The organism is Microbacterium sp. IEGM 1404, assembly GCF_030056775.1.
Taxonomy (GTDB): Bacteria; Actinomycetota; Actinomycetes; order Actinomycetales; family Microbacteriaceae; genus Microbacterium.
Genome location: NZ_JASHKP010000001.1, coordinates 858,778 through 1,085,924, shown reverse-complemented (window position 1 = coordinate 1,085,924; position 227,147 = coordinate 858,778). Strand labels below are relative to the sequence as shown.

Here is a 227,147-nt window from a genome sequence, read left to right as displayed (position 1 = left end):
TTTCAACATGTACCTCGACCGCGACATCGACGCGCACATGCAGCGCACCGAGAACCGGCCGCTGGTCACCGGCGAGGTGTCGCCCCGCGGCGCCCTCACGTTCGCGTGGACGCTCGCCGCCGTGTCGACGGTGTGGCTGTGGGTCTTCACCAACCCGCTCGCCGCCGCCCTCTCGGCCATCGCGATCTTCTTCTACGTCGTCATCTACACGATGATCCTCAAGCGCCGCACCGAGCAGAACATCGTGTGGGGCGGCATCGCCGGCTGCTTCCCGGTGCTCATCGGCTGGTCCGCCGTGACCGGTTCGCTCTCCTGGGCGCCGCTCATCCTGTTCGCGCTGGTCTTCCTGTGGACGCCGCCGCACTACTGGCCGCTGTCGATGAAGTACGCCGCCCAGTACGACGAGGTCGATGTCCCGATGCTCGGTGCCACGCGCAGCGGCTCGCAGGTCGGACTCCAGGTCATCCTCTACGCGTGGGCCACCGTCGCGTGCTCCCTGCTGCTGATCCCCGTGGCATCCATGGGTCTCGTCTACAGCGTGTCGGCACTCGTGTTCGGCGGCTGGTTCGTCTACGAGTCGCACCGCCTGTACTCCCGGGCCGTCCAGGGGGGCGAGCCTCGACCGATGCGCGTCTTCCACGCGTCGATCACCTACCTGACGCTGCTCTTCGTGGCCATCGCGGTCGACCCGCTCCTGCCGTTCTGAGTCACCGACTCCACGAAGAACGCCCGCCCCCCTTTCGGGAGCGGGCGTTCTTCGTCTTACGGGCCGTGCTCAGGAACGCGGGTGCTCGTCACCCGTGTCGAGCTTCGGCGCGTCGTGCGCCGCCTGCGGCGGGGCGGGGGTGTCGGACGTGGTCTCGACGTCCGCGTCCTCGAGCACGAGGGGTGCGGCGGGGGCGGTCGTCGCGGCGGCGGCGACGGTGGGGGCGGCCGCGAACGGGGCGCTCTCGTCGTCGCTGTTCCAGTCGATCGTCTCGACGGCGACATCGGGGCGCGGACGCGTGGACACCGCGGTGGCGACGGCGAGCGTCGCGACGAGTCCGATGGCACCGGCACCGAGCACCGCGGCACCGACGATCGCCCACGACTGGGCGACGTAGACCGTGACGACGGTCGCGTTCGGGTCGTTCAGCACCGCTTGCATCGCGTCGATCTGCTGGAAGACGATGACCAGTCCGCCGATCACGGAGGCCAGGGAAAGCACCAGGAGCACCCAGAACGGGATGCTGGTCACCAGGCGGGGGCGGGTCTGCATGGAAGAACTCCTTCGATCTCCGGGCACGGTCGGCACCGGAGGAACCACAGTCTCGCACCCATCAGTGCGGGGACTCTGGGCGCTCGATGAAATCCCTATGAACGCGCTAAGGTCAGCGCCGCGCCGCTCCGACGGCGTCGAGCCGATCGACGGAACCGACGGCGACCGGTGCTTTCAGTCGCAGGACGACCACCGTCATGGCCGCGGCGGCGAGGGCGGCCAGGACCATGTGCACGCCGACGGCGAGTTCGGGCAGGCCGTTGCGCGCCTGGTACAGCCCGACGGCGATCTGCACCACCTCGACCGCCAGGAGCGCCGTCGCCCAGCGTCGCACGGGCAGCCGCAGGCGCCACGCGAGGACGACGATGGCGAGGGTCAGCACGAACAGGGCGTAGCCGGGCCAGGAATGCACGTGCTCGAGCACTTCGGCGTCGAAGCCGTTGCGCTGCACCGCCGCCGCGTCGCCCGAGTGGGGGCCGGCGCCGGTGGTGAGGACGCCGAAGACGACGGTGAGGGCGAGCACGCCGGTGGTGGCGTGCACCAGTCCCGCGAACCAGGCGGGCACGACGCGTTCGCGCGGCCCGGCCGGCAGGTACATGAGGGTCAGGAAGGCCGCGCACACGGTGACGAGGGCGACCGAGGCGATGTAGTGGAAGCCCACGATGAAGGGGTTCAGGCCCGTGAGGACCGTGATGCCGCCCACGACGGCCTGCGCGACGATCCCGCCGAGCACGACGACGGCGAGAACGAACATCACGCGCCGCTCGTGACGCAGACGCCACATCAGGACGACGACGGCCAGGGCCAGGATGCCGACGACGCCGGTGAGCGTCCGGTTCCCGAACTCGATGATCCCGTGGATCCCCATCTCGGGGGTGTTCACGAGCGAGTCGGGCGTGCAGCGCGGCCACGTGGGGCAGCCGAGGCCCGAACCGGTCAGTCGGACGGCGCCGCCGGTGCCGATGATGAGCACCTCGGCGACGAACGACAGCCACGCGAAGACACGGATGCGGCGGTCGATGCGGGCCGGCAGCCAGTCGAGGACGCGACGGAGCGCGCGGGGGGACGAAGCGGTGGACATGCGCGCAGCCTCCTGGCGGCGGGGCGCTCGGGCCGGTGCGAGGGGTGCGCGTGCCGTGCCGGGAGCGGGCGTTGCCTGTAGAATCGAAGGGTCTTCCGGTGCAGCGCTCGCGCGTCTCGCACCTCTGACAGTCTAGGCGCGCAGCCAGCGCCTTCGAGCGGGCCCACCAGCGACGTTCCTGTGACTCCGACCGGAGTCCGTCGCGGAATGTTGGGGCGGATGACACCGTTGAGGCCCGAGAAGGAGAGTGACCACCATGTCCGATGTACTCATCGACCGACCAGAGCTCGAAAGCCTGGGGCAATACGAGTTCGGCTGGCACGACACGGATGCCGCGGGCGCGATCGCGCAGCGGGGCATCAACGAAGACGTCGTGCGGGGCATCTCCGCCCTCAAGTCCGAGCCCGAGTGGATGCTGAAGACGCGCCTTAAGGGCTATCAGCTCTTCGGTCGCAAGCCCATGCCCACCTGGGGTGCCGACCTGTCGGAGATCGACTTCGACAACATCAAGTACTTCGTGCGCTCGACCGAGAAGCAGGCGCAGTCGTGGGAGGACCTCCCCGAGGAGATCCGCAACACCTACGAGAAGCTCGGCATCCCCGAGGCCGAGCGTCAGCGCCTCGTCGCCGGCGTCGCCGCGCAGTACGAGTCCGAGGTCGTCTACCACCAGATCCGCGAGGACCTCGAGCAGCAGGGTGTCATCTTCATGGACACCGACACGGCGCTGCGCGAGCACCCCGAGTTCTTCGAGGAGTACTTCGGTACGGTCATCCCGGCCGGCGACAACAAGTTCGCGGCGCTGAACACGGCCGTGTGGTCGGGCGGCTCGTTCGTATACGTGCCCAAGGGTGTGCACGTCGAGATCCCGCTGCAGGCGTACTTCCGCATCAACACCGAGAACATGGGTCAGTTCGAGCGGACCCTGATCATCGCGGACGAAGACAGCTACGTGCACTACATCGAGGGCTGCACGGCCCCGATCTACAAGAGCGACTCGCTCCACTCGGCCGTGGTCGAGATCATCGTGAAGAAGAACGCGCGCGTGCGCTACACGACGATCCAGAACTGGTCGAACAACGTCTACAACCTCGTCACCAAGCGCGCAGTGGCCCACGAGGGCGCGACGATGGAGTGGGTCGACGGCAACATCGGCTCCAAGGTGACGATGAAGTACCCGTCGATCTACCTCATGGGCGAGCACGCCAAGGGCGAGACGCTCTCGGTCGCCTTCGCGGGTCCCGGTCAGCACCAGGACGCCGGCGCGAAGATGATCCACATGGCTCCGTACACGCAGTCCTCGATCGTGTCGAAGTCCATCGCCCGCGGCGGCGGTCGCGCGGGCTACCGCGGCGAGGTCCGCGTGGATGCCAACGCCCACCACTCCGCGAACACCGTGCGGTGCGACGCGCTGCTGGTGGACACCATCTCGCGCTCGGACACGTACCCGGCGATCGACATCCGCGTCGATGACGTGCAGCTCGGCCACGAAGCCACCGTCTCGAAGGTCAGCGAGGAGCAGCTGTTCTACCTGCAGTCCCGCGGCCTGCCCGAGGACGAGGCCATGGCCATGATCGTGCGCGGCTTCATCGAGCCGATCGCCCGCGAGCTGCCCATGGAGTACGCCCTCGAACTGAACAAGCTCATCGAGATGGGCATGGAAGGATCCGTCGGTTAAATGACGACTGCGACCCAGACCCCCGCCGGCACGGCGGAGGGTCACATCGATCCTGCCGCCCTCGTGGCATCCGTCGTTCCCGTCCAGACGCGGTCGGAGCGTCCGACGTCGTTCGACCCGAAGGACTTCGGCACCCCCACCGGCCGCGAGGTCAACTGGAAGCTGAGCCCGGTCGACCGGCTCGCACCGCTCTTCGTGGACGAGGCGGGCGCGGAGGGCATCATGCGCGTCGAGGTGAGCGCGCCCGACGCGGTCGAGCAGCTGCGCCTGACGGCCGACCAGGCTCCGCGCGGCGAGCACTTCCGACCGGAAGACCTTCCGGCAGCGCTGGCATGGGTGCACGAGCCCGAGGCGCCGCTGCTGCGCATCCCCGCGAACGTCGAGCTCGACGAGCCGATCGTCGTGCGGTTGACCGGCACGGGCGGCCTCGCGCACGCCCACGTCGTCATCGAGGCGCAGCCGAACTCCCGCGGCACCGTGGTGCTGCGGCACGAGGGCAGCGCGCACCACGCGCAGAACGTCGAGATCCTCGTCCGCGACGGCGCCGAGCTGACGGTCGTGTCGGTGCAGCGCTGGGACGACGACGCGATCCACGCGGCGTCGCACCAGGCGCGGGTCGACCGCGACGCGAAGCTGACCCACGTGGTGGTGAGCTTCGGCGGCGGCGTCGTCCGCGTGAACCCGTCGGTGGAGCTCGCCGGATCCGGCGCCGAGGGTCGGCTGTACGGCCTGTCGTTCGCCGACGCCGGCCAGCACCTGGAGTCGCAGGTCTACCTGCACCACAAGGGTCCCCACACCGTCGGCGACGTCCTCTACAAGGGCGCGCTGCAGGGTGCGAGCGCCCGCAGCGTCTGGATCGGCGACGTGCTCATCGGATCGGATGCCACCGGCACCGACTCGTACGAGGCGAACCGCAACCTCGTGCTGACCGACGGCGCCCGCGCCGACTCGATCCCGAACCTCGAGATCGAGACCGGCGACATCCAGGGCGCCGGGCACGCGAGCGCGACCGGTCGCTTCGACGACGAGCAGCTCTTCTACCTGCAGGCCCGCGGCATCGCCGAGGACGAGGCGCGGCGTCTCGTCGTGCTCGGGTTCCTCAGCGAGATCGTCCAGCGCATCGGCATCCCCGAGCTCGAGACCGAGCTCATCGAGGCGATCGAGCGCGAGCTGGCCGAGGGAGCCGCGGCGTGAGCGCGTCCCGCGTGTGCGGCCTCAGCGAGCTCGTGCAGGACGAAGCCCGCCGGGTCGAGGTCGATGGCGTCGCCATGGCTGTCGTGCTCGACGGCAACGGCGAGGTCCACGCCATCGGCGACGTCTGCACGCACGGCGACATCTCGCTCTCCGACGGTTTCGTCGAGGGCGACACGCTCGAGTGCTGGGCGCACGGATCGGCGTTCTCGCTGAAGACCGGTCGCCCCCTGAACCTGCCGGCCTTCGAGCCGGTCCCCGTGTACGAGGTCGTGATCGACGGCGACGACGTGCTCATCGACCCCGCCGTCACCAAGGCGACGGCCTGACGGCCGCCCCCCATCGACTCCCCGAACTACCGAGTAAGGAACACCATGTCTGTCCTCGAGATCCGCGACCTCCACGTGACGGTCGAGACGGATGCCGGCACGACCCCGATCCTCAACGGCGTGACGCTGACGCTGCGCACCGGCGAGACCCACGCCATCATGGGCCCCAACGGGTCCGGCAAGTCGACCCTGGCGTACACGATCGCCGGCCACCCGAAGTACACCGTGACCAGCGGCTCCATCACCCTCGACGGTGAGGACGTCCTCGAGATGAGCGTCGACGAGCGCGCCCGCGCCGGACTCTTCCTCGCGATGCAGTACCCGGTCGAGATCCCCGGCGTCACCGTGACGAACTTCCTCCGCACCGCCAAGACGGCGATCGACGGCGAGGCGCCGGCGATCCGTTCGTGGACCAAGGACGTCAAGGGCGCCATGGAGAACCTGCGGATGGATGCCAAGTTCGCGTCGCGCAACGTCAACGAGGGATTCTCGGGCGGCGAGAAGAAGCGTCACGAGATCCTCCAGCTCGAGCTGCTCAAGCCGAAGATCGCCGTGCTCGACGAGACCGACTCGGGGCTGGACGTCGACGCGCTGAAGATCGTGTCGGAGGGCGTCAACCGCGCCAAGGAGACCACCGATCTCGGCGTGCTGCTCATCACGCACTACACGCGCATCCTCCGCTACATCCGCCCCGACTTCGTCCACGTCGTGGTCAAGGGCCGGATCGTCGAAGAGGGCGGCCCCGAACTCGCCGACCGGCTCGAAGAAGAGGGTTACGACCGCTTCCTCGAGGCCGGTACGCCGGTCGACGCGTAAGATCGTTACATGACCGCAACGCTCGCGCCCGAGAAGTACGACGAGGTCACCGAGGCCCTGAAAGACGTCATGGACCCCGAGCTGGGGATCAACGTCGTCGACCTGGGGCTGATCTACGACCTCGCGTGGGACGACGAGAACGACGCGCTCGTCATCCACATGACCCTGACGTCGGCGGGATGCCCCCTCACCGATGTGCTCGAGGAGCAGACCGCTCAGGCACTCGACAACGTCGTGGACCGGTTCCGCATCAACTGGGTCTGGATGCCGCCGTGGGGTCCGGAGCGGATCACCGACGACGGACGCGACATGATGCGCGCCCTCGGCTTCGCGATCTGACACTTCTTCGAACGCCCATCCCGACACGGGGTGGGCGTTCGTGTTTCCCTCTCTGACGCCCGGATTCCCCGGCATCCGGGGCTCTCATTAGGCTTTCGGGATGAGCGTCCCCCCTCTCCAGGCCCTGCCGCTCGAACTGCTGCGTCAGCGTTCGAGCACGAAGTGGCGATCGTACGGGGACGACGTGATCCCGATGTTCGTGGCCGAGACGGACTTCCCGCTCGCGCCGGCGATCACCGCCGCCCTGGCCCGTGCCGTCGAGATCGGCGACACCGGCTACACCCCGCCGCGGCCCGGCATCGACCTCGACTTCGCCGATTTCGCCGAGCGCCGGTGGGGGTGGCGCCCGGACCCGGCGCGCATCCGCTGGACCGGTGACGTCATGATGGGCGTCGTCGAGGTGCTGCGGGCCGTCACCTCGCCGGGCGACCGCGTCGTGGTCACGCCGCCGGTGTACCCGCCGTTCTACGACACCGTGGAAGAGGCGGGTGCCGTCGTGGAACGCGTGCCGTTGCGCGACACGGGGGAGCGGTGGGAGCTCGACCTCGACGGGATCGGCGAGGCGCTGGCATCCGGAGCCACGGCTGTTCTGCTGTGCAACCCGCACAATCCGACCGGCACGGTGCACTCGCGGGAGTCCCTCGCCGAGCTGGCGCGCCTCGCCGCGCGTCACGGAGCCGCGGTCGTGAGCGACGAGATCCACGCGCCGCTGACCTTCGCGCCCTCGGTGTTCACCCCGTTCCTCGATTCGGCGCCCGAGGCGGCGGCCGTCGGGTACACCGTGACGAGCGCGAGCAAGACGTACAACCTGGCCGGGCTCAAGTGCGCCGTCATCGTCACGGGGTCGGAGGAGAACGCGGCGGTCGTGCGGGCGCTGCCGTGGGAGGTCGAGTGGCGGGCGGGCCTGTTCGGGGTCATCGCCAACCGCGCGGCGTTCGCGCCGGAGAGCGACGCGTGGCTCGCGCAGCTGCTCGTCGCGCTCGACGACAACCGCCGGCTCCTCGCCGACCTGCTCGCCGAGCATCTGCCGCTCGCGCGCTATCGCGTGCCGGAGGCCGGCTTCCTCGCCTGGGTGGACGTCTCGGCGTACGGGTGGGGCGACAACCCCGCCCCGTTCGTCCGCCGCGAGGCGAAGGTCGCCCTGCACCACGGGCCGCTGTTCGGGGCCGAGGGCGTGGGGCACGTGCGGATCAACGTCGGGTGCGCGCCGGAGGTCCTGGAGGACGCGATCCGTCGCATCGGCGCGCTCGTCGAGTAGTACGGCGGCGACCTATTGCGACGGCCCGGCGTGGCATCCGAGGATAGGTAAGGATATCCTTATCCGGTGAAGACAGCCACGCGTCCCGCCTACCGCCCGTACGTCGCCGTGGTGAAGGAGGCCCGTCGGCTGTCGCCGCACTTCGCGCGCATCACCTTCGCGTCGCCCGACTTCGAGGTCTTCGGCACCGACCGCCGCGACCAGCGGATCAAGCTTGTGCTGCCCGGGCCCGACGGTCGGCTGTGCGACATCGGGCAGGACGACCCCGTGGCCATCGACAACGGCGAGTGGTACACCCGCTGGCGCGACCTCCCCGACGAGGAGCGGATGCCGTTCCGCACCTACACCGTGCGCCGGATCGACCCCGAGGCGCTCGAGCTCGACATCGACTTCGTCCTGCATCACGACGCCGGCCCCGCGGGGGCGTGGGCCGAGGTCGCCGCGACGGGCGACCGGATCCTCGTGGTGGGCCCCGACGCGCGCAGCGCCGACTCCGCGCAGGGCATCGACTTCCACCCCGGCACCGCGCAGCGCCTGCTGCTCGCCGGCGACGAGACCGCCGCTCCCGCTATCTGCGCGATCCTCGAGGGCCTCGCGCCCGGGATCGTCGCGGAGGCGTTCATCGAGGTGCCCACGGCCGATGACGCGCTCCCCGTGGTCGGGGGAGCAGGGGTGCGGTGGCTCGCCCGCGACGACCGTCCCCACGGCGAGGCCCTCATCGAGGCCGTCGAGGCCTGGACCGCGGCATCCGGCGACGTGCTCGCCCGCGCCGCCGCGCCCCGCCCGCAGGAGCTCGACGACATCGACGTCGACGTCGAGCTGCTGTGGGACAGCCCCGCCGACGCGGAGGGCGAGTTCTACGCGTGGATCGCGGGGGAGTCGCAGACCGTCAAGATGCTGCGGCGACTCCTCGTCCAGGGCTGCGGCGTCGACCGCAAGCGCGTCGCGTTCATGGGCTACTGGCGCGCCGGCCAGGTCGAGCGCACGGTCTGAGACCGCACCCGCCCGGCGGGTGGGCCTGCTTGCAGCGCAGATGGCCGGCGCTCCGACGGTGAGCCCTCGACCGCACCCGCGTCAGCGGGCGACCTGCTCCGGTTCGACCACGGTGTGATGACGCCCGATCGGGATGACCATCGGGCGCCCCGTCAACGGGTCGGGGACGACGCGACTGTCGAGGCCGAACACGTCGCGCACCGTCTGCTCGGTGATGACCTCGCCGGGATCTCCCGCGGCGATCACCCGTCCGCCCGCCATGGCGACGAGGTGGTCGGCGTACCGCGCGGCGAGGTTGAGGTCGTGCAGCACCATCGCCACCGTCGTGCCGCGTTCGCGGTTGAGGTCGGTCAGAAGGTCGAGCACGTCGATCTGATGGCTGATGTCGAGGAACGTCGTGGGCTCGTCGAGCAGCAGGACGTCGGTCTCCTGGGCGAGCGCCATCGCGATCCACACGCGCTGGCGCTGGCCGCCGCTGAGTTCGTCGACGTGCCGATCGGCGAGGTGCGCGGTGTCGGTGGCCTCCAGGGCCCGGGCGACCGCGGTGTCGTCGGCGCGAGTCCAGCGCGACAGGGCGCCCTGGTGGGGATGCCGCCCCCGGCTGACGAGGTCGGACACGGCGATGCCGTCGGGCGCCACGGGCGACTGGGGGAGGAGGCCCAGAACGCGCGCGACCTGCTTCGTCGGCATCCGGTGGATGGCTTTGCCGTCGAGGAGCACGTGACCGCTCGTCGGGGTGAGCAGCCGGGCCATCGCCTTCAGCAGCGTCGACTTGCCGCAGGCGTTGGCGCCCACGATCGCGGTCACCCGCCCGGGGGGAAGGCGGAGGTCGAGCGTGTCGACGATCGTGCGGTCGCCGTAGCCGAGGGTGACGGCTTCGGCGTGGAGAGTGCGTTCCGCGGTCATAGCGTGGTTCCTCCGGATCGACTGCTGCGCACGAGCAGGTAGATGAGATAGGGCGCCCCGAGCACGCCGGTGATGACGCCGACGGGGAGTCGTGTGCCGAACGCGTACTGCGCGCAGAAGTCCGCCACGAGGACGAGGAGGGCCCCGACGAGCCCGGCGGGGAGGACGGGGGATCCCACGGGGCCGAGGATGCGGACGGCGATCGGGCCGGCCAGGAACGAGACGAACGCGATGGGCCCCGCCGCGGCAGTGCCGAAGGCGAGGAGTCCCACGGCGGCGACGATGAGCAGCAGCCTGCTGCGCTCGATGGGGAGGCCGAGCGCCGCGGCGGTGTCGTCGCCCATGCGGAGGATCTCCAGACGGCGAGCGAGCACGAGCAGCAGTGGACCCAGGACGATCACGGCGCCGACGACCGGGAGGGCGCGAGCCCACGTGGCGTCGTTGAGGTTGCCGGTGATCCACCGCATCGCGGCCGGGAGGTCGTACTCCGCGGCGCGCGCGATCACGTACGACACCACGGCCTGGCACATCGCCGCGACGCCGATGCCGACGAGGATGAGCCGTGCCCCCGACCCGCCGTCGCGGTAGGCGAGCAGGTAGATGGCGAGAGCCGCGGCGAGGGCCGCCGCCATCGCCAGGAACGACACCGCCGTCTCGTTCAGCCCGAGCACGACGATCCCGATGACGGCCGCGGCGCTCGCGCCGGTGTTGATCCCGATGACGTCGGGGCTGGCGAGGGCGTTGCGCAGCATCGTCTGGAAGACGACACCGCCCATGCCGAAGCACAGTCCCGTGGACAGGGCCGTCGTCGCGCGGGGGAGCCGCAACTCGCCGACGGTGAACGACGCGCCCGGGACGCGGTGGCCGGTGAGGACGCCCCACACCGCGGCAGGCGAGTAGTTCGTCTGCCCGAGCATCAGCGACAGGGCGAACGCGACGATCACGAGGAGCGCCAGGACGCCGGTGACCAGCGCCCAGCGTCGTTGTCGACGCCGCCGCCCGGTGGTGACGGATGCCAGGGCGGAGGGAGCGGGGGGAGTCAGGGTTCCGGTCACAGCGCACGCATCTTCTGTCGGCGTACGAGCGCGATGAAGAACGGGGCCCCCACGAGGGCTGTGACGATGCCGACCTCGATCTCCTCGGGGCGGGCGACGACGCGACCGATCACGTCGGCGAGGGTCAGGAGGGCTGCCCCGCCGAGGGCGGAGACCGGAAGGAGCCAGCGGTGGTCGACGCCGACGACGAGCCGGATCATGTGCGGGACGACGAGCCCGACGAAGCCGATCGGGCCGGCGACCGCGGTGGCCGCACCGCACAGGATCACGGCACCAGCGGAGGAGACGAGGCGTGCGGTGCGCACGCGGGCGCCGAGTCCGGCGGCGAGCTCGTCGCCGAGGGCGAGGGTGTTCAGCGCGGAGGCGCTGGCCAGGCACACCACGAGGCCCGCGAGGAGGAACGGGAGGACCTGGAGGATCGTGTCGAAGGTCGCCCCGCCGACACCGCCGATCTGCCAGAACCGGAACTCGTTCATCACGTTGATGCGCGGGAGCAGGATGGCGCTCGTGAGCGAACTGAAGGCCACCGCGGTGACGGCGCCGGCGAGGGCCAGCCGCAGGGGAGTGGCTCCGCCGCGACCGAGCGAGCCGACGGCGTAGACGAGGACGGCGGCCGCCGCCGCGCCGATCATGCCGACCCAGATGTAGGCCGTGGCCGAGCCGAGCCCGAAGAACGCGATGCCGATGACGATGGCGAGTCCCGCGCCGCCGTTGATGCCGAGGATCTGCGGATCGGCGAGCGGGTTGCGCGTGGCGCCCTGCAGGACGGCGCCGGAGACGGCGAGGGCGGCGCCGACGAGGATGGCGAGGAGTGTGCGGGGCACGCGCTTGGCGACGGCGGCCGCCGACGCGGTGTCGGTCGAGCCGGTCAGGCCCGCCCACACGTCCGCGGGAGCGACGTCGCGGGCGCCGAAGGTCACCGACAGCACGGCCGCGGCGACGAGCACGAGCACCAAGACGGTCACTCCCACGACCCGCCGCCGCCCCCAACGACGCGGACGCGCGTCGCCGGGGGCGGCGGGGGTCGGAGCGAGAACGGTCATCGCGTCGACGGGTGGATGATCCGCATCAGGACGCGGCCTTCTCGGCCGCGGCCCCGACGAGGCCGATGTACTCGTCGTTGTAGCTCGTGCCGATGTTCAGCGGAGTCGGCGTGATGGCGGACGACAGGGTCGAGCCGCCCTCGACCACCGCGATCGCGCCCTTCGCCACCGCGGGGATCTTCGACAGGAGCGGGTCCGCCTGCATGGCGGCGATCGTGCTGTCGTCTCCGTAGGCGACGATCATCTCCACGTCGGCGAAGTTCTCGATCTGCTCGGTGCTGGGCGTGAACCAGAAGGTCTCGGAGCCCGACGACTGCGACGCGACGTAGGACGACGGGGTCAGTCCGAGCTCCTCGAGGTAGCCGACACGGGGGTCGAGCGTGCTGTAGAAGCCGAGGGTCGACAGGTTCGTCGGGTCGAAGTAGGTCAGGAGCGACTTCGTGCCGGCGAGAGCGGGGTACTTCGCCGCTTCGCCCGCGATGTGCTGCTCCTTCTCGGCGATGAGCTTCTCGGCGTCGTCCTTGAGTCCCAGGGCCGTCCCGTCGAGGAGGGTCATGTCCTGCCAGGTGGTGCCCCAGGCGACGCTCTGGTACGTCACGACGGGCGCGATCTTGCTCAGGGTGTCGTACTGCTCCTGCGTCATGCCCGAGTAGGCGGCGAGGATGACGTCGGGCTGCGCGTCGGCGATCGCCTCGTAGTCGTACCCGTTCGTCTCGTCCATGAGCGTGGGCGTCTCCGCGCCGAGCTCGGCCAGCTTGTCCTTGGTCCAGGGCAGCAGGCCGTCGCCGTCCTCGTCGCCGTACGTCACCTTGGGCATGGCCACGGGGACGATGCCGAGCGCCAGCGCGACATCCTGGTTGCCCCAGTCCACCGTGACGACGCGCTCGGGCTTCGCCTCGATCGTCGTGTCGCCGAAGACGTTGGCGATGGTGACGGGGAAGGAGCCGTCGGCGGCCGTGGAGGCGTCCTGCGCCCCGGGGGTGGCGGAGGTGCCGGCGCAGCCGGTCAGGACGAGGGCCGTGGCGGCGGCGAGAGCAGCCAGCGCGCGGAAACGGGACACAGAGGACCTCCTGCAGGTTAGGTAAGGATAGGCTTAGTTTAGATCACGGCCCGACGGTGACCGCAAACCCGGAGGCCCTCCACCCCCGGCGAACCTCTCGACGGCGAGGTAACAGCGGCTCGTCGTATACTGGGTGGCTGGCCATCCTCGGCCTTTCTCCCTCCCCTTCGACGAACGGACGTCTGCTGTGCTCGCCGTGCACGATCTCGAGATCCGCGTCGGCGCGCGCGTGCTCATGTCGGAGGTGTCGTTCCGCGTCTCGGACGGCGACAAGATCGGTCTGGTCGGCCGCAACGGTGCCGGGAAGACGACGCTCACCAAGGTCCTCGCCGGCGACCTGCTGCCCGCGAACGGCGGAGTCGACCGCAGCGGCGAACTCGGCTACCTTCCGCAGGATCCCCGTTCCGGCGACCCCGAGATGCTCGCTCGCACGCGCATCCTCGACGCCCGCGGCCTCGGGTCCCTCGCCCTCGGCATGCACGAGGCGTCGATGGCGATGGGCGACGACGACCCCGTCGTCGCGGCGAAAGCGATGAAGAAGTACGGCCGGCTCACCGAGGAGTTCGAATCCGCGGGCGGCTACGCGGCGGAGGCCGAGGCGGCATCCATCGCACACAACCTCTCGTTGCCGGACCGCATCCTCGACCAGCCCCTGAAGACCCTGTCGGGCGGTCAGCGTCGCCGCATTGAACTCGCGCGCATCCTGTTCTCGGACGCGCAGACGATGATCCTGGACGAGCCCACCAACCACCTCGACGCCGACAGCGTCGTCTGGCTGCGCGAATTCCTCAGGGGGTACAAGGGCGGGCTCATCGTGATCTCGCACGACGTCGAGCTCGTCGGCGAGACGGTGAACCGGGTGTTCTACCTGGATGCCAACCGCCAGGTCATCGACGTCTACAACATGAACTGGAAGAACTACCTGCGCCAGCGGGTGGCCGACGAGGAGCGCCGCAAGAAGGAGCGCGCCAACGTCGAGAAGAAGGCCACGGCCCTGCAGCTCCAGGCCGCCCGGTTCGGCGCGAAGGCCTCCAAGGCCGCCGCCGCGCACCAGATGGTCGCGCGCGCCGAGAAGATGCTCCAGGGTCTCGACGACGTCCGCCAGGACGAGCGCGTCGCCAAGCTCCGGTTCCCCAAGCCCGCCCCGTGCGGCAAGACCCCGCTCATGGCATCCGGTCTGTCGAAGTCGTACGGATCGCTCGAGATCTTCACCGATGTCGACCTCGCGATCGACCGCGGGTCGCGCGTGGTCATCCTGGGGCTCAACGGTGCGGGAAAGACGACGCTGCTGCGGATCCTCGCCGGCGTGGATCAGCCCGACACCGGTCAGCTGGAGCCCGGGCACGGTCTGAAGATCGGCTACTACGCGCAGGAGCACGAGAACCTCGATGTCACGAGGTCGGTGCTGGACAACATGATGTCCGCAGCCCCGGACATCACGGCGACCGAGGCGCGCAAGGTGCTCGGCTCGTTCCTCTTCGTGGGGGACGACGTGCTGAAGCCGGCCGGCGTGCTCTCGGGCGGCGAGAAGACGCGACTCTCGCTCGCGACGCTGGTCGTGTCGTCGGCGAACATGCTGCTGCTCGACGAGCCCACGAACAACCTCGACCCCGCCTCGCGCGAGGAGATCCTGGGCGCCCTCGCGCACTACGAGGGTGCGGTCGTGCTCGTGTCGCACGACGAGGGCGCCGTCGAGGCGCTGAATCCCGAGCGCGTGCTGATCCTCCCCGACGGGGTGGAAGACATCTGGGGCCGCGACTACGCCGACCTGATCACGCTCGCGTAGATCCTCTCCGGATCGAGCGGATGCCGCGGCGGCAGCGCTCTTTTCGTGCTCAGCGGGCGTCCGGCGTGATGCTCAACGAGCGTCGAGCAGGGCGTCTTCGTCGTCGGCGTCGCGGTCCTTCGGACGCTTGCGGGAGCGGTGGAGTGCGACGGGGTCGACGCGGCGGCGCTCCGTCGGGACCTCCTCGGGTTCGGGCGTCGGCTCCGGCTCGCCGCGGAGCTCGGCCTCCTCGGCTTCCTCGCGGCGCAGTCGGCGCTCGCTCACGATGACGTACGTGATGAAACCGAACCCCATCACGGCGAACAGGATCCACTGCACCGCGTAGGACAGATACGGGCCCGGGTCGTTGCTCGGCGGGTCGACGGGAGTGGGGGCGGTGGCCGGCGCGGGCGACTCCGACATGAGCAGGCCGTACGCACCCTGTTCGATGGGTCCGGTCTGCTCGGCGACGAGACCGAGATTGATCGTCGGCACCTGCCCGGGCTCGGCGGTGCGACCCGAGGTCGGTGCGGCCTCCTCGGGGCGTAGCCGGACCTCGATGACGACGTCGCCGGACGGGGGCGCCGGGATCTCGTCGGGATCGGCTTGACGGTTGCCCGGCGGAAGCCAGCCGCGATCGACGAGGAACGTCCGGCCGTCGACGAGACGGAAGGGGACGAGCTGCTCGAACGCCGCCGTCCCGCCGTGCGCCCGGTTGCGCACCAGCAGCTGTTCGTCGGCGAGGTATCGCCCTTCCAGCCGCACCGGCCGCCACTCGTCGGCGGGGTTCATCTGCGCTCCCGGCGCGAGCAGGTCGGCGAGGGGCACGGGGGCGGCGTCGTAGTTGTCGGCGACGAGCTGCAACTGCTCGCTGCGATCGGCGTTGCGGGAGAACTGCCAGTTCGACAGGAAGCCGCACGCGATCGCGAACAGGATCGCGATCCCGACGTACATGCTCCAGCGCGCGGCGGCGGGCATCTCGCGCGCGCTCACGACGACGCTCCGCGCGGGGCGGCCCCGGGACGGGCGCCGCGGACGCGCAGAGGGCTCCGCGCGGCTCGTGCGTTCACCTCGATCGTCCTGACCACGTCGTCCAGCGTACGTCGGTCGGTGCTCCCGCGCTCACGCCGCGTCGTCCGCCAGTGCGGAGACCTCGACGGGGAAGTCGCGCGCCCTCAGGAACTCGCGCAGGTATCCGACGTGCTCCCCGCACGCGACCCAGGTCTTGCGGCGGTCGGCGGAGTGGATCCGCGGGTTCCGCCACCGGATCGCCCACTCGGCGGACGCGCGGCAGCCGGCGCGGGAGCATTCGACGGGGGCGTCGGTCACGACCGGTCGTCGCGCGGCTGCTCGAGACGCGCCGTCTCGGCGATGCGGATCACGGTCGGCGCTTCCGCGGACGGCGACACGGGAGCGGCCGGCGCGGCCTCGATCATGCGCTCGGGGTTCACGGCGTCGACCGTCGCGGCATCCTGCCCCACGTTCGCCACGACCACGGCGAGGTAGGGGAGGAAGATCGCGCCGGCGGCGAAGAGGAAGGTGTACCAGCCGTACGGGGTCACGAGGAACATCGCTCCGAAGCACGCGAAACGGATCCCCATCATCACAATGTACTTGACGAGACGGGATCCGGCGTCGTCCCGGGGAGCCTGCGGGAGCGACGTCGCTGACTGGGCGCGGGGCGATGTCTTCACGGTGAACCCCAGGGTACGCCCGTCTCGCGGGGCGAGGGCGCGATTAGGCGCCGTATCGAGAGGACTGGCTCGCCGCAATCCCCACGAACACGATGAAGAAGATCGTGAGCAGCAGGATGACACCGATCCCGACCCAGCCGATGATGGTGCCCGCGAGCGCCATACCGCGTCCCTGCTCGCCCGTGCGCTTGATCTGCGCGAGCGAGATGTGTCCGGTGATCACACCGGTGATCGGTCCGATGACCGGGACCAGCCCGATGAACCCCGCGATGGATGCCACGAGCGAGATGATCGCGAGCACGTTGGTCCGCACGGCGGATCCGTAGCCGCCGGCGACGGGAGCCGATCCGTACGGGGACTGGCCGTATGCCGGCGTCTGGCCGTACGCCGGTGCCTGGCCGTAGGCCGGGGTGCCGTAGGGCGGCGCCGCGGGTGCACCGTAGGCGGGGGCTGCGGGGGCGTCGTATGCCGGAGTCGCGGGGGCGTCGTACGCGGGGGCGTCGGAGGTCGGCGGAGCGTACGACGGCGCGTCCGCGGCGGGCGCGGGCGGGACGGGCGGCGCCGGGGGAGCGGGGTGCGCGGCGGCGTCGTGTGCGCCGGTGGTGGCCGGCGTCTCGCCTTCGCTGCGCGGGGCGGGGTTCTGGTCGTCGCTCACGGGTGTCCCTTTCGTCGTGCTCGCGTCCAGGCTTCCAGCGCGGCGCGGGCCGTGTCAAACGCCCGGAGACCGGGTGGGACCGAGGTCGTCGGTAGGCTGGGCCGGTTCCGTCCCTCGCACCGCAGGAGTCTCACATGTCCCAGGACCGCGTCGTCGTCGTCACCGGAGGAAACCGCGGTATCGGACGAGCCATCGCCGAACGCTTCGTGGCCGAGGGCTGGCGCGTCGCGGTCACCGCGCGTTCGGGCGAGGGACCGGCCGGGACGCTCACGGTCCGCGCCGACGTCACGGACGCCGCCGCCGTCGACGCTGCGTTCAGTGAGATCGAGGCGAAGCTCGGACCCATCGCCGTCGTCGTCGCCAACGCCGGCATCACGAAGGACACGCTGCTGCTGCGCATGAGCGAGGACGACTTCGACAGCGTGGTCTCGACGAACCTCGGCGGTGCCTTCCGTGTCGTCAAGCGCGCGTCGAAGGGGATGCTCAAGGCGCGCTGGGGTCGCGTCATCCTGATCTCGAGTGTCGTCGGACTGTACGGCTCGGCGGGCCAGATCAACTACGCCGCGTCGAAGAGCGCCCTCGTCGGGTTCGCCCGATCGCTCACCCGCGAGCTCGGCGGCCGCGGCATCACCGCGAACGTGGTCGCGCCCGGGTTCATCGAGACCGACATGACCGCCGAACTGCCCGCGGACACGCAGGCCGAGTACAAGAAGAACATTCCGGCCGGCCGCTTCGCGTCGGCGGATGAGGTCGCCGGCGTCGTCACGTGGCTCGCGGGCGACGACGCCGCCTACATCTCGGGCGCCGTCATCCCCGTCGACGGCGGACTGGGCATGGGGCACTGAGCGCGGGTCTCCTTCGCGGACACCGGTGCTTCTTCGGTGGTGTGCGGGGGCGGGGCGGAAGACCCGGCACCTCCCCGCACCTCCACTCAGCGCACCGCCGCGCGCAGCTTCTCGGCGAAGGCCTCGGGTTGCGAGAACTGTGGCCAGTGACCGCTGCCGAGCGTCACGACCTCGACGTCGCGGATCCGCGCGAACTCGTCGGCGAACGCGCCCCACTGGGTCAGGACCTCGCGGACGCCGTCCTCGTCGAGCTGCCCCGACAGCACCGTCACGGGGATGTCGTGGCGACGGTCGTCTGAGAGCGGGATCGGGTCGGTCGGGACGCTGCCCGGGACGTCGACGACCGCGGCTCCCACGCGTCGGCGCGTCTCGTCGTCGAGGTCGGCGATGTCGGGCTCGTCGAAGAAGTCCCACCCGGGGAACGGGACGACACCGTCCTGGACGGGGAACTCCGAGATCATGGCGCCCGGCGGCGGGGGCATGGTGTCGACGAAGACGACGCGCGCGACCCGCTCGGGACGGGCGTCGGCGGCGCCCCACACGACGTTGCCTCCGCCGGAGTGCCCGACGAGCACCACGGGGTCGGTGGCGGCGTCGACCTGAGCGACGACCGCGTCGACCCAGTGCTGGATGCCGGCGTCGGGATCGGTCGGAAGGGTCAGCGGGTGCACGCGGTGCCCCGCCTCGGTGAGCGCGGGGGTCACGGCATCCCACGACGATGCATCGAGCCAGAGGCCCGGAACCAGAATCACGTCCATGACGTCACTGTAGGCCGGGCCACCGACATCGCGGAGGGGACGTCAGCGTGGGAGGAGCGGCACCACCGCGGCCAGATCCACGGGGCCGATCACGAGGTCGGCCGCGGCGCGGACGGCGGGCTTGGCGTTGAACGCGAGGCCGAGGCCGGCGGCCTCCATCATGCGGAGGTCGTTGGCGCCGTCGCCGATCGCGAACGTGAGGTGCGACGGCACGCCGTGCGCCGCGGCCCACTCGCGCAGGGTGTCGGCCTTGGCGGCGGCATCCACGATCGGACCGTCCACCTCTCCGGTCAGCGCGCCGTCGGCGACGCCGAGGCGGTTGGCGCGCCACACGTCGACGCCGAGGTCGGGCGCGACGGTGTCGAGCACCTCGTGGAACCCGCCGGAGACCACGCCGACCAGCCCGCCGCGGGCGTGGACCGCGTCGATGAGCGTGCGCACCCCGGGTGTCGGTTCGATCCGCGCGATCGCGCGGGCGAACGCCTCGATCGGGACCCCGGCGAGCGCGGCGACACGGGACCGGAGGCTGTCGGCGAAGTCGACCTCGCCGCGCATCGCGGCCTCTGTGGCCGCGGCCACCTCGGCTCCGCGGCCGGCTTCGTCGGCGAGGAGCTCGATGACTTCGTTGCGGATGAGGGTGGAATCGGCATCCAGGACGACGAGGAAACGGGCGGGCGCAGGCACGGCCTCGACCCTAGCGCGTCACGCGGTGACCCACGCGGCGCCGGTCGGAGCGGCCGCGCGTAGTCTCGGAGGACACGTGCCCGCCGTTGAAAGGATCACCCGATGGCCGACGTCGAGAGCTTCACGCTCGACCACACCGCCGTTCTCGCCCCCTACATCCGCCTGATCGGCACGGAGTCGGGCCCACGCGGAGACGTCATCTCGAACTTCGACGTGCGCCTCGTGCAGCCCAACGAGGGGGAGATCCCGACCGCCGGGATCCACACGATCGAACACCTCCTCGCGAGCCTCCTGCGCGACCGGATCGACGGCGTGATCGACATCTCGCCGTTCGGATGCCGCACCGGCTTCCACCTGATCATGTGGGGAGAGCCCGACCTCGGCGACGTCGTGGCCGCCGTCTCCGACTCTCTCCGCGCGATCGCCGAGGACGTGGAGTGGGAGGACGTTCCGGGCACCGACGCGTTCAGCTGCGGCAACTACCGCGACCACAGCCTGCACACCGCGCGCGAGTGGTCCAAGCTCGTGCTCTCGCAAGGCATCAGCCGCGACGCGTTCGCGCGCGTCGGCGTCTGATCCTCCAGGGACGCGGAAGGGGCGGTGACCATCGCGGTCACCGCCCCTTTTGGCATCCGGGATCAGACGTCGACGCGGACGTCCTTGCCGACCACGGTGATACCGGTCTCGGTCACGGTGAAGCCGCGCGCGAGGTCGCGTTCGCGGTCGACGCCGATCGTCGCGCCGGGCGCCAGGGTCACGTTCTTGTCGAGGATCGCGCGGTGGATGCGTGCTCCCGCGCCGACCTGCACGCCGTCGAAGAGGACCGAGTCGGTGATCGTCGATCCGCCGCCCGCGAGCGCCCACGGTCCGACGACGCTCCGCTCGAGGTGCGTCCCCGACAGCACCGACCCGAGGGACACGATCGAGTCGATCGCGTTGCCGATGCGGCCCACCGAGTCGCGCACGAACTTCGCCGGGGGAGCGTTGAAGGTCTGCGAGAAAATCGGCCAGTCGTCGTTGTAGAGGTTGAAGATGGGCAGCGTCGAGATCAGATCCATGTGGGCGTCGTAGAACGACTCGATCGTGCCCACGTCGCGCCAGTACGAGCGGTCGCGGGACGTCGACCCGGGGACGTCGTTGCGCTGGAAGTCGTACACCGCCGCCTCGCCGCGGTTGACGAAGTAGGGCACGATGTCGCCGCCCATGTCGTGCGCGGAGGTCGGCAGCTCGCCGTCGTGCGTGACGGCCTCGACGAGCGCGTCGGCGTCGAAGATGTAGTTGCCCATCGAGGCGAGCACCTCGTGCGGCGCGTCGGCGAGACCCGTGGGGTTCTGCGGCTTCTCGAGGAACTCGCGGATCATCGTCGGGTCGGAGGGGTCGGTGTCGATGACGCCGAACTGGTTCGCCAGTGCGATGGGCTGGCGGATGCCGGCGATCGTCGCCCGCGCGTCGGAGGCGATGTGCGCGTCGAGCATCTGCTTGAAGTCCATGCGGTACACGTGGTCGGCGCCGATGACGACGACGATGTCGGGCTTCTCGTCGCGGATGAGGTTCATCGACTGCAGGATGGCGTCGGCCGACCCCGAGAACCATCGCTTGCCGAGGCGCTGCTGGGCGGGGACGGATGCCACGTACGAACCGAGCATCGGCGACATGCGCCACGTCTGGGAGATGTGCCGGTCGAGGCTGTGCGACTTGTACTGCGTCAAGACGACGAGCTGTCTCAGGCCCGAATTGATGAGATTCGAGATCGCGAAGTCGATGAGACGGTACTGGCCTCCGAAGGGGACGGCGGGTTTGGCTCGATCCGCCGTGAGGGGCATGAGTCGCTTTCCCTCGCCGCCGGCGAGGATGATTCCGAAGACCTTCGGCGCTGCAGGCATGGCACCACACTAGGGGGCGCGCGCGATCCCGGGAACAGACGCGCGGCAGGGGTTTCGCTGCGCTACGGTTCGTCTCATGCGCGTCGACGTCGTGACCAAGGAGTACCCGCCGGAGATCTACGGGGGAGCGGGTGTCCATGCGACCGAGCTGGTCCGTGCGCTGCGGGCGGAAGGCACCGAGGTGCAGGTGCGGGCCTTCGGTGCGCCGCGCGACGAACCCGACACGACGTCGTACGCGGTGCCGACCGAACTGGCTGCCGCGAACGGGGCGATCCAGACCCTCGGGACCGACCTCGAGATCGTGTCCGACGTCGCCGGCGCGGACGTCGTGCACTCCCACACGTGGTACGCGAACTTCGCCGGGCACCTGGCATCCCTTCTCCACGGCATCCCGCACGTCGTCACCGCCCACAGCCTCGAACCGCTGCGGCCGTGGAAGGCCGAACAGCTCGGCGGCGGCTACGCCGTGTCGAGCTACATCGAGAAGACCGCCTACGAGGGGGCTGCCGCGGTGGTCGCGGTGAGCGAGGGGATGCGCCAGGACATCCTGCGCAGCTACCCCGCGCTCGACCCCGACAAGGTGCGCGTCATCTACAACGGCATCGACACCGAGGCCTGGCATCCCGTCTCGGATGACGAATTCCTCGCCTCCGTCGGCATCGACGCCGCGCGGCCCTCGGTGGTGTTCGTGGGGCGCATCACCCGTCAGAAGGGGCTGCCGTACCTGCTGCGCGCGGCCGAGCAGCTGCCGCCCGACGTCCAGCTGGTGCTCTGCGCGGGCGCCCCGGACACCCCGCAGATCCTCGCCGAGGTCGAGGAACTCGTCCGCGGTCTCCAGGCCACCCGCGAGGGCGTCGTGTGGATCGATCGGCTGCTGCCCCGCCACGAGCTGTGCGCGATCCTCACCGCGGCCACGACGTTCGTCTGCCCGTCGGTGTACGAGCCCCTCGGCATCGTCAACCTCGAGGCCATGGCCTGCGGCGCGGCGGTCGTCGGCACGGCGACCGGGGGCATCCCCGAGGTCGTCGTGGACGGCGTCACCGGCCGCCTCGTGCCGATCGAGCAGCTGCAGGACGGTACCGGCACTCCCGTCGACCCGGAGCGTTTCGTCGACGATCTCGCCCGCGTGCTCACCGAAGTGGTGACGGATGCCGCGCGCGCGGCCGAGTACGGCGAGGCAGGACGCCGACGCGCGATCGAGGACTTCAGCTGGGCCGCGATCGCCCAGACCACCGCGGCGCTGTACGCGGAGGTCGCGGGGAAGTAAGGGTCCCTTCCCCAGGCCGGGGTGGCGCGCCGTTACCGGTGCGGTGAGGCCGTTAGGCTGGAGGCATGCCGCAGGTTCTGGAGTTCTCCGACGTCGTCGTCCGCCGGAACGCCCGGGACATCGTGTCCCACCTCGACTGGACCGTCACCGACGATCAACGCTGGGTGGTGCTGGGCCCGAACGGCGCCGGCAAGACCACGGTCCTGCAGCTGGCCGACACGCTCATCCACCCCACCTCGGGCTCGGTGACGATCCTCGGCGAGCGTCTGGGGCGTACCGACGTGTTCGAGCTGCGCCCGCGCATCGGTTTCGCCTCCTCGGCGATGGCGCGCCGCGTGCCGCCGGAGGAGACGGTGCTCGACGTCGTCCTGACCGCCGCGTACTCGGTGACCGGTCGCTGGCGCGAGCAGTACGACGACATCGACGAGCGCCGCGCGCTGCGCGTCCTCGCGGAGTGGCGCCTCGACCACCTCGCCGACCGCACGTTCGGAACGCTGTCGGACGGCGAGCAGAAGCGTGTGCAGATCGCCCGGGCCGTCATGACCGACCCCGAGCTGCTGCTGCTCGACGAGCCCACCGCGAGCCTCGACCTCGGTGCCCGCGAAGAGCTCCTCGCCCTCCTCTCCGGCTACGCGCAGGCTCCGACCACGCCGGCGATGATCATGGTCACGCACCACGTCGAGGAGATCCCCGTCGGGTTCACGCACGTCCTCCTGCTGCGGGACGGGGAGGTCGTGGCATCCGGGCCGCTCTCCGAGGCGCTCACGGCCGAGAATCTGACCGCCACGTTCGGGGTCGAGATCACCCTGAGCCAGGATGCCGGTCGCTACGCGGCCCGCGCCTCCTGACGGCCGCACGACGAGCGTCGTGCGCGGGCCGCAGGCCTGGTAGACTCGTCCTTTGGTGCCTCCGGCGCCGCAGACTTTGACCGTCCTGGCAGAATCCAGGGCACCACTTCTCAAAGGACTTCCCATGAAGACTGACATCCACCCCACGTACAAGGCTGTCGTGTTCCGCGACCTCGGCTCGGGCGAGACCTTCCTCACCCGTTCGACGGTGTCGAGCGACAAGACGATCGAGCTCGACGGTGTCGAGTACCCCGTCATCGACGTGGAGATCTCGTCGGCTTCGCACCCCTTCTACACGGGCAAGCAGCGCATCATGGACTCGGCCGGTCGCGTCGAGAAGTTCAACCAGCGCTTCAAGAACTTTGGCGGACGCTAAAGGCGTCACGCAAGTTCAAGAGCCCTCCGATCTGAATAGGTCGGGGGGCTCCTTGCGTGTTCAGACGAGTAGCGTAGGGCCCTTTGCGCAAGGAGTTCTACCCTCTGATCTGGAGTTTGCTCGCATAAGCGATATGTGATTTGCTCCTCGTCGAGGGCGTCTGCAGATGCCGAAGGGGGAATCATGATGGACGCGGCAAGGGCCTTGGCGGAGCGCGTGAACGCGCATGACGCGGCGGTCGAGTCGGTGGGATGGGCGTGGGCCTCGAGGCTGCGGAAGGCTGCCGAGGAGTGCGAGTCGGTCGAGGCCGTCACGCTCGCCGACGCGGTCGAGGCGGTACTCATGGCGGAAGGTGCAGACGGGCTCGTAGACCTCACCTTGGTCGGCCCGGCTCTTGGCGGGCTCGGGCGCAACGACGTCGCACCGCTCTTGCGGATGGTCGACGAGCAGCTCGCCGGGCACGCTGTGGCGGCCTGACACAGGCTCGGACGGGTCGCAGCTCCGGAGCCTACCGCGGCCATTATGAGGCCCTCAGATTCGATCTGGGGGCCTCTGTCGTGCGTGTCAGAGGTAAGGCGACGGGACGCTGGCCGCTGCGCCACCCAAGAGTCCGACGCCGACGAGCGGCAATTGCCCACACGAGCGCGTTGCGCGTGGCAGAGCGCCGACTTGGTCGCCCTGTGGCGGCATTGAACTCGTCAAACGTGCAGCCGGGGAGCCACGCTCCGCGCTCAGCCGCCGCGCCTCGCTTTGGTCGCGCTAAGAATGCCAGAGGAGCCGTCCGAAGCCATTGATCGGCAGGATTGCGGAGCGGACCGTGGAGGCGGCGAGGGCGGGGCCACGGGCTCCAAATGCTGTCGGCGAAGCGGCGCAAGATGTTCCTGAGTTGGATGAGTTGACGGGGGTGGCGGTCGTGGAGGTTGAGATGCGGAGTATGGGTGCTTGCCCGCTCTTGCCTCACAAGGGCGGGCGCTTGCCGGAACGCTGCTCGAGGCGTTGATCTGATCGCTACTATCCGGAGATGGACAACGCGCAGCGCCACCACCCCTACGCGGTGTGGGTGAGTGAGATCACGGTGGCCATCCGGGACGCTACGAAAGGCCGCATACGGCCTCGCAGCGATCTTTGGGGTGACGGAGCGCTTCTCGGGGAGGACAGTCTCGGAAGTGACGTCGCTCACACTCCGACCATCCAGTTGCTAATGCAGACGGCGGCCTACCAGTTGAGCGCCGCCGTGGAAATGCACGCGGTCTGGGCTCCGCAGTCCGCGACGCCTCCGCTCTCGCGGGCTGCGCTGGAAACCGCCGGTACTGCGGCGTGGCTACTCACCCCGGATGATCGACAGGAGCGGCTCACCCGGTTTCTGAGACTCAAGACACAGGAAAAGTATGATGAATGGAAGTACCGACGCGGTAACGCGTCGGAGCGTCAGGCAAATAAGCGCCTAATACAATCGCTCGCGCAGCGCGTCGGGATCAGCGGTGGCGCGATCGATCGCCGCTTCAGCGCCGAGGAGGCGCTCGGATCATTGGAGCTTGGCGTTGACCTTCCCCTGATGTGGTCGCTTTCCTCGGGATTAACTCACGCTCGGCGATGGGCACTGCATGAGGCCAGCAGTCTCAGCGGAGCGCCCCAGGAAACGGACGAGGATGGCTTCCTAGTCCTATCCGTCCCGCGAGAGCTATTTGGCACCTGGCAGTTGATAGCGGGCCGTGTCCTTGACGAGGCCGTGCGACTCTGGAACCTCCGCAGCGGGCTCGTTTCGTCGGACTTCTTGCCGAGACTCGACCTCGGTGACGTCGAGCATTTTGACCCGCGATGGGACGAGCGCTACCAGCCGATACCGATGCCGAACCTCCGATAAAAAACGAAAGGCCCCCGCTCCGGTGAGAGAGGCGGGGGCCTTGGTCTGGGGTTGGTCTGGCGCGAGACATGCGAGGGGGAGGCCTTTGCGGCAGATGGGCGTCTGCGAGTTGGATGAACTGTTCTGGACTCCGTCGAAGACTTCCTCGTAGACCCAAACGGCAAGCAACGCCCCTCCAGGGCCTAGAAGGGAGCGGGGTCTCCCGACGCGGCGGCTTGCTCGGGGACGTCGGCGTCGCGGTAGCGGTCGCGTGCGGACTTGCGGACTCCGGTGATCGGGGTGACGTTGCCGCCGAGGGCGGCTCGGTCCTGCCAACGTTTGTTAGCGAGGGCGGAAGCGGCGGCCTGAGAGGCTGACTGCGCCGTGAGCCCCAGCGCCCGTAGGAGGGCGACGGCCTCGCGGCGGTAGTGACGGACCTCGGCGATGAGGGGATGCGCGACAGGCTGGCCCTGCGAGCCCGTGGCGATGACGCCCTCGGCGTCGACGGTGCGTTGCATGGTGTCGGCCGCGTCGATGAGGTCGCATGCGGCGTAAAGGCCCGCGAGGGTCGCGGAGTTGAGCGTCGGCTGTGCCTCGACGGTCTCCGTGAAGGTCCGCTTGGCGGAGGTTCGCCACGAGGAGCGCGGTTTGGGGGCGGTTGCGTCGGTCATGGCACCTCCTAGGGCGGTTCGGACGTCGCGGCAAAAACGGGGGCCATGCGCATAGGCAGGGAGACGCTATGCCTCACCGGGCTTCTAGCGAGGGGGCAGGGGGGAGACCCTCCCCACCCCGGCCCTCGAGGTCACGCGGGGAGGAGACCGGGATGCGCCTCGGGCTCGCGGGCCTGGCGCGGGCGTGGGCGACGTGCTGCGACTCCTTCGCCCGCGCTCTTGCGGGCATGGTGCCATCGGCACAGCGCCTCGAGGTTGTCCTCTTGTGTTGGGGCCGGGATTCACCTTCAGGGTGAACCTGTTGAAAAGTTCGCTTGTAGCGAACACAACGTTGGTCCCAACTGTTGTGCAATACGTTGGTAACTAGCGAAGGAGGAGACATGGATACTGAAGCAGCACGGCGGCTTCTGCTCGAGACGCGTAATGAGCTCGAGCAGGCGCGCACGCGGGTCACGCATCTCGAGCAGGTTGTCTCCGGGCTGTCGGGCCTGCTTGAAGATCGCGGCGTTGCTGTCCCCTCGTCGCCGTCGGCCTACAACGCGTGGAACGGTGCCGCCGATGGCAGCGAGGTACGGCCGCGCGAGGCCGTGCTGGAGGCGCTTCGGAAGCACCCCGGCCGCCTCATGACCGTTCGTTCGATCTACGAATGGATCGAGCAGGAGGGGCTGATCAATCCCGAGGTGCGGTCGGGAGTCGCGGCTTACGACATGGCACTGCGACGTCTCGCCGAGGAGCCCGGGGCAAACGTCGTTCGCGATGATCAGAACAGGTTCGCGTATCGTCCGAGTCCGAGTAGGGCGGCAAAGGCCAGCAGTGCGCCGAATGAAGGCACGCGAATCATCGCGAATGACGGCCGAGTTCTCGGCGCCCCCATGCGGGACTCGAAGGGGAACGTGGTGCGTTCTAACGGAACTGGCCGCTTCGTTCGGAGCCATCCGCTTCGCGATGAGGACGCCGACTCCTAAATGGTTTGCCCCCGTCGTGCTGCAACACGGCGGGGGCATGGGTGATAACCCAAAGCCCCCGTAGCTCAGTGGAAGAGCATATCCATTACTAAGAGAAGGCCGTGAGTTCGAATCTCACCGGGGGCACTCCCAAATATAACGCAGTTCAGCTATCGCGGGGCTGTGAGTTTGAGCCGTCCGCCCGCCAGGATCTTCGGCGGGCGGACGAGCACACCACGCCGAGGACCAAGTCAGCCGTGTGCTCACCCCGCGCGGTTCCCGTCGCCGGATGCTCACGCCACGGGGTGAAAGAGTCCCTGCGTGCTCTCGCCGCGCCTGCACACACAGGCCGCGAGCACTCCGACGCCCGCTTCGATGACGGGGGATGTCGGAGAATAGGGCGGGAGCGTCGCGCGGGTCATAGTCCGTCGCGCTCAGGCCCGTACGCCGATGGCGTGCGGACGGAGCCGACGAACGCCCGGCGTCCTCTGGCCGCGCGAACGATCTGCGCTACCTCACGGTTGGTGAGGTAGACGCCTGTCGACTCCGAGAGGCCGACGGTGTGCTCGCAGAGGGTCTCGGAGTGAATGCCTCGGGGGTTCTCGTAGCCTCGGCGCGCTGCCGTGAGGGCGACGAGTTCGGCGACGGCGGGTGCAGCGCCGGCCTCCCAGAGGACGGCGGTGCGCTCAGAGACTTCCGCCAGGACGAGGGTGACCGCGTCGTCGATGGCGCTGCGGGCGCGCTCACGGCCGACGTCGGAGTCGATGGTGACACCGAGGCGAGACTCGAGGGAGGCGAGAGCCGGCGGGAAGCTCACACGCGTCGGTAGCCGCTACGACGGAGCCATCCACGGATGGCCTTGGCGCTGCCCTCGTTCGGTTGCGCGAGGATCGCGGCGGCCATGACAGGCGCGACCTCGGCGAGGTACGCGGCGGCGAGGAGGTCGAGGGCTTCGCGGGGGATGCCGTAGCCGTTCACGGCCTGCGCGACGGCGGCTCCATATTGGCCCTCGAAGGCCTGTACAGCGAGGCCCGCGCCGAGGTCGAGGAGGAGGTCGGGGTCAGTGCTGGCGAAGGTGCCGGAGGCATCCTCACGGGCGACAGCGGCAAGGTAAGCGGCGCGGCGGGCGTCGGAGGTCATGAGGTGCCTATCGGTGGTGGGGGCGAAGTGAGGGGGCGAGGCCGCCCGCGTCGTGTGAGCGGGCCGGCGGCCTCGAGCGGTGGCGGGTTACGTCGTGGCGAGCTTGACGACCGCGCCACCTTCGACCTCGGCGACGGTGGCCGCCCCTGTCGTCTGGTTGCGCGTGACGTCGTAGAGCGGCGAGATACCCGCGCCGACGAAGGTGGAGACGATGCTTCGGTCAGTCAGGCGCGCCGCGTCGTAGTCGCGGAGGTAACGGAGCGCGATGCCCGAGTCGCTCACGGACGCGCCGAACGAGGCGCCCTCGGGTACCTTCGGCGTCTTGGTCGCGAGGTAGATACCCGACTTGGTCGCGAAGACCACCTCGTCGGCTCCGATGCGGCCCGACTCGACGCACGAGAAGCCCGCGATACGGCCGAGGGAGCCCTTGCGGAGCGCGTCGGCGTCGCCGGTTCGTGCGAAGTCGAGCGCGCCCGAGTCGAGGAGAGCGTCGACGATGTTGCCGCCGACGTAGGCCACGAGGGCCTCGTTTGCGACGTCGACGCCCCGAGTGCGAAGCGCGCGGCGGCCCTTGGTGAAGAGTGCGGCGGGCTTTGCCTCGTCGTAGCCGGCCGTGGCGTCGGTCGCGTCGATGTCGGCGATGACGGTCTCGATGCCGTCCACGACGGCAGTGACCTGCGGCTTGAGCACCTGTGCCGTGAAGTCGCGGATATCGAGCGTGAGCTCGGCGTCTCCGATGGCGACGGCGGAGATAAGGTGCGTGGTCAGGTCGACGGAGACGCGATTCTCGCTGATCTTGTCAAAGATCACGGCCGTCGTCTCGTCGCGGAGGGTGCGCGAGCGCGCGGTGACGGCTCCGGGAATGCGGAGGTACGCCTTGCCGCCGTGGCCGGGCAGGAAGTCCGCGTCGGTGTAGCGGGCGACGTTCTGACCGAGGACGAGGCCCTTGTCCGCGCCCTTGACTGCGACGATGCCGATTTCTTCGGCGGTGTACTGGTTGTAAGCCATGAGGGGCTCCTAGGTAGGTGCGGCGCGTGCGCGCCGGAGTGAATTGAGGGGAGCCGCGTCTCGCGGTGGGCGACGCCTAGGGCCTGCCGTAGGGGTCGGGGGAAGGTCTCGAGGCCCTACGCGCGCGCCTGGCGCACGAAGGACGACGAGAGTGGCCACGAGGAGGCCGGGATACGCCGGAGCGGCGCTGAGAGAGGCTCTCCACGTCGCGAACAGGGAGAGGAGGTGCTCGGGATACCGGGTGCGCTAGCTAGGCGCGGTGCGGTCGGACGAGCTACGCGCCGAAGCGCGACATGGGAGCCGCCTCGGAGGACTCAGCAAAGACCGGAGGCGGTTGTCGGTGGGAGCTATGCGGCGGCCACGGTGGGCTGCGTGCGGAGCCATGCAAGGACCGAGTGGGAGTCGACACGGGTGACCTCGGCAAGAAGTGCATTGCGCGTCTCGTAGTCGAGAGCGAGGAGGCCGCGAGCGTAGACGCGCCGGGTGCCGAGAGCGGCGGCGATGCGTCCGGGGCGTGGGTCTGGGGTGGGGTGGGTCACGGGTGCTCCTTGGGCCGAGGAACGGCCCCCGCGCTCACTCCGCGCTGGGAGTGGGCTGGGGGCCGTCGTGGTGTCTTTCCTGCCACGGAAAGACTCCGGCGTGTCGCCGGAGAAAACGGGTTGAGGAGGCTGCGTGGCGCGCGCGTGCAGTCCCTCTACCTATCGAAGTTGCTGCCTGTTTCGGCTACGCGGCGAACATGGCAAGGATGCGCTCGGCGCGGCGGGTTGCAGCCTCACGGGCGAGTTCGAAGCTCTCCGCCGCTGGCGCGTTGGAGCCGATGGAGCGGGCGTCCGCGAAGGCGTCTCGGAGGGCCTCGCGGAGGCACTCCTCGCGGATGAGCGCGACGTCCTGGTCGGCGTAGCTCTTACGGCGGTGAAGGGCGGCGTCAGACTCCCAGAGGGTGCGCCCGTCGCGGTCGACGCTGACGCGGGTGAGGCCAAGCTCGCCGAGGCTCGGCGTGCCCTCCTCGGGGTTGGAGGAGTTGAAGTCGGAGGGCATGGCGAAGCCCGCGAGGCGGTCGCCGGCGTAGGTCAGGGGGTTCGATTCGGCGTTGAGGAGATCAGCGAGCGCGGAGCGCTCCTCGAGCGAGAGCCTGGCTACCTCCGAGCTGCTCGTGAGGCCTCCCCCTGCGAGCCGCGCGCGGATGCGCCGGAAGGTATCCGTGGAGTCGAGCGCTAGGACCGGGGCCGCCGCGGGCGGGGTCGCGGGACCGGAGCGCCGCGCCCGAGCGTCCTTGGCGCGTGCTTCGCGGCGGTGCGCCGGAGAGCACGTCGCGGGGATGCGCCCGCGCCCGGAGTAGCGGATGGCGTCTCCGCACACACGGCACGACGGGGGGACGATAGCGACGGGTGTACCGGTCACTTGTCGAGGTCGACGATGACGGCGTCGATGGCGTCGAGGAGGCGTGCGAGGCGGTGGCCGGCGAAGCTCAAGGCTGCGCGGTCGGGCTGGCGCTCGCGGGCGCGCTCGGCAAGCTCTCCGGCTTCGCCAAAGGCGAGCGAGAGGAGGTCGGTGACGGCGGGCGAGTGCTTGAGGCGCAGCATCGCCCCGATGGCGTCGTCGACGAGATCGGTGGCTGCGAGCGTCTCGTCGGGATCGACGAGGATGCGGGCGAGGGATGCTGCGGCGGGGCCGCTGGCGTCGCGGAGCCGGGCGGCGGCCTCGCGGAGGGTAGGGGTGTGCGTGGTCATGGTGGTCTCCGTGGCAGGGGCGTGCCCGGCGCGTGTGCGAGGGACGTGGAGAAGACCGCCTCGGTGGGTGCGGATGCCCAGGGATCGACGAAGATGACGAAATGACGGTTTGAAACGTCATTCCTTATTCCTTGCTTGAGAGAGAGACACACTCAAGAGAGGAATAGGAAATGACGTTCGTTTCGTCATTCCGTCACCCTCGAGTCGGACGCGGGCACCTCGAGGGGCCGCCCGGCCCTCTCCGGCGTTGTTCAGGTGGACGTGTCGTAGTCGTTCCAGTAGATCGAGACGCGCTCCGGCGACCCGACGGGGTTAACGACGACGTGGTCGATGACCACGAGAAGCATGCGCCGCCGTTCGTCGTCGTCCCGTGCGGCCTCCCACGCCTCGCGGTAGGTGCGTCCCGTGAAGACGACGTCCTCGACGACGGTCGGGGCGACTTCGCGGAGGGCGCGACGGCGGGCTTTCAGCGCGAGCATCGAGGCGGTCAGGGCGTCGGCCTCTTCCTCCTCGTCGGCCGCCGCCAGACGCCCCGCTAGCTCCTTGAGGCGGGCCTCCACGTCCGCGAGCTCCGCCCCGGCCCCCTGGTCGTCCACACGGCGGACGTAGCGCGTCTCAGGGGCATCCCCGCGAGCGGCGAGGTAGCGAGCGGTCACCTCGGCGTCGAGCTTCCGCGCGGACATGTACGTCTTGCGGGGACAGGTAATGCCCATGCCCTGAGAGGAGCATCCGTAGTTGACGTGGCCCTCCGGGTTCCGCTCGCTGACGGACGTCCGCCGGGGGTAGAGGCGGTGCCCGCACCCCGAGCAATAGGCGATCTTCGAGAGGAGGCCCGCGGCGCGACGCTTGACCTCTCCGCGGGCGGTCGCGTCGAAGCGCGCGCGGATCGCGAGGACCGTCTCGAGCGAGAGGATCGGCTCGAAGGGGGCGAGAGGCTGCCCGTCCTCGCCGAAGACGGGCGCGCCGTTGTGGGATACCCGCCCGAGAAGGTGGTCGGAGGTCATGAGGGTCCGCATGTGCGAGCTAATCCACTTGCCCCGATCGAGGCCCTCCTCGGGTAGGCCGGCGAGGCGGGCGGCCCGCGCCGCGGAGCGAGCCTTCGCGACCCCGCGGACCGTAAGCTCCTCGGCCAGCTTCACGGTCGACTCACCCGCGATGAGGCGCTCCGCGAGTTCCCGGATGACGTCGGCCTCCTCGGGGATGACGTGGAGGCCGCGCCCCACGGCGAGCGTCGGATGCGGGCCGGTCCGGTAGCCGAAGGGCGGGATGCCGTGCCCGGCGTTGCGTCCCTGGCGGCGCATGCGGCTCCGCGCGGCGATCTGACGGGCGGAGACGAGGTCTCGCTCGCGCTTCGCCATGTCGGCCGCGAAGGCCGCGCGGAGTTGCCAGTCCGGTTGAGTCGACTCGATGCCCTCGCGGACCGCCATGAAGACCGCGGGGTGAGCGGTGCGGGCTCGAGCGTCGACTACCTCGATGAGGGCGGCGAGGGTCTTGATGCCCATGCGGCTCCATCGGTCGTAGGCGTAGACCGCGAGGATATCGGCGTCTCCGCGCGCCCACAGGTCGTAGGCGGCTTGCGCGTTCTCGCGGTCCTTGCCGCCTGACTTGCCGTTGTCCGTGAAGGTCTCGACGACGTCCCAGCCCGCGCGCTCCGCGATGACGGCGAGGTCGTCGGTCTGCCCGGCGATCGAGGTCGAGGTGGCGGCTTCCTTCGAGAGACGGACGTAGAGAACGGCTCGAGGCCGGGCGGGAGAGGTGGTCACAGGGGAGGAGACCGCCTCGGGGGCGGGTAGTGCCTGAGAAGTAACGCTCTTAGGTGTCATTCAAGAACTTCGGCGGCTCGCGCTGATTCGCAGCGGTTCTCGCCGGAAGCCCTCGTCCCTCGGGACGGGGGCTTCCGTCATTTCACGGGTCGGCTACCAGGCGCGGCCGCGGAGGTCCACGGTGCCCGGCGGCCAGGCATCCGCGGGGGTGCGCAGCGGCAGGATCAGGAGCGGCGGGCCGGGCTCGACGACCACCGTCGAGCCGTCTCGCGCCACGGAGCGTTCGGGGGCGGAGATCCGATGCCATCCGCACGCCCGGTAGAACGGGACGACGCTTTCGCGGCATCCGAGGAATCCGAAGTCGATGTCGCCGGCGCCTTTCATCGACACGGCGCAGTCGCCCAGGAGTCGGCGCCCGAGGCCCCGCCCGCGCGCGCGGTCGGCGACGAGGACGCCGCCGACCCCCGCGATGGCGACCTCGGTTCCGCCGACGTCGACCCGGCGGCGCGCCCAGCCGACGTGACCGACGAGGCGAGACCCTTCCCACGCGAGGACGTGGACGTCGTGACCCGCATAGCCGTAGGGCTGTGCCGGATGCCACGGCCCGAACGCGTCGAGGTATTCGGCGTCGAAGAGGGAGCCGAGGGCGACCAGCTCGTCGGGCCCGAGGTCGTCGTGAGGCACCGCCTCGATCCGAAAGGCGGGCGTCACGGGGCGGGGGAAGCGGCGGGTGTCAGCGGCTTGGACGGGTATTCGCGGAGCACCAGCGCCGTGGTGACGGGGCCGAAGCGCGCGAGGGAATCCACCACGCGTTCCAGCCGCGCGGCGTCGACGCAGTGGACGTCGAAGATCAGGCAGTCCTCGCCCGTGACCCGGAGGGTCGAGGTGACGTCGGCCGTCTGAGCCGCCAGGTGCATCGCGGCGCTCAGTTGCGCGTGCGTCGTGCGCAGCCGGATGACGGCACGGATGTTGAGCCCGACCGCGGCGGGATCGACGACGGCGCGGTACCCGGCGATGATCCCGGCTCTCTCCATGCGCAGGATGCGGGCGCTGGCGGCGGGCTGGGACAGGCCGACCCGCCGGCCGATCTCGGCGCCCGTCAACCGCCCGTCCTCTTGCAACAGCGCGAGGATGCGCTGGTCGACGCGGTCGAGTGATTCCATCGTGTTCTCCTTTCCGCGCTTTGCGAACGCTTGCCGGACGTGCCGGCGGCCGATGGTCTCCTCATCATGGTTCACGGGGACGTTCGCGGAACGTCCGATCGGCGATGGAGTGAGAAGGAGCAGGATGATCGGATATGTCGTGGTGCCCGGGATCGACGGGTCGGATGACGCGCACTGGCAGTCGCGCTGGGAGCAGGCCTGGGGAGAGCGGGCGGTGCGGATCGAGCCGGACTCGTGGTCGGTGCCCGAGCTCGACGACTGGGTCCAAGCGATCGAGCGCGGCGTGGGTCTCCTCGACCCGCGGGTCGACGACATCGTTCTGGTGGCGCACAGCCTGGGATGCTGGGCCGTCGCGGAATGGCTCGCCACCACCACCCGGCGACCACTCCGTGCTTTCCTCGTCGCACCGCCGGACCCGTCGGGCAGTGCCTTCCGATCGGTCGTGACGGCCAGTTTCCTCGGAGTGTCCGCACGCCCGCTGCCGAGCGCGACCGTCCTGGTCGCCAGCGTCGACGACCCGTTCTGCGACGTCGACGTGGCCCGGGAGCTCGGACGCCGGTGGGGGAGCGCGTTCGAGGCGGTCTCCGCGGGCGGCCACCTCAATTCCGCGAGCGGCCTGGGGGACTGGCCGCGCGGCAAGGAGGCTCTGGCGCGGCTGATCGCGCGGTGAGGGGCGGATGACGCTCCCGCGCGGGAGGTGCCGCAGCGGGGGTGGCGCTTCCGGTGGTGGGCGTTGCGCGTCGGGGGGTGGGCGGCGTGCCTCGGCTGGCGGGCGTCGCGTGTCGCCTGGGGGGCGTTGCGCATCGGGTGGCGGGCGTCGTGCCTCGCGTGGCGGGCGTCGTGCCTCGTGTGGCAGGCCTCGCGCCTCAGGCGTCCACCGATGCCCCGGAGGCGACGGTGCCGAGCGTGCGGGGGACTCCGAGATCGTCGCGGCGGTCGGCCCACATGCGCTGGTGCTCGCGGGCGGCCGCGACGACCGCGGCATCCAGGTCGGCGATCGCCAAGCCCTCCGAAGGGGTGGAAGTCGAGGGGGTGTCGCCGGGGGCCGCGGCGGTCACGCCGGTGACGCGGCGGCCGAGCGGGTCGAAGACCGCGGAACCGCCGATGAAGTCGTGGGACCCGCCCGTGAGGCCGCTGAATACGACGTACATGCCGTTGTCGAGCGCGCGGGCGGCGTAGTGGAGGTCGCGGCGGTGTGCGCCGCCCGGGAAGTACGCGCCACTGTTGACGTAGACGTCGGCACCCGCGGCGGCGGCCGCGGCAGCGTGCTCCGGGAAGTTCGCGTCGTAGCAGACCGACAGCGCGAGACGCAGGTCATTCACCACGAACGAGAATCCGCCCTCGCCGGCGGTGAAGACGGCGCGCTCGCTGTCGTAGAGGTGCTGCTTGTCGTACGCCATGACCGGGGGCTCGCCCGGGACGACGATCACGTCGGTCAGCGTGCGGCGGTCGCCGCGGTCGAGGGCGGTGTTGAGGATCGCGACCACTCCGGTGCCGTCGACGGCGCGCTGCACGGGGGCGAGCCACGCGGGAGCGTCGGCGGAGGGGAGGGAGCCGGCGAACGCGGACTCGTCGTATCCGGTGGTGAACGCCTCGGGGAACACGACGACGTCCGCGCCCCGCTCGGCGGCGCGTTCGATCCACGTCGCCGCGCTCGACAGGTTGGCCGCGATGTCGCCGGGCGTCGCCTCGGCTTGGACGGTGGCGATGCGGACGGTCACCGACGAATTCTCGCAGGTACGTCGGCGCTGGTGGGTGCCTCGATGCGGGATCGGATCGCTGGAGCGGGGCGGGTGCCGCAGAGCGGGATCGGATCGCCGGAGCGGGGTGGGGGCCACCTCGGCGGAACGGGTCAGCGGGTGGGAGGCGGCCCGGTGCTCAGCGGATCAGCCGCACGGTTCGGGGGATCGGCCCGAACGATGACTCCGCGCCGTCGGGCCGGAACCCGTTGCGGCGGTAGAACGCGTGCGCCCGGGGATTGTCGGCGGCGACCCACAGGGACGCGGGCCGGTCACCCAGAGTCGCGTGGAGGAGCGCTTGACCGACGCCCGATCCGTGGGCGCTTTCAAGGACGTAGAGCATCGCGAGTTCCTCGGGGCGGACGGCATCCGATTCCGTCGACGGCGTCGTCGACGCGAACCCGACGATTCCCTCGGGACCTTCGGCGACGATCGTCGACGTTCCGGCCTCGCGCAGAGTGGCCTCCCACACGGCGATGCGACGGTCGACACTGAACCACGGGTTGGTGTCGGGGTCGTCGACGAACCTCCCGTACGTCTCCCGCCAGGATGCCGCGTGAACGCGGGCGATCGCGGGGGCGTCGGCGGGCCGTGCGGGGCGCAGCGCCCAGGCGCCCGGGGCGTCCGGGGCACGCGAGGCCGGTGAACCGGGCGGCGAGGACTCGGGCGGCACGTCCATGGGGGGAGCGTACCGGGCGCCGCGGAGGCAGTCCGGGATGCGGGCCGTTCTCGGTGCGGGGCGTCCCGCGTGCGGCGGCACGGGACGACGGTCGTCCTGGGTGCGGGGCGCCCCGGCTGCTGGTCGTTCGGGATGCGGTTTCACGGGACGACGAGGTTCCCGCGTGCGGCCGCACGAGACGACTGTCGTCCTGGGCGCGGGGCGCCCCGACTTCGGGTGGTCCTGGATGCCGGTCGTTCCGGGCTGCGGGTCGTCCGGGATGCCGATCGTCCTGGATGCCGTTCGTCCTCGCCGCCGGTTGTTCCGAGGTGCGGGTCGTTCCGGGCTGCGGGTCGTCCGGGATGCCGATCGTCCGGGATGCCTGTCGGACGGTGTGCTCGCCCGCTCGGCGCGGTTCCGGGCTAGAACGGCGGCGGGTCGGGGTCGATGTGCGCGCCGAGCGGGGTCGTCCATGCCAGGCCGCCGGTGTCGGGGTCGCGGCCGGCGGCCCAACGGGTTTCGTGTCGGAGGCGATGATGGTGGCGACACTCGGGATCGAGGTTGTCGTCGTCGGTCGTGCCGCCCTCGCTCCAGGCGTGCAGATGATCGAGGTCGCACTCCCGGGTCGGGCGGGCGCAGCCGGGGAAGGCGCACGTCGGCGACGTGATCCCGAGCCAGCGGCGCAGTGCCGTGGGCACCCGGTAGGTGGTGCGGTCGAGGGCGACGGGCGCACCCGTCACGGGGTGGGTGAGCACGCGGATCCACGACGTCGCTTCGCGCGCCAGCCGCCGGGCGGTCTCGAGGTCGATCGGGCCGTATCCGTCGAGGGTCGCGGGCGCGTCGTCTGCGCCGAGCAGGGTCAGAGCCGGGACGGTGACGACGATGCCCGGACGGGCGGGAGCCGAGCCCGCGCTCGACGCGCGGACCTGCGATCCCGCTGTCGCGGTCTCGAGGTCGGCTGCGGCTTCCGCCGGTCGCGCCTCGGTGAGGAGGTCGGCGAACGCATCGGCGCGGAGTTGGGCGAGCGTGCGCGTCTCGTCGTCGGCAATCGCGAGGTGTCGCGCGGCGCGGTCGACCCGCGTCATCGCCGCTGCGGCACGGTCGGCGGGAAGGAAGGCCGTGAGCGTGGCCATGCCGTCGAGCTCGGCCGTCATCCAGACTCCCCGGTCGCCGTGGGCGCGACCGTGGCGCGTCTCGAGGGACTCGGCGTGTACGCGTTCCCGCAGTGTTCGCGCCGAGGTGGCGAACCGGGCGGGCGCGAGCCTCAGTGCCCGGTCGAGGGCGCCGGTGTCGAACGCGACCCATGAGTCGCGATCCGCCGGGAGAGTGGCGGCCAGCCGCGCGGTCTCGACGGCGTGACGCTCGGACACACGGCCCTCGGCGAACTCGGCCCATATTCGCGGGCATCGCTCGCGGAGCACGGTCGCGTGCGCAGCCCGCGTGCGCACGGTCTGCTCCGCCAGACGGAGCCGGACCGCGATCTCGGCCACCGCGGCGCGCTCGGCCATGTCGAGGCGATCGCGGCGGACGGCGGCGACCGTGCGACCCCGGGGGTCGTGCCAGAGGCCGTCGAGAGTCGGGTCGGGACCGACCCACACCGCGGGGTCGTCGAGCGCGTCCTGCAGCACGCGGAGGATCAGGTCGTACTCTGCGGCGGCGGCCCGGTGCCGTGCGGCCGCACGGTCTTCGAGACGCTCCAGCATCAGGGCGGGATCCGTGGGCACCGTGTCGTCGGCCCCGGCGACGCTCTCGTCGACGAGACCGAGCGCGATCGCCCAGGCCGAGTCCGCGTCAGATTGCAGCGCGTCGTCATCGGGCCACGGCATCTCCGACCACGCGTCGGTCGGGTGCGACCGATCGTGCGCGGGTGCCGGGACGTCCATACTCGGACACTACCGAGGGGTTCCGACATCGCCTCTTGGGCATTTCACCGCGCGCGAGTCGGCGAAGAGGGGGCGCTCGCGGGCACCGTCGCCCCGTACACGGAGGTCACTCCGGACGACCGGCCCGATCGAGAGCGCTCCTCACGCCGCCTCGGCCACGACCTCGGCTTTGAAACCCGCGGAGTTCTCCAGCCACCCCGCATAGTGGTCGGGTCCGCCCGCGTGCGGATAGCGGTCCTGGTAGAGCGGGCGCCACCCGTGGGCGTCGGCAGTGGCCATGATGGCATCCACTCGGTCGCGCCCGTCCACGGCGAAGGCGAGATGATTCACCCCTGGTGCGCGCCGATCGTGCGTCGATCCCGAGAGGGTGGGCGAGGTCGTCAGCGCGAGATAGGTTCGGCCCGCCGCCCAGGTCTCGCCCCCGGACCACACGCTCTGGCGTTCGAAACCGACCCGGTCGAGCAGCCATCCCCATTCTGCGAGGGCTTGCTCGAGGTCGGCGACCCAGACCTCGACGTGGTGCAATCCGGCCATCGGCGTACCTCGTCCGCGCGTCAGCGGATCGGCCATGCCCCGTCGAGCGGGGGAGCCGTGGCATCCAGTCGCCCGATCTTCACGAAGTACTCGGTGAGGCTGGCCGCCTGCGCGCGCGCCCAGGCGATCTGGCGCGTGTGCAGCTCGTCGAGGGTCGGTGGCAGCCAGGCCGCGTAGCGTTCGGCGAGGGCCAGGGCCAGGCGCCCCGCGGCGACGGCGTCGGCGCAGGCCTCGTGAGCCGCCTCGAGCGGCACGGCGTAGTGCGCCGCGACGTGGGTGAGCGTGCGCTTGCCGCGGCGGTAGCGGTCGTAGGTCTTGTCGACGACGAGCGGATCGATCACCGGCGACGGGGCGTCGATCGGCGCGACACCGTGGCGCAGCGCCTCGTACTTGAGCAGCGAGAAGTCGAACGGCGCGTTGTACGCGACCACCGGGATGCCGGCGTCGAAGAGAGCCCGCAGCGCCTCGACGACCTGCGACACGACCTCCGCGGCGGGCGCTCCTTCGGCGCGGGCGTGGGCCGTGGTGAGACCGTGGATCGCCGCGGCGCCCGCGGGGATCTCGACGCCGGGGTCGGCGAGCCAGTCGCGCGCGTCGATGATGTGGCCGTCGGCGTCGAGCACGCCCACGTGCGCCGTCACGATCCGGTCGGTGCGGACGTCGACGCCCGTGGTCTCGAGGTCGAACACGCCGACGACGCGCGCCCACTCGGGCGTCTGGAACAGAGGGAGCGGCTCGGCCTGCCACGTGGTCATGCGCTCACAGTAGATCGGGGCTCCGACACGACCGCCGAGGCGCTCCGCGGCTGGGCCGGAGCGAACGTGTGCCGCCTAGACTCGACGGATGCCGAACCCCTACGCCCCGCTCCTGGCCGAGATCCCGGTCGAGCGCGGAACGGCCGACGTGCTCGGTGGGACGACGGCCTACTGGACCTATGGCGACGCCGCCGATCCGACCACGATCGTCGCCGTGCACGGGTTCCGCGGCGAGCACCACGGACTCGAGCCCGTGGTGGCGCATCTGCCCGGCATCCGGGTCATCTCTCCCGACCTGCCCGGCTTCGGCGAGACGCCCCCGCTCCCCGGGCGCACGCACGACCTCGACGCGTACGCCGCGTGGCTGCGGGCGTTCGTCGAGTCGGTCGCGCCGGGGGCGATCGTGCTCGGGCATTCGTTCGGCTCGATCGTGGCGTCCGCGGCCGTGGCGGGCGGCCTCGCCACTCCCCGGCTTATCCTCGTCAACCCGATCGGCGCCCCCGCGCTCGAGGGGCCTCGCGGCGTGCTCACGCGCCTCGCCGTCTTCTACTACCTCGCCGGCGCGCGGCTCCCGCGCGCCCTCGGCGACGCGCTGCTGCGCAACGGCGTGATCGTGCGGGTGATGAGCAACGCCATGGCCAAGACCCGCGATCCGCACCTGCGCCGGTTCGTGCACGAACAGCACGACGCGTACTTCTCGCGATTCGCCGACCGCGATGTGCTCCACGACGCGTTCGTCACCAGCGTCTCGCACGACGTGCGCGAGTTCGCGCCCCGCATCGCGCAACCGACCCTCCTGATCGCGGCCGAGAAGGACGACATCACCCCCATCGAGGCGGAACGTCACCTCGCCACGCTCTTCCCGGATGCCGAACTGGTCGAGATCCCCGACGTCGGCCACCTGATCCACTACGAGACGCCCGCCGCCGCGGCATCCGCGATCCGAGGGTTCCTGGAGCGCTGAGCCGGGGATCCGGTCGCGGTGTCAGGCGGGCTGATCCGCCTTGCGTCGTCGGTAGGCGTTGACGTTCATGCGGTTGCCGCAGTTGCCGGCGTCGCAGTAGCGCTTCGAGCCGTTCTTCGAGAAGTCGACGTAGACGCCGCTGCAGTCGTCGGCGTCGCACACCCGGACGCGGGCGTACTCGTCGGCGCGGATCACGTCGACGAACGCCATCGCCGCCTCGACGAGCATGCGCTGAGCGAGGGCGTCCGCGGGGTCGGAGGCGTGGATGTGCCAGTCGAAGTCGTCGTGCCGCACCAGCTGGGGCAGCGCCTTCCCATCGCGGAGCATGGCGTTCACCAGGGGCACGGCCTCGTCGCGGTCGACCGTCCACAGTTCGTAGATCCGGGGGCGGATGCCACGGACCGCCGCCAGCTCCCGGTCGTCGCGCGTGCGCGAACCGGTGTAAGCGTGCCGGGTCGCGAAGTCGTCGAGCTGGTCGGGTGACACGAGCGTGTCGACCCCCGTCGTGTCGGTGTGGGGGAGCGTGTTCACCAGCTCGACCGTGGCGCGGAGGACGAGTTCGGTGTCACGAATGAAGACCATGTTGACTCCTGACAGGCGAAGGCTCTACTGTCACGAGTGTAAACGTATTTGACTCATGACAGCGGGCTTTGCATGACTACTTCCTCCGCCACCCTCCCACGTCCGACCCACCGCGCGTCGGGGGCCGTCACCGGACTCGCGATCGCGGTCGCCTCGGCGCTGTCGTTCTCCTCCAGCGGACCCTTCGTCAAGCCGCTCCTCGAGGGCGGCTGGTCGCTCGGCGCGGTCCTGCTGGTGCGCATGGGTCTGGCATCCCTGCTGCTTTCCCCCGCGCTCATCCGCGCCGTGCGGCGCCAGCCCGGGTTCCTGCGCCGCCACGGCCTCCTCATCCTCGCCTTCGGACTGACCGCCGTGGCCGGCTGCCAGCTCTTCTACTTCGCCGCGATGCAACGCATGCCCGTCGCTGTGGCCCTGCTCATCCAGTACATCGCGCCGGTGCTGCTCGTCGCGGCCGTCTGGGTGCGCACGCGACGCGCGCCCTCGAAGCTCGTCATCATCGGATCGGTCGTGGCGATGGTCGGGCTCGTGCTCGTCGTCGACATCAGCGGTGCCCGGTTCGATCTCCTCGGGACCCTCTTCGCCCTGTGCGCCGCGGCGTGCACGGCCGTGTACTTCGTGATCGCCGCCCGGGCGGGCGACGAGCTCCCACCGCTCGCGCTCGCGGCCGGCGGTCTCGTCGTCGGGACGATCGTCATGGCCGTCCTCGTGGCCACCGGTGTGCTGCCGTTCGCGGCGCCCGCGATCACCGTGTCGATGCTCGGCATGGAGGTGCCCGGCATCATCCCCCTGCTGTGGGTCGGCTGCGTCGCCACGACGCTCGGCTACGCGCTCGGCGTCATCGCCGTTCCGCTCATCGGGTCGCGGGTCGCGTCGTTCGTCGGCCTCAGCGAAGTGCTGTTCGCCCTCGGGTTCGCGTGGCTGCTGCTCGGCGAGACCCCCGCGCCCGTGCAGTTCATCGGGGGAGCGGTGCTCCTCGCCGGCGTCGTGCTCGTGCGGATGGATGCCGGTGACCCGGTGGAACAGCGGACCGAGACCGCGACCATCCCGGTGGTGCCGTCGCCGTAGACGGGATCGGGGGATCGGCCGTAGCCGCGTCGCCCGCGCCCGCCGCGAGCCGCGGGCGGTCGACGGGCCCTACAGCTGTTCGCGCGCCAGGTTCATGAGCGGACCGACGCGGTAGCCGATCACCTCGCCCATGACGAGGGACGTCTCGGTGCGCTCGACACCCTCGATCGCGAGGATGCGCGCGTCGGTGTCGAACAGGTGCTGGGTGTCGCGGCACGCCACGCGCACGAGCAGGTCGACCTGACCGCTGAGGCCGTGCGCCTGCAGCACCTCGGGTACCTGCGCGAGAGCCTCGCGGATCGCCGGCAGCTCCGCCTGGCGGACCGTGACCTGCAGGAACGCCTCGATCGGGAAGCCCAGGGCCTCGGCCGACAGCGTGCGCTCGAACGCCAGGAACACTCCGCCCTTCTCGAGGCGGCTCATGCGCGCCTGGACGGTGTTGCGGGAGAGCCCCAGCTTCTCGGCGAGCGCGACCACGGTGGCCCGCGGATCGTGGGACAGGGCGCGGAGGAGGTCGAGGTCGACCGCGTCGAGCTTGGTCATGCTGCGAAACATTAGCAGGATGCTCGGTCTCCGCAATGCGCACATTGCTGAACCTGCGGCTGAGGTCTTGAGCGGCCTGCCTGCCACGCGTACGGTCGGGCCTGTCGGCGACGCTGCCGGCACCCGGACCGCCCCGCTCCCACGAGGATCGCGGGCCGCACCTGGAGGGATGACGATGACGTACACCCAGACCGAGCCGGACCACGGATCGGCCGCTTCCGCCACACCCCCGGACGCCGCGCCCGAGCCCGTCGCCGACATCGACGACGTCGCCCGCGTGCTCGCACCGGACGGCACCCGCGTGGCCGACTCCGCGCTGGACCCCTGGATCGCCGACCTCTCACCGCACGAGCTCCGCGCCCTCCACCGTGACATGGTCCTCACCCGTCGCCTCGACGCCGAGGGCGTCGCACTCCAGCGCCAGGGGCAACTCGCCCTGTGGGCGCCGTGCCGCGGTCAGGAGGCCGTGCAGGTCGGCACCGCGCATGCGCTCGCCCCGGGCGACTTCGTCTTCCCCAGCTACCGCGAGCACGGCGTGCTGCTGGCCCGCGGCGCGCGGCCCGAGGGCTACGTCCTCGCGTGGCGCGGCGAGGAGCACTCCGCGTACGACCACACCACGATCAACGCGGCCCCGCCGCAGATCATCATCGGCGCCCAGACGCTCCACGCGACCGGGTGGGCGATGGGCGCTCAGCGCGACGGCTCGACGGATGTCGCGGTGGCGTACTTCGGCGACGGAGCGACGAGTCAGGGCGATGTGAACGAGGCCATGGTCTTCGCCTCCTCGTTCCGCGCCCCCGTCGTCTTCGTGTGCTCGAACAACCAGTGGGCGATCTCCGAGCCGGTCACCGTCCAGGCGAAGTACCCCATCGCGGGTCGTGCGCCGGGGTTCGGCATCCCCAGCCTCCGGATCGACGGCAACGACGTGCTCGCCTGCGCGGCCGCGATGCGGTGGGCGCTTGACCGCGCGCGCCGCGGAGAGGGCCCCGCCTTCCTCGAGGCCGTCACCTACCGGATGGGTCCGCACACCACCTCGGACGATCCCACCCGCTACCGCACCCCCGACGAGGTGGAGATGTGGGCGCAGCGCGACCCGATCGCGCGTTTCGAGGCGTACCTGTGCGCCGCCGGGGTGCTCGACGACTCCGCTCTGGCGGAGGTCGCCGCGGCGGCGGACAGCCTCGCCGCCGAAGTCCGTGCCGCTTGCATCGGTGCGACCACCCGCGCACCGGAGACGGTGTTCGATCACGTCTACGCCGAGCCCCACGCGGCCCTGGCCCAGCAGAAGGCGGACTACGTGCAATACCTCGCCGGATTCTCCGCAGGGGAGGGCATCGCATGACCGCTCTCACGATGGGTTCGGCGATCAACGCCGGACTCGCCCGCGCCCTCGCGGACGACGACCGGGTCCTCCTCATGGGGGAGGACATCGGCAAGCTCGGCGGGGTCTTCCGCGTGACCGACGGCCTCCAGCAGCGCTTCGGCGCGCAGCGCGTCGTGGACACCCCGCTCGCCGAGGCGGGCATCGTCGGCACCGCCGTCGGCCTCGCCCTGCGCGGCTACCGCCCGGTGGTGGAGATCCAGTTCGACGGCTTCGTGTACCCGGCGTTCGACCAGATCGTCTGCCAGGTCGCCAAGCTCCACTACCGCAGCAGCGGCCGGATCCGGATGCCGATGGTCATCCGCATCCCGTGGGCCGGAGGCGTGGGCGCCGCCGAGCACCACTCCGAATCGCCCGAGGCCTACTTCGCGCACACCGCGGGACTGCGCGTCGTCGCGGCGAGCACCCCGCAGGACGCTTACGTGATGCTCCGCCAGGCCGTGGCATCCGATGATCCCGTCGTGTTCTTCGAGCCCAAGCGCTTGTACCACTCCAAGGGGGAGGTCGACCTGGATGCCGACCTCGCCGACGCCCCACCCCTGCACCTCGCCCGCGTCGCCCGCGAGGGCACCGACGCGACGATCGTCACCTACGGCGCGCTCGTCCGCACGGCGCTGGACGCCGCGCTCGCCGCGGAGGACGAGGGGATCTCGCTCGAGGTCATCGACCTGCGGTCGCTGTCGCCCATGGACTTCACCACCGTCGCCGCGTCGGTGCGCAAGACCGGCCGGGTCGTCGTCGCGCACGAGGCCGCGCGCCAGGCGGGACTCGGCGCCGAGATCGTCGCGAGCATCACCGAACGCTGCTTCCACCACCTCGAGACGCCGCCGCAGCGCGTCACGGGGCACGACATCCCGTATCCGCCATCGAAGCTCGAGAAGCACCACGTGCCCGACCTCGACCGCATCCTGCACGCGGTCGACGCGGTGCTCGAGCGGACCGGAGACCGGGAGGTGGCGCTGTGATCGCGGAACACCCCAGCCCGTGCACGTCGACCCCGACCCGGATGGAGGGCGCGCTGTGATCGCGGAACACGTCACCTTCCTCGCCCCCACCTCGACCCGGACGGAGGGCGCGCGATGATCGCCGAATTCCTGCTTCCCGACCTCGGCGAAGGACTGCCCGAGGCCGAGATCGTGCAGTGGCTCGTCGACGAGGGGGACGAGGTGAGTCTGAACCAGACGATCGCCGAGGTCGAGACGGCCAAGGCGGTCGTGGAGATCCCCTCGCCGTACGCCGGGACCGTGCGGGGGATCCACGCCGCCGCCGGAGACGTCGTGGCGGTGGGTTCGCCCCTGGTGTCCTTCGCGGTGGGAGAGGCGGATGCCACCCCGACCCCGCCCGGGGTTGCGCCCCGGTCCGCGGAGTCCGCCGCCGACACCCCGGCCGCGGACGACGCCGAACCGCGTGTCGCCGACGAACCCCGCACGACGGAACGGGAGTCCGCGCCCGCGGCGACCCCGAACCTCGTCGGCTACGGCGCCGCGCCCGCCTCCGGTGCCCGTCCGCGTCGCCGCCCCCGCGCCGCCGGAACGACCGCCACGGCGGAGATCGAGCACGCGGTGCACCGGTCGGCGCCGCACGACGTCGTGCCCGCGGCGGCGGCGGACTCGGCCCCCGAGCGGCCCCGGTCCACCCCGCCCGTGCGCAAGCTCGCGAAAGACCTCGGCGTCGATCTCGTCCTCGTCGCCGCCGCCTACCCCGGCGACCTGGTGACGCGGGCGCACGTCGAGGAGTTCGCCGCGCGGGCGGCATCCACCGGCGCGGCCTCCGTGGCGCCGACCCCCGCGCGTGCCTCCGCCGATCCGTTCTCCCTCGCGTCGACGGTCCCCCCGGCTGTCTCCTCCGACCCGCGGACCACGCGCACGCCGATCCGCGGGGTGCGCAAGCACACCGCCGCCGCCATGGTGCGCAGCGCCTTCACCGCGCCGCACGCCACGACGTTCCTCACGCTCGACGTCACCGCCACGACGGAGCTCCTCGCTTCGCTCAAGACCGATCGGGCCCTCGACGGCCACCGCATCGGAGTCCTCGCGATCGTGGCGAAGGCGGTGTGCCTCGCTCTCGGGCGCACCCCGGCGCTCAACGCCCGCTGGGACGAGGGGGCGGGCGAGATCGTCGAGCACCACTTCGTGAACCTCGGCATCGCGGCGGCGACCGATCGCGGTCTGGTCGTCCCCGTGGTGCGGGATGCCGACGCCCTGCCGCTCGTCGACCTCGCCGACGCGATCGCCGAGCTCGCCGGCACCGCCCGCGCGGGCCGGACCGCGCCCGCCGACATGACCGGCGGGACGTTCTCGATCACGAACGTCGGCGTCTTCGGCGTGGATGCCGGAACCCCGATCCTCAATCCGGGTGAGGCCGGGATCCTCGCCGTCGGGGCGGTGCGGCGCACCCCGTGGGAGCACCACGGCGAGATCGCGCTGCGAGACGTGCTGACCCTCAGCCTCTCGTTCGACCACCGGCTCGTCGACGGAGCCGAGGCCGCACGCTTCCTCACCGACGTCGCCGGCGTCCTGCGCGAGCCCGGCCGGGCGATGCTCCTGCGGTGACCCGGGCGCGAGGACTCGCGCTCCCAGCCCGCACCCGATTCGAAACGCCGCCTTCGCGGCATCCGTCCCCTCGATCCCCAGGAGGATCCCCGTGAGCATCGACAGCCAGCAGGCCTTCACCGACGACGAGCGCGAGCTCGCCGGGATGGTGCGCGAGTTCGCCGACGAGGTGATCGCGCCGCGTTCCTACGAGGCCGATCGCGCCCATGAGCTGCCGCTCGACATCGTCGCCCAGATGGGGGAGTTGGGGCTGTTCGGGCTGCCGTTCCCCGAGGAGGTCGGCGGCCAGGGCGGCGACTACGCCGCGCTGTGCGTCGCGATCGAGGCGATCGCCCGTGTCGACCAGTCGCTCGCGATCACGCTGGAGGCGGGGGTGGGGCTCGGTGCCATGCCCCTGTACCGGTTCGGCAGCGACGCGCAGAAGGCCGAGTACCTGCCCGATCTCGTCTCCGGGCGCGCCCTCGCCGGGTTCGGCCTGACCGAGGCGGAGGCCGGCAGCGACGCCGGAGCCACGCGCACGACCGCCCGGCTCGACGGCGACGAATGGGTGATCGACGGGTCGAAGCAGTTCATCACCAACTCCGGCACGGCGATCACCAGCTACGTCGCCGTCACCGCCGTCACCGACCGGGGCGGCGACCGCCCCGAGATCTCGACGATCATCGTCCCGCGGGACACCGCCGGCTTCACCGTCGGCCCCGCGTACGACAAGGTCGGCTGGAACGCCTCCGACACGCATCCGCTCACCTTCGACGCCGTACGCGTCCCCGCGGCGAACCTGCTCGGCGAGCGAGGTCAGGGGTTCAAGAACTTCCTGCGCACCCTCGACGAGGGCCGTGTGGCGATCGCGGCGCTCGCGACGGGAGCGGCCGAGGGATGCCTCGAAGCGGCGGTCGACTACGCCCGCAGCCGCACCGTGTTCGGCGAGCGCCTGTCGACGAAGCAGAACGTGCAGTTCACGCTCGCGCGGATGCACGCGCGCGTCCACACCGCGCGTCTGGCCTGGGTGCACGCGGCGCGGCTGTGCGACGCGGGCAAGCCCTTCGCGGTGGACGCGGCCGTGGCGAAGATGACCGCGAGCGACGCGGCCATGGCGAACGCCCGGGACGCGACGCAGATCTTCGGCGGCAACGGCTTCATCAACGAGTACCCCGTCGCGCGGCACTACCGCGACTCGAAGATCCTCGAGATCGGCGAGGGGACGACCGAGGTGCAGCTCCTGGTGATCTCGCGGGCGCTGGGTCTGGCAGGGAGTACCGTTGCCGCATGATCGAGCAGCGGGGCCTGTATCTGGAGGAGTTCGTCGTCGGTGAGCGGTACGGGCATCGCCCCGGACGCACCGTCACCGACGCCGACAACGTCCTGTTCACGACCCTCACGATGAACACGCAGGCCCTCCACCTGGATGCCGCGTACGCGGCGACCCAGCCCTTCGGCAGGCCCCTCGTGAACTCGATGTGGACGCTGTCGACGCTCGTCGGACTCTCGGTGGCGCAGCTGACCCAGGGCACGCTCGTCGCGCAGTTGGGGCTGAGCGACGTGAGCTTCCCCGCGCCCCTGTTCGTCGGCGACACCCTCACCGCCGAGACCGAGGTGGTGTCGGTGCGGCCGTCGGCATCCCGCCCCGGTCAGGGCGTGGTCGTACTCGCGCACACCGGCCGCTCGCAGAACGACGAGGTCGTGGCCACCGCGACCCGCACGGTGCTGGTGTGGTCCCGGGACGCGGCGGGGTGAGGGCCGGGGCTCAGCTCACGACGCCGGCGTAGGCCAGCATCTCCCAGCTCTCGCCGTCCAGACGGAAGACCGTGGCGGAGCAGTTGGGCAGGCGCTCGCCGGCGCGGGGGAACTCCCCGTCGGTGGCGTGCATGATGACCTCGCGGATGAGCGCGCCGTGCGCGACCGCGATGACGTCCACGCCCTCGGGCGTCTCGGCGACGACCTCGGCGATCGCGGCGAGCGCGCGCTCGCGCACGACCGGCCACGCTTCGGCGTTCGGCACCTGGGCGGTGCCCCACGGGCCGAAGGTCGCGTGGAAGGTCGCGGCATCCATGCCCTCGGCGTCGCCGTAGGACCTCTCGCGGAGCCCGGCCAGCCGGCGGCTCACGGTGGTGCCGAGAGCTGCGGCGATGATGTCGGCGGTCTCGGCCGCGCGCGACAGATCGCTCGACACGACGGTCACCTCGCGGCCGGCGTTCTCGGCGGCCAGGATCTCGGCGACGCCCTGGGCCTGGACCCGGCCCGTGTCGTTGAGGGGGATGTCGGTCGAGCCCTGGATGCGTCCTCCGAAGTTCCACGCCGTCTCGCCATGTCGCACCAGAGTCAGAATCGTCACGGTCCGAGCCTACCCGCGGGTGTCGATGCCGTCGCCGCGGGGCGTGCGGCGTCGGGCGGCTAGAGGAGCCCGGGCAGGCGTTCAGCGAAGGCGCCGAGCACGTCGCTCGTGCCGGCGTCGATCTTGACCGCGGCCCGCTGATCGGCCCGGGTCGCCCCGCGGTTGATGATGACGACGGGGAGGCGGCGTCGCCGGGCGCGCTCGACCAGCCGGATGCCGCTGTTGACCACGAGAGACGACCCGGCCACGATCAGCGCCTGGCTGGCGTGCACGAGCTGCTCGGCCTCGCGGAACTTCTCGACGGGGATGTACTCGCCGAAGAACACCACGTCGGGCTTGAGCGTGCCGCCGCACACCGAGCACACCGGCACGACGAAGCCCTCGGCCGAGGCTGGGGTCACATCGCCGTCGGGGCCGAGCTCGACGTTCTCGGGCAGCGTGATCCACGGATTGTCGGCCTCGACCCGTGCCGCGAGATCGCGGCGGTCGAACACCTGACCGCAGTGCAGGCAGCCGACCCGCCGCATCGTGCCGTGCAGCTCGACGACGCGGTGGCTGCCGGCCCGAACGTGCAGACCGTCGACGTTCTGCGTGATGACGCCGTTGGAGACGCCGGCGTTCTCGAGCGCGGCGAGCGCGCGGTGGCCGTCGTTCGGCTCGGCCGCGGCGAACACCTTCCAGCCGAGGTGGCTGCCGACCCAGTAGCGCCGGCGGGCCTCCGCGCTCGCGAGGAACTGCTGCGCCGTCATCGGCGTCCGCGTGGGCGCACCTTTGCCGCGATAGTCGGGGATCCCCGAGTCGGTGGACACCCCGGCACCGGTGAGGACGGCCACGCGACGACCGGCGAGAACCTCGACGGCTCGATCGATGGATGCCATGGTCTCGGCATCCTTCGTCGTGTCCGTCATGCCCACCTCCGTCGGATCGAGTCTAGGACCGCCCGCGGACGCCGTCGCCCGAGGAGGCTGGCAGAGTGGGACGATGTCCGTGATCCCCCTCGACGCCGCCGACGATCCGCGCCTGGCCGACTACCGCGACCTCACCGACGTGTCCTTGCGGCGGGTCTCCGAGCCCGCGGGGGGCCTGTACATCGCGGAGTCCGCGAAGGTGCTGGATCGGGCGCTCCGCGCGGGACATCGTCCCCGCTCCGTGCTCGTGCAGGAGAAGTTCCTCGACGACGCGCTCGCCCTCGTCGGGGAGGACGCCGAGATCTACGTCGTGCCCGCCGAGGTCGCCGAACAGGTGACGGGATACGCCGTGCACCGCGGGCTCCTGGCATCCATGCACCGGCCGGTCCTGGCATCCGTCGAGGAGGTCGTGAAGGACGCGCGGCTCGTCGTCGTACTCGAAGACATCGTCGACCACACCAATATCGGAGCGGCGTTCCGTTCGGCAGCGGCCCTCGGGGCGGATGCCGTGCTCGTCACGCCCCGGTGCGCCGACCCGCTGTACCGGCGGAGCGTGCGGGTGAGCATGGGCACGGTGTTCCAGGTGCCGTGGACCCGGCTTCCGGAGTGGCCCCGGGCGAAGCCCCTGCTGCAGGAGGCGGGGCTGCACCTCGCCGCCCTCGCGCTGTCGGAGGACGCGGTGACGCTCGACGCGTTCTCGGCCGCGGGGCACGAGCGCGTCGCTCTGCTGCTCGGGGCCGAGGGCGACGGGTTGAGCCGTGGGGCGCTCGCCGCGGCCGACACGGTCGTGACGATTCCGATGGCCGGGGGAGTGGACTCGCTCAACGTCGCCGCCGCGAGCGCGGTCGCGCTGTGGGAGTTGGGTCGCGCGCTGCGCTGAGATCAGACCTGCGTCTCGCGGGAGGCGGCGGGGTCCCGGCCCGGGGCGAGGGTGATCACGGGCAGCGGCTCGGGGCGCTTGGGCAGGACGTGGTCGCCCGACGACTCGTGGCGCAGGCGCCGCAGCACCCACGGCACGAGGTACGAGCGTGCCCAGACCAGGTCTTTCTCGCGCGCCGCGCGCCACGTCGTGGGCGTGAGCGCTTCGGGCTGCATGGGCTGGAGGTCGTTGGGGACGTTCAGGGCGCGCAGCACCATGCGAGCGATCTCGTGATGGCCGAGCGTGTTGTAGTGCAGGCGGTCGTCGTCGAAGAAGCGCATGTCCTGCACCTCTTTCAGGCCCCACTGGTCCGCGACGATGCAGTCGTAGCGGTCGGCGATGGAACGGATGTTCTCGTTGTAGATCGCGACCTTCCCCCGGATGCCGCGGAACACCGGCGTGAACTCGGTGTCGATCCCCGTGAAGACGACGAGCGTCGCGCCCCCGCTGCGCAGCCGCACGACGGCATCCTCGAACTGCTGCGAGACCGCGTCGGGGTCGGTGCCGGGGCGGATGACGTCGTTCCCGCCCGCCGAGAACGTGATGAGGTCGGGCTTGAGCGCGAGCGCGGGCTCGATCTGGTCCGAGACGATCTGGCCGATCAGCTTCCCCCGCACGGCGAGGTTGGCGTACGCGAAGTCGTCGACCTGGGAGGCCAGCACCTCGGCGACACGATCGGTCCAGCCGCGGTGCCCGCCGTCGGGCAGCGGGTCGCCGATCCCCTCGGTGAACGAATCGCCGAGGGCGACGAAGCGGCGCCAGGGGTGCGGGCCGGGGTTGTCGAACGGAGACGGGGCGGGCGAGTGCGGATCGAGTGTCATCGAAACCTCCGCTTCCAGGCTAACCCCGGGCTGCGACACGGCAAGGGGCCGCTGCGCTGCGCTGCGACGCGGAGTCCCCGCCATGCGGACTGCCCGGCCGCGTCCGCCTCCGCGGGCACTCACGCATAAACGCGATCCGCGCGCAGAAACACGCTCTCCTCGCGTTTCCGTGCGTGGATCGCGTTTATGCCCGATGGGGCGACGGAACGATGCACAGGGCGACGCCGCGGGGTCGCCGAACCGCCTATCGTGGATGTTCGCGCTCGTGAGGGATGGAGGTTCGATGCTGGAGGAACAGGCTCGCACCCCCGAGGCGTACGACCCGGCCGCGGATGCCGACGAGCACCACTTCGGAAGCTTCGCCGCCGAGCACCTCTCGCCCTCCTTCCCGCAGCGCGCCCCCTGGGGAACGGCCCAGCGCCTGCGCGCCTGGCAGGCCGAGGCGCTCGACCAGTACTTCGGCTCCGACGGGCCGGACGGCGTCGGCAAGGGCCCGCGGGACTTCCTCGCCGCCGCCACCCCGGGCGCCGGTAAGACGACGTTCGCGCTCCGCCTCGCCTCCGAGCTCATGCGCCGCCGCGTCGTCGACCGCATCGTCGTCGTGGCCCCCACCGAGCATCTCAAGACCCAGTGGGCCGAGGCGGGGGCGCGCGTCGGCATCCGCCTCGACCCGTACTTCTCCAACCGGCACGCCACCCCGTCGCGGCAGTACCACGGCGTCGCGGTCACCTACGCGCAGGTGGCCGTGAAGGCCGACGTGCACCAGCGCCTGACGATGGATGCCAGGACCCTGGTGATCCTCGACGAGGTGCACCACGGCGGAGACGCGCTCAGCTGGGGCGACGCGCTGCGCGAGGCCTACGGCCGCGCCACCCGGCGTCTGCTGCTGTCGGGGACGCCGTTCCGCAGCGACACCGCGCCCATCCCGTTCGTGGAGTACCACCCCAACGACAAGGGCATCCGTCTCTCGCGCACCGACTACGCCTACGGCTACCGGCGCGCACTCGACGACGGTGTCGTGCGCCCCGTCTTCTTCCTCGTCTACGCCGGACAGATGCGTTGGCGCACCAAGGCCGGGGAGGAGATGGAGGCCCAGCTCGGGCAGGACAACACCAAAGACATCACCTCGCAGGCCTGGCGCACCGCGCTCGACCCCAACGGCGACTGGATCCCCGCGGTCCTGCGCTCCGCCGACCGGCGCCTCACCGAAGTGCGCGAGACGGTCCCGGATGCCGGTGGCCTCGTCATCGCGACCGACCAGACCGCCGCGCGGGCCTACGCCACGATCCTCGAGGACATCAGCGGCGAGAAGGTCACCGTCGTCCTCTCCGACGAAGCCGAGGCCTCGGGCCGTATCGAGACGTTCTCGAAGGGCACGAGCCGCTGGATGGTCGCGGTCCGCATGGTGTCCGAGGGCGTCGACGTCCCGCGCCTCGCCGTCGGCGTGTACGCCACGAGCGCCTCGACCCCGCTCTTCTTCGCCCAGGCCATCGGCCGCTTCGTCCGTGCCCGGCGGCGCGGTGAGACCGCGAGCGTCTTCCTCCCCAACGTGCCGCAGCTCCTCGCGCTCGCCGGAGAGATGGAGGCCCAGCGCGACCACGCCCTCGACCGCGACAGCGACGCGGACGACCAGTGGAACGCCGAAGAAGACATGATGGATGCCGCCGAGCGCGAGGACAAAGCGTCCGACGCGCTCGAGCAGGAGTTCGAGTACCAGGCCCTCGGCTCGCTGGCCCACTTCGACCGCGTCCTGTTCGACGGGCAGGAGTTCGGTCAGCTCGCCGTCCCCGGCACGGTCGAGGAGGAGGAGTTCCTCGGCATCCCGGGGCTCCTCGAACCCGAACAGGTGCACGAGGTGCTCATGACGCGGGCGTCGCGCCAGTCCCGCCACCGTTCCTCGCGCGAGGCGAAGGAGAAGGCGAGCGGCCAGGAGCCGCCGAGCGTCGACGAGGGCGGACTGCCCCAGCCCCTGCACCGCACGCTCAAAGAGCAGCGGCAGCTCCTCAACAGCCTCGTCGGGCTCTACGCGCGCCAGACCGGCGAGGCGCACGGCCTCGTCCACGCCGAGCTCCGTCGCATCTGCGGCGGACCCGCCGTCTCGCACGCCACCGTCGCGCAGTTGCAGGCGCGCATCGAGGTGCTGCGCAAGCGCGTGCGGTCCTGAGCGCCGCGGATTCGCCCGTCCGAAATGCTGACGCCGAGCCGTCGGCATCCGCGTCTTTCCGGGCTTCGGAAGCCCGAAATGCTGTCAGTATCGGCCGACGCGCCCGGGGGAGGGGATCCCGCGGCCTAACGTGGGGGCCGACCTGAAGGAGAACCGTGACGATCGCCGCCACACCCACCGCCCGCGACCGCCGCCGCTGGGCGCGCTACCTCGTCGACGAGCGCGCCGAGGCCCGCGTGTACCGCGACCTCGCGAGCCGCCGCACCGGCGAGGAGCGCGAGATCCTGCTCGCGCTCGCCGAGGCCGAGGGCCGTCACGAGCAGCACTGGATCGACCTGCTCGGCGACACTCCTCACCGACTTCCCCGCCCGGGCCTGGGCACCACGATGCTCGCCTGGATGGCCCGCCGTTTCGGCTCGATCTTCGTCCTCGCGCTCGCCCAGAACGCCGAGGCGCGCTCGCCGTACGCCGACGAGCCGTACGCGACCGCGCAGATGGCCGCCGACGAGCAGGTGCATCACGAGGTCGTCCGCGGCCTCGCCGCGCGCGGCCGTCGCCGCCTGTCCGGGACGTTCCGCGCCGCCGTGTTCGGTGCGAACGACGGCCTCGTGTCGAACCTCGCCCTCGTGATGGGCGTCGGGGCCACGGGCGTCGCCCCGAGCTTCGTGCTGTTCAGCGGCATCGCGGGCCTCCTCGCCGGCGCCCTGTCCATGGGCGCGGGCGAATTCGTCTCGGTGCGCTCGCAGCGCGAGCTGCTCGAGGCCACCGAGGAGAACGACTACGCCGACGCGGCGCTCCCGCACCTCGACCTGGATGCCAACGAGCTCGCGCTCGTCTACCGCACCCGCGGAATGGATGCCGAGGAGGCCCTCGCCAAAGCGCGCGAGGTGGTCACCGCGGCCCAGGCCGGCACCGCCCCGGCCGCCGCGGCGCCCGGGGAGTCGTCGCACGAGGTCGTCGGAAGCGCGTGGGGCGCGGCGATCTCGAGCTTCCTGTTCTTCGCCTCCGGTGCGATCATCCCCGTGCTGCCGTGGATCTTCGGCATGAGCGGTGTCGGGGCGGTCGCCCTCGCGCTCGGTCTCGTCGGCGTCGCCCTGCTCGGTACCGGCGCGATGGTGGGGCTGCTCTCGGGCGCCTCGCCGCTCAAGCGCGGCCTGCGCCAGCTCGCGATCGGTTTCGGCGCCGCCGCGGTGACGTACGTCCTGGGCCTGCTGTTCGGGGTGTCCGCGGCCTGACGCCCCGGCATCCGCTCGCGCCCGACGTTCTGTCGGCCATAAACGCGATCCACGACGAGAAACGCGCTGACAACGCGTTTATGCGCGCGGATCGCGTTTATGACGGATGCCGAGCGGTGCGGGCCCACGGATCGTCCCGGCGGCCGCGGCCTCGCGCGGCACCTCGGGCGCCATGACGACCCACGCGCCCGGCTAGCCGCGGCTCGCGCTCAGCCGCGGCTCGCGCTGACCCGCGCGGCCTCGCGCACCGCCGACAGGTTCTTCCGGCCCGCGCGCGAACCGGCGAGCTTCGCGGCGATGTGCTGCGCGACCGTCACCGGTTCGTAGAGCGCCGGAGACTCCCGCGTGGCGAAGTGGGGGAGCACCCCGACCACCGCGTCGGCGTTGCCGTCGTGGAAGAAGGCCGCCGACCGGCGCCGCTCGATGGTGCCGTTGATCACGGGAGGCTTGACCCGGTGCAGGGTCGAGAGCCACTTGTCGTTCGTCAGCCGCGCCGCGACGTCGCCGATGTTCACCAGCAGCGCCCCCTCGGCCGGCATGACGTCGTTCCACGACCCGTCGAGCCCCAGCACCTGCAGCCCCGCGACGCGGTCGGCCCACAGCACCGTCACGAGTCCGAAGTCGGTGTGCTCGCCCATTCCGGTCAGCTCGGCGCCCAGCTCGATCGAGCCGGGCGGCAGCGCGTAGTTGTTCATCCGGAGCACATCGATCGAGTGGTCGGTGAGGGCGTCGAACGAGTCGTCGGGCACCCGGAGCGCCGCCGCGAAGACACGGGTCAGCGTCTGCGCCACCCGCCGGGCCTCGTCGTAGTACGCCTCGACCGCGCCGCGGAACGCGGGGGTGATGTCCGGCCACGTGTTCTCGGCGTAGTCCGCGGGGGTCGCCGTCGTGCCGGGGTAGTCGCGCCAGGACGTGCCCACGTTGAACGCCTCGAAGAAGTCGTTCATGCGCGTGACCGGGTCGATGCCGAGGCTGTAGCTCAGCGACTCGCTCTTGGGCGGCGTGTACCCGCGGTTCTCGGCGGCCGGGCGGACGTACTGCTTCTTGGCATCCAGGGGCAGGCCGAAGAAGTCGTCGAGCGCCTCCTCGAGATCGGAGATCACCCGGTCGGGTACGCCGTGCCCGACGATCTGCATGAACCCGACGGTGCGGCAAGCGTGATCGACGGCGGCGACGACGGCCGCGCGGGCCGCCTCGGGTCCGCGGCCGACCCAGGCGGAGATGTCGATGGTGGGAACGTGGAACCGGTACATGTGGCATCCATCCTTCCGGGATGCCTCGACGCTAGATCCGCGATGTCACGGCGGCGTTTCGTCGGTGTCACGGTTGCGCCGGGTCGGGGTCCGCAGCCCTCCCACTCCCGCAGACAACGAAGAAGGCCCCGGACGAATCCGGGGCCTTCTTCGTTCTGTGCGCGAGGGGGGACTTGAACCCCCACGCCCTATACGGGCACTAGCACCTCAAGCTAGCGCGTCTACCTATTCCGCCACCCGCGCATTGGGTGTTGGTCGCTTTCGCAACGAAGAACGACATTACCACGCCCGCGCCGTGCCCCCGAACCGCGGCCGCAACCCGGGCGCGTCCCGCTCGTGGCGTGGACGGGGGAGGGTCCGGCATCCGGGTACCGTAGTGCCCATGTCCGAGCACGATGCCGACCCGCCCGAGGTCGCCCGCGTGGCCGCCGACCTGATCCGCTTCGACACCACCAACTTCGGCGGCGGACGGTCGCGCGGCGAGCGCGAGGCCGCCGAGTACGCCGGCGCGTACCTCGAGGACCTCGGTCTCGACGTCGACTACTACGAGCCGATCGCGCGCCGCACGAACCTCTCGACGCGCGTGCCCGGCCGCAACCGCGACAAGCCCGCGCTGATCCTGCACGGCCACCTCGACGTCGTCCCGGCCGTCGCCGAGGACTGGAGCGTCGACCCGTTCGCGGGCGAGATCCGCGACGGCATCCTGTGGGGCCGCGGCGCGGTCGACATGAAGGACATGGATGCCATGATCCTCACCGCCGTGGCCGACGTGCTGCGCGCGGGGGAGCAGCCCGAACGCGACATCATCGTGACGTTCTTCGCCGACGAGGAGAACGGCGGCGTCGAGGGTTCGGCCCTCGTCGTCCGCGACCGCCCGGAGTGGTTCGCGGGCGCTACCGAGGCGATCAGCGAGGTCGGCGGATACTCGATCACGGTCGACGATCGGCGCGCGTACCTGCTGCAGGTGGGCGAGAAGGCCCTGCTGTGGATCAAGCTCGTCGCGCGGGGCCGCGCCGGACACGGCAGCGCCCTGCACCCCGACAACGCCGTGACCGCGGTCGCGGAGGCCGTCGCCGCCCTCGGCCGGACGCGATGGCCCGTCCGCCTGACCGACGCCACGACGCAGCTCCTCGCGGGTCTCGCCGAGCTCACGGGCGACGACGCGGGCGACCCCGACCTCCTCGCGCAGCGCGCGGGCGCGGCATCCGGGTTCCTCCGCTCGACGCTTCGGACCACGACGAACCCCACGGGACTCACCGCGGGGTACAAGCACAACGTCATCCCCGACCGTGCCGAAGCCCTCATCGACGTGCGGGTGCTGCCCGGTACCGAGGAGGCGGCGCTCGCCGACATCCGCCGCATCGTCGGCCCCGACATCGAGGTCGAGATCGTCCACCAGGACATCGGCCTGGAGGTGCCGTTCGCCGGCGACCTCGTGGACGCCATGGTGGGGCAGCTGGCCCGCCACGACCCCGGCGTCCCGGTGATCCCGTACCTCATGGGCGGCGGCACCGACAACAAGGCCCTGGCCTCCCTCGGAATCTCCGGTTACGGGTTCGCGCCGTTGCGACTCCCGTCCGATCTCGACTTCACCGGGATGTTCCACGGTGTGGATGAGCGCGTCCCCGTCGACGCGCTCGAGTTCGGTCGTCGAGTTCTCGCCGACCTCATCCGGACGTACTGAAGGAACGCATGCAGAACATCTTCGAGGTCATCATCCTCGGGCTCGTGCAGGGCCTGACCGAGTTCCTCCCCATCTCCTCCAGTGCGCACATCCGCATCGTGGGGGAGTTCCTGCCGTCGCAGACCGACCCGGGGGCGACGTTCACCGCGATCACGCAGCTCGGCACCGAGCTGGCGGTGCTGATCTACTTCCGCAAGAAGATCGGCCGGGTCATCTCCCGCTGGTTCGGGTCGCTCACCGGCCGGGTGCCGCGCAACGACCCCGACGCCCGCATGGGGTGGCTGATCATCATCGGCACGATCCCGATCGGGGTGGCCGGGTTCCTCCTGCAGAGCCTCATCCGCGACAACTTCCGCAGCCTCTGGATCACCGCGGTCGTGCTCATCGTCTTCGGCATCCTGCTCGGTCTCGCCGACCACTACGGCAAGCGTCGTCGCGATCTCGATGACCTGACCTACCCGCACGGCCTCGCCTACGGGTTCGCGCAGGCCCTCGCCCTCGTGCCGGGCGTGTCCCGGTCGGGCGCGACCACCACGCTCGGCCGTGCCCTCGGGTACAAGCGCACCGCCGTCGCGGAGTACTCATTCCTCCTCGCCGTCCCCGCGGTGTTCGTCAGCGGGCTGTACGAGCTCTACAAGAGCTTCGACGAGGGGACCGGGCCGTACAACCTCGGCGAGACCGCCCTGGCCACGGTGATCGCGTTCGTGGTGGGCTTCCTCGTGATCGCCTTCCTGATGCAGTACCTCAAGAAGGGCAGCTTCCTGCCGTTCGTGATCTACCGCATCGTCCTCGGCGTCGTGGTCATCGTGCTGCTCCTCACCGGAGTCGTGCCGGCCGAGTCGACGATCATCTCCGGCTGACCCCGCACGCAGCAGAACGGCGCCGCCCCCTCGGGGACGGCGCCGTTCTCGCGTTCAGCGGCGGGGCGGGTCGTCGCGGCCCGGCTTGGTCGGGCCGTCGCCGCCACGGCGCAGGTACCGCTCGAACTCCTGCGCGATGGCGTCTCCCGATGCCTCGGGCGAATCCCACGTGTCGCGGGTCTGCTCGAGCTGGTGGATGTAGTCGCGCATCTCGTCGTCGTCCGCGGCGGCGGCGTCGATCGACGCCTCCCACGCGAGGGCTTCGGCGGCCAGCTCGCCGCGGGGAACCGGGATGCCGGACACGGTTTCGAGGCGGTCCAGCAGCGCGAGCGTGGCCTTGGGGGAGGGCGTGTGCCCCGCGACGTAGTGCGGGACGCTGGCCCAGAGGCTCGCCGTGGGGATGCCGGCGCGCTCGGCCGCGTCGCCGAGTGCGCTCAGGATGCCGACGGGCCCCTCGTAGAGGCTCCGTTCGAGTCCGAGCGACTGGCGGACCGCGTCGTTGTCGCTGCCGGCGAAGACCGAGATCGGGCGGGTGTGCGGGACGTCGGACATCATCGAGCCCAGCGCGACGAAGCCCGTGACGTCCTCGCGGAGCGCCACGTCGACGAACTCGGCGGCGAAGGCCTGCCAGGCGCGGGCGGGCTCGACGCCCGTGAGCAGCCAGATCTCCGGGCCGTCGGTGCGCTCGGCGGGGCGGAGGAGCGTCGCCTCGGGCCACGTGAGCGTGCGGCGACCCTCGGCATCCACTCCGACCTGCGGGCGCGTGTACTGGTAGTCGAAGTACAGCTCGGGGTCGACCGAGTGCACCACCTCGTAGTCGCCGCCGGCGCGCAGCATCGACGCCGCGGCCGAGGCCGCCTCTCCGGCGTCGTTCCACCCGTCGAAAGCGGCGACGATGATCCGGCGACCCAGTGCGTCCACGCAACCTCCTCTGCCCCTGCGGGGCTGGATATCCAGGATAGGCGCATGCGCCCGGGGGAGCGCGAGGCGGCCGCCGGGCGCTCGATACGATGGAACGATGACTTCCCCCGCCCCCGCCGCCGTCCTGTGGGACATGGACGGCACCCTGGTCGACACCGAACCTTTCTGGATGGCGGCGGAGACCCCCCTCGTGGAGCGCTTCGGCGGCACCTGGTCGCACGCGCAGGCGCTGGGCATGGTCGGGCTCGCCCTCGAGGACTCCGCCCGCCTGCTGCAGAACGCCGGGGTCCCCTGGGGCGTCGACGAGATCATCGCGCACCTGACCGACGAGGTGCTGCGGCAGCTCGCCGTGGAGGGCGTGCCCTTCCGGCCCGGCGCGCGCGAACTGCTCGCCGACCTCCGCCGCGCCGGCGTCAAGACCGCCCTCGTGACGATGTCGATGCGGCGCATGGCGCTCTCGGTCGTCGACCTGATCGACTTCCCCGCGTTCGACGTCGTCGTCGCCGGTGACGACGTCGAACGGCCCAAGCCCCACCCCGATCCCTACCTCCAGGCGGCCGACGCCCTCGGCGTCTCGATCGTCGACACCGTCGCGATCGAGGACTCGCCCAACGGTCTGCGCTCGGCGATCGCCAGCGGCGCGGTCACCCTCGGCGTCCCGCTCATGGTGCCGCTCGACGGGGTCGGGGCCCACGACCTCTGGCCGACGTTGGAGGGACGCGGCGCCGCGGACCTCGCGACCCTCCACTTCACCCACGCAGCCGCGCCGAACCCGCAGGAGACCCGATGAGCGAGACCCCGCACCTGAGCGGACCCTTCCGGGTCGGCGATCGCGTGCAGCTGACCGGGCCCAAGGGCCGGATGCACACGATCACGCTGCGCGAGAACGGCGAGCTCCACACCCACAACGGCGTCCTCAAGCACGAACTCCTCGTGGGCCAGCCCGACGGCAGCGTCGTCACGAACAGCTCCGGTCACGACTATCTGGCGCTGCGGCCGCTTCTGCGCGACTTCGTGATGTCGATGCCGCGGGGAGCGGCGATCGTCTATCCGAAGGACGCGGCGCAGATCCTGTCGCAGGCCGACATCTTCCCCGGCGCGACGGTCGTGGAGGCGGGCGTCGGTTCGGGCGCGCTGTCGCTGTGGCTGCTGCGTGCCATAGGTCCGAGCGGGCGCCTGGTGTCGTTCGAGCGCCGCGAGGAGTTCGCGGACGTGGCGCGCGCCAACGTCGAGACGTTCCTCGGCGCGACCCCCGCCACGTGGGAGGTCGTCGTCGGCGACCTCGTCGAGAACCTCCCGGATGCCGTCGCCCCGGCATCCGTCGATCGTGTCGTGCTCGACATGCTCGCGCCGTGGGAGTGCATCGACGCCGCGGCCGACGCGCTCACCCCCGGAGGCGTCGTGCTCTGCTACGTCGCCACCGCGACCCAGCTGAGCCGCGTCGCGGAGTACATCCGCGCCACGGGGCTGTTCACCGACCCGGATGCCTCCGAGACCATGGTCCGCGGCTGGCACGTCGAAGGACTCGCGGTCCGCCCCGACCACCGCATGGTCGCGCACACCGGTTTCCTGCTCACCGCCCGCCGTCTCGCCCCGGGCGCCGTCCCGCCCGAGGTCAAGCGCCGCGCATCGAAGTCGAGCTACGGCGACGAGGACGTCGAGCTGTGGACCCCCGGCGCCGTCGGCGACCGCGAGATCACCGACAAGAACCTCCGCAAGCGCGTGCGGGAGGCCCAGAAGGCCGCCGACGGTGTCCGCCACCGCGAAGGCGACCCCGCGGGCGCGACGGAGACACCCGACGCGAACGCCTAAACTGATCCGGTGCGCAGACTCCCCGCCCTCGTCGCCGTGACCGCCCTGGCCGCCATCGGCCTCGTCGGATGCTCGGCATCCCCCGCCGCGTCCTGCTCGGATCCCACCGACAGCGCCATCGGGGCCGCGGTCCAGGCCGACGGCGACTTCGGCACGGCGCCCACGGTCTCCGTGCGTTCCCCCTTCCTTCCCGAGCAGTCCGGCGCGCAGACGCTCATCCCCGGCGACGGCGAGCGCCTCACCGTCGACAACCAGCTCGCCCTGGTCGATGTGACGGTGTTCGACGCGACCACCGGTGAGAAGCTGGTCGCCACCCCGTACAAGTCCGACGTCGCCTCGGCGACGCCCCTGTCGAGGCTCGCGCAGTCGATCCCCGCCATCGCGCCGCTGCTGCACTGCGCGGCGGAGGGCTCCCGCGTGGCGGTGGCGATCCCCGGCTCCGACCTCGGCGCCCAGGGCGCCCAGGCCCTCGGCGTGAACGAGGGTGACGGTGCGGTCTTCGTCTTCGACCTCCGCCGGGTGTTCCTGCCGGCGGCGAACGGCGCCGATCAGTTCAACGCCGATTCGGGCATGCCCTCCGTCGTGCGCGCGCCCGACGGTCAGCCGGGTGTGGTCATCCCCGCCGGCGACGCTCCCACCGAGGCGCGGTCGCAGACCATCAAGAAGGGCTCGGGCGAAGAGGTGACCGCCGACTCGTCGGTCGTGATCCACCTGCAGGGCATCGCGTGGGGGGCCACGACCACGTTCGCCTCCACCTGGGACAACGGCGCACCCGGGCAGGCGGCGGTGTCGGCACTGCCGCCCGCGCTCGCCTCCGCGCTCGAGGGCCAGACCGTCGGCTCCCAGGTGCTGGTCGTCGTGCCCGCTGACCAGACGGAGGCCGACCAGCAGGCGTTGCAGGCGCCCGCGGACAAGGCGCTCGTCTACGTCGTGGACATCCTCGGCGTCGTCGGCTGACCGACCACCGCGCCTAGGATGGGCGGGTGTCCGCCACCTCGTCCCGACCCGCTCCGGAGGAGCGTCTGGTCAACCTCGTCGTCGCCCTCATGGCGACCGAACAGGGGCTGACCAAAGAGACGATCCTGTCGTCGGTGGCCGGCTACCGCGAGCAGTGGGAGGCCGGGGCGTCCAAGGACGCGCTCGAGAAGATGTTCGAGCGCGACAAGGAGAATCTGCGCGGACTCGGCGTTCCGATCGAGACGATCGGCGACCGCGCCGACCCCGAAGACCTGCGCGAGGCCCGCTACCGCGTGCCGACCGCCGAGTACGCCCTCCCCGAAGACATCTCCTTCAGCCCGGCCGAGGTCGCGCTGCTCAACATCGCCGGCAGCGTCTGGGGGAGCGAATCGCTCTCCGCCGACGCGCGCAGCGGACTGCGCAAGATCCGCGCGCTCGGCATCCCGGTCGACGAACCGATCATCGGCTACGCGCCGCGCATCCGGGCCCGGGATGCCGCCTTCCCCGCGCTCCAGCGCGCGATCGAGCAGTGCCGCGTCGTCACGTTCAGCTACCTGCGTCCGGGCGACGCGCGGTCGCGGGAGCGTCGCATCCGTCCTCTGGCCCTGCTGGAGTACGAGGCGCGGTGGCACGTCTTCGGCTTCGACCTGACGATGGATGCCGAGCGCACGTTCCTGCTCTCGCGCATCGTCGGCGACGTGACGGTGACGCGCGAACGCTTCGACGAGGTGCTCCGGGTCGGTGCGGGGGAGCGGGCCCTCGCCGGTCTCGAGGAGGTCGCGCGACGACAGCGGGCGCTGCTGGAGGTGCATCCCGGCACCGAGGCCGCGTTGCGGCTGTCGCGTCGCGCCGAGTCCGCGCCGCAGGGCATCGTCGTCCCGTACGTCGATCTCCACGTGTTCGCCGACGAGCTCGCGTCGTACGGGCCCGAGGTCCGCGTCGTGGCACCCGACGACCTCCGCGACCAGGTGATCCGGCGTCTGACCGCGACGCTGGCGCTGCACGGGGGTGCCGCGTGAGTTCCGACCGCGCCCTTCCCGCGCTCGATCGAGCCGCCCTGCTCCTCCAGCTCGTGCCGTACATCGTCGGCAAGGGCGAGGTGTCCATCGCCGAAGCCGCGGCCGACTTCGACGTCACCGCCGACCAGATGCGGGCGATGGTCGAGCGTCTCACCGTCATCGGACTGCCCGGCGAGGGCGGCTACTGGCAGCTCCCGAACGAACTGTTCGACATCGACTGGGATCTGCTCGACCGAGACGACGTCATCTCGATCACGAACACGGTCGGACTCGAGCGGTCGCCGCGGCTCACCGCCCGCGAGGCCGCCGCTCTGCTCGCGGGTCTCCAGCTGACCCGGACGCTCCCCGGCGTGGGGGACAGCGCGCTCGTCACGGGCCTGCTGGCGAAGCTGCGGCGCGGTGCGTCGTCGACCCCGCCCGCGGTGATCGTCGCGCCGGGCCCCGTGGACGGCGTCCGCGATGTGGTCGACCGGGCTCTGCGCCGGCGCGTGGCGGTGTCGTTCACCTACCGCGCCCCGGGCACCGGCCCCACCATCCGTACCGTCGACCCCATCAAGGTGCACATCGCCGGCGGGCAGTGGTACCTGCAGGGATGGTGCCACACGCGCGAGGCGGTGCGGACGTTCCTCCTCGAGCGCGTCTCCGATCCCGAGCTCACCGACATCCCGGCCGTCCACGGCGCCGACCCCGTGCCCGAGCTGTTCGCCCCCTCCGACGACGAGGTCGTCGCGCGTTTCCGGTTCCCGCGTGCGGTGGCGCCTCTGCTGTCGGACTACCTCGAGCGCGCCACCATCGAGGGCGAGGGCGACGTTGCCGTCGCGTCGCTCCGTCTGGCCGACGAGCAGAGCCTGAAGCGCCTCGCCGCCCGCCGTGGCGGCGAGGTCGAGCTGATCGAGCCGACCGGTGCCCGCGCGGCCGCGGCCGCGTGGGCGGCGGCGGGTCTCGCCCAGTACGGCGGCGATGTGTCGCCCGAGGGGTGAACCCTGGGTGCTCTCCGGCCGTCGCCGGGGAGCACGGGCTACACTGAGAGTCACGCCCGAACGAGACTGAGGAGTCCTCATGCTAGGCAATCTGAACGGATGGCACCTGCTGATCGTTCTCGCGGTCATCCTGCTGCTGTTCGGTGCCGCGAAGCTCCCCGCCCTGGCCAAGAGCATGGGCCAGTCGGCTCGCGTCTTCCGGAGCGAGATGAAGGAGATGAAGCGCGACGACGAGGTCGCCGCGCCGTCTCCCGAGGCGCCCCGCGCGACGGACGCCGGCACCGCTTCCTCGGTGGCGCCCGAGAAGCGCGCGCCGAACGACACTTCCGCCTGACACGTGGCAACGGCAGGCCCGCCGCGGATCGACGTCCCGGAAGGACCGCGGCGCGACAAGCGCATGTCGATCGGCGCTCACCTCGTCGAACTTCGCAAGCGGCTGGTGATCGCCGCTCTCGGCCTCGTCATCGGAATGGTGATCGCGTTCATCATCACCGATCCGGTGATCCAACTGATCACCGAGCCGATCCGCGTGATCAACGAACAGCGTGGTGACGCGCAGTCGATGCTGAACTTCCCGACGGTGACGTCGGCGTTCGATCTGCGCATCCGGATCGCGTTCACGATCGGCATCTTCCTGTCCGCGCCGGTGTGGATCTGGCAGATCTGGGCCTTCGTGGTTCCCGGGCTCACGCGCAAAGAGATCCGCTACACGGCGAGCTTCGTCGGTGCGGCCATCCCGCTGTTCTTCGCGGGATGCTGGGTCGGCCTCCTGATCGTCCCCCACGTGATCGAGCTGATGGCCGGCTTCACGCCGGACGGGGCCGCGAACCTGTTCAGCGCCACCGAGTACTACGACTTCGTGTTCAAGCTCATGCTCGTCATCGGTGTCGCCTTCGTCCTGCCGGTGTTCCTCGTCGCGCTCAACGTCGCGGGCGTCCTGACCGGCAAGGCGATCCTCAAGGGGTGGCGCGTCGCCATCATCGTCGCGACGGTCTTCGCCGCACTGGCGACTCCGGCCGCCGACGTCATCAGCATGGTGATGCTCGCCGGCATCCTGGTCGTGCTCTTCTTCGCCGCCGCGGGGGTATCCCTGCTCTTCGACCGGCGCAAGGCCAAGCGCCTCGACGCGATGGGTCTGCCAGGATCGATCGTGTGAGCGGACTCGGCGCGGCAGATCGATTCGCGCGGGCCTCGGCCCGTGCCCAGCACCCTCTGACCGCCGATTTCGCGGAGTCGCAGCGGTTCGACCTCGATCCTTTCCAGATCGCAGGATGCCAGGCCCTCGAAGACGGTCGGAGCGTGCTGGTCGCGGCCCCCACCGGCGCGGGGAAGACGATCGTCGGCGAGTTCGCCATCCACCTGGCGATGCTCGAGCCCGGCGACAAGGCGTTCTACACCACCCCCATCAAGGCGCTCTCGAACCAGAAGTTCCACGAGCTCCAAGAGGTCTACGGCGACGACGAGGTGGGGCTGCTCACCGGCGACACCAACATCAACGCCTCCGCGCGCATCGTGGTCATGACGACCGAGGTGCTGCGCAACATGCTCTACGCCGATTCCCCGGCGCTGCGCGGACTGCGGTTCGTCGTGATGGACGAGGTGCACTACCTCGCCGACCGCTTCCGCGGAGCGGTGTGGGAAGAGGTCATCATCCACCTGCCGCGATCGGTGAAGCTCGTCTCGCTCTCGGCCACCGTCTCGAACGCCGAGGAGTTCGGCGACTGGCTCGACACCGTTCGCGGCGACACCGCGGTCATCGTGTCCGAGACGCGGCCCGTGCCGCTCGAGCAGCACGTCCTCGTCCGGGGAGATCTGCTGCCGCTCTTCGACGATCGCGCCGGTGTCGCCACCGCGCAGGTGAACCAAGAGCTTTTGCGCATCCGCGGCGGTCACGCAGCGACCTACGAGAGCAACCGGCGCGCGCAGGAGTACCGTTCCGCACGCCACGCCGGCGGGCGGCGTCAGCCGCGCGGAGGACAGCGGCCGCTGCGCGCGGCGCAGGCCCCGCGGATGGAGCGGATCGATCGTCCGCAGGTCGTCGACCTGCTGCGTCGGAATCATCTGCTCCCGGCGATCTTCTTCATCTTCAGCCGCGCCGGCTGCGACGCGGCGGTGCAGCAACTGCGGCGTGCGGATGTGCGACTGACCACCCCCGAGGAACGTTCCGAGATCCGCCGCGTGGTGGAAGAGCTGACGTTCGCGCTCAAGGACGAGGACCTCGCGGTCCTGCACTTCTGGGAGTGGCGCGAGAACCTCGAGCGGGGTATCGCGGCGCACCACGCCGGACTCCTGCCGGCTTTCAAGGAGGTCGTCGAGGAGCTGTTCCGCCGCAAGCTCGTCAAGGTGGTCTTCGCGACCGAGACGCTCGCGCTCGGCATCAACATGCCCGCCCGCACCGTGGTGCTGGAGAAGCTCGAGAAGTTCAACGGCGAGGCACGCGTCGCCATCACCTCGGGGGAGTACACGCAGCTGACCGGCCGTGCGGGTCGCCGCGGCATCGACGTCGAGGGTCACGCGGTGGTGCAGTGGACCGAAGGGCTCGAACCCCAGTCCGTCGCCGCCCTCGCCTCGCGTCGCACGTATCCGTTGAACTCGAGCTTCCGCCCGACGTACAACATGGCCGTCAACCTCATCGATCGGTTCGGTCGCGCTCGCGCCCGCGAGATCCTCGAGTCCTCGTTCGCGCAGTTCCAGGCCGACCGTTCGGTCGTCGGGCTCGCGCGCCAGGTGAAGGAGGCCGAGGAGTCGCTCGCCGGGTACGAGACCGCGATGACCTGCGATCGCGGCGATTTCCGCGAGTACTCCACGATCCGCCGCGAGCTGTCCGACCTTGAGAAGATCAACCGCCGCGACGCGACGGCGCCGCGCCGTCTGCGCGACGAGCGGCAGCAGCAGATCCAGTCGTTGCGGCGGCGGATGCAGCGGCATCCCTGTCACTCCTGCCCCGACCGCGAGGCGCACGCCCGCTGGGCCGAGCGGTACTGGAAGCTCAAGCGCTCCACCGACAAGACGCGCCAGCAGATCGACCAGCGCACGGGAACCGTGGCGCGTGTATTCGACCGCGTCGTCGACGTTCTCACGGCGCTGGAGTACGTCGAGATCGATGACGACGGGGTCACCACGCTCACCCCAGCCGGCCGCACCATGCGCCGCATCTACGGCGAGCGCGATCTGCTCGTGGCGGAGTCGCTCCGGCAGGGGCTCTGGAACGCGCTCGACGCTCCCTCGCTCGCCGCCCTCGCCTGCTGTCTCGTGTACGAGCCGCGCCGCGACGAGGCGGGACCGGGGGAGCGGGGTCTCCCGCGAGGACCCTTCCGCGCGGCGCTGGATGCCACGCAGACGCTGTGGCAAGAGCTCGACGACCTCGAACGCGACCACCGTCTGCCCGGGTCGGAGACGCCCGCGTCGGGGCTCGCCCCCGCGATGCACGGCTGGGCACGCGGGCTGCCGCTGGACAGCGTGCTCACGCTCGCCGACATGGCCGCCGGCGACTTCGTGCGGTGGGCGAAGCAGACGATCGATCTCCTCGACCAGATCTCTCTCGTGGCCGAGCCGAAGCTCGCGAAGACGGCGCGGACCGCGCTGGACTCGGTGCGCCGGGGCATCGTCGCCTACACCTCGGCGTAGCGGCGTCCTCGGCCCCGCACGGGTCGTCCGCACCTCGCCGACGTCGTCCGCCTCGCCGCTTAGGCTGGACGGGTGCCCCTCGCCGACGCGCCGCGACCGATCCTCCGTCTCGCCTTCGCCGCGCCGCTGTCGACGGCCGCGGGTCTGCTGCTGGTCGCCGCATTCCCCGCGCCCGCGCTCTGGCCGGTGGCGTTCCCCGCGGTGGCGATGGCCCTGGTGGCCCTCGCCGGGCGGCGCGTGTGGTCGGCCGTGCTCGTCGGGTTCCTCTTCGGCGCGGCGTTCTTCTCGGTGAACCTCCTCTTCACGGCGCGGTACCTCGGCCCGATCCCGTGGATCGCCCTCTCGGTGCTCGAGTCGCTGCTGACCGCCGCGTTCGCGGTCCCGATCGCGCTGGCGTATCGATGGATGCCGCGGATCGCGCCGGGGTCCTGGGGTCGACTGGTGCTGCTGCCGACGCTGGTCGCGGCGCTGTGGACCCTCAGGGAGCAGATCGTCGGCTCGTGGCCGTACGGCGGCTTCCCGTGGGGGCGCATCGGAGTGTCGCAGGTGAACGGCCCGTTCGCGGAGGTCGCGTCCTGGGTGGGGATGTCGGGGCTCAGCTTCCTCGTGGTCCTCTTCTGCGCGATGGTGATCGAATACGTCCGACGCGCGCGTTTCCGTCGTCCGCTCGCTGCTCTCCCCGCGGCCCTGGTGCTCGTGGTCCTGGTGGCGCTGCCGCAGTTCCCGACCGCCGAGGCGGGTTCGATGCGCGTCGGCGCGGTGCAGGGCAACGGCCCGGCGGGCTACTTCGACCAGCGCGAGCGCAACGCGGTGCTGAACGCGCAGTTGTCGGCATCCGCCCCGCTCTTCGGCCAGGACATGGACGTGCTGCTGTGGCCGGAGGGCGGCGTCGATTCGGACCCGACCCGCAACGCGGCGACCGCGGCCGTGCTCGAGGAGTTGTCGCGGCGCGTCGACGCGCCGCTTCTGGTCTCGGCGGTGACCGAGCGCGGGCCGAGCCTGTACAACTCGGCGCTGCTGTGGACCGCGGACGGCCGGCCGCAGCGGACCTACGACAAGCGCAACCCCGTCCCGTTCGGCGAGTACGTGCCCGACCGGGCGTTCTGGGAGCCGTTCGCTCCGGACCTCATCGGACTCATCGGCCGCGAGTACACGCCGGGTACGGCAAGCCCCGTGTTCGACGTGAACGGGGTCGGTGTCGGACTCGCGATCTGCTTCGACGTGATCTACGACGACGTCGTCTGGGACGGTGCGGATCAGGGCGCCCAGGTGTTCATGTTCCAGACGAACAACGCCGACTTCCGCGGGACCGACGAGAACCTGCAGCAGCTCGCGTTCGCCCGCATGAGGGCCATCGAGACGGGGCGCTCGGTCGTCAACCTCTCGACGGTCGGCACCAGCCAGGTGATCGCCCCCGACGGGGCGACGCTCGACCAGCTCCCCGTGGACGTGGCCGGACACATGCTCACCGATGTGCCGCTGCGGACAGGGCTCACCCCGGCCGTCGTGATCGGCCCGGCGGTCAAGATCGTCCTGGGGTGGGGGAGTCTCCTCGCCCTCGTGGCGTTGGGCGTGGGCGTCATGGTCCGCGGGCGCACGAACAAGACGCCGGCTCCCGAGGGAACCGGCGCCTGAATCCGTGATGCGCGTTAGGCGCTGATCTTCTGATCTCCGCCGCGGCGGGAGCGCAGGAACGCGAGGCGCTCCTCCAGGAGCTCCTCGAGCTCGGGGATCGTGCGACGCTCCAGGAGCATGTCCCAGTGCGTGCGGGGTGCCTTGTCGTCGCTGTGGTCGACGGTGGCGGTGCCTTCGCCGATGCGAAGCAGAGCCTCAGCGCCGCAGGTGCGGCACTCCCACGCCGGGGGCACCTCGGCCTCGGCGGCGAAGGTGAGCACCGTCTCGCGCCCGCAGGTGCTGCAGGCGTAGGTGTGCTGGGCCCGGTCGTGGAAAACGACCCCGTCTTCGCTCTGAAGGCTCTGTGCGCCGAGTCGGATGCCTCGAAGACTGCGATCTGCCATTGTGTGGTCCTCTCGTCGGTCCCCATGTATAACGGCCGCACCTGTGCGCTTTATTCGAACAAGGGGCTCCCTGACGGGATTCACAGAGGATGCTCAGGCCACCGGGGGTTCAGCGTCCGTTCACCACGGCGAGCGCGAGGTCCGCGCGGTCGGTGACGAGCCCGTCGACGCCCAGGTCCAGCAGCCGCTCCATGTCGGCGGGGTCGTTCACGGTCCAGACGTGGACCTCGACGCCGGCGGCGTGCGCGGCACGCACGAGCCCGCGGGTGACGACGCGGATCGGGCCCTGCCGCTCGGGGATCTGGAGCGCGTCGAGGCCGCCGAGCAGCCGCCCGACCCGGCGGCGCAGGCCGAGAGCCTGTGCCGCGACGAGCCGCCCGACGGTGGCCGAGCCGGGGGACGTCGCGGGGGGAAGAGACGCGCCGGCCGTCACGGCCGCCGCCAGCGCGACGCGGCGCCGATCGTCGGAGAAGCTCGTCACGAGGACGCGCGCGGCGTGCGGGGCGACCAGCCGGCCGACGGGCTCGGCGGCGGCCTCCGCCTTGACGTCGAGGTTGAACCGGACATCGGGGAACGCCTCGAGCGCCTGCGGCAGGGTCACGAGTCCGCCGCGGTCGGCCATGAGCTCTTCGAGCTCGGGGAGGCGGACGTCGGAGATCTTCCGCGGGTCGCCGGCGACGCGGTCCAGATCGTCGTCGTGGAACAGGACCACCACGCCGTCGGCGGTGAGGTGACAGTCGGACTCGACGTACTCGACGCCGGCCGCGTGCGCCGCGGCCACGGCGGCGAAGGAGTTCTCGACGACCCCGAGCGCGGCGTCGTGCGCGGTCACGAGCCCCCGGTGCGCGAGGACGCGCGGCGGCGCGGGGGAGAGGTAGGGATGGCGAGTCATGAGCCGGCGGGGGTGGCGCTGCCACGCTCGTCGGCCACGCCCTCGGTGGGGCTCACCGCGGACTCGACGGTCGGGGAGTCCGCGGTCGCCGCCGCATCCGGCTGCCCGGCGGCGCGGGTTCCGAACGCGCCCGAGATGCCCTTGAGCGCCTCGGTGAACTCGCTCGGGATGATCCACAGCTTGCTCGACGCGCTGTCGCTGATCTTCGGCAGCGTCTGGAGGTACTGGTACGCCAGCAGCTTGTCGTCGGGGCGCCCTTCGTGGATCGCCGTGAACACCGCCTCGATGGCTCGCGCCTCGCCCTCCGCGCGGAGCACCGCGGCCTGCTTGTCGCCCTCGGCCTGGAGGATGGCCGCCTGCCGGCGCCCCTCCGCCTCGAGGATCTGCGACTGCTTGGAGCCCTCGGCGGTGAGGATCGCGGCGCGACGATCCCGCTCCGCGCGCATCTGCTTCTCCATGGAGTCCTGGATGGAGACGGGCGGGTCGATGGCCTTCAACTCGACCCGGCCGACCCGGATACCCCACTTGCCCGTCGCTTCGTCGAGCACCACCCGGAGCTGCCCGTTGATGTTGTCGCGACTGGTGAGGGCCTCTTCCAGGTTCAGGCCGCCCACGACGTTGCGCAGGGTCGTCGTCGTCAGCTGCTCGACGGCGCCGAGGTAGTTGGCGATCTCGTACGTCGCCGCGCGGGCGTCGGTGACCTGGAAGTAGACCACCGTGTCGATCGAGACGACGAGGTTGTCCTCGGTGATCACCGGCTGGGGCGGGAACGACACCACCTGCTCGCGCATGTCGATGAGCGGTCGCACGCGGTCCACGAAGGGCACCACGATGTTCAAGCCCGGCAAGAGGGTCTTGTGGTAGCGACCCAGCCGCTCGACGACCCCGGCGCGGGCCTGCGGGATGATGCGGATCGCCCGGAAGATGGTGACGATCGCCAGGATCGCGACGGCGATCGCGAGCGCCCAGCCGATCGCGGTGGGAAGCAGATTGTCGGCGTTCACGGTGTGGTCTCCTGCCCTCGCGCACGGACGACGGCCGTGGCGCCGTCGATACGCGCGACCTCGATGTGCGCCCCCGGGTGCAGACGCGTGTCACCGTCGCTGCGGGCCGTCCACACGTCGCCGTTCGCGAGCTTGACCTGCCCCGCGACCCGCGAGACGGTCATCAGCACCTCTCCCTCGAGGCCGAGGAGCGCTTCGACGTTCGAGGGGCGCGTGTCCGCGGAGCGCTGCAGGCGCTGGAGCATGCGCGGTCGGAGGAACACCACCAGAGCGATCGCGGCCGTCGCGGCGATGATCACCTGCACCCACAGCGGCGCGCCCCCGAGGTCGGCGACGAGCCCGACGATGCCGCCCAGCGCCAGCATGAGGAACGTCAGCTCGACGGTGAGCATCTCGATGACGAGGAAGACCAGGATCAACAGCAGCCAGAAGATCCAGGCGAACGTGTCGATGGTGGAGAGAACGTCCATTTCGCACCTCCTGTGCCCGAACGTAGCACGCGCCCACGGGGCCGAGGCCGGATGCCGCGGACCATCCCCGGGACCCCCTCCTCGGGCTCGCGGCATCCCGGTCGGTAGGCTGGGGTCTTGTCGTGTCCGCCGGCGTCGGCGGTCGGCATCCGATCTCGAACCATCAGGAGTTCCCGTGTCCCAGACCCTCCCGTCCGGCTCCCTGAGCGGCAAGACCGCCCTCGTCACCGGCTCGTCGCGCGGCATCGGCGCCGACACGGTGCGCTACTTCGCCGAGGCCGGCGCGAACGTCGTCATCAACTTCCGCAACAAGGCCCCCCGCGCCGAGAAGCTCGCCGCGCAGCTGCGCGAGCTGGGCGTCGAGGCGCTCGTGGTCGGTGCCGACCTCACCGACCCGGCGTCGGTGCAGGCGATGTTCGACGAGGTCGAGCGGACGTTCGGCGGTCTCGACGTGCTCGTCCTCAATGCCTCGGGCGGCATGGAGTCGGGCATGGCCGAGGATTACGCGTTGAAGCTCAACCGCGATGCGCAGGTCAACGTCCTCGAGTCCGCGCTGCCGATCCTGCGCGAGGGATCGCGTGTCGTGTTCGTCACGAGCCACCAGGCGCACTTCATCCGGACGACGCCGACGATGCCGGAGTACGAGCCCGTGGCGCTGTCCAAGCGTGCCGGCGAAGACGCCCTGCGCGAGCGCATCCCCGCCCTCGAGGAGCGCGGGGTCGGCTTCACGGTCGTCTCGGGCGACATGATCGAGGGCACCATCACCGCGACGCTGCTCGAGCGTGCGAACCCGGGTGCGATCGCCGCGCGCCGCGAAGACGCGGGCAAGCTCTACAACGTCGCCGAGTTCGCCGCCGAGGTGGCGCGTGCCGCCCTCGACCCGGTCCCCGCGGACAACACCCGCCTCGTCGGAGACACGGACTCGTTCGGAGGGGAGTGAGCATGCGCGCCCACGACATCGAGACCCTTGTGTCGGTCGGGCGCCCCGCGCTCGCGTCCGACGGTGCCTTCGCCGTCTACGCCACATCCCGCCCCGACATCGCGGCCGACCGCGCCGTGGGGCAGCTGTGGCGCGTCGACCTGCCCGACGGCACGCCGCGCCGCCTCACGCGCGGTGTCGCGGACGGCGCGCCGCGGCTGTCGCCCGACGACTCCGCGATCGCGTTCCTGCGCGCCGACGCGCGCGGGCGCGCACAGGTCTTCGTCGTCGCGGCCGCGGGCGGCGAGCCCGTGCAGGTCACCGACCAGGCCGGGGGAGTGACCGACCTGTCCTGGTCGCCCGACGGCACGCGGGTGGCGTTCACGGCCCGGATCGTCGAGCCCGGACGCTACGGAACGGTGGAGGGCCGGGATGCCGCCGCCGAACCGCCGCGGCGGATCACCGGCATCCGCTGGCACGCGAACGGGCACGGCTACCTGGATCGTCCCGCGCACCTGTTCGTCGTGGACGTGCCCGCGACCGACGCCGAGCCGTTCTACGAGCCGGCGCCCGACGTCGTCACCCCCGAGAAGCGGATCGTCGCCGCCACCCCGCTCCAACTCACGGACGGTGCGACGAGCTGGTCGGGTCTGGCGTGGACCGCGGACGGACGCGAACTGCTGAGCATCCCCGATGTGATCGAGGATCGCGTCCCGGACCTGCGGTCGCGCGTCGTCGCCGTCTCGGTCGACGGCGCGGGGGAGCGCGAGGTCGTCGGCACCGCGGCGAATCTGTCCGTGGACGAGGTCGCGATCGCCCCGGACGGCGCGGTGTTCCTGCGCGGCAACGACGTCGGGCCCTCGGGCGTGGACTTCGTCGCCCCGGGTACCGCCGTGTGGCTGCTGGAGGACGATGGTCCGCGTGCGCTCACCGACCCCGAGACCATCGACCTCGGCGAGGTCGGCTCGCACCTGTCGTTCGCGGGCGATGACGTGCTCGTGCAGGACCGCACCCGCGGCCGCGTGCGCCTGCTGCGCGTCTCGCGTCAGGCGGACGCCGCCGAGGTCGTGGGCGGCGACGTCGAGGTGACGGGGCACGCGTCCGCCGGCGGGCGCATCGTCGCCGCGGTCGCCGCGCCGACGTCGTTCGGCGAGCTCGTCCTCGTCGAGAATGACACGTGGCGCAGCCTCACCGACCACGGCGGACCGGCCCGCGAGAAGAACATCGTCGTTCCCGAGGAGCGCGAGATCGCCGGACGCGACGGGTACCCCGTTCACGGCTGGGTCGCCGTCCCCGAGGGCGAGGGGCCGTTCCCCGTGATCCTGCAGATCCACGGCGGTCCCTACGCGTCCTACGGCATCCATCTCTTCGACGAGACCCAGGTGCTCGTGGATGCCGGCTACGCGGTGGTGTACAGCAATCCGCGGGGGAGCGCCGGATACGGCCGTGCCCACGGCCGCTCGATCCGTCAGGCGATGGGCACCCTCGACTACTTCGACGTCATCGACTTCTTCGATGGCGTGGTCGGCTCCGACCCGCGGCTCGACGGTGGGCGCGTCGGCATTCAGGGCGGGTCCTACGGCGGGTACATGACGGCGTGGATCATCGCGCACGACCACCGGTTCGCCGGGGCGATCGTGGAGCGCGGATTCCTCGACCCGACGGCGTTCCCCGGCTCGAGCGACATCGGCTCGTTCTTCGGTCAGGAGTACGTCGGCACCGACCCGGCGCGGATCGCGGCGCAGAGCCCGATGGCGGTCGTCGATGAGGTGCGCACGCCCACGCTCGTACTGCACTCGGAGCTCGACTACCGTTGCCCGCTCGAACAGGCGACGCGTTATTACTCGGCGCTGAAGCTCAACGGCGTCGAGGCCGAGATGCTCGTCTTCCCCGGCGAGGATCACGAACTCACCCGCGCCGGTCGTCCGCGTCATCGCGTGCAGCGGTTCGACGCGGTCCTGGAGTGGTGGGCGCGGCACCTCCCCGTCGCCTGAACGAGAACGAGGGGCCTGGATGCCGCGGCATCCAGGCCCCTCGTCGTTCGCTGTCTCAGGCGACCTTGCCGAACTGGATCGCCCGGACGATCTGGAACACGCCCAGGACGATGAGCGAGGCGCCGATCAGGATGAAGAGCGTCACTGCGCCCAGCAGCGGCGAGAACAGCAGGACGATTCCGGCGACGATGCTGATGATCGCGAAGAAGATCGTCCAGCCGCGTCCCGAGCCGTGGCCGAGCGTCGTGAGCGAGACGACGCCCTCGATGATCCACAGGATGCCGACGAGCGTCCCGATGAAGACGCCGAACCAGACGGTCGTGGCGGCGAGGTTCGCGAACGAGAAGATGCCCGCGGCGATGAACAGAAGGCCGAGCACGATGTAGCCGATCCGGGCCCAGCCGGCGCGGAAGAAGATGCCGATCCCGATGTTGACCAGCCCGGCGATGATGACGTAGACCGCGATGATGGCGACGGCGACCTGGGCGCTGCGCCCGGGCCAGAGCAGGATCAGCAGACCCACGATCAGTGAGATCGCACCGCTGACGGCCAGAGCCGTGCGCACAGCCCGCAGGGCGGGAGTACCGGACGAGGTGGAGGTGGTCATGGCGAGCCTTTCCTGGGTGAACGCTGAAAGCTTCGAGCCCCACCCTAGACCCTGGGGTGAACGTCGTGGGGGAGCGGTCTCAGCCCAGTAACAGGGCGACTCCGAACAGCACCGGGAGACACCCGAGGGTGGAGATGAACACGACGTCGCGCGAGAGGATCTCGCCGACCCCGTAGCGCTGTGCGAAGTTGAAGACGTTCTGCGCCGTCGGGAGCGCCGCGAGCGTCACGACGATCAGAACCTGATCGGCCGGCAAACCGAACGCGAGCGCCACGCCCCACGCGATCACCGGCATCGCCACGAGCTTGAGCGTCGACGCGATGATGACGTCGACGCGTCGCCCGGGCTCGGTCAGCACGCGCTGTCCGTACAGCGACATCCCGTACAACATCAACAGGATCGGCACGCACGCCGCGGCGAAGAACGCCAGCGGATCCATGACGATGGGCGGCAGGTGGATGCCGAGCACCGCGACGAGCACGCCGAGCGCGGAGCCGATGAGCATCGGGTTCTTCGCCGTCTGCGCGAGGATCCGCCGCGGGGAGCGGGAGCCGGAGGTCGCGGCATCCAGGATCCCCAGGGCGATGGGCATGAGGACCAGCAGCTGGAACAGGATCACGGGCGCCGAGTACGCCGCGTCGCCCAGCATGTAGAGCGAGATCGGGATGCCGATGTTGTTGCTGTTCACCTGGCCCGCCGACAGCGAGCCGATGACCGTTTCGGCGGTACGGCGGCGCAGCACGAATCTCGACACCAGCGCGTACCCGAGGATGATGATCGCCGCGGTGATCATCGACACGGGGAGAAGCGCGGAGAACAGCGTCTTCACGTCGGCGCGGGCCAGTACGACGAACAGCAGGAACGGTGACAGGACGAAGAACGTCAGACGACTGAGCACCGGGCGGGCGTGCGGCCCGAGCAGGTCGATCCGCGCGATGACGTACCCGACGACGACGGCGAGGGCGATGACGGCGAAGCCGGTGAGGATGCCGCTCACTCGGCGGCTCCCGGGCATGCCCGCGCGCCGCGGGGGCGACGTCGCGATTCCATCGAGCCGAGCCTACCGGCGCGGGAGACGAGGTGCTGTCGGTGGCCGGGGTGTCAGGCCGTGCGTACGGCAGGGGCTTGGGTTAGCGTCGAGTCGTGACTACCGACGCGGATTTGAGATACGTCGTCGGTGGAATGTCAGTGATGGAGGATGCCCGCTTCATACTTCGCAGCATGCATGCCTCGATTCGATACGGTGAAACACAGTCGCATGTGCCGGCGCTTGCATTGCTTCCTACGTTCGGTCTGGCCACGCATGAATCTCGCAGGTGGCTAGCGCAGCACCATCCAGATGCCGCCGCGGCGCTGCCTGAGCAGGGACGTGTTCTGATCGAGACGATCCGGAATACGTCGAAGTGGGTTGATGGCGTCCGCGGCAAACCTGATATTGCCCTCGACAGGTTCCGTTCGGTGGTCGGCCATCACAGAACATTGTTTTACGGGAAGGCGCGCTACAAATGGGCGCAGCGTTGGGAGACGGATCTCGGAGTATTTCGGTGCGGCGGGGTGGACGTGCTGAACACTCACACTGTGGGCTTGCTCATGGGGGATTGGCTCGATCCACGAGATCCCTCTGAGTCGGGACCCGCAATACGTGACGCATCATCGAGTATGTCGGCTCAGGCGAGTGCCCTCGTGGGTGACGATCCAATTGCTGACGGTTCCTTCATTGACGCTCTGCCGCCCATCACGCTTCACGACTTTCGTAGCGAGCGATACTATTCGGACATGCCCGTCCCGACAGCAGAGGGATCAGGTGGGTACACCCACTTGATTCGGAATTCGCTGGCGTGGCTACGATTAATGCGGGCGAGCAACGACGACGAACGTGGAGCGGTCTTTAAGTTTCGATTCGTTGGCTTGTATCATGCCGCCTCCGCACTCCAGAGTTTTCGTATTCCTGTTCCGTCTGAAGTCGAGCTCTTTCTTGAGGTGCCGACTGCGCGCGCATTGCGGAACGCCCTCGTTCACTACAGTCCGCACCACGACAGCCCGCGAGGGGCTCTCGACCCGGAACGCCCAAGGGCAGCGCTGGTCGAGCACGCTTATAACTCGTCGTTCGACGATATCGAGGCCAGTTTGGAGCGCCTCATCGTCGAGCTGCACATGCAGATCGACAGTCACGTCCGTGGCCTCGAGGAGATACGGCGGAAATCCCGACGCCGTTGACGGCGTGTTTCGACGCTGGTGCCCGGATGAGACATAGCCGATAATGCACATTATGTCAGTTTGGATCGGGAGGACACCGAACACCGTGCGTCGCGCTCCCCAGTTGTAGACTGCGCCTCGACCGGAGGGTTCATTGTCATCGGTACCGCTCAGGCGATGTTCGGCGTCGTGCTCGTGGTCCGCTCGCGCCGAATTCTCGACATGCTTCGTCGGAGATTCGCGGAAGACGGCGCCGGCCTCCGGCGGTGGATGGTCATCGCGTGGGGGTGTGTGGGGATCCTCATGTCGTGCGCGGTCTTCCTCATCGTCCTCCTGGGCATCTGAGCGCAGGGAGTCCTCGCGGCTACGCTGACCGGATGAGCTCCCCCCGACTCCCCCGCGACCGTCGACGCACCGCGTCTATCGTGCTGTCGGCGATCTCGCTGACGGCTCTGACCCTCATCCTGCTCTGGACCTTCGGTCTGAACGCGACGGTGTCGGGTGCGTCGAGCATGGTGGTGCTCCTCCCCATCGCGGTCTTTTGGTTCTCTTCCGTGATCTGGGGGATCCTCGGCTTCATCGCGCTGGGGCTGGGCGCCACCACGTCACGCCCGACACTCCCCTGCCTCCTCGCCGTGGGAGTCCTCCTCGAGATCGTCGTGGGGTTGCTCCTGATCTCGTGGCTCTGACGTGACGTCGACCACCCATGCCACGACCGACGTGGTGCGCCGCTCGGCCGGCGGGCTCCGCGTTCCCCTCGGGGGCTCTCCCCCCCCCCACACACACACGCGGGTGACTTCGCGCGCGCCGGGCGTCAGCGGATCCACTCGGAGGTCACGCCGATCACGCGCGAGCCGTCGAGATCGCCGAGCGAGAGCCCTGCGAACCGGACCGCGGCCTCGGAGGTCTGCCACCGGAACTTCGGGGTGTCGGTGACGGCGGCTTCGATCACGGTCTTCGCCGCGTCCTCCGCCGCCTGCGCCTGCGCGAACGACGCGGTCGTGCGCTCGATGTACGCGTCGAGCTGCGCCTGGTACGGACCGCCGTCGTAGCGATCCACCGACGCGGTGAACGACGGCGCCACGGCCGCGGGCTCGACGATCGCGACGTCGATGCCGAAGGGGGCGACGACCGGGGCGAGCGACTGCATGAGCCCCTCGACGGCGAACTTCGCACCGCAGTAGGCGTCGGCGAACGGCTGCCCCACCGCTCCCCCGACGCTGGTGACCGTCACGATGCGGCCGTACCCGCGCTCGCGCATGCCGGGCAGGACGAGGCGCGTGAGCCGCGCCACGGACAGGTAGTTGGTGTCGAGCTGGGCCTGGAGGTCGGCATCCGAGAGCTGTTCGAGGGTGCCGACGGCGCCGCGCCCAGCGTTGTTGACGAGGACGTCGACGACGCCCAGGTCGGCGATGAGGGCTGCTGCGGCGTCGGCGTCGGTGACTTCGAGGGCGCGGATGTCGAGCGTCACCCCGGCCGCGTCGGCGGCGTCGCGCAGGGCGTCGGCGCGGGAGGTGTCGCGGACGGTCGCGACGACGGAGAGGCCGGCCTGCGCGAGGCCGACGGCGGTGTGCAGACCGATGCCGCTGGAGGTACCGGTGACGAGAGCGATTCGGGTCATGGCACGACCCTAGACCCGACCACCGACGTGGCGTCAGGCTGTGTGGCCGCCGATCACGGTGAAGAAGACGCTGAACCACAGGATCACCAGGAGCAGCGTGGCGGCCGAGCCCAAGGCGCCCAGGATCATCGCCCAGCGCGCCAATCCGGTACCGGTTTCGACGTTGCCGGGGCGAGCGAGCTGGTTCCGGGCCAGGATGCCGAGGACGAGCCCGGCGATCGGGACGACGAAGGCCGCGATGAAGCCGACGAGGGCGAGCGTGTTGGTGCGCGGGGGTGCGGCGGGCGCGGTCATGGGCTGAGCGTAGCGGTCCCGCGGCGCCGCGATGTCACTCCCCCGTGAGGTCGCCGATCAGCGCCTCGACCCGGCCGCGGATGTCGTCGCGGATCCGCCGGACGGCCGTGGCATCCTGTCCGGCCGGATCGTCCAGCTGCCAGTCCTCGTAGCGCTTGCCTAGGAAGATGGGGCACGCGTCGCCGCAACCCATCGTGATGACCACGTCGGACTCGCGGACGGCATCCACCGTGAGGATCTTCGGGGTGTTCCCCGCGATGTCGACCCCCTCCTCTGCCATGACCTCGATCGCGACGGGATTGATGCGGTCTTTCGGCTCGGAGCCCGCCGACAGCACGTCGACGCGGTCGCCCGCGAGGTGCTGCAGATAGCCCGCGGCCATCTGGGAACGGCCGGCGTTGTGGACGCACACGAACAGGACGGTGGGACGCGACATGGGTTTTCCTCGGGGGTCAGGCGGCGCGCACGTGCGGCAGCAGGGCGTCGATGCGGTGGGAGATCTCGTCGAAGGCCGACTCGAAGGCGTCGTGGGTGCCGATGCGGACGGGGTCGGGGATCGACCAGTGCAGATCGGTGGATGCCAGCGACTCGCGGGCGCGATCGCACACGGTGATCCGCAGGTCGGCGGGGCGCGTGATGTCGTCGAGCGTTCGGGGGCGGGCGTCCGCCAGGTCGAGTCCGTGCGCGGCGGCGACGGCCACGGCCCCCGGGGCGACGCCCTCGGCGGGCAGGGTTCCGGCGGACGCGACGTCGATCGACGTGTGCGCGCGCCACAGGTGCTCGGCGAGCTGCGACCGGGCGGAGTTCGCGGTGCAGACGAACACGACGCGCGGGACGACGAGTTCGACGTCGCCCGTCTCGGTGCGCATCGCGTCCGTGACGAGACGCACGTAGCTGCGGCGCCCGTCCCCCTCGGATCGGCGACGCTCGATGAGGCCGGCGTTCTCGAGCACTTTGAGATGGTGTGCCAACAGATTGGATGCCAGCCCGAGCCGCTCCCCCAGCTCGTGCGGCGACAGGTCGCCGAGGGCGAGCGCGTCGACGATCCGCAGGCGCGCGACGTCCGCCAGCGCGGCATGGCGCGCGGCGCGGACGGCGAGCGGCGAAGATTCCATTTGCTCAATAATCGTTGAGGTACTTGTGCGTGTCAACTCGAGGGGCTCGACGGAGTCGTCCTGATCCGAACGCCCGTCGGTGTCATCGGCGGACGGTCCGATAGGTTCGGGCCGTGACGTCGCGTCCGATCGTCGCCACCGCGGTGGCCGTCGTGCTCGACTGACCCGCCGCACCGCTTTTCGGACTGCTCGCGTAACGCGCCCACCTCGACCGGACATCACAGAGCATGGGGAACCTCGACAGCGACGCCGACCTGTGGCGCGACGCGCTCGCGGGAGACGGCGACGCGTTCGGTGCGGTGTTCGATCGGCATCGCGACCGCGTCTACCGACACTCCTACCGGCTGGTCCCGCACGTCGCGGACGCGGAAGACGTCCTGGCGGCGGCATTCCTGGAGCTCTGGCGCCGCCGAGGTGCCGTCCGTCTCGTCGACGGATCCGTCCTGCCCTGGCTGCTGCTGACGGCGACGAACTGCGCGCGGAACCTGACGCGCTCGCGTCGCCGCTATCAGTCGGTCCTCGACGCGCTGCCGCGAGACGCCGTGGTCGTGGATCCTCCCGCGGACCCTTTGGACGCCGTGCTGGTTGCGGCCGTGGCGCGCCTCCGGCCCCGCGACGCCCGGCTTCTCGCGCTCGTGGCCCTCGGCGACCTCGAGATCGCCGATGCGGCCGCGCTCGTCGGTCTCACTCCGGGGGCGGCGCGTGTCCGTCTCCACCGCGTTCGCGCTGCCCTGCGGCAGGACCTCGGCGCCGACACCCGGACCGGGTATCTCACGGAGACATCATGAACACCCCCGAACTCTCCCCCGCCTTCTCCTCCGCTCTGCGCGCGCACCTGGTCGCCGAGGCTCGCTCCCCCCGTCGTCGACGCCGGCGTTGGGGGGTGTGGGCGGCGGGAGCGACCGCGGCCGTCATCCTCGGCGGAACGTCGGCGGCCGTGGCATCCGGGGTCCTCCCGCTTCCCGGTGCACCCCAGGACACCGCTCTCGGCGTGGAGCGGTCGGTCGAGGGAGGGGGGACGGGCGCTCTCGACCTCGGTCCGGTACCGGACGGCGCCACCGACGTCGCGCTCACGCTGCAGTGCCGGGACGCGGGCACGTTCGATCTGCCCGGTACCGGGTCGGTGGTCTGCACGGAGCCCGGCGACAGCGCCGCATCGTGGACCGTCGCGCTGGATGCCGTCGACCCGGCGAACCTCCGGGTCGCCACCGACGCCGGGGTCCGCTGGTCGCTCGCCGGCCAGTACGTGTCGCGCGAGACGCGTCCGCTCGAGACCAATCCGGACGGACTGACGTTCGGGTCGATCATGGCAGGCGAGACCCCCGATCTCGTGGCGGTCGTCGCGACGAACGGGCGCGAGGGCTACGTGCGGCGGACCGAACTGGAGGACGCGGACGGGACGACGGCCGCGCGGTCGTTCCACTCCCCCGCCGACGCGCTCGCCTGGCAGGAGGAACGGGGCACGACGTCGATCACGATCCCGGTCTACGCCTCGGACGGGCGGACGGTGCTCGGCGATTTCGTCGTCGGCGGTGGCGGCCCGCGCTGAGGATCAGGACGCGCGCGGTGTCAGCTCGGTCCAGCCGCCGCCGAACTTCGCGGCGCGGCCGTCGCCGGACGACGTCCCGGTCAGGCGGCGCCGCACCCAGGGGGCGACGTGCTCGCGGTAGTAGGCGGTGCCCTTCAGGCGCGGGATGTCGGGGATCTCGGGGAGATGCCACCACTCCGCCGGCGCGGCGAGGCCGACGGACTCCAGCACGCGCGCGGCCACGCGATGGTGCCCACGGGCGTTCATGTGGAGCCGGTCGACGGACCAGAACTCCGGTCCCGCGAGCTCGCGGTCGAACCAGTTGTAGGCCGTGACGACGTCGGGCCGGGAGCGGATCATCTCCTCGACCGCGTGCGACAGGCGGTCGCCGCGACCCTGGACGACCTGCCCGAGCGGAAGCCCCGCCGACGGATTCGCGCCCGAGAGGACGATGAGCTGCACGCCCTCCTCGTCGCACCGACGGAGCACGTGCTCGAAGACGTCGACGATCCGGCTGATGCCCGTGCGCGGACGCAGCATGTCGTTGCCTCCGCCGTTGAACGACAGGTGCGTCGGCTTCAGGGCGAGGGCCGGTTCGAGCTGCTGGTCGACGATCGGCTGCACGAGCTTCCCCCGGATCGCGAGGTTCGCGTACTGGATCGGTTCGCCCGTGGCATCCGCCCATCCCTGCGCCGCGAGGTCGGCCCAGCCGCGGACCGTCCCGTCGGGGAGTTCGTCGCCGACGCCTTCGGTGAACGAGTCGCCGATCGCGACATAGCGCACGGATGCCATCCCGCCAGCCTACGCGCGCGGGAACGCCCCGGACGTCGAACGTGGATGCCAGGGTTTGGGGCGCGATCCGCGCTTTGGGGCGGAGAATTCACGCCCCAAAGCGCGAAATACGCCCCAAACCCGACGAGCAGGGGGGGCCGAGGCCGGGAGCAAGACCCGGGTCTCGGGCGTCAGCCCTCGGCCAGCGCCCGTCCGCGCTCCTCACGGAGGAACAGCGCCGCGACCACGGCGACGGCGAAGAACGCCGCGAAGACCACGAACAGCAGCGGGGCGCCCCCGAGGCCGAGCAGCGGCGGCACGCTCAGCGGGGCGACGATTGAGGCGATGCGACCGACTCCCGCAGCCCACCCCGAGCCCGTGGCCCGGAGGGGCGTGGGATACGTCTCGGGGGTCGCCGCGTAGAGCGCCCCCCAGGCGCCGAGATTGAAGAACGACAGCGCCATCCCGGCGGCGATGACCGCGACCTCGCCGGAAGCCGTTCCGAAGAAGACCGCGGAGACGGCGGAACCGGCGAGGAAGGTCGCCAATGTGGCCCGGCGACCCCAGGCCTCGATGAGCCAGGCCGCGACGGCGTACCCGGGAAGCTGGGCCAGCGTGATGATCAGCGTGAAACCGAACGAGCGGACCAGGTCGTATCCCTGCGACACGAGGATCGTCGGGATCCAGATGAACGCCCCGTAATACGAGAAGTTCACGCAGAACCACAGGAGCCAGAGCGCAGCCGTCCGCCGCCGCAGCGGCGCGGCCCACAGAGCGCGCACCCGGGCGCGCGGCGCCCGGTGCTCCTCGCCGACCTCCGTGGCGGCGGCGGTGAACGACACCCGACCGGCGGCGGCCTCGAAGTCGCCGACGATGGCCGAGGCCTCGGCATCCCTCCCCCGGCTCGCGAGCCAGCGCGGCGATTCGGGGAGCCCCCACCGCACGAGCAGCGCGTAGGCGGCGGGGATCGCGCCGAGGGCGAACGCCCAGCGCCAGCCGTCGACGGATGCCGGCACCACGAGGTAGCCGATGAGGGCGGCGGCCGTCCACCCGATCGCCCAGAACGCCTCGAGGAAGACGATCACGCGCCCGCGCATGCGCGCGGGGGCGAACTCGCTCACGTACGTGGAGGCGACCGGCAGCTCGGCACCGAGGCCGAGACCGACGACGAAGCGCAACGCGAGCAGCGCCGCCAGACCGCCGACGAGCGCGCTCGCGCCGGTCGCGACGCCGTAGACCAGCAGGGTCAGCGCGAAGACGTGGCGGCGTCCGAACCGGTCGGCGAGCAGGCCGCCGACGCTCGCGCCGATCGCCATGCCCGCGAAGCCGGCCGAGGCGATCCACGACGCCTCCGTCGGAGCCAGCTGCCACTGCGCCGACAAGGCGGCGATGACGAACGAGATGAGCCCGACGTCCATGGCATCCAGCGCCCACCCCAGGCCCGATCCGCCGAGCACGCGCGCGTGGCGGCGGGTGAACGGGAGGGCGTCGAGGCGGTCCGCGATGCGGGCGACGTCGGTCGAGGTGGTCACCGGATGCCGGCGGTCTCGGTCTCGGCGAGCATCTCGTGCACGAGCGGGAGGACCCGCGTGCCGTAGAGCTCGATGCTCGACAGGAGCCGGTCGTGCGAGATCGAGCCGCTGGCGAACTTCAGCTGGAAGCGGGAGTTGCCGAGCGCGCGCACGGTCGCGACGATCTTGCGGGCGACCGTCTCGGGCGAACCGATGTACATCGCCCCCTCGGGACCGACGTCGTGCTGGAAGCGCAGTCGGTTGTACTCCGGCCAGCCGCGCTCACGGCCGATCGTGTTGTTCAGTTCGGCGACGCCCTCGTACGCCTCCTCCCAGGCCTGCTGGTCGGTTTCGGCGATGTGCCCGGGCGAGTGGACGGAGATCGGCATCTGCGGCTTGCCGAACTCCTCCAGCGACCGACGGTAGAGGTCGGCGAAGGGGCGGAAGCGGGCGGAGGATCCGCCGATGATCGCCAGCACCAGGCCGTATCCGTACCGTGCGGCGCGCACGACGGACTCGGGCGAACCCCCGACCCCGACCCAGGCCGTGAGGCCTTTCTCGGTCTTCGGATACACGTCCGCGTCCTGCAGGGCGGCACGGGTCCGGCCCTGCCACGACACCGGCTTCTCGTCGAGGAGCAGCGAGAACAGTTCCAGCTTCTCCTCGAAGAGCTGCTCGTAGTCGCGGAGGTCGTACCCGAAGAGGGGGAACGACTCGATGAACGACCCGCGCCCGAGGATCACCTCGGCCCGGCCGTTCGAGACGGCATCCAGGGTCGCGAACCGCTCGTACACCCGCACCGGGTCGTCGGACGAGAGCACCGTGACGGCGGTGCCGAGGTGGATGTTCGTCGTGCGGGCCGCGGCGGCCGCCAGCACGATCTCGGGGCTGGTGACGGCGAAGTCCTTGCGGTGGTGCTCTCCCACGCCGAAGAACGACAGGCCGACCTGGTCTGCGAGGACCGCCTGGTCCACGACGTTCCGGATGGTCTGGGCGTCGGTCTGCAGGCTCCCGTCGGGGCCGCGGGAAATGTCTCCGAAGGTGTCGAGACCGAGCTCGAGCGGACGATCGTTCATTGCGTCTCCTTGCATTCGGATGAATGAACTTTATGCCCCCCGGCGGTATTCCCGAGAATCGGGGCGCCTCCGCGCAGAGACGCCCCGATTTCGATCACGCGGATGCCAGAGCCGCGCGCAACGTGTCCAGACCGACGCCGCCGATGCCCAGCGCCTTGGTGTGGAACGCCTTCATCGAGAAATCGGCGCCCTCGCGCTCGCGAGCCTCGTCGCGCACCTGCTCCCAGATGCGCTGGCCCACCTTGTACGACGGGGCCTGGCCCGGCCAGCCGAGGTACCGGTTGACCTCGAACTTCACGAACTCCTCGGGCATGTTGACGTTGCGCAGCATGAACGCGAGCGCGTAGTCGTGGTCCCACACGCCCTCGCCGTCCAGACGCGGCTTGCCGAGGTGGACGCCGATGTCGAGCACCACGCGTGCCGCGCGCATCCGCTGGCCGTCGAGCATGCCCAGGCGGTCGGCGGGGTCGTCGAGGTAACCGAGCTGCTCCATGAGGCGCTCCGCGTACAGCGCCCAGCCTTCGGCGTGACCGCTGGTGCCGGCGAGGAGGCGGCGCCACGAGTTGAGCTGCCCGCGGTTGTACACGGCCTGCGCGATCTGGAGGTGGTGACCCGGGACGCCCTCGTGGTACACGGTGGTCAGCTCGCGCCACGTGTCGAAGCTGTCGACGCCCTCGGGCACCGACCACCACATGCGTCCGGGACGCGAGAAGTCGTCGGTCGGGCCGGTGTAGTAGATGCCGCCCTCCTTGGTGGGGGCGATCATGCACTCGAGGCGACGGATCGGTTCGGCGATGTCGAAGTGGGTGCGACCCAGCTCCTCCACCGCGCGGTCGCTCGTCCGCTGCATCCACTCCTGGAGGGCTGCGGTGCCGTGGAGCTTGCGCGAGTCGTCCTGCTCGAGGAACGCGACGGCCTCTTCGACCGTGGCGCCGGGGAGGATCTCGTTCGCGATGGACTCCTGCTCCGCGACCATGCGCGCGAGCTCTTCCACGCCCCAGTCGTACGTCTCATCGAGGTCGATCGTCGCCCCCAGGAACTGCCGCGAGTGCAGCGCGTACAGCTCGCGGCCCACTCCGTCCGTGTCTCCCGCGGCGGGCGCCAGCTCCGACGTCAGGAAGGAGGCCAGGGCGTCGTACGCGACGCGGGCGGCACCGGAGTTGTGATCGAGATCGCGTGCCAGCGACGCGGGAAGCTGCCCCTCCTCGGGAGCGGCGTCGCCGACGAACTCCGCGAAGAACCCCGTGTCCGAGGTGTAGCGCGCGATCTGCGTGGCCACTTCCGCGACCTGACGACGTGCGGGCACGACGCCGTTCGAGATGCCCTCCCGGAGCGTCGCGATGTAGCCGTCGATCGCGCCGGGGAGCGCCTTGAGGCGGGTGGAGATCGTCGACCAGTCCTCGACCGTGGCGGTCGGCATGAGGTCGAACGCCTGGCGCAGGTCCTGCGCGGGCGAGGCGATCACGTTCACGTCGCGCAGGTGCGTCTGCGCCGCGTGCAGCTCGAGGTGGAGGTCGAGCTCGCGGCCGAGGTCCATCTTCGTGACCTCGTCGACGGCGTCGACGGGAGTGGCGTTGTCGAGGGCGGCCTTCGTCGCGCGCGCCTGGTCGGCGAGCTCGTTCGCGCCCTCGGGACTGTAGTCGCCGAACCGGTCGTTGAACTCGGTGCGTCCGATGTAGGTCGCCAGCGTCGGCAGACGCTCGGCCAGGGTGTCCACCCACGCGTCGGCGATCGTGTCGATCGGCGTGGGAGTGCGTTCTGAATCAGTCATGAGTCGAGCCTAGGGAAGGCCCGGGGGCCTGACCACCCGGGACGACCGAACGCCGCCCCGGGTGCGAGGTCAGTGGCCCGCTTCGTCCCAATCGCCGCCGCGGCCGATCTGCACGTCGAGCGGGACCGACAGGTCGGCGGCGTCGGCCATGCGGGCGCGCACGATCCCCTCGACGGAATCCCACTCCCCCGGCGCGACCTCCACCACGAGTTCGTCGTGGATCTGCAGCAGCACCCGCGAACGCAGCCCCGCAGAGGCCAGCTCGCCGCGGATGCGGAACAGGGCGATCTTCATGATGTCGGCGGCGCTGCCCTGGATGGGGGCGTTCAGCGCCGCGCGCTCCGCGTTCTCGCGCAGCACGCGGTTCATGCTCGTGAGGTCGGGGAACGGACGACGGCGCCCGAAGATCGTCTCGGTGTAGCCGTCCTGACGGGCCTGTTCGACCGAACCCCGCAGGTAGTCGCGCACCGCGCCGAACCGCGCGAAGTACTCGAGCATGAGCTGCTTCGCCTCGGACTGCTCGATGCGCAGCTGCTTCGAGAGGCCGAACGCCGACAGGCCGTAGACCAGGCCGTACGACATCGCCTTGACCTTCGTGCGCATGGCCGGAGTGACCTCCGACGGCTCGACGCCGAAGACGCGCGACCCGACGAACCGGTGCAGGTCTTCGCCGGAGTTGAAGGCCTCGATGAGGCCCGGATCGCCCGAGAGGTGCGCCATGATGCGCATCTCGATCTGCGAGTAGTCGGCGGTCAAAAGCGTCTCGTAGCCGTCGCCGACCTCGAACGCGGCGCGGATGCGACGGCTCTCCTCGGTGCGGATCGGGATGTTCTGCAGGTTCGGGTCGGTGCTCGACAGGCGCCCGGTCTGGCTGCCGGTCTGCACGTACGTGGTGTGGATGCGGCCGTCGGCGCCGATCGCCGCGTCGAGGGCGTCGATGATCTGCTTGAGCTTCGTGGCCTCCCGGTGACGCAGCAGCAGGTCGAGGAACGGGTGGTGGGCGTTCTCCTGCAGATCCGCGAGGGCTGCGGCATCCGTGGTGTACCCGCTCTTGGTCTTGCGGGTCTTCGGCAGCTGCAGCTCGTCGAACAGAACCTCTTGCAGCTGCTTCGGCGACCCGAGGTTGACCTCGTGTCCGATCGAGGCGTACGCCTGCTGAGCGAGCTCGTCGGCACGCGCGGCCAGTTCGCCGGAGAAACGCGACAGCTTCTCGTGCGACACCGCGACGCCCGCCAGCTCCATGTCGGCCAGCGCGGTGAGTGTCGGCAGCTCGATGTCGTCGAGGACCTCCGCGACACGGTCGGGCAGATCGCCGCGCTGCGCGTCGGAGACCCGGCGCACGTACCACGACAGCTGCCCGGGCGTGGCGCCTTCGGTCTCGGGCACGAGCTGCGTGGGATCGGCCTCGGGAAGCTTCTCGCCGAGGTAGCGGTCGACGAGGTCGGCGAGCGTCTTGTCCGGGAAGCTCGGCCGCACGAGCCAGCCCGCGAGGATCACGTCGTCCACGATCCCGCCGACCTCGACGCCGGAGCGTGCCAGGGCCTTCAGTTGGGGCTTCGCCCCCGCGAAGGCCTTCGGGGCATCGGATGCCAGCCACCCCGCGAGCGCGTCGCGCACGGCGTCCGACCACTCGGCCTCGGCCGCGGCCGTGTCGGTCGCGAGACCGATGCGCGTGGGGGCGGCCGCGAGCAGATCGACGGTGACGCCCACGGTGCCGGTGGCGGCGGCGGCCCAGTCCGCGAGACCGGCGCCGTCGAGGACGGCGGCCGTCGGCGCCTGGGCGGTGGGCAGCGCCGGTTCGTCGGCGACGGGGTCGGCACCGAACGCGTCGAAGACACGCGGGAGGAGGGTACGGAACTCGAGCCGCGCGAAGATGTCGCGCACTCCCTGGGCGTCGATCGGCTGCACCGCGAGATCGGCGGGCGCCTTCTCGAGCTCGACGTCGCGCAGCAGGCGGTTGAGCGCGCGGTTGCGCTTCACGTCGTCGAGGTGCTCGCGCAGGTTGTTCCCCGCGACGCCGGTGATCTTGTCGGCGTTCTCGAGCAGCGTCTCGAGCGAGCCCCACTGGGTGAGCCACTTCACCGCGGTCTTCTCGCCCACCTTGGGGACGCCCGGGAGGTTGTCGCTCGTCTCGCCCACGAGGGCCGCGATCTCGGGGTACTGCGCCGGCGGCAGGCCGTACTTCTCGATCACGGCGTCGGTGTCGTAGCGCTTCAGCTGGGACACGCCCTGCACGTTCGGGTAGAGCAGGGTGATGTCGTCGTTCACGAGCTGGATCGTGTCGCGGTCGCCGGAGCAGACGAGCACCGAGAACCCGGCCTCGGACGCCTCGGTGGCGAGGGTCGCGAGGATGTCGTCGGCCTCGACCTCTTCCTTGGTCAGGACCGCGACGTTCAGGGCTCGGAGGCACTCCTGCAGGAGCGGGATCTGTCCCTTGAACTCGGCCGGGGATTCGCTGCGGTTGGCCTTGTACTCGCTGTACTCCTTCGTGCGGAAGGACTGCCGCGACGTGTCGAACGCCACGGCCAGGTGGGTCGGCTTCTCGGCCTTCACGAGGTTGACGAACATCGACAGGAAGCCGTAGATGCCGTTGGTGTGCTGGCCGTCCTTCGTGGAGAAGTTGTCGACGGGAAGGGCGTAGAACGCCCGGTACGCCAGCGAGTGGCCGTCGACGACGAGGAGAGTAGGCTTTTCGGCATCCGTCACTCGTCCAGCGTAACGAGAACCACGGACACTCCCCCGGCCCCGGCTCCTCGAAGGCGACGATGACCTCCACGACACCCGACACCACGTCCGGCCTCGACTGGGCGAAGGAGCGCGGAATGGGCGCCCTCGCCGAGAAGATGGGCATCGAGTGGGTCGAGTTCTCGGTCGAGCGCAGCGTCGCCACGATGCCCGTCGAGGGCAACACGCAGCCGGTCGGCCTCCTCCACGGCGGTGCGTACGTCGTCCTCGGCGAATCCCTCGGCTCGATGGCTGCGAACCTCTACGCCGGGTCCGGCAAGCTCGCGGTCGGAATCGACATCAACGCCACGCACACGCGCTCCGCAACCTCCGGCATCGTCACCGGCGTGTGCACGCCCATCCACCTCGGTCGCTCGCTCACCGTGCACGAGATCGCGGTCACGGACGAGCAGGGCCGCCGCTGCTCGACCATCCGGATCACGAACATGATCAAGGACGCCCCGGCCCCGGCCTGAACAGAAGAATGGATGCCACCGGAGTGGCATCCATTCTCGAAGAATCGGGCGATCAGGCCTTCTTGGGGGCCAGCTGCTCGATGATGGCCTTCGCCACGTCCTGCATCGTCAGGCGACGGTCCATCGACGCCTTCTGGATCCACCGGAAGGCCTCGGGCTCGCTCAGCCCCATCTTCTCGTTGAGGAGACCCTTCGCGCGATCGACGAGCTTGCGGGTCTCGAAGCGCTCGACCATGTCGGCGACCTCCGCCTCGAGCGTGATGATCTGCTCGTAGCGGGCCAGGGCGATCTCGATCGCGGGCAGCAGGTCGTTCGGCGTGAAGGGCTTCACGACGTACGCGAGCGCGCCGGCCTCGCTCGCCCGCTCGACGAGTTCCTTCTGGCTGAAGGCCGTGAGCAGCACGACCGGGGCGATGTGGTTCTTGCTCAGCTTCTCAGCCGCGCTGATGCCGTCGAGCTGCGGCATCTTGACGTCCATGATGACGAGGTCGGGACGCAGTTCGGTGGCCAGCTGCACGGCGGTCTCACCGTCACCGGCCTCGCCGACGACGTCGAAGCCGTTGTCGCGGAGGATCTCGACGATGTCGAGGCGGATGAGCGACTCGTCTTCCGCCACGACGACACGGCGGGGGGCGGTGGGCGCGCTCACCGGCGCGGCTTCGTGATCTGTCACGGTTCCATCCTAAGACTGTGGCTGCAAGGATCACGCGAACGGTGATCCCGGACTGCGGCGCCGACGAGCACCGCGGGGGAAAAGGATACCTGGTCGACTCCGGACGGGAGTCGGCTCATCCATCGTGCCGGTGGTGGGACTCGAACCCACACGCCCTTGCGGACAGAGCATTTTGAGTGCCCCGCGTCTGCCATTCCGCCACACCGGCAGGTGTTCTGCGTCCCCAACCTACCCGGCGGGAACGACGACGCGCGCCGGCGGAACCGGCGCGCGTCGCCCTGGATCAGTTCTCGCGGTAGACCGGAGCCGCGCCGTGCACAGCGTCACCCACGCGGTGCACGCGCAGGTCGTTGGTCGAACCGACGATTCCGGGAGGGGAACCCGAGATGACCACGACCTTGTCGCCGACCTTGGCCAGGTCGTGGGACAGCAGGTAGTCGTCCACCTGCAGGTACATCTTGTCGGTGTGCGACACGTGCTCGACCAGGGTCGAGCGCACGCCCCACGTGAGCGCGAGGCGACGGCGGATGCCGGGCTCGGGCGTGAACGCGATCATCGGGATCGTGGAGCGCAGACGCGACATGCGGCGCGCCGAGTCTCCCGACTCGGTGAAGACGCAGAGGTACTTCGCGTCGACGAAGTCGGCGACCTCGACGGCGGCGAGCGTGATGGCGCCACCCTGCGTACGCGGCTTGTTGGTGAGGGGCGCGATGCGCTCCAGGCCGTGCTCCTCGGTGGACTGCACGATGCGGGCCATCGTCTCGACCACGACGACGGGGTACGCGCCCACGCTCGTCTCGCCCGAGAGCATGACCGCGTCGGCGCCGTCGAGCACCGCGTTGGCGACGTCGCTGGTCTCGGCGCGGGTGGGCACCGGGTTGGTGATCATCGATTCGAGCATCTGCGTCGCGACGATGACGGGCTTCGCCATGCGGCGCGACAGCTCGACGGCGCGCTTCTGCACGATCGGGACGGCCTCGAGCGGCAGTTCGACGCCGAGGTCGCCGCGGGCGACCATGATGCCGTCGAACGCGTCGATGATCTCTTCGAGGTTGTCGACCGCCTGCGGCTTCTCGATCTTGGCGATGACCGGGATGTACCGACCCTCCTCGCCCATGATCTCGTGCACGCGCTCGATGTCCTTGGCATCCCGCACGAACGACAGCGCGATGAGGTCGGCGCCGGCGCGCAGGCCCCAGCGCAGATCGGCCTCGTCCTTCTCGCTCAGCGCGGGGACGTTCACGGCCACGCCGGGCAGGTTGATGCCCTTGTTGTTGGACACCGGGCCGCCGACGATCACCTTGGTGGTCACCACGGTGCCGTCGGTCTCGACGACCTCGACGCGGACCTTGCCATCGTCGATGAGGAGGAAGTCGCCCGGCTTGACGTCGTGGGGCAGGCCCTTGAACGTCGTACCGACGATCTCCTTCGTGCCGAGGATGTCCTCGACGGTGATCTTGAAGATGTCGCCGGGGGCGAGGTCGTGCGGGCCGTTCTCGAACTTGCCGAGGCGGATCTTCGGACCCTGGAGGTCGACGAGGGCCGCGACCGGGCGGCCCGCGTCCTCTGCCGCCTTGCGCACGTTGGCGAAGTTGGCGTCGTGCACGGAGTAGTCTCCGTGGCTCAGGTTCAGTCGGGCGACGTCCACCCCGGCATCGATGATGGCGCGAACCATCTCATACGACGACGTGGCGGGGCCGAGGGTTGCGACGATCTTGGCGCGTCTCATCCGTTTTCAAGCTCCGTGAGGATATTCGGGAAGTGGCCGATCGGCCCTTGCCAGCTTAGGCGGGCAAGAGGCCGATGGCGACATCGGTCGGGCGTACGGGTGCCGGGAGCACCGTCTCGCCCATGAGGAACGTGTCGACCTCGGCGGCCGCGGCACGGCCCTCGGCGATCGCCCACACGATCAGCGACTGTCCGCGCCCGGCGTCACCGGCTACGAACACGCCGGGAGCGGTCGTGGCGTAGGTGGCGTCGCGCTCGACGTTCCCGCGCGAGGTGAACTGCGCACCCAGCTGCTGCTCGAGGTACTCGCGCTCGGGGCCGGTGAAGCCCATCGCGATGAGCACCAGGTCGGCGGGGATCTCACGCTCGGTGCCGCTCTTGGGCACGCGGCGTCCGTCGACGTACTCGGTCTCGGCGACGCGCAGAGCGCGCACCTCTCCCGCCCCGTTGCCGAGGAATTCGACCGTCGAGGCGAGGAACGTGCGCTCCCCGCCCTCTTCGTGGGCGGAAGCCATCTCGAACAGGTTCGGCATCATCGGCCACGGCTGGTCCATCGGACGCTCGGTGGGCGGCTGCTTGCCGATCGCGAGGTTGGTGACGCTGAGCGCCCCCTGGCGGTGCGCCGTGCCGATGCAGTCGGCGCCGGTGTCACCGCCGCCGATCACGACGACGTGCTTGCCGTGCGCGGTGATCTGCTGCGGAACCTGGTCGCCCGCGACGGCCTTGTTGCCCTCGACGAGGTACTCCATCGCGAAGTGCACGCCGTCGAGGTCGCGACCCGGGATCGCCAGGTCACGCGGGACGGTCGAGCCGGTGGCCACCACGACGGCGTCGTAGCGGGCACGGAGGTCGCTCCACGAGATGTCGGTGCCGATCTCGACGCCCGCGCGGAAGCGCGTGCCCTCCGCCTGCATCTGACGCAGGCGCAGCTCGAGATGGCGCTTCTCCATCTTGAAGTCCGGGATGCCGTAGCGCAGGAGTCCGCCGATGCGGTCATCGCGCTCGTACACGGCGACCGTGTGGCCGGCCCGGGTGAGCTGCTGAGCGGCCGCGAGGCCGGCGGGACCCGATCCGACGACGGCGACCGTCTTCCCGGTGAGGCGCTCCGGCGGCTCGGGCTCGACCCAGCCGTTCGAGAACGCCTCGTCGATGATCGAGACCTCGACCTGCTTGATGGTCACCGCGGGCTGGTTGATGCCCAGCACGCACGAGCTCTCGCACGGCGCGGGGCAGAGGCGCCCCGTGAACTCCGGGAAGTTGTTCGTCGCGTGCAGGCGCTCGATCGCCGAGCGGCCCTCGCCGCGCCACGTGAGGTCGTTCCACTCGGGGATGAGGTTCCCGAGCGGACAGCCCTGGTGACAGAACGGGATGCCGCAGTCCATGCAGCGCCCGGCCTGGCGGCGCACGACGGCCGGGTCGCCCGGCTCGTACACCTCTTTCCAGTCCATGATCCGCACGGGGACGGGACGACGCGGCGGAAGCTCCCGCTGCGTGGTCTTCAGAAAGCCCTTCGGGTCAGCCACCCGTCACCTCCAGAATGCGCGTCCAGACGACGTCGCCGTCGGGGTCGAGCCCCTCGGCGACAGCCTCCTGGCGGGTCTGCAGAACAGCGGCGTAGTCGCGCGGCAGCACCCGGACGAAGTTCTCCACCTCGGCGTCGAAGTCCGCGAGCAGACGACGGGCCAGCGTGGAATCGGTCTCGGCGACGTGCTTCTCGAGCAGGTCGCGCAGGATCTCGGCATCCCCCGATCCGAGGGGACCGAGTTCGAGCTCACCGGATGCCACGGCCTCACGGTTCACCAGGTCGGTGTCGAGCTTGTAGACGTACGCCTGCCCCCCGGACATGCCGGCACCGAGGTTGCGGCCGGTCGCACCGAGGATCACGGCGAGACCACCGGTCATGTACTCCAGCGCGTGGTCGCCCACGCCCTCGACGACCGCGGTCGCACCGGAGTTGCGGACGAGGAATCGCTCCCCCACGACGCCGTTGAGGAACATCTGTCCCTGCGTGGCGCCGTACCCGATGACGTTTCCGGCGATGACGTTCTCGGACGCGTCGAACGTCGAGCCGCGCGGCGGACGCACGACGATCTTGCCCCCGGAGAGACCCTTGCCGACGTAGTCGTTCGAGTCGCCCTCGAGGCGCAGCGTGATGCCCGAGGGCATGAACGCGCCGAACGACTGCCCCGCGGACCCGGTCAGGCGGACGTCGATCGCGCCGTCCGGAAGCCCGTGCTCGCCGTGCGCCTTGGTGACGTGGTGGCCGAGCATCGTCCCGACCGCGCGCGCGGTGTTGCGCACCGGCAGCTCGATCGTGATCCGGCCGCCGTGTGCGACGACATCCTGCGCGCGCTCGATGAGCTGCACGTCGAAGTGCTCCTCGAGCTCGTGGTTCTGGTTGCGGCCGTGGCGACGCGGCTCGTCCTCGGCGAAGCGCGGGCCCTCGAGGATCGGGGCGAGGTTGAGACCCCGCGCCTTCCAGTGCTCCACGGCGCCGTTGACGTCGAGGAGTTCGGTGCGGCCGACGATCTCGTCGATCGAGCGGTAGCCGAGGGCGGCGAGGTACTCGCGCACCTCCTGCGCGATGAACTCCATGAAGTTCACGACGTACTCGGCCTTGCCGTTGAAGCGCTGGCGCAGGACCGGGTTCTGCGTCGCCACGCCCACGGGGCAGGTGTCGAGGTGGCACACGCGCATCATGATGCAGCCGGAGACGACGAGCGGCGCGGTCGCGAAACCGAACTCCTCGGCGCCCAGGAGTGCGCCGATGATCACGTCGCGACCGGTCTTCATCTGACCGTCGACCTGAACGACGACGCGGTCGCGCATGCCGTTGAGCATGAGCGTCTGCTGCGTCTCGGCCAGGCCCAGCTCCCACGGCGTACCCGCGTGCTTGAGCGAGTTCATCGGGCTCGCACCCGTGCCGCCGTCCTGCCCGGAGACGAGGATGACGTCGCTCAGCGCCTTCGCCACACCCGCCGCGACCGCGCCGATGCCCGACTGGCTCACGAGCTTGGTGTGGATGCGAGCGGACGGGTTCGCGCGCTTCAGATCGAAGATCAGCTGCTTGAGGTCTTCGATCGAGTAGATGTCGTGGTGCGGCGGCGGGGAGATGAGTCCGACGCCGGCCGTCGCGTGACGGGTGCGCGCGACCCACGGGTACACCTTGGTCGGCGGCAGCTGACCGCCCTCGCCGGGCTTGGCGCCCTGGGCGAGCTTGATCTGGATGTCGTCCGCCTCGGTGAGGTACAGACTCGTGACACCGAATCGACCGGATGCCACCTGCTTGATGGCGCTGCGACGCTCGGGGTCGAGCAGACGATCGACGTCTTCGCCGCCCTCGCCGGTGTTCGACTTGCCGCCGATGCGGTTCATCGCGATGGCCAGGGTCTCGTGCGCCTCCTGGGAGATCGAGCCGTAGCTCATCGCTCCGGTCGAGAAGCGCTTCACGATCGACGACACCGACTCGACCTCGTCGATCGGCACGGGCGGCCGCTGGCCGGTGCGCAGCGAGAACAGGCCGCGCAGCGTCTTGAGCTCGTGGGCCTGGTCGTCGATGAGCTTGGTGTACTCGCGGAAGATGTCGTACCGGCGCTCGCGCGTGGCGTGCTGCAGACGGAACACCGTGTCCGGGTTGAACAGGTGCGGTGCGCCGTCGCGGCGCCACTGGTACTCGCCGCCGGTCCACAGACGTTCGTGGGCGCGAGCTGCGGCATCCTCGGGGTAGGCGTACTCGTGGCGCGCGGCGTTCTCGGCCGCGATGACGTCGAGTCCCACGCCGCCGAGCTTGGTCTCGGTGCCGGTGAAGTAGGCATCCACGAATTCGCGCGAGAGGCCGACGGCCTCGAACACCTGGGCGCCCGCGTACGACGACACGGTCGAGATGCCCATCTTCGACATGATCTTCAGAACGCCCTTGCCGAGCGCGTAGATCAGGTTCTTGACGGCCTTCTCGGGCGTGACGCCCGTGATGAAACCGGCGCGCACGAGGTACTCGACGGTCTCCATGGCCAGGTACGGGTTCACCGCCGAGGCGCCGTAGCCGATCAGGGTCGCGATGTGGTGCACCTCGCGCACGTCACCGGCCTCGACCACGAGACCGACCTTCATGCGGGTCTCTTTGCGGATGAGGTGGTGGTGGACCGCGGCGAGCATGAGCAGCGACGGGATCGGCGCGAGGTCCTTGTTCGAGTCGCGGTCGCTGAGCACGATGAACTCGGCGCCGTCCTCGATCGCGTGGTCGACCTCGGAGCACATCTGCGCGATGCGCTTCTGCATGCCCTTGTGGCCGGCCTCGACGCGGTACAGGCCGCGGATCGTCACCGACGAACGCCCCGGCAGGGCGGTGTCGATGTGCTGGATCTTGGCGAGCTCGTCGTTGTCGATCACGGGGAAGTCGAGCGTCACGGTCCGGGTGTGCTCCGGACCCCAGTCGAGGAGGTTCCGCTCGGGTCCGAGACCCAGCGACAGCGACGTGACCACTTCTTCGCGGATCGAGTCCAGCGGCGGGTTCGTGACCTGCGCGAACTGCTGCGTGAAGTAGTCGAACAGCAGCCGCGGACGGTCGCTGAGCACCGCGACGGGGGCATCGCTGCCCATCGCGCCGAGCGGCTCCGTGCCGTTCTGACCCATGGGGGTCAGCAGCAGGCGCACCTCTTCCTCGGTGTAACCGAAGGTGCGCTGACGACGCGTGATCGAGGCGATGGGGTGCACGATGTGCTCGCGCTCCGGGAGCTCGGACAGGCGCACGCGGCCGGCATCCAGCCACTCCTGCCACGGCTCGAGCGCCGCGAGCTGCTGCTTGATCTCCTCGTCCTCGACGATGCGGCGCTCCGCCGTGTCGACGAGGAACATGCGACCGGGCCGCAGGCGGCCGCGGCGCTTGATCCGCTCGGGCGCGAAGTCGAGCACGCCGGTCTCGGAACCGATCACCACGAGGCCGTCGGTCGTCTCGGTCCAGCGGCCGGGGCGCAGTCCGTTGCGGTCGAGCGTCGCACCGACGAGCGTGCCGTCGGTGAAGATGAGCGCGGCCGGACCGTCCCACGGCTCCATCTGCATCGAGTGGTAGTCGTAGAAGGCGCGCAGATCGGGGTCGATCGTGGCCTGCTTCTCGTACGCCTCGGGCACCATCATCATGATGGCGTGCGGCAGGCTGCGACCGGTGAGCGTCAGGAGCTCGAGAACCTCGTCGAAGGATGCCGAGTCGCTCGCGCCATCGGTGCAGATGGGGAGCAGCGGGCGCACGTCGCCGATCAGCTCGGACTCCAGCTGCGACTGCCGCGCGCGCATCCAGTTGCGGTTGCCCTTGACCGTGTTGATCTCGCCGTTGTGCGCCAGCATGCGCAGCGGCTGCGCCAGCGGCCAGGACGGGAACGTGTTCGTCGAGTAGCGGGAGTGCACGACGGCGAGCTCGGAGGCGAAGCGCTCGTCCTGCAGGTCGGGGTAGAACGGCTCGAGCTGCAGCGTCGTGACCATGCCCTTGTACCCGAGCGTGCGGCTGGACAGCGACACGAAGTACGCGTCGAGCTCGTGACGCGCGCGCTTGCGCAGCCGGTAGACGCGGCGGTCGAGCTCGATGCCCGACAGCGCGGCCTGATCGCCGACCGCCGGGTGCGACACGAACAGCTGCTCGAACGCGGGGCGCGCCTCGAAGGCGAGCTTGCCGAGGTTCTCGGGCTCGGTGGGGACCTCGCGCCAGCCGAGCACCGTCAGGTTCTCGGCCGCGGCGAGCCTCTCGATGCCGGCCTTCTGCGCTTCCCGCTCCTCGTGACCGAGCGGCAGGAAGACGAGACCCGCGGCGTACTCCCCCACCGGCGGCAGGTCGAAGTCGACGACCGCGCGCAGGAACGCGTCGGGCATCTGCGTCAGGATGCCCGCGCCGTCGCCGGTACCGGCATCCGATCCGATGGCACCGCGGTGCTCGAGGTTGCGCAGCGCCGTCAGCGCCAGGTCGATGATGTCGTGCCCGGGCTCACCGCGAAGGGTGGCGACCATCGCGAGGCCGCAGGCGTCCTTCTCGAATGCCGGGTCGTACATGCCCTGCCGGGCGGGGAAAGCGCCGCCGACGGCGCCGGAACGGGAGCTCGAAGCCATACCAACCGTCCTCACGTTGATGCTGCGAATGGGACGACGTCGGCCCAGGGAGTTACTTCGTGGCGGGGCTGCTTGTGGCGCTGGTGCCGACGGTGTCGTTCGTCGCGGGCGGCTCGCTCACGTCGACGAAGTCAGTGGGGTCGGTCGAGTCTACAGCCCCGGGAGCCTTGCTCTCGCGCCCCGGCTGGTACGGCGAGGGCTCGAGACCGTGGTGTCGGCGCGTCTGCACGATGAAGATGGCGATGCCGAGCAGGACGCCGAAGATCGCGGCCCAGACGTTGGTGCGCAGGCCCAGGATGATGTCGCTGGGGTCGATGCGGATGGATTCCCAGACGATACGGCCCGCGCTGTACCAGACGAGGTACACCGCGAACTGCTTGCCCCACTGCAGCGTGAAGCGCTTCCCGACCCACAGGATGACGGCTGCGCCCAGCAGGTTCCAGATGACCTCGTAGAGGAAAGTCGGCTGGAAAAGCGTGCCCTCTGGCAGTCCGACGGGGATCGCCGAGTTGGGGCGGGCGATCTCGAGACCCCACGGGAGGTCGGTCGGCTGGCCGAAGAGCTCCTGGTTGAACCAGTTGCCGAAGCGTCCCATCGCCTGCGCGATGATCAGGCCCGGGGCCAGCGCGTCCGCAAAGGTCCAGAACCGGATGCCGGTCCACTTGCAGCCGAGCCACGCGCCGAGGGCGCCGCCGATCAGGGCGCCGTAGATGGCGATGCCGCCCTCCCAGATCGCCCACACCGAACCGGGCTGGAACGGGTTCCAGGGGTTGGAGCCGGGGCCGAAGTAGAAGCCCAGGTGGGTCACGACGTGGTAGATCCGCGCGAACACGATCGCGATCGGGACCGCCAGCAGGCAGATGTCGATGACGACCCACTTCTCGGCGCCGCGACGCGTCAGACGCGCGTTCGTGAGGAACACCGCCACGATGATGCCCGCGACGATGCACAGGGCATAGAAATGGATGCGCAGGGGTCCGAGGTCGATGTACGAGATCGAGGGGCTCGGGATGCTGGCGAGCACGCCGGAGGCGGCGCTCGAGAGGGCGAACGTCATGCAGACGAGTCTAAGCGCGCCGCGCCGTACCCTCCGACAGCTCTCGTGCGAGGCTCCGCAGGGCGTCGACGCCGCCGTCGCGCAGGGCCTTCACGAGAGCGGTGCCGACGATCGCGCCGTCCGCGTACTCGATCACGCCGGCGACCTGCTCGGCGTTGGAGATGCCGATCCCCACGCACGCGTGGGCGGCGCCGTGCGCGCGCAGACGCTCGACGAGGCCGCGGGCCGCGGCATCCAGCTGCGCCCGCTCCCCCGTGATGCCCATCGTGGACACGGTGTACACGAAGCCGGTCGAGGCGCGCACGATCATGTCGAGGCGCTCGTCGGTCGAGGTCGGGGCGGCGAGGAACACGCGGTCGAGGCCGGTGCGCTCGCTCACGGCGATCCAGGCGGAGGCGGCGTCGGGAGTGATGTCGGGCGTGATGAGGCCCGCGCCTCCCGCGGCGAGCAGGTCGTCGGCGTAGCGCTCGACGCCGTACTGCTCGACGAGGTTCCAGTACGTCATCACGAGCACCGGCACGTCGGTGCGCGCCGTGACCTCGCGGATGATCGTGAACAGGTCGCGCATGCGGAAGCCGTTGGCCAGAGCCGTCTGGGTGGCTTCCTGGATGACGAGGCCGTCCATGACGGGGTCGCTGTAGGGCGGTCCGAGCTCGATGACGTCCGCACCGGATTCGGCGAGGGCGACGATCGCCTCGATGCTCGTGGCGACGTCCGGGTAGCCCGCCGGAAGGTAGCCGACGAAGGCGCCGCGTCCGGCCGCGTGGGCGGTGTCGATCGCGGCCGAGACGCGCGAGGTCACAGCTCGACCCCCGCACCGCTGGCGGCGTCCGGAGCGGGCGTCACGTCCACCGGTGAACCGGGAGCGGATGCCACGGCCTCGGCGCCCGCGGTCTGGGCCGGGTGGCCCTCCGGGGCGGGCGCGTGCTCGGCGTCGTAGAGGTCGAAGTAGCGGGCGGCGGTGTCCATGTCCTTGTCGCCGCGACCGGAGAGGTTCACCGCGATGACGGCATCCGGGCCGAGCTCCTTGCCGATGCGGAGGGCACCGGCCAGGGCGTGGGCCGACTCGATCGCCGGGATGATCCCCTCGGTGCGCGAGAGCAGGCGCAGGGCCTGCATCGCCTCGTCGTCGGTCGCCGGGATGTACTGCGCGCGACCGATGTCCGCGAGCCACGCGTGCTCCGGACCGACGCCCGGGTAGTCCAGGCCCGCGGAGATCGAGTGGGACTCGGTGGTCTGGCCGTCCTCGTCCTGCAGCACGTACGTGCGGGCGCCATGCAGTACACCCGGCCGGCCGCGCTCGATGGAGGCCGCGTGCTTCGGGGTGTCGACACCGTCTCCGGCCGCCTCGACGCCGTAGAGCGCGACGCCCTCGTCATCCAGGAACGCGTCGAACATGCCGATCGCGTTCGATCCGCCGCCGACGCACGCGAACACGGCGTCCGGGAGGCGGCCGAGGCGCTCGAGGAACTCGGCGCGCGTCTCTTCGCCGATGATCTTCTGGAAGTCGCGCACCATCGCGGGGAACGGGTGGGGACCTGCGGCGGTGCCGAAGATGTAGTTCGTCGTCTCGACGGTCGAGACCCAGTCGCGGTAGGCCTCGTTGATCGCGTCCTTCAGGGTGCGCGAACCGGTCGTGACCGGCACGACCTCGGCACCGAGGAGGCGCATGCGGGCGACGTTGAGCGCCTGACGCTCGGTGTCGACTTCTCCCATGTAGATGACGCAGTCGAGGCCGAACAGCGCCGCGGCGGTCGCGGTGGCGACGCCGTGCTGGCCGGCGCCGGTCTCGGCGATCACGCGCGTCTTGCCCAGGCGCTTGGTGAGCAGCGCCTGACCGAGGACGTTGTTGATCTTGTGCGAACCGGTGTGATTGAGGTCTTCGCGCTTGAGGAAGACGCGTGCGCCGCCCGCGTGCTCCGCGAACCGCGGCACCTCGGTGAGAACCGAAGGACGACCGGCGTAGTCGTGCAGGAGGGCTTTCAGCTCGGCGAGGAACGCGGGATCGGCCATCGCCGCCTCCCACACCTCGGTGAGCTCGTCGATCGCGGCGATCAGCGATTCGGGCATGTAGCGGCCGCCGAAGTCGCCGAAGAACGGCCCCTTCTGGTCGCGCAGGCTCACGGTGGTCATGCAGTCTCCTGGAGGAACGCGCGCAGGGTCGCGACGGGATCGCCGGTCACGAGCGCTTCGCCGACGAGCACGACGTCGGCGCCGGCGGCGCGGTAATGGGCCACGTCGGCGGGGGCGAGGACGGCCGACTCGGCGATCTTCACGGCATCCGCGGGGAAGCGGTCCGCCAACGAACCGAAGAGGTCGCGGTCGAGCTCGAAGGTCGACAGGTTCCGGGCGTTGACGCCGATGAGCTTCGCGCCGAGGTCCGCCGCCCGCTCCAGTTCGTCTGCCGAGTGCGTCTCGACGAGGGCCGTCATGCCGAGGTCGGTCGTGAGCGCGTAGAGCTCGGACAGGGTCTTCTGATCGAGGGCGGCGACGATGAGCAGCACGAGATCGGCGCCGGAGGCACGGGCTTCGAGCACCTGGTACGGCGTCGCGAGGAAGTCCTTGCGGAGCACCGGGACGGACACGGCCGCGCGCACCGACTCGAGGTCGGCGAGGCTGCCCTTGAACTTCCGGCCCTCGGTCAGTACCGAGATGGCCGACGCGCCGCCCTCTTCGTACAGGCGAGCCTGGCGTGCGGGATCCGGGATCGCCGCGAGGTCGCCGCGCGACGGGCTCGCGCGCTTGACCTCGGCGATGATCTTCACCCGGTCGGCCGGGGCGAGCATCGCGAGCGCGTCGCGCGCGGGGGTCTGCGCGAGGGCGTCGCGCTCGACCTCGGCCACGGGCCGCGTCTCGGCGCGCCGTTCGGCGTCTTCTACCGCTCCGGCCGTCAGATCGGCCAGCACGGTCAGTGGGCCTTCGGGTTCGACTTCGCGCCGTTGGCGCCGTAGCCGGCCTTTGTCATCGCCCAGCCGACGATGGCGCCCACCAGAAGCAGACCCACCGAGGCCCAGACGAGGACCGGCATGTCGAACCAGAAGAACAGCGTGCCCAGCGTGATCGCGAGGAGCATGATGATCACGGCCGTCCAGGCGGCGGGCGAGTGTCCGTGGCCGGGATCGCCGATGGGGTTGCTCATGGATCTCCTTCGAGTCGCGCGCGGGCGCGGGGAACAGCGTGGGACCAGTCTATCGAAACGTGCGGGGGCGGCCGGTGCCGATGGCTCGACGTCGACCCATGGGCGGTCGCGCGCTCAGTTCGGGCTCGTGATGCCGCCGGTCGCGTACCGCACGACGAGGTTGGTGCCGGTGACGCTTCCGCCGTCGGCGACCTCGATGCCCTTCCAGGGGTACTGGTCGGGTGGGATGTTGAAGGAGCGGGAGAACTTCGCTCCGACGCTGTCGTCGTAGAGCGAGGTGAACGTCACCGGAGACGCAGTGGTGCCCTGAACCACCAGGGAGCCGCCGACCGTCAGCTGGGCGTCGCGGAGGTTCTTCACCACTGTCCCGGCGGGTGCGGTGACCGTGACACCCGGAGCGATCGTCAGGGAGTCGAAGACGAGCTGGGGCCCCGAGGCCGGCAGAGTCCAGTTCTCGACGAGCGTGCCGCCGTACCCGAAGAATCCGGCCTTGCCTCCGACGACGGTGTTCCCGGTCAGCGTGCTGGGGCGGAGTCGGGCGTCCGTGATCTGGAGGGTGATGCTGCTGTCGTACCCGGTGATGTGATTGTCGGTGACCGCGAGCTGCGATGCGGTGGTGCTCCGCGAGGAGATCTGCATCGTGGAGGAACTTGTGTTCCCGGTCACCGTCACGGGGAAGGCATACGCGGGTCCCTCGGGGCGTTCCACCGAGAGTCCACGAAGTGTGTTGTCGGTGACCGTCACGGGACCCTTCGCGTTCTTCGAAGAGATGCCCCAGACATCCGACGACGTCACCCGCATGGAGGCCGCCTGGTCGCCTCGCAAGCTTCCCCACATTCTCGTGTGGTCCAGGGAGACGCTTCCGCCGGCGGCGACGGTGATGCCGTTCCACCCCGTGGACAGTTCGCCGTTGTACTCGGTGAACGAGACCGGGGTCGCTGCCGTGCCCTGGGCTACGAGGGATCCCTCGATCGTGAGGCCTTCCTCCTCGCCGAACTCCTGCGTGGTTCCGGCCGGTGCCGTGAGCGTCGCCCCTGCAGCGACGGTGAAGTTCCCCTGGAGCACATCCTGATCGGTCGGGCGGAGAGTCCAGTCCTCGACCAGGGTCCCGCCGTAAGAGATCCGTCCCGAGGGCGTCGTATTACCCGTCGCGTTGCTGGGGCGCAGCTGCGCGTCGATGATTCGCACGCTGAACAGTGAAGGGGAACCGGTGATGTTGTTCCCGGTGATCACGATCGGGACGGCGGTCGCAGAGGTATTGAGCGACGAGACATAGAGCCCGCCGGCAGAGATCGTGTTCCCGGAGATGTTCACCGCGGACGTGTAGGCAGCGCCGTCCGGTCGGCTGACGTCGATCTGGTCCCTGGAGACAGTGTTGTCCGCGATCGTGACGGTCCCACTCGTGCCATCGGAAGTGATCCTGCCGTCTGTGGTCGACGAGGTGACCGTGACGGATGCCGCCCCCGATGCAAGCACTCCGACCAGGCCGTAGGACACGCGCACTCGGTCGAGGCTGATCGTCCCTCCGTCGGTGACGCGGATGCCATCCCAGTCGCGGCCCGGCGCCGTCGTCGTCCCGTCGGTGTCGCCGCCTGCGGTGTCGTCGTGCACCGAGGTGAACGGGATGGGCACAGTCGCGGTGCCCTGGGCCACGAGCGACCCGGCCACAGCGAGCGCGGCGTCGTCGCTGAACTTGACGATCGCGCGGCCGCTCACCGTCAAGGTCGCACCCGCGGCGACGGTGATCGGTTTGGTGACGACATACACGGTCGTGACTGTCGGTGCCCACGTCGTATTCGTGGTGATATCACCGTTGATGAACACGGTGGGTGCTCCCGGAACCGAGGCGTTTCCGCTCGTCCTGGTCGATGACACATAGCCGGCCTTGATCGCGGTGACCGTGACGGTCAGGTCTGCCCCCGCGTCGGTGTTTCTGACCGTGTAGGTCTTCGCGGTCGCGCCGGTGATCGCGACTCCGTTCCGCTGCCATTGGTAGGTGTAGGAATCGGGCGCGGGCGACCACGCGCCCGTTGATGCCGTCACCGTCGCGCCGGGCTCGAGAGTTCCCGTGATGCTCGGCGTCGGCGTCGTGGTGAAGACGCCCAGAATGGTCTTCGCCGCGCTGGTCCGGGTGAGCGTGGTGTACCCCGCCTTCGTCCCGGTGACCGCCAAGCGAACCTGCGCCCCCCGATCGGCCTCGACGAGAAGGTACGAGGCGCCCGTCGCGCCGTCGATCGGGGTGCCGTTCCGTGTCCACTGATAGCTGAGTCCGTCGGGCTGCGGTGACCACGTCCCCGTGACTCCGACCAGCGTGCCTCCGACCTGCGCAGATCCGGTGACGGACGGGGTGGGCGCAGTGGCGAAGGTACCGGCGATCGCTGTCATCGCCGTGCTGGTCAAGGGTGTGCGCGTGTACCCCGTCTTGATGGCCGCCGCGGTCACGGTGATCTCTGCACCGACGTCCGCTGCTCCGACCGTGTAGGTCGAGGCGGTCGCGCCGGAGATCGCTGTGCCGTTCCGCCGCCACTGATAGGTGAAGTAATCCGGGGTCGGCGCCCACGTCCCCGTCGAGGCCGTGAGCACGGAACCCACTCTCGGGTCCCCACTGATGGTGGGTCTCGCCGTGGTCGTGAATCGCTGCGTCGGCACGCTCTGCGTCACGCTGACGCGGGTCGTCGGCGCGTACCCGGATGCCGACGCCGTGACGGAAACGCTGAGGAGGTTCCCGGCATCCGCCGTGCTCAGTTGATACGTGGATGCCGTGGCACCGCTGATGGCGGCGCCGTTACGCGTCCACTGGTACGTGAACGCGCTAGGCGTGGGTGTCCAGGTGCCCGGTACGGCGGTGACGGTCGATCCGACCGTGACCGATCCGCTGATGGTGGGCGTCGGTGCCGTTGCGAAGGGGCCTGGCGTCGGGGTCCGTTCGGCACTGATCGTGGTCGTCGTCGTGTAGCCGACCTTCGTCGCTGTGACACTGACGGTGATCTTCCTGCCGTTGTCTTCAGGTGCGAGGAGGTAGGTTCTCGCGGTCGCGCCGGGGATCGCCTGCCCGTCGCGGTTCCACTGATAAGTGAGGGATGCGGGCGAGGGAACCCACGTTCCCGCGGCGGCGCTGAGCGTCGACCCGACGAGCGTCTTCCCGGAGATCGTCGGGTTCGGCGCGGTCGTGAAGGCGCCGGCGACGGCCGTCCTCCCTGTACTCGTGCGCGCTGCAGACGTGTACCCGGCCTTGGCGGCCGTGACGGTCACCGTGATCTTCTTGCCGAGCTGCGCGGGCGTGAGGGTGAATGTTCTCGCGGTTGCCCCACTGATCGCGGACCCATTCTGGTTCCACTGGTAGCCGAAGGCGTCGGGAGTAGGGGTCCACGTGCCCGTGGCCGCGGTCAGGGTGGAACCCACCGAGATCGACCCCGTGAAAGTCGGGGTGGGCGCCACGGAGAAGACGCCGGAGACGGCGGTCCGACCCGTGCTCGTTCTGGCCGTCGTGGTGTAACCGGTCTTGCGGGCAGTGACGGTCACCGTGATCTTCTTGCCCACGTCGGCCGCGCTCAGCGTGAAGGTCTTCGCGGTGGCTGAGAGGATCGCCGCGCCGTTGCGGTTCCACTGGTAGGTGAAGGTGTCGGGGGTCGGTGTCCATGTTCCCGTGGCCGCGGTGAGCGTGGAACCCACCGAAATGGCCCCGCTGAACGTCGGGTTCGGCGCAGAAGTGAAGGCAGCGGCGGCGGTGGAGGCCGTGGATGCCGCCATCGCCGCGGGAGCGGCGCCGAGGCTCAGGACCGCGACGATCAGCATCGCGACCGCCGATCGGAGAATGCCGTGATGACGATCGATGCGAACTCGTCGTCGAACGTGTGGGCGCGCGCTCATGTGTCCCTCCCCCGGGGGCCCGTGCGCAGCGCACGGCTCGCGCGTCGCACAGAGCGCAGACAGGAAGGTGATGATCCTGCCCGCGGTCCCGAGGCTATCGGGCACAGCGCGCTCAGGGCAAACATCGAACCGATGTTCCGCGCGTGGCCCGAGTCAGGCGGTCGGGTCGTCGCCCCGCGACAGGTCGTCCCACGAGTCGATGGCGTCATGGGGGCGCGAGGCGTCCGCGGGGGCGTCGGCGGCCGTGCGGTACTTGCGTCCGGCGCTTCCGGGCCAGTTGCGCGCGGTGACGAGCGTGAACACCGCCGCAGCGGCCAGGATCAGCTCGGCCAGCAGGGTGACCGCGGGCCACGGGGTGAGTGACATGGATGCCACGAGGTCGGCAACGGCATCCGCCCCCGAGATCCCGGTCGCCTCGGTGACCGTCGCCGCGGTCGCCGATACGGGCAGCGTCAACAGCACGAGGGCGGTCGCGACGCCGACGGCAGCCGCGATCGCGAGGGCGATGGCGCCGAGCACGTAGCGCAGCACCGGACCGACGATCGAGAGCGCCGCCCCGAGGGCGAGCGCGGCGAGACTGAGGGGCGTCAGTACCGGCACCGCGTCGGATCCCGGCACGGCGAGGGTCTGCTGCGCGCCGTCGGCGAGGGTCACGTCGATCCACGTCTGCGTCGACGAGATCACCCCGATCGCGCCGGCGAGGAGCATCCCGACGACGGACAGCGAGCGCGCTCGGCGCATCAGCCCTGCCCCACGACGGGGTCGAGGTCGGTGGCGTCGAAACACGTGTGGTCACCGGTGTGGCACGCAGCGCCCACCTGGTCGGCTTCGATGAGGAGCGTGTCGCCGTCGCAGTCCAGGCGCGCGCCCTTGACGATCTGGATGTGGCCGGACGTGTCGCCCTTGCGCCAGTATTCCTGGCGCGAGCGCGACCAGAACGTCACACGGCCGGTGGTGAGGGTGCGGCGGAGGGCCTCGGCATCCATCCACCCGACCATGAGCACCTCGCGCGAGTCGAACTGCTGCACGACCGCGGTCACGAGGCCCTGGGCGTCGTACTTCACACGCTCGAACGCCTCGACGTTCATCGTCGCACCTCGATCCCTTCGGCCGCCATCGCGTCCTTCACCTGGCCGACCGTGAGCTGGCCGGAGTGGAACACGGATGCCGCGAGCACGGCGTCGGCTCCGGCCTCGACGGCCGGGGCGAAGTGCTCGAGGGCGCCGGCGCCACCCGAGGCGATCACGGGAACCGCGGCGACCTCGCGCATGAGGCGCACGAGTTCGAGGTCGAAGCCCTGCTTCGTGCCGTCGGCGTCGATCGAATTGACCAGCAGTTCGCCGGCACCGCGCTCGACCGCTTCGCGAGCCCACTCGAGCGCGTCGAGCGTCGTCTCGGTGCGGCCGCCATGCGTCGTCACGACGAAGCCCGAGGGGGTGGATGCCGCCCGCTTCACGTCGAGCGAGAGCACGATGACCTGCGCGCCGAAACGGTCGGCGATCTCGTCGACGAGCGCGGGCCGGGCGATCGCGGCGGAGTTGACGCCGATCTTGTCGGCGCCCACCGACAGCAGCCGGGCGACGTCCTCGGCGGAGCGGACTCCCCCGCCGACGGTAAGCGGGATGAACACCTGCTCGGCGGTGCGGCGGACCACGTCGTAGGTCGTGGCGCGCTCGTCGACGGTCGCGGTGACATCCAGGAACGTGATCTCGTCCGCGCCCTGGTCGAAGTAGAGCTTCGCGAGTTCGACGGGGTCGCCCATGTCGCGGAGGTCCAGGAAGTTCACACCCTTCACGACGCGGCCGGCGGCGACGTCGAGGCAGGGGATGATGCGGCGGGCGAGCGTCATCAGAGTCTCGCGGCGAGGATCTCGGTCACCAGGATCGCGCGGGCGCCGATCGCGTACAGCTCGTCCATGACGCGGTTCACGTCGCGACGGGGGCTCATGACGCGCACGGCCACCCATTCGGGGTCTCGCAGCGGCGAGATCGTGGGCGACTCGAGGCCCGGGGCCACGGCGATCGCCTGCTCGATGAGCGCGGTCGGGAGGTCGTAGTCGATCAGGACGTACTTGCGCGCGGCGAGCACGCCGCGCAGGCGCCGGAGCAGCGTCTCGGTGCCCTCGACCTCTTCGGGTCCGGCGATCAGCACGGCATCCGACTCCAGGAGGACGGGACCGAAGATCTCCAGCCCCGCCTGGCGCAGCGTCGTCCCGGTCGAGACGACGTCGGCCACGGCATCCGCCACGCCCAACTGCACGGCGGATTCGACCGCACCGTCCAGCGGCACGATGTCGACCGCGACGCCGCGCTCGTCGAGGAACGCGTCGACGAGACCCGGGTACGCGGTGGCGACGCGGAGACCCTGCAGGTCTTCGACGTCGGTGAAACGGCCGGGGCGCCCGGCGAAGCGGAACGTGGAACCGGCGAAGCCGAGCGACTCGACCTCGCGGGCGCCGGGCATCCGCGCGTCCAGTAGGAGGTCGCGGCCCGTGATGCCCACGTCCAGGGCCCCCGATCCGACGTACGTCGCGATGTCACGCGGACGGAGATAGAAGAACTCGACCTCGTTGACGGGGTCGACGGTGTACAGGTCTTTCGAGTCGCGACGTCCGGTGTACCCGGCCTCCGAGAGCATCTCGGCGGCGGTCTCGGCGAGCGACCCCTTGTTCGGCACGGCGATTCGCAGCATGACGGGGGCTTTCGTGTGAGGTGAAGGGGGTGAGCGCGGGTGCGGGCTCAGAGATGTCGGTAGACGTCCGCGAGCGTCAGGCCCTTCGCGAGCATGAGCGTCTGCAGGTGGTACAGCAGCTGCGAGATCTCCTCCGCCGCGGCGTCGTCGGACTCGTACTCGGCGGCCATCCACACTTCGGCGGCTTCCTCAACGATCTTCTTGCCGATGGCGTGGACCCCGGCGTCGAGCTGGGCAACGGTGCCGGAGCCGGTGGGGCGCTCGACGGCCTTTGCACTGAGCTCGGCGAACAGGTCGTCGAAGGTCTTCACGCTTCTAGGGTATCGGCTCGGCGGGGCGCCGGATGTCGGGCGCGGTCGGGACGGCTGCGTTCAGTGCGCGTGGCGGGCGGCGGCGGAGCGCAGCGACTGGATCGCGCGGTCGGGGTCGTCGGCGCCGAACACCGCGGAACCGGCGACGAACGTGTCGGCTCCGGCCTCGGCGGCCTGCGCGATCGTCGACTCGCCGATGCCGCCGTCGACCTGCAGCCACACGCTCGACCCGCGGCGGCGGGCCTCGTCGGCCAGGCTCCGCAGCTTCGGCATGGTCTCGGGCATGAAGGACTGGCCGCCGAAGCCCGGCTCCACGGTCATCACGAGGATCTGGTCGAACTCGTTGAGCACCTCGAACAGGTTCTCCACCGGGGTCGCGGGCTTCACGGCCACGCCCGCGCGCGCGCCGATCGAGCGGAGCGTCCGGGCCAGGGCGACGGGCGACGCCGCAGCCTCGAGGTGGAAGGTGACGGATGCCGCGCCGAGCTCGGCGTATTCCGGAGCCCACCGGTCGGGGTCGTCGATCATCAGGTGCACGTCGAGCGGGACGGGGCTCGTCTCCTGGATGCGACCGACCATCTGCGGGCCGAAGGTGAGGTTCGGCACGAAGTGATTGTCCATGACGTCGACGTGCACGAAGTCCGCCCCCGAGATGCGGGCGAGCTCCGCCTGCATGTTCACGAAGTCGGCGGCGAGGATGCTCGGATTGATGCGGGGCACACCTCCATTATCGGCGCCCGGTCCGCCGCACCCTCGCGTGAGGGGTCAGAAACTGTCGCTTGGGTCGCGCACAGGCGACAGATCTTGACCCCTCACGCGTCAGGAGACCCGTCGCAGGAGGGCGATCGACATCGCGTCGGTGCCGTGGCGGTGCGGCCAGAGCTGGGCGCGGAGGGAGCCGTCCGACTGGTCGGGCAGGTCGATGTCCGCACCCGCGATGTCGCGCACGACGGCGCGCGCGTCCAGTTCCTCGACGGTGTCGCCGAACTCGCGACGCACCTCGGCGAGCACCCCGGAGGTTTCGGCCAGGTGCGGCGAGCACGTGACGTACGCCAGCACCCCGCCCGGCTTCACCGCGCCGAGCCCCGCCCGCACGAGCTCGAGCTGCAGGGCGGTGAGATCGGGCACGTCGGCCGGGGTCTTCCGCCACCGGGCCTCGGGTCGCCGACGGAGCGCCCCGATTCCGGTGCACGGCGCGTCGACGAGGATGCGGTCGTACTCCCCCGGCGCGCGAGCCGCGCGGTCGCGGCCGTCCTCCTCGGTCACATCGACCTCGAGCGGGACGGATGCCACGGCTCGGCGGACGAGCGCGGCCCGGTGCGGCGAGATCTCGTTGGCATCCAGTCGGGCGCCGCCCGCGAGCGCCTCCGCCGCGAGCAGCGCCGTCTTGCCGCCGGGCCCGGCGCACAGGTCGAGCCACCGCTCCCCCGGCTCGATCGGCCGGAAGCGGCTGAGGGCGAGGGCCGCCAGCTGCGACCCCTCATCCTGCACGCGGAGGCGACCGTCCGACGCCCGGATGAGCGCCTCGGGGTCTCCGCCGCGGGTCGTGAACGCCGTCGGCGCGTACCGGGCGGGACGGGCGTCACCGGGGATCTCGGCCAGCCCCGGCAGGGCGACCATCGCCACCCGTGGGGCCTCGTTGTCGGCGGCCAGGAGGGCGTCGAGCTCGTCCGCGCGACCCTCCGCCGCCAGCGCCCGACGGAACGCGCGCACGATCCACACCGGGTGGGAGGTCGTGAGCCCGAGCCGCTCGTCGTCGCTGCGGGCGGACGCGGTGATGCGGTCCATCCAGTGCCCGGGCGTCTCGCGCGAGACGCGCCGCAGGACGGCGTTCGCGAATCCCGCGGCCCCGCGTCCGCCGCCGTGGCGACGGGCGAGCTCGACGGACTCGTTCACCGCGGCGTGAGAGGCCACGCGCGTCGAGAGCAGCTGGTGGACACCCAGCCGCAGCGCGTCGAGCACGGGCGGATCGATGCGGTCCACGGTCCGGTCGGCCGCGGAGGCGATGATCGCGTCGTACGTGCCGCGTCGCCGCAGCGTGCCGTACGTCAGCTCGGTCGCGAGACCCGCGTCCTTGGCATCCAGCTTCGCCCGCTCGATCGCGTGCGGCAGCGACAGGTTCGCGTACGCCTCGTCGGCGGAGACCGCCCGCAGCACGTCGTACGCGACGGCGCGCGCTCCCTGCACGCTCATGAGCCCAGCACCGGGTTCTCGACGCGGAGGCCGCGGAACCAGTCGCCCGCGGGCATCGCGCCCTTGCCTGCGGGTTGCACGGTCTCGAGCCGCAACGGCGCGCTCGCCGTTCCGACCAGGATCTCGCGACCGGATGCCACGACCCGGCCCGGCGGGATCGGATCCGCCGTGCTCGCAGCGGCGCGCAGCACCTTGAACCGTGCCCCCTCGAACGTCGTGTGCGCGCCGGGTTCGGGCGTGACACCGGCGATCCGCGCGCGGAGGGTTTCGGCATCCCGCGAGAAGTCGAGGGCGCCGTCGTCGAGGGTCAGCTTCGGCGCGAGCGTCGGCTCACCCTGCTGCGGTACAGCGAGCGCCGTCCCCTCGGCGATGCCGTCGACGACCCGCGCGAGCAGCGGCGCGCCGACCACGGCGAGAGCGTCGAGGACCTCGCCCGCGGTGGCGTTCCACGGCACCTCGTACCGCTCCTCGGCGAAGACGTCGCCGGCATCCAGTTCGGCCACCAGCTGGAACACGCTCGCACCGGTCTCGCGGTCGCCGGCGATCAACGCGCGCTGCACGGGGGCGGCGCCGCGCCAGCGCGGGAGCAGCGAGAAGTGCAGATTGATCCAGCCGTGCCCGGGCGCCGACAGCAGCGGCTCGCGTACGAGACCGCCGTAGGCGACGATGACGCCGAGATCCGGCTCCAGCGCGGTGATGCGGGCGGTGGCGTCGGCATCCAGACGGTCGGCCTTGATCGTCGGGAGCCCGAGCTGCTCCGCTTGCTGGGCGACCGGGGACGGGGTCAGCACGCGTTTCCGGCCGAGCGGCGCGTCGGAACGGGTGACGACGGCGGCGATCTCGTGCGGACCCTCCGCGAGGACGCGGAGGGAGGGGACGGCGACGGCGGGGGTGCCGGCGAAGACGAGGCGCATGGTTCTCCTCACGCTTCGGATGCGGGTGGGTGGGACCGGGCGGCGGCGCTCAGAGGTCGGGCTCGGGGAGGTCGAGCCGCACTCTGAGTGTATTCCGCGGTCTCGGCCCCTTCTCCTTCGTCGACTTGCGCGCACGCAGGGCGTCGGCGATCACGCCGGCGCGGAGCGCGTCCGCGACGGCGCGGCCGTGCGCGTAGTCGAACCGCACCAGGGCGCGGGACGTCGGAGCATCGGGCGCCGTGGACGTGTCGACCGGGCCGAGGACGGCGAGGGCATCGAGATCGGGGACCGCGGCGCGCACCTCGGCGAGGAGCGTGTCGACGCTCCGCGCGTGTCCTTCGACGCTCGCGACGCGCACGGCGGGCGGCATCCGCAGAGGTGCGCGGTCGACCAGCTCGGCACGGGCGTAGGCGGGCTGCGTCCAGGTCGCGAGTGCGCGGGCCACGGGACCGGCGACGCCCACCAGATGCACGGGCGCGCCGGGGGCGGCGAGGGCGGCGGCGTTCGACCACCAGCGCAGACAGTGCTCGCCGACCCGCAGCGCCTCGTTCTGCAGCATGCGGTCGCCGTCGAGCAGGATCACCGCCCGGTATCCGCCGCGCGCGATCGGCTCGGCCCCGCGCGTGGCGATGACCAGGGCCGGGGCGGCATCCACCTCCGCGACCGGGTGGGCGCCGTCGGCGATGATCACGCGCGTGTTCGGGAACGCGCGGCCCAGTTCGTCCGCCGTGCGCTCGCTGCCCGACGAGGCCATCCGCAGCTTCACGGAGCCGCAATGCCCGCAGGTCCACGCGTGGGCACTGCGACCGCACCACGCGCACACCGGAACCGCGCCCGGACGTGCGGCCCGGAGGGGGCCGGCGCAGTGGGCGCAGCGCGCGGGACGACGGCAGTCGGCGCAGACCAGCGACGGCGCATAGCCGGGGCGGGCGACCTGCACGAGGACGGGCCCCTGGGCGAGCGCCTCGCGCGCCGCCGCGAACGCGGAGGACGGGACGCGTGCCTGGCGCGACTCCCCCTCCCGCGTCGCGCTGAGCACCACCCGCGGACTCTGTCGGCGCTTCGGCGCCACCTCCCGCACGTAGCCCACCTCGACCAAGCGCTGCACGTCCGTCGAGCGCGTGTGGCCGGCGAAGACGAGCGCGGACCCTTCCAGCTCCTGCCGCAAGAGCGCCGCGTCGCGCGCGTGCACGCCCGGGGCGAGGGGCTCGGCGAGCAGCGAGTCGCCGTCGTCCCAGAGCGCGACGAGGCTCGTGTCGTGGGCGGGGGCGTACACCGCCGAGCGGCGCCCCACGACGATCACCGGGACGGGTGCGAGGGTGCGCAGGTACTGGCCGTAACGCACCGGACCCGATTGGTCGGCGTCGTCGCGGACCACGGCCTCGGGTGGCACGAGGTCGGCCAGTGCCGCCATGAGCTGCGCCTGGTCGCGGTAGTCGGGCACGACCAGCACCGCGCTCCTCCCCCGTGCGAGCGTGTGCACCGCTGCCGCGGCCAGGACATCGGCCCACGCGCCGCGCGGAAGGTCGCCCGTCGTGTGCGGAGGGGCGTCGAGCGCGATGCGCTCGCCGCCGTCGAGGGCGTCCGGCAGGCCGACGAAAGGCGTGAGCAGCGCGTCGGCACGGGCCAGGGATGCCGCGGGCACCACCGGCGCCTCGGGCGCGGGCGACGCCAGCCAGGCCTTCTCGGCCCGAACCATGCGTTTCGGGACGGCGAGGCGCAGCACGTCGCTCACCGACCCGGCGGCACGGTCGGCGACCTTGCGCGCAAGCCCGAAGAGCCGCTCCGGGAGCACCGGCATCGTCGAGACGACGCTCTCGACCGACGACAGCGGTCGTTCGCTGCCGTCATCGGACACGACCTCGATCACGAAGGCGTCCATCATCCGTCCGGCGGACCGCAGCGGCACCTTGACGCGCACGCCGGGGACGACGTCCGCTACCAGCGGATGCGGGATCGCGTAGTCGAACAGCCGGTCGAGCTGCGGGACCGGTGAGTCGAGCTGGACCCGCGCGACGCGGCGCGCGCTCACGCGGCGGCTCCGTCCGCACTCCGGCGCGCACGGCGACGCGAAGCGCGGGGAACGGATGCCAGGGCTGCGGCGACGCGGTGCACGCCCGGCGCGGGCGCCCCCACGTCAGAGACCGGCGGCAGTGCGCAGCGCGTCCACGCGGTCGGTGCGCTCCCACGTGAAGTCGGGCAGTTCGCGGCCGAAGTGACCGTACGCCGCGGTCTGCGCGTAGATCGGGCGCAGCAGGTCGAGCTGGTCGATGATCGCCTTCGGGCGCAGGTCGAACACCTCGCGGATCGCGCGGACGATGGTGTCGTCGGCGACGTGCGCCGTGCCGAACGACTCGACGTACAGCCCCACCGGGTTCGCCTTGCCGATCGCGTACGCGACCTGCACCTCGAGGCGGTCGGCCAGGCCCGCTGCGACGGCGTTCTTCGCGACCCAGCGCATGGCGTAGGCCGCCGAGCGGTCGACCTTGGACGGATCCTTGCCGCTGAAGGCTCCGCCGCCGTGACGTGACGCCCCGCCGTAGGTGTCGATGATGATCTTGCGGCCGGTGAGGCCGGCGTCGCCCTTGGGGCCGCCGATCACGAACGGGCCGGCCGGGTTGATGTAGTACTGCACGTCGGGCAGGTCGAGACCGGTGTCGCGCAGCACCGGGTCGATGACCTCGGCCTGCACGAGCGCGCGCAACTCCTCCTGCGAGATGTCGGGGTGGTGCTGCGTCGAGAGCACGACGGAGTCGACCGTCCGCGGCGTGTGGCCGTCGTAGCCCAGGGTGACCTGGGTCTTCCCGTCGGGACGCAGGAACGGCAGCGTGCCGTCTTTCCGGACGGATGCCAGGCGCTCGGCGATGCGGTGAGCCGTCCACGCGGCCATCGGCATGAGCTGGGGCGTCTCGTTGGTGGCGAAACCGAACATGATGCCCTGGTCGCCCGCGCCCTGCAGGTCGCGCGGATCGATCGAGCCGCGCTCGCGCTGCTCGAACGCCTTGTTCACGCCGGCGGCGATGTCGGACGACTGCGCGCCGATCGACACGCTGACGCCGCACGAGTCGCCGTCGAAGCCGGTCTCGCTGGAGGTGTACCCGATGCGGTTGACGACGTCGCGCACGATCGCGGGGATCTCGACATATGCGCTCGTGGAGACCTCACCCGCGACGTGCACCAGGCCGGTGGTCACGAGGGTCTCGACGGCGACGCGTCCGGACGGGTCCTCGGTGAGGATGGCATCCAGGATGCTGTCGGAGATCTGGTCGCAGATCTTGTCGGGGTGTCCTTCCGTGACGGACTCGGACGTGAACAGGCGCAGGTCGGTCAAGACGACTCCCGGTCGATTTCGGGCTGGGGACGGGCACAAGTATGCCCCGGACGGCGGACAGCCGCCCGGGGCATCGTCACATCTGTGAACAGATCACGAGATGCGTCGGCTGTGGATTACTCCGCAGCCTTGAGGCGCAGCTTGTCCTCGTGGATCTCGTGCAGCGCGATCGTCAGCGGCTTGTCCTCGACGGTGGAGTCGACGAGCGGGCCCACGTTGTCGAAGAGGTTGCCCTCGTGAAGGTCGGAGTAGTAGTCGTTGATCTGGCGCGCGCGCTTGGACGCGTAGATCACGAGCTGGTACTTGGAGTCGACCTTGTCGAGCAGCGCGTCGATGGGCGGGTCGATGATGCCCTTGTCACGTCCGGCCATGGGGAACCTCCTGGTTCGGCGGGATGGGGTGGATGCGGCGCCCGTCGGCGCCGAAGCATCCTCGTATTCTATCCGACGTCGGGGCGACGTGCGGCGAGGGCCACGACCTCGGCCGCGGCGCGCGCGACCTCGTCGTTGACGACCCGGTAGTCGAACTCGTTCTGCGCGGCGAGTTCGGTGCGTGCGGTGCGGAGGCGCCGCGCCCGTTCCTCGGCATCCTCGGTCCCCCGGCCGACGAGGCGCTGGACGAGTTCGTCCCAGCTCGGCGGGAGCAGGAACACCAGCGTGGCGGACGGATCGGCCGCGCGCACCTGGCGGGCGCCCTGCAGATCGATCTCGAGCAGAGCCGTGCCACCGGCCGCCAGGACGCGGTCGATGGGCTCGCGGGGCGTGCCGTAGCGGTGGGCGTTGTGCACGGTCGCCCACTCCAGCAGCTCCCCCTCCGCGATGAGCCGATCGAACTCGGCGTCGTCGACGAAGTAGTAGTGCTCGCCGTCGACCTCGCCGGGGCGCGGCGCACGGGTCGTGGCCGAGACCGACAGGTGGATCTCGGGGAAGTGCTCCTTGATGTGCGCCGCGACCGTGCCCTTGCCGACGGCGGTGGGACCGGCGAGCACCACGAGACGGCTGCGACCCTCGCGCGGACCCGGCTCGGGCCAGCGGGCGTCCAAGTAGTCGCGGAGCGCGTCGCGCTGACGCGAGCCGAGACCGCCGAGACGCTTCACCGGCGAGATCCCGAGGGAGGTCAGGATGCGGTCCCGCTTGCTCTCGCCGATCGCGGGGATCGCCGTGAGGAACTCGGTCACCCGCATGGCGCCGGCCGCCGACAGCGGGTCGGCGAGTCCGCGACGCAGGAGCTCCTGCGGGGTGATCACGCGCGTGGAGACGTCTCGCTTGAGGGCGGCGCGTTCGCGGCGCGCGGCGACGGCGCGGCGGGAGGCCGCGGCCCGGTCGACTTCGGGGGGACGACGCGAGTCAGCCATGCAGGGCCTCCCGGTACAGATCGGCGCGCGTCTCGATGCGCTCCGCGAGCCGGGCCGGACCGACGGCGAGCACGCTGCGGCTCTCGTTGGCGACGACGGCTTTGGCGACGTAGCCGAAGAGGCGGTGGAGGTCGGCGGGATCGGCGCCCTGCGCCCCGAACCCCGGGGCGAGGATCGGCATACCGGCCAGCGCGATGTCGCCCAGGCCGAAGGCCGCGCGATCGACGGTGGCGCCGACGACGACACCCACGGGGCCCAGGGCCCCGGGTGCGCCGATGTTCGCCTGGTTCACGTCGTGCGCCACGCGGGCGGCGACGTGTTCGTGGTCGCCCACGGCCAGCGCGTCGTCGACGACGGCGCTCTGCACCGCCCGGGCCTCGGGGTTGCTCGTCGCGGTCAGAACGAAAGCGCCCTTGCCGTGGTGCACCGCCAGCGACAGCGTCTCGCGCAGCGAGTCGGCGCCGAGGTAGGGCGTCAGGGTCACGGCATCCGCTTCCAGGGGCGATCCGGGCTCGAGCCAGGCGTGGGCGTAGCCCTCCATCGTGGTGCCGATGTCGCCGCGCTTGGCGTCGGCGATCACGATGAGTCCCGCGGCGCGCGCCGCGGCCATCACGTCTTCGAGCGCGGCGAAGCCCTTCGAGCCGTAGCGCTCGTAGAACGCCACCTGCGGCTTCACGACGCCGACGCGTCCTGCGGCCGCCTCGACCACGCGGAGGCCGAAGGTGCGCGCGCCGTCGGGCGTGGCATCCAGCCCCCACGCCGACAGCAGCGCGGCGTGGGGGTCGATGCCGACGCACAGGGCGCCGTGGGTCTGGAGGGCTGTCGCCAGCCGCTGCCCGAACGTCTCACTCACAGGCGACCCGCGCGGTCGACGGCGTACTCCTGGAGGCTGCGGACCTCGAAACCGTCCTTCATCGCGCCGAGGGCGCTCACGGCGGCGCCGAGCACGGCCATGGTCGTGAACAGCGCCTTGTCGGCGGCCACGGCTGCGGCGCGGATCTCGTATCCGTCGGCGCGTGCCGTGCCCCCGCTCGGGGTGTTGACGATCATGTCGATCTTGCCGTCGTTGATGAGGTCGACGACGTTCTGCTGCCCGGAGCCCTGCGTCTCGGAGTACTTCTCGACGACCTGGACGCGGATGCCGTTGCGGGCGAGGATCTCGGCCGTCCCCTCGGTGGCCATGAGCTCGAAGCCGAGCTCCTGCAGGCGGTGGGCGGGCAGGATCACGGCGCGCTTGTCGGCGTCGGCGACGGAGATGAACACCGTGCCCGAGGTCGGCATGCCGCCGTATGCGGCCTCCTGCGACTTCGCGAACGCGGTCGGGAAGTCGCGGTCGATGCCCATGACCTCGCCGGTCGAACGCATCTCGGGGCCGAGCACCGAGTCGACCGTGCGGCCGTCGGCGGTGCGGAACCGCTTGAACGGCAGGACGGCCTCCTTGACGGCGACGGGGGCGTCGAGCGGCACGCGCGAACCGTCGCTCTCGGGCAGCAGGCCCTCGGCGATGAGTTCGGCGATCGTGCTGCCGGCCATGATGCGGCTCGCGGCCTTGGCGAGCGGGATGCCGAGCGCCTTGGACACGAACGGCACGGTGCGGCTGGCGCGGGGGTTCGCCTCGATCACGTAGAGCACGCCCGCGGAGATCGCGAACTGCACGTTCAGGAGCCCGCGGACGCCCACGCCCTTCGCGATCGCGAGCGTCGCCTCGCGGACGCGGTCGACCTCGGTGCGGCCGAGCGACACCGGCGGGAGGGTGCAGGACGAGTCGCCGGAGTGGATGCCGGCCTCCTCGAGGTGCTCCATGACGCCGCCGATGTACAGGTCGGTGCCGTCGTACAGCGCGTCGACGTCGAGCTCGATCGCGTCGTCGAGGAAGCGGTCGACCAGGAGCGGGAGCCCGGGGCCGATGATGGCCTGGTCGGCGACGCGGACGAAGTAGTCGCGCAGCGCTTCGGTCGAGTACACGATCTCCATGCCGCGGCCGCCGAGCACGAAGCTCGGGCGCACCAGGACCGGGTAGCCGATCTCCTCGGCGACCGTGACGGCGCCCTCGACGTCGATCGCGGTGCCGTTGCGCGGGGCCACGAGGCCGGCGTCATCGAGCAGGCGCGAGAACAGCTCGCGCTCTTCGGCGAGGTCGATCGCCTCGGGGCTGGTGCCGAGGATGGTGTACCCGGCGGCCTCGATGCCCTTGGCCAGGCCCAGCGGCGTCTGTCCGCCGAGCTGGCAGACGACGCCGAGGATCTCGCCGGAGCGGCTCTCGGCGTGCAGCACCTCGAGCACGTCCTCGAGCGTGAGGGGCTCGAAGTACAGGCGGTCGCTCGTGTCGTAGTCGGTCGAGACGGTCTCGGGGTTGCAGTTGACCATGATCGTCTCGTACCCGGCATCCGACAGCGCGAACGACGCGTGCACGCACGAGTAGTCGAACTCGACGCCCTGGCCGATGCGGTTGGGGCCCGAACCGATGATGACGACCTTGGTGCGGTCGGACGGGGTGACCTCGGTCTCCCAGTCGTAGCTGGAGTAGTGGTACGGCGTGAGCGCCGGGAACTCCCCCGCGCACGTGTCGACCGTCTTGTAGACCGGGCGCACGTCCAGCGCATACCGGATGCCGCGCACCTCGGCCTCGTCGAGCCCGCGGATCTGCGCGATCTGGGCGTCGCTGAAGCCGTGCTCCTTGGCGAGGCGGAGGGTGTCGGCATCCAGCTCGCCGGCCGCGCGGATGATCTCGGCGACCTCGTTGGTCAGCACGATCTGGTCGATGAACCAGGGGTCCATCGCGGTCGCGTCGAACGCCTGCTCGGGCGTGGCGCCCAGGCGCAGCGCCTGCTGCAGCACGACGATGCGCCCGTCGGTCGGCGTCTTCGAGATCTCGAGGAGCTCCTCGACCGACCGCGACTCCTCGCCCCAGTGGAAGCTGGAGCCGCGCTTCTCGAGCGAGCGCAGCGCCTTCTGCAGCGCCGTGGTGTAGTTGCGGCCGATCGCCATCGCCTCGCCCACCGACTTCATGGTGGTGGTGAGGGTCGTGTCGGCGGCGGGGAACTTCTCGAAGTTGAAGCGCGGCACCTTCACCACGACGTAGTCGAGCGTGGGCTCGAAGCTCGCCGGGGTCACCTTGGTGATGTCGTTGGGGATCTCGTCGAGGCGGTAGCCGATCGCGAGCTTCGCCGCGATCTTCGCGATCGGGAAGCCCGTGGCCTTCGACGCGAGCGCCGAGGAGCGCGACACGCGCGGGTTCATCTCGATGACGATGATGCGCCCCGTGGCCGGGTCGACCGCGAACTGGATGTTGCAGCCACCGGTGTCGACGCCCACGGCGCGGATGATGTCGATGCCGATGTTGCGCATCTTCTGGTACTCGCGGTCGGTGAGGGTCAGCGCCGGGGCGACCGTGATCGAGTCACCGGTGTGCACACCCACGGGGTCGACGTTCTCGATCGAGCAGACCACCACGGTGTTGTCGTGGGTGTCGCGCATGAGCTCGAGCTCGTACTCCTTCCACCCGAGGATCGACTCCTCGAGCAGGACCTCGTGCGTCGGCGAGTCGTGCAGACCCGCGCCGCCGATACGGCGGAGGTCGTTCTCGTCGTACGCGAAGCCCGATCCGAGGCCGCCCATGGTGAAGGAGGGACGCACGACCAGCGGGTAGCCGAGCTTCTCGGCCCCGGCGAGCAGATCCTCCATCGAGTGGCAGATCACGGAGTCGGCGACGTCGGCGCCCGACTCGATGACGAGCTCCTTGAAGATCTGGCGGTCCTCGCCCTTGCGGATGGCGTCGACCTTCGCGCCGATGAGCTCCACCCCGTACTTGACCAGGATGCCGCGGTCGTGGAGGGCCATGGCCGCGTTCAGCGCCGTCTGGCCGCCGAGCGTGGGGAGGATGGCATCCGGCTTCTCCTTCGCGATGATCGTCTCGATCACCTCGGGGGTGATCGGCTCGATGTACGTCGCGTCGGCGAAGTCGGGGTCGGTCATGATCGTCGCCGGGTTGGAGTTGACGAGGATCACGCGCACGCCCTCCTCGCGGAGGACGCGGCACGCCTGGGTGCCGGAGTAGTCGAACTCGCAGGCCTGACCGATGACGATCGGGCCGGAGCCGATGACGAGGACGGAGCGGATGTCGTCGCGCTTAGGCATTCTTCTTCGTCTCCTGGGTTGCGAGCACCATGTCGCGGAAGCGGTCGAACAGGTAGTTGGCGTCGTGGGGGCCGGCGGCGGCCTCGGGGTGGTACTGCACGCTGAACGCCGGGATGTCGAGGGCGCGCAGGCCCTCGACCACGTTGTCGTTGAGGCCGATGTGGCTCACCTCGACGCGGCCGTAGCCGTGGGGGCTGTCGACGACCGCGTCCAGCGGCGCCTCGACGGCGAAGCCGTGGTTCTGCGAGGTGATCTCGACGCGACCCGTGGTCTTGTCGAGCACCGGCTGGTTGATACCGCGGTGACCGAACGGCAGCTTGTAGGTGCCGAAGCCGAGGGCGCGGCCGAGCAGCTGGTTGCCGAAGCAGATGCCGAAGAAGGGCAGGCCTTCGTCGAGCACGGCGCGCAGCAGCTCGACGTGCTGGTCGCTCGCGGCCGGGTCACCGGGGCCGTTGGAGTAGAACGCCGCGACCGGCTCGATCGCGCGGATCTCGTCGATCGACGCGGACTGCGGGAAGACGTGCACGTCGAACCCGCGCGCGGCCAGGTTGTCGATCGTGGACTGCTTCACGCCGAGGTCGAGCACGGCGAGGTTGCCGATGCGCTCGGCGGTCGCGGGGGTGACCTCGACCTCGGTGACCGACACCTCGGCCGAGAGGTTCCGGCCGGCCATCCCGGGCGCGGCGAGCACGCGGCGCAGCTGCTCGTCCTCGTCGAGGTTCACCGCGTCGCCGGAGAAGACGCCGCCGCGCATGCTGCCGGAGGAACGGATGCGGCGCGTCAGCGCGCGGGTGTCGATGCCGGAGATGCCGACGATCCCGTCGTCTTCGAGCGCGTCGTCGAGGGAGCGGTTGGCGCGCCAGTTCGACACGACGCGCGAGGGGTCGCGCACGATATAGCCGGCCACCCAGATGCGGCGGGACTCGGGGTCTTCGTCGTTCACACCGGTGTTGCCGATGTGCGGTGCGGTCTGCAGCACGATCTGGCCGGCGTAGGAGGGGTCGGTGAGCGTCTCCTGGTACCCGGTCATGCCGGTGGCGAAGACGACCTCGCCGAAGGTCTCGCCGCGGGCGCCGTAGGCGCGGCCGGGGTAACGGGTGCCGTCTTCCAGCACCAGGACGGCGGGTTCGCGCGAAAGGCGCGGAGGGGAGATCAGGGCGGTCATGCGTCGCTTCCTGTCGTGATGAGCGGACGGATGGCGTCGGCGAGGGATCGGGCCGAGGCATCCTGGGGTCGGAGGTAGGTGTCGACGACGGTGTCGTCGTCGATGCGCCAGCTGACGCGCGTCAGGCCGTCGCGCTCGACGACACGGTCGATCGCAACCGTCGCCTGAGCCGCGTCGACGAGGCGGTCACGGGTGAGCGCGATGCGGGGCTGGCCCGGCAGGTCGAGGGCGATCCCGGCCGAGGTGACCGTGACGTCCACGCGGGAGCGGAACCCGAGGCCGCGGATCGCGAGGCGTTCGAGGGGCTCGCCGTGACGCGTGGTCGCGACGTAGAGCCCCGGGAACACGCCCGTCTCCACGGCGCCGTCGGGAAGCTCTCCCACCGGGGCGGAGTAGCGCGCATCGCGCCGCGTTCGTCGGAGCCACGCCACCGCGAGCACCGCGAGCAGGACCACGGCCACCGCGGCCACGACCAGCAGTGCGCCTTCGCGGCTCACGAGAGCACACCCGGAGCATCGAGCACCGCGCCGTCGACGACGGTGGGGATGCCGGAACGAACGGTCCAGCGGACCTCGCCGGGCAGGTCGCGGCCGAGGTACGGCGAGTTCTTGCTGCGCCCGCGGAGGTCGCCGAGCCCGAAGGTCCGCGCGGGGCGGGGGTCGTAGAGCGTGAGGCTCGCGGGCCGACCCGCCGTGAGCGGAGTGCCGTGCCCGTCGAGGCGGCCGATGCGGGCGGGCGTGCGCGACATCACGCGGGCGACGTCGCTCCACTCGAGGAGGCCGGTCGCGACCATGGCCTCGTGGACGACGCGCAGCGCGCTCTCGAGGCCCACCATGCCGTTCGCGGCGGCCGCCCACTCGCACGACTTCGCCTCGGCGGGGTGCGGCGCGTGGTCGGTCGCGACGATGTCGATCGTGCCGTCCGCGAGTCCCTCGCGCACCGCGAGCACGTCTTCCTCGCGACGGAGCGGCGGGTTCACCTTGAAACGCGCGTCGTAGTCGCGCACGAGCTCGTCGGTCAGCAGCAGGTGGTGCGGGGTGACCTCGGCGGTGACGTTCACGCCGCGCTTCTTGGCCCAGCGGATGATGTCGACCGATCCCGCCGTCGACAGGTGGCACACGTGCAGGCGCGAGCCCACGTGCTCAGCGAGCAGCACGTCGCGGGCGATGATCGACTCCTCGGCGACGGCCGGCCAGCCGGTGAGCCCGAGCTCCGCCGAGACGGCGCCCTCGTTCATCTGCGCGCCCTCGGTGAGTCGCGGGTCCTGTGCGTGCTGCGCGATCACGCCGTCGAAGGCCTTCACGTACTCCAGCGCCCGCCGCATGATGAGCGGGTCGAAGACGCAGAAGCCGTCGTCGCTGAAGACGCGGACGCGGGCGCGCGAGTCGGCCATCGCGCCCAGCTCGGCAAGTCGCTCGCCCTTCTGCCCGACCGTGACCGCACCGATCGGCTGCACGTGCACGAAGCCCGCGGCCTCGCCCAGCGCGAGCTCCTGCTCGACGACGCCGGCGGTGTCGGCGACCGGCGAGGTGTTCGGCATCGCGAAGACGGTCGTGAAGCCGCCGGCCGCCGCGGCGCGGGAGCCGGTGGCGACGGTCTCGGAGGCCTCGTACCCGGGCTCGCGCAGGTGCACGTGCAGGTCGACGAGTCCGGGCAGGGCGATGAGGCCGTCGGCATCCACGACCGTGGCACCGGCGTGCGAGAGTCCGGTGCCCGTCTCGGCGATCACGCCGTCGCGGACGAGCAGGTCGGTGGCATCCTGACCCTCGATCCGCGCGCCGCGCACCAGCAGGGTGTGGGAGGGGGCGTGGCTCATCGAAGGTCCTCTTTCTCGGAGTCGGTCCGCGCGCCCGCCAGCAGCAGGTACAGCACGGCCATGCGCACGGAGACGCCGTTCGCCACTTGCTCGAGAACCGTCGAGCGCGGCGAGTCGGCGGCTTCGGCGGAGATCTCCAGGCCGCGATTCATCGGGCCCGGGTGTAGAACGATGCTACCGTCCGGCAGGGCGTCCAAGCGCCGCGCGTCGAGGCCGTAGCGGCGAGAATACTCCCGTTCAGTCGGGAAATACGCGGCATTCATGCGTTCGAGCTGGATGCGGAGCATCATGAGCGCGTCGGGACCCGCGGCGATCGCACGGTCCAGGTCGTAGTCCACCTCGACGGGCCACCCGCTGACGTCCTGCGGCACGAGCGTCGGCGGCGCGACGAGCGTGACGTGCGCGCCCAGGGTGTGCAGCAGCCACACGTTCGAGCGTGCGACGCGCGAGTGCAGCACGTCGCCGACGATCGTCACCCGGATGCCGTCGAGCCCGCGCCCGCGGCTGTCGGCGCCGAACAGGCGCTTGCGGATCGTGAAGGCGTCGAGCAGTGCCTGCGTGGGGTGGGCGTGCGTGCCGTCCCCGGCGTTCACCACTCCCGCGGTGATCCACCCGGACGTGGCGAGGGTGCGCGGGGCGCCGGAGGCGCCGTGGCGGATGACGACGGCATCCGCCCCCATCGCCTGCAGGGTCTGCGCGGTGTCCTGCAGCGACTCGCCCTTGCTGACGCTCGAGCCCTTCGCCGAGAAGTTGATGACGTCGGCGGAGAGACGCTTCGCTGCCGCCTCGAACGAGATGCGCGTGCGCGTGGAGTCCTCGAAGAAGAGGTTCACCACGGTCTTGCCGCGGAGCGTCGGGAGCTTCTTGACCTCTCGCCGCTGCGTGTCGGCCATGTCTTCGGCGACGTCGAGGATCTCGAGCGCCTCCGCGCGGGTGAGGTCGTGCGTATCGAGCAGGTGCCTCATGACTCGATCGTCACTTCCTCGATGCCGTCGACCTCGGCGAGGCGCACGTTCACGCGCTCGTCGCGCGCCGACGGGAGGTTCTTGCCCACGAAGTCGGGGCGGATCGGCAGCTCGCGGTGGCCGCGATCGATGAGCGTCGCGAGCCGCACGGCGGCGGGGCGCCCGATGTCCTGCAGGGCATCGAGGGCGGCGCGGATGCTGCGACCCGAGAACAGCACGTCGTCGATCAGCACGACGACTCTGCCGTCGATGCCGCCCGCGGGGATGCGGGTCGTCTGGGGCGCGCGCGTCGGATTGCGGTGAAGATCATCGCGGTACATCGTGACGTCGAGGGCGCCGACCGGAACGGCCGCTCCCCCGAACTCGCTGATCAGCGGGGCGATGCGCTCGGCGAGGGTGACACCGCGCGTCGGGATCCCGAGGAGGACGAGTCCTTCCGGTCCTTTGTTGGACTCCAGGATCTCGTGCGAGATTCGCGTCAAAGCGCGGGCGATGTCGGCATCGTGCATGACGGTGCGCGTACTCATCCGCCGCTCCCTTCTCCGCCTCACGGGACGGGGTTAAAGGTTGCCGTGGTTCTGACTCGAGTGTAGCGGGTGTGGATGACGGATACCGGGCGCCCCGTGCTGTGTAGGAGGGGGTACGCCGAGGCGGGCGGGCGAGCGCCGGGCGGGACGGGAGGATATTCGGCGGGCGGAGGACGGATGCCACGGATGCGGTTCTTCCCCGGCGAAATCTCCTCCGCTCGCGTCTGCGTTGCCCGCGGGCCTGGGCGCTCAGCCCGCGGCGACCTCGGCGGCGGCGGCCGCGGCGCGCTCGCCGCTCGGCGTCGAACGGATCGGGTGACCCGTCGTCGTCAGGCAGCGGCCGGACGCGAGGTCCCACTTCCAGTCGTGCAGCGAGCAGGTGAGGACGCCATCCTCGATCTTGCCGGTCTTGGTGAGGTCGGCACGCAGGTGCGGGCACCGGCGCTGGACGGTCCAGCCGTCGATCTCGGCATCCTCGGTCTGGTCGGACTGCTCGGCGTACCAGTTCTCGACGTACTCGATGCGGTCGCGCGACAGGCACTTCAGGAACGTCGTGAGGAACTCGTTGAACTTGCCCGAACGGCCCACCTCGAACTGCATCGATAGGAAGATCGAGTTCGACCAGTCGATCTCGTGATCGCGGATGTTCGTCGACACGAGGTCGGCGGGGATCGTGTACCAGTAGATGCACTCCTCGCCGGCGTACTCGCGGAGCTTCGCCTTCGGGAAGTCCACGACCATGTCGAGCTCGCCGATGCGGAACCGCACCACGCCGCCCACGCCGTTGCGGATCGTGCGGGCGCGCCGCAGCAGCGGCTCCCACCACTCCTTCAGCGCCGCGAGCATCTCGGCCGGCGGGATGATCTCGGCACGGGATGCCTCTTCCGCCTGGATCTCGGCCTGGCGGCTGTCGCGCTGCTCGGCGAGGTAGTCCCACTTGTCGCCGAAGATCCGGTCGATCTCGGCTTCCGTGTAAAGGGTCTGGGTCACGGTGACGTCGGATCCCCGCACCTCGACCTCGGTGCCGGGGAGGAACAGGTACCCGTTCTGCTCGGGCCGCTGCTCCTTCATGTGCGCGAGGAACTCGCGCTGGTCCGTGAAGATCGAGTCGTTGTCGAGGCCCGTGCCGTTGTAGCGGAACAGCGCCTCGCGCAGGAACATCGGCGGACCCGCCATGGGGAAGACGTGAGCGGCATCCACCTTCTCGATGTAGTACATCGCGCGCTTGTTCTGCGCGTCGCGCTTGAGCTGCGCGAAGTTCTGCTTGGCGTCCTGGGGAAGGTCGTAGACCATGGGCCACCAGATCGCGCCCGACACCTGGGTGAAGTACGCGTCGGGCTTGCCGAAGTCGAAGAGCTTCTCGAGGTCGAGGGGATGCGAGTCGTTCTGGTTCAGGATGCTGGCGGTGCCGTCGTCCAGCGACAGGGAAGAATCCCCGATCGGACCGTCGGAGGGGGCGCGGAGCGGGGTGACCATGAGCTTCAGGTCGCCGAACTGCAGCGGCACACCCGCTTCGGTGCGGACGAGGTTCGTGTAGCCGAGCGCGATGAGGTCCTGCTCGAGGTCGTCGGTCGGGTACTCGGGGAGCAGGACCCGGATGTCCTTCGAGACGTAGCGCTCGAGCATCGCCGGGTCGAAGTGATCGCGGTGGCGGTGCGAGATGTAGAGGAAGTCGGCCCTGCCGAAGCGCTCCCAGTCGAGCGCGCGGTTGTCGGGGAACGGGAACCACGAGCCGAAGAAGCTCGGACCGATCACGGGGTCGCAGAGGATGCTGCCGCCCGCGGTCTCGATGAACATTCCCGCGTGGCCGAGGCCGGTGATCTTCATATCGCTCCTGTCCGTGAGAACCCGTCGAGTCTACGCGGGGGTGACTGTGCACACGGTGGGCACAAGGTCCCGCGTCCCCCGCGCCCGCCTCAGCCGCCGAGGATCCCGCGGATGTCGTCGGCATCCAGCGCGTTCGCGAAGGCCTCGCCGTCGTCGAGCACCGCGCGCGAGAGGGCGGCCTTGCGCTGCTGCAGCTCGAGCACCTTCTCCTCCACGGTGCCCGCGGCGATGAGGCGGTAGACGAACACGCTGTTCGTCTGCCCGATGCGGTGCGTGCGGTCGACGGCCTGCGCTTCGGCGGCGGGGTTCCACCACGGGTCGAGGAGGAACACGTACTCGGCCTCCACGAGCGTCAGGCCGAACCCGCCCGCCTTGAGGCTGATGAGGAACACCGGGGCGTCTCCCCCACGGAACCCCTCGACGACCTCGCCGCGCCGGGAGGTCGAGCCGTCGAGGTGCGCGTAGGCGAGGCCGGCGGCATCCAGGCGTTCCGCCGCGAGATCGAGGAACGAGGTGAACTGGCTGAAGACGAGCGCACGATGACCCTCGGATGCCACTTCGACCAGACGCTCGAGCAGGACGTCGAGCTTCGCCGAGCCGAGGTGCGCGTCGCGTTCGTCGATGAGGCCGGGGGCGAGCGCGAGCATGCGCAGCAGCGTGATCGACCGGAACACGATGAAGCGCTGCCGGTCGAGGTCGTCGAGGAGCCCCAGCACCTTCTGCCTCTCGCGCTGCAGCACACGGTCGTACAGCTCGCGATGCGCGGGGGCGAGAGGTACGGCGATCGTCTGCTCCTGCTTCGGCGGCAGGTCGGCGGCCACGACGTCTTTCGTGCGGCGCAGCAGGAACGGGCGGACGCGCGAACGCAGACGCGCGAGGCTGCCGCGCCGGTGCTCCTCGGCCGCGGCGGCCGACAGCTCGGTCGGGGCGTCGGACGGCAGCTGCTCGATCGCGCGGACGTACTCCTCGCGGAACCGTCGCGCCGAGGGATACAGTCCCGGTGCCGCGAGCGCCAGCAGCGCCCACAGATCGTCGAGGCCGTTCTCGATCGGGGTTCCGGTGACCGCGAAGACCGAGTCGGCGCGGAGCGCGGCGACGGCTCGGTGGATGCGCGTCGCGGGGTTCTTCACGAACTGCGCTTCGTCGAGCACGACCCCGGCCCACGCCGGAACGGCGAACTCCGCCTCGTCGGTGCGCACGACGCCGTACGGCGCGACGACCATGTCGGCGCCGTCGGCCAGCTGCGCGATCGTCCGCGTGCGCCGAACGGAGGTCGCCTCGACGGTGACGACGCGCAGGTCGGGCGTGAAGCGGGCCGCCTCGGCGCCCCACGTCGGCAGCACCGACGTCGGCGCGACGACGAGCCAGGGGCGACGCTCCCCGGTCTCCCGCGCGTGCGCGATGAGCGCGAGGATCTGCACCGTCTTCCCGAGACCCATGTCGTCGGCCAGGATGCCGCCGAGCCGGTGCGCGTGCAGCAGCGCGAGCCACGCGAGACCCTCGCGCTGGTACGGCCGGAGTTCGGCGCGGAACCCGGGTGGCGTCTCGACGGCGGGGACGGATGCCACGTCCCGCAGCGCCCGAGCCAGGTCACGCCACTCGACGGCGGCGGTGGATTCGTCGGCGAGGTCTTCGAAGTCGCTCCACAGGGCGAGGTGGCGGCGCGCGATGCGGGGTCCGGTCTCCCATTCGTCGAGCTCGGCGGCTTCCTCGAGCAGATCCCGAAGCCGCTGCAGCGACGGATGCGCGAGCGAGAACCACGCCCCGTCCGAGAGCTTGATGCGCGTGCGGCCGCGCGAGAGCGCCGAGAAGAGCGTGCCGAACGGGATGGTCCGCCCGTCGATCACGACAACGATGCCGAGGTCGAACCAATCGCGCTCGGGCGACGGCACCGCGGTGATCGTGAGCGACGGGTCGCCGCGCAGTTCACGGAACGCGGGGACGGTGCCGCGGGTGACCACGCGCACGTCGTCGAGGAGGTCGAGGGCGGGAAGCACGCGCGTCGCGAAGGCGGCGGCGTCGGCGTCGCGCAGCACCCCTCGCGCCCTGACCGGCAGATCGGCGCGCTCAGCCCATGCGGCCTCGACGCGCCTCGCGATCTCGGACTCGGCCCTCGGGTCGCGCTCGTCGTCCGCCGGCAGTCCGTACGCGGCGCGGATGCCGCCCGGATAGACCCAGTCGAGCGCATACTCGACGGACTCGTCGTCGAGGTACGACACCGTCGCCTCCAGCGTCGGTCGCGGCGGCGGTGGCGCGGGAACACCCGGCCCCACGGCCAACGGCCCCCGCCGCGCGAGCCTCGGGTACGCGTCCCGGAGGAACTCCCCCGCGTCCTCCGCCGGCACGATGACGGGTCCGTCGGCGAGCAGCGCCGGCAGCGGTGCCGGCAAGGATACGGGGGCGAGGACCACCGGAATCGGGTCGCGGTCGACCTCGAACCAGAAGAGCCCCGCCGTGCCGAGGGGCCGAACGCGCGTGGCATCCACCGCTCGTCCGTCGATCTCGATCGACGCAGACAGGCGCAGCGCTCCGCCCGCACCGGTGTCGACAGCCACCCTCGCCGACGCCTCGGGCGCCAGCAGCACGCTCTGCTGGGGGTGCATGGAGACGAGAGGGATGCCGAGCCCCGCCGCCGCCCGCAGGTGCGGCCAGAGGAGTGGCGAGGCGATCGCGTCGAGGGCGACGGTGTCGCTCGCGGCGACGAACGGTCCGGTGGTGCGCATGGCCTGGGCGAGGGCGTGGAGTTCGGCGAACCACGCGGCGTGCGTCGGGTCGAAGCGGCCGGTGGATCGGCGGACCGCGTCCCAGGTGGCATCCGCCCGGATCCACGTGTCGCGCGCCCCGCGTACGAGCGGTCGGGCGACGAGTTGGAGCTCGTCCTGCCGCCGCGCGAGCATGCGGGGCGTCACCGGGTCGACGGACCGCGCCTCCCACCGGGACGGGTCGTACGCCTCGCGCTGGCGCAGTTCGATGCCGAGCGCCAGTGCGTCGAAGCCGGGGCGCTCGGCGTCGGGCAGGAGACCGCGCCAGTCGCTCATGCGGTGTCCGGTGCGGCATAAACGCGATCGGCGCGCAGAAACGCGCTGTCCTCGTGTTTATGCGCGCGAATCGCGTTTATGCGTGTTCCGGGCGCGCGCAACGCCGCCGCCCGCGCACGCGACGACGCGACCCGCGAGAAGAGCGGGCCGCGCCGGAACACGTCGATGGACGTCAGGACGAGCGGGCGATCCGGGCGAGGACGCCGTGCACGAACGAGCCGGAATCGTCGGTGGAGAACTCCTTCGCGAGCTCGACCGCCTCGTCGATCGCGACGGCGGTGGGCACGTCGTCGTTGTAGAGGATCTCCCACGCGCCCATGCGCAGCAGGGCGCGGTCGACGGCGGGCATGCGCTGCAGCGACCAGTCCTTCGCGAACGTGGTGATCTGCTCGTCGATCGCGTCACGGTTGTCGATGACGCCGTCCACGATGTCGCGGGCGTACAGCCACGACGCCTGGCGGTCGGGCTCGGACGCCGCGCGCTTGGCTTCGACGGCGAGCATCACGGGCAGCTCTTCGCCGCGGACGTCGGCCTGGAACAGGATGTCGAGGGCGCGCTTGCGCGCCTTTGTGCGAGCGCTCAAGGTCAGCTGATGCGGCCGAGGTACTCGCCGGTGCGAGTGTCGACCTTGATCTTCGTGCCGGTCTCGAGGAACAGCGGAACCTGCATCTCGTAGCCGGTCTCGACGGTGGCGGGCTTGGTGCCGGCCGACGAGCGGTCGCCCTGCAGGCCCGGCTCGGTGTAGGTGACCTCGAGCACGACGGACGGCGGGAGCTCGATGTAGAGCGGGTTGCCGTTGTTCAGCGCGATCTGCACCTGCTGGTTCTCGAGCAGGAAGTTGGCGGCGTCGCCGACCGTGGCGGCGCCCACCGTGATCTGGTCGTAGTCGGCGACGTCCATGAAGACGAAGCCTTCGCCGTCGTTGTACAGGTACGTGAAGTCGCGGCGGTCGACGTTCTCGATGTCGATCTTGGCGCCGGCGTTGAACGTCTTGTCGACGACCTTGCCCGACATGACGTTCTTCATCTTCGTGCGGACGAACGCGCCGCCCTTGCCGGGCTTGACGTGCTGGAACTCCACGATGCTCCAGAGCTGACCGTCGATGTTCAGGACGACGCCGTTCTTGATGTCTGCGGTGGATGCCATGAGCTTCGATGTTCCGTTTCGTGAGTTGGTGGGGCGTCGCGTCGGCGCTCGCCCAGCGATCCAGTCTACGCGATGGGTCGCTCAGCCGTCGGCGCGGCCGCTGACGACGTCGACGAGGAGGTCGACGGCGCGCGCGTATCCGGGTACGCCCTCGCCGATCACGTGAACGGCGGCGACGTCTTCGATGTACGAGAAGTGCCGGAAGCTCTCGCGCTCGCGGATGTTCGAGATGTGCACTTCGGCCACGGGAAGAGCCACGGATGCCAGGGCGTCGCGCAGCGCGATCGAGGTGTGCGTGAGTCCCCCGGCGTTGATCACGATGCCGGCGCAGTCGAGGCGGGCGGCGTGGATCGCGTCGATGAGCACCCCCTCGTGGTTGCTCTGGATCGCGCGGACCTCGAGACCGTGGCGCTCGGCCGCCTCGGCTGTCACGCGCTCGACGTCGGCGAGGGTGTCGTGCCCGTAGATCTCGGGCTGGCGGGTGCCGAGCAGGTTGAGGTTGGGACCGTTGACAAGGAGGAGGCGGCGCGGCGTGCTCACCCGAGGCACGCTATCAGCGTCCCCGCTGCGCGGTCAGACGCACCGGTGCCGTGCCCGCCGCGAACCCGGCGTAGTCGCCGATGCGCTCGACGAACTCCAGGAACACCTCGCCGATGGTGCGCGTGTAGAAGTGCAGGTATTCCCCGGCGGCATCCCGGTCGTAGCCGAGGTGCAGGTCGCGCAGCTCGTCGACGAAATCCTCCGCGAGGTCGAATCGGGCGGCGATGTCGTCGTAGTAGTTGGCGGGCATCTCCAGCGGCCGGAACCCGCGCGTGCGCGCGGCGCGGGCGAGCGCACGGACGTCGGTGCACCGGAAGGCGGCGTGCTGGGGAAGGACGGTGGATCCGTCGCCTCCTCGCTCGGCCAGGATCGGGGGCGCGACGTTCAGCGGGATGCGGATCGCCCCGTTCGGCGCCGTGAGCACACGGCTCTCGACCAGTCCCTGGGGGCCGGGGACGTCGGTGCGGCTGTCGAGCGACAGGGCGAATCCGGCGGTGTAGAACAGCGTCGACTCCTCCACCACCTGCCACGGCTGCGTGAGGCTGATGTGGTCCACGGCGAGCACCGGACTCTCGCGCGGCGGCTCGCCGTGCTCGAACTCCCGCACCCACGCGGGGTCGCCCTCGTCCGCCGCCTGCGCCCAATAGATCTCGGTGCCGTCGGGGGCGACTGCGCCGTCCAGGCGCTCCTCGCTGGCGTAGGTGCGCCGGTAGGCGCGCGGTACCCGCAGGTCGTGCATGCGCAGGTCGACGGCTTCGGCGTCGTCCACCTCGAAACCGATCGCCGCGAGCCGGGGGGCCTGGCCGCGCGCGTGCTGTTCGTTGAGGATCACGCGCGCCTCCCCCGCGGTCCAGAGCGTCACGGGCTTCGTGCGGTGCCGCCCGCGCGGGGTGAATCCGAGCTGCGCCAGCAGCTCTTCGACGGAGGAGGTGTCCTCGGCGGTGATCTCGACGAAGTCGACATCGGAGGGTGCCGCCGAGTCGGGCAGCATCGCGATGTCGGGGCGGGACGCCGTGGCATCCGGCGCGTGCCGCGCGACCGCGTCCTCCAGCCACCGCAGCGACCGGCGGGCATGCAGCGCGGTGCGGCGGGGATCGGTCTGCCGGAACGTGTCGTTGAAGACCTCGAGCGACCACGGTCCGGTGTACCCGGCGGCGACGATGCGCGCGGTGAAGTCCACGAGGTCGAAACCGCCCTCACCGGGGAAGAGCCGGTGGTGCCGGCTCCACGACAGCACGTCCATCGAGAGCAGCGGCGCGTCGGCGAGCTGCACGAAGAAGATGCGGTCCCCCGGGATATCGGCGATCGCGGCGGGATCGTGCCCGCGCGAGAGCAGGTGGAACGAGTCGAGGCAGATCCCCACGGCGGGGTGATCGGCGAGCTCGACGATCCGCCACGCGCGGCGGTAGTCGTCGACGTAGCGTCCCCAGGCGAGGGCTTCGAAGGCGATCCGGATGCCGTAGCCCTCCGCCAGCTCGCCGAGGCGCCGCAGCTGGCTCGCGGACACCGCGTCGTCGTCGACGGTCGCGGTGGCGACGTTGCTGCAGCACAGGACCAGGTCCATGCCGAGGCGCCGCATGAGGCGGAACTTCGCCGCCGCGCGCCGCAGCACGGCCGCGAAGGCCTCCTCATCGACTCCCTCGACGTCGCGCATCGGCTGGTAGAGGTCGAGGCTGAGCCCGAGTCGCGCGGCGAGGGCTGCGATCTCCTCGGGGCTCTCGGGGGCGGCCAACAGATCCGGTTCGAAGATCTCGACGCCGTCGAATCCCGCGGCGGCGCAGGCGTGGAGCTTGTCGGCGAGAGTGCCGCTGACGCACACGGTCGCGATCGAGGTCTTCATGGGCGCCGAATGTACCATCCAGTACATAGCCCGTCCACTAGTCTGGGCCGATGCCCGAGGTTCGCCGCGACGCCGAGCGCACCCGCGCCGAGCTCCTCGCCGTCGCGACCGAGGTCTTCGCCGAAGACGGCTACTCCGGCGCCCGAGTCGACGAGATCGCCGCGCGCACCCGCACGACCAAGCGGATGATCTACTACTACTTCGGCGGCAAGGAAGGGCTGTATCGCGCCGTCCTCGAAGAGGCCTACCGCGGAATCCGCGAGGCCGAGCGCGGCATCGATGTCGATCACGCCGACCCCGTTCAGGCGGTGCGCGCGCTCGCCGAGGTCACGTTCGACCATCACGTGCAGCATGACGCGTTCATCCGTCTCGTCGCGATCGAGAACATCCACCGCGGCGAGTTCATCCGCCAGATCGACGGACTGCGCGAGGCCTCGAAGCCCGCGAAGGACGTGCTCGACGAGATCCTCCAGCGAGGTCGTGCCGCCGGGCTGTTCCGCGACGACGTCGAGGCGATCGACGTGCACCTCGTGATCAGTGCGTACTGCGTGTTCCAGGTCGCCAATCGGTATACGTTCGGGCACCTCTTCGACGTCGACATGGCCGAGGCCGGCCGTCGCGCCCACCTGCGGTCCGTCATCGGCGACGTCGTCGTCGGGTGGCTCACCTCCCCCGCCGCCTGAAGCCTCGGCATCCACCCACCTGTTGACAGGCGCTGTTCGTCGTGCTTTTCTGTGAACGTACCGGTTAGTACATTCGGCGGTGGCCGAGAACGACCGGGGTCCGGAAACGAAGGAGTACCGTGATCGACTCGCACCCCTACCTCGTGGGCCTCATCGGCGCGGGGGTCCTGCCCTCGCTGACCCCGCCGATGCACATGGCCGAGGCGCGGTCCCTCGGGCTGACCTACGTCTACCGGCCGCTGGACCTCCCCACCCTCGGCATCGACCCCGAGCGCATCGGCGACGTGCTCGCCTGGGCGGAGCGGCTGGGTTACGACGCCGTCAACGTCACGCACCCCTGCAAGCAGAGCGTGCTCGCCCACCTCGATCGCATCGATCCCGTGGCCGCCGCGCTCGGCGCGGTCAACACCGTGCTGTTCACCGCCGCCGGCCGCGTCGGCTACAACACCGACACGACCGGTTTCGCCGCCGCGTTCGCCGAGGGCCTGCCGGATGCCGCGACCGATCGGGTCGTGCAGCTCGGCGCCGGCGGGGCCGGCTCGGCCGTCGCGGACGCGCTGCTGCGCTCGGGTGCGGCCCACCTCACCGTCGTCGACCTCGACGCGCAGCGCGCGGGTGCCCTCGTCGGCGACCTCGCGGCCCGGCATCCCTCCGCCGTCGTCGCCGCCGCCGCGCCGGCCGATCTCGCCGCGGCCCTCGGCCGCGCGGACGGTCTCGTGCACTGCACCCCGGTCGGCATGGCGGAGCACCCCGGACTCCCCCTGGATGCCGACCTCCTGCGACCCGACCTCTGGGTCGCCGACATCGTCTACCGGCCGCTCGACACCGAGCTGCTGATCGCGGCGCGCGAACGCGGCTGCCGCACCCTGAGCGGCGGACGCATGGCGGTACACCAGGCCGTCGACGCCTTCGCCCTCATCACGGGGACGCGACCCGACCCCGACCGCATGTCCGCGCACTTCCTCGACCTCGTCGCCGCCGGCGACGTCCTCGCCCGCTAAGGAGCATCCGTCCATGACCACCACCGCAACGACGCGGAAGACTCCCGTGAAGGCCGCAGCCGCGAGCTTCATGGGCAGCGCCGTGGAGTACTACGACTTCTTCCTGTTCGGCTCGGCGGCCGCGCTGATCTTCCCCACGGTGTTCTTCCCGTCGGGCGACCAGGCGGCCCTGGTGATGTCGTTCGCGACCTTCGGGTTCGCGTACGTCGCGCGCCCGGTCGGCGCCGTCATCCTCGGCCACTACGGCGATCGGATCGGTCGGCAGAAGGTGCTGATGTTCACCCTTCTGCTGATGGGGCTGTCGACCTTCATCATCGGGTGCCTTCCCGGCTTCGCCCAGATCGGGTGGTTCGCGCCGGCGCTCCTCGTCATCTGCCGCCTGATGCAGGGTCTCTCGGCGGCCGGTGAGCAGGCCGGGGCCTCCTCGCTCACCCTCGAGCACGCTCCCGAGGACCGTCGTTCGTTCTTCACCTCGTGGACGCTCACGGGCACGCAGGGCGGCCAGATCCTCGCCGCGCTCATCTTCATCCCCGTCGTGGCCCTGCCGGACGAGATCAAGTTCAGCTGGGGCTGGCGCGTGCCGTTCTGGCTCAGCGCGCTCGTCGTGATCGTGGCGTTCTTCATCCGTCGGAGCCTGCACGAGACCCCCGAGTTCGAGCAGGCGAAGGCGACCGGTCAGATCGCCCGGATGCCGCTCATCCCCCTGCTGCGCGACCACTGGCGCGACGTGATCCGCGTGATCTGCTGCGCGTTCATCGCCGCCGTCTCGACCGTGTTCGGCACGCTCGCCATCGCGTACGGCAAGGCGCAGGGACTCGACGCGAGCGTCACCCTGTGGCTCGTGGTCGTGGCCAACATCGTGGCCCTCGGCACCCAGCCCCTTTTCGGGCGCCTCGCCGACCGGATCGGACGCAAGCCCGTGTTCATCTACGGCGCCCTGTCGTCGGCGGTCTTCATGCCCTTCTACATCCTGTCGATGGGCAAGGGGAACGACCTGATCACCTTCGGTCTGGCGATCCTGACCTTCTCGTTCGGGTACGCCGCCGCGAACGCGGTCTGGCCCTCGTTCTACGGTGAGATGTTCAGCACCCGGGTGCGGTTCTCGGGGATGGCGATCGGCACGCAGCTCGGCTTCCTCATGGCCGGATTCGCGCCGAGCATCGTCGCGGCCCTCGGCGGCAGCGGCGAGAACGGCTGGATCGTCATCAGCGTCTTCACCGCCGTGATCGCGGTCATCGCGTCGGTGAGCGCCCTCACCGCCCGTGAGACGAAGGACGTCCCCACGGCGCGCCTGGGACAGGCCGCCGAGGAACGCGTCCCCGCGACCATCTGATCACGCAACGCCGGAACGGCCCCGTCTCCCGAGGGAGGCGGGGCCGCTCCGGCGTCCGTGGGCCTACGCCCCGACCTCCTGGTACGCCGCGAACAGCAGCGACTCGTCGGGGGCCTGCAGCACGGTCGGGCGGGCGAGGTCGTCGAGCACGATGAAGCGCAGCATGCTGCCGCGGGTCTTCTTGTCGCGCTGCATCGTGGCCTTGAGCGTCTGGAACGCCCCGGCGCGGTAGGTCGTCGGCAGTCCGAGGGACTCGAGGACCGTCCGGTGGCGCTGGGCCACGTCGTCGGACAGGCGTCCCGCCAGGCGGGACAGCTCGGCGGCGAACACCATGCCGACCGAGATCGCGGCGCCGTGACGCCAGCGGTAGCGTTCGGCGTGCTCGATGGCGTGACCGAGGGTGTGACCGTAGTTCAGGACCTCGCGGAGGCCCGCTTCCCGCAGGTCCTCCCCGACGACGCGCGCCTTCATGTCGATCGCGAGTTCGATGCAGCGGCGGAACGCGTCGCCCCGCGGGTCGACGATCCCCGACGGGTCGGCCTCGATGAGGTCGAGGATCTCCGGATGCCAGATGAACCCGGCCTTCACGACCTCGGCGAAGCCCGCGGTGGCCTCGTTCTTCGAGAGGGTCTCGAGCAGGTCGAGATCGCAGACGACGGCGTGGGGAGGCCAGAACGCGCCCACGAGGTTCTTGCCCTCGGCGGTGTTGACGCCCGTCTTTCCGCCCACGGCGGCGTCGACCATCGCGAGGACGGTCGTCGGGACCTGCACGACCTGCACGCCGCGCAGCCACGTCGCAGCGACGAAACCGGCGAGGTCGGTGACCGATCCGCCGCCGAAACCGATGACCGCGTCCGTGCGCGTGAAGTCGGCCTGTCCCATCACCTGCCAGCAGAAGGCGGCGACCTCGATCCGCTTGCCCGCCTCGGCATCGGGGATCTCGGCGAGCAGGACCTGTCGGTCGCCCACGAGCTGTGCGCGCAGCGCCTCGGCCTGAGCCGCGAGCGTCGGCGGGTGCACGATCAGGACCTTCTGCGCGGCCGCGGGGAGCTTCTCACCAAGCGTGGCCAGCAGGCCGCGCCCGATCGTGACGTCGTAGCCCGGGTCGCCGGCGACGGTGATGGTCGTGGTCTCGGTCATGGGGTCTCCTGGGCCGGGACGGGGCGCGCCCAGGCCACGATGTCGTCGACCACGCGAGCCAGCGGGCCCGAGGATGTGTCGAAAGCGATGTCGGCGGCCGCTTCGTAGATCGGTCGCCGTTCTTCGTAGATGCGGAGCCAGCGCTCCGCCGGATCCTCGCCGCCCAGCAGGGGGCGCTCGTCTCCGTGGATCCGGGATGCCACGACGTGCGGCGCCACGGTCAGCAGCACCACGCGATGCTGCGTCAGGCGCTCGCGCGTGACCGGGTCGAGCACCGCTCCCCCGCCGAGTGCGACGACACCGCCCCGCTCGAGCGCCTCGGCGACGGCATCCCGTTCCACCGCGCGGAAGTGCGCCTCGCCGTGGGCGAGGAACAGATCGCGGATCGGGCCGTGGTCGCGCACGACGATCTTGTCGGTGTCGCTGAACGTCTCACCGAGGGCACGCGCGACACGCCGCCCGACGCTCGTCTTGCCCGCCCCCATCGGTCCGATGAGCACGAGCGCGCCGCGGCCCGCCTCAGCCGAGGTCATGCGCGAGCAACGCCGCGTCGGAGGCGTCGGTGGTGCGCAGCGTCTCGGGCAGGTGCGCGAGGTACGCCTCGAGGTTGCGGCGGGTCTCGGCGACGTTGTCGCCGCCGAACTTCTCCAGGACCACGTCGGCCAGCGTGACCGCGACCATCGCTTCGGCCACGACACCCGCGGCAGGGACCGCGCAGACGTCGGAGCGCTGGTGGTGCGCGGCGGCCGTGTCGCCCGTGGCGACGTCGACGGTCCGGAGCGCGTGCGGAATCGTGGCGATGGGCTTCATGCCCGCGCGCACCCGCAGCACGGTGCCGGTCGACATGCCGCCCTCGGTGCCGCCCGCGCGGTCGGAGGAACGGGTGATGCCGTCTCCGGTCGCGAACAGCTCGTCGTGCGCCTGCGAGCCGCGGCGGGTCGTGGTGAGGAAGCCGTCGCCGACCTCGACCCCCTTGATCGCCTGGATGCTCATCAGGGCCTGGGCGAGCTTGGCATCCAGTCGACGATCCCACTGCACGTGCGAGCCGAGCCCCGGCGGCAGGCCGTACGCGAGCACCTCGACGATGCCGCCGAGCGTGTCGCCGGCCTTCTTCGCGTCGTCGACCTCGGCGACCATCGCGGCGGAGGTCTCGGGGTCGAAGCAGCGCAGCGGATCGGCGTCGAGGAGGTCGACGTCGTCGGGCGTCGGCAGCGCCGCACCCTCGGGCACGCGCACCGGGCCGATGGAGAGCGTGTGGCTGACGAGTCGGATGCCGAGCTCGCCGAGGAACGCGCGCGCCACGGCGCCGAGCGCGACGCGGGCCGCGGTCTCGCGGGCGGACGCGCGCTCGAGGATCGGCCGCGCCTCGTCGAAGCCGTACTTCTGCATGCCGACGAGGTCGGCGTGACCCGGGCGGGGACGCGTGAGCGCCGCACCGCGACCGCGGGAACGATCGGACAGCTCGACCGGCTCGGGGCTCATGACCTCGACCCACTTCGGCCACTCGGTGTTGCCGATGCGCAGCGCGATGGGGCTGCCGATCGTGAAACCGTGCACGATGCCGGTCGAGAGCGTGAGCTCGTCCTCCTCGAACTTCATGCGCGAGCCGCGGCCATAGCCGAGCTTGCGCCGGGCGAGGTCCGCGCGGATCTGCGCGGGAGAGATCGGGACGCCGGCCGGCATCCCCTCCATGAGGGCGACCAGTTCGGGACCGTGGGATTCCCCGGCCGTGAGCACGCGAAGCATGCCCCTATCCTCCCACGAGCGCGACGCGCATCGCGGCGAGGACGGCGTCCTCCCGCTCGAGCGGGACCGCGGGGTCCCCGCCCACGAACACCCGCACCTGCAGCAGGGCCTGGTGCAGCAGCATCGGCAGGCCGTTGATCGCCGCGTTCCCCGCCGCGAGCCACTGCTCGGCGAGCGACGTCGGCCAGTTCCCGTACACGACGTCGACGAGCAGCCCGCCGTTCTCGGCGTAGGGACGGATGCCGGCACCGGCATCCACTCCCCCGGGCAGCGCCCCGATCGTCACGGCGACCGGGTCCGGCGTGCCGGGGGCGTCGAAAGCGGACGGGACGACCTCGACGCCCACCGATGTCCCGAGTGCGCGCAGCGGCTCCACGGCCTCCGGGCGCCGGGCCACGACCTCGACGCGCGCGGCGCCGAGGTCGGCCAGCGACAGCACCGCCGAGGTCGCGGTCGCACCCGCGCCGAGGATCCGCGCGGCCCGGGGCCGGGTGACGCCGGCCTCCCGCAGCGCGCGCGCCAGTCCCCCGACGTCGGTGTTGAAGCCGCGTGGCCCGTCGTCGGTCAGCAGGTAGGTGTTCACCGCGCCCGTGCGCAGCGCCGCGTCGTCGAGCGATGTCGCCGACGTCGCCGCGACGTTCTTCAGCGGCATCGTCAGCGACAGGCCTCGCCAGGTGGCATCCAGGTCCGCCAGCGCCGCGGCGAACCCCGCCTCGGTGACGCGCTGACGCCCGTACTCCCACGGCAGACCCAGCTCGCGGTACGCCGCCGCGTGCAGCGCCGGCGACCGCGAGTGGTCGATCGGATCTCCCCAGACGGCGAGCCGAGCCGGGGTCAGCATCCGCCGTCAGGGTTGGCGCGGCACCAATCCTGGAACTGCTGCACGGCCGTGAGCTGGTCGGCGTAGGTCGTCGAGAACACCGTCTCGCCGGTCTCCAGGTTCACGGTGGTGAAGTAGTACCACGTGCCGTCCACGGGATGCATGGCCGCGTCGATCGCGAGATCGCCGGGGTTGGAGATCGGCCCGATCGGCAGTCCGGGATGGACGTAGGTGTTCCACGGGTTGTCGCTCGTGAGCGCGTTCTCGGTCGACGACGAGCTGCCCGCGCCGATCTCGCCGACGCCGTACTGCGCCGTCGAGTCCATCTGCAGGAGGCCGTGGGTCTCGTCGTTGTCGGGCTGCAGGCGGTTCTCGATCACGCGCGAGACCTTGTAGAAGTCGTCGGAGTTGCGCGCTTCGCGTTCGATGATCGACGCGATGATGAGGATGCGCTCCCGGTCGGCCTCGGGAACCCCGGCCTGATCCAGGGACTGCACCGTGCGCTGCACCATCCTCTGGATGATCTCGGTCGCCGTGACCCCCTCATCGAAGTCGTAGGTCGCGGGGAAGATCCACCCTTCGAGCGTCGAGGCCGGCACGCCGTACTGCGACGGATCGGCCGTCGCCGCCTCGAAGTCCGCCCGCGGCATGCCCAGCTGCTCGGACATCGCATCGAGCGACTGCTCGAGTGTCAGCCCCTCCCGGAGCTGCACGCTGAGGTTCAGACGGTTCGCGGGATCGCCCAGTGCCGCGAGCACGGCCGCGGACGACATCTGCTGCTGCAGCTTGTACACCCCCGGCTGGAACGTGAACGCAACGGCGTTCTTCACCATGTACTGGTAGAGCGAGTCCGACTGCTTCGTGATGCCGGCCTCGAACAGCTTGGGAGAGACGGACTCGCCGGTGTCGCCGGAGGCGATCGTGACCCGCGCTTCGCCGGTGGCCATCCCCTCGGCGTAGTCCGTGGGTTCACCGGTGCCGAGGAACTCGCGGACGCGATCGCCGTAGGTGTTCCACACCACGACGCCGCCGCCGACGAGTCCCCCGAGGATGACGAGCACCACGGCCAGGGCGATCCATCCGCCCACGCGGCGACGTCGCTTCGGGGGGCGGGTGGCGCCGCGCACCTCGTCGGTGTGGGCGCGGCCGGAGAACAGGTCCTCGAGCGAACCGGATGCCGCGGGTCGCGGGGTCTCGGTCGCACCGACCGCCGCGCCGCCGGCGCCGACGAGGACCGGCTCGCGGTCCCGCGACGATTCGGGCTCGGGCTGCGGGGTCCGCCGCGGGCCCGCGGGACGCGAGTCCGCTCCGCGGGGTGCCTGTGTGACGCGGGGCTCGTCTAGCCGCTGCGGCTCCGCCGCCGACGGGGAGTCGCGCGCGGGCCGGGGCCCGGGTGTCGTGTCGGCGGAGGGCCGCGCGGCGGGGACGGCGGTCGTGTCGTCGGCCGCAGGGGCGGCGGGCGTCGGACCGGTCTGCGTCCGGCGGGCCTCGCGCGCGGCGCGGCGGGAGGCCGGCGCGGGGGCGTCGGGCGTCGATGCGCCGGCACCTCCTCCGTCGCGCGCGGCGGCGCCTGTCGTGCCCGTACGGGGGTCGGGCAGACGTCCGTACAGCTCCGCGAGAGGATCGGTCGGGTCGTTTTCGGGCATGTCAGGCGGGCTCCTGTCCCGGTGCTACGGCGGGTCCGGCCGGCTCACCGGACTGTCGCTCCACGTCGAGCGCCTGCTGCAGAAGCACTACAGCGGCGACCTGGTCCACAATGCTACGAGACTCCCGCTGGGAGCGCCCTGCCTGGCGGAGCACGCCGTGCGCCGAGACGGTGCTGAGTCGTTCGTCGACGAGCCGCACCGGGACGGCCAGAGCGGCGGCCAGCTCCCCCGCGAACTGACGGGCGTCCGTCGTCGACGGGGTGTCCTCACCTCGGAGGTTCAGCGGCAACCCGACCAGTACTTCGAACGCCTCGTACTCCGCGGCGAGGGCGACGATACGACGCACGGGCTCTCCCTTGCGGGGCACCGTCTCGACGGGCACGGCGAGCAGTCCGTCGGGGTCCGATCGCGCGACGCCGACGCGCGCGCGTCCCACGTCGATGCCGAGCCGGATGCCGCGGCGGAACTCCGTCACGCCGTGATCGCCCGCACGTCCGCGACGATGCCCGCGAGCGCCTGCGGCAGGGCCGAGGCATCCGTGCCACCGCCCTGGGCGACGTCGGGACGACCGCCTCCGCCTCCGCCGAGCACACCGGCGGCGGCCTTGGCGAGGGCTCCTGCGGCGAGGCCGCGCTCGCGTGCCGCCTCGTTGGTGACGACGACCACGGTGGCACGGCCGCCCGCGACGGTGCCGAGCGCGACGACGGCCGCGTCGGAGCCGAGGCGATCGCGCACCTGCAGCGCGAGCGTGCGCACGTCGTCGGCGGCGGCGCCCTCGCCGAGCGACTGCGCGACGACGCGGACGGCGCCCACCGACGTCGCGGACTCGACGAGCTGCGGCAGGCGGTCGGAGAGCGCCCGTGCCTCGAACGCGGCGATCTTCTTCTCGGCGGCCTTCAGGCTCGCGGCGAGTTCGGCGATACGGGTCGTCAGCTGCTCGCGCGGGGTCTTGAGCGACGACGTCAGCTGCGAGACGATGGCGCGCTCGGCGGCGAGGTCACGGAAGGCGTCGAGCCCCACGAGAGCCTCGACACGGCGGTTGGAGGCACCCACCGACGACTCGCCGACGAGGTTCACCAGCCCGATCTCTGCGCTGCGCGCGACGTGCGTGCCGCCGCAGAGCTCGCGCGACCACGGACCGCCGATGTCGACCATGCGCACGGTGTCGCCGTACTTCTCGCCGAACAACGCCATGGCGCCCGCGGCCTTCGCCTCGTCGAGCGAGAGGACCCGCGTGGTGACCTCGAGGTTGTCGCGCACCGCATTGTTGGCGATGTCCTCGATCTCGGTGCGGGTCTCGGGCGAGAGAGCGGCTCCCCAGCTGAAGTCGAAGCGCATGTAGCCGGCGCGGTTGAGCGAACCGGTCTGCGTCGCGGTCTTGCCGAGGGTGTCGCGGATGGCGGCGTGCACGAGGTGCGTCGCAGAGTGCGCCTGCTGCGCCGAGTGGCGGTTGAGAGCGTCGACCACCGTCGTCGCCGGCGCGTCGACCGACACCTCGCCGGTGGTGACCTCGACCGTGTGGCTGATGAGACCCGGAACGGGGCGCTGCACGTCGAGTACCTCGAGCTCGTAGCCGGGGCCCACGATGACGCCCTTGTCGGCGACCTGTCCGCCGGACTCGGCGTACAGCGCGGTCTCGGCGAGGACGACCTCGGCGATCTGCCCCTGCGACGCGCGGTCGGTGCTGCGGCCGTCGACCAGGATGCCGAGGACCTTCGACTCCGTCTGGAGGTCGGTGTATCCGGTGAAGACGGTCTCGCCGAGCGCCCGGAACTCGCGGTACACGCTCTGGTCGGCGAGCGCGCCCTTGCGGGAGCGCGCGTCGGCCTTCGCCCGAGTCCGCTGCTCCTGCATGAGGGTGTCGAACGCACCGCGGTCGACGGCGAGGCCCGCCTCTTCGGCGATCTCGAGCGTCAGGTCGATCGGGAAGCCGTACGTGTCGTGCAGCAGGAACGCCTCCGAGCCCGACAGGGTCGTGGCGCCGCCGCTCTTGGCATCCGCGACCGACTGGTCGAGGATCGCGGATCCCGCCGCCAGCGTCCGGAGGAACGTCTGCTCCTCGGCGATCGCGTAGGCGGACAGCCGCGCGTAGTCGGTCTCGACCTCGGGGTACGACCCCTTCATCGCGTCGCGCGACGCGGCGAACAGCTCGGGGAAAGTCGGGCCGTCGACGCCCAGCAGGCGCATCGAGCGGATGGCGCGGCGCATGATGCGGCGCAGGATGTAGCCCCGGCCCTCGTTCGACGGGGTCACGCCGTCGGCGAGCAGCATCAGCGACGACCGCACGTGGTCGGCGACGATGCGAAGGCGCACGTCGTCCTCGTGCGACTCGGCGCCGTACGACTTGCCCGCCAGCTTCGCTGCCAGGTCGAGCACCGGACGCACCTGGTCGGTCTCGTACATGTTGTCGACGCCCTGCTTGATGAACGCGATGCGCTCCAGGCCCATGCCGGTGTCGATGTTCTTCGCGGGCAGTTCGCCGACGATGTCGAAGTCGTACTTCGAGCGCACGTTCGTGATCTCGTACTGCATGAACACGAGGTTCCAGATCTCGACGTAGCGGTCGTCGTCGGTCGCCGGTCCCCCGTCGATGCCGTACGCGGGACCGCGGTCGAAGAAGATCTCCGAGCAGGGCCCCGCGGGGCCCGGGAGCCCGGTCGACCAGTAGTTCGTGTCCTTGCCCAGGCGCTGGATGCGCTCGTCGGGCAGGGTGCTGAGCTTCAGCCAGAGGTCGCGCGCCTCGTCGTCCTCTTCGTAGACCGTGACCCACAGGTCGTCGGGGTCGAAGCCGAGGCCGCCCTCGGCATCCGGGGTCGTCAGCAGCTCCCACGCGTAGCGGATCGCGTCTTCCTTGAAGTAGTCGCCGAACGACCAGTTGCCCAGCATCTGGAAGAAAGTGCCGTGACGGGGCGTCTTGCCGACCTCTTCGATGTCGTTCGTCCGGATGCACTTCTGCACGTCGGCCGCGCGCGGATAGGGCGGCGGAACGACCCCGCTCAGGTAGGGGATGAACGGCACCATGCCGGCGACCGTGAACAGCAGGGCCGGGTCGTCGGTGACGAGGGAGGCCGACGGCACGATGGTGTGGTTCTTCTTCTGGAAGTAGTCCAGGAAGCGCTGAGCGATCTCGGCGGTGTTCATGAGGGGTCTTTCCGTGGGCGTGCGGATCCACCCCGGGGGGCGGGGCGGGATGCCGGGAGGTCAGTCGGTGGGGGCGGCCTTCTTCGCCGCGTCGGCGACGGAATCGACGGCGTCGGCGGTCGCCTCGACGGCGGACGCCGCGACGCTCCTGGCATCGTCCAGGATGTCGGACAGGCGGGATTCCTGCTCGTGGTAGGCGTCGCTCAGGTGGTCGGCGAACTCGCCGATCCGGGCGTCGACCTGAGCGAGCAGTTCTTGACCGCGGGGGTCCTTGTTGACCAGGTGCGCGGCGACGAAGCCTCCGGCGATGCCCAATACGAACCAGACGAGGCTTCTCACGTTCACCACTTCTTCCTCGAGCGAGCGCCGCGGACGCGGCATCCCTTCATCGTAGGCGACAGGGTCGCGCGAGCGCGCGCCCGGAGGGATGGATGCCACGCCCCCGGCATCCGCCGGGGAACGACGAAGGGCGCCGGGAGAACCCGGCGCCCTTCGGCTCGTGAGTCGTGGACTCAGCGAGCGGCGTAGTACTCGACGACGAGCTGCACGTCACACGTGACGGGCACCTCGGCGCGCTTGGGGCGACGCACGAGCTTCGCCTGCAGCGTGGCCAGGTCGACCTCGAGGTAACCGGGAACGGGGGGCAGCACCTCGGCGTGCCCGCCGGCGGCGGCGACCTGGAAGGGCTCGAGACCCTCGCTCTTCGGCTTGACGTGGATCTGCTGACCCGGCTTCACGCGGAACGACGGGCGGTCCACGAGCTGGCCGTCGACCAGGATGTGGCGGTGCACGACGAGCTGGCGGGCCTGAGCGGTGGTGCGGGCGAAGCCGGCACGCACGACCAGGGCGTCCAGACGCATCTCGAGGAGCTCGACCAGGTTCTCACCGGTCAGGCCATCGGTGCGACGTGCCTCGTTGAACGCGATGCGCAGCTGCTTCTCGCGAATGCCGTACTGCTCGCGCAGACGCTGCTTCTCGCGCAGGCGGACGGCGTAGTCGCTGTCGGCCTTGCGCTTGGTGCGGCCGTGCTCGCCGGGAGCGTAGGGACGCTTCTCGAGGTAGCGGGCGGCCTTGGGGGTGAGCGCGACGCCGAGGGCGCGCGACAGACGGACCTTGCGGCGGTCCTGGGACTTCGTTGCCACGAAGTGCTCCTTCCGATGACGTGGCCGCGCGTTTCGCGGCTCACGGACGTATCACGCTCTCTTCGCCCTGTCCGGACTGCACGCCGGGGCATGCCGGAAGGTCGGTGAAGAAGAGAGGGGATGCCCGAAAACTCTGTTTCGAACCGATTAAGCCTATCAGACGGCCGTCGCGACGAACGAGGTCCAGGTCAGCGAGAACAGCGGCACGTAGAGCACGGCGACCAGGAGCGCGTGGGTGACGACGAAGGCGCTCGCCTCCAGCGCCTTGCCGGGCTGACGCAGATGGGCGACGAGCTTGCGGAGGAGGGACACGGGATGCCGCACATCCCAGCTGTTCACGCGCAGATAGCGGCCGAGATAGACCCCGACGGCGCCGAGCACGATGACCACCGCCGCCAGGACCCAGCTGGCCGTCGGCGGCACGGCGTCGTCGGGCTCCTCGTAGACGACGAAGAGCGCGTGCAGGATGCCGAGGCTCAGCACCGCGTTGCCGAGACCGGAGAGGGTCAGCACGAGCGTCTGGATGATGTCGTACCAGAGCGGGACCGGGGAGTCCGCCGTCCGGTGGCTGAAGTTGAGCTCGGTGATGAGGTACACCGAGTTGGGGAAGAGCAGAAGCCACACGCCCGTCGCGAGGGCGAGGTAGATGGGCAGCACGACGACGCCCGCGTCGGGTGCGACATCGGCCAGACGCGTGAGCACCGGGGCGAGCACCGTGAGCCCGACGACGACACCGATCGCCGTCACGACCGGAAGCGTCGACAGCCCGATGTTCAGCAGCATCGGCCGGTACACAGCGACGCGGTAGACCTTCGCCCGCAGCACGACCAGCACGACCGCGTACACGTCGAGGACGATCACGGCGGCGGCGGCGAGGAGAGCGGCGGTCACCGCGACAGCGTCGCACGGAACGCACGGGGCCCTCGTGCCGCGGCGTCGGATTTCACCCGCCGTCGAGGATGCGGCGGATCTTCTCGAGCCGGGCGGAGACCTCGCGTTCGGCGCCGTGCGTGGTCGGCTGGTAGTAGCGCTTCCCCCGCAGTTCGTCGGGGAGGTACTGCTGCGCGACGATGCCGATGTCACTGTCGTGCGCGTACTTGTAGCCCTTGCCGTGCCCGAGTCGCTTCGCGCCCGCGTAGTGGGCGTCGCGCAGATGGACGGGCACGCGACCGAACCCGCCGGCCCGCACGTCGGCGATCGCGGCGTTGATGGCGTTGTACGCCGCATTCGATTTCGCCGTGGTCGCGAGGTACACCGTCGCCTCGGCGAGCGGGATGCGTCCCTCCGGCATCCCGATGAAGGCGACCGCGTCCGCCGCGGCGACGGCGATCTGCAGGGCCTGCGGGTCGGCGAGACCGATGTCCTCCGCGGCGGAGATGACCAGTCGGCGCGCGATGAACCGCGGGTCCTCCCCGGCCTCGATCATGCGCGCGAGGTAGTGGATCGCCGCATCCGCGTCCGATCCGCGGATCGACTTGATGAACGCGCTGATGACGTCGTAGTGCTCGTCGCCCTGCCGGTCGTAGCGCAGCAGCGCGCGGTCGACGGCCTGGGAGATGTGGTCACCGGTGATGACGGGCCGCGGGTCGGCATCCGCGTCTTCGTCGTCCTCGTCGTCGCCGTCGCGGTCCTCGGCATCGCCGTCGCGTGCCGCGTCGTCCGCGGCCACGGAGGCGGCGGCCTCGAGTGCGGTGAGCGCACGGCGCGCGTCGCCGGATGCCAGGCGCACGAGCGCCGAACGCGCCTCGTCGCTCAGGACCACGCGGTCGTCGAGGCCGCGCGGGTCGGTCACGGCACGATCGACGAGGGCGCCCAGATCGTCGTCGCCGAGCGGGCGCAGGGTGAGCAGCAGCGACCGCGACAGCAGCGGCGAGATGACGGAGAACGACGGGTTCTCGGTCGTGGCGGCGATCAACACCACCCATCCGTTCTCGACGCCCGGCAGCAGCGCGTCCTGCTGCGCCTTCGTGAAGCGGTGGATCTCGTCGAGGAAGAGGATCGTCGATTGTCCGTACAGGTCGCGCTGGGTGAGGGCCTCCTGCATGACCTCGCGGACGTCCTTCACCCCGGCGGTGATCGCCGAGAGCTCCACGAAACGACGACCGGACGAGCGGGCGATCGCCTGCGCCAGAGTCGTCTTGCCCGTGCCCGGAGGCCCCCAGAGGATGACCGAGACGGCGGATCCGGATGCCGAGGAGTCGGTGCCGGCGAGCGTGACCAGGGGCGAGCCGGGGCGCAGCAGATGACCCTGGCCGGCGACCTCGTCGAGGCTCGTCGGACGCATCCGCACCGCGAGCGGGGTCTGGCCCTGGAAGAGGGCGGAAGCACTGGTCACCGATCCAGGCTAATCGCGACCGCCGACAACGGATCGAGCGCCTTTGTGGGCTCATCGGCGGGGTGCGTAGGATCGGGGCGGTCCGCGAGCGGTGGAAAGAGGTCGATGTGGCGACGGGTGGCAAGGATCGACAGAGTCGTGAGCAGCGCGAGCGGTCGCGGGCGTATCAGGCCCGCCAAGAGCTCCACCGACGTCAGGGACGTCGGCGCACGCGCGACAACGTGCTCGCGCTCGTCGTCGGTCTCGTCGTGATCGGCGCGGCGGTCGGACTGCAGACCGTCTACTTCGTCGCCGGTCCCGGCGCTCCCGCGCCCCAGCCCACGGTCGTCGACACGCCGAGCCCGGCGTCCACCGGTCCGCTGCTGCCCGACCCCTCGGTCTCGCCCACCCCGTGAGCCTGTGACGACGGCATCCGTCGTACTAGGCTCGGAGGGTCCTTCTCCCCCAGGCGGCCCTGCCGCGATGAGGTGCTTTCCGTGACTTCCGTTCCTTCCTCCGACTCCCCCGACACCACCCCCGCCGTCGCCGACGACGACACGGCTGTCGACGAGACCCCCCAGACCGCCGTGGATGAGACCGCGGCCGAGGCCGCTCCGGCCGCCGCCGAAGACGGCGAGGCCGACCAGGATCCCGCCGAGGAGACTCCTGTCGAGGAGACTCCTGTCGAGGAGGCTCCGGACGAGGAAGCGTCCGCCGAGGTGGTTCCCGTTGAGGAGACTCCGCACGAGGAAGCGTCCACCGCCCCCGTCGAAGACGCGGAAGCGCCCGTCGAGAGCGCGCCTGCCGCTCCGAAGGCCGCCCCCGCACCCGGTCCGCGGCCCGGCCCGCGTCCCGGTGCGCGCGTCGCGGCTCCGGTCGAGCCGTGGGGTCGAGTCGACGAGGACGGCACCGTTTCGGTGCGCGAGGGCGGTGAATGGCGGGTCGTCGGGCAGTACCCCGACGGCACGCCCGACGAGGCCCTGGCCTACTACACGCGCAAGTTCGCCGACCTCGCCGGCGAAGTGACCCTCCTCGAGGTGCGTCACCGTCGCGGCGGTGCATCCGCCTCCGATCTGCGCTCGACCGCGGCCACGGTGCGGGCCAAGGTCGACGGTGCCGCAGCCGTCGGCGACCTCGCCGCACTGCTCGAGCGACTGGACGCGCTGACGGCCGAACTGGCCGAGGCCACCGAGACCGAAGCGGCAGCGGCCAAGGAAGCCGTCGACGACGCCGTGCGCGAGCGCACCGAGATCGTCGAGCAGGCCGAAGCCCTCGCCGCCCGCGACCCGCAGTCGGTGCAGTGGAAGCAGATGACCGCCGACATGTCGGATCTGTTCGACCGGTGGCAGGCGCACCAGCAGAACGGCCCGCGCCTGCCGAAGTCGACCGCTCAGCAGCTGTGGCGCCGTTTCCGCGACGCGCGAGCGACGGTCGACCGCCACCGCCGCGAGTTCTTCTCCGCGCTCGACGAGACGCACAAGTCCGCGCGCGACGCCAAGACGCGCCTGGTCGAGCGGGCCGAGGCGCTCGCGCCCCGCGGCGAGGACGGCATCCCCGCCTACCGCGACCTCCTCGACGAGTGGAAGGCCTCCGGCCGCGCCGGCCGCAAGGTCGACGATGCCTTGTGGGCCCGGTTCAAGGCGGCGGGCGACGCGCTCTACGGCGCCCGCATCGAACGCGAGACCGCCGATGCCGAGGCATCCAAGGAGAAGATCGAGCAGAAGCGCGCCCTGCTGGAGGAGGCCGCGCCGATCGTCGACGAGAAGAACCTCGCGACGGCTCGACAGAAGCTGACCGCGATCCAGCGGCAGTGGGACGAGATCGGCCGCATCTTCCCCCGCGACAAGGAGCGCGTCCTCGACGACGAGCTCCGCAAGATCGAGCAGAGCGTCCGCACCCGCGAGGACGCGGAGTGGAAGCGCAACGATCCGGAGCAGAAGGCACGTGCCAACGACATGACGCGTCAGCTGACGGACGCGATCGAGAAGCTCGAGGCCGAACTCGCCGCTGCCCAGGCCAAGGGCGACAAGCGCGCCGCGGCCCAGGCGTCCGAGGCCCTCGAGGCGCGTCGCACGTGGCTGCGCGCGCTCGGCGGCTGAGCGTTCTCCACAGCTCGGCGTCCCCGGGACGCCGCGGCAGAGACCATCCCGGCACACTGACGGGATGGTCTCTCCCTTTCTGTACTTCCCCGGTGAACGGCTGTCACTGGCGGAGCTGACCGCGGCCTGCCTGGACGGTCTGCTCACGCCCATCGGTGAGGGGTTCATGCCCGCCGACGCCGTCGAGACCTCCTGGATGCGGGCGCGGAGTCTGGCACCCCTGGTCGGGGCGAAGTGGGCCGCCGTCCGATCCAGCGCCGCGTGGATCCACGGCGGCGCCGGTCTCGAACCGGCACGGCATCACCTACAGCGCGCCTCCGCTGAGCGGGCACGGCCGCCGCGCACGACGGGGGTCGCCACCCACGACGTCCGGATCGCGCCCGCCGACGTCGTGACGATCGCCGGTGTCCTGGTGGCGAGCCCGGAGCGCACGCTGGTGGATCTCGCCCGCTCCGGGAACGACGCCGACGTCGCTGTCGCGCGCGCGTGGGGCCTGGCCGAGCCGCGCCTCGTCGGGGAGGCGCGGCGGTGGCTCGGCCGGCATCCGCGGTTCCCCTTCGGACGTCGGGCCGACGAGGTGCTGAGGACTCTCGGAGTCGAGTGATCCGCGCGGAAGGTCAGGACGAGGTGACGCGATAGACGTCGTAGACCGCGTCGATGCGTCGCACGGCGTTCAGCACGCGGTCGAGATGCACGGTGTCGCCCATCTCGAACACGAACTTGCTGAGAGCGAGCCGGTCGTTCGTCGTCGAGACGGTCGCGGACAGGATGTTGACGTGGTGCTCGCTCAGCACCCGGGTGACGTCGCTCAGCAGACCTGAACGGTCGAGCGCCTCGACCTGGATCTGCACGAGGAACACGCTCTTGGTGGTCGGAGCCCACTCGACGTCGATGAGTCTCTCGGGGTCTTCCCGGAGCGACTTCACGTTCGTGCAGTCGGAGCGGTGCACGGAGACGCCGCTCCCCCGCGTGACGAAGCCGACGATCTCGTCGCCCGGCACCGGGGTGCAGCACTTCGCGAGCTTCACCAGGATGTCGGGGGCGCCGCGCACCAGCACGCCCGAGTCGCCGCCGCGCGGGGCGCGGCTGCGGCCGACCTGCGGCAGATCGATCGGCCCGGTGGAGGTGTCGTCGGCGCTGACGAGCGCCGTGACCTTCTCGATGACCGACTGCGTCGAGACGTGGCCCTCGCCGACCGCCGCGTACAGCGCGGAGACGTCTTCGTAGTGGAACCCGCGCGCGACCTCGGTGAACGAGTCCTGGTTCATCAGGCGCTGCAACGGAAGGTTCTGCCGGCGCATCGCCCGCGCGATGGAGTCCTTGCCCTGCTCGATCGCCTCTTCGCGGCGTTCCTTCGTGAACCAGCCGCGGATCTTGTTGCGCGCACGGGTGCTCTTGACGAAACCGAGCCAGTCCTGGCTGGGGCCCGCGTCTGGGTTCTTCGACGTGAAGACCTCGACGACGTCGCCCGACTGCAGCTCGGTCTCCAGGGGGACGAGTCGCCCGTTGACCTTGGCGCCCATCGTGCGGTGGCCGATCTCGGTGTGCACGGCGTAAGCGAAGTCGACGGGTGTCGCGCCCTTCGGCAGACCGATGACGCGGCCCTTCGGCGTGAAGACGTAGACCTCTTTCGCGCCGATCTCGAAGCGCAGCGAGTCCAGGAACTCGCCCGGGTCAGCCGTTTCTGCCTGCCAGTCGGAGATGCGGGCGATCCAGGCCATGTCGGTGTCGGAGGCCTTGGCATCCGTCTTCCCGCCGGCCATCCGCTCTTTGTACTTCCAGTGCGCGGCGACGCCGAACTCCGCCTGCTGGTGCATCTCGTGCGTGCGGATCTGGATCTCGACCGTTCGGCCGCTGGGGCCGATCACCGTCGTGTGCAGCGACTGGTAGAGGTTGAACTTCGGGGTGGCGATGTAGTCCTTGAAGCGGCCCGGCAGCGGTGTCCAGCGCGCGTGGATGGCACCCAGCACCGCGTAACAGTCGCGCACGGTGCCGACGAGGATCCGGATGCCGATCAGGTCGTAGATGTCGTCGAACTCACGCCCCCGCACGACCATCTTCTGGTACACGGAGTACAGCTGCTTGGGGCGCCCCATGACGCGACCGCGGACGCGGAGCTCGCGCAGGTCGGAGTCGATGTCCTCGATCACGGTCTGCACGTACTGTTCGCGCTGCGGAGTGCGCTGGCGCACCAGGCTCTCGATCTCGGCGTAGAGCTTGGGGTGCAGGACGGCGAACGAGAGGTCTTCGAGCTCGCTCTTGATGGCCTGGATGCCGAGGCGGTGGGCAAGCGGCGCGTAGATCTCGAGTGTCTCGGTGGCCTTCTTCGCGGCCTTGTGGGGCGGGACGAAACCCCACGTGCGCGCGTTGTGCAGACGGTCGGCGAGCTTGATCAGAAGGACGCGGATGTCGCGCGACATCGCGACGATCATCTTGCGGACGGTCTCGGCCTGCGCGCTCTCGCCGTACTTGACCTTGTCGAGCTTGGTGACGCCGTCGACCAGCATCGCGACCTCGTCGCCGAAGTCGGCGGCCAGTTCGTCGAGCGGGTACCCGGTGTCTTCCACCGTGTCGTGCAGCAGCGCCGCGGCGATCGCCTTGGGGCCGAGGCCCAGCTCGGCGAGGATCTGCGCGACGGCGAGCGGGTGGGTGATGTACGGCTCGCCGCTCTGACGCTTCTGCCCCTCGTGCGCCTTGTCGGCGACGGCGTAGGCGCGCTCGATGATGCCGAGATCGCCCTTGGGGTGGTGCGTGCGGACGGTGCGCAGGAGCTTGTCGACGTCGTCGCGGCGGGCGGCGCGCGAGAAGATGCGCGGGACCAGTCGCCGGAGCGATGACGGCGGCGGCGCGGGGGACGTGGTCTCGGTCATCGATCCCCTCCCCCGGGTGCTGCGATCAGTGTTCCCATCCTACGCCGCGCGGGGCCGGTGCCCGCCGTCAGGCGGGGACACCGGCCTTCGCGCGCGCGGCCACGACGCGGGCGTCGCGCTGCTGGATCGACTTCTCGCCCTGGCGCAGGAGCGCGTAGAGCGGGACCGCGACGAACAACGTCGAGTACGCGGCGACGATCGTGCCGACGAAGATCGACAGCGAGATGTCGCTCAGCGTGCGGGCGCCGAGCGGCACACCGATGAAGAGGATCGCACCGACGGGCAGGATCGCCACGACCGTGGTGTTGATCGAGCGGATCAGCGTCTGGTTCGCCGCGAGGTTGACCGACTCCGCATAGGTGCGCCCCGAGATCTCCCCGTCCTGCCGGGTGTTCTCCCGCACCTTGTCGAAGACGACCGTCGTGTCGTACAGCGAATACGAGAGGATCGTCAGGAATCCGATCACGGCGGCCGGTGAGATCTCGAAGCCGAACACGGCGTAGACGCCGATCGTGATCACGAGCACGTCGACCAGACCGATGATCGCGGCCACCGACATCTTCCAGGTGCGGAAGTACAGGGCGAGGATCACGAACGTCAGCGCGAGGAAGATCGCCAGACCCCACAGCGACTGGCGGGTGACGTCCGCGCCCCAGGTCGGGCCGATGAACGAGTTCGTCACCTCGCTCGTCGGGACCCCGTACCCTTCGGCGAGGGCCGAGGAGACGGCCTGCGTCTGAGCGTCGTCGAGCTGGTCCGTCTGGACGCGGACCGCCTGGCCGCTGATCGTGGTCACGCGGGTCGCGGTGCCGGGCACCACGGAGGTCACGGCCTCGGTCGCGATCGCCTGATCGAAGGATGCCGGGTTGGAGACGGTGAACTGCGATCCGCCGGTGAACTCGATCGAGAACTGCACCGGGCGGAACAGCGGGACCAGGGCCGCGCCGATCACGAGCACCGCGGCGATGATGAACCACAGGCGGCGGCGCTGGACGAACGGGAAGGACGTCTTGCCCGAGTAGAGGTCGTTTCCGAGCTGCGTCATGGAGCGCATCAGTCGTCTCCCTCCTTCGTGGGGCGGGTACTGCCCTGGGCTGCGGCGAGCTCCGCGCGCTTGCGCTCCGCGATCGTCTGCCGGCGCTGGGCTTCGCCGCGTGAGCGGTTGGCGCGGCCGGAAACGGCAGCGGCGGGGGCGCGGAACTGCGCGCGACCGCGGTAGACGGCGCCGAGCGCCTCGGGGTCCATTCCCGACAGGGGGTGGCCCGAGCCGAAGAAGCGCGTCCGCGCCAGCAGCTGCATCACCGGGTGCGTGAAGAGGATGAAGATGAGGATGTCGATCGCGGTCGTGAGCCCGAGCGTGAACGCGAAGCCCTTCACGGTGGCATCCGCGAGGATGTAGAGCACGACGGCCGCGACGATGTTGATCGACTTCGAGATGTAGATCGTGCGCTTCGCGCGCGCCCAGCCGTCCTCGACGGCGGCGGTGATGGACTTGCCGTCGCGGAGTTCGTCGCGGATGCGTTCGAAGTAGACGATGAACGAGTCGGCGGTGAAGCCGATCGTGACGATCAGACCCGCGACGCCCGCCAACGACAGGCGGAAGCCCATCCGCCAGGCCAGGATGCAGAGCAGGACGTAAGTGAGCACCGCCATGACGCCGAGGGACGCGATGATCACCGTTCCGAGCGCGCGGTAGACGATGAGCGAGTAGACGGCGACCAGCCCGAGTCCGATGAGGCCCGCGATGAGGCCGACCTGCAGCTGCTGAGAGCCGAGGGTGGCCGAGACGGTGTCCGAGCTGACGACGGTGAAGCTCAGCGGCAGCGCGCCGTACTTCAGCTGGTCGGCGAGGGCCTTGGACGACTCCTGCGTGAAGCTGCCCGTGATGCTCGGGCGGCCGTCCACGATGATCCCGTTCATCGACGGCGCGGAGAGGACCGTGCCGTCGAGCACGAAGGCGAACTGGTTCAGAGGGGCCTGGGCGCCGTAGAGGCGCTGGCTGATCTTGCCGAAGGTCTCGGTGCCCTGGTCGTTGAAGACGAGGTTCACGGCCCACTGCCCGGTGTTCTGCTCCTGGCCGTTCGTCGCGTTGCTGATGTCGGTGCCGTCGAGTTCGACCGGTCCGAGGATGTATTTCACGGATCCGTCGTCGCTGCACGTGATGAGCGGCTGGTCGACGGGAGCCTGGGCCGGGTTGTTCGTCGGGTTGGCGCAGTCGTACGCGAGGAACTGTGCCTGCAGGGCGGGGGTGATCCACGACGTGTCGCTGCCGCTGGTCGGCGACGCGGTGGGCGTGGCCTGCAGCGACGGGTCGGGAGTCGGGTACGGCGTGTTCTGGCCGTCCTCGCCGACGAACGACGTCGCCGGCGAACCGGTGAACAGCACCGCGCGCAGCTGCAGCTGCGCGGAGCTCTGGATCCGCTGGCGCGTGGCTTCGTCGGCCTCGCCGGGGATCTGCACGACGATGTTCTTCCCGCCCTCGGTGGCCACATCCGCCTCGCCGACACCGGAGGCGTCGACGCGCTGACGGATGATCGACACCGCCTGGTCGAGCTGGTCCTTGTTGGGGTCGGCGCCGTCGGTGGTCTGGGCCTGCAGGATGATCTGGGTGCCGCCCTGCAGATCGAGAGCGAGGGACGGGGCCCAGGAGCTGGCCTGGAAGACGTACACACCGAGCGAGTTGATGCCGAACAGCACGCCCGTGATGGCGAGCAGTCCGAGCAGTACGCGCCAGGCGTGACGGACGGGAGTTGAGGGCGCCACGGAGTCGGCTTTCTGTGCGGCGGTGAACGGGAAGGGCGGAGGGACGTCAGGCCTGCGGGCGGTCCTTGTCGTCGCGCTCGGCCTCAGCCTGTCGGGCACGGTGGTCGTCGCTGATCGAGGTGATGTCGCCATCGGCGACGCCGGCGACGTACTCGGCCTCGGACTCCTCGGCCTCGATGAACTCGTCCTCGGTCACGAAGCCCTCAGCGGGGCTCACGATGCGGAGAACGGCCTGGCTGTGCACCTTGATGACCACGCCGGGAGCGATCTCGACCTGGGCGGGCTTGTCGAGGTCTTCACCGTCATACTCGACGATCGTGCCGTACAGGCCACCCTGCAGCAGCACCTCGGAGCCGGGAACGGTCTGGCGCGCCTTCTCCTCCTGCTCGAGCTTCTGCTTCTGCATGCGGCGACGCGAGCTGTAGAACATGAAGACCAGCAGGCCGATCAGCAGAATGATCAGGCCGTAGTTGGCGAAGAAGCTCGCGAAATCCATGGAGGCGGTGCACCTTTCGATTCAGGCGCACCGTGCGGCACTGCCTGTGGGGGTCGGGGAATCCCCCGCCGAGTATAGGTCATCCCCCTTGACTGAATCGGAGCAGCCCGTCGGGGTGGGGAGCGCCGAGGTGGTCGTACGCTTCGGGCGTCGCGACCCGGCCGCGCGGGGTGCGCCCCATGAAGCCGATCCGCACGAGATACGGCTCGACGACCGACTCGATGGTCTCCGGTTCCTCGCCGACGGCGACCGCCAGGGTGCTGAGGCCGACCGGCCCCCCGCGGAACCGTCGCACGAGGGCGTCGAGCACCGCCCGGTCGAGGCGGTCCAAGCCGATGGCATCCACGTCGTAGAGGTCGAGCGCGGCGTCGACCGTGCGGACGTCGGCGTCGCCGGCATCCGTCCCGGTCGAGGGCCCGTGCACGACGAGGTAGTCGCGCACGCGCCGCAGCAGACGGTTGGCGATGCGGGGCGTGCCGCGCGAACGGCGGGCGATCTCGGTGCGTGCGGTGCCGGGAAGACCGACGTCGAGCATGGATGCCGACCGCGAGACGACCCGCTCGAGCTCTTCCGGCTCGTAGTACTCGAGGTGAGCGGTGAAGCCGAACCGGTCGCGCAGCGGGTTGGGAAGGAGTCCGGCGCGCGTCGTCGCCCCGACCAGCGTGAAGGGCGCGAGGTCGAGGGGGATGCTCGTCGCTCCGGCACCCTTGCCGACCATGATGTCGATGCGGAAGTCCTCCATCGCGAGGTACAGCATCTCTTCGGCGGAGCGCGCCATGCGATGGATCTCGTCGATGAAGAGCACCTCGCCCGGTGTCAGCGACGACAGCAGCGCGGCGAGGTCGCCCGCGTGCTGGATGGCCGGTCCGCTGGACAGGCGCAGCGGGCGGCCGCTCTCGTGCGCCACGATCATCGCGAGCGTGGTCTTGCCGAGGCCGGGAGGGCCCGAGAGCAGGATGTGGTCGGGCGAGCGCTGCTGGATGCGAGCCGCATCGAGGAGGAGTTGCAGCTGACCGCGCACCTTCTGTTGTCCGACGAACTCGCTGAGCGAGGTGGGACGCAGGGCGCCCTCGATCGCCAGCTCGGTCTCGTCGTCGGGGGAGCCGGCGTCGCGCACGACGTCAGCCACCGACGGGCTCCTTGCGCGCGGGGCCCAGCAGCGCGAGCGTGAGCCGGAGCAGTGCCTGGACCGAGGCCCGGTCGGCGTCGGCGGCGTTCTCGGCGACGGATGCCACGGCCTCGGCCGCGACGCGTTCGCTCCACCCGAGTCCGATGAGGGCCTGGGTGACCTGCAGGGGTACCTGACCGTGCGGGGCGACCGCGGCCGGGGCCTGCGTCGCGGGCACGGCGAGCTTCCCGGCGAGCTGCACCACGATGAGCTTCGCGGTCTTCGGGCCGATTCCCGATACGCGCTTGAAGGGCGCATCGTCGTCATCGGTGACCGCCTGTGCGATCTGCGGCACCGTCAGCGACGACAGCACCCCCATCGCGGACTTCGGCCCGACGCCGGTGACGCCGATGAGCTGCGTGAAGACCGTCAGCTCTTCGCGCATCTCGAAACCGAAGAGCGACAGGGCGTCTTCGCGGACCACGAGGTGCGTGTGCAGGTGGACCTGCGCACCGACGTGGGTGGTCCGCGCGACCTGGGGAGTCACCGCCACCGAGAGCCCCACTCCCCCGACGACCACGACGATTGCGTCGTCGCCGACGTGCGCGGCGACACCCTGCAGCGAAGAGATCATGCGTCGAGCCTACGCGCCGGTTCGGACCTTTGTTCGAGCGACACGCGTCGCCGGAGCGCTCTGTCGCTTCTCGGCATCCCGCCACGCCCTCTGGGCGGGGGTCAGGGCGCCGCCGGTCGCGGGCGCCGCCGCTCCCCCACGCCAGCCGTGACACAGGGCGATGGCGAGGGCGTCCGCCGCGTCGGCGGGCTGGGGAAGGGCATCCAGGCGGAGTACCCGCGCCACCATCGTCTGCACCTGCAGCTTGTCGGCCGAGCCGTAGCCGGTCACGGCGGCCTTGACCTCGCTGGGCGTGTGGGTGGCCGCGGGGATTCCGTGTTCGGCGGCGAGCAGGAGGGCGATGCCGCTGGCCTGCGCGGTACCCATCACCGAGTGGCGGTTGTTCTGGGCGAACACGCGCTCGACGGCGACCACGTGGGGATCGTGGGCGTTCAGCACCGCGCGGATCCCCGCGGCGATCGCGGCGAGGCGCTTCTCGATGGGATCGGCGACGGCGGAGCGGACGACGCCGACATGCACCAGGGATGCCGTGCGGTCGGGCGAGACGTCAACCACGCCGATGCCGCAGCGCGTCAGGCCCGGGTCGATACCGAGGACGCGCAGAGAACGAGACACGACCCCCACGCTAGGCGCAGGGGTCGTGGAGAAGGGCAGGGCGCGCCCTTACTCGTCGTTCTCGAGCTCGGCCTGCACCTCGGGGGTCATGTCGAAGTTCGTGTAGACGTTCTGCACGTCGTCGCTGTCTTCGAGGGCGTCGATCAAACGGAAGACCTTGCGGGCGGTGTCGGCGTCGACCTCGACCTTGAGCGAGGGGACGAACTCCACGTCGGCGGAGTCGTACTCGATGCCGGCCTCCTGCAGCGCGGAGCGCACCGACACGAGGTCGCTCGCCTCGGTGATGACGCCGAAGCCCTCGCCGTGCGGCTCGACCTCTTCGGCGCCGGCCTCGAGGACCGCGAGCATGACGTCGTCCTCGGTGGTGCCCTCGGACGGGACCACGATGACGCCCTTGCGGCTGAAGTTGTAGGCGACGCTGCCCGGGTCGGCGAGGGTGCCGCCGTTACGACTGAGGGCGGTACGCACCTCGGCCGCGGCGCGGTTCTTGTTGTCGGTCAGACACTCGATGAGGAAGGCGACGCCGTTGGGGCCGTACCCCTCGTACATGATCGAGGCGTACTCGACGGCCTCGCCGCCGATACCGGCCCCGCGCTTGATCGCACGGTCGATGTTGTCTTTGGGGACCGAGGTCTTCTTGGCCTTGAGCACCGCGTCGAAGAGCGTCGGGTTGCCCTGGAGGTCCGCCCCACCGAGCTTGGCGGCGACCTCGATGTTCTTGATCAGCTTGGCCCACGACTTGGCGCGGCGGGAGTCGATGACCGCCTTCTTGTGCTTGGTCGTGGCCCATTTGGAGTGTCCGGACATGGGTTCCAGTCTAGAGCGCGGGCGCCGACACCCCGGCGCGGTTGCGGACGCGGTCGAGGAAGCGTGCGTGGAAGCGCGTCTCGCCGGTGGATTCGGGGTGGAACGCGAGCCCCAGGAGGTTGTCCTGCTCCACGGCGACGACGCGACCGTCGGGCAGGGTCGCCAGGGGGGTGGCATCCGGGCCCGTCTCGGTCACCACGGGCGCGCGGATGAACACGGCGTGCACCGGCGGCTCGCCCAGGACGGGGACGGCCAGGTCGGTCTCGAACGACTGCGTCTGCGAGCCGAACGCGTTGCGCTGCACCCGGACGTCGAGCCCGCCGAACGTGCGCTGGCCCTCGATCGCGCCGTCGATGCGGTCGGCGAGGAGGATCAGCCCCGCGCACGTGCCGAGCACCGGGAGGCCGTCGGCGATCGCGGCGCGGATCGGATCGAACAGGTCGAACGCCCGCGCGAGCTTGTCGATGACGCTCGACTCCCCGCCCGGGAGCACGAGCCCCTCCACCTCGGCCAGCTCCGACGTCCGCCGGACGGGCCGGGCGTCGGCGCCCAGGTCCGCGAGCACGCGCAGGTGCTCGCGGACGTCGCCCTGGAGGGCGAGGACGCCGACGCGGGGGCTGTTACCAGCCACGCTCGGCCAGGCGGTGCGGCGCGGGGAGGTCGGCGACGTTGATGCCCACCATCGCCTCGCCGAGACCGCGCGAGGCCTCGGCCACGACCTTCGGGTCGTCGTGGAAGGTGGTGGCCTTCACGATCGCGGCGGCACGCTGCGCGGGGTTCCCGGACTTGAAGATGCCCGACCCGACGAAGACGCCGTCGGCGCCGAGCTGCATCATCATCGCCGCGTCGGCGGGGGTGGCCACGCCGCCCGCGGTGAAGAGGACCACCGGGAGCTTCCCGGTCTCGGCGATCTCGGCGACGAGTTCGTACGGGGCCTGCAGCTCCTTGGCCGCTACGTACAGCTCGTCCTTGGTCTTCGCGCGCAGCGCGTTGATCTCGCCCGTGATGGTCCGGATGTGCTTGGTCGCCTCGGAGACGTCGCCGGTCCCGGCCTCGCCCTTCGAGCGGATCATCGCCGCGCCCTCGGTGATGCGGCGGAGAGCCTCGCCCAGGTTGGTCGCGCCGCACACGAACGGAACGGTGAAGTTCCACTTGTCGATGTGGTTGACGTAGTCGGCGGGCGAGAGCACCTCGGACTCGTCGATGTAGTCGACACCGAGCTCCTGCAGGATCTGCGCCTCGACGAAGTGCCCGATGCGCGCCTTAGCCATCACGGGGATCGAGACCGTCGCGATGATGTCGTCGATGAGGTCGGGGTCGCTCATGCGGGCCACGCCGCCCTGCGCGCGGATGTCCGCGGGAACGCGCTCGAGGGCCATGACGGCGACGGCGCCGGCATCCTCTGCGATGCGGGCCTGCTCCGCGGTGACGACGTCCATGATGACGCCGCCCTTGAGCATCTCGGCGAGTCCGCGCTTGACGCGGGAGGTTCCGGTGTCGGTCATTGTCGATTCCCTTCGCGCTTCGGGGCGCTTTTTTTGGCTTAGGCCAAACCGTAGCATGACGCAGGACGTAGGCTGGAGGGAGCGAGAGGGGGCGCATGACCGTCGACATCACCGGGCGCTCGGCATCCGAGATCGCCGCGGACCTGCGGGAGCGCATCGAGCGCGGACAGCTGCAGCCGGGCGATGCACTCGCCCCCGTGCGCGCCCTCGCCGCCGAGCTCGGCGTGAACCGCAACACCGTCGTCGCCGCCTACCGCCTGCTCGCCCAGGCCGGACTCGTCGTCGCGCGCGGGCGCGGCGGTACGCGGGTCGCCGGCCTCGCTCCCGTGGCGCAGGAGGGGTATGCGGCCGGGACCGTGCTGCGCGACGTCGGCACCGGCAACCCCGACCCGTCGCTCATCCCCGACCCCGCCGCCGCCCTCGCGCGGTCGGGTCGTCCCGTGCTGTACGGCGAGCCGGTCGTCGACCCGGGGCTGGAGGCGTGGGCACGCGAATGGATGGCCGAGGGACTGCCCGACGGTGCTCCCCGCATCACCGTGACCAGCGGCGCGAGCGACGCGATCGAGCGACTGCTGGCCCAGGCACTGCAGCGCGACGACGCCGTCGCCCTCGAAGACCCCTGCTTCCTCTCGGCGCTGCACACGGTGCGTCAGGGCGGCTACCGCGCCGTGCCGGTGGCGGTGGATGCCGAGGGAATGACCGTCGAGGGGTTGCGGGCCGCGCTGGCCGACGGGGTCCGGGCGGTGATCTGCACGCCGCGCGCGCACAACCCCACCGGCGCGAGCCTCACCGAGGAACGCGCGGCGCAGCTACGCGGGGTCCTCGCGGACCACCCCTACGTGCTGGTCATCGAAGACGACCACTTCTCGCTGCTCTCGCGCGCTCCCCTCCGCTCGGTCATCGGGGACGCCCAGCAGCGGTGGGCCCGCATCCGCTCGGTGTCGAAGTTCCTCGGACCGGACATGTGCCTCGCGGTCGTGGCATCCGACGACGAGACCGCCGACCGACTCGCGCTGCGCCTCACCCCGGGGACGACCTGGGTGAGCCACATCCTCCAGCGGCTCACGCTCGCGCTCGTCACCGACCCCGAGGTGCGCCAGGGGATCGACCGGGCCGCGGCGCACTACGCCGCCCGCAACGACGCGTTCGCGGCAGCCCTCGAGACCCGCGGACTGACGGTCTCCGTCGGCGACGGCCTCAACCTGTGGATGCCGCTCCCGGTCCCCGCCGCCCGTGTTCGCGAAGACCTCATGCGCCGCGGCTGGCTGGTCCGCGACGGCGACCACTTCTTCCTCTCCCCCGACACCGCCGGCGACTACCTCCGCCTCACCGTCCACCAACTCGACGACCAGGAGGCGACGGCCCTCGCCGACGACCTCGCCACGGCCGTCGCCGCGCTCCGGCCGACTCCGCGAGGTGGGAGGATCGAAGGATGAAGGTCCTCTCGATCCAGTCGGCCGTCGCGTACGGCCACGTCGGAAACTCGGCCGCCGTCTTCCCGCTCCAGCGCATCGGCGTGGAGGTGCTGCCCGTCTACACGGTCACCTTCTCCAACCACACCGGCTACGGCGCGTGGCGAGGGCCCCTGATCTCCCCCGCCGACGTCGCCGACGTCATCACCGGCATCGAGGAGCGTGGGGTCCTCGGCGAGATCGACGTGGTCCTGTCGGGCTACCAGGGCGGCGAGGGCATCGCCGACGTCGTCATCGACGCCGTCGCCCGGGTGAAGAAGGCGAATCCGGATGCCGTCTACGCGTGCGACCCGGTCATGGGCAATGCCAAGTCGGGCTGCTTCGTCGCACCGGCCATCCCCGAGCTCCTGCGCGAGCGGGTGATCCCGGTGGCGGACATCATCACGCCCAACCAGTTCGAACTCGGCTTCCTCACCGGCACGGAGCCCGGGAGCATCGAGTCGACGCTCGACTCCGCCGACCTCGCGCGCGCCCGCGGACCCCGCACGGTCCTCGTCACGAGCGTCGAGCGACCCGACCGTGAGCCCGACACGATCGAGATGATGGTCGTCGACGACGACGGTGCCTGGATCGTGCAGACGCCGCTCATCCCGATGAAGGCCAACGGCTCGGGCGACGTCACGGCAGCGCTCTTCACGGCCCACTACCGCCGGAGCGGCGACGCCGCCGACGCGCTCGCGCGCACGGCATCCAGCGTGTTCGATCTGCTGTCGAACACGTACGAGGCCGGCTCGCGCGAGCTGCTGCTCGTCGAGTCGCAGGAGGCGTACGCGCACCCGCGCCTGCAGTTCCCCGTGCGGCAGGTGCGCTGAGGCACCCCCCGCCCGCCGGGTCCCGGCGTCAGCCGCCGTAGACCTCGGTGTACGCGTCGAGCCAGCCGGCGGTGTCGCGCGGGCACATGTACGTCGTGCCGTAGACCATGAGGTTGGCGATGGGCGCCTCCGCCGCCGTGCGCTCGTCCCCCTCGAGGCTCTGGTCGACGAGCTGGGCGAAGAGCGGCGACGTCGCCACGTGCGTGCGGAGCGTATCCGCATTCACGACGTGGGAGTTCAGGATCGCGGTCTCGCACGCGTCGGAGACGAGGGCGAGCGAGAGGCTCTCGTCATCGGCGGTCCACTCGAACCCCTGCTCCTCGACGTAGGACTTCTGGTCTTCGATGAACTGCTTCTGCGCCGGGGTGACCGCCACCAGCGGCGTGCCGTCGAGGGGCAGCTGCTGCTCCTGGAGAAAGCGATCGCGCTCGGCGATCGGATCCTCCGCCGCCGCGCCCGCGTCGGGGCTGGAGTCGTCCGTCGGAGAAGGAGTCGCGAGGAAGGGATCTTCGGGCGCGGTCCCGGGCGCCTGCATCCCGTCCGGCCCGAGGGGACTCGGAAGCCGGAAGCATCCCGTCGTCGTCCCGAGCGCCGCAGCGACGATGAGGGTCAGGACGAGGGGACGCAGGGGAGCCTTCATTCCCCTACCGTAGCGGCCGGGCGCGCACTCCCCCGTCGATCGGTGGGTCAGGCGTTCCACGCGTCGGCGACGGTGCGGCGCACGTCGCCGAGCAACTGGGGCAGGGCTTTGGTCTTGGCGATGATCGGGAAGAAGTTGGCATCCGATGCCCACCGGGGAACGATGTGCTGGTGCAGGTGCGCGTCGACGCCGGCGCCGGCGATCGCCCCCTGGTTCATGCCGAGGTTGAATCCGTCGCAGCGCGACACGGCGCGGAGCACGCGCATGCCGCGCTGCGTCAGCGCGCCGATCTCGGCGACCTCCTCGTCGGTCGCCTGGTCGTAGGTCGCGATGTGGCGGTACGGGCACACGAGCAGATGTCCGGAGTTGTAGGGGAACAGGTTGAGCAGCACGTACGCGCTCTTCCCGCGCGCGACGATCAGGCCGTCCTCGTCCGACTTCCCCGGAGCCGCGCAGAACGGGCAGTTCTGCTCCATCGGCTCACGGCCGGCCTGGATGTAGGCCATGCGGTGCGGTGTCCACAGACGCTGGAACTCGTCGGGCACCCCCGGGAGCTCCGCGGCGGCGATGATCTGCGCATCGCCGCCGTCGGAGGCATCCGGTTCGTTCGTCACGCCAGGTCCTCGGCGGTGTCGACGAGTGCGCGGGTCGTGATCGCACCGGTGATGCGCGCGATGGCCTCGTCGACCGGGATGCCGTTGAGCTGCGTGCCGTCGCGGAAGCGGAACGACACGGTGCCACCGGCGCGGTCGGCCTCGCCGGCGATGAGCTGGAGCGGCACCTTCTGCGTGGTGTGCGTGCGGATCTTCTTCTGCATGCGGTCGTCGCTGTGGTCGACCTCGGCGCGCACGCCCTTCGCGCGGAGGTCGGCGACGATGCCGTCGAGGTACTCGCCGTACTCGGCGGCCACCGGCACCGCCACGACCTGCACGGGCGAGAGCCACACCGGGAACGCGCCGGCGTAGTGCTCGAGCAGGATGGCGAAGAAGCGCTCCACCGAGCCGAAGAGCGCACGGTGGATCATCACGGGGCGGTGCTTCTCGCCGTCGGGCCCGGTGTACTCCAGCTCGAAGCGCTCGGGCTGGTTGAAGTCGAGCTGGATCGTCGACATCTGCCAGGTGCGGCCGATCGCGTCGCGGGCCTGCACCGAGATCTTCGGGCCGTAGAACGCGGCTCCGCCCGGGTCGGGGACGAGCTCGAGGCCGGAGGCCTCGGCGACCTCTCGGAGGGTCTCGGTCGCCTCGGTCCACAGCGTGTCGTCGCCGATGAACTTGGGGTTGCCCTCCTCCTTCGTCGACAGCTCGAGGTAGAAGTCGTGCAGGCCGTAGTCGCGCAGCGTCTGCAGCACGAAGTCGAGGCTGTGGGTCAGCTCGCCCTTCACCTGATCCGCGGTGACGTAGATGTGCGTGTCGTCCTGGGTCATGCCGCGCACGCGGGTCAGGCCCGCGAGCGTGCCGCTCTTCTCGTAGCGGTAGACCGACCCGAACTCGCTCAGCCGCAGGGGCAGCTCACGGTAGCTGCGACCGCGCGAGCGGAAGATCAGGTTGTGGAACGGGCAGTTCATGGGCTTCAGGTAGTATTCCTGGCCCTCGCGCGACACGTGCCCGTCGGCATCCACGACCTCGTCGAGCGTCATCGGGGGGTACATGCCGTCGGCGTACCACTGCAGGTGACCGCTGGTGATGAACAGGTCGCCCTTGGTGATGTGGGGCGTGTTCACCACCTGGTAGCCGCTGGCGAGCAGACGCTCGCGCATGTAGCGCTCGATCTCGTACCGGATGATTCCGCCCTTGGGGTGGAACACGCTCAGGCCCGGGCCGATCTCGTCGGGGAACGAGAAGAGGTCGAGCTCCTTGCCGAGCTTGCGGTGGTCGCGCTTGGCGGCCTCTTCCAGACGGTGCTGGTAGGCGCGCAGGTCGTCCTTGGTCGCCCAGGCGGTGCCGTAGATGCGCTGCAGCTGCGGGTTCTTCTCGCTGCCGCGCCAGTAGGCGCCGGCGATGCGGGTGAGGTCCCAGCCGTTGCCGATGAGGCGCGTGCCCGGGACGTGCGGTCCGCGGCAGAGGTCTTTCCAGACGGTCTCGCCGTCGCGGTTCACGTTGTCGTAGATAGTCAGCTCGCCGGCGCCGACCTCGACGTTCGCACCCTCGGCGGCCTCGGCGGATCCGCCCTTGAGGCCGATCAGCTCGAGCTTGAACGGCTCGTCGGTGAGTTCGGCCCGGGCCGCGTCGTCGGTGACGACGCGGCGCACGAAACGCTGGTTCTCGCGGACGATCCGCTCCATCTCCTTCTTGATGACCTTGAGGTCTTCCGGAGTGAAGGGGTCGTCGACCTGGAAGTCGTAGTAGAAGCCGTCGGTGACGGGCGGTCCGATGCCGAGGTTCGCCTGGGGCTTCACGCGCTGCACGGCCTGGGCGAGCACGTGCGCCGTCGAGTGCCGCAGGATCGACAGTCCCTCGGGGCTGTCGATCGTCACCGGCTCGATCCGGTCGTGCGCGTGGACGGTCGTCGCGAGGTCTTTCAGCTCACCGTTCACGCGCAGGGCGACGACCGAACGGTCGGGGAAGAGGGCGAAGCCGTCGGCGGGATAGGTCTGCTCCGACGGCAGGGCGGCATCAGTCAAGGCGGTCTCCTGGATGGGTCGATTCCAGGCTACCCGCCGGGCGTGGCCTCGACGGCACGCGGAGTGCCGCATAGTGGAGCGGTGACTCTGGCCATCATCGGCGGCGTGCTGTGGATCCTCGGCATCATCGCGCTCCTCGTCGGCATCTTCCCCGCCGACCAGGCCCTCGCCGTCGCCGACCGCGTCTGGCCCATCCTGCTGTTCGTGGTCGCGGTCACGGTGGTGGCGGAGCTGGCATCCAAGGCGGGGTTGTTCGACGTCGTCGCCGCACGCCTGGCGCGGGTCGCGCGCGGGCGCACGGCGAGGTTGTGGGTGCTCGTCGTCGCGCTGGCCACCGTAGCGACGGCCTTCCTCTCTCTCGACACGACCGCGGTGCTGCTCACCCCGGTCGTGGTGGCGATGGCGGTGGCCCGGAAGCTCGACCCGCTGCCTTTCGCCTTCGTCACGGTGGTGCTCGCGAACACCGCGTCCCTCTTCCTGCCCGTGTCCAATCTCACGAACCTGCTGGCATCCGACGCGCTCGGCGGCCACGACCCCGTGGCCTTCCTCGCTCTGCTCGGCCCGTCCGCGCTCATCGCCGTCGTGGTGTCGGTGGTGGTCCTGACGGTCGTGTTCCTGCGAAAGCTGCCGAAGACGTACCCGGATGCCGCCTCCCCCGCCGTCGCGGACCCCGTCCTGCTGCGCGTGTCCGCCGTCGTCACCGTGGCCCTGCTGCCCCTGCTCGTCATCGGGCTGGACCCGTGGATGCCGGCCCTCGCCGCCGCGGTCGTGCTCATCGTGACCTTCGCCCTGCGCGCGCCCCGGGCTCTCGGCATCCGGCTCGTACCCTGGTCGCTGCTCGTGTTCGCGGGCGGGCTGTTCCTCGCCGTCGGCGCGCTCGAAGCCGTGGGCATCGGTCGCGTCACGTCGGTGCTCGCCGGCTCGGGCGACGACCTCGTGTCGCTGTGGCAGTTGGCGGGTGTCGGAGCCCTCGCGGCGAACGGGATCAACAACCTCCCGGCCTACCTCGCGATGGAGTCGGTCGCCGGCTCCCCCGTGCGTCTGGCGGCACTCCTCATCGGGGTGAATGCGGGACCGATCGTCACGCCGTGGGCCTCGCTCGCGACGCTGCTCTGGCACGACCGGCTGGTGGCGGCGGGAGTCGAAATCCGATGGAGCCGGTTCATCCTCCTCGGTGCCGTCATCGCGCCGCTGATCCTCGTGCTCGCCGTCCTGCCTCTGGCGCTGTGAGCGTCAGCCCTCGTAGGCGCGGCCGCGGGCCGTGTGAGGTATTCCGGGTCAGGAGCGCGAGGCCATCGGAGCCTGGTCGTTGGGGACCTCGCGGAAGACCATCTCCTCGCGATGCGGCTGCTCGCGGACGGCGACATCGTCGGGCTCGGGGATGACGTACAGGCCGCGTCCCGAGTTGGCGTTGTACGTCAGGGCGTGGAGCCACGTGCTGCTCAGCTGCGGGTTCCGACTGCCGTGGTACTTGAACACCATCGACACGTTGGGGTGGATGTACGCGGTGGTCCGGCCGCCGCCGATGCTGATGTCGTCCTTCCAGGTGAAGGGAAAGCTCTCGCCGCGCCGCACCTTCGCCATGATCACCGCCTGCAGATGGGCGAGGAGACGATCCTCGAAATCGACTTTGATGTTGCCGTCGTAGATGAATTTGCCCATGGCAGCCCTCCGGGGAGGCATCCCGCGGACCGCGCATTCCTGGCGAGAAATGACGAACGCGGATGAAGGGGGATGCCAACGCTCTCGGGGGCAACATCTCGCGAATCCCCCCGAAACGCAAACCCGGTTGCGGCCGAGCGGGTTTGGAGCTATGTCCGTTTCGCGCAGGAATCACTTTCCCCGCGAGATGCGGAGGATGACGCGGTCGCCGGGGCGGCGCTGCAGTCGGCGCACGAACGCTTCGAAGCCGATGATGGCGCGGAACTGCCACCCGTACTTGCGTCGCAGCGCCGCGTCGGCGCGGCGGTCGTCGGTGCTCGGACCGGCGATGCGTCCGCGGGCCTCGACGACGACGGCATCCGGTTCCACGGCTCCCATGCGGGAACAGGGACGCAGCGTGACGCGGTCGTCGTTGCGGAGGCGCTTGACCTTCCCGGTCTTGCGTTCGGTCGTGACGACCAGCTCGTCGCCGTCCCGCGCGATCCACACGGGCGTCGCAACTGCGGTGCCGTCGCGCTTGAAAGTGGCGAGGGAGACGAACGGCGACGACGCGATCTCACGCCAGAGGGTGTCGGGGACGGTCATGCGTTTCACGCTAGTGCGAGCGAATTGCTCGGCCCCCGGGCTTGCGCATCGTGAATCACCACTGCGCTCATATGAAACGTTGAGCATTGTTCACACGAATGGAACACATCGTGCATGAGCCCTCTTCGCCGGGCGTGGGATTCTTCGAGGTAAGGAGGTCCGCATGTCTCGCCACCACATCGCGACCCACGCCTACGATTTCCGCCGAGGTTGGGTGCGCATCCCCCCGACCTCGCTGACCGCGGAGCACGCGGTGTCGTTGCGGGATCAGGGGTTCACCATCGTCCGCTCGCGTCGCGGCTGGTTCAGCTCGCGAGAGCTTCCCCTCAGCTGGTACCTGCGGCGCGTGGACGGCGGTGTGTCCGACCTGACCCGCATCCCCGTGTCGCCCGCCGAGCAGGCGGCCGCGCTGCGCGAACGTCTCGACGACACCCCGGATGCCGAACCGGCAGCCGACGAGGCCGATCCGGTGCGCCCGTCGACACGCCGCGTGCGGCAGCGCGCGGGCGACGAGGAGCAGTAGCGGGGCGTCCGGGTCGCCGGTGGATGGCAGGCGCTCCCCTGCTCATCGACGGTGGCTCGGGCTCTCGGTGCGCGGGCGGAAAAGCGAAAACCCCCGGCGAGCCGGGGGTTTCAGGTGGTGCGCGATACTGGGATCGAACCAGTGACCTCTTCCGTGTCAGGGAAGCGCGCTACCGCTGCGCCAATCGCGCCTATGAAGGCTGTTCAGTTGTAGGCGAGGTGGCGACGGGATTCGAACCCGTGTAAACGGCTTTGCAGGCCGGTGCCTAGCCGCTCGGCCACGCCACCGTGTGTGGTTCGACCCACGTGTCGTGATCTCCCGTCGGAAACCTGACGGCGATCTTCACACTCGAGCGGATGACGAGACTCGAACTCGCGACCCCAACCTTGGCAAGGTTGTGCGCTACCAACTGCGCTACATCCGCATTTCGTTCCCGGGGCTTGCCCCGAGCACTCGTAAGACATTACCCGATTGCGAGGCGTGCGCAAAACCGGACGCGGCCCGCGCGTGTCCGCCGCCACGGTCGGGAGAGGCTCCGCGAATCGGGTAAGGTAGTCGAGTCCCGTTCGGGACATTGGGCGATTGGCGCAGTTGGTAGCGCGCTTCCTTCACACGGAAGAGGTCGTCGGTTCGAGTCCGGCATCGCCCACCGCACAGCCCCCGGTTCGCCGGGGGCTTCGTCGTTTCCCGGCGGCGCCTGGGCTGACGGCATCCCTTCCCCTAGGCTCTGCCCATGGAGCAGACCGCCACCCGTCCCCTGCCCGGCACTCGACTGCGCGGGTACTCCTCGGCGGTCGTCCTCGTCGTCGGCGTCCTCCTCGTGCCGATGGTGATCACCGTCGGCACGAACAGCTGGACCCCGCCGGACGCACACGACTACGTGCGCATGGCGTTCGCGCAGGTGGCGGGAGCGGTCGTCGCCATGACGACCGCGGTGGGTCTCGTCATCCACCGGATCGCCCGTCGCAGTCCGCTCCGTGACACCGTCTGGTTCGGTCTGATCGCGGCGGCGATCGTTGCATGGCAGGTCTCGAACCTCTCCTTCGCGGCGGACATGCTGCTCCAGCGACTGCTTCCCGCGGGCGTCTGACACCGCGACGGATCGTCGAGACTGCATCTCGCTGACAACTCCGCTGCAGCGCGCAGTGGAGACGTCGGGCGGATGCAGTCTCGCGAAATGCGCCCCGCGCCCCGCGTCACGCGCCCCGCACCACCCGTGCGCACCCGGTTCAGCCCAGGCGCCACCCGTAGCGGGCCTGGAGAGCGGATGCCACGGCCTCGAAGCGGCGTCGGTCCAGGGCCGCGGCCTCCCGGCGCATGCCCGCGTCGTGCACGAGGTAGAGCTGCTCGATGTCGACCCACGACGGGCGGCGCTGCGGGTCCCACTCCCCCGTGCCGAGCGCCAGGTAATCGGTGTCGCCCGCGTGCGGCTTGCTGGTGAGGCGCACGGCGTAGGAGCGGGTGGCATCCGCTCGCCCGATGACGAGCACCGGTCGGTCCTTGCCGCGTCCGTCGCGTTCTTCGTACGGCACCCAGGTCCACACGATCTCGCGCCGTCGGGCGCGCCGTCGCGTTGCGGGGCGTAGGAGAGCGTCAGTCGTCGCGGAGGGGCGACCTCCACCGTCGCGGTCTCACCGGAGCCCTGGCCGGGCCCTAGGGGTGCGGACGGGCTCGTTGCGGCAGCGCCGGGCCCCTGGCCGGGCCGTAGCGGCGCGGAGGGCTGCGGCGACGTGGACGGCCGGAAGGCCCGCAGGAAGGCGGAGACGAGGCGTGCGGCGGTTCCCATATCCACACCCTAGACAGTGCTCCGCCGACTCCCCGACGCACGACGAACGGGGCGCCACGGACGGATCCGTGACGCCCCGTTCCGGGGAGTGCTTATCAGCGGGCGTCGGTGAGGACGTAGCCCTCTTCGCCGTGCACGATGGTGTCGATGCCGGCGATCTCGTCCTCGTTCTTCACGCGGAAGCCGATCGTCTTCTCGATCGCGAAGCCGATGATGTAGGCGAGCACGAACGAGTAGATCAGGACCGCGAAGGCCGCGATGGCCTGCACGAGCAGCTGGTTGAACGATCCGCTCTCGACGAGGCCCGTGCCCCGGGCGAAGATGCCCAGGTACAGGGTTCCGAGCAGACCACCGACCAGGTGGACGCCGACCACGTCGAGCGAGTCGTCGAAGCCGAGCTTGAACTTCAGCTCGATCGCCAGGGCGCAGATCGCACCGGCGAGGAGGCCCAGCAGGATCGCCCAAATCGGGTCGAGAGAGGCGCACGCGGGGGTGATGGCGACCAGACCCGCGACGGCGCCGGAGGCGGCACCGACGGAGGTGGGCTTGCCGTCCTTGATCTTCTCGACGAGCAGCCAGCTGAGCAGGGCCGCGGCCGGGGCGATGATCGTGTTGACGAAGGCGAGGGCGGCCGTGCCGTCCGCGGCGAGCTCCGAACCGGCGTTGAAGCCGAACCAGCCGAACCACAGCAGGCCGGCGCCGAGGAGCACGAAGGGCGGGTTGTGGGGAGCGTGAGCGCCCTTCTGGAAGCCGACGCGCTTGCCGAGGACGAGCGCGAGGGCGAGGGCCGCGGCACCGGCGTTGATGTGGACCGCGGTACCACCGGCGAAGTCGATCGCGCCGACACCGAAGACGTCCTGCATGCCCTTGGTGATCCAGCCGCCGTACGAGAACGAGCCGTCGTCGGCGAGGCCGAAGTTGAAGACCCAGCTGGCGACGGGGAAGTAGACGATGGTCGACCACAGGAAGGCGAAGACCATCCACGAGCCGAACTTGGCGCGGTCGGCGATGGCGCCCGAGACGAGCGCGACGGTGATGATGGCGAACGTGGCCTGGAAGGCGACGAAGGCCAGGGGCGGGTAAGCCGCACCCTCGGGCGTCTCGAGGACTCCGGTCAGGCCGAGCTCGTTGAAGTCGATCGCCCACGGGGCCTGGGTGACGCCCGCGTCAGTGGCGGGGAATGCGATCGCGTAGCCGTACAGCGCCCACAGGACTCCGATGAGTCCCATCGCGCCGAAGCTCATCATCATCATGCTGATGACGCTCTTGGCCTTCACGAGGCCGCCGTAGAAGAACGCCAGGCCGGGCGTCATGAGCAGCACGAGTGCCGCTGCTAGCAGGATGAATGCGGTGTTGCCTTGATCCATCTCGGAGGGAACCTCTCTGCAGGGACGCAGGTGTAGCGTCGGGTCCCCTCAGTGTTCACAGCCCCGGTTTCCATCGGCGTGGGAATCGTGTTTCGAACGCGTTACAGCCGCGGCGGTCGTGTAAACATCACGTTTCGCGGTGCCGCGAAGCGGCGATGAAACGGCCCGTCAGGAATGCGTCAGGGCCACGAGACGTGACACGGCACGCAGGTACTTCTTGCGGTAGCCGCCCGCGAGCATCTCGTCGGCGAACACGGTGTTCAGCGGAACCCCGGTGGCGCGGATCGGGATCTGCGCGTCGTAGGCCCGGTCGACGAACGCGACCAGTCGCAGCGCCGCGGACTGGTCGTGCAGCACCTTGACGTCGCGCAGCCCGATCGCGTCGACGCCGTCGATCAGGCGGATGAAGCGCGACGGGTGCACGCGGGCGAGGTGCGCGACGACCGCCGTGAAGTCGTCGTCGGTCGCGACGCCGCGGGAGGCGGCATCCTGGATCGCGTCAGCGTAGTCGACGTCCGTCAGCACGCGGGCCTCGCCGTCGATGGCGCGCTGACGGAAGTCGGTGCCGTCGATGCGGATCGTGCGGAAGCTGTCGGACATGGACTGGATCTCGCGCAGGAAGTCCTGCGCGGCGAAACGTCCTTCGCCGAGTGCGTTGGGGGGTGTGTTCGACGTGGCGGCGAGACGGGTCCCGGATGCCACGAGCTCGCCGAGCAGCCGGGTCATCACCATCGTGTCGCCCGGGTCGTCGAGTTCGAACTCGTCGATGCAGAGCAAATCGGAGCCGCGGAAGAGCTCGACCGCCTTGGCGTAACCGAGGACGCCGACCAGCGCGGTGTACTCGATGAACGAGCCGAAGTACTTCCGACGGGCGGGCATCGCGTGGTAGATCGACGCGAGCAGGTGGGTCTTGCCGACACCGAATCCGCCGTCCAGGTACACGCCGGGCTTCACCGGCGGGGTCTTCTCGGCGCGGCGGAAGAAGCCGGACTTCTTCGCCGGCGCACCCTGGCCGGTCGCGAAGGTCTGCAGCAGCTCCTTCGCCTCCTGCTGCGAGGGGTAGGCGGCATCCGCCCGATAGGACTCGAAGGTCGCGCCGTCGAACTGCGGCGGCGGCACGAGCGCGCTCACCATCTCGGCGCCCGAGATGGCCGGCTCGCGATCGATGAGGTGCACGACACCGGTCGTCGCGGGCGTTGAGGTCATGGCCGTCCTGTGTCGCAGTCTTACGGGAGGGTGCCTGCTTCGACACGGCGGTCCTAGGGTCGAAGGTGCGGAGTCCACCCTACGCCGCCCGCTCCCCCACCCTGACAGAGGAGACATCGTGACCGTCGAGTTCGACACCACCTCCCCGAAGTTCGCCGCGTATGCCGAGCCCGGCCGTCTCGTGACCGGCGACTGGCTGCAGGAACGCCTGGGCCAGCCGGGCCTCGTCGTCGTCGAATCCGACGAGGACGTCCTGCTCTACGAGACGGGTCACATCCCCGGCGCGGTGAAGGTCGACTGGCACACCGAACTCAACGACCCCGTGGTCCGCGACTACGTCGACGGCGAGGGGTTCGCCGAACTCCTGAGCCGCAAGGGCATCGCCCGCGACGACACGGTCGTCATCTACGGCGACAAGAACAACTGGTGGGCCGCCTACGCCCTGTGGGTGTTCTCGCTGTTCGGGCACGCGGACGTGCGTCTGCTCGACGGTGGCCGCGACAAGTGGATCGCCGAGGGGCGCCCGATCACCACCGAGCCGACCACCCGCGAACCGGTCGAGTACCCGATCGTCGAGCGCGACGACACGCTGATCCGCGCCTACAAGGACGACGTGCTCGCCCACCTCGGCAACCCCCTCATCGACGTCCGCTCCCCCGAGGAGTACTCCGGTGAGCGCACCTCGGCCCCTGCCTACCCCGAAGAGGGCGCGCTCCGCGCCGGCCACATCCCCAGCGCGCAGAGCGTTCCGTGGGCCAAGGCCGTCGCCGAGGACGGCGGTTTCAAGTCGCGCGAAGAACTGGATGCCATCTACCGCGATGGCGCGGGCCTCGCGGACGGCGACAAGATCGTGGCGTACTGCCGCATCGGCGAGCGTTCCAGCCACACGTGGTTCGTGCTGAAGCACCTGCTCGGCTTCGAGGACGTGCGCAACTACGACGGCTCGTGGACCGAGTGGGGCAGCGCGGTGCGCGTGCCCATCGTCTCGGGCGCCGAGCCGGGCGAGGTCCCCGCGCGCTGAGCCCGGGCGCGGCGGGCGTGGGAGACTGGCGGTGATGTCCGAGAACACGCTCCCCGCCCGCCTCGCCGAGATCCGCGACGAGTTCCTCGAGCTCGACGAGCCCGACCGTCTGCAGCTCCTGTTGGAGTTCTCGCACGAGCTGCCCGACGTCCCGGCCGAGTACGCGGATCACCCCGAGATGTGCGAGCGGGTCGCCGAGTGCCAGTCGCCGGTGTACATCGTGGTCGACGTCGACGACGCCGGCCACGTGGCGATGCACGCGACCGCACCGGCCGAGGCGCCCACGACCCGCGGCTTCGCGAGCATCCTGGCGCAGGGACTCACGGGCCTGTCGGCCGAGGAGGTCCTCGCGGTCCCGGACGACTTCCCGCAGAGCATCGGTCTCACCCGGGCCGTGAGCCCGCTGCGCATCGCCGGTATGACCGGGATGCTCATGCGCGCGAAGCGCCAGGTGCGGGCCAAGAGCGGTCTCTGACCACTCACTCCCCGGCGGCGAGCCCTTGCGCGCGCACCCAGTCCTGGATGGCCCGGGTCCACCGCGCCTCGTCGTAGTTCCAGAGCTTCGTGTGACGTGCGACGGTGAACGTCTCCATCGTCACGAGATCGGGCCGCGCCTCGGCGAGGGCGTGCGACGCGTCGCTGGGGACGAATCCGTCGTCGTCGCTGTGCAGGAGAAGCACGGGATGTCGAAGCTCCCCCGCGCGGGCGACGGCGTCGAGGCTGTCGAGCGGGATGGCGGACCCGCTGCCCGTGAGGACGGCGCCCCACTCGGAGTCGAGGATGCGCTGCGCGAACGCCAGCACGACACCGGGGAGGCGCAGCAGGCGGCTGTGGTATCGCAGCACCGTGCGCCAGTCGGCGACGGGCGACTCGAGGATGAGCCCGGTGATCACGTCGCGGTGGGGCGAGGCGAACTCGGTCTGGAGCGCGATCGCGCCGCCCATGGACCACCCCATCAGCAGGACGCGGCGGGCTCCCTGGCGGCGCGCGTAACCGATCGCGGCGTCGACGTCGCGCCACTCGGTCGCCCCGAGGGCATAGGTGCCGGTGCGGCTGCGGGGTGCCTCTCCGTCGTTGCGGTACGACACGAGAAGGCTCGTGATGCCGAGGTCGTGGAAGACGGGGACGGCGCGCAGTGCTTCGGATCTGGTCGTCCCGCGCCCGTGCACCTGGATCACCCACACGTCGGTGTCGACGGCGGCGGGGAACTCCCACGCCGCGCACGGGCCGACCGGCGTGCCGATGAGCGCGTTGCGGTACGGGATCTGCAGGTCGTCGGGCTTGTCGTAGTACCAGCCGCTGAACGCGGCCGCCGGAGCGAGATGCGCATCGACGGGCACATGGGTCAGGAGCTTGCGGGTGACGCTCGCGTCGTCGGCCCTGACGACAGAGCCCAGCCGCAGATAGTCGAGCGACCCCGTCGTGAAGAGGCCGTAGCGTCCCGGGAGGGCGGTATCGTCCGTGCGCTGGAGGGTGATGGTCTGCGCCGCCGGATCGAGCGCGAGGAGCTGGACGTCGGGGACCCGGCCCGCGGGGGTGACCACGGTGCGAGCCATCCGCAGCGATACGGCGCCGAGGGCCGCGGCGCTGAGCCCGAGTGCGGTCGTAAGAGCGGCGATGGCGACCCGCAACGGTGCGGCCGCGGGGTGCGGGGCACGGCGCCTCGCGGCGCGCCTGGGAGCGTTCATCGAGGCCTCACTCTAGTCTGTGGCCGTGACTGACCCCCGCTCACCCGAGGCGGCGACCCCCTTCGCCCGGGCGGCCGACGAGTTGCGCGAGACCGCGTTCCGCGACGATTTCGTCGTGCGCGAGATCCCGTCCCCGTCGGGCCTCGCTCCGCAGTCGCTGGCACTGGCCGGCGACGTGCGGCCCGACGCGCACACGACGGATTCGCCGTTCGGTACGGGGCGCTTCATCCTGCTGCACGACGCGGAGGAACCCGAGGCGTGGGGCGGTGCGTGGCGCGTGGTGTGCTTCGCCCAGGCCCCGCTCGAGCCGGAGATCGGGATCGATCCCCTGCTGGCGGACGTCGCCTGGTCGTGGCTGATCGACGCGCTCGATTCGCGCGATGCCGAACGCCACTCGGAGTCGGGGACGGCGACCAAGACGCTGTCCACCGGCTTCGGGGCTCTCGCGGCGCAGGGCGAGGGGTCACAGATCGAACTCCGCGCGTCGTGGTCGCCGCGCGGTCCGTTTCGCCCGCACCTGGAGGCGTGGGCCGAATTGGTCTGCATGCTCGCCGGACTCCCCCCGGGGTCCGAGGGCGTTGCGGTCCTCGGAGCCCGGAGGCCCCCGCGTGGTTGAGTACACCGTCATCGAGGATGCCGCGGGTCTGTCCGCGGCGTCGCAGTCGCTGGCATCCGGAGTCGGCCCCGTGGCCGTCGACGTCGAGCGCGCGTCGGGGTTCCGGTACTCCCAGCGGGCGTACCTCATCCAGGTCTTCCGTCGCGAGGCGGGGGTGTTCCTGTTCGATCCGTCCACGATCGAGGACTTCGCGCCGCTCCAGGACGCCATCGGCGACGTCGAGTGGGTCTTCCACGCCGCGAGCCAGGACCTGCCGTCGCTGCGCGAGCGAGGTCTCGAACCCCCGGTGATCTTCGACACCGAGCTCGGTGCTCGTCTTCTCGGTCACGAGCGCGTCGGACTCGGCGCCGTCGTCGAGGAGACTCTGGGCATCACGCTCGCGAAGGCGCACTCCGCCGCCGACTGGTCGACCCGGCCGCTCCCGGCCTCTTGGCTCGAATACGCCGCGCTCGACGTCGAGCACCTCGTCGACGTGCGCGACAAGCTCGCCGCCGAGCTCGACGAGCAGGAGAAGACGGAGTTCGCGCGGCAGGAGTTCCAGGCGGTGCTCGAGCGGCTGCCGAAGCCGCCGCGCGACGACCCGTGGCGCCGCCTCAGCGGTCTGCACACCGTGCGTGGCCGCCGCTCCCTCGCCGTGGCCCGATCGCTGTGGCAGGCCCGCGAGGACTATGCCCGCGAGCAGGACGTCGCCCCCGGTCGTCTCGTGCCCGACCGCGCGCTCGTCGCCGCCGTCCTCGCCGACCCGCAGACCAAGCAGGCGCTCGCGGGCGTCAAGGAGTTCAACGGCCGCGCGAGCCGGACCCAGCTCGACCGCTGGTGGAACGCGATCGTGGCCGGGCGCGAGGCCACCGACCTGCCGCCGGACCGCGTGCCCAGCGACACCCTCCCCCCGCCGCGCGCCTGGGTCGACCGCAACCCCGAGGCGGACCGTCGCCTCAAGGCGGCCCGGCCCGCCGTCGAGGCGCGCGCGGAGGAACTCCGGATGCCGACCGAGAACCTCCTCACCCCCGAGACGCTGCGCCGCGTGGCGTGGACTCCCCCGGCCGAGGTGAGCGTCGAGTCCGTCTCGGCCTCACTCGCCGAGCTCGGCGCCCGCCCGTGGCAGATTGAGCAGACTGCACAGGTGATCGCGGATAGCTTTGTAGCTTCCCTCAACGCCGATCCGGACGTCTCGGAACCGTCTTCGTAGGTTCGGACAACCGATTCTTCGCGTCGCGGCGCGTTTCCTAGGCTGGCTGCATCCCAAACAATGGAGGCAGAGTGGCCGAGATGTCGGACGTCTTCTTCGTCGACGGTATGCGTACCCCCTTCGGGCGCGCCGGCGAGAAGGGCATGTACTGGAACACCCGCGCGGACGACCTCGTCGTCAAGGCGATCATCGGGTTGATGGAACGCAACGGCGACGTGCCGAAGGACCGGATCGACGACGTGGCGATCGCCGCGACGTCGCAGACCGGTGACCAGGGCCTCACGCTCGGGCGGACGGCGGCGATCCTCGCGGGTCTGCCGATGACCGTGCCGGGTCTGGCGATCGAGCGCATGTGCGCCGGCGCCATGACGAGCGTCACCACGATGGGCGCGTCGATCGGTGTCGGCATGTACGACCTCGCCCTCGCGGGCGGCGTCGAGCACATGGGCCGGCACCCCATCGGCGCCAACGCCGACCCCAACCCGCGCTTCGTCGCCGAGAAGCTCGTCGACCCGGGCGCCCTCAACATGGGCGTCACGGCCGAGCGCATCCACGACCGGTTCCCGCACCTGACGAAGGAGCGCGCGGACCGGTTCGGCATGGCCAGCCAGCACAAGGCGCAGGCCGCGTACGAGGCCGGGAAGTTCCAGCCCGACCTCGTCTCGGTCGCGGTGAAGGACGCCGACGGCGCGTGGGGCCTCGCCACGGAGGACGAGGGGCGTCGCCCCGAGACCACCCTCGAGGGTCTGGCATCCCTCAAGACGCCGTTCCGCCCGCACGGTCGCGTGACCGCCGGGACCTCGTCGCCCCTCACCGACGGTGCGACGATCAGCCTGCTCGCGGGCTCGGACGCCGTGAAGGAGCTCGGTCTCACGCCGAAGATGCGGATGGTCTCGTTCGCGTTCGCCGGTGTGCAGCCCGAGATCATGGGCATCGGTCCGATCCCCTCGACCGAGAAGGCGCTGAAGAAGGCCGGACTCACGATCGACGACATCGGCCTGTTCGAGCTCAACGAGGCGTTCGCGATCCAGGTCATCTCGCTCCTCGACCACTTCGGCATCGCCGACGACGACCCCCGGGTGAACCCGTGGGGCGGCGCGATCGCGCTCGGCCACCCGCTCGCGGCATCCGGAGTGCGTCTCATGATCCAGCTCGCCGCGCACTTCGCCGAGCGCCCCGACGTGCGGTACGGCCTCACGGCCATGTGCGTCGGCCTCGGCCAGGGCGGCTCGGTGATCTGGGAGAACCCGTTCTTCGACGGAAAGAAGAAGCGCAAGTGACCGACTACGACTCGATCGACTTCTCGCCCCTCGACGCCCTCACGGGCGACGAGGTCGTGACCCACTCCCCCGTCCGCGACGTGCGCCTGCCCTCGGGCAACGTCGTCGCGCTCGTGACGCTCGACAACGGACGCGACCACACCCGGCCCAACACGCTGGGTCCGGCGACGCTGGCGGAACTCGGGCGCACGCTGGAGACGCTGAAGGAGCGCGCCGCGGCCGGCGAGATCCACGCGGTCGCGATCACCGGGAAGCAGTACATCCTCGCCGCCGGTGCCGACCTCTCCGACGTGGCCAAGCTGCCGTCGAAGGACGTCGCGCGGCTCATCGCCCAGCGGGGGCACCAGGTGCTCGGATCGCTGTCCGAGCTCGGCGTGCCGTCGTTCGCGTTCGTGAACGGCCTCGCCCTCGGTGGCGGCCTCGAGATCGCGCTGAACTCCACGTACCGCACGGTCGACGCGTCGGCTGCGGCGATCGCCCTGCCCGAGGTGTTCCTCGGCATCATCCCCGGCTGGGGTGGCGCCTACCTGCTGCCGAACCTCATCGGCATCGAGAACGCGCTCGAGGTCGTGGTGTCCAACCCGCTCAAGCAGAACCGGATGCTCAAGCCCCAGCAGGCGTTCGACCTCGGGATCATGGATGCAATCTTCCCGGCGGCCTCCTACCTCGAGGACTCGCTGCGCTGGGCCGACGGCGTCCTCACCGGTCGCATCAGGGTCGAGCGCAAGAACGAGCCCGGCAAGATCGAGCGCCTGACCAAGTGGCCCATCGCGATCAAGGTCGCCCGCGGCATGCTCGAGTCCAAGATCGGGACGGTTCCGCGCTCCCCCTACGTCGCTCTCGACCTGCTCGACAAGGCCCGGAGCGGCACGAAGGCCGAGGGCTTCGCGCGCGAGGACGAGGCTCTCGCCGACCTCATCACGGGCGACCAGTTCGCGGCATCCATGTACGCCTTCGACCTCGTGCAGAAGCGCGCGAAGCGGCCGGTCGGGGCTCCCGACAAGGCGCTCGCGAAGAAGGTGACGAAGGTCGGCGTGATCGGTGCGGGCCTCATGGCCTCGCAGTTCGCCCTGCTGTTCGTGCGGAAGCTGCGGGTGCCCGTCGTCATCACCGACCTCGATCAGGGACGCGTCGACAAGGGCGTGGCATCCATCCGGGAGGAGATCGGCAAGCTCGAGGCGAAGGGCCGGCTCGACGCCGACACCGCCAACCAGCTGCGCGCGCTCGTGCACGGCACGACCGACCGCTCGGAGTTCGCCGACTGCGACTTCGTCATCGAGGCGGTCTTCGAAGAGGTCGGGGTCAAGCAGGAGGTGTTCTCCGCGATCGAGAAGATCGTCGCGGACGACACGATCCTCGCCACCAACACCTCGTCGCTGTCGGTCGCCGAGATCGGTTCGGCGCTGGAGCACCCCGAGCGGCTCGTCGGCTTCCACTTCTTCAACCCGGTCGCGGTCATGCCGCTCATCGAGGTCGTGAAAACGGATGCCACTTCCGACGCCGCGCTGTCGACGGCGTTCGTCGTGGCCAAGGGGCTCGGCAAGAACGCCGTCCTGACCGCCGACGCCCCCGGGTTCGTCGTGAACCGTCTGCTGGCCAAGGTCATGGGCGAGGCCGCGCGTGCCGTGTACGAGGGCACGCCGATCACGGTCGTGGAGAAGGCGTTCGCGCCCCTCGGGCTGCCGATGGGTCCGTTCCAGCTCATCGACCTCGTCGGTTGGAAGGTCGCCGCGCACGTGCAGGACACGATGGCGCACGCGTTCCCCGAGCGCTTCTTCGCCTCCGAGAACTTCCACGAACTCGCGGCTCTCCCCGAGGTCGTCGAGAAGGACAAGGGCGGACGCGTGACCGGCTGGACGAAGGCGGCGCAGAAGGTGCTCGTCACCGGAAAGACCCCGGTGGCGCCCGAGACCATCCTCGCCCGGGTTCAGGACGGCCTCGCGCAGGAGATCAAGATCATGCTCGACGAGGGTGTGGTCCCCGAGGTGCAGGACATCGACCTGTGCCTCATCCTCGGCGCGGGCTGGCCGTTCATCGACGGCGGAGCCTCGCCCTACCTCGACCGCGAGGGGGCGTCGGAGCGCGCGTTCGGCGACACGTTCCACCACCCGCCGATCCGCGGTATCGGCGGCTGAAAGCCCGAACACGACAGCGGCGCCGCCCCCGAGGGGCGGCGCCGCCGTCGTTCGTGGTCTTATTCGGCCGCGCGGATCGCCGGGGTCGGTCGGGTGCCCCAGCGCCAGTTCACGTGATCTGGCCGACACGACACGTCCTTACGCGTCGCAGCGCGTACGTTCGCCCACTTCACGTGAAATGGGCGCGGAACCCGAGGACGACGCGGGGTCAGCGCGTCACGGGCGGGACTTCTCCCACTCCTCCAGCGTCGGGATCGCGCCGGTGGGCGTCTGCCGCGCCATGGGGATCCGCGTGCCGAGCACCTGGGCGACCACGTCGTGGGCGATCTTGGATGCGGTGAGCCCGGCATCCTCGAGGATCTGCTCGCGCGTGGCGTGGTCGATGAATTCGTCCGGGATGCCGAGCTCGTCGACCGCCGTGTCGACACCGGCCTCGCGCAGCACCTGGCGCACGCGGGTGCCGACGCCGCCGACCCGGATGCCGTCCTCGATCGTGATCACGAGCCGGTGCTCGCGCGCCAGGTCGACGATCGAGGGCTGCACGGGGATCGCCCAGCGCGGGTCGACGACGGTGGCGCCGATGCCCTGCGCCCGCAGCCGCTCGGCGACCTCCATCGCGAGGTGGACCATCGGGCCGATGCCGACGAGCAGCACGTCGTCGGACGTGCCTCGCGCGAGGACGTCGACGCCGTCGGGCAGGCGCTCGATCGCGTCGAGGTCGGCGGGCACACCACCCTTCGGGTAGCGCACCACGGTCGGCGCGTCGCCGACGGCGACCGCCTCGCGGAACTCCTCGCGCAGGCGGGTCGCGTCGCGCGGAGCGGCGATCCGGATGCCGGGGACGAGCTGCAGCATGGCGAGGTCCCAGATGCCGTGGTGGCTCGGGCCGTCGGGGCCGGTGACGCCGGCACGGTCAAGGACGAAGGTGACGCCGGCCTTGTGCAGGGCGACATCCATCATCACCTGGTCGAACGCGCGGTTCATGAAGGTCGCGTAGATCGCCACGACGGGGTGCAGGCCTCCGAAGGCGAGGCCGGCGGCGGAGGCGACGGCGTGCTGCTCGGCGATGCCGACGTCGTACACGCGCTCGGGGAAGCGCTGCGCGAAGGACTGCAGACCCGTGGGGCGCAGCATCGCCGCGGTCATCGCGATCACGTCGTCGCGCTCGGCGCCGACGGCGGTGAGCTCCTCGGCGAACACGTCGGTCCACTGCGGGCCCCCGCCCGAGCCGAGCGCCTCGCCGGTGATCGGGTCGATCTTGCCGACCGCGTGGAACTGATCCGCCTCGTCACTGAGCGCGGGCGCGTAGCCGCTGCCCTTGTCGGTGATCGCGTGCACGATGACCGGGGCGCCGTACGACTTCGCCAGCTCGAGCGTCTCGATGAGCGACTCGAAGTCGTGCCCGTCGATGGGGCCGAGGTACTTGATGTCGAGGTTGCTGTACAGCGCCTCGTTGTTCGTGAAGCGCGAGAGGAAGCCGTGCGTGCCGCCGCGCACGCCGCGGTAGACCGCGCGCGCCGCGGGTCCGAGACGGCGGAACAGCGTGTCGGACCCGCGGTGCAGAGTGCGGTACGCCTCGTTCGTGCGCACCCGGTTGAGATAGCGGGCCATGCCGCCGATCGTCGGCGCGTACGAGCGGCCGTTGTCGTTGACGACGATGACGAGGTTGCGGTCGTTGTCGTCGCTGATGTTGTTCAGCGCCTCCCACGTCATGCCGCCCGTGAGCGCGCCGTCGCCCACGACGGCGATGACGTGGCGGTCCTTGCGCCCCGTGCGGGAGAACGCGCGCGACACGCCGTCCGCCCAGCTCAGCGAGCTCGACGCGTGCGAGGACTCGACGATGTCGTGCTCGCTCTCGGAACGCTGCGGGTAGCCGGCCAGGCCGCCGCGCGAACGCAGCTGGGCGAAGTCCTGGCGGCCGGTGAGGATCTTGTGCACGTACGACTGGTGCCCGGTGTCGAAGATGATCGGGTCGGCCGGGGAGTCGAAGACGCGGTGGAGGGCGATCGTCAGCTCGACGACACCCAGGTTGGGGCCGAGGTGACCGCCGGTGCGGGCGACGTTCTCGACAAGGAACGAACGGATCTCGGCGGCGAGCTGCCGCAGCTGATCGGGGGTCAGACCGTCGAGGTCACGGGGGCCGTGGATGCCGGGTAGGAGAGCCATGTGACTCCTCTCGTGCGGTGCGCACAGAAACCTGCGCGTCTGTCGATTCTATTCTCGGGGGGTGCGAGAGGCTCGGCAACGGCTTGCGCGGGCCGCCCCGACCTGAGCGCGAGTCGCCAGGATCTGTCGCCTTGCCGACGGCGGTGGCGACACATCGTGGCGACTCACGCGGCGGGAACACGACAGCGCCCCGGGGGCAGGAGCTCCCGGGGCGCTGTCGAGGCGGGGATCAGACCAGCGAACGCAGCACGTACTGCAGGATGCCGCCGTTGCGGTAGTAGTCGGCCTCACCGGGGGTGTCGATGCGGACCACGGCGTCGAACGTCACGGTCTGCTTGCCCTCGGGCGAGAACTCGCTCGGCTCGGCGGTGACCTTGACCGTCTTGGGCGTGACGCCCTCGTTGAGCTGCTCGAGGCCCTCGATCGAGACGATCTCGGTGCCGTCGAGGCCCAGCGACTTCCAGCTCTCGCCCGCGGGGAACTGCAGCGGGACGACGCCCATGCCGATGAGGTTCGAGCGGTGGATGCGCTCGAAGCTCTCGGTGATGACGGCCTTCACACCGAGCAGGTTCGTGCCCTTGGCCGCCCAGTCGCGCGACGAGCCGGAGCCGTACTCCTTGCCGCCGAAGATCACCAGCGGGGTGCCCTGCGCCTGGTAATTCTGGCTCGCGTCGAAGATGAACGACTGCGGACCGCCGGGCTGTGTGAAGTCACGGGTGTATCCGCCCTCGACGACCTTGCCGTCGTTGACGGCCGCGGTGAGCTCGTTCTTCAGGCGGATGTTCGCGAACGTGCCGCGGATCATGACCTCGTGGTTGCCGCGGCGCGAGCCGTAGGAGTTGAAGTCCTTCTGCGCGACGCCGTGCTCGGTCAGGTATTGCGCGGCGGGCGTGCCCGCCTTGATGTTGCCGGCCGGGCTGATGTGGTCGGTCGTGACCGAGTCGCCGAGGGCCGCCATGACGCGCGCGCCGCTGATGTCGGTGACCGGCGACGGCTCCATCGACATGCCGTCGAAGTAGGGCGCCTTCCGGACGTAGGTCGAGTCGGCATCCCATTCGAAGATCGGACCGGTCGGGGTGGGCAGGTTCTTCCAGCGCTCGTCGCCCTCGAAGACGGTGGCGTACTGCTGGATGAACTGCTCGCGCGAGATCGACGCGTCGATGATCGTCTGCACCTGGTCGGGCGCCGGCCAGATGTCCTTGAGGAAGACGTCCTCGCCGTTCTGGTCCTTGCCGAGGGGGTCGGTCTCGAAGTCGAAGTTCATCGAGCCGGCCAGGGCGTAGGCGACCACCAGCGGCGGGGATGCCAGGTAGTTCATCTTCACGTCGGGGCTGATGCGACCCTCGAAGTTGCGGTTGCCGGAGAGGACGGCCGTGACGGCGAGGTCGTTCTCGTTGATCGCCTCGGAGACCTCCTCGATGAGGGGGCCGGAGTTTCCGATGCAGATCGTGCAGCCGTAGCCGACGGTGTAGAAGTCCAGGCCCTCGAGCGCCTTGTCGAGACCCGACTTCTCGTAGTAGTCGGTGACGACCTTCGAGCCGGGGCCGAGCGTCGTCTTGACCCACGGCTTGCGCTTCAGACCCTTGTCCACGGCGTTCTTGGCGAGAAGGCCCGCCGCGATCATGACCGAGGGGTTCGAGGTGTTCGTGCAGGACGTGATGGCGGCGAGCGTGACCGCGCCGTTGTCGAGCAGGTAGGACTGCCCCTCGGGCGTGGTGACCTTCACGGGCTTCGACGCGTTGGCGGGGTGCCCGGAGGAGATGAGCACCTCACCGGTGTGGGTGTGCTCGTCGCCCGGCACGGGGCCCGGGTCGGAGGCCGGGAACGACTGGTCGCTCTCGAGGTCGACGATCGAGTCCGAGGTGGACGCGGCGGCGTAGTTGAGGATGTCCTTCTCGAACTGCGACTTCGCCTCGGACAGCAGGATGCGGTCCTGGGGACGCTTCGGGCCGGCGATCGAGGGGACGACGGTGGAGAGGTCGAGCTCCATGTACTCGCTGAAGACGAGCTCGCGCGCCGGGTCGTGCCAGAGCTTCTGCTCCTTGGCGTAGGACTCGACGAGCGCGACGGTCTGCTCGTCGCGACCGGTGAGGCGCAGGTAGTCGAGCGTGACGTCGTCGATGGGGAACATCGCCGCGGTCGAGCCGAACTCGGGGCTCATGTTGCCGATGGTGGCGCGGTTGGCGAGCGGCACGGATGCCACGCCCTCGCCGTAGAACTCCACGAACTTGCCCACGACGCCGTGCTTGCGCAGCATGTCGGTGATCGTGAGGACGACGTCGGTCGCGGTGACGCCGGCGGGGATCTCGCCGCTGAGCTTGAAGCCCACCACGCGCGGGATGAGCATCGACACGGGCTGACCGAGCATCGCGGCCTCGGCCTCGATGCCGCCGACGCCCCAACCGAGGACGCCCAGGCCGTTGACCATCGTGGTGTGCGAGTCGGTGCCGACGCAGGTGTCGGGGTAGGCGCGGAGGACGCCGTCGACGGAGCGGTCGTAGACGACCTTGGCCAGGTGCTCGATGTTCACCTGGTGGACGATGCCGGTGCCCGGGGGGACGACCTTGAAGTCGTCGAAGGCGGTCTGGCCCCAGCGGAGGAACTGGTAGCGCTCACCGTTGCGCTCGTACTCGATCTCGACGTTGCGCTCGAGGGCGTTCTCGCTGCCGAAGAGGTCGGCGATGACCGAGTGGTCGATGACCATCTCGGCCGGCGAGAGGGGGTTGATGCGGTTGGGGTCGCCGCCGAGGGCCGTGACGGCCTCGCGCATCGTCGCGAGGTCGACGATGCAGGGGACGCCGGTGAAGTCCTGCATCACGACGCGCGCGGGCGTGAACTGGATCTCGGTGTCGGGCTCGGCATCCGGGTTCCAGGACCCGAGGGCGCGGATCTGCTCGGCGGTGACGTTCGCCCCGTCCTCGGTGCGGAGCAGGTTCTCCAGCAGCACCTTCAGGCTGAACGGGAGCTTCTCGAACCCGGCGACGGTGTCGATGCGGAAGATCTCGTAGTCGGTGCTGCCGACCGTCAGGGTGCTCTTGGCACCGAAGCTGTCAACCGTGGACACGATCGTCTCCTTCGTCGGCGTATGCGCAGGCGTCGGCCCGCCCTCTCCCATCTTCCCTGCGCGGTGCAGAGGATGCCAGGAAGGCCGACCTAACCGCGAGGGAGGGAGATTTATCTTGATATCAAGATAAATGTATCAGGACTCGCGCCGGGGGGAGAGAGCGCGCACGGCGAGCCACGTCACGGCCACCATGGGAGCGAACAGCGGCAGACCCATGATGATCTTCAGCGTCCCGAGAGCGGTGACGTCGCCCGCGAAGTACAGCGGGAGCTGCACCGCCAGGCGAGCGAAGAACAGCGCCGCCCACCCGAGGGACAGCCAGGTGAACACGCGGCGGCGACGCTTGTCGGCGCGCCACGACGTGCCCTCGCCCAGCAGGTACCCGGCGATGAGACCGATCAACGGCCAGCCCACGAGCACCGAGACGAGGAACGCGGCGCCGTACGCGCCGTTGGTGAAGAAGCCGAAGACGAAGTTGTCCTGCCCGCGGCCGGTGAACAGCGTCAGCAGCGCCGCGGCGGCCGTCGCGACCAATCCCCCGATCGCCGCGCTCGGAGGCGACTTCGCCAACAGGCGGGCGATGGTGAAGACGAGCGCCAGCCCCACGGACACCCCGAGGCTCAGGGGAAGGTTCCCCTGGCGCGTCTCGGGATCGATCGTGACGGTGAACAGCACCACGAACGCCAGCGACGGCAGGACGGACTCCAGGATGCCGCGCCACCCGCCCATCGCCGCCCAGACGGCCGCACCGGTCGAGGAATGCTTCGAAGGATCGAGCCCCGCGCGGCGCGCCGCGCTGCCGAGCGCCGCGGAGACGCTGTCGGCCGCCGAGGGCGGTTCGAGGGGCACGCGGTCGCCGTCGTCGGAGCGCGCGGACTCGGTCATGCCGTGCCGGGGGTGGTCGGCATCCGGAGCGGGATCAGATCGCGCGGGGGCATGGGCGAGGTCCCGCGCACGACGACGATGGACCGGAAAAGGTCTTCGACGGCGCCGGCCGCCTCGACGTCCGACGTCGCCGCTCCGCCGATGACACCACGCAGGAACCAGCGCGGTCCGTCGACGCCGACGAAGCGCGCCAGACGCTTCGTGGAACCGTCGGGTCCGGCCACCACGGGAACCTCGGCGAGCAGCTCGGGGCCGAGGGGGCCCTCGCGCTCCTCGACGCGGCCGCCCTGCTGCTTGACCTGCTGGCGGATCTGCTCGCGCGTCTCCTCCCACAGGCCGCTCGAACGAGGCGCCGCGAACGGCTGCACCTGCAGCGTCGACTCGGCGTAGTCGAGCCCGACGGCGACGATGCGCTTGGTCTGCTCCTCGACCTCGAGTCGGAGGTTCAGGCCCTCGCGCGGCAGGATCTTGATGCCGCCGAGATCGATGTACGGGCGCACCGCATTGGCCTCGGACTCGTCGAAGGGACCGACGGTCTCGCGGTCCACCGGTCCGCTCTTGGCGGGCGGTGCGGCTTCGATCTGCTGGTCGGAGTCGTCGGTCATCGGGTGCTCCCTGAAGGGGTCTGGTAGCCGCTGGATCCGAAGCCGCCTTCTCCGCGCACGCTGGCGGGGAGGTCGTCGACGGGGATGAAGCGCACGGGTGGGACGGGCATGACGATGAGCTGTGCGATGCGGTCGCCGACCGCGATCTCGTAGGCCTCGTCGAGGTCGGTGTTGAGCAGCGCCACCTTGATCTCGCCGCGGTAGCCCGCGTCGACGGTGCCCGGGGAGTTCACGATCGTGATGCCGTGCTTGGCGGCGAGGCCGCTGCGGGGAACGACGAAGGCGGCGTATCCGTCCGGCAGGGCGATGCGCACGCCCGTGGAGACGAGGGCGCGGCGACCGGGCTCGAGCCGGACGGCCTCGGCGGCGACGAGGTCGGCTCCGGCGTCGCCGGGGTGGGCGAAGACCGGAGGCTCGGATGCGACAATGAGGACGTCCACCGTTTCGGTCACCCCACGAGGGTAATGCAGAAGAGGGGGTGCGGCATCCGCACCGGAATCGAGTACCGCGAACGCCTGAGTCCGTCCCTGTGGGCGCTCGTCGCCGCGGCGGTCTGCGGCCCCATGGCGGCCCTGGTCTTCTCCCCAATCGACACCACGGTCGCCCTCGTCGTGGGCCTGCTCGTGTCGGTCGGGATCGTGTCCGCGCTCGTCGCGCTCTCCCCTGTGGTCGAGGTGCGGGACGGCGAACTGCGGGCCGGCCGCGCGCACATCCCGGTGGAATACCTGGGGGTACCGGCCGGTGTCGTGGCGGACGAGGCTCGAACGGCCCGCGGGAGTGGTCTCGACCGGCGGGCCTGGCATCTCATCCGGGGAGGGATCGACGGGATCGTCACGGTACCCGTGACCGATCCCGATGATCCGACTCCCCTGTGGGTGGTGTCCACCCGGACGCCGGACCGCCTCGTGGCGGCGATCCAGCGCGCTCAGGTCAGGCTGCGCACTCCAGGCAGATGAAGCCGGAGCCGCTCTCCTCGGCGATCTGGGAACGGTGCTTCACCAGGAAGCAGTTCATACACGTGAACTCGTCCTCCTGAGGGGGAAGCACGACGACATCGAGGTCGATGTCCGACAGGTCGGCCCCGGGCAGCTCGAAGCCCGAGGGGTTGTCGGCATCCTCGTTGTCGATCGACCCCGACGTCTTGTCGGGCACGCGCTCCTTGAGGGCCTCGATCGACTCGCTGTCGTCCTCGGTCTTGCGCGGTGCGTCGTAATCGGTGGCCATGCGTGAAGGTCTCTACTTCCGGTTTTTCGTGGTGCATCGCCCGAACGGGCGGCCATAGTTTGCATGACCCGAACACGATTAGCAAATGCGGTTCTCGGGACATGCGGGCCCTGCGACGCGTCAAACTCGCGGCGCGCCCGCGTTATTCCCGGCTCCGGCCCCGGGGGCGTGTCAGCATGGGGCTCGACTGCAGATCGGAGGGGTGTTTCGCATGGAACAGCTCAAAGTCATCGGAACCGAGGATGACGTCCTCGTCGTCGCGACCGAAGCGGGCGAACGTTTCGCCCTGCCGCTCGACGAGGTGCTGCGCGCAGAAGCGCGCCGCGCGCGCCGTGGGCGCGAGCACGACGACGAGCGCGCGCCCCGCCCGAGCCCGCGCGACATCCAGGCCCACATCCGAGCCGGGCTGTCGGCGCGAGAGGTCGCCACGCTCCTGGGCGCCCGCGTCGAGGACGTGGAGCGCTTCGAAGGTCCCGTCCTCGCCGAGCGCGAGCACGTGGTCGCGCAGGCCCTCGCCGTCCCCGTCCTCCTCGGCGGCGCGCTGGAACACGACGGTCCGGTCACCTTCGGGACGGCCGTCCGCGCGAAGCTCGCCGAAGCGGGAGCGTCGGCGGAGCGCTGGACGAGCTGGAAGGACTCCTCGGGCTGGATGGTGAAGCTCGAGTTCACCGCGAACGGGATCGATCACGACGCCCGCTGGGGCTTCGATCCGCGGCGCAGCACGCTCTCCCCTCAGAACTCGGATGCCATCCAGCTCTCGCGCCAGGGATCGCTGCCCGAGGGACTCATCCCGCGGCTGCGGGCCCTGGACACCCCGCTCCCCAAGGACGACACGCGCTTCGACAGCGGCGCCTTCGGTCCGCGACGTCTCGACATCGAGGACGAACCGGGCATCGAAGCCACCGGTCCCGTCGCGGCCGCGGTGCAGGCGGCGGCGATCAAGCGGGCACCTGACGCTCCGGTCACGTCCTCCGAGACCGCCGATCTGCTCGAGGCCCTCCGCCGCCGTCGCGGTCAGCGCGAGCCGCTCCCCGGCGTCGTCGAGGCACGCGAGCCCGAGCAGCGCGCGCCCAGTGCGCCGGTCGCCCTCTTCGACGCCCTCGAGCCGGAGTACCGCGCCGAGGAGCCCGAGGCCGAACCCGAACGCACCGCCGCTCCCCCGGCATCCACCGACTCCGGACGACGCGCGAAGGGCCGACCGTCGATGCCGTCGTGGGACGAGATCGTGTTCGGAGCCCGCACGGACGAGAGCTGACGCCCGTTCGTCAGGCGAATGCGCCGAGCCGCAGGAGCGGTACGGTGCGCTCCTCGTCGGTCAGCGAACCGTGTTGGCCGACCATGCGCTGAGGGCGCTTGTCGCTCTCTCGATCGTCGTAGTACGCGAATCGCCCGCGGGCGGCGACGAGCACGTCCCCGATGCGCTCGCGCACCTCCGGAGCCACCGGACCGAACAGCCCGGCGGCGATCGCCTCCTCCCGCGTCATCACCCAGGCCCGCGCCTGTTCGCGTTCCCGCCATCGCCCGGCCACGGCATCCTGTTCGCCCGGCGCGGTGTACAGGTGCAGCATGCGGGGCTCGCCGCCGACGATCTCGACGCCGTCGACGAGCGCGTCGCCGTGGCCGAGCAGCACGTGCTTGCGGGCGGGGACGTCGACCATCCCGTGATCCGCGGTGACCAGCACGCCGGTCGCGGGGTCGATCGCGCCGGCGAGGTCGCGCGCAGCGGCGTCGACGCGTTCGAGGGCGTCGATCCAGCGATCGGACTCCCAGCCGTCGCGATGACCGGCGCTGTCGAGGTCGGGCGTGTAGAGGTAGACGAGGGCTCCCGGATGCCGCGAAGCGAGGTCGGCGGCGATGGCGGCGCGCTCGCGCACGTCGGCGGCCGAGACGAACTCGGCGCCCCGGAGCGTCGCCGCCGTGAACCCCGTGCCGGTGTAGTCGGGACGCGAGACGACGAACACGGGGCGACCGCGTTCGGCCTCGCTCTCGAACAGCGGTCGGCTGCGCTGCCACGTGCGCGGGTCGAGACCGTCGGTCTCCCAGCCGTGCAGCTGATTGGCGGCCACGGCGGTACCGGGGATTCGCGTGCGGTAGCCGACGATCCCGTGCGCGCCGGGCTCGGACCCCGTCAACAGGCTCGTCAGCGCGGCTGCGGTCGTGGAGGGGAACACCGTGCGGGCGATGTCGCGTCGCGAACCGGCGGAGCCGAGGAACCGCGCGTGACCGCGACGCTCGGCGAGATTGTGCGAGCCGAGCCCGTCGACGACGAACACCACGGCGCTCCGGGCCGGAGCGAACCATTCCGATCGCCCGTCGAGGGCGGCGATCGCCTCGCTCACCACTCCGGTGAGGCTCCGGGCACGCGGCGGGGCCGCCGGTAGGCTGAGGGACATCGGGGCCAGTCTTCCACACGACTTTCCGCCCCCGTCGCGATCGACGCCCGCCCGACCCGAGGCCGCACCTATGCCCGATTCCCGTTCCACTGCCGCTTCCCCCGCCCCCGAGCGCATCGAAGACGTCGATGTCTCGGTCGAGATGCAGGGGTCGTTCCTCGAGTACGCCTACTCGGTCATCTACTCGCGCGCGCTGCCCGACGCCCGCGACGGCCTCAAGCCCGTCCAGCGGCGCATCCTGTACCAGATGGCCGAGATGGGCCTCCGGCCCGACCGTGGGCACGTCAAGAGCGCGCGCGTCGTCGGCGAGGTGATGGGAAAGCTCCATCCGCACGGCGACACGGCGATCTACGACGCGCTCGTGCGTCTCGCCCAGCATTTCTCGCTGCGGGTGCCCCTCGTCGACGGCCACGGCAACTTCGGCTCCCTCGACGACGGGCCCGCCGCGTCGCGCTACACCGAGGCGCGTCTCGCCCCGCCCGCGCTCGCGCTCACCGAGAACCTCGACGAGGACGTCGTCGACTTCGTCCCCAACTACGACGGCCAGTTCCAGCAGCCCGACGTCCTGCCCGCGGCGTTCCCGAACCTGCTGGTCAACGGTGCGACCGGCATCGCGGTCGGCATGGCGACGAACATGGCGCCCCACAACCTCATCGAGGTCGTGGCCGCCGCCGTCCACCTCCTCCAGAACCCGGATGCCACGGTCGAGGAGCTCATGGAGTTCGTCCCGGGTCCCGACCTCCCCTCGGGCGGCATCATCGTGGGATTGGACGGCATCAAGGACGCCTACACCCACGGCCGCGGGCTCTTCCGCACCCGGGCGAAGGCGGCGATCGAGTCGCTCGGCCCCCGCCGCACCGGCATCGTGATCACCGAGCTTCCGTATCTCGTCGGCCCCGAGAGGGTGATCGAGAAGATCAAGGATGCCGTTCAGGCGAAGAAGCTCGCGGGCATCGCCGACGTCACCGACCTCAGCGACCGCCAGAACGGCCTGCGGCTCGTCATCGGCATCAAGACCGGCTTCGACCCGCAGGCGGTGCTGGAGCACCTCTACCGGCTGACTCCGCTCGAGGACTCGTTCGGCATCAACAACGTCGCGCTCGTCGACGGCCAGCCTCAGACGCTGGGGCTGCGCGACATGCTGCGGGTGTACCTCGACCACCGCATCCGCGTCGTCACGCGTCGGAGCGAGTACCGACTGGCGCGCAAGCGCGAGCGCCTCCACCTGGTCGAGGGACTGCTCATCGCGATCCTCGACATCGACGAGGTCATCCAGGTCATCCGCTCCTCGGACGACGGCGAGCAGGCCCGCACACGCCTGCAGGAGGTCTTCGACCTGTCGCACCCGCAGGCCGAGTACATCCTCGAGCTGCGCCTGCGGCGCCTCACGAGGTTCTCGCGCATCGAGCTCGAGGCCGAGCGCGACCAGTTGCAGGCCGAGATCGACCAGCTCGTCGAGCTCCTCGCCAGTGATGTCCTGCTCCGCGGTCAGGTGGCCGCCGAACTCGAGGCCGCCGCCGAGGCCTACGGAACCCCGCGCCGCACGATGCTGCTCAACGGTGGTCCGGTGCAGCCCCGGTCCGCGAAGGCCGCCGCGGCCGCCGACCTGCAGATCGCCGACTCCCCGTGCCGGGTGTTCCTCTCCGCCACGGGCCGGATGGTGCGTGCCGAGCTCACGGCCGACGCTCCTGGCGGCGGTGTCGTGCCGCCCACGCGGCGCGCGAAGCACGACGCGATCCGTTCCTCGGTCGACACCACGACCCGAGGCGACATCGGCGCCGTCACTTCGGCCGGCCGACTCGTCCGCTTCTCCCCCGTCGACCTGCCGTCGGTGCCCGGCAACGCCGTGCAGCTGGCCGCCGGAACGCGCGTCGAGCAGTACCTCGCCCTGGCCAAGGGCGAACAGGTCGTCGCGCTGGTGCCGTTGGCCGATGGCCCGCCCATCGCTCTCGGTACGGCCCAGGGCATCGTGAAGCGCGTGGCGGCGAGCGAGCTCGGCACGAAGCCCGAGATCGAGATCATCGTCCTCCGCGACGGCGATCGGGTCGTCGGAGCAGCACCGGCCTCGGATGCCGCCGAGCTGGTGTTCATCGCCGACGACGCGCAACTGCTGCGATTCGACGCCTCGTCCGTGCGACCGCAGGGACGCTCGGCCGGCGGCATGGCCGGCATCCGGTTGTCCGACGGTGCCCGGGTGATCGCGTTCGCCGTCGTGGGCGGATCGTCGTTCGATGCCGTCGTCGTCACCGTCGCCGGATCCTCCGCCGCGCTGGCGGGCACGGACGCCGGCAGCGCCAAGGTCTCGGCCTTCACTGAGTTCCCGGCGAAGGGCCGCGCGACGGGTGGTGTGCGCGCGCAGCGCCTGCTCCGCGGCGAGGACGCCCTGACGCTGGCGTGGGTCGGGTCCGACCCGCGCGCCGTCGGCACCGACGGTTCCGTGCGGACGCTGCCCGAGGCGGGCGCGAAGCGCGACGCCTCGGGTCAGCCGCTCGACGCGGTCGTCGGCGCGATCGGCACCTCGATCCGCTGAGACGGGCCTCGCGGCGGGTCGGCGCCGCGCGGAGCGGGGGTGCGCGACGTCTCAGACGTCGATGCGCTCGCGCGCCAGCCGATCGCTGGAATCGACGATGAACTCGCGACGGGGAGCGACGTCACTGCCCATGAGGAGATCGAACACCTGGGCCGCCTCTTCGATGTCGCGCACCTGCACCCGCCGCAGGGTGCGGCCGGCGCGGTCCATCGTGGTCGTCGCGAGCTGATCGGCATCCATCTCGCCCAGGCCCTTGTACCGCTGGATCGGTTCCTGCCAGCGCTTGTTCGACTTCTTGAGCTTCGCGAGCAGGCCGTGCAGCTCCTGCTCGCTGTAGGTGTAGATCGTCTCGTTGGGCTTGGACCCGGGATTCATCACGATGACCCGGTGCAGCGGCGGGACGGCGGCGAAGACGCGCCCCGCTTCGACGAGCGGGCGCATGTAGCGGAAGAACAGGGTCAACAGCAGCGTGCGGATGTGGGCGCCGTCGACGTCGGCGTCGCTCATCAGGATGATCTTGCCGTAGCGTGCGGCGTCGAGGTCGAACGAGCGGCCGGAGCCCGCGCCGATGACCTGGATGATCGAGGCGCACTCGGCGTTGGACAGCATGTCGCTGATCGACGCCTTCTGCGTGTTCAAGATCTTGCCGCGGATCGGGAGCAGGGCCTGGTACGCGCTGTTGCGGGCATCGCGGGCGGTGCCGAGCGCCGAGTTCCCCTCGACGATGAACAGCTCGGAGTCGGCCACGTCGTTCGAGCGGCAGTCGACGAGCTTCGACGGCAGCGAGGACGACTCGAGCGCGTTCTTGCGGCGCTGCGTCTCTTTGTGGGTGCGCGCGGAGATGCGCGCCTTCATCTCGGAGACGACCTTCTCGAGCAGCAGCGCCGTCTGCGCCTTGTCGTCGCGTTTGGTCGACGCGAAGCGCTCGGTCAGCTCCTTCGAGACGACCTGCGTCACGATCTGCCGCACGGCCGGGGTTCCGAGGACCTCCTTCGTCTGGCCCTCGAACTGCGGCTCGGGAAGACGGACCGTGAGGACGGCGGTGAGACCCGCGAGGATGTCGTCCTTCTCGATCTTGTCGTTGCCGACCTTGAGCTTGCGCGCGTTCTGCTCGACCTGGGTACGCAGGATCTTCATGAGGCCCTGCTCGAAGCCCTGCTGGTGCGTGCCGCCCTTGGGCGTGGCGATGATGTTCACGAACGACCGCGTGGTCGTGTCGTAGCCGGTGCCCCAGCGCACGGCGATGTCGACCTCGCACTCGCGCTGCACCTCGGTCGGCACCATCGAGCCGCCGGGCTGGAGGACGGGCACGGTCTCGGTGAACGTGCCCGTACCGGTCAGCCGCCAGGTGTCGGTGATCGCGGAGTCGGGGGCGAGGAAGTCGGCGAACTCCGAGATGCCCCCGTCGAAGCGGTAGCTCGTCTCGACCGGCTCATCGCCCCGCTCGTCGGTGATGACGATCTCGAGACCCGGCACGAGGAACGCCGTCTGCCGGGCGCGCTGCACGAGCTCGTCGAAGCCGAACGCGGCATCCTTCGTGAAGATCTGCCGGTCGGCCCAGTAACGGATGCGGGTACCGGTCGCGCCGCGCGGGGCCTTGCCGACGACCCGCAGCTCGCTGCTCGAGTCGTACGGCGTGAAGGCCGAGTCGGGACCGTCGCCCGCGAACACCCCGGGCTCGCCGCGGTGGAACGACATCGCGTACGTCTTGCCGCCGCGGTCGACCTCGACGTCGAGGCGCTCGGACAGCGCATTGACCACCGAGGCGCCGACGCCGTGCAGACCGCCGGAGGCCGCGTACGACCCGCCGCCGAACTTGCCGCCGGCGTGCAGCTTCGTGAAGACGACCTCGACGCCCGTGAGTCCGGTGCGGGGTTCGACGTCGACCGGGATGCCACGGGCCCGGTCGCGGACCTCGACGCTGCCGTCGGGATGCAGCAGGACGTCGATCCGAGTGCCGAATCCGCCGAGGGCCTCGTCGACGGAGTTGTCGATGATCTCCCACAGGCAGTGCATGAGACCGCGGGAGTCGGTGGACCCGATGTACATGCCCGGGCGCTTGCGCACCGCTTCGAGTCCTTCGAGGACCTGGAGATGATGGGCGGAATACTCGGACGTCACGATCTCTCAGCGTAATCGGCGGCTCCGACATCGGCTTGCAGACACACAGCGAGGTCGGGTCACCGTACGCGCACAGCGAAATGTGATCAAGCCGCGGCATAGGCGAAACATCCGCGTGGTTGTATATGGAGACTCGCCCACGATCACCCGAGGAGGGCACCCGACATGACCACCACGACTGCACCCGACGCGTCCGCCGTCCTCGATCACCGCCTCACGGCAGCCGATCGCTGCGACTCCTGCGGAGCGCAGGCCTACATCGCCGCCGAAGTCAACGGCAGCGAGCTCCTCTTCTGCGCCCACCACGGGCGCAAGTACGAAGAGAAGCTCCGCAGCATCGCCACCTCGTGGCACGACGAGACCGCTCGTCTGCACGCCGCCGACTGACCTTTCACGTCCGAACGGGCTCCGACTGCGCTCACCGAGCGCGACGGGGCCCGTTCGTCGTATACCGCCGGGGGACGAGCGGTGACACCCGGAGCGCGATCTCCTCGCCGATCGTGTCGATGAGTTCGGCGAGGTCGGTGGCCGACGCCACTCCCCCGCGCCCCCACACCGTCACGATGTCACCGGGCGCGGCCTCCGACCATGTCTCGACGAGCGTGGAGCCCGGCTCGATGGTGAGGACGCGCCGGGGTCCCGCCGGGGTCGCCACCGAGAAGCGACCCTCCAGGACCGAGGGGAGCCCGTGCAGGCTGCCGAGGTCGAGGCGTACCGCGTCGCCCTCCACGGCCGTGACCGTGGCCACGAGCGTCGAGATCGGCTCGATCCCGAGCTCCTGTTCGCCCGGGCCGCCGGCGGGGCGGATGCCGTAGGAGAATGCCCCGACTCTGACGAGGTCCTCGCGGAACGGCGCTCGCGCGAACCCCGCCGCACTGGCGGCCAGGTGCGAGAACCGCGGCGCCAGGCCCGCGTCGACGGCCGCAGCCCGTGCGGCGAGGAAGATCTCGCGGGCGTCGTCGTCGTCGGCATCCGAGGCCTCCGCGATGTGCGACCACAGCCCCTCGAACGAGGCCTTCCCCTCGCCGACGAGGGTCGACAGGGTCTCGAGCGCTCGACTCCAGTCCTCGGGACGGATGCCGTTGCGGTGCAGGCCCGTGTCGATCTTGAGGTGCACCCGGGCCGGTGACGGCGGCGTGTCCTGCGCCGCGAGGTCGGCGAGGAGCGCTTCGTCGCCGATGCCCAGGTCGAGGTCTGCGGCGATGCCGCCCGCGAGGTCGTCGGCTCCCCCGAGAAGCCAGACGAAGATGCGCACGTCCGGGCCCGCGACGGCGCGCACCGCGCGCCCGGTCTCGACGTCGAACGCGCCGATCCAGCTCACACCCTCGGCCACCGCTCGCCGGACGATTCGATCGAGTCCGTGGGAGTAGGCGTCGTCCTTGACGACGAGCATGTGCCGTGCGGGCTCGACGGCCTCGCGGACACGGGCGAGGTTCCGGGCGAACGCGTCGAGGTCGACCCGGTACTCGGCGCTCACGCGATCACCGTCCGCACGGCGCGGGCACCGACGGCGGCGACGATCTCGCCGGCGGTCCAGCCGGTGGCATCCGTCCACTCCCGGAGCGAAGGGTGACCGGCCTCGGGGTCGCCGAAGAAGACCACTCCGCTGCCCCGCGGCGGACGCGCGTCGTCGACGTCGACGACGCAGACGTCCATGGCCACTCGTCCGACGATGCGGTGACGGCGACCGTCGATGACGACGTCAGCGACGTTCCCGAGCGAGCGCACCACGCCCTGCGCGTACCCGCCGGTCACCAGCGCCACGGTCGTGTCGCGCGGCGCACGGTGGGTGTATCCGTACGAGACGCCCTCACCGGTGAGCAGCGCCTTCGTCCCGAGGACACGCCCGTGCAGCGACAGCACCGGCCGCGCGCGGAGGTCTCCGCCCGGAAGACCGAAGAGGGTGGCGGCCTCGAGCTCGTCGGGGTCGACCCCGACGGATGCCAGGACGGATGCCACCCACTGGGCGCCGTGTCCCCACGCGTCGGCGGCGAGCACGTCGTCGGCGGCGCCGACCGGCGCGAGCCGCGCGTTCGCGCGCAGGTTCCGCTCCGACACGCGAGCGACGGGAGAGACTCCCCCGGCGGTATCGGATGCGGCGGGCACCACGGCGTCGGGAGTCATCAGCGGCGGAGGGCGTCGCCCATCAGCCGCTCGTGGCGCGGCCGCGAGCCCTCGCGGATACCGGTCGTGCTCACGCGCGTCTCGTAGAGCCCGGGGATCCAGTTGCCCTCGATGAGGACCGGCCCCTCGGGTCCGACCGCGACGTCCCAACCGACGTACGGAACCTCCGGGATGCGCCGGGCGGCCTTGTCGACGAGCGCGAGGGCCTGATCCCAGAGCGGAACCTGGAAGTCCACGATGGACTGCTGCGACTCGGGGTGGACGTCGTAACGGCTCTTGTGCTTGCCCGTGTGGCCGGGGCCGACGGAGTGCCCGTCGTCGTCGAGCATCGTGAAGAAGCCGCCCCAGGTGAACTGGTCGCTCACCGCTCCGCGCCCGAACTTCTGGACCATCACCATGGGGTGGACGGTCTCGCCGTCGAAATACGTGGTGATGCGGGTCGTGTTCACCGTCCCCGCGCAGTACGACGCGAGGTAGGGGTGCTGCACGATCGGCTGCTCGATGAGGATCTGGCCCTTTTCGACGAGCTCGGCGCGGAAGGCGTCCCAGTCCGTCACCTCGGCGGTGTCGTAGCGGAAGACGCCCTTCCCTTCGCGGCTCACCGGCACCTTCGCGATGATCACGGGGTGGCGCTCGGCGAAGTCCTTGAGCGCGGCGGTGTCCGTGGTGTCCAGCTGCATCCACTCGCGCCCCAGGAACTCCTCGAACGCGCGGTTGAAGTTGAGCTTGTTCTCCAGCGTCTTGGCGACCTCGCGGTCGTTCACCGCGGTGGCGAGGTGGTGCTGGATGAGGGAGGTCATGAACGTCTTGCGCTCGCGACGGTTCAGCAGCGCGAAGTCAGCCTCGTAGTAGTCGATGTAGGCGGTGTCGTGGAACGCCGCCCACCAGAGCATGTCGACGAGCACGAACGGGGCGAACTTGCCCTGCTCCTGCCCGATCTGACGCGCGAACGTCCAGACGCGGGAAGGGCGGAATGCGGCGACGCGCTTGAGGAAGTAGGCGGCGCGCGCCTTCGGGGAGATGTCCATCGGCAGGCTGATCGCTTTCTCGTCCGGAGGTCAGTCGCCGCTCAGATGAACGTCCGTCGCAGCGCTTCCGAAGTACCCATCATACGAGGCCGACCTCTGGGAGCCGGCGCCCCGGCGGCTCGGTGGCGCTGTGTTAGCGTGTCGAGGTGTCACAGAGGTCTCTGCGCGTCCGGTACCTGCTGCAGCGAGCTCGACGCCTGAGTCTGGGCAACGTCACCGAGTTCGCCGGCCAGGTGAAAAAGGTCTCCCGCGCGCCACTCCCCGTCATCATCGCCGACATGCTCTGGTCGTCGGTGCGCTACGAGATGGGCTTCCGCGACTACGCGGTCTGGGACATCCGTCTCCTCAACGGTCGTGAACGACGGACCTGGATGACGCACCCCAAGGCGATCCGCCTGAACAACACGCTCAACGGCCCCGATTCGGCGGCCCTGCTGGGCGACAAGCCGCGGTTCTACCGCGACTTCGCGGACATGATCGGCCGCGAGTGGATCGACGCCTCCACGGCGACCGAGCAGGAGCTCACGGACTTCCTCGCACGGCATCCGCGTGTCCTGGTCAAGCCCGCACTCGGCGAGGGCGGTCGCGGCATCACCACCTTCACCCGCGACGAGATCCCCGACGTCGCCGCGTGGCGTGCGACCCTGGTGTCCGAGAACCGTGCGTTGGTCGAGGAGATCCTCCCCCAGCACGCGGACATGGCCCGCCTGTACCCGGGCAGCGTCAACACGCTCCGGCTCATCACGTTCCGCCGCGACGACGGCAGCTTCCACCTCATCGCCTCCGTGCTGCGGATCGGCAACGGCGGGGTCGTCGACAACTTCGCCGGCGGTGGCATGTTCACCATGGTCGACGACGACGGCGTCGCGCAGTGGGCCGGTGTCGACAAGAACTCGAACGTGTTCGCGCGGCATCCGGTGACGGGCGTCGACATCGCGGGATTCCAGGTGCCGCTGTTCGCCGAGGCGCTCGCCATGGTCGAGGAGGCCTCGCGTCGCCTCCCCACCGTGCCGTACGTGGGCTGGGACGTCGCCATCACGCCGGACGGCCCCGCGCTCATCGAGGCCAACCACAACTCCAGCGTCTTCCAGATGAAGCCGAGCGTGTCCGGCATCCGGACGGGGCTCCTGCACCGCTACCGCGACGCGATCGGTCCTGGCATCCTGGAACGTCGCCGCTGAGGAGCGTCGGCCGGCGGACCGCCCGGGCCCGCAGCGTCAGCGGCGCCCGAAGCGCCCGCGCACGAGCGTGATCGCCGACGTCAGCTCCGGCGTCCGCAGCCCCGCGAGGATGCCGAGGTAGATCGCGCCCGCGACGGAGCAGATGAGCGCCGTGCCGACCGCGCCGAAGAACAGGTTGTCGAGCATCCATCCCTGATCGGCGCCGGACCACAGGTAGATCCCCCACCCGGCGAAGGCGGCCGGAATCGCGGCGCCGACGAAGACCGCCAGCGAGGTGACGGCCTTCCGGATGCCGAGGGGGCCGATCTTCCGGCGGAGCAGCCAGATCGCGAGCAGGAGCTCGAGGATGCCGCAGAGCGTCTGCACAGAGGCGACCGTCGCCGTCAGGAACTCCTTCGGGACCATGACGGCCAGGAGCGTGAGGACGACCACGAGGACACCCTGAGCAAGAGTGAAGAAGAACGGGGTCCGCGTGTCGCCGTAGGCGTAGAACGTCCGCTGGATGATGAACAGCACGGCCATCGGCACCAGGCCGACGAGGAACGCGACGAGCACGGGCGCGGCCAGGAGCGCGTCGCCGGCGCTGCTGGTGAAGATGCGCGAGGCGGGAGCTGCCGCGGCGATGAGTGCGCCGGCCGAGATCACGACGAACAGGCCGAGGATGCGGATCGCCGCGCTGATGTCGGCGCGGACGTCGTCGCCACGACCGGCCGCGGCGTGTTCGGCGATCCGCGTGAAGTACGGCGTCCCGATGGACAGCACGATCAGCGAGTACGGCACCATGTAGATCAGCCAGGCGTTGCCCCACACGGCGACGGACGCGTTCTCGCCGGACGCGGCGCTCATGACGTTCACCTGGACGAGCCCGGCGAGCAGCGTCACGACGACCATGCCGAACGTCCAGGTGGCGAGGCTCCCCATGCTGCCGAAGCCCACCCCGCGCCAGCGGAAGTCGGGACGGAGCGGGATGCCGGATCGGCGCCAGGCGACGGCGAGGACGACCGTCTGCGCGATGATGCCCAGCGTCGCCGTTCCGCCGACCAGCGCGATGGAGGACGGCGTCCACCATCCGACCTCGGTGCGGTGGAACCCGAACAGCACGATGAACAGCCCGAAGCCCGCGATCGAGACGATGTTGTTGATCACGGGCGCCCACGCGTACGGAGTGAACATGCGGCGGGCGTTCAGACTCTCGCCGATCAGCGCGAACATGCCGTAGAAGAAGATCTGCGGCAGGCACCAGTAGGCGAACGCCACCGTCAGGTCGCGCGTCGCGCCGTCGTACCCGCTCGCCATCACGGCGACGAGCGCCGGCGCGAGCGCGAGCGCCACCGCCGTGGTCAGGAGCAGGATCGCCGCCCCGGCCGTGATCAGCTTGGGGAGGAAGATCCGACCACCGTCGGCCTGCGCGCTCACCGCCACGACGCGGGGCACGATCACGCCGGTCAGCAGACCCGTCGAGATCAGCGTCAGCACCGTGTTCGGCAGCTGGTTGGCGACGTAGAAGGCGTCGGCCGATGCGCCCACCGAACTGATCGCGGCGACCAGGACGATGGTGCGCACCAGCCCCGTCATGCGCGACACCAGGGTGCCCGCGGCGATGAGGCTGCTCGCCCGTGCGAGATTCATCGAGTGCGCGTCAGGCCGCGGCGCGGACGATACCCAGCGGCGTGGACTCGTGTCCCTGGCCGAGCGGGTTGTCCTTGAGGATCGCGACGAGACGCTTCTCTCCGGCCTTGTCCATCGTCGAACCGAGGATGTTGCCACCCAGGTCGTTGATATCGACGACGGCGACCTCGAGATCGATGCCCAGCAGAGCCTTCAGGCGTGCCGCGACCTCGCGCGGACGCTCCGGCCCCAGCACGACGGCCTGGTTGTACGGCGGGATCGTGCCCTTGGTGGGGCCGTCGATCGCGCGCGCCTTGTCGCCGGCGATGCGGTAGAAGTCGCCCTTCCGCCCGAACGCCTTGGTCACGGCCGAGACCGCTGCGGCGAACAGGATGCGGGGGGTGCCGCATTCGCGCAGGGCCATCTCCATCGTCTCGGGCATGCCGAGTCCGATGCCGTACGGCGTCCGGGTGACGTACTTCGACAGGAACAGGGCGAGCTTGCGCGGCTTGATGCTGTCGAGCTTGAACGAACGACCCTGCGTGATCGCCACGATCTTCTCGGTGACGAACAGCAGGTCGCCCGGCTGCACGGCATCCTTCGCGTACTCGAGGATGAACGCGTCGAGATCGTCGCCCGGCATGACGACCCGGGTGCGGATCGGGATGCGGGCGTACGAGGTGCCCTCGACGGTGCGGGTGAGCGCCTTGCCGGCGTTGGCCTCCTCGCTCATTCGAGGTAGTCCCGCAGCGACTGCGAACGGCTGGGGTGCCGGAGCTTCGCCATGGTCTTGGACTCGATCTGGCGGATGCGCTCACGCGTCACGCCGAAGGTGTCGCCGATCTGGTCGAGCGTCTTGGGCTGGCCGTCGCCGAGACCGAAGCGCATGCGGATGACGCCCGCCTCGCGCTCGCTGAGCGAGTCGAGGAGCGACTCCAGCTGACGCTGCAGCATGGTGAAGCCCACCGCGTCGGCCGGGACGACCGCCTCGGTGTCCTCGATCAGGTCACCGAACTCGCTGTCGCCGTCTTCACCGAGGGGCGTGTGCAGCGAGATCGGCTCGCGGCCGTACTTCTGCACCTCGATGACCTTCTCGGGGGTCATGTCGAGTTCGCGGCTCAGCTCTTCCGGGGTGGGTTCGCGACCGAGGTCCTGCAGCATCTGGCGCTGGACGCGCGCGAGCTTGTTGATGACCTCGACCATGTGCACGGGGATGCGGATGGTGCGGGCCTGGTCGGCCATGGCGCGCGTGATCGCCTGACGGATCCACCAGGTGGCGTAGGTCGAGAACTTGAAGCCCTTGGTGTAGTCGAACTTCTCGACCGCACGGATCAGACCCAGGTTGCCCTCCTGGATGAGGTCGAGGAACTGCATGCCACGACCGGTGTAGCGCTTGGCGAGCGAGACGACGAGACGCAGGTTGGCGCCGAGCAGGTGGCTCTTGGCGCGCTGGCCGTCGCGGGCGACCCACTGGAGGTCGAGGCCCAGCTGGCTGGTCTTCTCGGCCGCCGACATGTTCGACAGCTTCTCTTCCGCGAACAGACCGGCCTCGATGCGCATGGCGAGCTCGACCTCTTCGGCCGCGTTCAGCAGCGGGACCTTACCGATCTGCTTCAGGTAGTCCTTAACGGGGTCGGCCGTGGCGCCGGTGATCTGCGCCGAGTAGACCGGGACGTCGTCCTCGTCGCTCGAGGAGATGACGATCGCGCCGGTGGGAAGTGCCTCGGCGGGCGCGGCCGGCGACTCGTCGTCGTCGTCGCTCTCGTCGTCGGACTTCTTCGCCGCGGGCTTGGCCGCGTCGTCTCCGTCGGTGTCGTCGTCGTCGGAGTCGTCGGCGACCTCGATGTCTTCGTCGATGTCTTCTTCGACGTCGTCCTCTTCGAGGTCGTCGTCGGACTTGGCCTTGGATTTCGCCTTGGCCGGGGTCGCCTTCGCCTTGGCGGGAGCCTTCTTGGCCGCGGTCTTCTTCGACGCGGTCGTGGTCTCCTCGGCAGCGTCGAGGTCGGTGTCCTTCTCACTGCCGGAGCGGGTCTTGGTGTTCGTGCCTGCCACGTTTCGCCTTTCACCGGGAACGCATGTTGCACGGCCGCCGGTCGTTCTCGGACACTAGTAAGACCCTTGTCAAGTCCGATCCTGTGGAGCGGGCTCCAGGTTCGGCCGACAACGGGTCAGGTTCTTCATTGTCTCACATCCCCGGCGCGGGACTTGACGTGCACCGGGCATATATGCGTATGCAACGACGCGCTATGCCTCGGTATTCCCCGTGACGCGGGAGCGATCCCACGTCACAGGCCCGTCGTTCCGACGTCCGGACCGCGAAAGGCGCTCCGCGCGTCGACTTCCTGTGCGTCAGCCCAGCCGGCCGCGGCGATCGTCGTCGCCCGGTCGATTGGCGAGGAAACGCTCGAGTTCCGCCGCCAGTTCGTCGGCGCTCGGCAGATCGCCGGTGTGGATGATGGGCGTCGCCTGCGTCGAGCCCGCCATGTACGCGTCGTAGCGCTCCTCGAGGCCCTGCAGCATGCGCGTGAGCTCTTCGCTGCCCTCGACCTGCTCGGTGACCTTCCCGAGGAACTCGCGGTTCTCTTCACGCAGCACTTCGCCGGAGAAGACGAGTCCCGTGGCGACGGTCAGGCTGTCGAGACCGGCCAGCGCCGCCGCGGGGTACTCGGTGTCGCCGAGGTAGTGCGGGACGAGAAGGGCGAAACCGGCGATCTTCGCTCCGGCTTCGGCGAACCGGTACTCGAGCAGATGACCCACCGTGGAAGGGATCTGCGTGTGCGGGCGCCAGACCGAGTGCGCCTCGGCGAGGTCGCTTCGAGTGCCGCTCACCGTGGTGCCGATCGGGCGTGTGTGGGGCACGGGCATGGGAATGGCGTGCACCCAGGTGATCGAGGACACCTGAAGGCCGGCGCTGAGCTCGAGAACGCTCTCGGCGAACGCCTCCCAGAGGAAGTCGGGTTCGTACCCCGCGAGGAGTAGGAACGGATGACCGAGCGAGTCGTGTGCGAGCGAGAGCTCGAGACGCGGGGGCCGGTAGTCCGTCAGGTGGTCTTCCACGAAGGTGATGACGGGACGCCGCGCGCGGTAGTCGAGCAGCGTGTCGTTGTCGAAGACCACGACGGGGTGGGGTTCGAGATCGTCGCGGAAGTACTCGACCAGACGGGTGACCGCTCCGCCCGCGTCGGTGAATCCGGTGAGCGCGATGACCAGCGGGAGCCCGGATGGCACCGGCGGCGCGGCGGGGGCGCGGTCGTACAGCGGTGCGGGATGCGGCATGCCTCCACTCTACGAGCCGTGTCCGACACGACGACGGCGGTGCGTCCCGCTGCTAGCGAACACCCGCGAACCTAGGATGGAAGCTATGCCATTCCCCTCCGTGACGTACTCCGATGTCCCCGTCCTCGACTCCGGCGCCGATGCGATCCTCCTGGTGGTCGCGAAGTCCGACGGCTCGGAGCCGGACCCGGCTGGATGGGACGGTCTGAACGCTTCGCTCGCCGCCGTGGGTTTCTCCGGCGGCGCCGGTTCGTTCCAGCGCGTGCACGTTCCCGGTGTGACCCTCCCGGTCGCGGTGGTCGGCGCGGGCGCGACGCCGGACGTGGCCGCCCTTCGGGATGCGGTCGGTACGGGCCTGCGCCAGCTGACGGGTTTCGAGCACGTCGCGGTGCAGCCGATGGTGGATGCCGCCTGGGCTCCGCTCGCCGAGGGTGCGGCGCTGGGCGGTTACCGTTTCGCCGGGTACAAGAGCGAGACGCCGAAGGCCCGCGCCTCCCGCGTGAGCGTCCACGGGACGACGCCGCCCACGGATGCCGAGCAGACCGGGGTCGCGGCGGTCGCCGGTGCGGTCGCGCTCGTGAAGGACCTCGTCACGACGCCCGCCGAGTGGCTCGGTCCGGCCGACTTCGCCGACGCCGCCGTCGCGTCCGTCGAGGGCCTTCCTGTCACGGTGACCGTGCTCGACGAGCACGCGCTCACGGACGGCGGCTACGGCGGCATCCTCGGCGTCGGCCAGGGCTCGGATCGTCCGCCGCGCCTGGTCCACCTCGAATACTCCCCCGCTGATGCCGACCGCCACGTCGCCCTCGTGGGCAAGGGCATCACGTTCGACACCGGCGGGCTGTCGCTGAAGCCCGCGGCATCCATGGTCGGGATGAAGTACGACATGTGCGGTGCCGCGACGGTGCTCGCCGTGCTCCGGGCCGCCGCCGAGATGGCCCTGCCGGTCCGGGTGAGCGCCTGGCTGTGCATCGCCGACAACATGCCGTCGGGTCGCGCGACGCGCCCGGGCGACGTGCTGCGCATGCTGGACGGCACCACTGTCGAGGTGCTGAACACCGACGCCGAGGGGCGCCTGGTGCTCGCCGACGGGCTCGTCGCCGCGAGCCGCGAGAACCCCGACCTCATCGTCGACGTGGCCACCCTCACGGGCGCGATCACGGTCGCTCTGGGCAACCGCCACACCGGGGTGATGGGCGACGACGAGGCGGTGGCCGAGTATCTCGCCGCCGCGGGCCGCGTGGCCGAGCTCGCCTGGCAGCTCCCCCTCCCCGCGCACATGGTCGACGAGCTGGACTCCCCCATCGCCGACCTGCAGAACGCCAAGATCGGCGACCCGGCGGGCGGGTCCCTGTTCGCCGGCCTCTTCCTGCGGCATTTCGTCGGGCGCGTCTCCGAGGACGCGGATGCTCCGCGCATCCCGTGGGTGCACCTGGACATCGCCGGTGTCGGGATGAACAAATCCGCCCCGCACGGGTTCACGGACAAGGGCGTGACGGGCGCCACGGTGCGTTCGCTCGTCGAACTCCTCTCCGCGGGGAGCGCGCGGTGACCGAGTTCACGGCCGACGTCGTCGTCCTCGGCGGTGGCAGCGGCGGCTATGCCGCCGCCCTGCGGCTCGCCGAGCTGGGCAAGGACGTCGTCCTCATCGAGAAGGACAAGCTCGGCGGCACCTGCCTGCACCGGGGCTGCATCCCCACGAAGGCGCTGCTGCACGCGGCCGAGGTCGCCGACGCGGCTCGCGGTGCGGGCGACATCGGCGTCCTGGCGTCGTTCGGGGGGATCGACCCCGCCGGCGTCCGGGCCTACCGCGAAGGCATCGTCGCGAAGAAGTTCAAGGGCCTCGAGGGGCTCATCTCCGCGCGCGGCATCCGCGTGGTCCGGGGCGAAGGCTCGCTCGAGAGCGGCGCGACCGTGCGGGTGGGCGACGACGTCTACCGCGGGTCGGACGTGATCCTCGCGACCGGGTCCTACAGCCGGACGCTCCCGGGGCTCGACATCGGGGGTCGCGTCCTCACCAGCGAGCAGGCGCTCGACCTGGATGTCGTGCCCGAGCGCGTGGTCGTGCTCGGCGGCGGGGTCATCGGCGTGGAGTTCGCGAGCGTATGGCGATCGTTCGGCGTCGAGGTGACGATCGTCGAGGCGCTCCCCCATCTTCTGCCCGCGGAGGACGTCTCCTCCAGCAAGGCGCTGGAACGTGCGTTCCGCAAACGCGGGATCGGGTTTCAGCTCGGGCGGCGCTTCTCCGCCGTGACGCAGACCGAGTCCGCCGTGACCGTGAGCCTCGACGACGGGACGAACCTCGAGGCCGACTACGTCCTCGTCGCGGTCGGCCGGGGGCCTGCCACCGCGGGTCTGGGGTTCGAGGACGCGGGTGTCCGGCTCGACCGCGGGTTCGTCCAGACCGACGAGCGACTGCGCACCACGGCCCCGCACGTCTGGGCCGTCGGAGATATCGTGCCCGGGCTCCAGCTCGCGCACCGCGGCTTCCAGCAGGGCATCTTCGTGGCGGAGGAGATCGCCGGTCTGTCTCCCGTCCTCGTGCCCGACGTCGACGTGCCGCGCGTCGCCTACTCGCACCCCGAGGTCGCCTCCGTGGGGCTGACGGAAGCACAAGCCCAGGAGCGCTTCGGTGCCGATGCCGTCCGCGCCTACGAGTACAACCTGGCAGGCAACGGCCGCAGTGAGATCATCGGGACCGCGGGCATCGTGAAGATCGTTCGCCGCATCGACGGTCCCGTCGTCGGGGCTCATCTCGTCGGAGACCGCGTCGGCGAACTCATCACGGAAGCGCAACTCGCCGTCGGGTGGGAAGCCCACCCCGAGGACATCGCCCCGTTCGTCCACGCCCACCCCACGCAGAGCGAAGCATTGGGTGAGGCCTTCCTCGCCCTGGCCGGCAAGCCCCTGCACGCACTCTGACCCCCAGCCGTCACTAAGCTAGACACCGCATCCGGTACGAAGGAGACATATCCATGAGCACTTCCGTCGTCCTCCCCGCTCTCGGCGAGAGCGTGACCGAGGGAACGGTCACCCGCTGGCTCAAGCAGGTGGGTGACACCGTCCAGGAGGACGAAGGTCTGTTGGAGATCTCGACCGACAAGGTCGACACCGAGATCCCCTCGCCCGTCTCCGGCGTGATCGAGGAGATCCTCGTCCAGGAGGACGAGACCGTCGAGGTCGGCGCCGTCCTGGCGAAGATCGGTGACGGCTCCGGCGCGCCGTCCTCGGACGACGCTCCCGAGGCCGCCCCGGCCGAGGAGTCCCCGGCCCCCGCCGCCGAGGAGCAGGCCGCGCCGGCCGCGGAGTCGGCCCCCTCCGACTCGGCCCCCGCCGAGCAGTCCGCCCCCGCCACGTCGTCCGACGCGACCGAGGTCAAGCTCCCCGAGCTCGGTGAGAGCGTCACCGAGGGCACGATCACCCGGTGGCTCAAGGCCGTGGGCGACGACGTCGCGGTCGACGAGCCCCTGCTCGAGATCTCGACCGACAAGGTCGACACCGAGATCCCCTCGCCGGTCGCCGGCACGCTGCAGGAGATCCTCGTCCAGGAGGACGAGACGGTCGCCGTCGGTTCGGCCCTCGCCCGCATCGGAAGCGGCGCGGCCGCCCCGGCTCAGGTGCAGCCCGCCCCGGCCATCGAGGAAGAGCCCATCCAGCAGCCGCAGCCCAACGAGGTGCCCGAGCAGCCCGCTGCCCCCGCGGAGCAGCCCGCTGCCCCCGCGCAGCAGCCCGCCGCCCCCGCGCAGGAGAAGCCGGCCGAGCAGCCCGCCCCGGCGGCGCAGCCTGCCGCGCCTGCAGCTCCTGCCGCCGCTCCGTCGGCTCCCGCCTCCAGCGGCGACGAGGTCACGTACGTGACGCCGCTGGTGCGCCGCCTGGCCCAGCAGCAGGGCGTCGACCTCGCCACCGTCACCGGTAGCGGCGTCGGCGGACGGATCCGCAAGGAGGACGTGCTCAAGGCCGCCGAGGCCGCAAAGTCGGCCCCGGCTGCTGCTGCTGCTGCTGCCCCCGCTGCTGCCGCCGCACCCGCTGCGCCGGTCGAGGTCTCGCCGCTGCGCGGAACGACGCAGAAGATGTCGCGTCTGCGCAAGGTCATCGCCGAGCGCGCGGTCGCATCGATGCAGGCCACGGCTCAGCTGACGACCGTCGTCGAGGTCGATGTCACCAAGGTCGCGGCGCTCCGCGATCGCGTCAAGGGCGAGTTCCAGCAGAAGACGGGCGACAAGCTGTCGTTCCTCCCCTTCTTCGCCCTCGCCGCCATCGAGGCGCTGAAGACCTACCCGATCATCAACTCCACGGTCGAGGGCGACGAGATCGTCTACCCCGCCCACGAGAACGTCGCGATCGCCGTCGACACCGAGCGCGGCCTGCTCACCCCGGTCGTCAAGGACGCCGGCGAGAAGAACATCGCCCAGCTCGCTCGCGAGATCGCCGATCTGGCGGCCCGGACGCGCGACAACAAGCTGAAGCCCGACGAGCTCGCCGGTGGCACCTTCACCCTGACGAACACGGGTTCGCGTGGCGCGCTGTTCGACACGCCGATCGTCTTCCTCCCGCAGTCGGCCATCCTCGGCCTCGGTGCGGTCGTGAAGAAGCCCGGTGTGGTCTCGGTCGACGGCAAGGATGCGATCTCGGTCCGTTCGTACGTCTACCTGGCGCTCTCGTACGACCACCGCATCATCGACGGTGCCGACGCGGCCCGCTTCCTCGGTGCGGTCAAGGCCCGTCTTGAGGCTGCGCAGTTCGAAGGCGACCTCGGGATCTGATCTCCGCCCTTCCCGGCTCATGATGGCTGGTCCGCGACGTCTCTGACGGAGCGGACCAGCCATCGGTCTTCCTGCCGGACGAGCGTGACGTACTGAGTCCGGCCGTCCGCCGATAGTCGCACCACCGCCAGCCCGCCGAAGTCGTCGACCACGTCGAGGTCGGCGACGGCGGGATCCCAGGGGGCCGGATCGCCCGAGCCGGCGGCGGACTCGCGGAGCCGCGAGGTGCACTCTTCGTCCGCGCACGCCGCAAGAGACGCCAGCAGGCTCGCCGCCGCAGCGCGCACGTCGTCGGTCTCCGACGCTGCCGCGCCCGCCCCGACAGCGTTCTCTTCGCTCGCGGCCGATGGTGATGCCTGGCGGTCGGAGGACGAGGCCGTCCCCGGCACCGGCGCCGCGTCTTCGGAATCGGGTTCCGCCGAGAACGCACCCTCCGCGGTCGGCGTCGCGGAGGGCAGGCGCCCGGGTGGGGCGGTCGCGGCCGCGGCCGACGCCACCCGCGCCGGGTGGTCCTCGCTCGTCGTGGCCGGCTCCACCCTCGGGACGAGCGTCATCGCCACGACGGCGAGCACGGCCGCGACGCCGACACCCAGTGCCAGCACGGGCGGTCGGATCCGGCGCACGGACGCCGTGACGCGCCCGATGAACGTCGGAGCAGTGGCATCCTGCTCGTCGCGTGCCGCGCGCGGCGCGACCGCCTCGGTGGGTGCCAGAGGACCGAGCACGAGCGGTTGTGGCTCGACGACGGCGAGGAGGCGTTTCTCGAGGAGGGCCCACGTGGGCGGGGGGTCCGTCAGCACTCCGTCGCGTAGGCGTGCGAAGCCGGGCCGGACGTCGGCGCTCACGAGCGACGCCACTTCGTTGAGGACGGTGACCGTGGCGGCGAGCACGTCGTCTCCGCCCGGGTGGGCGACGAGGACCGGCCGCCCCTCGGGGGTCAGCCGCCACTCTCCGGGCGCGGCTCGTGACGGAGCGGTGGCGCATCCGCGCACGACCGCGATCGCCAGCGTCGCGGCTTCGCCCGCCGTCAGGGCGTGGGCGCTTCGGCCTCGACGGCGGAGGTAACCGGAGACGGTGTCGATCGTCGGCGGGGATGGCGTCGGCTGCATGCCTCGAGGCTGTCGCAGCACGCCGCAGACCGGCGGGCCGCCGAAGGCGTTCCGGGGAGGGATCCTCGATCACGGACGAAGGGGAGGAGGGGTGCTGAGGGCGAAGATAGAATCATCTGCATGGCTGCTCGCACCTCCACCCCCGAGAAGCGTCCGGGATTCTTCTCCCAGCTTCGCACCCTGTACACCTTCACGCAGAAGGAGTACCGCTGGCTGCCCTTCGCGCTGGCCGGCATCGTCCTCGCGGGCACCGGGCTCGGCGTGCTCGTCGGCTTCCTGATCCCTCCGGTCGCCGTCTGGAGCGTCATCCTGTGGGGTGTCACGGGTCTCCTGGCCGGCATCCTGGTCGGGATGATCATGATGACCCGTCTGTCCACGCGGGCCATGTACCGCCGGATGGACGGCATGCCGGGCGCGACCGGTCACGTCATCTCTTCTTCGCTCGGCCGCAACTGGCAGGCGTCCGAGACACCCATCGGCGTGAACCCCCGCACGCAGGAGGCGGTCTACCGCGCGATCGGCCGCGGCGGCGTGGTCCTCATCGGTGAGGGTTCGCAGACGCGCCTGTCCCGTCTCGTCAATGAGGAGCGGGCGCGCGTCCAGCGGGTCGCCGCCGGTGTTCCGGTGACGGTGTTCTACGTCGGACACGGCGATGGCGAGGTCGAGATCAAGAACCTGGCCTCCGCGATCAAGGCTTTGCCGAAGAAGGTCGACCGCACGACGCAGGCGGCGGTCATCAAGCGCGTGTCGTCGGTGTCGCAGGGGTTGTCGTCGCTGCCGATCCCCAAGGGCGTCGACCCGACGAAGATGCGCGCCCCGCGTCCCCGCTGATCATCGACGAACGGCCCCGCTCCGGCGGGGCCGTTTCTCGTTGTTCAGCTGCGGACGAGCACCGTGCCGACGGCCTTGTCGTGGAGGCCGCGTTGGTCGGAGTCCCACACGACAGCGGGGATGATGAGGCCCAACAGGAGGGTGCGGATGATCGGGCGCCAGACGCCCACCCATCCCCCGGATGCCAGTTCGAGACGCATCCCCAGCAGGCGGTGCCCCGGACTCCCGCCGATCAGCGGGATGAACACGATCTGCACCAGGAAGAAGATGAGATTGGTCGCGAGCGGGTTCGCGAACGGAACCCCCGTCACCGGATCCGGCGCCGAGAAGAACGCGAAACCGATGAGGCCGGCGCACGCGACGTCGATCAGCAGCGCGGCGATGCGCCGACCGGGACGTGCGATGGACCCGCGTCCCTCGCGGGGAAGGCCGAGCCGCTGGCCCGGATACTCGTTCTCGACGGGGACGGTCACGGCATCCAGCGTAATCGGGCCTCCGTAACATGCCGGAAACATCCGAGATATGACCGAGACACCGGTTCTGGATAGGGTCGAGGAGGTCGGCTCAGGCTGGCCGATCCCGAATGTTCTACCTCTGGAGTCTTCATGTTCAAAGATTCGTCCGAGGTGCTGAAGTTCATCCAGGACGAGGACGTCAAGTTCCTCGACATCCGTTTCACGGATCTTCCTGGCGTGCAGCAGCACTTCAACATTCCCGCGTCGACCGTCGACGAGGAGTTCTTCACCGTCGGACAGCTGTTCGATGGCTCGTCGATCCGCGGGTTCGCGAACATCCACGAGTCGGACATGCAGCTCATCCCCGACGTGACCACGGCGTACCTCGACCCGTTCCGCGAGGCGAAGACGCTCATCATGGTCTTCGACATCTACAACCCGCGCAACGGCGAGATCTACTCGAAGGACCCGCGTCAGGTCGCCAAGAAGGCCGAGAAGTACCTCGCCTCCACCGGCATCGCCGACACCGCGTTCTTCGCGCCCGAGGCCGAGTTCTACATCTTCGACGACGTCCGCTACGAGGTGAAGCAGAACGCCAGCTTCTACTCCGTGGACTCCGAGGAAGGCGCCTGGAACACCGGTCGCGTGGAAGAGGGCGGCAACCTCGCCAACAAGACGCCCTACAAGGGCGGCTACTTCCCCGTCTCCCCCGTCGACAAGCAGGCCGACCTCCGCGACGACATCAGCCTCAAGCTGATCGACGCCGGCCTCATCCTCGAGCGCGCTCACCACGAGGTGGGTACGGGTGGTCAGGCTGAGATCAACTACCGCTTCGACACCATGGTGCACGCGGCCGACGACATCCTGAAGTTCAAGTACATCGTCAAGAACACGGCTCTCGAGTGGGGCAAGGTCGCGACCTTCATGCCGAAGCCCCTCTTCGGCGACAACGGTTCGGGCATGCACACGCACCAGTCGCTGTGGAACGACGGCAAGCCGCTGTTCTACGACGAGACCGGCTACGGCGGGCTCTCCGACCTCGCGCGCTGGTACATCGGTGGCATCCTGGCTCACGCCCCCGCCGTGCTCGCCTTCACCAACCCGACCCTCAACAGCTACCACCGTCTGGTCAAGGGCTTCGAGGCTCCGGTCAACCTGGTGTACTCGGCCGGTAACCGCTCCGCGGCCATCCGTATCCCGATCACGGGCACGAACCCCAAGGCCAAGCGCATCGAGTTCCGTGCGCCGGACGCCTCGGGCAACCCGTACCTCGCGTTCGCCGCGCAGCTGATGGCCGGTATCGACGGCATCAAGAACCGCATCGAGCCGCACGAGCCCGTCGACAAGGACCTCTACGAGCTCCCCGCCGAAGAGGCTAAGAACATCCCGCAGGTTCCCAACTCGCTGCTCGACTCGCTCGAGGCCCTCCGCGCCGACCACGAGTTCCTGCTCGCCGGCGGAGTCTTCACCGAGGAGCTCATCGAGACCTGGATCGAGTACAAGATCGAGAACGAGATCCAGCCGATCGCTCAGCGTCCGCACCCCTTCGAGTACGAGCTGTACTTCGGGGTCTGACCGCCGATCATCCACGACGAAGCCCGTCCCCGCCGTTTCGCGGGGGCGGGCTTCGTCGTTGGCGGTCCGTACTAGATATCGCAAGCCCTGTGCATAACCGTGCCAGACCTCGCGAGGTTTGGCAGGATGGTCGTCAACGATGAAAGGGGCCATCGTGGGCGACTATCGGGTGGATCCGGACCGAGTGATCGGCGTGCTTGCGGGCGTGGATGACGCTGGGGCTGGCATCGCACGGGCAATCGACGAGACCGAGACGCTCGCACTCGAGGGCTTGAATCTGGTCGTCGATGGTCGGCGCACTCTCGCGAGCGCGTGGAGCGATTTTCTCGACGAACGGCGTTACGTACCCGGAAAGCTCGCCAATATCGTTGCCGCATCCGCATCTGCGGTGAGCGAAGCCACGACCGCTGTCGTCACAGGTGACGTCGACATGTCCTTTACGACGGCGGAAGCGGAGTCACGCGCCGTGGACGAGTGGGGTATCGATTCGTCGGTGTCCTACGGGCGGGGGTATTGATGAGTACGCCGCGCCTCGATGATCTTCCGCAGGTGGTCGACCCCACGGTTCTGACGGACCTCGGGGAGCGTCTCGTATCCATCGCAAATGCGGCGCAATCGTCTATGGCTGACGTGCGCCAGCGATGGACTCTGCTGAGTGACTCCGAGGTGTTTAACGTCTCCGGCGCGGAAGCCGTGCCCCACATGCTCGACCGTCCGGCCGCCGATGCCCGTAGCTTCTCCGAGGCGCTGGTGGAGGCACGCAACGCATTGTGGGATGCGGGGTCGATGGAGTTCCCCGACTTGAGGCATCGTCGTGAAGAACTTGCATCCAGGATTCCGACCGTGGTCGCCGATTACGACTCCGCTGTAGACGCCTCGGCTCGCGCGGACACCGTCTATCGATCGACGCGCGGTGCCGACGTCGACGCCTCGGTCGCCGCGGACGCGTCGCTTGTGCGACTAAATGCGTCGGTAACGCTGCGGTCGGCGGAAAGCGCGCTGGATTCCCTGAGCACCGATATTGACCGATTTCGCCGGGACGTGGAGGACGCCGAGGATCGCCTCGCGTCGCGCCTCCGGAACGTAGCGGGCGGAACGGCGGTGATTAACGCCGCAGGCGAACCCGTGCGAGTCGGTCAACTGTTCTGGGGTCACACGGAATCGGCCTACCCCGGCGCGCCGTCCGCCGCCTCGGTCAACCGCACGCTTTCAGAGCAGCTGGCGTACGTCCTCGGGCGCGCCGCTGAGCGCCGCATCGACTGGCTCTCTAGAGCAGACCCGGATGCCGTTCATTCGTGGCTCGGCGATCACCCGGACTTCGTGCAGTCGGTCGCCTTCATCGACCCGCAGCGCACGGGACCGTTGTTCGCCGATTTGATGGCATCATCCACGTCCGCCCCGGGTGGGGAGTGGATCGAAGGGCCGCTCGCTCAGCTGATGGCACTCGCTCCCCTTGTCGTCGGAAACATGAATGGCGTCTCGGCTGCGCAGCGGAACAGCTTCAACCTGAAGGGGCTGTCCGACGCGCTCGTGCGGGACGACCTCGATGCGGAGGTAGCTTCACGCCTTGCCGCTCTCAGGCGTGCGCTAGACGTGCGAACTCGGGACGGATCACGTCCTCTGCTCGTGGGGTTCTTCTTCGATAGCGATGGCTCTCCTCGGGCAAACCTGGCGTTCGGAGACATCGACTCTGCTGACCAGGTCACCACGCTGACGCATGGTATCAACACGGATTTGGGTTCCGTCGCGGAATGGTCCACAGGCAGCTCTGACCTTCAGGCAGCCTTGGCGCGTGAACTGGAACGGACAGGCGAACAGGGCACCGCGGCGGTGCTCCTCGTGATGGATTGGGATTCCGGCGATACCTTCCAGGTCTGGGGAATCGACCGCCCAGATGCCGGCGCGGCCAGGCTTGCTGAGACGTTGCGCGGTGTGCGTGTCACAAACCCGAGTGCACAACTCAATGTCGGCGCGCACTCGCTTGGGACGACGATGACCAGCCAGGTCATCGCTGACAACCCGGGGTTGGTCTCACACGCGTGGTTCTTCGGTTCAGCGGGCATCACGCCTGACACGCGTGATGCGCTGGCCGAGCAGGCGCGCACCGGTCAGATGGTGTTGTCCGCCACGCACGCGGACGCGGACTTCATCGCCCCCTTCGGCCGCAAAACTTGGCTGGGAAGCTTGCATCCCGAAGACCCCCGAGGCGTACCTGGCGTGTCGTCGTTCGGATCTGATGGCGGCGTCGTCGTCGGGTACGGATCGGCGCAAGGCGAGTTCGGCGAAGCGACAGATAGCCACGACGCGCACAATAGTGTGAAGCAGGAATTCGTCGGCTGGGGGGCGTCGTGGGACGGGTCTCCCTCGCCCCGATACGAGCCGGTTGAACAGACGGGATATCTCGACCCATCGGCCGAATCGTTCAAGCATTTCGTGGTTGGCTTACGCGAGGCCCTCGAAACAACTGGAGCGAGCCAATGAGTCAACGTGGGTGGGGTGCTATCCCCGTCGTGGTCGCCAGTGGCGTTGTGGCCGCGACCATTCTGACCGGATGTGGAGGTCCGCAGGTGTCTCCGACTCAATCGCCCAATGGGGCGCCCAGCAGTACTGGGGGTTTCGACGCCGCAAAGGCGGTCAACCTGGAGTTCAAGGCAACGGTCGCGGCCGTGCAGAAACAGATCTTCGACGGGGAGTGGCGCGTCGGCGCCTACGGCGACACGCCTCAAGCCTGCGGAGAGGGCTACGAATTCTCGTTACGACGTGAGCTTCCCGAGGGTTTCTCGTTCGACGGTCAGGGTCCCCAGCGGATGGACGAACTCCGGAGGTGGTTGGGCGACAACGGGTGGCAGCTCGCCCCGACGCCGACGTACGGCGAGGGGATTGAGAACATCGTGATCATGGCGGGCAAGCCGGAGGCGAAGGTGTCGCGTCTGGATGTCGACATGGTTCCGGCGAATCCCGCCGAGGGCACGATCGACGTGCTGGAGCTTCGGGCGACCTCCACGTGCGAGCCGGGCGACGCCGGTGCGCTCCTCGATGAGTTGCGGGGTCCGCTCACCGCGGTGCCGAGCGATGACGGCATCCCGGATCTGGAGAGCCCGGATGCCACTCCCCTGTTCGAGCGTTTCGACGAGGGGTGAGTGTCAGGACGCCGAGCGCGCGGCGCGCTTCTGCTCCTGGAACACCCGAATCGCCTCGTAGCGGTCCGCGGATCGCGCCTGCCGCTTCGCCGCCTCGACCTCGCGCGTCTTGGGCGGCGCCGTGGTGACCAGATCGTCCAGCAGTCGGCGGGTGGCCGCGGCGATCTCGTCCACGGCGCGATCGAACACTTCCTGATTCGCTCGCGAGGGCTTCGTCGTTCCCGCGATCTTGCGCACGAACTGCAGCGCCGCGTCGTGGCACTCGTCGTCCGAGGCCGGCGGCTCGAAGTTGTGGAGGGGGACGATGTTGCGGCACATGCCGACAGGGTAGGCCGCTCCCCCGCGCGGCGAAAGGGACCGCGCGCCCAAGCTCCCGGCATCCGCACAGGCGTCGCGCCGCTTTCGTGTCGGTGGCGTCGGGAAGGATGGATGCCATGACCTCCCCCTACGCGTCGCGTCCGTGGTTGAGCTCGTACGCCGAGGGCGTGCCCGACGACATCGACGAACCGTCGCAGACGCTGCCCGAGATGATCGCGGACTCCGTCGACCGATACGGCAAGGGTGTCGCGCTCGAATTCTTCGGCGCGCAGACGACCTACCGCGAGCTGGGCGACCAGATCTCCCGCGCGGCCGAGGGGCTGCGGCGTCTCGGCGTGACGGCGGGCGATCGCGTCGCACTCGTGCTGCCGAACTGCCCGCAGCACGTCGTCGCGTTCTACGCGGCGCTGCGGCTCGGGGCGATCGTCATCGAACACAACCCGCTCTACACCGCCCGCGAGTTGCGGCACCAGTTCGAAGACCACGGCGCGAGGTTCGCGATCGTGTGGGACAAGGTCGCCGATCTCGTCGCCGACTTCCCGTCGGATCTCGCCCTCGAGCACATCGTCAGCGTCGACGTCACCCGCGCGATGCCGTTCCGCACACGTCTGGCGCTGCGCCTGCCGGTGAAGAGGGCCCGCGAGTCGCGCGCGCAGCTGACGGCCGCCCCGTCGTCGAAGCGACCGACACCGTGGGAGGGACTCCTCACGCACGGCAAACTCTCGCGCAAGCACGAGGGCCCGCTCCTCGACGACATCGCGCTGCTGCAGTACACCAGTGGCACGACGGGCACGCCGAAGGGTGCGATCCTCACGCACGCGAACCTCCGCGCCAACGCGATGCAGGGGCGCGCGTGGGTGCCGGGCCTCCACGACGGCGAGGAGACGTTCTACGGCGTCCTCCCCCTCTTCCACGCCTACGGCCTCACCCTGTGCCTGACCTTCGCGATGAGCATCGGGGCGAAGCTCGTCCTGTTCCCGAAGTACGACCTCGACCTCGTGGCATCCGCGGTCAAGAAGAGCCCGCCGACCTTCCTTCCGGCCGTTCCGCCCATCTACGACCAGCTGGCCCGCGCCGCGTCCCGCGGCACCGTCGATCTCTCGACCGTGCGCTTCGCGATCTCGGGGGCGATGAGCCTGCCCGTGGCCACCGTCGACCGGTGGGAGCAGGCGACCGGGGGGCTGCTCGTCGAGGGGTACGGGATGACCGAGTCCTCGCCCGTGGCGCTCGGAAACCCGATCGGACCGTCGCGGCGCCCGGGCACCGTGGGCGTGCCGTTCCCGAGCACCGACATCCGCGTGGTCGACCCCGACGATCCCGAGAAGGACCTGCCGCTCGGTGAGGTCGGCGAACTGCTGCTGCGCGGACCGCAGGTCTTCGAGGGGTACTGGAACCGTCCGTCCGACACCGCGGCCACGCTCCTCGACGGCGGGTGGCTGCGCACCGGCGACATCGCTTCCGTCTCGACCGACGGCTTCGTCACGATCGTCGACCGGTTGAAGGAGATCATCATCACCGGCGGCTTCAACGTCTCACCCAGCGAGGTCGAGGACGTCCTCGTGTCGCATCCCGACATCGAGGGGGCGGCCGTCGTCGCCCTGCCCAAACCCCGCGGTGGCGAAGACGTCGCCGCCGCCATCGTCGTGCGGGACGGCGTCGCGATCGAGCCCGAGGGGATCCGCGACTACTGCAAGTCGCGGCTGGCCTCCTACAAGGTGCCGCGACGGGTGGTCGTCGTCGACGACCTGCCGCGGTCGCTCATCGGCAAGGTGCTGCGTCGTGAGGTGCGCGAGCGACTGATGGCATCCTGACTCCGGTCACCCGTAGAACAGCTTCTCGAACACGCGGCGGGCCCGCCGAGTGGCGCCGAGATAGTCCTCTTCGACCTGGGTGGCCGAGTGCGGCGGGTACTCCAGGATCCGCCCGATACCGTCGAGACGCGCGCGATCGGCGGGGAGGACATCGCTCGTCTGCCCCGACAGCAGGGTATTGGCCGAGCGCAGCCGGCTGGCCAGGTGCCAGGATGCCGCGAGCTTCTCGGCCGCGTCCGGAGCGATGAGCCCCGCCTCCACGGCCGCCTGCAGCGCGCCCAGGGTCGAGGTCGTCCGCATCGCCGGAACCGCCCGCGCGTGCTGGAGCTGGAGGATCTGCACGAGCCATTCGACGTCGCTGATCGAGCCCGGACCCAGCTTGAGGTGCCGGGCGGGGTCGGCCCCCTGCGGCAGGCGCTCGTTCTCGACCCGTGCCTTGATCCGGCGGATCTCACGCAACCCGCTGGGGTCGGCGTTCGCGGGGTAGCGCACGTCGTCGGCGAGGGCGAGGAAGTCGGCGATGAGCTTGACGCTTCCCGCGACGCCGCGGCCGCGCAGCAGGGCCTGCGCCTCCCACGACAGCGACCATCGGCGGTAGTACTCGGCGTAGGCGTCGAGGGAACGTGCCAGCGGACCACTCCGCCCCTCGGGTCGGAGCTCGGCGTCGAGGTCGAGCGGGAGCCGGTGGTCCTCGGACTGCTCGCGGAGGCCGGCGACGAGCTTCAGCGCCAGCGTGCTCGCGCGGTGCGGGTCGATGCCGTTGGCGCGGTAGACGTACATGACGTCGGCATCCGATCCGAAGCCGATCTCGCGCCCGCCGAAGCGTCCCATCGCGATGACGGAGAAATCGAGGGCGTCGTCCTCGGGCGGGACGACCTCGCGCCGGACGGCGCGCAGAGTCGCTTGGATCGTCACCTCGGTGATCGTCGACAGGGCATCCGAGAGCTCCTCGAGCGAGACGACCTCGAGGACCGCCGCCATCGCGACGCGCAGCATCTCGCGACGCCGGAGCGCTCGCACCGAGCGCATCGCGCCGTCGATGTCGTCCCAGCGGGTCTGGATGGCCCGCGCCTCCTCCTGGAGGGCCGCGCCAGAGCGGGGACGCAGGAGCGCATCGTCGTCGAGCCAGGCGACCGACTCGGGGATCCACTCCATCAGCTCGCCGATGTAGCGGGACCCTGACAGCACGCGCGTGAGACTCTCGGCGGCGCCCGCCGAGTCGCGCAGCATGCGCAGGAACCACGGGGTGTTGCCCAACCGTTCGCTGATGCGGCGGAAGACCAACAGCCCGTAGTCGGGATCGACGCCGTCGGCGAACCATCGGATCATGATCGGCATGAGGTGCCGCTGGATCGTGGACTTGCGACTCAGACCGCTCGTGAGTGCCGCGATGTGCCGCAGTGCACCCGCCGGGTCGCGGAAGCCGATCGCGGCGAGGCGGTCGCGCGCCTGCTCGGTGGAGAGCGAACGCTCCCCCTCGGGGAGGGCCGCCACGGCCGACAGGAGCGGCCGGTAGAAGAGCCGGACGTGGATGTCGCGGACTTCGCGCTTGATGCTCTCCCACGCGGCCTGCACCCCGGCGGCCGAATCCGAGAGGCCGGTCGCGCGAGCGAGGACGCGCAGGTCGTCCTCCTTCTCGGGGAGCAGCGCGGTGCGCCGCAGCCCGCGGAGCTGGAGACGATGCTCGATCAGCCGGAGCAGGCGGTAGTCGCGGCCGAACGCCTCGGCTTCGCTCCGGCCGATGTAGCCCTCGGCGACGAGCGCGTCGAGGGCTTCGAGCGTGCCGCGCTGCCGGATGCGTTCGTCGGTGAGCCCGTGCACGAGCTGCAGCAGCTGCACGGTGAACTCGACATCCCGGATGCCGCCCGGCCCGAGCTTCACCTGCCGGTTCACCTCGCTCGCGGGGATGTGCTCCGTGACGCGCTCGCGCATGCCCTGCACGCCCTCGACGAAGTTCTCGCGGGCGGCGCTGTGCCAGACGAGGGGCTGCACGGCGGCGATGTACTCGGCGCCGAGCGCGGCGTCGCCGGCGATCGCCCGCGCCTTGAGAAGTGCCTGGAACTCCCAGCTCTTCGCCCACCGGTCGTAGTACTGCTGGTGCGCGCCGAGGCTGCGGACGAGGGCGCCCTGCTTCCCCTCGGGGCGGAGGTTGGGATCGACCTCCCACAGCGGCGGCTCGATCTCGGGGCCCGAGATGCCCCGCATCGTCTGCACGGCGAGGCGCGTGCCGATGTCGATCGCGCGGGCCTCCGACACGACCTCTTCGTCCGCGCTCCCGCCGACGAAGATGACGTCGACGTCGCTGACGTAGTTCAGCTCGCGCGCACCTGTCTTGCCCATCGCGATGATCGCGAACCGGGTCGCCGCGACCTGCGCACGGGGAAACGCCGCGGGCCCGGTTCCGGCGACCCGCGACCGGGCGACGCTTAGCGAGGCCTCGAGTGCGGCGCCGGCGAGATCGGCGAGGGACGCCGAGACGACGTCGATCGCGGATGCGGGGTCGTCCTGGCCGAGGTCGTACGCGGCGATCCGTGCGAGCAGGCGCCGGTAGCGCACACGGAGAGCCACCCATGCGGCATCCGTCGCGTCGGCCGCGAAGCCCTCGTCGTCTCCGACGGATGCCAGCAGCTCGACGCGCATGAGCTGCTCGTCGGGGACGGTCAGCCCCGCGCCGGCGAGGTGGGCGATCTCATCGGGATGCCGGACGTAGAACTCGGCGAATCCGTCGGACGCGCCGACGATGTCCCACAGCGCCCGCCACGTGCCGGCATCCCCCGCAGCGGCGCGGATCGCGGCCGGGTCGCGGCGCGCGATCTGCACGAGCGCCGCGAGCGCACGGTCAGGGTCGGCCACGCGCTGCGCCAGCGCCATGGCATCCGCCCGCTCGGCACCCGTCAGCTGCTCGAGCTCGCCCAGACCCGCATCGGCTTCCTCGAGACGCGAGAAGCCGGTGCGGGCCAGGGCGGTGAGCGCCGTCGATCGATCGCCCGAGGTCATCACAGCCCGGTCAGAGCGCCTCGAGGTTGCTCTGCAGCTCGAAGGGCGTGACCTGCGCGCGGTACTGCTGCCACTCGCGGCGCTTGTTCAGGAGCACGTACTTGAAGACCTGCTCCCCCAGCGTCTCGGCGACCAGCTCGGATTCCTCGAGGTATTCGAGGGCGTGGTCGAGGCTCGCGGGCAGCGGAGCGTAGCCGAGGGCGCGACGCTCGGCGTCGGTCAGCGACCAGACGTTGTCCTCCGCCTCGGGGGGCAGTTCGTAGCCCTCTTCGATGCCCTTGAGGCCGGCTGCCAGCATGAGCGCATACGACAGGTACGGGTTCGCGGCGGAGTCGAGCGCGCGGTACTCGACCCGCGTGGACTGACCCTTGTTCGGCTTGTACAGCGGCACCCGCACGAGCGCGGAGCGGTTGTTGTGGCCCCAGCAGATGAAGCTGGGTGCCTCGTCGCCGCCCCACAGACGCTTGTAGGAGTTGACGAACTGGTTCGTCACGGCCGAGATCTCGTTGGCGTGACGCAGGAGTCCGGCGATGAACTGGCGTCCGACCTTGGAAAGCTGGTACTGCCCGCCCTCTTCGTAGAAGGCGTTCATGTCACCCTCGAAGAGCGACATGTGCGTGTGCATGCCGCTACCCGGCTGGCCGCTGAGGGGCTTCGGCATGAACGTGGCGTACACGCCCTGCTCGATCGCGACCTCCTTCACGACCGTACGGAAGGTCATGATGTTGTCGGCTGTGGTGAGGGCGTCGGCGTAGCGCAGATCGATCTCGTTCTGACCGGGACCGCCCTCGTGGTGGCTGAACTCCACCGAGATGCCGAGGTCTTCGAGCATGCGCACCGACCGGCGACGGAAGTCGTGGGCCGTACCACCGGGCACGTTGTCGAAGTAGCCGGCGGAGTCGACGGGCTCGGGACGACCGTCGGGGCCGAGCTGCGACGACTTCAGCAGGTAGAACTCGATCTCGGGGTGCGTGTAGAACGTGAACCCGGCATCGGCCGCCTTCGCGAGGGTGCGCTTGAGGACGTGCCGCGGGTCGGCCACGGCGGGCTGACCGTCGGGCGTGGTGATGTCGCAGAACATGCGCGCCGTCGGGTCGATCTCGCCCCGCCACGGCAGGGTCTGGAACGTCGTCGGGTCGGGGTGCGCCAGCAGATCCGACTCGTATGAGCGGGTCAGACCCTCGATGGCCGAGCCGTCGAAGCCCAGGCCCTCACTGAAGGCGCCCTCGACCTCGGCCGGCGCGATCGCCACCGACTTCAGGGTTCCGACGACGTCGGTGAACCACAGGCGCACGAACTTCACGCCGCGTTCCTCGATCGTCCGCAGGACGAAATCGCGCTGCTTGTCCATCGTTCTCCTCGTTCTCGGTCGGCGGGATCAGCGGCCGGAGCCGGAACCCCAGTCGGAGTCGCGGGCGTCGTCTTCGGCCCACTTCTTCGAACGTTCCTGCAGCAGCTGGGGGGCGTGCGCCGCTTCCTCCGCGGTGTCGAAGGGACCCGCGCGATCGACCGCCGGCGACTCGTACCCCTGCTCGACCTGACCGGTCTCGAGGTTGTACCAGTACTTCTTGTTGTCGTCGCTCACGATCGCTCCTTGCGTGGGTCTCGCTCCGCAGCGGACGTCTGGCGGGCGCTCTCCCGATCCTACTGATCCGGGCCCCCAGCCTGGATAGGCTGGAGGGTATGGCAACGAATGCGTCGCGTGCGGTCGGAGTGGACATCGGCGGAACCGGGATCAAGGCGGGAATCGTCGACCTGGATGCCGGTGAGCTCATCAGCGATCGGGTGAAGGTCTCCACCCCCAAGGGCGCGGAGCCCGCCGACGTGCTCGAGGCGGTGAAGGAGGTCCTGCAGACCCTCGAGGCTCCCGACGACCTGCCGCTCGGTGTCGCTTTCCCCGCGATCGTGAAGAACGGTCGGACCCTGTCCGCCGCGAACGTGTCCTCG

The 227,147-nt window shown here is 70.3% G+C and carries 213 protein-coding genes, 7 tRNA genes and 1 pseudogene (2 of these 221 only partly in view); 80 read left to right on the top strand and 141 right to left on the bottom strand.

The window, feature by feature from the left end; translation table 11 throughout:
• A protein-coding gene (locus tag QM517_RS05465) for a heme o synthase (RefSeq protein ID WP_077049998.1) crosses the window boundary here: on the top strand, nt 1-706 show its 3' portion. Its footprint begins 221 nt before the window's first position; the window shows 706 of its 927 coding nt (coding positions 222-927); its start codon lies beyond the left edge, outside the window; its stop codon occupies nt 704-706.
• 69 nt (nt 707-775) lie between these two features.
• Here QM517_RS05465 and QM517_RS05460 read toward each other — a convergent pair whose 3' ends face one another.
• Nucleotides 776-1,258 carry a hypothetical protein gene (locus tag QM517_RS05460; protein WP_077049999.1) on the bottom strand — a complete coding sequence of 161 codons (483 nt, stop codon included), beginning with the start codon at nt 1,256-1,258 and terminating at the stop codon, nt 776-778.
• Nucleotides 1,259-1,370: 112 nt separating this feature from the next.
• A complete protein-coding gene (locus QM517_RS05455) occupies nt 1,371-2,339 on the bottom strand; it encodes a COX15/CtaA family protein (protein WP_283285730.1) in 969 nt (322 codons plus the stop codon).
• Between the two features lie 256 nt (nt 2,340-2,595).
• On the opposite strand from QM517_RS05455, the gene sufB reads away from it, so the two are divergent.
• The 7 genes from sufB to QM517_RS05420 all read left to right on the top strand — a co-directional run bounded on the left by sufB (nt 2,596) and on the right by QM517_RS05420 (nt 8,940).
• Entirely contained in the window at nt 2,596-4,014 is a 1,419-nt protein-coding gene (gene sufB / locus QM517_RS05450; RefSeq protein ID WP_077050001.1) for a Fe-S cluster assembly protein SufB, read from the top strand.
• Nucleotides 4,015-5,208, top strand: coding sequence for a Fe-S cluster assembly protein SufD (gene sufD / locus QM517_RS05445; RefSeq protein ID WP_283285728.1), 1,194 nt, complete (start codon nt 4,015-4,017; stop codon nt 5,206-5,208).
• Nucleotides 5,205-5,534 carry a non-heme iron oxygenase ferredoxin subunit gene (locus tag QM517_RS05440; protein ID WP_283285726.1) on the top strand — a complete coding sequence of 110 codons (330 nt, stop codon included), beginning with the start codon at nt 5,205-5,207 and terminating at the stop codon, nt 5,532-5,534. Before sufD ends, QM517_RS05440 begins: the two co-directional genes overlap by 4 nt.
• 45 nt (nt 5,535-5,579) lie before the next feature.
• The gene (sufC, locus tag QM517_RS05435) at nt 5,580-6,350 is read left to right on the top strand and encodes a Fe-S cluster assembly ATPase SufC (RefSeq protein WP_278101518.1); all 771 of its coding nucleotides are present in this window, start codon (nt 5,580-5,582) and stop codon (nt 6,348-6,350) included.
• Nucleotides 6,351-6,359: 9 nt separating this feature from the next.
• Nucleotides 6,360-6,689, top strand: coding sequence for a metal-sulfur cluster assembly factor (locus QM517_RS05430; protein WP_013586729.1), 330 nt, complete (start codon nt 6,360-6,362; stop codon nt 6,687-6,689).
• Nucleotides 6,690-6,789: 100 nt separating this feature from the next.
• Nucleotides 6,790-7,947 (top strand): MalY/PatB family protein, encoded by a 1,158-nt coding sequence (locus tag QM517_RS05425; RefSeq protein ID WP_283285718.1) that lies wholly within the window; start codon nt 6,790-6,792, stop codon nt 7,945-7,947.
• Nucleotides 7,948-8,013: 66 nt separating this feature from the next.
• On the top strand, nt 8,014-8,940 hold the full coding sequence (locus QM517_RS05420) for a siderophore-interacting protein (protein ID WP_283285716.1): 927 nt from the start codon (nt 8,014-8,016) through the stop codon (nt 8,938-8,940).
• A gap of 81 nt (nt 8,941-9,021) precedes the next feature.
• On the opposite strand, the gene QM517_RS05415 is transcribed toward QM517_RS05420, so the two are convergent.
• From QM517_RS05415 to QM517_RS05400, 4 genes are read right to left on the bottom strand one after another with little or no spacing between them, the layout of a single operon-like run.
• A complete protein-coding gene (locus tag QM517_RS05415; RefSeq protein WP_077050007.1) occupies nt 9,022-9,846 on the bottom strand; it encodes an ABC transporter ATP-binding protein in 825 nt (274 codons plus the stop codon).
• Complete coding sequence (locus tag QM517_RS05410; protein WP_308208880.1) at nt 9,843-10,901, bottom strand: FecCD family ABC transporter permease; 1,059 nt, start codon at nt 10,899-10,901, stop codon at nt 9,843-9,845. The genes QM517_RS05415 and QM517_RS05410 overlap by 4 nt, the downstream gene beginning before the upstream one ends.
• On the bottom strand, nt 10,898-11,944 hold the full coding sequence (locus QM517_RS05405; RefSeq protein WP_283285713.1) for a FecCD family ABC transporter permease: 1,047 nt from the start codon (nt 11,942-11,944) through the stop codon (nt 10,898-10,900). The genes QM517_RS05410 and QM517_RS05405 overlap by 4 nt, the downstream gene beginning before the upstream one ends.
• Nucleotides 11,945-11,969: 25 nt before the next feature.
• Nucleotides 11,970-13,004, bottom strand: coding sequence for an iron-siderophore ABC transporter substrate-binding protein (locus tag QM517_RS05400; protein ID WP_283285710.1), 1,035 nt, complete (start codon nt 13,002-13,004; stop codon nt 11,970-11,972).
• 187 nt (nt 13,005-13,191) lie between these two features.
• On the opposite strand from QM517_RS05400, the gene QM517_RS05395 reads away from it, so the two are divergent.
• Nucleotides 13,192-14,790: an ABC-F family ATP-binding cassette domain-containing protein gene (locus QM517_RS05395; protein ID WP_283285708.1), complete on the top strand. Its 1,599-nt coding sequence runs from the start codon at nt 13,192-13,194 to the stop codon at nt 14,788-14,790.
• Nucleotides 14,791-14,862: 72 nt separating this feature from the next.
• On the opposite strand, the gene QM517_RS05390 is transcribed toward QM517_RS05395, so the two are convergent.
• The 4 genes from QM517_RS05390 to QM517_RS05375 all read right to left on the bottom strand — a co-directional run bounded on the left by QM517_RS05390 (nt 14,863) and on the right by QM517_RS05375 (nt 17,118).
• Nucleotides 14,863-15,747, bottom strand: a complete 885-nt coding sequence (locus QM517_RS05390) for an SURF1 family cytochrome oxidase biogenesis protein (protein ID WP_303655443.1) — start codon at nt 15,745-15,747, stop codon at nt 14,863-14,865.
• Between the two features lie 144 nt (nt 15,748-15,891).
• Entirely contained in the window at nt 15,892-16,098 is a 207-nt protein-coding gene (locus tag QM517_RS05385; RefSeq protein ID WP_283285704.1) for a hypothetical protein, read from the bottom strand.
• Nucleotides 16,095-16,463, bottom strand: coding sequence for a DUF3099 domain-containing protein (locus tag QM517_RS05380; protein WP_283285703.1), 369 nt, complete (start codon nt 16,461-16,463; stop codon nt 16,095-16,097). Before QM517_RS05380 ends, QM517_RS05385 begins: the two co-directional genes overlap by 4 nt.
• A gap of 43 nt (nt 16,464-16,506) precedes the next feature.
• The gene (locus QM517_RS05375) at nt 16,507-17,118 is read right to left on the bottom strand and encodes a DUF4190 domain-containing protein (protein WP_283285700.1); all 612 of its coding nucleotides are present in this window, start codon (nt 17,116-17,118) and stop codon (nt 16,507-16,509) included.
• Between the two features lie 134 nt (nt 17,119-17,252).
• Here QM517_RS05375 and fabG point away from each other — a divergent pair, with 134 nt between their 5' ends.
• Nucleotides 17,253-17,963: a 3-oxoacyl-ACP reductase FabG gene (fabG, locus tag QM517_RS05370; RefSeq protein WP_283285699.1), complete on the top strand. Its 711-nt coding sequence runs from the start codon at nt 17,253-17,255 to the stop codon at nt 17,961-17,963.
• Nucleotides 17,964-18,049: 86 nt separating this feature from the next.
• Here fabG and QM517_RS05365 read toward each other — a convergent pair whose 3' ends face one another.
• Nucleotides 18,050-18,721: an alpha/beta fold hydrolase gene (locus tag QM517_RS05365; protein ID WP_283285698.1), complete on the bottom strand. Its 672-nt coding sequence runs from the start codon at nt 18,719-18,721 to the stop codon at nt 18,050-18,052.
• 42 nt (nt 18,722-18,763) lie between these two features.
• On the bottom strand, nt 18,764-19,405 hold the full coding sequence (gene serB, locus QM517_RS05360) for a phosphoserine phosphatase SerB (protein ID WP_077050016.1): 642 nt from the start codon (nt 19,403-19,405) through the stop codon (nt 18,764-18,766).
• A gap of 102 nt (nt 19,406-19,507) precedes the next feature.
• Here serB and QM517_RS05355 point away from each other — a divergent pair, with 102 nt between their 5' ends.
• Nucleotides 19,508-19,981: an S-ribosylhomocysteine lyase gene (locus tag QM517_RS05355; protein WP_077050017.1), complete on the top strand. Its 474-nt coding sequence runs from the start codon at nt 19,508-19,510 to the stop codon at nt 19,979-19,981.
• Nucleotides 19,982-20,043: 62 nt separating this feature from the next.
• On the opposite strand, the gene glgC is transcribed toward QM517_RS05355, so the two are convergent.
• Entirely contained in the window at nt 20,044-21,288 is a 1,245-nt protein-coding gene (glgC, locus tag QM517_RS05350; protein WP_077050018.1) for a glucose-1-phosphate adenylyltransferase, read from the bottom strand.
• 76 nt (nt 21,289-21,364) lie between these two features.
• On the opposite strand from glgC, the gene glgA reads away from it, so the two are divergent.
• The 5 genes from glgA (at nt 21,365) to QM517_RS05325 (ending at nt 25,643) form a co-directional block, all read left to right on the top strand.
• Nucleotides 21,365-22,555, top strand: a complete 1,191-nt coding sequence (gene glgA / locus QM517_RS05345; RefSeq protein WP_077050019.1) for a glycogen synthase — start codon at nt 21,365-21,367, stop codon at nt 22,553-22,555.
• 65 nt (nt 22,556-22,620) lie between these two features.
• Nucleotides 22,621-23,403 (top strand): ABC transporter ATP-binding protein, encoded by a 783-nt coding sequence (locus QM517_RS05340; RefSeq protein WP_077050020.1) that lies wholly within the window; start codon nt 22,621-22,623, stop codon nt 23,401-23,403.
• A 124-nt stretch (nt 23,404-23,527) separates the two neighbouring features.
• A complete protein-coding gene (locus tag QM517_RS05335) occupies nt 23,528-23,779 on the top strand; it encodes a type B 50S ribosomal protein L31 (RefSeq protein WP_283285693.1) in 252 nt (83 codons plus the stop codon).
• Nucleotides 23,780-23,962: 183 nt separating this feature from the next.
• Nucleotides 23,963-24,256 (top strand): hypothetical protein, encoded by a 294-nt coding sequence (locus QM517_RS05330; RefSeq protein WP_283285692.1) that lies wholly within the window; start codon nt 23,963-23,965, stop codon nt 24,254-24,256.
• Nucleotides 24,257-24,800: 544 nt separating this feature from the next.
• Nucleotides 24,801-25,643 (top strand): hypothetical protein, encoded by an 843-nt coding sequence (locus QM517_RS05325; protein ID WP_283285691.1) that lies wholly within the window; start codon nt 24,801-24,803, stop codon nt 25,641-25,643.
• Between the two features lie 182 nt (nt 25,644-25,825).
• Here the strand turns inward: QM517_RS05325 and QM517_RS05320 are convergent, their stop codons facing one another.
• Nucleotides 25,826-26,293, bottom strand: coding sequence for a P27 family phage terminase small subunit (locus QM517_RS05320; protein ID WP_283285689.1), 468 nt, complete (start codon nt 26,291-26,293; stop codon nt 25,826-25,828).
• 380 nt (nt 26,294-26,673) lie between these two features.
• Here QM517_RS05320 and QM517_RS05315 point away from each other — a divergent pair, with 380 nt between their 5' ends.
• Nucleotides 26,674-27,258: a hypothetical protein gene (locus QM517_RS05315; protein ID WP_283285688.1), complete on the top strand. Its 585-nt coding sequence runs from the start codon at nt 26,674-26,676 to the stop codon at nt 27,256-27,258.
• Between the two features lie 54 nt (nt 27,259-27,312).
• A tRNA-OTHER gene (locus tag QM517_RS05310) sits at nt 27,313-27,384 on the top strand.
• A gap of 271 nt (nt 27,385-27,655) precedes the next feature.
• Here QM517_RS05310 and QM517_RS05305 read toward each other — a convergent pair.
• The 9 genes from QM517_RS05305 to QM517_RS05265 all read right to left on the bottom strand — a co-directional run bounded on the left by QM517_RS05305 (nt 27,656) and on the right by QM517_RS05265 (nt 34,041).
• Entirely contained in the window at nt 27,656-28,054 is a 399-nt protein-coding gene (locus QM517_RS05305; protein WP_283285687.1) for a hypothetical protein, read from the bottom strand.
• Entirely contained in the window at nt 28,051-28,377 is a 327-nt protein-coding gene (locus QM517_RS05300; RefSeq protein WP_283285686.1) for a hypothetical protein, read from the bottom strand. Before QM517_RS05300 ends, QM517_RS05305 begins: the two co-directional genes overlap by 4 nt.
• An 87-nt stretch (nt 28,378-28,464) precedes the next feature.
• Complete coding sequence (locus QM517_RS05295; protein ID WP_283285685.1) at nt 28,465-29,385, bottom strand: P22 phage major capsid protein family protein; 921 nt, start codon at nt 29,383-29,385, stop codon at nt 28,465-28,467.
• A 347-nt stretch (nt 29,386-29,732) separates the two neighbouring features.
• Nucleotides 29,733-29,924 (bottom strand): hypothetical protein, encoded by a 192-nt coding sequence (locus tag QM517_RS05290; protein WP_283285684.1) that lies wholly within the window; start codon nt 29,922-29,924, stop codon nt 29,733-29,735.
• Between the two features lie 184 nt (nt 29,925-30,108).
• A complete protein-coding gene (locus QM517_RS05285; RefSeq protein ID WP_283285683.1) occupies nt 30,109-30,786 on the bottom strand; it encodes a hypothetical protein in 678 nt (225 codons plus the stop codon).
• Nucleotides 30,783-31,115, bottom strand: coding sequence for a hypothetical protein (locus QM517_RS05280; RefSeq protein WP_283285682.1), 333 nt, complete (start codon nt 31,113-31,115; stop codon nt 30,783-30,785). The genes QM517_RS05285 and QM517_RS05280 overlap by 4 nt, the downstream gene beginning before the upstream one ends.
• 251 nt (nt 31,116-31,366) lie before the next feature.
• Nucleotides 31,367-32,878 carry a recombinase family protein gene (locus QM517_RS05275; protein ID WP_283285679.1) on the bottom strand — a complete coding sequence of 504 codons (1,512 nt, stop codon included), beginning with the start codon at nt 32,876-32,878 and terminating at the stop codon, nt 31,367-31,369.
• Between the two features lie 153 nt (nt 32,879-33,031).
• Nucleotides 33,032-33,562, bottom strand: a complete 531-nt coding sequence (locus tag QM517_RS05270; protein WP_283285677.1) for a GNAT family N-acetyltransferase — start codon at nt 33,560-33,562, stop codon at nt 33,032-33,034.
• A gap of 23 nt (nt 33,563-33,585) precedes the next feature.
• Nucleotides 33,586-34,041: an Lrp/AsnC family transcriptional regulator gene (locus QM517_RS05265; RefSeq protein ID WP_077050022.1), complete on the bottom strand. Its 456-nt coding sequence runs from the start codon at nt 34,039-34,041 to the stop codon at nt 33,586-33,588.
• A 124-nt stretch (nt 34,042-34,165) separates the two neighbouring features.
• Between QM517_RS05265 and QM517_RS05260 the strand changes: the two genes are divergently transcribed.
• Nucleotides 34,166-34,711 (top strand): RBBP9/YdeN family alpha/beta hydrolase, encoded by a 546-nt coding sequence (locus tag QM517_RS05260; protein WP_283285674.1) that lies wholly within the window; start codon nt 34,166-34,168, stop codon nt 34,709-34,711.
• A gap of 196 nt (nt 34,712-34,907) precedes the next feature.
• On the opposite strand, the gene QM517_RS05255 is transcribed toward QM517_RS05260, so the two are convergent.
• The 5 genes from QM517_RS05255 to QM517_RS05235 all read right to left on the bottom strand — a co-directional run bounded on the left by QM517_RS05255 (nt 34,908) and on the right by QM517_RS05235 (nt 39,610).
• A complete protein-coding gene (locus tag QM517_RS05255) occupies nt 34,908-35,762 on the bottom strand; it encodes a carbon-nitrogen hydrolase family protein (RefSeq protein WP_283285673.1) in 855 nt (284 codons plus the stop codon).
• A 157-nt stretch (nt 35,763-35,919) separates the two neighbouring features.
• Nucleotides 35,920-36,459, bottom strand: coding sequence for a GNAT family N-acetyltransferase (locus QM517_RS05250; protein WP_283285672.1), 540 nt, complete (start codon nt 36,457-36,459; stop codon nt 35,920-35,922).
• A 401-nt stretch (nt 36,460-36,860) separates the two neighbouring features.
• A complete protein-coding gene (locus tag QM517_RS05245; RefSeq protein WP_283285669.1) occupies nt 36,861-38,321 on the bottom strand; it encodes an HNH endonuclease signature motif containing protein in 1,461 nt (486 codons plus the stop codon).
• 141 nt (nt 38,322-38,462) lie between these two features.
• Entirely contained in the window at nt 38,463-38,855 is a 393-nt protein-coding gene (locus QM517_RS05240) for a VOC family protein (RefSeq protein ID WP_303655438.1), read from the bottom strand.
• Between the two features lie 20 nt (nt 38,856-38,875).
• A complete protein-coding gene (locus QM517_RS05235) occupies nt 38,876-39,610 on the bottom strand; it encodes an exonuclease domain-containing protein (protein WP_283285665.1) in 735 nt (244 codons plus the stop codon).
• 88 nt (nt 39,611-39,698) lie between these two features.
• Between QM517_RS05235 and QM517_RS05230 the strand changes: the two genes are divergently transcribed.
• Nucleotides 39,699-40,574, top strand: coding sequence for an alpha/beta fold hydrolase (locus tag QM517_RS05230; protein ID WP_283285663.1), 876 nt, complete (start codon nt 39,699-39,701; stop codon nt 40,572-40,574).
• Nucleotides 40,575-40,595: 21 nt separating this feature from the next.
• Here QM517_RS05230 and QM517_RS05225 read toward each other — a convergent pair whose 3' ends face one another.
• The gene (locus QM517_RS05225) at nt 40,596-41,156 is read right to left on the bottom strand and encodes a CGNR zinc finger domain-containing protein (RefSeq protein WP_278101540.1); all 561 of its coding nucleotides are present in this window, start codon (nt 41,154-41,156) and stop codon (nt 40,596-40,598) included.
• 72 nt (nt 41,157-41,228) lie between these two features.
• On the opposite strand from QM517_RS05225, the gene QM517_RS05220 reads away from it, so the two are divergent.
• Nucleotides 41,229-42,221, top strand: a complete 993-nt coding sequence (locus QM517_RS05220; protein ID WP_283285661.1) for an EamA family transporter — start codon at nt 41,229-41,231, stop codon at nt 42,219-42,221.
• Between the two features lie 69 nt (nt 42,222-42,290).
• Here QM517_RS05220 and QM517_RS05215 read toward each other — a convergent pair whose 3' ends face one another.
• Nucleotides 42,291-42,764: an Lrp/AsnC family transcriptional regulator gene (locus QM517_RS05215; protein ID WP_283285659.1), complete on the bottom strand. Its 474-nt coding sequence runs from the start codon at nt 42,762-42,764 to the stop codon at nt 42,291-42,293.
• 175 nt (nt 42,765-42,939) lie between these two features.
• On the opposite strand from QM517_RS05215, the gene pdhA reads away from it, so the two are divergent.
• The 5 genes from pdhA (at nt 42,940) to QM517_RS05190 (ending at nt 48,431) form a co-directional block, all read left to right on the top strand.
• Entirely contained in the window at nt 42,940-44,106 is a 1,167-nt protein-coding gene (pdhA, locus tag QM517_RS05210) for a pyruvate dehydrogenase (acetyl-transferring) E1 component subunit alpha (protein ID WP_283285657.1), read from the top strand.
• Complete coding sequence (locus QM517_RS05205) at nt 44,103-45,110, top strand: alpha-ketoacid dehydrogenase subunit beta (protein WP_278101543.1); 1,008 nt, start codon at nt 44,103-44,105, stop codon at nt 45,108-45,110. Before pdhA ends, QM517_RS05205 begins: the two co-directional genes overlap by 4 nt.
• Before the next feature lie 114 nt (nt 45,111-45,224).
• On the top strand, nt 45,225-46,697 hold the full coding sequence (locus QM517_RS05200; protein ID WP_283285654.1) for a dihydrolipoamide acetyltransferase family protein: 1,473 nt from the start codon (nt 45,225-45,227) through the stop codon (nt 46,695-46,697).
• A 91-nt stretch (nt 46,698-46,788) separates the two neighbouring features.
• A complete protein-coding gene (locus QM517_RS05195; protein ID WP_077050033.1) occupies nt 46,789-47,967 on the top strand; it encodes an acyl-CoA dehydrogenase family protein in 1,179 nt (392 codons plus the stop codon).
• Nucleotides 47,964-48,431, top strand: a complete 468-nt coding sequence (locus QM517_RS05190) for a MaoC family dehydratase (protein ID WP_077050034.1) — start codon at nt 47,964-47,966, stop codon at nt 48,429-48,431. The genes QM517_RS05195 and QM517_RS05190 overlap by 4 nt, the downstream gene beginning before the upstream one ends.
• Before the next feature lie 10 nt (nt 48,432-48,441).
• Here QM517_RS05190 and QM517_RS05185 read toward each other — a convergent pair whose 3' ends face one another.
• Nucleotides 48,442-49,029, bottom strand: a complete 588-nt coding sequence (locus QM517_RS05185) for a histidine phosphatase family protein (RefSeq protein ID WP_283285650.1) — start codon at nt 49,027-49,029, stop codon at nt 48,442-48,444.
• A gap of 59 nt (nt 49,030-49,088) precedes the next feature.
• The gene (locus tag QM517_RS05180) at nt 49,089-49,937 is read right to left on the bottom strand and encodes a Sir2 family NAD-dependent protein deacetylase (protein WP_077050036.1); all 849 of its coding nucleotides are present in this window, start codon (nt 49,935-49,937) and stop codon (nt 49,089-49,091) included.
• A gap of 73 nt (nt 49,938-50,010) precedes the next feature.
• Here QM517_RS05180 and QM517_RS05175 point away from each other — a divergent pair, with 73 nt between their 5' ends.
• Nucleotides 50,011-50,817 (top strand): TrmH family RNA methyltransferase, encoded by an 807-nt coding sequence (locus tag QM517_RS05175; protein ID WP_283285649.1) that lies wholly within the window; start codon nt 50,011-50,013, stop codon nt 50,815-50,817.
• A 2-nt stretch (nt 50,818-50,819) separates the two neighbouring features.
• On the opposite strand, the gene QM517_RS05170 is transcribed toward QM517_RS05175, so the two are convergent.
• A complete protein-coding gene (locus tag QM517_RS05170) occupies nt 50,820-51,677 on the bottom strand; it encodes an SGNH/GDSL hydrolase family protein (protein WP_283285647.1) in 858 nt (285 codons plus the stop codon).
• A 283-nt stretch (nt 51,678-51,960) separates the two neighbouring features.
• Between QM517_RS05170 and QM517_RS05165 the strand changes: the two genes are divergently transcribed.
• Both QM517_RS05165 and QM517_RS05160 read left to right on the top strand, forming a co-directional pair.
• Entirely contained in the window at nt 51,961-53,841 is a 1,881-nt protein-coding gene (locus QM517_RS05165; protein ID WP_083734972.1) for a DEAD/DEAH box helicase, read from the top strand.
• Nucleotides 53,842-53,996: 155 nt separating this feature from the next.
• Nucleotides 53,997-55,076, top strand: coding sequence for a VIT1/CCC1 transporter family protein (locus tag QM517_RS05160; RefSeq protein WP_283285643.1), 1,080 nt, complete (start codon nt 53,997-53,999; stop codon nt 55,074-55,076).
• Nucleotides 55,077-55,285: 209 nt separating this feature from the next.
• Here QM517_RS05160 and QM517_RS05155 read toward each other — a convergent pair whose 3' ends face one another.
• Together QM517_RS05155 and QM517_RS05150 are read right to left on the bottom strand one after the other, a co-directional pair.
• A complete protein-coding gene (locus tag QM517_RS05155; RefSeq protein WP_283285641.1) occupies nt 55,286-56,329 on the bottom strand; it encodes an isopenicillin N synthase family dioxygenase in 1,044 nt (347 codons plus the stop codon).
• A 158-nt stretch (nt 56,330-56,487) separates the two neighbouring features.
• A tRNA-Leu gene (locus QM517_RS05150) sits at nt 56,488-56,572 on the bottom strand.
• Nucleotides 56,573-56,711: 139 nt separating this feature from the next.
• Between QM517_RS05150 and QM517_RS05145 the strand changes: the two genes are divergently transcribed.
• The gene (locus QM517_RS05145) at nt 56,712-58,013 is read left to right on the top strand and encodes a M20/M25/M40 family metallo-hydrolase (protein ID WP_283285639.1); all 1,302 of its coding nucleotides are present in this window, start codon (nt 56,712-56,714) and stop codon (nt 58,011-58,013) included.
• 8 nt (nt 58,014-58,021) lie between these two features.
• On the top strand, nt 58,022-58,873 hold the full coding sequence (locus QM517_RS05140; protein WP_278101553.1) for an undecaprenyl-diphosphate phosphatase: 852 nt from the start codon (nt 58,022-58,024) through the stop codon (nt 58,871-58,873).
• 54 nt (nt 58,874-58,927) lie between these two features.
• Here QM517_RS05140 and QM517_RS05135 read toward each other — a convergent pair whose 3' ends face one another.
• Nucleotides 58,928-59,794: a PAC2 family protein gene (locus tag QM517_RS05135; protein WP_077050043.1), complete on the bottom strand. Its 867-nt coding sequence runs from the start codon at nt 59,792-59,794 to the stop codon at nt 58,928-58,930.
• A gap of 97 nt (nt 59,795-59,891) precedes the next feature.
• On the opposite strand from QM517_RS05135, the gene QM517_RS05130 reads away from it, so the two are divergent.
• The 9 genes from QM517_RS05130 to lnt all read left to right on the top strand — a co-directional run bounded on the left by QM517_RS05130 (nt 59,892) and on the right by lnt (nt 69,824).
• A complete protein-coding gene (locus tag QM517_RS05130; RefSeq protein ID WP_283285636.1) occupies nt 59,892-60,584 on the top strand; it encodes an HAD family hydrolase in 693 nt (230 codons plus the stop codon).
• Nucleotides 60,581-61,606, top strand: a complete 1,026-nt coding sequence (locus QM517_RS05125; protein ID WP_077050045.1) for a tRNA (adenine-N1)-methyltransferase — start codon at nt 60,581-60,583, stop codon at nt 61,604-61,606. The genes QM517_RS05130 and QM517_RS05125 overlap by 4 nt, the downstream gene beginning before the upstream one ends.
• Nucleotides 61,607-61,615: 9 nt before the next feature.
• A complete protein-coding gene (locus tag QM517_RS05120) occupies nt 61,616-62,563 on the top strand; it encodes an FKBP-type peptidyl-prolyl cis-trans isomerase (RefSeq protein ID WP_283285633.1) in 948 nt (315 codons plus the stop codon).
• A gap of 26 nt (nt 62,564-62,589) precedes the next feature.
• Nucleotides 62,590-63,582 carry a helix-turn-helix transcriptional regulator gene (locus QM517_RS05115; protein WP_077050047.1) on the top strand — a complete coding sequence of 331 codons (993 nt, stop codon included), beginning with the start codon at nt 62,590-62,592 and terminating at the stop codon, nt 63,580-63,582.
• Complete coding sequence (locus tag QM517_RS05110; protein ID WP_077050048.1) at nt 63,579-64,562, top strand: helix-turn-helix transcriptional regulator; 984 nt, start codon at nt 63,579-63,581, stop codon at nt 64,560-64,562. The genes QM517_RS05115 and QM517_RS05110 overlap by 4 nt, the downstream gene beginning before the upstream one ends.
• Nucleotides 64,563-64,641: 79 nt before the next feature.
• A complete protein-coding gene (gene tatA / locus QM517_RS05105; protein ID WP_077050049.1) occupies nt 64,642-64,896 on the top strand; it encodes a Sec-independent protein translocase subunit TatA in 255 nt (84 codons plus the stop codon).
• 63 nt (nt 64,897-64,959) lie between these two features.
• Nucleotides 64,960-65,718 carry a twin-arginine translocase subunit TatC gene (tatC, locus tag QM517_RS05100; RefSeq protein ID WP_077050050.1) on the top strand — a complete coding sequence of 253 codons (759 nt, stop codon included), beginning with the start codon at nt 64,960-64,962 and terminating at the stop codon, nt 65,716-65,718.
• On the top strand, nt 65,715-68,189 hold the full coding sequence (locus tag QM517_RS05095) for a DEAD/DEAH box helicase (RefSeq protein WP_308208878.1): 2,475 nt from the start codon (nt 65,715-65,717) through the stop codon (nt 68,187-68,189). Before tatC ends, QM517_RS05095 begins: the two co-directional genes overlap by 4 nt.
• A gap of 72 nt (nt 68,190-68,261) precedes the next feature.
• Nucleotides 68,262-69,824 (top strand): apolipoprotein N-acyltransferase, encoded by a 1,563-nt coding sequence (lnt, locus tag QM517_RS05090; RefSeq protein WP_283285628.1) that lies wholly within the window; start codon nt 68,262-68,264, stop codon nt 69,822-69,824.
• Nucleotides 69,825-69,838: 14 nt separating this feature from the next.
• Here lnt and QM517_RS05085 read toward each other — a convergent pair whose 3' ends face one another.
• The 4 genes from QM517_RS05085 to QM517_RS05070 all read right to left on the bottom strand — a co-directional run bounded on the left by QM517_RS05085 (nt 69,839) and on the right by QM517_RS05070 (nt 72,573).
• Nucleotides 69,839-70,207 carry an RNA polymerase-binding protein RbpA gene (locus QM517_RS05085; RefSeq protein ID WP_283285626.1) on the bottom strand — a complete coding sequence of 123 codons (369 nt, stop codon included), beginning with the start codon at nt 70,205-70,207 and terminating at the stop codon, nt 69,839-69,841.
• Nucleotides 70,208-70,316: 109 nt separating this feature from the next.
• Nucleotides 70,317-71,099: a glycerophosphodiester phosphodiesterase family protein gene (locus tag QM517_RS05080; RefSeq protein ID WP_283285624.1), complete on the bottom strand. Its 783-nt coding sequence runs from the start codon at nt 71,097-71,099 to the stop codon at nt 70,317-70,319.
• Nucleotides 71,096-72,088 carry an SPFH domain-containing protein gene (locus tag QM517_RS05075; protein ID WP_303655435.1) on the bottom strand — a complete coding sequence of 331 codons (993 nt, stop codon included), beginning with the start codon at nt 72,086-72,088 and terminating at the stop codon, nt 71,096-71,098. The genes QM517_RS05080 and QM517_RS05075 overlap by 4 nt, the downstream gene beginning before the upstream one ends.
• An 11-nt stretch (nt 72,089-72,099) precedes the next feature.
• On the bottom strand, nt 72,100-72,573 hold the full coding sequence (locus tag QM517_RS05070) for an NfeD family protein (RefSeq protein ID WP_283285622.1): 474 nt from the start codon (nt 72,571-72,573) through the stop codon (nt 72,100-72,102).
• A 175-nt stretch (nt 72,574-72,748) separates the two neighbouring features.
• Here QM517_RS05070 and QM517_RS05065 point away from each other — a divergent pair, with 175 nt between their 5' ends.
• Nucleotides 72,749-73,513 (top strand): SDR family oxidoreductase, encoded by a 765-nt coding sequence (locus QM517_RS05065; RefSeq protein WP_077050056.1) that lies wholly within the window; start codon nt 72,749-72,751, stop codon nt 73,511-73,513.
• A gap of 2 nt (nt 73,514-73,515) precedes the next feature.
• Nucleotides 73,516-75,486 (top strand): S9 family peptidase, encoded by a 1,971-nt coding sequence (locus QM517_RS05060; protein ID WP_283285620.1) that lies wholly within the window; start codon nt 73,516-73,518, stop codon nt 75,484-75,486.
• A 55-nt stretch (nt 75,487-75,541) separates the two neighbouring features.
• Here the strand turns inward: QM517_RS05060 and QM517_RS05055 are convergent, their stop codons facing one another.
• Nucleotides 75,542-76,093: an HdeD family acid-resistance protein gene (locus tag QM517_RS05055; protein WP_278101562.1), complete on the bottom strand. Its 552-nt coding sequence runs from the start codon at nt 76,091-76,093 to the stop codon at nt 75,542-75,544.
• 79 nt (nt 76,094-76,172) lie between these two features.
• Nucleotides 76,173-77,090 (bottom strand): AEC family transporter, encoded by a 918-nt coding sequence (locus QM517_RS05050; RefSeq protein ID WP_283285617.1) that lies wholly within the window; start codon nt 77,088-77,090, stop codon nt 76,173-76,175.
• Nucleotides 77,091-77,236: 146 nt separating this feature from the next.
• On the opposite strand from QM517_RS05050, the gene QM517_RS05045 reads away from it, so the two are divergent.
• Together QM517_RS05045 and QM517_RS05040 are read left to right on the top strand one after the other, a co-directional pair.
• The gene (locus QM517_RS05045; protein WP_283285615.1) at nt 77,237-78,310 is read left to right on the top strand and encodes a hypothetical protein; all 1,074 of its coding nucleotides are present in this window, start codon (nt 77,237-77,239) and stop codon (nt 78,308-78,310) included.
• A gap of 356 nt (nt 78,311-78,666) precedes the next feature.
• The gene (locus QM517_RS05040) at nt 78,667-78,978 is read left to right on the top strand and encodes a hypothetical protein (protein WP_139340594.1); all 312 of its coding nucleotides are present in this window, start codon (nt 78,667-78,669) and stop codon (nt 78,976-78,978) included.
• A gap of 125 nt (nt 78,979-79,103) precedes the next feature.
• Here the strand turns inward: QM517_RS05040 and QM517_RS05035 are convergent, their stop codons facing one another.
• From QM517_RS05035 to QM517_RS05020, 4 genes are read right to left on the bottom strand one after another with little or no spacing between them, the layout of a single operon-like run.
• Nucleotides 79,104-79,910, bottom strand: a complete 807-nt coding sequence (locus tag QM517_RS05035) for an SDR family NAD(P)-dependent oxidoreductase (protein ID WP_283285612.1) — start codon at nt 79,908-79,910, stop codon at nt 79,104-79,106.
• Between the two features lie 33 nt (nt 79,911-79,943).
• Nucleotides 79,944-80,204 carry a DUF4190 domain-containing protein gene (locus QM517_RS05030; protein WP_283285610.1) on the bottom strand — a complete coding sequence of 87 codons (261 nt, stop codon included), beginning with the start codon at nt 80,202-80,204 and terminating at the stop codon, nt 79,944-79,946.
• A gap of 34 nt (nt 80,205-80,238) precedes the next feature.
• A complete protein-coding gene (locus QM517_RS05025) occupies nt 80,239-80,640 on the bottom strand; it encodes an arsenate reductase ArsC (protein WP_283285609.1) in 402 nt (133 codons plus the stop codon).
• Nucleotides 80,641-80,656: 16 nt separating this feature from the next.
• Entirely contained in the window at nt 80,657-81,319 is a 663-nt protein-coding gene (locus QM517_RS05020) for an arsenate reductase/protein-tyrosine-phosphatase family protein (RefSeq protein WP_283285608.1), read from the bottom strand.
• A 227-nt stretch (nt 81,320-81,546) separates the two neighbouring features.
• Between QM517_RS05020 and QM517_RS05015 the strand changes: the two genes are divergently transcribed.
• Together QM517_RS05015 and QM517_RS05010 are read left to right on the top strand one after the other, a co-directional pair.
• A complete protein-coding gene (locus QM517_RS05015) occupies nt 81,547-82,107 on the top strand; it encodes an RNA polymerase sigma factor (protein ID WP_283285607.1) in 561 nt (186 codons plus the stop codon).
• Nucleotides 82,104-82,868: a hypothetical protein gene (locus tag QM517_RS05010; protein WP_283285605.1), complete on the top strand. Its 765-nt coding sequence runs from the start codon at nt 82,104-82,106 to the stop codon at nt 82,866-82,868. Before QM517_RS05015 ends, QM517_RS05010 begins: the two co-directional genes overlap by 4 nt.
• Nucleotides 82,869-82,871: 3 nt before the next feature.
• On the opposite strand, the gene QM517_RS05005 is transcribed toward QM517_RS05010, so the two are convergent.
• The 5 genes from QM517_RS05005 to polA form a co-directional block, all read right to left on the bottom strand.
• Nucleotides 82,872-83,639, bottom strand: a complete 768-nt coding sequence (locus QM517_RS05005) for an SGNH/GDSL hydrolase family protein (protein WP_283285604.1) — start codon at nt 83,637-83,639, stop codon at nt 82,872-82,874.
• Nucleotides 83,640-83,809: 170 nt separating this feature from the next.
• A complete protein-coding gene (locus QM517_RS05000) occupies nt 83,810-85,150 on the bottom strand; it encodes an MFS transporter (protein ID WP_283285602.1) in 1,341 nt (446 codons plus the stop codon).
• Nucleotides 85,147-86,205, bottom strand: a complete 1,059-nt coding sequence (locus QM517_RS04995) for an LLM class flavin-dependent oxidoreductase (RefSeq protein ID WP_283285601.1) — start codon at nt 86,203-86,205, stop codon at nt 85,147-85,149. Before QM517_RS04995 ends, QM517_RS05000 begins: the two co-directional genes overlap by 4 nt.
• 94 nt (nt 86,206-86,299) lie before the next feature.
• Entirely contained in the window at nt 86,300-87,976 is a 1,677-nt protein-coding gene (locus tag QM517_RS04990; protein WP_283285599.1) for a DUF885 domain-containing protein, read from the bottom strand.
• Nucleotides 87,977-88,045: 69 nt separating this feature from the next.
• Nucleotides 88,046-90,682 carry a DNA polymerase I gene (gene polA / locus QM517_RS04985; RefSeq protein ID WP_283285596.1) on the bottom strand — a complete coding sequence of 879 codons (2,637 nt, stop codon included), beginning with the start codon at nt 90,680-90,682 and terminating at the stop codon, nt 88,046-88,048.
• Nucleotides 90,683-90,741: 59 nt separating this feature from the next.
• Between polA and QM517_RS04980 the strand changes: the two genes are divergently transcribed.
• Nucleotides 90,742-91,176 carry a hotdog fold thioesterase gene (locus QM517_RS04980; RefSeq protein ID WP_077050072.1) on the top strand — a complete coding sequence of 145 codons (435 nt, stop codon included), beginning with the start codon at nt 90,742-90,744 and terminating at the stop codon, nt 91,174-91,176.
• A gap of 52 nt (nt 91,177-91,228) precedes the next feature.
• Here the strand turns inward: QM517_RS04980 and QM517_RS04975 are convergent, their stop codons facing one another.
• The 36 genes from QM517_RS04975 to QM517_RS04795 form a co-directional block, all read right to left on the bottom strand.
• Entirely contained in the window at nt 91,229-91,849 is a 621-nt protein-coding gene (locus QM517_RS04975) for an ANTAR domain-containing response regulator (RefSeq protein WP_076490530.1), read from the bottom strand.
• 125 nt (nt 91,850-91,974) lie between these two features.
• Nucleotides 91,975-92,057, bottom strand: a tRNA-Leu gene (locus QM517_RS04970).
• Between the two features lie 75 nt (nt 92,058-92,132).
• Nucleotides 92,133-93,578, bottom strand: a complete 1,446-nt coding sequence (gene pyk / locus QM517_RS04965) for a pyruvate kinase (RefSeq protein WP_077050073.1) — start codon at nt 93,576-93,578, stop codon at nt 92,133-92,135.
• Between the two features lie 55 nt (nt 93,579-93,633).
• The gene (locus QM517_RS04960; RefSeq protein WP_077050074.1) at nt 93,634-95,100 is read right to left on the bottom strand and encodes a glutamate synthase subunit beta; all 1,467 of its coding nucleotides are present in this window, start codon (nt 95,098-95,100) and stop codon (nt 93,634-93,636) included.
• Nucleotides 95,093-99,670, bottom strand: a complete 4,578-nt coding sequence (gene gltB / locus QM517_RS04955; RefSeq protein WP_283285593.1) for a glutamate synthase large subunit — start codon at nt 99,668-99,670, stop codon at nt 95,093-95,095. The genes QM517_RS04960 and gltB overlap by 8 nt, the downstream gene beginning before the upstream one ends.
• Nucleotides 99,671-99,722: 52 nt before the next feature.
• Complete coding sequence (gene lgt, locus QM517_RS04950) at nt 99,723-100,727, bottom strand: prolipoprotein diacylglyceryl transferase (protein ID WP_077050076.1); 1,005 nt, start codon at nt 100,725-100,727, stop codon at nt 99,723-99,725.
• A gap of 10 nt (nt 100,728-100,737) precedes the next feature.
• Nucleotides 100,738-101,529: a tryptophan synthase subunit alpha gene (gene trpA / locus QM517_RS04945; protein WP_283285591.1), complete on the bottom strand. Its 792-nt coding sequence runs from the start codon at nt 101,527-101,529 to the stop codon at nt 100,738-100,740.
• Nucleotides 101,526-102,851 carry a tryptophan synthase subunit beta gene (gene trpB, locus QM517_RS04940; RefSeq protein WP_308208887.1) on the bottom strand — a complete coding sequence of 442 codons (1,326 nt, stop codon included), beginning with the start codon at nt 102,849-102,851 and terminating at the stop codon, nt 101,526-101,528. The genes trpA and trpB overlap by 4 nt, the downstream gene beginning before the upstream one ends.
• A 5-nt stretch (nt 102,852-102,856) precedes the next feature.
• Complete coding sequence (gene trpC / locus QM517_RS04935) at nt 102,857-103,633, bottom strand: indole-3-glycerol phosphate synthase TrpC (protein ID WP_283285587.1); 777 nt, start codon at nt 103,631-103,633, stop codon at nt 102,857-102,859.
• Between the two features lie 2 nt (nt 103,634-103,635).
• Nucleotides 103,636-103,866 (bottom strand): DUF6704 family protein, encoded by a 231-nt coding sequence (locus QM517_RS04930; protein ID WP_283285585.1) that lies wholly within the window; start codon nt 103,864-103,866, stop codon nt 103,636-103,638.
• Nucleotides 103,867-103,980: 114 nt separating this feature from the next.
• Entirely contained in the window at nt 103,981-107,661 is a 3,681-nt protein-coding gene (locus QM517_RS04925) for a beta strand repeat-containing protein (protein WP_283285583.1), read from the bottom strand.
• A gap of 228 nt (nt 107,662-107,889) precedes the next feature.
• Complete coding sequence (locus QM517_RS04920) at nt 107,890-108,477, bottom strand: Trp biosynthesis-associated membrane protein (RefSeq protein WP_283285582.1); 588 nt, start codon at nt 108,475-108,477, stop codon at nt 107,890-107,892.
• Nucleotides 108,477-108,824: a phosphoribosyl-AMP cyclohydrolase gene (gene hisI / locus QM517_RS04915; RefSeq protein WP_077050083.1), complete on the bottom strand. Its 348-nt coding sequence runs from the start codon at nt 108,822-108,824 to the stop codon at nt 108,477-108,479. Before hisI ends, QM517_RS04920 begins: the two co-directional genes overlap by 1 nt.
• Entirely contained in the window at nt 108,821-109,585 is a 765-nt protein-coding gene (hisF, locus tag QM517_RS04910) for an imidazole glycerol phosphate synthase subunit HisF (RefSeq protein ID WP_077050084.1), read from the bottom strand. The genes hisI and hisF overlap by 4 nt, the downstream gene beginning before the upstream one ends.
• Entirely contained in the window at nt 109,585-110,427 is an 843-nt protein-coding gene (hisG, locus tag QM517_RS04905; protein ID WP_278101587.1) for an ATP phosphoribosyltransferase, read from the bottom strand. The genes hisF and hisG overlap by 1 nt, the downstream gene beginning before the upstream one ends.
• Nucleotides 110,428-110,474: 47 nt before the next feature.
• Nucleotides 110,475-110,738, bottom strand: coding sequence for a phosphoribosyl-ATP diphosphatase (locus tag QM517_RS04900; RefSeq protein WP_283285581.1), 264 nt, complete (start codon nt 110,736-110,738; stop codon nt 110,475-110,477).
• 60 nt (nt 110,739-110,798) lie between these two features.
• Nucleotides 110,799-111,458 carry a ribulose-phosphate 3-epimerase gene (gene rpe / locus QM517_RS04895; RefSeq protein WP_077050087.1) on the bottom strand — a complete coding sequence of 220 codons (660 nt, stop codon included), beginning with the start codon at nt 111,456-111,458 and terminating at the stop codon, nt 110,799-110,801.
• Nucleotides 111,459-111,557: 99 nt separating this feature from the next.
• On the bottom strand, nt 111,558-112,931 hold the full coding sequence (locus tag QM517_RS04890; protein WP_283285578.1) for an RsmB/NOP family class I SAM-dependent RNA methyltransferase: 1,374 nt from the start codon (nt 112,929-112,931) through the stop codon (nt 111,558-111,560).
• Nucleotides 112,928-113,845 carry a methionyl-tRNA formyltransferase gene (gene fmt, locus QM517_RS04885; RefSeq protein ID WP_283285576.1) on the bottom strand — a complete coding sequence of 306 codons (918 nt, stop codon included), beginning with the start codon at nt 113,843-113,845 and terminating at the stop codon, nt 112,928-112,930. Before fmt ends, QM517_RS04890 begins: the two co-directional genes overlap by 4 nt.
• 49 nt (nt 113,846-113,894) lie before the next feature.
• Nucleotides 113,895-115,877: a primosome assembly protein PriA gene (locus QM517_RS04880; RefSeq protein WP_283285574.1), complete on the bottom strand. Its 1,983-nt coding sequence runs from the start codon at nt 115,875-115,877 to the stop codon at nt 113,895-113,897.
• 105 nt (nt 115,878-115,982) lie between these two features.
• Nucleotides 115,983-117,176 (bottom strand): methionine adenosyltransferase, encoded by a 1,194-nt coding sequence (gene metK, locus QM517_RS04875; RefSeq protein WP_283285571.1) that lies wholly within the window; start codon nt 117,174-117,176, stop codon nt 115,983-115,985.
• 116 nt (nt 117,177-117,292) lie between these two features.
• Complete coding sequence (gene rpoZ, locus QM517_RS04870; protein ID WP_076490512.1) at nt 117,293-117,547, bottom strand: DNA-directed RNA polymerase subunit omega; 255 nt, start codon at nt 117,545-117,547, stop codon at nt 117,293-117,295.
• A gap of 68 nt (nt 117,548-117,615) precedes the next feature.
• A complete protein-coding gene (gmk, locus tag QM517_RS18280) occupies nt 117,616-118,530 on the bottom strand; it encodes a guanylate kinase (protein WP_303655305.1) in 915 nt (304 codons plus the stop codon).
• A complete protein-coding gene (gene pyrF / locus QM517_RS04855; protein ID WP_077050093.1) occupies nt 118,523-119,383 on the bottom strand; it encodes an orotidine-5'-phosphate decarboxylase in 861 nt (286 codons plus the stop codon). The genes gmk and pyrF overlap by 8 nt, the downstream gene beginning before the upstream one ends.
• Nucleotides 119,380-122,667 (bottom strand): carbamoyl-phosphate synthase large subunit, encoded by a 3,288-nt coding sequence (gene carB, locus QM517_RS04850; protein ID WP_283285568.1) that lies wholly within the window; start codon nt 122,665-122,667, stop codon nt 119,380-119,382. Before carB ends, pyrF begins: the two co-directional genes overlap by 4 nt.
• Nucleotides 122,660-123,832 carry a glutamine-hydrolyzing carbamoyl-phosphate synthase small subunit gene (gene carA, locus QM517_RS04845; RefSeq protein WP_283285567.1) on the bottom strand — a complete coding sequence of 391 codons (1,173 nt, stop codon included), beginning with the start codon at nt 123,830-123,832 and terminating at the stop codon, nt 122,660-122,662. Before carA ends, carB begins: the two co-directional genes overlap by 8 nt.
• Complete coding sequence (locus QM517_RS04840) at nt 123,829-124,329, bottom strand: PH-like domain-containing protein (RefSeq protein ID WP_077050096.1); 501 nt, start codon at nt 124,327-124,329, stop codon at nt 123,829-123,831. The genes carA and QM517_RS04840 overlap by 4 nt, the downstream gene beginning before the upstream one ends.
• Nucleotides 124,326-125,648 (bottom strand): dihydroorotase, encoded by a 1,323-nt coding sequence (locus QM517_RS04835; RefSeq protein ID WP_283285565.1) that lies wholly within the window; start codon nt 125,646-125,648, stop codon nt 124,326-124,328. Before QM517_RS04835 ends, QM517_RS04840 begins: the two co-directional genes overlap by 4 nt.
• Nucleotides 125,645-126,613 carry an aspartate carbamoyltransferase catalytic subunit gene (locus QM517_RS04830; protein WP_283285563.1) on the bottom strand — a complete coding sequence of 323 codons (969 nt, stop codon included), beginning with the start codon at nt 126,611-126,613 and terminating at the stop codon, nt 125,645-125,647. The genes QM517_RS04835 and QM517_RS04830 overlap by 4 nt, the downstream gene beginning before the upstream one ends.
• Complete coding sequence (pyrR, locus tag QM517_RS04825) at nt 126,610-127,140, bottom strand: bifunctional pyr operon transcriptional regulator/uracil phosphoribosyltransferase PyrR (protein WP_077050099.1); 531 nt, start codon at nt 127,138-127,140, stop codon at nt 126,610-126,612. Before pyrR ends, QM517_RS04830 begins: the two co-directional genes overlap by 4 nt.
• Before the next feature lie 249 nt (nt 127,141-127,389).
• Nucleotides 127,390-128,967: a Rieske 2Fe-2S domain-containing protein gene (locus QM517_RS04820; RefSeq protein WP_283285560.1), complete on the bottom strand. Its 1,578-nt coding sequence runs from the start codon at nt 128,965-128,967 to the stop codon at nt 127,390-127,392.
• An 89-nt stretch (nt 128,968-129,056) separates the two neighbouring features.
• The gene (locus QM517_RS04815) at nt 129,057-132,005 is read right to left on the bottom strand and encodes a DEAD/DEAH box helicase (RefSeq protein ID WP_283285559.1); all 2,949 of its coding nucleotides are present in this window, start codon (nt 132,003-132,005) and stop codon (nt 129,057-129,059) included.
• Between the two features lie 172 nt (nt 132,006-132,177).
• Nucleotides 132,178-132,588 (bottom strand): transcription antitermination factor NusB, encoded by a 411-nt coding sequence (gene nusB / locus QM517_RS04810; RefSeq protein ID WP_077050102.1) that lies wholly within the window; start codon nt 132,586-132,588, stop codon nt 132,178-132,180.
• A 2-nt stretch (nt 132,589-132,590) separates the two neighbouring features.
• On the bottom strand, nt 132,591-133,151 hold the full coding sequence (gene efp, locus QM517_RS04805; RefSeq protein ID WP_076490500.1) for an elongation factor P: 561 nt from the start codon (nt 133,149-133,151) through the stop codon (nt 132,591-132,593).
• An 81-nt stretch (nt 133,152-133,232) separates the two neighbouring features.
• The gene (locus QM517_RS04800; protein ID WP_283285558.1) at nt 133,233-133,691 is read right to left on the bottom strand and encodes a type II 3-dehydroquinate dehydratase; all 459 of its coding nucleotides are present in this window, start codon (nt 133,689-133,691) and stop codon (nt 133,233-133,235) included.
• A 13-nt stretch (nt 133,692-133,704) separates the two neighbouring features.
• Complete coding sequence (locus QM517_RS04795; RefSeq protein ID WP_077050104.1) at nt 133,705-135,531, bottom strand: sugar phosphate isomerase/epimerase and 4-hydroxyphenylpyruvate domain-containing protein; 1,827 nt, start codon at nt 135,529-135,531, stop codon at nt 133,705-133,707.
• Nucleotides 135,532-135,581: 50 nt separating this feature from the next.
• Here QM517_RS04795 and QM517_RS04790 point away from each other — a divergent pair, with 50 nt between their 5' ends.
• The 3 genes from QM517_RS04790 (at nt 135,582) to QM517_RS04780 (ending at nt 138,548) form a co-directional block, all read left to right on the top strand.
• Complete coding sequence (locus QM517_RS04790; protein ID WP_077050105.1) at nt 135,582-136,214, top strand: TetR/AcrR family transcriptional regulator; 633 nt, start codon at nt 135,582-135,584, stop codon at nt 136,212-136,214.
• A gap of 119 nt (nt 136,215-136,333) precedes the next feature.
• A complete protein-coding gene (locus QM517_RS04785) occupies nt 136,334-137,215 on the top strand; it encodes a shikimate dehydrogenase (protein WP_308208877.1) in 882 nt (293 codons plus the stop codon).
• 13 nt (nt 137,216-137,228) lie between these two features.
• Nucleotides 137,229-138,548 carry an MFS transporter gene (locus QM517_RS04780; protein ID WP_283285553.1) on the top strand — a complete coding sequence of 440 codons (1,320 nt, stop codon included), beginning with the start codon at nt 137,229-137,231 and terminating at the stop codon, nt 138,546-138,548.
• A 63-nt stretch (nt 138,549-138,611) separates the two neighbouring features.
• Here QM517_RS04780 and aroB read toward each other — a convergent pair whose 3' ends face one another.
• The 11 genes from aroB to QM517_RS04725 form a co-directional block, all read right to left on the bottom strand.
• Nucleotides 138,612-139,688, bottom strand: a complete 1,077-nt coding sequence (gene aroB, locus QM517_RS04775) for a 3-dehydroquinate synthase (protein ID WP_283285551.1) — start codon at nt 139,686-139,688, stop codon at nt 138,612-138,614.
• The gene (locus QM517_RS04770; protein WP_278101608.1) at nt 139,685-140,221 is read right to left on the bottom strand and encodes a shikimate kinase; all 537 of its coding nucleotides are present in this window, start codon (nt 140,219-140,221) and stop codon (nt 139,685-139,687) included. The genes aroB and QM517_RS04770 overlap by 4 nt, the downstream gene beginning before the upstream one ends.
• A complete protein-coding gene (aroC, locus tag QM517_RS04765; RefSeq protein ID WP_077050110.1) occupies nt 140,208-141,434 on the bottom strand; it encodes a chorismate synthase in 1,227 nt (408 codons plus the stop codon). The genes QM517_RS04770 and aroC overlap by 14 nt, the downstream gene beginning before the upstream one ends.
• Nucleotides 141,435-141,438: 4 nt before the next feature.
• The gene (locus QM517_RS04760; RefSeq protein WP_283285548.1) at nt 141,439-142,275 is read right to left on the bottom strand and encodes a shikimate dehydrogenase family protein; all 837 of its coding nucleotides are present in this window, start codon (nt 142,273-142,275) and stop codon (nt 141,439-141,441) included.
• On the bottom strand, nt 142,269-143,900 hold the full coding sequence (gene mltG / locus QM517_RS04755; RefSeq protein WP_283285546.1) for an endolytic transglycosylase MltG: 1,632 nt from the start codon (nt 143,898-143,900) through the stop codon (nt 142,269-142,271). Before mltG ends, QM517_RS04760 begins: the two co-directional genes overlap by 7 nt.
• A 1-nt stretch (nt 143,901) precedes the next feature.
• Nucleotides 143,902-144,375, bottom strand: coding sequence for a Holliday junction resolvase RuvX (gene ruvX, locus QM517_RS04750; RefSeq protein WP_283285545.1), 474 nt, complete (start codon nt 144,373-144,375; stop codon nt 143,902-143,904).
• Nucleotides 144,372-147,041 (bottom strand): alanine--tRNA ligase, encoded by a 2,670-nt coding sequence (gene alaS / locus QM517_RS04745; protein WP_283285543.1) that lies wholly within the window; start codon nt 147,039-147,041, stop codon nt 144,372-144,374. Before alaS ends, ruvX begins: the two co-directional genes overlap by 4 nt.
• A 60-nt stretch (nt 147,042-147,101) precedes the next feature.
• Nucleotides 147,102-147,422, bottom strand: coding sequence for an ATPase (locus tag QM517_RS04740; protein WP_202400759.1), 321 nt, complete (start codon nt 147,420-147,422; stop codon nt 147,102-147,104).
• Nucleotides 147,423-147,553: 131 nt separating this feature from the next.
• On the bottom strand, nt 147,554-148,183 hold the full coding sequence (gene rpsD / locus QM517_RS04735) for a 30S ribosomal protein S4 (protein WP_076490487.1): 630 nt from the start codon (nt 148,181-148,183) through the stop codon (nt 147,554-147,556).
• A 156-nt stretch (nt 148,184-148,339) separates the two neighbouring features.
• On the bottom strand, nt 148,340-149,074 hold the full coding sequence (locus QM517_RS04730; protein WP_283285541.1) for a DUF1361 domain-containing protein: 735 nt from the start codon (nt 149,072-149,074) through the stop codon (nt 148,340-148,342).
• A gap of 52 nt (nt 149,075-149,126) precedes the next feature.
• Complete coding sequence (locus tag QM517_RS04725; protein ID WP_308208876.1) at nt 149,127-150,518, bottom strand: replication-associated recombination protein A; 1,392 nt, start codon at nt 150,516-150,518, stop codon at nt 149,127-149,129.
• Between the two features lie 62 nt (nt 150,519-150,580).
• On the opposite strand from QM517_RS04725, the gene QM517_RS04720 reads away from it, so the two are divergent.
• The 3 genes from QM517_RS04720 (at nt 150,581) to QM517_RS04710 (ending at nt 153,200) form a co-directional block, all read left to right on the top strand.
• Entirely contained in the window at nt 150,581-150,913 is a 333-nt protein-coding gene (locus QM517_RS04720; RefSeq protein ID WP_283285539.1) for a hypothetical protein, read from the top strand.
• Nucleotides 150,914-150,994: 81 nt separating this feature from the next.
• A complete protein-coding gene (locus QM517_RS04715; RefSeq protein WP_283285537.1) occupies nt 150,995-152,596 on the top strand; it encodes a DUF349 domain-containing protein in 1,602 nt (533 codons plus the stop codon).
• 64 nt (nt 152,597-152,660) lie between these two features.
• The gene (locus QM517_RS04710) at nt 152,661-153,200 is read left to right on the top strand and encodes a hypothetical protein (protein ID WP_283285535.1); all 540 of its coding nucleotides are present in this window, start codon (nt 152,661-152,663) and stop codon (nt 153,198-153,200) included.
• 13 nt (nt 153,201-153,213) lie between these two features.
• Here QM517_RS04710 and QM517_RS04705 read toward each other — a convergent pair whose 3' ends face one another.
• The 10 genes from QM517_RS04705 to pdxS form a co-directional block, all read right to left on the bottom strand.
• Nucleotides 153,214-155,466: a RelA/SpoT family protein gene (locus QM517_RS04705; protein ID WP_283285532.1), complete on the bottom strand. Its 2,253-nt coding sequence runs from the start codon at nt 155,464-155,466 to the stop codon at nt 153,214-153,216.
• 67 nt (nt 155,467-155,533) lie between these two features.
• The gene (gene secF, locus QM517_RS04700; protein ID WP_303655304.1) at nt 155,534-156,520 is read right to left on the bottom strand and encodes a protein translocase subunit SecF; all 987 of its coding nucleotides are present in this window, start codon (nt 156,518-156,520) and stop codon (nt 155,534-155,536) included.
• Entirely contained in the window at nt 156,520-158,229 is a 1,710-nt protein-coding gene (gene secD / locus QM517_RS04695) for a protein translocase subunit SecD (protein ID WP_283285530.1), read from the bottom strand. Before secD ends, secF begins: the two co-directional genes overlap by 1 nt.
• Before the next feature lie 46 nt (nt 158,230-158,275).
• Nucleotides 158,276-158,725 (bottom strand): preprotein translocase subunit YajC, encoded by a 450-nt coding sequence (locus QM517_RS04690; protein ID WP_278101621.1) that lies wholly within the window; start codon nt 158,723-158,725, stop codon nt 158,276-158,278.
• Between the two features lie 79 nt (nt 158,726-158,804).
• Complete coding sequence (gene ruvB / locus QM517_RS04685) at nt 158,805-159,854, bottom strand: Holliday junction branch migration DNA helicase RuvB (RefSeq protein ID WP_077051429.1); 1,050 nt, start codon at nt 159,852-159,854, stop codon at nt 158,805-158,807.
• Nucleotides 159,847-160,467, bottom strand: coding sequence for a Holliday junction branch migration protein RuvA (ruvA, locus tag QM517_RS04680; protein ID WP_283285528.1), 621 nt, complete (start codon nt 160,465-160,467; stop codon nt 159,847-159,849). Before ruvA ends, ruvB begins: the two co-directional genes overlap by 8 nt.
• A gap of 9 nt (nt 160,468-160,476) precedes the next feature.
• Nucleotides 160,477-161,082, bottom strand: coding sequence for a crossover junction endodeoxyribonuclease RuvC (ruvC, locus tag QM517_RS04675; RefSeq protein WP_077052621.1), 606 nt, complete (start codon nt 161,080-161,082; stop codon nt 160,477-160,479).
• Between the two features lie 48 nt (nt 161,083-161,130).
• The gene (locus QM517_RS04670; RefSeq protein WP_077051431.1) at nt 161,131-161,889 is read right to left on the bottom strand and encodes a YebC/PmpR family DNA-binding transcriptional regulator; all 759 of its coding nucleotides are present in this window, start codon (nt 161,887-161,889) and stop codon (nt 161,131-161,133) included.
• Between the two features lie 10 nt (nt 161,890-161,899).
• A complete protein-coding gene (gene pdxT, locus QM517_RS04665; RefSeq protein ID WP_283285527.1) occupies nt 161,900-162,520 on the bottom strand; it encodes a pyridoxal 5'-phosphate synthase glutaminase subunit PdxT in 621 nt (206 codons plus the stop codon).
• Complete coding sequence (gene pdxS / locus QM517_RS04660; RefSeq protein WP_077051433.1) at nt 162,510-163,394, bottom strand: pyridoxal 5'-phosphate synthase lyase subunit PdxS; 885 nt, start codon at nt 163,392-163,394, stop codon at nt 162,510-162,512. The genes pdxT and pdxS overlap by 11 nt, the downstream gene beginning before the upstream one ends.
• A gap of 95 nt (nt 163,395-163,489) precedes the next feature.
• Between pdxS and QM517_RS04655 the strand changes: the two genes are divergently transcribed.
• Both QM517_RS04655 and pdxY read left to right on the top strand, forming a co-directional pair.
• Complete coding sequence (locus QM517_RS04655; RefSeq protein ID WP_283285525.1) at nt 163,490-164,830, top strand: aminotransferase class I/II-fold pyridoxal phosphate-dependent enzyme; 1,341 nt, start codon at nt 163,490-163,492, stop codon at nt 164,828-164,830.
• Nucleotides 164,827-165,678: a pyridoxal kinase PdxY gene (pdxY, locus tag QM517_RS04650; protein ID WP_283285524.1), complete on the top strand. Its 852-nt coding sequence runs from the start codon at nt 164,827-164,829 to the stop codon at nt 165,676-165,678. The genes QM517_RS04655 and pdxY overlap by 4 nt, the downstream gene beginning before the upstream one ends.
• Before the next feature lie 28 nt (nt 165,679-165,706).
• Here pdxY and QM517_RS04645 read toward each other — a convergent pair whose 3' ends face one another.
• The 3 genes from QM517_RS04645 to thrS are packed head-to-tail and all read right to left on the bottom strand — an operon-like array spanning nt 165,707 to nt 168,938.
• Entirely contained in the window at nt 165,707-166,318 is a 612-nt protein-coding gene (locus QM517_RS04645) for a hypothetical protein (protein WP_283285523.1), read from the bottom strand.
• 47 nt (nt 166,319-166,365) lie between these two features.
• On the bottom strand, nt 166,366-166,932 hold the full coding sequence (locus QM517_RS04640; protein ID WP_077051437.1) for an HIT family protein: 567 nt from the start codon (nt 166,930-166,932) through the stop codon (nt 166,366-166,368).
• On the bottom strand, nt 166,929-168,938 hold the full coding sequence (thrS, locus tag QM517_RS04635; protein ID WP_283285521.1) for a threonine--tRNA ligase: 2,010 nt from the start codon (nt 168,936-168,938) through the stop codon (nt 166,929-166,931). Before thrS ends, QM517_RS04640 begins: the two co-directional genes overlap by 4 nt.
• An 81-nt stretch (nt 168,939-169,019) precedes the next feature.
• Between thrS and QM517_RS04630 the strand changes: the two genes are divergently transcribed.
• Nucleotides 169,020-170,168, top strand: a complete 1,149-nt coding sequence (locus QM517_RS04630) for an SLC13 family permease (protein WP_283285519.1) — start codon at nt 169,020-169,022, stop codon at nt 170,166-170,168.
• 48 nt (nt 170,169-170,216) lie between these two features.
• Here QM517_RS04630 and QM517_RS04625 read toward each other — a convergent pair whose 3' ends face one another.
• Complete coding sequence (locus QM517_RS04625) at nt 170,217-170,600, bottom strand: DUF7882 family protein (protein ID WP_283285518.1); 384 nt, start codon at nt 170,598-170,600, stop codon at nt 170,217-170,219.
• Nucleotides 170,601-170,771: 171 nt separating this feature from the next.
• The gene (locus QM517_RS04620; protein WP_283285516.1) at nt 170,772-171,185 is read right to left on the bottom strand and encodes a PPOX class F420-dependent oxidoreductase; all 414 of its coding nucleotides are present in this window, start codon (nt 171,183-171,185) and stop codon (nt 170,772-170,774) included.
• A 163-nt stretch (nt 171,186-171,348) separates the two neighbouring features.
• Between QM517_RS04620 and QM517_RS04615 the strand changes: the two genes are divergently transcribed.
• Entirely contained in the window at nt 171,349-171,708 is a 360-nt protein-coding gene (locus QM517_RS04615; protein ID WP_077051442.1) for a hypothetical protein, read from the top strand.
• Between the two features lie 115 nt (nt 171,709-171,823).
• Here the strand turns inward: QM517_RS04615 and QM517_RS04610 are convergent.
• The 3 genes from QM517_RS04610 to QM517_RS04600 form a co-directional block, all read right to left on the bottom strand.
• A tRNA-Val gene (locus tag QM517_RS04610) sits at nt 171,824-171,898 on the bottom strand.
• A 26-nt stretch (nt 171,899-171,924) separates the two neighbouring features.
• Nucleotides 171,925-171,995: transfer RNA gene (locus QM517_RS04605), tRNA-Cys, on the bottom strand.
• A 64-nt stretch (nt 171,996-172,059) separates the two neighbouring features.
• Nucleotides 172,060-172,132, bottom strand: a tRNA-Gly gene (locus QM517_RS04600).
• Nucleotides 172,133-172,284: 152 nt separating this feature from the next.
• Here QM517_RS04600 and QM517_RS04595 point away from each other — a divergent pair.
• Nucleotides 172,285-172,357: transfer RNA gene (locus tag QM517_RS04595), tRNA-Val, on the top strand.
• 84 nt (nt 172,358-172,441) lie between these two features.
• Entirely contained in the window at nt 172,442-172,798 is a 357-nt protein-coding gene (locus QM517_RS04590) for a hypothetical protein (RefSeq protein ID WP_283285513.1), read from the top strand.
• Nucleotides 172,799-172,937: 139 nt separating this feature from the next.
• Here QM517_RS04590 and QM517_RS18780 read toward each other — a convergent pair.
• From QM517_RS18780 to zapE, 3 genes and pseudogenes are all read right to left on the bottom strand, one after another.
• Nucleotides 172,938-173,494, bottom strand: a pseudogene (locus QM517_RS18780) (type II toxin-antitoxin system PemK/MazF family toxin).
• Between the two features lie 95 nt (nt 173,495-173,589).
• Nucleotides 173,590-174,861 carry an ammonium transporter gene (locus tag QM517_RS04580; protein WP_077051445.1) on the bottom strand — a complete coding sequence of 424 codons (1,272 nt, stop codon included), beginning with the start codon at nt 174,859-174,861 and terminating at the stop codon, nt 173,590-173,592.
• A gap of 168 nt (nt 174,862-175,029) precedes the next feature.
• Nucleotides 175,030-176,067: a cell division protein ZapE gene (zapE, locus tag QM517_RS04575; RefSeq protein WP_283285511.1), complete on the bottom strand. Its 1,038-nt coding sequence runs from the start codon at nt 176,065-176,067 to the stop codon at nt 175,030-175,032.
• A 118-nt stretch (nt 176,068-176,185) separates the two neighbouring features.
• Between zapE and QM517_RS04570 the strand changes: the two genes are divergently transcribed.
• Together QM517_RS04570 and QM517_RS04565 are read left to right on the top strand one after the other, a co-directional pair.
• Nucleotides 176,186-177,088 carry a sulfurtransferase gene (locus QM517_RS04570; protein ID WP_077051447.1) on the top strand — a complete coding sequence of 301 codons (903 nt, stop codon included), beginning with the start codon at nt 176,186-176,188 and terminating at the stop codon, nt 177,086-177,088.
• Nucleotides 177,089-177,122: 34 nt separating this feature from the next.
• On the top strand, nt 177,123-177,563 hold the full coding sequence (locus QM517_RS04565; RefSeq protein WP_077051448.1) for a SufE family protein: 441 nt from the start codon (nt 177,123-177,125) through the stop codon (nt 177,561-177,563).
• A 4-nt stretch (nt 177,564-177,567) separates the two neighbouring features.
• Here QM517_RS04565 and QM517_RS04560 read toward each other — a convergent pair whose 3' ends face one another.
• Nucleotides 177,568-178,776, bottom strand: a complete 1,209-nt coding sequence (locus tag QM517_RS04560; RefSeq protein WP_283285506.1) for an alpha/beta hydrolase family protein — start codon at nt 178,774-178,776, stop codon at nt 177,568-177,570.
• A gap of 25 nt (nt 178,777-178,801) precedes the next feature.
• Here QM517_RS04560 and QM517_RS04555 point away from each other — a divergent pair, with 25 nt between their 5' ends.
• The 4 genes from QM517_RS04555 to QM517_RS04540 all read left to right on the top strand — a co-directional run bounded on the left by QM517_RS04555 (nt 178,802) and on the right by QM517_RS04540 (nt 183,996).
• Nucleotides 178,802-179,392 carry a DUF3000 domain-containing protein gene (locus tag QM517_RS04555; protein WP_283285504.1) on the top strand — a complete coding sequence of 197 codons (591 nt, stop codon included), beginning with the start codon at nt 178,802-178,804 and terminating at the stop codon, nt 179,390-179,392.
• Nucleotides 179,385-180,581: a ribonuclease D gene (locus QM517_RS04550; protein WP_283285502.1), complete on the top strand. Its 1,197-nt coding sequence runs from the start codon at nt 179,385-179,387 to the stop codon at nt 180,579-180,581. The genes QM517_RS04555 and QM517_RS04550 overlap by 8 nt, the downstream gene beginning before the upstream one ends.
• Before the next feature lie 71 nt (nt 180,582-180,652).
• A complete protein-coding gene (locus QM517_RS04545; protein WP_077051451.1) occupies nt 180,653-181,861 on the top strand; it encodes a thiolase family protein in 1,209 nt (402 codons plus the stop codon).
• Entirely contained in the window at nt 181,858-183,996 is a 2,139-nt protein-coding gene (locus tag QM517_RS04540; protein WP_283285500.1) for a 3-hydroxyacyl-CoA dehydrogenase NAD-binding domain-containing protein, read from the top strand. The genes QM517_RS04545 and QM517_RS04540 overlap by 4 nt, the downstream gene beginning before the upstream one ends.
• A gap of 216 nt (nt 183,997-184,212) precedes the next feature.
• Here the strand turns inward: QM517_RS04540 and dxs are convergent, their stop codons facing one another.
• From dxs to dut, 5 genes are all read right to left on the bottom strand, one after another.
• Nucleotides 184,213-186,162 carry a 1-deoxy-D-xylulose-5-phosphate synthase gene (gene dxs / locus QM517_RS04535; protein WP_283285499.1) on the bottom strand — a complete coding sequence of 650 codons (1,950 nt, stop codon included), beginning with the start codon at nt 186,160-186,162 and terminating at the stop codon, nt 184,213-184,215.
• A gap of 229 nt (nt 186,163-186,391) precedes the next feature.
• Nucleotides 186,392-189,226, bottom strand: a complete 2,835-nt coding sequence (locus QM517_RS04530; RefSeq protein ID WP_077051454.1) for an aconitate hydratase — start codon at nt 189,224-189,226, stop codon at nt 186,392-186,394.
• A gap of 135 nt (nt 189,227-189,361) precedes the next feature.
• A complete protein-coding gene (locus QM517_RS04525; protein WP_283285497.1) occupies nt 189,362-190,111 on the bottom strand; it encodes a DUF3159 domain-containing protein in 750 nt (249 codons plus the stop codon).
• On the bottom strand, nt 190,108-190,716 hold the full coding sequence (locus tag QM517_RS04520) for a DUF3710 domain-containing protein (RefSeq protein ID WP_283285495.1): 609 nt from the start codon (nt 190,714-190,716) through the stop codon (nt 190,108-190,110). Before QM517_RS04520 ends, QM517_RS04525 begins: the two co-directional genes overlap by 4 nt.
• Nucleotides 190,713-191,168, bottom strand: a complete 456-nt coding sequence (gene dut / locus QM517_RS04515; RefSeq protein WP_278101646.1) for a dUTP diphosphatase — start codon at nt 191,166-191,168, stop codon at nt 190,713-190,715. The genes QM517_RS04520 and dut overlap by 4 nt, the downstream gene beginning before the upstream one ends.
• A 12-nt stretch (nt 191,169-191,180) precedes the next feature.
• Here dut and QM517_RS04510 point away from each other — a divergent pair, with 12 nt between their 5' ends.
• Nucleotides 191,181-191,672, top strand: a complete 492-nt coding sequence (locus tag QM517_RS04510; protein WP_283285491.1) for a DUF3093 domain-containing protein — start codon at nt 191,181-191,183, stop codon at nt 191,670-191,672.
• On the opposite strand, the gene QM517_RS04505 is transcribed toward QM517_RS04510, so the two are convergent.
• Entirely contained in the window at nt 191,647-191,940 is a 294-nt protein-coding gene (locus QM517_RS04505; protein ID WP_076490444.1) for a DUF4193 domain-containing protein, read from the bottom strand. The genes QM517_RS04510 and QM517_RS04505 overlap by 26 nt on opposite strands.
• A gap of 211 nt (nt 191,941-192,151) precedes the next feature.
• Between QM517_RS04505 and sepH the strand changes: the two genes are divergently transcribed.
• On the top strand, nt 192,152-193,195 hold the full coding sequence (gene sepH / locus QM517_RS04500; RefSeq protein ID WP_077051460.1) for a septation protein SepH: 1,044 nt from the start codon (nt 192,152-192,154) through the stop codon (nt 193,193-193,195).
• Between the two features lie 10 nt (nt 193,196-193,205).
• Here sepH and QM517_RS04495 read toward each other — a convergent pair whose 3' ends face one another.
• Nucleotides 193,206-194,333, bottom strand: a complete 1,128-nt coding sequence (locus tag QM517_RS04495) for an alkaline phosphatase family protein (protein WP_283285489.1) — start codon at nt 194,331-194,333, stop codon at nt 193,206-193,208.
• Nucleotides 194,334-194,403: 70 nt separating this feature from the next.
• Here QM517_RS04495 and QM517_RS04490 point away from each other — a divergent pair, with 70 nt between their 5' ends.
• Entirely contained in the window at nt 194,404-196,863 is a 2,460-nt protein-coding gene (locus tag QM517_RS04490; protein ID WP_283285488.1) for a DNA gyrase/topoisomerase IV subunit A, read from the top strand.
• 51 nt (nt 196,864-196,914) lie between these two features.
• Here the strand turns inward: QM517_RS04490 and QM517_RS04485 are convergent, their stop codons facing one another.
• The gene (locus tag QM517_RS04485) at nt 196,915-198,987 is read right to left on the bottom strand and encodes a DNA gyrase/topoisomerase IV subunit B (RefSeq protein WP_292891577.1); all 2,073 of its coding nucleotides are present in this window, start codon (nt 198,985-198,987) and stop codon (nt 196,915-196,917) included.
• A 162-nt stretch (nt 198,988-199,149) separates the two neighbouring features.
• Here QM517_RS04485 and QM517_RS04480 point away from each other — a divergent pair, with 162 nt between their 5' ends.
• The gene (locus QM517_RS04480) at nt 199,150-199,371 is read left to right on the top strand and encodes a DUF7455 domain-containing protein (RefSeq protein ID WP_077051464.1); all 222 of its coding nucleotides are present in this window, start codon (nt 199,150-199,152) and stop codon (nt 199,369-199,371) included.
• Nucleotides 199,372-199,402: 31 nt separating this feature from the next.
• Here QM517_RS04480 and QM517_RS04475 read toward each other — a convergent pair whose 3' ends face one another.
• The 3 genes from QM517_RS04475 to QM517_RS04465 form a co-directional block, all read right to left on the bottom strand.
• The gene (locus QM517_RS04475; RefSeq protein ID WP_283285484.1) at nt 199,403-200,461 is read right to left on the bottom strand and encodes an alanine racemase; all 1,059 of its coding nucleotides are present in this window, start codon (nt 200,459-200,461) and stop codon (nt 199,403-199,405) included.
• Nucleotides 200,458-201,042, bottom strand: coding sequence for an alanine racemase C-terminal domain-containing protein (locus QM517_RS04470; RefSeq protein WP_283285483.1), 585 nt, complete (start codon nt 201,040-201,042; stop codon nt 200,458-200,460). Before QM517_RS04470 ends, QM517_RS04475 begins: the two co-directional genes overlap by 4 nt.
• Nucleotides 201,043-201,107: 65 nt before the next feature.
• Nucleotides 201,108-202,136 (bottom strand): sugar-transfer associated ATP-grasp domain-containing protein, encoded by a 1,029-nt coding sequence (locus tag QM517_RS04465; protein ID WP_077051467.1) that lies wholly within the window; start codon nt 202,134-202,136, stop codon nt 201,108-201,110.
• A 146-nt stretch (nt 202,137-202,282) separates the two neighbouring features.
• Between QM517_RS04465 and QM517_RS04460 the strand changes: the two genes are divergently transcribed.
• Nucleotides 202,283-203,317, top strand: a complete 1,035-nt coding sequence (locus tag QM517_RS04460; RefSeq protein WP_283285480.1) for a sugar-transfer associated ATP-grasp domain-containing protein — start codon at nt 202,283-202,285, stop codon at nt 203,315-203,317.
• A gap of 36 nt (nt 203,318-203,353) precedes the next feature.
• Here the strand turns inward: QM517_RS04460 and murJ are convergent, their stop codons facing one another.
• The 4 genes from murJ to QM517_RS04440 form a co-directional block, all read right to left on the bottom strand.
• Nucleotides 203,354-204,946, bottom strand: coding sequence for a murein biosynthesis integral membrane protein MurJ (gene murJ / locus QM517_RS04455; RefSeq protein WP_077051469.1), 1,593 nt, complete (start codon nt 204,944-204,946; stop codon nt 203,354-203,356).
• Between the two features lie 10 nt (nt 204,947-204,956).
• Nucleotides 204,957-205,658, bottom strand: coding sequence for a coenzyme F420-0:L-glutamate ligase (locus QM517_RS04450; RefSeq protein ID WP_283285477.1), 702 nt, complete (start codon nt 205,656-205,658; stop codon nt 204,957-204,959).
• Nucleotides 205,655-206,977: an RNA polymerase sigma factor gene (locus QM517_RS04445; protein WP_077051471.1), complete on the bottom strand. Its 1,323-nt coding sequence runs from the start codon at nt 206,975-206,977 to the stop codon at nt 205,655-205,657. Before QM517_RS04445 ends, QM517_RS04450 begins: the two co-directional genes overlap by 4 nt.
• 297 nt (nt 206,978-207,274) lie before the next feature.
• Entirely contained in the window at nt 207,275-208,201 is a 927-nt protein-coding gene (locus QM517_RS04440) for a proteasome assembly chaperone family protein (protein WP_077051472.1), read from the bottom strand.
• 85 nt (nt 208,202-208,286) lie between these two features.
• Between QM517_RS04440 and QM517_RS04435 the strand changes: the two genes are divergently transcribed.
• The 3 genes from QM517_RS04435 to sucB are packed head-to-tail and all read left to right on the top strand — an operon-like array spanning nt 208,287 to nt 212,964.
• Nucleotides 208,287-209,753, top strand: coding sequence for a leucyl aminopeptidase (locus QM517_RS04435; protein ID WP_283285474.1), 1,467 nt, complete (start codon nt 208,287-208,289; stop codon nt 209,751-209,753).
• Nucleotides 209,750-211,123 carry a dihydrolipoyl dehydrogenase gene (gene lpdA, locus QM517_RS04430; protein WP_283285472.1) on the top strand — a complete coding sequence of 458 codons (1,374 nt, stop codon included), beginning with the start codon at nt 209,750-209,752 and terminating at the stop codon, nt 211,121-211,123. The genes QM517_RS04435 and lpdA overlap by 4 nt, the downstream gene beginning before the upstream one ends.
• A gap of 53 nt (nt 211,124-211,176) precedes the next feature.
• Nucleotides 211,177-212,964, top strand: coding sequence for a 2-oxoglutarate dehydrogenase, E2 component, dihydrolipoamide succinyltransferase (gene sucB, locus QM517_RS04425; protein ID WP_283285470.1), 1,788 nt, complete (start codon nt 211,177-211,179; stop codon nt 212,962-212,964).
• A gap of 17 nt (nt 212,965-212,981) precedes the next feature.
• Here the strand turns inward: sucB and QM517_RS04420 are convergent, their stop codons facing one another.
• Complete coding sequence (locus tag QM517_RS04420) at nt 212,982-214,073, bottom strand: hypothetical protein (RefSeq protein ID WP_283285468.1); 1,092 nt, start codon at nt 214,071-214,073, stop codon at nt 212,982-212,984.
• Nucleotides 214,074-214,193: 120 nt separating this feature from the next.
• On the opposite strand from QM517_RS04420, the gene QM517_RS04415 reads away from it, so the two are divergent.
• Complete coding sequence (locus tag QM517_RS04415) at nt 214,194-214,904, top strand: DUF4191 domain-containing protein (protein ID WP_283285466.1); 711 nt, start codon at nt 214,194-214,196, stop codon at nt 214,902-214,904.
• A gap of 44 nt (nt 214,905-214,948) precedes the next feature.
• Here QM517_RS04415 and QM517_RS04410 read toward each other — a convergent pair whose 3' ends face one another.
• Nucleotides 214,949-215,377, bottom strand: coding sequence for an RDD family protein (locus QM517_RS04410; RefSeq protein WP_283285465.1), 429 nt, complete (start codon nt 215,375-215,377; stop codon nt 214,949-214,951).
• A 132-nt stretch (nt 215,378-215,509) separates the two neighbouring features.
• On the opposite strand from QM517_RS04410, the gene glnA reads away from it, so the two are divergent.
• The 4 genes from glnA to QM517_RS04390 all read left to right on the top strand — a co-directional run bounded on the left by glnA (nt 215,510) and on the right by QM517_RS04390 (nt 220,074).
• A complete protein-coding gene (gene glnA, locus QM517_RS04405) occupies nt 215,510-216,934 on the top strand; it encodes a type I glutamate--ammonia ligase (RefSeq protein ID WP_076490424.1) in 1,425 nt (474 codons plus the stop codon).
• Between the two features lie 139 nt (nt 216,935-217,073).
• Nucleotides 217,074-217,451: a hypothetical protein gene (locus QM517_RS04400; protein WP_283285463.1), complete on the top strand. Its 378-nt coding sequence runs from the start codon at nt 217,074-217,076 to the stop codon at nt 217,449-217,451.
• Nucleotides 217,451-219,415, top strand: a complete 1,965-nt coding sequence (locus tag QM517_RS04395; protein WP_283285461.1) for an alpha/beta hydrolase — start codon at nt 217,451-217,453, stop codon at nt 219,413-219,415. Before QM517_RS04400 ends, QM517_RS04395 begins: the two co-directional genes overlap by 1 nt.
• A 185-nt stretch (nt 219,416-219,600) precedes the next feature.
• Nucleotides 219,601-220,074, top strand: coding sequence for a hypothetical protein (locus QM517_RS04390; RefSeq protein ID WP_283285459.1), 474 nt, complete (start codon nt 219,601-219,603; stop codon nt 220,072-220,074).
• Nucleotides 220,075-220,077: 3 nt separating this feature from the next.
• On the opposite strand, the gene QM517_RS04385 is transcribed toward QM517_RS04390, so the two are convergent.
• Nucleotides 220,078-220,392, bottom strand: a complete 315-nt coding sequence (locus QM517_RS04385; protein ID WP_283285458.1) for a DUF2277 domain-containing protein — start codon at nt 220,390-220,392, stop codon at nt 220,078-220,080.
• A gap of 116 nt (nt 220,393-220,508) precedes the next feature.
• Here QM517_RS04385 and QM517_RS04380 point away from each other — a divergent pair, with 116 nt between their 5' ends.
• A complete protein-coding gene (locus tag QM517_RS04380) occupies nt 220,509-222,203 on the top strand; it encodes a long-chain-fatty-acid--CoA ligase (protein WP_283285457.1) in 1,695 nt (564 codons plus the stop codon).
• A gap of 6 nt (nt 222,204-222,209) precedes the next feature.
• Here the strand turns inward: QM517_RS04380 and QM517_RS04375 are convergent, their stop codons facing one another.
• From QM517_RS04375 to QM517_RS04365, 3 genes are read right to left on the bottom strand one after another with little or no spacing between them, the layout of a single operon-like run.
• Nucleotides 222,210-225,200, bottom strand: coding sequence for a bifunctional [glutamine synthetase] adenylyltransferase/[glutamine synthetase]-adenylyl-L-tyrosine phosphorylase (locus tag QM517_RS04375; RefSeq protein ID WP_283285456.1), 2,991 nt, complete (start codon nt 225,198-225,200; stop codon nt 222,210-222,212).
• 10 nt (nt 225,201-225,210) lie between these two features.
• Nucleotides 225,211-226,551: a glutamine synthetase family protein gene (locus tag QM517_RS04370; RefSeq protein WP_077051485.1), complete on the bottom strand. Its 1,341-nt coding sequence runs from the start codon at nt 226,549-226,551 to the stop codon at nt 225,211-225,213.
• Between the two features lie 27 nt (nt 226,552-226,578).
• Nucleotides 226,579-226,785: a hypothetical protein gene (locus QM517_RS04365; RefSeq protein WP_283285453.1), complete on the bottom strand. Its 207-nt coding sequence runs from the start codon at nt 226,783-226,785 to the stop codon at nt 226,579-226,581.
• 98 nt (nt 226,786-226,883) lie between these two features.
• On the opposite strand from QM517_RS04365, the gene ppgK reads away from it, so the two are divergent.
• Nucleotides 226,884-227,147, top strand: the start of a protein-coding gene (ppgK, locus tag QM517_RS04360; protein ID WP_077051487.1) for a polyphosphate--glucose phosphotransferase. Its footprint extends 522 nt past the window's final position; only the first 264 of its 786 coding nucleotides appear in the window; the start codon lies at nt 226,884-226,886; its stop codon lies beyond the right edge, outside the window.

What these genes read in the sequence shown, in the direction of transcription:
- mltG (WP_283285546.1), bottom strand. Translation starts at nt 143,900, where the DNA reads ATGCCCGAAAACGACCCGACCGATCCTCTCGCGGAGCTGTACGGACGT.
- QM517_RS04625 (WP_283285518.1), bottom strand. Translation starts at nt 170,600, where the DNA reads ATGGGCAAATTCATCTACGACGGCAACATCAAAGTCGATTTCGAGGAT.
- QM517_RS05190 (WP_077050034.1), top strand. Translation starts at nt 47,964, where the DNA reads ATGATCGAGCAGCGGGGCCTGTATCTGGAGGAGTTCGTCGTCGGTGAG.
- QM517_RS04525 (WP_283285497.1), bottom strand. Translation starts at nt 190,111, where the DNA reads ATGACCGAGTCCGCGCGCTCCGACGACGGCGACCGCGTGCCCCTCGAA.
- sufB (WP_077050001.1), top strand. Translation starts at nt 2,596, where the DNA reads ATGTCCGATGTACTCATCGACCGACCAGAGCTCGAAAGCCTGGGGCAA.
- sepH (WP_077051460.1), top strand. Translation starts at nt 192,152, where the DNA reads ATGGAACAGCTCAAAGTCATCGGAACCGAGGATGACGTCCTCGTCGTC.
- hisI (WP_077050083.1), bottom strand. Translation starts at nt 108,824, where the DNA reads ATGAACGTCGAGGCGTTCGAGCGTGTGAAGTACGACGCCCAGGGCCTC.
- QM517_RS05040 (WP_139340594.1), top strand. Translation starts at nt 78,667, where the DNA reads ATGAGCTCCCCCCGACTCCCCCGCGACCGTCGACGCACCGCGTCTATC.
- QM517_RS05355 (WP_077050017.1), top strand. Translation starts at nt 19,508, where the DNA reads ATGGCCGACGTCGAGAGCTTCACGCTCGACCACACCGCCGTTCTCGCC.
- QM517_RS05060 (WP_283285620.1), top strand. Translation starts at nt 73,516, where the DNA reads ATGCGCGCCCACGACATCGAGACCCTTGTGTCGGTCGGGCGCCCCGCG.
- QM517_RS04440 (WP_077051472.1), bottom strand. Translation starts at nt 208,201, where the DNA reads ATGCCGCATCCCGCACCGCTGTACGACCGCGCCCCCGCCGCGCCGCCG.
- efp (WP_076490500.1), bottom strand. Translation starts at nt 133,151, where the DNA reads ATGGCATCCACCGCAGACATCAAGAACGGCGTCGTCCTGAACATCGAC.
- QM517_RS05005 (WP_283285604.1), bottom strand. Translation starts at nt 83,639, where the DNA reads ATGGCATCCGTGCGCTATGTCGCGATCGGCGACTCGTTCACCGAAGGC.
- carA (WP_283285567.1), bottom strand. Translation starts at nt 123,832, where the DNA reads ATGACCGCCCTGATCTCCCCTCCGCGCCTTTCGCGCGAACCCGCCGTC.
- QM517_RS04795 (WP_077050104.1), bottom strand. Translation starts at nt 135,531, where the DNA reads ATGAAGACCTCGATCGCGACCGTGTGCGTCAGCGGCACTCTCGCCGAC.
- QM517_RS05430 (WP_013586729.1), top strand. Translation starts at nt 6,360, where the DNA reads ATGACCGCAACGCTCGCGCCCGAGAAGTACGACGAGGTCACCGAGGCC.
- QM517_RS05015 (WP_283285607.1), top strand. Translation starts at nt 81,547, where the DNA reads ATGGGGAACCTCGACAGCGACGCCGACCTGTGGCGCGACGCGCTCGCG.
- QM517_RS05080 (WP_283285624.1), bottom strand. Translation starts at nt 71,099, where the DNA reads ATGACTCGCCATCCCTACCTCTCCCCCGCGCCGCCGCGCGTCCTCGCG.
- QM517_RS05315 (WP_283285688.1), top strand. Translation starts at nt 26,674, where the DNA reads ATGGATACTGAAGCAGCACGGCGGCTTCTGCTCGAGACGCGTAATGAG.
- QM517_RS05165 (WP_083734972.1), top strand. Translation starts at nt 51,961, where the DNA reads ATGCTGGAGGAACAGGCTCGCACCCCCGAGGCGTACGACCCGGCCGCG.
- QM517_RS04920 (WP_283285582.1), bottom strand. Translation starts at nt 108,477, where the DNA reads ATGCGCCGAGCGCGCTCGCTGTCCGTCGTCGGGATGCTCCTCGCCGGC.
- QM517_RS04645 (WP_283285523.1), bottom strand. Translation starts at nt 166,318, where the DNA reads ATGAAGGCTCCCCTGCGTCCCCTCGTCCTGACCCTCATCGTCGCTGCG.
- QM517_RS05235 (WP_283285665.1), bottom strand. Translation starts at nt 39,610, where the DNA reads ATGACCACGTGGCAGGCCGAGCCGCTCCCTCTGTTCCAGACGCCCGAG.
- QM517_RS05455 (WP_283285730.1), bottom strand. Translation starts at nt 2,339, where the DNA reads ATGTCCACCGCTTCGTCCCCCCGCGCGCTCCGTCGCGTCCTCGACTGG.
- QM517_RS04790 (WP_077050105.1), top strand. Translation starts at nt 135,582, where the DNA reads ATGCCCGAGGTTCGCCGCGACGCCGAGCGCACCCGCGCCGAGCTCCTC.
- QM517_RS05340 (WP_077050020.1), top strand. Translation starts at nt 22,621, where the DNA reads ATGCCGCAGGTTCTGGAGTTCTCCGACGTCGTCGTCCGCCGGAACGCC.
- QM517_RS05300 (WP_283285686.1), bottom strand. Translation starts at nt 28,377, where the DNA reads ATGACCTCCGACGCCCGCCGCGCCGCTTACCTTGCCGCTGTCGCCCGT.
- dxs (WP_283285499.1), bottom strand. Translation starts at nt 186,162, where the DNA reads ATGGCTCTCCTACCCGGCATCCACGGCCCCCGTGACCTCGACGGTCTG.
- QM517_RS05175 (WP_283285649.1), top strand. Translation starts at nt 50,011, where the DNA reads ATGTCCGTGATCCCCCTCGACGCCGCCGACGATCCGCGCCTGGCCGAC.
- QM517_RS04780 (WP_283285553.1), top strand. Translation starts at nt 137,229, where the DNA reads ATGACCACCACCGCAACGACGCGGAAGACTCCCGTGAAGGCCGCAGCC.
- QM517_RS05180 (WP_077050036.1), bottom strand. Translation starts at nt 49,937, where the DNA reads ATGACGGACACGACGAAGGATGCCGAGACCATGGCATCCATCGATCGA.
- QM517_RS04690 (WP_278101621.1), bottom strand. Translation starts at nt 158,725, where the DNA reads ATGGATTTCGCGAGCTTCTTCGCCAACTACGGCCTGATCATTCTGCTG.
- QM517_RS04565 (WP_077051448.1), top strand. Translation starts at nt 177,123, where the DNA reads ATGTCCGAGAACACGCTCCCCGCCCGCCTCGCCGAGATCCGCGACGAG.
- QM517_RS04760 (WP_283285548.1), bottom strand. Translation starts at nt 142,275, where the DNA reads ATGCTGACCCCGGCTCGGCTCGCCGTCTGGGGAGATCCGATCGACCAC.
- QM517_RS04830 (WP_283285563.1), bottom strand. Translation starts at nt 126,613, where the DNA reads ATGAGGCACCTGCTCGATACGCACGACCTCACCCGCGCGGAGGCGCTC.
- QM517_RS04820 (WP_283285560.1), bottom strand. Translation starts at nt 128,967, where the DNA reads ATGAAGATCACCGGCCTCGGCCACGCGGGAATGTTCATCGAGACCGCG.
- QM517_RS05325 (WP_283285691.1), top strand. Translation starts at nt 24,801, where the DNA reads ATGGACAACGCGCAGCGCCACCACCCCTACGCGGTGTGGGTGAGTGAG.
- QM517_RS04435 (WP_283285474.1), top strand. Translation starts at nt 208,287, where the DNA reads ATGCCATTCCCCTCCGTGACGTACTCCGATGTCCCCGTCCTCGACTCC.
- QM517_RS05155 (WP_283285641.1), bottom strand. Translation starts at nt 56,329, where the DNA reads ATGTACCGGTTCCACGTTCCCACCATCGACATCTCCGCCTGGGTCGGC.
- pdxS (WP_077051433.1), bottom strand. Translation starts at nt 163,394, where the DNA reads ATGACCGACACCGGAACCTCCCGCGTCAAGCGCGGACTCGCCGAGATG.
- QM517_RS05025 (WP_283285609.1), bottom strand. Translation starts at nt 80,640, where the DNA reads ATGTCGCGTCCCACCGTCCTGTTCGTGTGCGTCCACAACGCCGGCCGT.
- carB (WP_283285568.1), bottom strand. Translation starts at nt 122,667, where the DNA reads ATGCCTAAGCGCGACGACATCCGCTCCGTCCTCGTCATCGGCTCCGGC.
- QM517_RS05220 (WP_283285661.1), top strand. Translation starts at nt 41,229, where the DNA reads ATGACTACTTCCTCCGCCACCCTCCCACGTCCGACCCACCGCGCGTCG.
- hisG (WP_278101587.1), bottom strand. Translation starts at nt 110,427, where the DNA reads ATGCTGCGAATCGCCGTGCCGAACAAGGGGTCGCTCGCCGAGACCGCC.
- QM517_RS05125 (WP_077050045.1), top strand. Translation starts at nt 60,581, where the DNA reads ATGAGCGAGACCCCGCACCTGAGCGGACCCTTCCGGGTCGGCGATCGC.
- QM517_RS04980 (WP_077050072.1), top strand. Translation starts at nt 90,742, where the DNA reads ATGACCTCCACGACACCCGACACCACGTCCGGCCTCGACTGGGCGAAG.
- QM517_RS04520 (WP_283285495.1), bottom strand. Translation starts at nt 190,716, where the DNA reads ATGACCGACGACTCCGACCAGCAGATCGAAGCCGCACCGCCCGCCAAG.
- QM517_RS05130 (WP_283285636.1), top strand. Translation starts at nt 59,892, where the DNA reads ATGACTTCCCCCGCCCCCGCCGCCGTCCTGTGGGACATGGACGGCACC.
- QM517_RS05425 (WP_283285718.1), top strand. Translation starts at nt 6,790, where the DNA reads ATGAGCGTCCCCCCTCTCCAGGCCCTGCCGCTCGAACTGCTGCGTCAG.
- QM517_RS04710 (WP_283285535.1), top strand. Translation starts at nt 152,661, where the DNA reads ATGGTCTCTCCCTTTCTGTACTTCCCCGGTGAACGGCTGTCACTGGCG.
- sucB (WP_283285470.1), top strand. Translation starts at nt 211,177, where the DNA reads ATGAGCACTTCCGTCGTCCTCCCCGCTCTCGGCGAGAGCGTGACCGAG.
- QM517_RS05240 (WP_303655438.1), bottom strand. Translation starts at nt 38,855, where the DNA reads ATGGCCGGATTGCACCACGTCGAGGTCTGGGTCGCCGACCTCGAGCAA.
- QM517_RS04815 (WP_283285559.1), bottom strand. Translation starts at nt 132,005, where the DNA reads ATGAGCGACTGGCGCGGTCTCCTGCCCGACGCCGAGCGCCCCGGCTTC.
- QM517_RS05250 (WP_283285672.1), bottom strand. Translation starts at nt 36,459, where the DNA reads ATGGACGTGCCGCCCGAGTCCTCGCCGCCCGGTTCACCGGCCTCGCGT.
- QM517_RS05140 (WP_278101553.1), top strand. Translation starts at nt 58,022, where the DNA reads ATGCAGAACATCTTCGAGGTCATCATCCTCGGGCTCGTGCAGGGCCTG.
- QM517_RS05335 (WP_283285693.1), top strand. Translation starts at nt 23,528, where the DNA reads ATGAAGACTGACATCCACCCCACGTACAAGGCTGTCGTGTTCCGCGAC.
- QM517_RS05365 (WP_283285698.1), bottom strand. Translation starts at nt 18,721, where the DNA reads ATGGACGTGATTCTGGTTCCGGGCCTCTGGCTCGATGCATCGTCGTGG.
- QM517_RS04375 (WP_283285456.1), bottom strand. Translation starts at nt 225,200, where the DNA reads ATGACCTCGGGCGATCGATCGACGGCGCTCACCGCCCTGGCCCGCACC.
- ruvA (WP_283285528.1), bottom strand. Translation starts at nt 160,467, where the DNA reads ATGATCTCTTCGCTGCAGGGTGTCGCCGCGCACGTCGGCGACGACGCA.
- QM517_RS05230 (WP_283285663.1), top strand. Translation starts at nt 39,699, where the DNA reads ATGCCGAACCCCTACGCCCCGCTCCTGGCCGAGATCCCGGTCGAGCGC.
- QM517_RS05070 (WP_283285622.1), bottom strand. Translation starts at nt 72,573, where the DNA reads ATGGACGTTCTCTCCACCATCGACACGTTCGCCTGGATCTTCTGGCTG.
- QM517_RS04835 (WP_283285565.1), bottom strand. Translation starts at nt 125,648, where the DNA reads ATGAGCCACGCCCCCTCCCACACCCTGCTGGTGCGCGGCGCGCGGATC.
- hisF (WP_077050084.1), bottom strand. Translation starts at nt 109,585, where the DNA reads ATGACGCTCGCCCGCCGCATCATCCCCTGCCTCGACGTCGCCGCCGGC.
- pyrR (WP_077050099.1), bottom strand. Translation starts at nt 127,140, where the DNA reads ATGAGTACGCGCACCGTCATGCACGATGCCGACATCGCCCGCGCTTTG.
- sufC (WP_278101518.1), top strand. Translation starts at nt 5,580, where the DNA reads ATGTCTGTCCTCGAGATCCGCGACCTCCACGTGACGGTCGAGACGGAT.
- QM517_RS05245 (WP_283285669.1), bottom strand. Translation starts at nt 38,321, where the DNA reads ATGGACGTCCCGGCACCCGCGCACGATCGGTCGCACCCGACCGACGCG.
- pyk (WP_077050073.1), bottom strand. Translation starts at nt 93,578, where the DNA reads ATGAGACGCGCCAAGATCGTCGCAACCCTCGGCCCCGCCACGTCGTCG.
- QM517_RS04890 (WP_283285578.1), bottom strand. Translation starts at nt 112,931, where the DNA reads ATGAGCGTGCAGGGAGCGCGCGCCGTCGCGTACGACGTGCTGCGGGCG.
- QM517_RS05035 (WP_283285612.1), bottom strand. Translation starts at nt 79,910, where the DNA reads ATGACCCGAATCGCTCTCGTCACCGGTACCTCCAGCGGCATCGGTCTG.
- QM517_RS05085 (WP_283285626.1), bottom strand. Translation starts at nt 70,207, where the DNA reads ATGGCAGATCGCAGTCTTCGAGGCATCCGACTCGGCGCACAGAGCCTT.
- QM517_RS04990 (WP_283285599.1), bottom strand. Translation starts at nt 87,976, where the DNA reads ATGACTGATTCAGAACGCACTCCCACGCCGATCGACACGATCGCCGAC.
- pdxY (WP_283285524.1), top strand. Translation starts at nt 164,827, where the DNA reads ATGAAGGTCCTCTCGATCCAGTCGGCCGTCGCGTACGGCCACGTCGGA.
- QM517_RS04560 (WP_283285506.1), bottom strand. Translation starts at nt 178,776, where the DNA reads ATGAACGCTCCCAGGCGCGCCGCGAGGCGCCGTGCCCCGCACCCCGCG.
- gltB (WP_283285593.1), bottom strand. Translation starts at nt 99,670, where the DNA reads ATGGCTTCGAGCTCCCGTTCCGGCGCCGTCGGCGGCGCTTTCCCCGCC.
- QM517_RS05260 (WP_283285674.1), top strand. Translation starts at nt 34,166, where the DNA reads ATGATCGGATATGTCGTGGTGCCCGGGATCGACGGGTCGGATGACGCG.
- QM517_RS04385 (WP_283285458.1), bottom strand. Translation starts at nt 220,392, where the DNA reads ATGTGCCGCAACATCGTCCCCCTCCACAACTTCGAGCCGCCGGCCTCG.
- QM517_RS04495 (WP_283285489.1), bottom strand. Translation starts at nt 194,333, where the DNA reads ATGTCCCTCAGCCTACCGGCGGCCCCGCCGCGTGCCCGGAGCCTCACC.
- murJ (WP_077051469.1), bottom strand. Translation starts at nt 204,946, where the DNA reads ATGAATCTCGCACGGGCGAGCAGCCTCATCGCCGCGGGCACCCTGGTG.
- QM517_RS04930 (WP_283285585.1), bottom strand. Translation starts at nt 103,866, where the DNA reads ATGAGCAACCCCATCGGCGATCCCGGCCACGGACACTCGCCCGCCGCC.
- QM517_RS04505 (WP_076490444.1), bottom strand. Translation starts at nt 191,940, where the DNA reads ATGGCCACCGATTACGACGCACCGCGCAAGACCGAGGACGACAGCGAG.
- QM517_RS05055 (WP_278101562.1), bottom strand. Translation starts at nt 76,093, where the DNA reads ATGACCACCTCCACCTCGTCCGGTACTCCCGCCCTGCGGGCTGTGCGC.
- QM517_RS04995 (WP_283285601.1), bottom strand. Translation starts at nt 86,205, where the DNA reads ATGAACGATCGTCCGCTCGAGCTCGGTCTCGACACCTTCGGAGACATT.
- QM517_RS04580 (WP_077051445.1), bottom strand. Translation starts at nt 174,861, where the DNA reads ATGGATCAAGGCAACACCGCATTCATCCTGCTAGCAGCGGCACTCGTG.
- sufD (WP_283285728.1), top strand. Translation starts at nt 4,015, where the DNA reads ATGACGACTGCGACCCAGACCCCCGCCGGCACGGCGGAGGGTCACATC.
- QM517_RS05405 (WP_283285713.1), bottom strand. Translation starts at nt 11,944, where the DNA reads ATGACCGTTCTCGCTCCGACCCCCGCCGCCCCCGGCGACGCGCGTCCG.
- QM517_RS05010 (WP_283285605.1), top strand. Translation starts at nt 82,104, where the DNA reads ATGAACACCCCCGAACTCTCCCCCGCCTTCTCCTCCGCTCTGCGCGCG.
- QM517_RS05170 (WP_283285647.1), bottom strand. Translation starts at nt 51,677, where the DNA reads ATGACACTCGATCCGCACTCGCCCGCCCCGTCTCCGTTCGACAACCCC.
- secF (WP_303655304.1), bottom strand. Translation starts at nt 156,520, where the DNA reads ATGCGCTCCATGACGCAGCTCGGAAACGACCTCTACTCGGGCAAGACG.
- fmt (WP_283285576.1), bottom strand. Translation starts at nt 113,845, where the DNA reads ATGCGCCTCGTCTTCGCCGGCACCCCCGCCGTCGCCGTCCCCTCCCTC.
- QM517_RS05390 (WP_303655443.1), bottom strand. Translation starts at nt 15,747, where the DNA reads ATGCCCGCCGCCGCGCGCTGGAGCATGTACGTCGGGATCGCGATCCTG.
- QM517_RS05200 (WP_283285654.1), top strand. Translation starts at nt 45,225, where the DNA reads ATGATCGCCGAATTCCTGCTTCCCGACCTCGGCGAAGGACTGCCCGAG.
- QM517_RS05460 (WP_077049999.1), bottom strand. Translation starts at nt 1,258, where the DNA reads ATGCAGACCCGCCCCCGCCTGGTGACCAGCATCCCGTTCTGGGTGCTC.
- lgt (WP_077050076.1), bottom strand. Translation starts at nt 100,727, where the DNA reads ATGACGTTCGCCCTCTCGAGCGCCGCCTCCGGCGTGCTCGCCAGCATC.
- QM517_RS04615 (WP_077051442.1), top strand. Translation starts at nt 171,349, where the DNA reads ATGTCTCGCCACCACATCGCGACCCACGCCTACGATTTCCGCCGAGGT.
- QM517_RS05280 (WP_283285682.1), bottom strand. Translation starts at nt 31,115, where the DNA reads ATGACCACGCACACCCCTACCCTCCGCGAGGCCGCCGCCCGGCTCCGC.
- QM517_RS04620 (WP_283285516.1), bottom strand. Translation starts at nt 171,185, where the DNA reads ATGACCGTCCCCGACACCCTCTGGCGTGAGATCGCGTCGTCGCCGTTC.
- QM517_RS04705 (WP_283285532.1), bottom strand. Translation starts at nt 155,466, where the DNA reads ATGACCGAGACCACGTCCCCCGCGCCGCCGCCGTCATCGCTCCGGCGA.
- alaS (WP_283285543.1), bottom strand. Translation starts at nt 147,041, where the DNA reads ATGAACACCGCCGAGATCGCTCAGCGCTTCCTGGACTACTTCCAGAAG.
- QM517_RS05415 (WP_077050007.1), bottom strand. Translation starts at nt 9,846, where the DNA reads ATGACCGCGGAACGCACTCTCCACGCCGAAGCCGTCACCCTCGGCTAC.
- QM517_RS04480 (WP_077051464.1), top strand. Translation starts at nt 199,150, where the DNA reads ATGACCACCACGACTGCACCCGACGCGTCCGCCGTCCTCGATCACCGC.
- QM517_RS04655 (WP_283285525.1), top strand. Translation starts at nt 163,490, where the DNA reads ATGACCGTCGACATCACCGGGCGCTCGGCATCCGAGATCGCCGCGGAC.
- QM517_RS05225 (WP_278101540.1), bottom strand. Translation starts at nt 41,156, where the DNA reads ATGGTCTTCATTCGTGACACCGAACTCGTCCTCCGCGCCACGGTCGAG.
- QM517_RS05215 (WP_283285659.1), bottom strand. Translation starts at nt 42,764, where the DNA reads ATGACCAAGCTCGACGCGGTCGACCTCGACCTCCTCCGCGCCCTGTCC.
- QM517_RS04590 (WP_283285513.1), top strand. Translation starts at nt 172,442, where the DNA reads ATGGAGCAGACCGCCACCCGTCCCCTGCCCGGCACTCGACTGCGCGGG.
- QM517_RS05320 (WP_283285689.1), bottom strand. Translation starts at nt 26,293, where the DNA reads ATGACCGACGCAACCGCCCCCAAACCGCGCTCCTCGTGGCGAACCTCC.
- aroB (WP_283285551.1), bottom strand. Translation starts at nt 139,688, where the DNA reads ATGACCGAGACCACGACCATCACCGTCGCCGGCGACCCGGGCTACGAC.
- QM517_RS04510 (WP_283285491.1), top strand. Translation starts at nt 191,181, where the DNA reads ATGCAGAAGAGGGGGTGCGGCATCCGCACCGGAATCGAGTACCGCGAA.
- QM517_RS04770 (WP_278101608.1), bottom strand. Translation starts at nt 140,221, where the DNA reads ATGACCTCGGCTGAGGCGGGCCGCGGCGCGCTCGTGCTCATCGGACCG.
- glnA (WP_076490424.1), top strand. Translation starts at nt 215,510, where the DNA reads ATGTTCAAAGATTCGTCCGAGGTGCTGAAGTTCATCCAGGACGAGGAC.
- QM517_RS05265 (WP_077050022.1), bottom strand. Translation starts at nt 34,041, where the DNA reads ATGGAATCACTCGACCGCGTCGACCAGCGCATCCTCGCGCTGTTGCAA.
- QM517_RS04670 (WP_077051431.1), bottom strand. Translation starts at nt 161,889, where the DNA reads ATGTCCGGACACTCCAAATGGGCCACGACCAAGCACAAGAAGGCGGTC.
- QM517_RS05295 (WP_283285685.1), bottom strand. Translation starts at nt 29,385, where the DNA reads ATGGCTTACAACCAGTACACCGCCGAAGAAATCGGCATCGTCGCAGTC.
- QM517_RS04450 (WP_283285477.1), bottom strand. Translation starts at nt 205,658, where the DNA reads ATGAGCGAGGAGGCCAACGCCGGCAAGGCGCTCACCCGCACCGTCGAG.
- glgA (WP_077050019.1), top strand. Translation starts at nt 21,365, where the DNA reads ATGCGCGTCGACGTCGTGACCAAGGAGTACCCGCCGGAGATCTACGGG.
- QM517_RS04420 (WP_283285468.1), bottom strand. Translation starts at nt 214,073, where the DNA reads ATGCAGCCGACGCCATCCCCGCCGACGATCGACACCGTCTCCGGTTAC.
- QM517_RS05030 (WP_283285610.1), bottom strand. Translation starts at nt 80,204, where the DNA reads ATGACCGCGCCCGCCGCACCCCCGCGCACCAACACGCTCGCCCTCGTC.
- QM517_RS04740 (WP_202400759.1), bottom strand. Translation starts at nt 147,422, where the DNA reads ATGCCGCGTCCGCGGCGCTCGCTCGAGGAAGAAGTGGTGAACGTGAGA.
- QM517_RS05205 (WP_278101543.1), top strand. Translation starts at nt 44,103, where the DNA reads ATGACCGCTCTCACGATGGGTTCGGCGATCAACGCCGGACTCGCCCGC.
- QM517_RS05020 (WP_283285608.1), bottom strand. Translation starts at nt 81,319, where the DNA reads ATGGAATCTTCGCCGCTCGCCGTCCGCGCCGCGCGCCATGCCGCGCTG.
- glgC (WP_077050018.1), bottom strand. Translation starts at nt 21,288, where the DNA reads ATGCCTGCAGCGCCGAAGGTCTTCGGAATCATCCTCGCCGGCGGCGAG.
- QM517_RS04465 (WP_077051467.1), bottom strand. Translation starts at nt 202,136, where the DNA reads ATGGACATCTCCCCGAAGGCGCGCGCCGCCTACTTCCTCAAGCGCGTC.
- aroC (WP_077050110.1), bottom strand. Translation starts at nt 141,434, where the DNA reads ATGCTTCGCGTGCTCACGGCCGGGGAATCCCACGGTCCCGAACTGGTC.
- fabG (WP_283285699.1), top strand. Translation starts at nt 17,253, where the DNA reads ATGTCCCAGGACCGCGTCGTCGTCGTCACCGGAGGAAACCGCGGTATC.
- QM517_RS04370 (WP_077051485.1), bottom strand. Translation starts at nt 226,551, where the DNA reads ATGGACAAGCAGCGCGATTTCGTCCTGCGGACGATCGAGGAACGCGGC.
- QM517_RS04490 (WP_283285488.1), top strand. Translation starts at nt 194,404, where the DNA reads ATGCCCGATTCCCGTTCCACTGCCGCTTCCCCCGCCCCCGAGCGCATC.
- QM517_RS05330 (WP_283285692.1), top strand. Translation starts at nt 23,963, where the DNA reads ATGATGGACGCGGCAAGGGCCTTGGCGGAGCGCGTGAACGCGCATGAC.
- zapE (WP_283285511.1), bottom strand. Translation starts at nt 176,067, where the DNA reads ATGACCTCAACGCCCGCGACGACCGGTGTCGTGCACCTCATCGATCGC.
- tatC (WP_077050050.1), top strand. Translation starts at nt 64,960, where the DNA reads ATGTCGATCGGCGCTCACCTCGTCGAACTTCGCAAGCGGCTGGTGATC.
- rpoZ (WP_076490512.1), bottom strand. Translation starts at nt 117,547, where the DNA reads ATGGCCGGACGTGACAAGGGCATCATCGACCCGCCCATCGACGCGCTG.
- QM517_RS05145 (WP_283285639.1), top strand. Translation starts at nt 56,712, where the DNA reads ATGTCCGAGCACGATGCCGACCCGCCCGAGGTCGCCCGCGTGGCCGCC.
- QM517_RS04925 (WP_283285583.1), bottom strand. Translation starts at nt 107,661, where the DNA reads ATGCTGATCGTCGCGGTCCTGAGCCTCGGCGCCGCTCCCGCGGCGATG.
- QM517_RS04400 (WP_283285463.1), top strand. Translation starts at nt 217,074, where the DNA reads ATGAAAGGGGCCATCGTGGGCGACTATCGGGTGGATCCGGACCGAGTG.
- QM517_RS04380 (WP_283285457.1), top strand. Translation starts at nt 220,509, where the DNA reads ATGACCTCCCCCTACGCGTCGCGTCCGTGGTTGAGCTCGTACGCCGAG.
- QM517_RS04415 (WP_283285466.1), top strand. Translation starts at nt 214,194, where the DNA reads ATGGCTGCTCGCACCTCCACCCCCGAGAAGCGTCCGGGATTCTTCTCC.
- QM517_RS04395 (WP_283285461.1), top strand. Translation starts at nt 217,451, where the DNA reads ATGAGTACGCCGCGCCTCGATGATCTTCCGCAGGTGGTCGACCCCACG.
- tatA (WP_077050049.1), top strand. Translation starts at nt 64,642, where the DNA reads ATGCTAGGCAATCTGAACGGATGGCACCTGCTGATCGTTCTCGCGGTC.
- pdhA (WP_283285657.1), top strand. Translation starts at nt 42,940, where the DNA reads ATGACGTACACCCAGACCGAGCCGGACCACGGATCGGCCGCTTCCGCC.
- gmk (WP_303655305.1), bottom strand. Translation starts at nt 118,530, where the DNA reads ATGGCTGACTCGCGTCGTCCCCCCGAAGTCGACCGGGCCGCGGCCTCC.